General features: G+C 68.3%; 171 protein-coding genes, 2 tRNA genes and 13 pseudogenes (2 of these 186 only partly in view). 137 read left to right on the top strand and 49 right to left on the bottom strand.

All coding sequences use genetic code 11. The annotated features are described in order from the left end of the window. The 4 genes from ACFYNX_RS27185 to ACFYNX_RS27170 all read left to right on the top strand — a co-directional run. Window positions 1-640, top strand: partial view of an SCO6880 family protein gene (locus ACFYNX_RS27185; protein ID WP_388664988.1) — the 3' end only. 851 nt of this gene lie to the left of the window's left edge; only the last 640 of its 1,491 coding nucleotides appear in the window; its start codon lies off the left edge, out of view; the stop codon is at window positions 638-640. Window positions 641-645: 5 nt separating this feature from the next. Continuing rightward, a complete protein-coding gene (locus ACFYNX_RS27180; protein WP_388664986.1) occupies window positions 646-2,001 on the top strand; it encodes an ATP/GTP-binding protein in 1,356 nt (451 codons plus the stop codon). Window positions 2,002-2,104: 103 nt separating this feature from the next. After that, window positions 2,105-3,967 carry a type IV secretory system conjugative DNA transfer family protein gene (locus tag ACFYNX_RS27175; RefSeq protein WP_388664984.1) on the top strand — a complete coding sequence of 621 codons (1,863 nt, stop codon included), beginning with the start codon at window positions 2,105-2,107 and terminating at the stop codon, window positions 3,965-3,967. Between the two features lie 174 nt (window positions 3,968-4,141). Beyond that, entirely contained in the window at window positions 4,142-4,723 is a 582-nt protein-coding gene (locus ACFYNX_RS27170) for a hypothetical protein (RefSeq protein WP_388664982.1), read from the top strand. A 50-nt stretch (window positions 4,724-4,773) separates the two neighbouring features. Here the strand turns inward: ACFYNX_RS27170 and ACFYNX_RS27165 are convergent, their stop codons facing one another. Continuing rightward, a complete protein-coding gene (locus tag ACFYNX_RS27165; RefSeq protein ID WP_388664980.1) occupies window positions 4,774-5,889 on the bottom strand; it encodes an XRE family transcriptional regulator in 1,116 nt (371 codons plus the stop codon). A gap of 494 nt (window positions 5,890-6,383) precedes the next feature. After that, window positions 6,384-7,409 (bottom strand): XRE family transcriptional regulator, encoded by a 1,026-nt coding sequence (locus ACFYNX_RS27160; RefSeq protein ID WP_388664978.1) that lies wholly within the window; start codon window positions 7,407-7,409, stop codon window positions 6,384-6,386. 368 nt (window positions 7,410-7,777) lie between these two features. Between ACFYNX_RS27160 and ACFYNX_RS27155 the strand changes: the two genes are divergently transcribed. Both ACFYNX_RS27155 and ACFYNX_RS27150 read left to right on the top strand, forming a co-directional pair. Beyond that, window positions 7,778-8,332: a hypothetical protein gene (locus ACFYNX_RS27155; protein WP_388664976.1), complete on the top strand. Its 555-nt coding sequence runs from the start codon at window positions 7,778-7,780 to the stop codon at window positions 8,330-8,332. 2 nt (window positions 8,333-8,334) lie between these two features. Further along, complete coding sequence (locus ACFYNX_RS27150; RefSeq protein WP_388664974.1) at window positions 8,335-9,099, top strand: hypothetical protein; 765 nt, start codon at window positions 8,335-8,337, stop codon at window positions 9,097-9,099. Window positions 9,100-9,197: 98 nt separating this feature from the next. On the opposite strand, the gene ACFYNX_RS27145 is transcribed toward ACFYNX_RS27150, so the two are convergent. The 3 genes from ACFYNX_RS27145 to ACFYNX_RS27135 form a co-directional block, all read right to left on the bottom strand. Continuing rightward, complete coding sequence (locus tag ACFYNX_RS27145) at window positions 9,198-10,385, bottom strand: cytochrome P450 (protein ID WP_388664972.1); 1,188 nt, start codon at window positions 10,383-10,385, stop codon at window positions 9,198-9,200. A gap of 967 nt (window positions 10,386-11,352) precedes the next feature. Next, a complete protein-coding gene (locus tag ACFYNX_RS27140) occupies window positions 11,353-12,036 on the bottom strand; it encodes a hypothetical protein (RefSeq protein WP_388664970.1) in 684 nt (227 codons plus the stop codon). A 178-nt stretch (window positions 12,037-12,214) separates the two neighbouring features. After that, window positions 12,215-12,562, bottom strand: a complete 348-nt coding sequence (locus ACFYNX_RS27135; RefSeq protein ID WP_388664968.1) for an SH3 domain-containing protein — start codon at window positions 12,560-12,562, stop codon at window positions 12,215-12,217. 434 nt (window positions 12,563-12,996) lie between these two features. Here ACFYNX_RS27135 and ACFYNX_RS27130 point away from each other — a divergent pair, with 434 nt between their 5' ends. Then, window positions 12,997-13,311, top strand: a complete 315-nt coding sequence (locus tag ACFYNX_RS27130; protein WP_388664966.1) for a glyoxalase/bleomycin resistance/dioxygenase family protein — start codon at window positions 12,997-12,999, stop codon at window positions 13,309-13,311. 90 nt (window positions 13,312-13,401) lie between these two features. Then, window positions 13,402-13,695, top strand: coding sequence for a hypothetical protein (locus ACFYNX_RS27125; protein ID WP_388664964.1), 294 nt, complete (start codon window positions 13,402-13,404; stop codon window positions 13,693-13,695). A 256-nt stretch (window positions 13,696-13,951) separates the two neighbouring features. Here the strand turns inward: ACFYNX_RS27125 and ACFYNX_RS27120 are convergent, their stop codons facing one another. Beyond that, a complete protein-coding gene (locus ACFYNX_RS27120; protein ID WP_388664962.1) occupies window positions 13,952-15,529 on the bottom strand; it encodes a hypothetical protein in 1,578 nt (525 codons plus the stop codon). A 279-nt stretch (window positions 15,530-15,808) separates the two neighbouring features. On the opposite strand from ACFYNX_RS27120, the gene ACFYNX_RS27115 reads away from it, so the two are divergent. After that, window positions 15,809-16,435, top strand: a complete 627-nt coding sequence (locus ACFYNX_RS27115; RefSeq protein WP_388664960.1) for an ATP-binding protein — start codon at window positions 15,809-15,811, stop codon at window positions 16,433-16,435. A gap of 257 nt (window positions 16,436-16,692) precedes the next feature. On the opposite strand, the gene ACFYNX_RS27110 is transcribed toward ACFYNX_RS27115, so the two are convergent. After that, window positions 16,693-17,265 (bottom strand): hypothetical protein, encoded by a 573-nt coding sequence (locus ACFYNX_RS27110; protein ID WP_388664958.1) that lies wholly within the window; start codon window positions 17,263-17,265, stop codon window positions 16,693-16,695. Between the two features lie 611 nt (window positions 17,266-17,876). On the opposite strand from ACFYNX_RS27110, the gene ACFYNX_RS27105 reads away from it, so the two are divergent. Continuing rightward, a complete protein-coding gene (locus ACFYNX_RS27105) occupies window positions 17,877-21,602 on the top strand; it encodes a hypothetical protein (protein ID WP_388664956.1) in 3,726 nt (1,241 codons plus the stop codon). Between the two features lie 249 nt (window positions 21,603-21,851). Here ACFYNX_RS27105 and ACFYNX_RS27100 read toward each other — a convergent pair whose 3' ends face one another. The 3 genes from ACFYNX_RS27100 to ACFYNX_RS27090 form a co-directional block, all read right to left on the bottom strand. Continuing rightward, window positions 21,852-22,226, bottom strand: a complete 375-nt coding sequence (locus tag ACFYNX_RS27100; protein ID WP_388664954.1) for an inositol monophosphatase family protein — start codon at window positions 22,224-22,226, stop codon at window positions 21,852-21,854. 118 nt (window positions 22,227-22,344) lie between these two features. Next, entirely contained in the window at window positions 22,345-22,581 is a 237-nt protein-coding gene (locus ACFYNX_RS27095) for a DUF397 domain-containing protein (protein ID WP_388664952.1), read from the bottom strand. Between the two features lie 12 nt (window positions 22,582-22,593). Then, window positions 22,594-23,484 carry a helix-turn-helix domain-containing protein gene (locus ACFYNX_RS27090; RefSeq protein ID WP_388664950.1) on the bottom strand — a complete coding sequence of 297 codons (891 nt, stop codon included), beginning with the start codon at window positions 23,482-23,484 and terminating at the stop codon, window positions 22,594-22,596. Between the two features lie 232 nt (window positions 23,485-23,716). Between ACFYNX_RS27090 and ACFYNX_RS27085 the strand changes: the two genes are divergently transcribed. The 5 genes from ACFYNX_RS27085 to ACFYNX_RS27065 all read left to right on the top strand — a co-directional run bounded on the left by ACFYNX_RS27085 (window position 23,717) and on the right by ACFYNX_RS27065 (window position 28,926). Continuing rightward, entirely contained in the window at window positions 23,717-25,189 is a 1,473-nt protein-coding gene (locus tag ACFYNX_RS27085; protein WP_388664948.1) for a transcriptional regulator, XRE family protein, read from the top strand. A 57-nt stretch (window positions 25,190-25,246) separates the two neighbouring features. Beyond that, the gene (locus ACFYNX_RS27080) at window positions 25,247-26,248 is read left to right on the top strand and encodes an asparaginase (protein ID WP_388664946.1); all 1,002 of its coding nucleotides are present in this window, start codon (window positions 25,247-25,249) and stop codon (window positions 26,246-26,248) included. A 26-nt stretch (window positions 26,249-26,274) separates the two neighbouring features. Continuing rightward, on the top strand, window positions 26,275-26,736 hold the full coding sequence (locus ACFYNX_RS27075; RefSeq protein WP_388664944.1) for a PPC domain-containing DNA-binding protein: 462 nt from the start codon (window positions 26,275-26,277) through the stop codon (window positions 26,734-26,736). A 79-nt stretch (window positions 26,737-26,815) separates the two neighbouring features. Continuing rightward, window positions 26,816-28,165 (top strand): hypothetical protein, encoded by a 1,350-nt coding sequence (locus tag ACFYNX_RS27070; RefSeq protein WP_388664942.1) that lies wholly within the window; start codon window positions 26,816-26,818, stop codon window positions 28,163-28,165. Between the two features lie 17 nt (window positions 28,166-28,182). Beyond that, the gene (locus ACFYNX_RS27065) at window positions 28,183-28,926 is read left to right on the top strand and encodes a 2'-5' RNA ligase family protein (RefSeq protein WP_388664940.1); all 744 of its coding nucleotides are present in this window, start codon (window positions 28,183-28,185) and stop codon (window positions 28,924-28,926) included. Window positions 28,927-29,048: 122 nt separating this feature from the next. On the opposite strand, the gene ACFYNX_RS27060 is transcribed toward ACFYNX_RS27065, so the two are convergent. Together ACFYNX_RS27060 and ACFYNX_RS27055 are read right to left on the bottom strand one after the other, a co-directional pair. Beyond that, on the bottom strand, window positions 29,049-30,119 hold the full coding sequence (locus tag ACFYNX_RS27060) for an aldo/keto reductase (protein WP_388664938.1): 1,071 nt from the start codon (window positions 30,117-30,119) through the stop codon (window positions 29,049-29,051). Then, the gene (locus ACFYNX_RS27055; protein ID WP_388664936.1) at window positions 30,119-30,568 is read right to left on the bottom strand and encodes an ATP-binding protein; all 450 of its coding nucleotides are present in this window, start codon (window positions 30,566-30,568) and stop codon (window positions 30,119-30,121) included. Before ACFYNX_RS27055 ends, ACFYNX_RS27060 begins: the two co-directional genes overlap by 1 nt. Before the next feature lie 402 nt (window positions 30,569-30,970). Between ACFYNX_RS27055 and ACFYNX_RS27050 the strand changes: the two genes are divergently transcribed. The 23 genes and pseudogenes from ACFYNX_RS27050 to ACFYNX_RS26940 all read left to right on the top strand — a co-directional run bounded on the left by ACFYNX_RS27050 (window position 30,971) and on the right by ACFYNX_RS26940 (window position 50,646). Further along, window positions 30,971-31,534, top strand: a complete 564-nt coding sequence (locus ACFYNX_RS27050) for a DUF5999 family protein (protein ID WP_388664934.1) — start codon at window positions 30,971-30,973, stop codon at window positions 31,532-31,534. After that, entirely contained in the window at window positions 31,531-32,043 is a 513-nt protein-coding gene (locus tag ACFYNX_RS27045; RefSeq protein WP_388664932.1) for a DUF6302 family protein, read from the top strand. The genes ACFYNX_RS27050 and ACFYNX_RS27045 overlap by 4 nt, the downstream gene beginning before the upstream one ends. Before the next feature lie 94 nt (window positions 32,044-32,137). Further along, window positions 32,138-32,575 (top strand): hypothetical protein, encoded by a 438-nt coding sequence (locus ACFYNX_RS27040; protein ID WP_388664930.1) that lies wholly within the window; start codon window positions 32,138-32,140, stop codon window positions 32,573-32,575. Window positions 32,576-32,867: 292 nt separating this feature from the next. Further along, the gene (locus ACFYNX_RS27035) at window positions 32,868-33,791 is read left to right on the top strand and encodes a Scr1 family TA system antitoxin-like transcriptional regulator (protein WP_388664928.1); all 924 of its coding nucleotides are present in this window, start codon (window positions 32,868-32,870) and stop codon (window positions 33,789-33,791) included. Window positions 33,792-33,975: 184 nt separating this feature from the next. Beyond that, window positions 33,976-34,224, top strand: a pseudogene (locus ACFYNX_RS27030) (SAM-dependent methyltransferase); the annotation flags it as partial. A gap of 351 nt (window positions 34,225-34,575) precedes the next feature. Continuing rightward, window positions 34,576-35,898, top strand: a complete 1,323-nt coding sequence (locus ACFYNX_RS27025) for an ATP-binding protein (RefSeq protein WP_388665074.1) — start codon at window positions 34,576-34,578, stop codon at window positions 35,896-35,898. Between the two features lie 5 nt (window positions 35,899-35,903). Beyond that, entirely contained in the window at window positions 35,904-36,332 is a 429-nt protein-coding gene (locus ACFYNX_RS27020) for a roadblock/LC7 domain-containing protein (protein WP_388664926.1), read from the top strand. 23 nt (window positions 36,333-36,355) lie between these two features. Then, entirely contained in the window at window positions 36,356-36,685 is a 330-nt protein-coding gene (locus ACFYNX_RS27015) for a DUF742 domain-containing protein (protein WP_388664924.1), read from the top strand. Then, window positions 36,663-37,268: an ATP/GTP-binding protein gene (locus tag ACFYNX_RS27010; RefSeq protein ID WP_388664922.1), complete on the top strand. Its 606-nt coding sequence runs from the start codon at window positions 36,663-36,665 to the stop codon at window positions 37,266-37,268. Before ACFYNX_RS27015 ends, ACFYNX_RS27010 begins: the two co-directional genes overlap by 23 nt. Then, entirely contained in the window at window positions 37,265-38,482 is a 1,218-nt protein-coding gene (locus ACFYNX_RS27005) for a cytochrome P450 (RefSeq protein ID WP_388664920.1), read from the top strand. Before ACFYNX_RS27010 ends, ACFYNX_RS27005 begins: the two co-directional genes overlap by 4 nt. Beyond that, window positions 38,479-39,729 carry a cytochrome P450 gene (locus ACFYNX_RS27000; protein WP_388664918.1) on the top strand — a complete coding sequence of 417 codons (1,251 nt, stop codon included), beginning with the start codon at window positions 38,479-38,481 and terminating at the stop codon, window positions 39,727-39,729. Before ACFYNX_RS27005 ends, ACFYNX_RS27000 begins: the two co-directional genes overlap by 4 nt. Window positions 39,730-39,827: 98 nt before the next feature. Next, on the top strand, window positions 39,828-40,379 hold the full coding sequence (locus ACFYNX_RS26995; RefSeq protein WP_388664916.1) for a hypothetical protein: 552 nt from the start codon (window positions 39,828-39,830) through the stop codon (window positions 40,377-40,379). 140 nt (window positions 40,380-40,519) lie between these two features. Continuing rightward, window positions 40,520-41,041, top strand: coding sequence for a hypothetical protein (locus tag ACFYNX_RS26990; protein WP_388664914.1), 522 nt, complete (start codon window positions 40,520-40,522; stop codon window positions 41,039-41,041). Between the two features lie 188 nt (window positions 41,042-41,229). Beyond that, complete coding sequence (locus ACFYNX_RS26985; RefSeq protein ID WP_388664912.1) at window positions 41,230-41,562, top strand: hypothetical protein; 333 nt, start codon at window positions 41,230-41,232, stop codon at window positions 41,560-41,562. 92 nt (window positions 41,563-41,654) lie between these two features. Then, window positions 41,655-42,308 carry a hypothetical protein gene (locus tag ACFYNX_RS26980; protein ID WP_388664910.1) on the top strand — a complete coding sequence of 218 codons (654 nt, stop codon included), beginning with the start codon at window positions 41,655-41,657 and terminating at the stop codon, window positions 42,306-42,308. Window positions 42,309-42,568: 260 nt separating this feature from the next. Next, window positions 42,569-42,934, top strand: a complete 366-nt coding sequence (locus ACFYNX_RS26975; protein ID WP_388664908.1) for a hypothetical protein — start codon at window positions 42,569-42,571, stop codon at window positions 42,932-42,934. 41 nt (window positions 42,935-42,975) lie between these two features. Continuing rightward, entirely contained in the window at window positions 42,976-44,013 is a 1,038-nt protein-coding gene (locus ACFYNX_RS26970) for a hypothetical protein (RefSeq protein WP_388664907.1), read from the top strand. Further along, window positions 44,010-44,144: a hypothetical protein gene (locus ACFYNX_RS26965; RefSeq protein WP_388664905.1), complete on the top strand. Its 135-nt coding sequence runs from the start codon at window positions 44,010-44,012 to the stop codon at window positions 44,142-44,144. The genes ACFYNX_RS26970 and ACFYNX_RS26965 overlap by 4 nt, the downstream gene beginning before the upstream one ends. Window positions 44,145-44,229: 85 nt before the next feature. Then, a pseudogene (locus ACFYNX_RS26960) lies at window positions 44,230-46,029 on the top strand (glycoside hydrolase family 15 protein); the annotation flags it as partial. A gap of 445 nt (window positions 46,030-46,474) precedes the next feature. Further along, window positions 46,475-47,356, top strand: coding sequence for a helix-turn-helix domain-containing protein (locus ACFYNX_RS26955; RefSeq protein ID WP_388664903.1), 882 nt, complete (start codon window positions 46,475-46,477; stop codon window positions 47,354-47,356). Continuing rightward, window positions 47,353-48,180 carry an SAM-dependent methyltransferase gene (locus tag ACFYNX_RS26950; RefSeq protein ID WP_388664901.1) on the top strand — a complete coding sequence of 276 codons (828 nt, stop codon included), beginning with the start codon at window positions 47,353-47,355 and terminating at the stop codon, window positions 48,178-48,180. The genes ACFYNX_RS26955 and ACFYNX_RS26950 overlap by 4 nt, the downstream gene beginning before the upstream one ends. A gap of 31 nt (window positions 48,181-48,211) precedes the next feature. Beyond that, the gene (locus ACFYNX_RS26945; RefSeq protein ID WP_388664899.1) at window positions 48,212-49,492 is read left to right on the top strand and encodes an MFS transporter; all 1,281 of its coding nucleotides are present in this window, start codon (window positions 48,212-48,214) and stop codon (window positions 49,490-49,492) included. A gap of 266 nt (window positions 49,493-49,758) precedes the next feature. Further along, window positions 49,759-50,646, top strand: coding sequence for a GntR family transcriptional regulator (locus tag ACFYNX_RS26940; RefSeq protein WP_388664897.1), 888 nt, complete (start codon window positions 49,759-49,761; stop codon window positions 50,644-50,646). A gap of 59 nt (window positions 50,647-50,705) precedes the next feature. On the opposite strand, the gene ACFYNX_RS26935 is transcribed toward ACFYNX_RS26940, so the two are convergent. Continuing rightward, on the bottom strand, window positions 50,706-52,001 hold the full coding sequence (locus tag ACFYNX_RS26935) for an XRE family transcriptional regulator (protein WP_388664895.1): 1,296 nt from the start codon (window positions 51,999-52,001) through the stop codon (window positions 50,706-50,708). 354 nt (window positions 52,002-52,355) lie between these two features. On the opposite strand from ACFYNX_RS26935, the gene ACFYNX_RS26930 reads away from it, so the two are divergent. The 8 genes from ACFYNX_RS26930 to ACFYNX_RS26895 all read left to right on the top strand — a co-directional run bounded on the left by ACFYNX_RS26930 (window position 52,356) and on the right by ACFYNX_RS26895 (window position 61,139). Next, window positions 52,356-52,931 carry a DUF6624 domain-containing protein gene (locus tag ACFYNX_RS26930; protein WP_388664893.1) on the top strand — a complete coding sequence of 192 codons (576 nt, stop codon included), beginning with the start codon at window positions 52,356-52,358 and terminating at the stop codon, window positions 52,929-52,931. A 174-nt stretch (window positions 52,932-53,105) separates the two neighbouring features. Next, window positions 53,106-54,329, top strand: a complete 1,224-nt coding sequence (locus ACFYNX_RS26925; protein WP_388664891.1) for a class I SAM-dependent methyltransferase — start codon at window positions 53,106-53,108, stop codon at window positions 54,327-54,329. A gap of 127 nt (window positions 54,330-54,456) precedes the next feature. After that, on the top strand, window positions 54,457-55,173 hold the full coding sequence (locus ACFYNX_RS26920; protein ID WP_388664889.1) for a uracil-DNA glycosylase family protein: 717 nt from the start codon (window positions 54,457-54,459) through the stop codon (window positions 55,171-55,173). Window positions 55,174-55,263: 90 nt separating this feature from the next. Next, on the top strand, window positions 55,264-56,043 hold the full coding sequence (locus ACFYNX_RS26915) for a nucleoside 2-deoxyribosyltransferase (RefSeq protein WP_388664887.1): 780 nt from the start codon (window positions 55,264-55,266) through the stop codon (window positions 56,041-56,043). A 195-nt stretch (window positions 56,044-56,238) separates the two neighbouring features. Continuing rightward, window positions 56,239-57,999, top strand: a complete 1,761-nt coding sequence (locus ACFYNX_RS26910) for an AMP-binding protein (protein ID WP_388664885.1) — start codon at window positions 56,239-56,241, stop codon at window positions 57,997-57,999. After that, window positions 57,996-59,132, top strand: coding sequence for a beta-ketoacyl synthase N-terminal-like domain-containing protein (locus tag ACFYNX_RS26905; RefSeq protein ID WP_388664883.1), 1,137 nt, complete (start codon window positions 57,996-57,998; stop codon window positions 59,130-59,132). The genes ACFYNX_RS26910 and ACFYNX_RS26905 overlap by 4 nt, the downstream gene beginning before the upstream one ends. Continuing rightward, window positions 59,129-60,097, top strand: coding sequence for a beta-ketoacyl synthase N-terminal-like domain-containing protein (locus ACFYNX_RS26900; protein WP_388664881.1), 969 nt, complete (start codon window positions 59,129-59,131; stop codon window positions 60,095-60,097). Before ACFYNX_RS26905 ends, ACFYNX_RS26900 begins: the two co-directional genes overlap by 4 nt. 40 nt (window positions 60,098-60,137) lie before the next feature. After that, the gene (locus ACFYNX_RS26895) at window positions 60,138-61,139 is read left to right on the top strand and encodes a thioesterase domain-containing protein (protein WP_388664879.1); all 1,002 of its coding nucleotides are present in this window, start codon (window positions 60,138-60,140) and stop codon (window positions 61,137-61,139) included. Between the two features lie 77 nt (window positions 61,140-61,216). Here ACFYNX_RS26895 and ACFYNX_RS26890 read toward each other — a convergent pair whose 3' ends face one another. Beyond that, window positions 61,217-61,606: a hypothetical protein gene (locus ACFYNX_RS26890; RefSeq protein ID WP_388664877.1), complete on the bottom strand. Its 390-nt coding sequence runs from the start codon at window positions 61,604-61,606 to the stop codon at window positions 61,217-61,219. A gap of 375 nt (window positions 61,607-61,981) precedes the next feature. On the opposite strand from ACFYNX_RS26890, the gene ACFYNX_RS26885 reads away from it, so the two are divergent. The 17 genes and pseudogenes from ACFYNX_RS26885 to ACFYNX_RS26805 all read left to right on the top strand — a co-directional run bounded on the left by ACFYNX_RS26885 (window position 61,982) and on the right by ACFYNX_RS26805 (window position 80,486). Beyond that, complete coding sequence (locus ACFYNX_RS26885; RefSeq protein WP_388664875.1) at window positions 61,982-63,232, top strand: phosphotransferase enzyme family protein; 1,251 nt, start codon at window positions 61,982-61,984, stop codon at window positions 63,230-63,232. 256 nt (window positions 63,233-63,488) lie between these two features. After that, window positions 63,489-65,516 (top strand): ATP-binding cassette domain-containing protein, encoded by a 2,028-nt coding sequence (locus tag ACFYNX_RS26880; protein WP_388665072.1) that lies wholly within the window; start codon window positions 63,489-63,491, stop codon window positions 65,514-65,516. A 75-nt stretch (window positions 65,517-65,591) separates the two neighbouring features. Then, on the top strand, window positions 65,592-67,067 hold the full coding sequence (locus ACFYNX_RS26875) for an NUDIX domain-containing protein (RefSeq protein WP_388664873.1): 1,476 nt from the start codon (window positions 65,592-65,594) through the stop codon (window positions 67,065-67,067). Next, window positions 67,055-67,843, top strand: a complete 789-nt coding sequence (locus ACFYNX_RS26870) for a class I SAM-dependent methyltransferase (RefSeq protein ID WP_388664871.1) — start codon at window positions 67,055-67,057, stop codon at window positions 67,841-67,843. Before ACFYNX_RS26875 ends, ACFYNX_RS26870 begins: the two co-directional genes overlap by 13 nt. 346 nt (window positions 67,844-68,189) lie before the next feature. Then, window positions 68,190-69,401, top strand: a complete 1,212-nt coding sequence (locus ACFYNX_RS26865; protein WP_388664869.1) for a methyltransferase — start codon at window positions 68,190-68,192, stop codon at window positions 69,399-69,401. Between the two features lie 157 nt (window positions 69,402-69,558). Continuing rightward, the gene (fxlM, locus tag ACFYNX_RS26860; protein ID WP_388664867.1) at window positions 69,559-71,928 is read left to right on the top strand and encodes a methyltransferase, FxLD system; all 2,370 of its coding nucleotides are present in this window, start codon (window positions 69,559-69,561) and stop codon (window positions 71,926-71,928) included. A 565-nt stretch (window positions 71,929-72,493) separates the two neighbouring features. Next, window positions 72,494-73,258: a glycosyltransferase family 2 protein gene (locus tag ACFYNX_RS26855; RefSeq protein WP_388665070.1), complete on the top strand. Its 765-nt coding sequence runs from the start codon at window positions 72,494-72,496 to the stop codon at window positions 73,256-73,258. 42 nt (window positions 73,259-73,300) lie between these two features. Further along, window positions 73,301-74,080, top strand: a pseudogene (locus tag ACFYNX_RS26850) (PIG-L deacetylase family protein). Between the two features lie 13 nt (window positions 74,081-74,093). Further along, on the top strand, window positions 74,094-74,969 hold the full coding sequence (locus ACFYNX_RS26845) for an IS5 family transposase (RefSeq protein ID WP_388664865.1): 876 nt from the start codon (window positions 74,094-74,096) through the stop codon (window positions 74,967-74,969). Window positions 74,970-75,155: 186 nt separating this feature from the next. After that, window positions 75,156-75,545 carry a copper chaperone PCu(A)C gene (locus ACFYNX_RS26840; protein ID WP_306313032.1) on the top strand — a complete coding sequence of 130 codons (390 nt, stop codon included), beginning with the start codon at window positions 75,156-75,158 and terminating at the stop codon, window positions 75,543-75,545. Window positions 75,546-75,568: 23 nt separating this feature from the next. Beyond that, window positions 75,569-75,943, top strand: a complete 375-nt coding sequence (locus ACFYNX_RS26835; protein ID WP_388664862.1) for a hypothetical protein — start codon at window positions 75,569-75,571, stop codon at window positions 75,941-75,943. Between the two features lie 441 nt (window positions 75,944-76,384). After that, a pseudogene (locus tag ACFYNX_RS26830) lies at window positions 76,385-76,941 on the top strand (transposase family protein); the annotation flags it as partial. A gap of 200 nt (window positions 76,942-77,141) precedes the next feature. Beyond that, a complete protein-coding gene (locus ACFYNX_RS26825; RefSeq protein ID WP_388664860.1) occupies window positions 77,142-78,209 on the top strand; it encodes an IS110 family transposase in 1,068 nt (355 codons plus the stop codon). 16 nt (window positions 78,210-78,225) lie between these two features. Continuing rightward, a pseudogene (locus ACFYNX_RS26820) lies at window positions 78,226-78,462 on the top strand (transposase family protein); the annotation flags it as partial. 33 nt (window positions 78,463-78,495) lie between these two features. Beyond that, entirely contained in the window at window positions 78,496-78,837 is a 342-nt protein-coding gene (locus ACFYNX_RS26815; protein WP_388664858.1) for a hypothetical protein, read from the top strand. A gap of 772 nt (window positions 78,838-79,609) precedes the next feature. Next, window positions 79,610-79,882 (top strand): hypothetical protein, encoded by a 273-nt coding sequence (locus ACFYNX_RS26810; protein WP_388664856.1) that lies wholly within the window; start codon window positions 79,610-79,612, stop codon window positions 79,880-79,882. A gap of 196 nt (window positions 79,883-80,078) precedes the next feature. After that, window positions 80,079-80,486 carry a hypothetical protein gene (locus ACFYNX_RS26805; RefSeq protein ID WP_388664854.1) on the top strand — a complete coding sequence of 136 codons (408 nt, stop codon included), beginning with the start codon at window positions 80,079-80,081 and terminating at the stop codon, window positions 80,484-80,486. Between the two features lie 47 nt (window positions 80,487-80,533). On the opposite strand, the gene ACFYNX_RS26800 is transcribed toward ACFYNX_RS26805, so the two are convergent. Continuing rightward, a complete protein-coding gene (locus ACFYNX_RS26800; protein WP_388664852.1) occupies window positions 80,534-81,013 on the bottom strand; it encodes a hypothetical protein in 480 nt (159 codons plus the stop codon). A gap of 430 nt (window positions 81,014-81,443) precedes the next feature. On the opposite strand from ACFYNX_RS26800, the gene ACFYNX_RS26795 reads away from it, so the two are divergent. Both ACFYNX_RS26795 and ACFYNX_RS26790 read left to right on the top strand, forming a co-directional pair. Next, complete coding sequence (locus tag ACFYNX_RS26795) at window positions 81,444-82,409, top strand: hypothetical protein (RefSeq protein ID WP_388664850.1); 966 nt, start codon at window positions 81,444-81,446, stop codon at window positions 82,407-82,409. Between the two features lie 188 nt (window positions 82,410-82,597). Beyond that, on the top strand, window positions 82,598-82,921 hold the full coding sequence (locus ACFYNX_RS26790) for a WhiB family transcriptional regulator (RefSeq protein WP_388664848.1): 324 nt from the start codon (window positions 82,598-82,600) through the stop codon (window positions 82,919-82,921). A 30-nt stretch (window positions 82,922-82,951) separates the two neighbouring features. Here ACFYNX_RS26790 and ACFYNX_RS26785 read toward each other — a convergent pair whose 3' ends face one another. Further along, on the bottom strand, window positions 82,952-83,374 hold the full coding sequence (locus tag ACFYNX_RS26785) for a hypothetical protein (RefSeq protein WP_388664846.1): 423 nt from the start codon (window positions 83,372-83,374) through the stop codon (window positions 82,952-82,954). Between the two features lie 243 nt (window positions 83,375-83,617). Here ACFYNX_RS26785 and ACFYNX_RS26780 point away from each other — a divergent pair. Continuing rightward, window positions 83,618-83,701, top strand: a tRNA-OTHER gene (locus ACFYNX_RS26780). A 185-nt stretch (window positions 83,702-83,886) separates the two neighbouring features. On the opposite strand, the gene ACFYNX_RS26775 is transcribed toward ACFYNX_RS26780, so the two are convergent. Next, window positions 83,887-85,464 (bottom strand): hypothetical protein, encoded by a 1,578-nt coding sequence (locus tag ACFYNX_RS26775; protein WP_388664844.1) that lies wholly within the window; start codon window positions 85,462-85,464, stop codon window positions 83,887-83,889. Window positions 85,465-85,895: 431 nt separating this feature from the next. Here ACFYNX_RS26775 and mihF point away from each other — a divergent pair, with 431 nt between their 5' ends. Both mihF and ACFYNX_RS26765 read left to right on the top strand, forming a co-directional pair. Next, window positions 85,896-86,216 (top strand): integration host factor, actinobacterial type, encoded by a 321-nt coding sequence (gene mihF, locus ACFYNX_RS26770; protein WP_388664842.1) that lies wholly within the window; start codon window positions 85,896-85,898, stop codon window positions 86,214-86,216. A 106-nt stretch (window positions 86,217-86,322) separates the two neighbouring features. Beyond that, window positions 86,323-87,302, top strand: a pseudogene (locus tag ACFYNX_RS26765) (IS5 family transposase). 19 nt (window positions 87,303-87,321) lie between these two features. Here the strand turns inward: ACFYNX_RS26765 and ACFYNX_RS26760 are convergent. Together ACFYNX_RS26760 and ACFYNX_RS26755 are read right to left on the bottom strand one after the other, a co-directional pair. Beyond that, the gene (locus tag ACFYNX_RS26760) at window positions 87,322-87,741 is read right to left on the bottom strand and encodes a sugar nucleotide-binding protein (RefSeq protein ID WP_388664840.1); all 420 of its coding nucleotides are present in this window, start codon (window positions 87,739-87,741) and stop codon (window positions 87,322-87,324) included. A 312-nt stretch (window positions 87,742-88,053) separates the two neighbouring features. Further along, window positions 88,054-88,884, bottom strand: coding sequence for a hypothetical protein (locus ACFYNX_RS26755; RefSeq protein WP_388664838.1), 831 nt, complete (start codon window positions 88,882-88,884; stop codon window positions 88,054-88,056). 325 nt (window positions 88,885-89,209) lie between these two features. Between ACFYNX_RS26755 and ACFYNX_RS26750 the strand changes: the two are divergent. The 3 genes and pseudogenes from ACFYNX_RS26750 to lexA all read left to right on the top strand — a co-directional run. Then, a pseudogene (locus ACFYNX_RS26750) lies at window positions 89,210-89,641 on the top strand (lasso peptide biosynthesis B2 protein); the annotation flags it as partial. Between the two features lie 33 nt (window positions 89,642-89,674). Then, window positions 89,675-89,935 (top strand): annotated as a pseudogene (locus tag ACFYNX_RS26745) (GNAT family N-acetyltransferase); the annotation flags it as partial. A gap of 324 nt (window positions 89,936-90,259) precedes the next feature. Beyond that, window positions 90,260-91,003, top strand: coding sequence for a transcriptional repressor LexA (gene lexA, locus ACFYNX_RS26740; RefSeq protein ID WP_388664836.1), 744 nt, complete (start codon window positions 90,260-90,262; stop codon window positions 91,001-91,003). Here the strand turns inward: lexA and ACFYNX_RS26735 are convergent. After that, window positions 90,966-91,574, bottom strand: coding sequence for a GFA family protein (locus tag ACFYNX_RS26735; protein WP_388664834.1), 609 nt, complete (start codon window positions 91,572-91,574; stop codon window positions 90,966-90,968). The two genes, lexA and ACFYNX_RS26735, sit on opposite strands and share 38 nt — an antisense overlap. Window positions 91,575-92,049: 475 nt before the next feature. Here ACFYNX_RS26735 and ACFYNX_RS26730 point away from each other — a divergent pair, with 475 nt between their 5' ends. Then, complete coding sequence (locus tag ACFYNX_RS26730; RefSeq protein ID WP_388664832.1) at window positions 92,050-93,582, top strand: AAA family ATPase; 1,533 nt, start codon at window positions 92,050-92,052, stop codon at window positions 93,580-93,582. Then, the gene (locus tag ACFYNX_RS26725; RefSeq protein ID WP_388664830.1) at window positions 93,582-94,445 is read left to right on the top strand and encodes an HNH endonuclease; all 864 of its coding nucleotides are present in this window, start codon (window positions 93,582-93,584) and stop codon (window positions 94,443-94,445) included. Before ACFYNX_RS26730 ends, ACFYNX_RS26725 begins: the two co-directional genes overlap by 1 nt. Before the next feature lie 538 nt (window positions 94,446-94,983). Here ACFYNX_RS26725 and ACFYNX_RS26720 read toward each other — a convergent pair. From ACFYNX_RS26720 to ACFYNX_RS26710, 3 genes are all read right to left on the bottom strand, one after another. Then, a complete protein-coding gene (locus ACFYNX_RS26720) occupies window positions 94,984-95,145 on the bottom strand; it encodes a hypothetical protein (protein WP_388664828.1) in 162 nt (53 codons plus the stop codon). A gap of 357 nt (window positions 95,146-95,502) precedes the next feature. After that, window positions 95,503-95,576: transfer RNA gene (locus ACFYNX_RS26715), tRNA-Met, on the bottom strand. A gap of 77 nt (window positions 95,577-95,653) precedes the next feature. Beyond that, window positions 95,654-95,854: a cold-shock protein gene (locus ACFYNX_RS26710; protein ID WP_361847256.1), complete on the bottom strand. Its 201-nt coding sequence runs from the start codon at window positions 95,852-95,854 to the stop codon at window positions 95,654-95,656. 301 nt (window positions 95,855-96,155) lie between these two features. Between ACFYNX_RS26710 and ACFYNX_RS26705 the strand changes: the two genes are divergently transcribed. The 3 genes from ACFYNX_RS26705 (at window position 96,156) to ACFYNX_RS26695 (ending at window position 98,322) form a co-directional block, all read left to right on the top strand. After that, window positions 96,156-96,581, top strand: coding sequence for a hypothetical protein (locus ACFYNX_RS26705; RefSeq protein WP_388664826.1), 426 nt, complete (start codon window positions 96,156-96,158; stop codon window positions 96,579-96,581). Between the two features lie 94 nt (window positions 96,582-96,675). Further along, window positions 96,676-97,767, top strand: a complete 1,092-nt coding sequence (locus ACFYNX_RS26700; RefSeq protein WP_388664825.1) for an IS630 family transposase — start codon at window positions 96,676-96,678, stop codon at window positions 97,765-97,767. 33 nt (window positions 97,768-97,800) lie between these two features. Further along, entirely contained in the window at window positions 97,801-98,322 is a 522-nt protein-coding gene (locus ACFYNX_RS26695; RefSeq protein ID WP_388664823.1) for a hypothetical protein, read from the top strand. A 10-nt stretch (window positions 98,323-98,332) separates the two neighbouring features. On the opposite strand, the gene ACFYNX_RS26690 is transcribed toward ACFYNX_RS26695, so the two are convergent. From ACFYNX_RS26690 to ACFYNX_RS26655, 8 genes and pseudogenes are all read right to left on the bottom strand, one after another. Further along, window positions 98,333-99,208, bottom strand: a complete 876-nt coding sequence (locus tag ACFYNX_RS26690) for an IS5 family transposase (protein ID WP_388664821.1) — start codon at window positions 99,206-99,208, stop codon at window positions 98,333-98,335. A gap of 45 nt (window positions 99,209-99,253) precedes the next feature. After that, window positions 99,254-99,814 (bottom strand): DUF6207 family protein, encoded by a 561-nt coding sequence (locus tag ACFYNX_RS26685; protein WP_388664819.1) that lies wholly within the window; start codon window positions 99,812-99,814, stop codon window positions 99,254-99,256. Window positions 99,815-99,865: 51 nt separating this feature from the next. Next, window positions 99,866-101,038, bottom strand: a complete 1,173-nt coding sequence (locus tag ACFYNX_RS26680; RefSeq protein ID WP_388664817.1) for a protein-L-isoaspartate O-methyltransferase — start codon at window positions 101,036-101,038, stop codon at window positions 99,866-99,868. Beyond that, complete coding sequence (locus ACFYNX_RS26675) at window positions 101,035-101,202, bottom strand: hypothetical protein (protein ID WP_388664815.1); 168 nt, start codon at window positions 101,200-101,202, stop codon at window positions 101,035-101,037. Before ACFYNX_RS26675 ends, ACFYNX_RS26680 begins: the two co-directional genes overlap by 4 nt. A gap of 284 nt (window positions 101,203-101,486) precedes the next feature. Next, window positions 101,487-101,840 (bottom strand): annotated as a pseudogene (locus ACFYNX_RS26670) (IS5 family transposase); the annotation flags it as partial. Window positions 101,841-101,894: 54 nt separating this feature from the next. After that, entirely contained in the window at window positions 101,895-102,425 is a 531-nt protein-coding gene (locus ACFYNX_RS26665) for a hypothetical protein (protein ID WP_388664813.1), read from the bottom strand. Between the two features lie 86 nt (window positions 102,426-102,511). After that, window positions 102,512-102,781 (bottom strand): hypothetical protein, encoded by a 270-nt coding sequence (locus ACFYNX_RS26660; protein WP_388664811.1) that lies wholly within the window; start codon window positions 102,779-102,781, stop codon window positions 102,512-102,514. Between the two features lie 141 nt (window positions 102,782-102,922). After that, window positions 102,923-103,285 carry a hypothetical protein gene (locus tag ACFYNX_RS26655; RefSeq protein WP_388664809.1) on the bottom strand — a complete coding sequence of 121 codons (363 nt, stop codon included), beginning with the start codon at window positions 103,283-103,285 and terminating at the stop codon, window positions 102,923-102,925. Window positions 103,286-103,444: 159 nt separating this feature from the next. Here ACFYNX_RS26655 and ACFYNX_RS26650 point away from each other — a divergent pair, with 159 nt between their 5' ends. The 4 genes and pseudogenes from ACFYNX_RS26650 to ACFYNX_RS26635 all read left to right on the top strand — a co-directional run bounded on the left by ACFYNX_RS26650 (window position 103,445) and on the right by ACFYNX_RS26635 (window position 107,634). Beyond that, entirely contained in the window at window positions 103,445-104,464 is a 1,020-nt protein-coding gene (locus ACFYNX_RS26650; RefSeq protein WP_388664807.1) for a hypothetical protein, read from the top strand. A gap of 322 nt (window positions 104,465-104,786) precedes the next feature. Then, window positions 104,787-105,257, top strand: a complete 471-nt coding sequence (locus ACFYNX_RS26645; protein ID WP_388664805.1) for a hypothetical protein — start codon at window positions 104,787-104,789, stop codon at window positions 105,255-105,257. Between the two features lie 92 nt (window positions 105,258-105,349). After that, window positions 105,350-105,631, top strand: a pseudogene (locus tag ACFYNX_RS26640) (Tn3 family transposase); the annotation flags it as partial. Window positions 105,632-107,037: 1,406 nt separating this feature from the next. Then, window positions 107,038-107,634, top strand: a complete 597-nt coding sequence (locus tag ACFYNX_RS26635; RefSeq protein WP_388664803.1) for a hypothetical protein — start codon at window positions 107,038-107,040, stop codon at window positions 107,632-107,634. A gap of 406 nt (window positions 107,635-108,040) precedes the next feature. Here ACFYNX_RS26635 and ACFYNX_RS26630 read toward each other — a convergent pair whose 3' ends face one another. From ACFYNX_RS26630 to ACFYNX_RS26615, 4 genes are all read right to left on the bottom strand, one after another. Further along, entirely contained in the window at window positions 108,041-110,281 is a 2,241-nt protein-coding gene (locus ACFYNX_RS26630; protein ID WP_388664801.1) for a hypothetical protein, read from the bottom strand. A gap of 12 nt (window positions 110,282-110,293) precedes the next feature. Further along, entirely contained in the window at window positions 110,294-124,639 is a 14,346-nt protein-coding gene (locus tag ACFYNX_RS26625) for a toprim domain-containing protein (RefSeq protein WP_388664799.1), read from the bottom strand. A gap of 180 nt (window positions 124,640-124,819) precedes the next feature. Further along, a complete protein-coding gene (locus ACFYNX_RS26620; protein WP_388664797.1) occupies window positions 124,820-151,285 on the bottom strand; it encodes a UvrD-helicase domain-containing protein in 26,466 nt (8,821 codons plus the stop codon). After that, window positions 151,285-151,767, bottom strand: a complete 483-nt coding sequence (locus tag ACFYNX_RS26615) for a hypothetical protein (protein ID WP_388664795.1) — start codon at window positions 151,765-151,767, stop codon at window positions 151,285-151,287. Before ACFYNX_RS26615 ends, ACFYNX_RS26620 begins: the two co-directional genes overlap by 1 nt. Window positions 151,768-153,095: 1,328 nt before the next feature. On the opposite strand from ACFYNX_RS26615, the gene ACFYNX_RS26610 reads away from it, so the two are divergent. Both ACFYNX_RS26610 and ACFYNX_RS26605 read left to right on the top strand, forming a co-directional pair. Beyond that, on the top strand, window positions 153,096-153,731 hold the full coding sequence (locus ACFYNX_RS26610) for a hypothetical protein (protein WP_388664793.1): 636 nt from the start codon (window positions 153,096-153,098) through the stop codon (window positions 153,729-153,731). A 46-nt stretch (window positions 153,732-153,777) separates the two neighbouring features. Continuing rightward, window positions 153,778-154,197 carry a hypothetical protein gene (locus ACFYNX_RS26605; protein WP_388664791.1) on the top strand — a complete coding sequence of 140 codons (420 nt, stop codon included), beginning with the start codon at window positions 153,778-153,780 and terminating at the stop codon, window positions 154,195-154,197. A gap of 168 nt (window positions 154,198-154,365) precedes the next feature. Here ACFYNX_RS26605 and ACFYNX_RS26600 read toward each other — a convergent pair whose 3' ends face one another. The 4 genes from ACFYNX_RS26600 to ACFYNX_RS26585 form a co-directional block, all read right to left on the bottom strand. After that, the gene (locus ACFYNX_RS26600; RefSeq protein WP_388664789.1) at window positions 154,366-154,869 is read right to left on the bottom strand and encodes a hypothetical protein; all 504 of its coding nucleotides are present in this window, start codon (window positions 154,867-154,869) and stop codon (window positions 154,366-154,368) included. A 296-nt stretch (window positions 154,870-155,165) separates the two neighbouring features. Next, entirely contained in the window at window positions 155,166-156,050 is an 885-nt protein-coding gene (locus tag ACFYNX_RS26595) for a ParA family protein (RefSeq protein WP_388664787.1), read from the bottom strand. A gap of 3,541 nt (window positions 156,051-159,591) precedes the next feature. After that, window positions 159,592-160,866 carry a helix-turn-helix domain-containing protein gene (locus ACFYNX_RS26590; RefSeq protein ID WP_388664785.1) on the bottom strand — a complete coding sequence of 425 codons (1,275 nt, stop codon included), beginning with the start codon at window positions 160,864-160,866 and terminating at the stop codon, window positions 159,592-159,594. Window positions 160,867-161,633: 767 nt separating this feature from the next. After that, a complete protein-coding gene (locus tag ACFYNX_RS26585; RefSeq protein ID WP_388664783.1) occupies window positions 161,634-162,440 on the bottom strand; it encodes a hypothetical protein in 807 nt (268 codons plus the stop codon). 1,142 nt (window positions 162,441-163,582) lie between these two features. Here ACFYNX_RS26585 and ACFYNX_RS26580 point away from each other — a divergent pair. Then, complete coding sequence (locus ACFYNX_RS26580; RefSeq protein ID WP_388664781.1) at window positions 163,583-165,229, top strand: ISL3 family transposase; 1,647 nt, start codon at window positions 163,583-163,585, stop codon at window positions 165,227-165,229. A gap of 281 nt (window positions 165,230-165,510) precedes the next feature. On the opposite strand, the pseudogene ACFYNX_RS26575 reads toward ACFYNX_RS26580, so the two are convergent. Continuing rightward, a pseudogene (locus ACFYNX_RS26575) lies at window positions 165,511-165,633 on the bottom strand (ATP-binding protein); the annotation flags it as partial. Window positions 165,634-166,359: 726 nt separating this feature from the next. On the opposite strand from ACFYNX_RS26575, the gene ACFYNX_RS26570 reads away from it, so the two are divergent. Then, entirely contained in the window at window positions 166,360-167,886 is a 1,527-nt protein-coding gene (locus ACFYNX_RS26570) for an ISL3 family transposase (protein ID WP_388665068.1), read from the top strand. Window positions 167,887-168,315: 429 nt separating this feature from the next. Here ACFYNX_RS26570 and ACFYNX_RS26565 read toward each other — a convergent pair whose 3' ends face one another. Next, window positions 168,316-169,902 carry an ISL3 family transposase gene (locus ACFYNX_RS26565; RefSeq protein ID WP_388665066.1) on the bottom strand — a complete coding sequence of 529 codons (1,587 nt, stop codon included), beginning with the start codon at window positions 169,900-169,902 and terminating at the stop codon, window positions 168,316-168,318. 156 nt (window positions 169,903-170,058) lie between these two features. Here ACFYNX_RS26565 and ACFYNX_RS26560 point away from each other — a divergent pair, with 156 nt between their 5' ends. From ACFYNX_RS26560 to ACFYNX_RS26545, 4 genes and pseudogenes are all read left to right on the top strand, one after another. Then, a complete protein-coding gene (locus ACFYNX_RS26560; protein WP_388664779.1) occupies window positions 170,059-170,667 on the top strand; it encodes a hypothetical protein in 609 nt (202 codons plus the stop codon). A gap of 183 nt (window positions 170,668-170,850) precedes the next feature. After that, window positions 170,851-171,648: a Hachiman antiphage defense system protein HamA gene (locus ACFYNX_RS26555; RefSeq protein ID WP_388664777.1), complete on the top strand. Its 798-nt coding sequence runs from the start codon at window positions 170,851-170,853 to the stop codon at window positions 171,646-171,648. Further along, complete coding sequence (locus tag ACFYNX_RS26550) at window positions 171,645-175,277, top strand: DEAD/DEAH box helicase (protein ID WP_388664775.1); 3,633 nt, start codon at window positions 171,645-171,647, stop codon at window positions 175,275-175,277. The genes ACFYNX_RS26555 and ACFYNX_RS26550 overlap by 4 nt, the downstream gene beginning before the upstream one ends. Window positions 175,278-175,862: 585 nt before the next feature. Further along, a pseudogene (locus tag ACFYNX_RS26545) lies at window positions 175,863-177,311 on the top strand (AAA family ATPase); the annotation flags it as partial. Between the two features lie 85 nt (window positions 177,312-177,396). On the opposite strand, the gene ACFYNX_RS26540 reads toward ACFYNX_RS26545, so the two are convergent. Next, window positions 177,397-178,422 carry a hypothetical protein gene (locus ACFYNX_RS26540; RefSeq protein WP_388664773.1) on the bottom strand — a complete coding sequence of 342 codons (1,026 nt, stop codon included), beginning with the start codon at window positions 178,420-178,422 and terminating at the stop codon, window positions 177,397-177,399. 767 nt (window positions 178,423-179,189) lie between these two features. Between ACFYNX_RS26540 and ACFYNX_RS26535 the strand changes: the two genes are divergently transcribed. Next, window positions 179,190-180,068: a helix-turn-helix domain-containing protein gene (locus ACFYNX_RS26535; protein ID WP_388664771.1), complete on the top strand. Its 879-nt coding sequence runs from the start codon at window positions 179,190-179,192 to the stop codon at window positions 180,066-180,068. Between the two features lie 732 nt (window positions 180,069-180,800). On the opposite strand, the gene ACFYNX_RS26530 is transcribed toward ACFYNX_RS26535, so the two are convergent. Next, on the bottom strand, window positions 180,801-181,595 hold the full coding sequence (locus tag ACFYNX_RS26530; protein ID WP_388664769.1) for a helix-turn-helix domain-containing protein: 795 nt from the start codon (window positions 181,593-181,595) through the stop codon (window positions 180,801-180,803). A gap of 522 nt (window positions 181,596-182,117) precedes the next feature. Between ACFYNX_RS26530 and ACFYNX_RS26525 the strand changes: the two genes are divergently transcribed. From ACFYNX_RS26525 to ACFYNX_RS26515, 3 genes are all read left to right on the top strand, one after another. After that, window positions 182,118-183,323, top strand: coding sequence for a hypothetical protein (locus ACFYNX_RS26525; RefSeq protein WP_388664767.1), 1,206 nt, complete (start codon window positions 182,118-182,120; stop codon window positions 183,321-183,323). A gap of 143 nt (window positions 183,324-183,466) precedes the next feature. After that, window positions 183,467-183,832 (top strand): LexA family protein, encoded by a 366-nt coding sequence (locus tag ACFYNX_RS26520; protein ID WP_388664765.1) that lies wholly within the window; start codon window positions 183,467-183,469, stop codon window positions 183,830-183,832. Between the two features lie 162 nt (window positions 183,833-183,994). Next, entirely contained in the window at window positions 183,995-184,684 is a 690-nt protein-coding gene (locus tag ACFYNX_RS26515) for a hypothetical protein (RefSeq protein WP_388664763.1), read from the top strand. A 60-nt stretch (window positions 184,685-184,744) separates the two neighbouring features. Here ACFYNX_RS26515 and ACFYNX_RS26510 read toward each other — a convergent pair whose 3' ends face one another. Continuing rightward, window positions 184,745-185,941, bottom strand: coding sequence for an aminotransferase class I/II-fold pyridoxal phosphate-dependent enzyme (locus tag ACFYNX_RS26510; protein WP_388664762.1), 1,197 nt, complete (start codon window positions 185,939-185,941; stop codon window positions 184,745-184,747). A 445-nt stretch (window positions 185,942-186,386) separates the two neighbouring features. Between ACFYNX_RS26510 and ACFYNX_RS26505 the strand changes: the two genes are divergently transcribed. From ACFYNX_RS26505 to ACFYNX_RS26490, 4 genes are all read left to right on the top strand, one after another. After that, complete coding sequence (locus ACFYNX_RS26505) at window positions 186,387-186,812, top strand: hypothetical protein (RefSeq protein WP_388664760.1); 426 nt, start codon at window positions 186,387-186,389, stop codon at window positions 186,810-186,812. Further along, the gene (locus ACFYNX_RS26500) at window positions 186,746-187,543 is read left to right on the top strand and encodes a phosphoadenosine phosphosulfate reductase family protein (RefSeq protein WP_388664758.1); all 798 of its coding nucleotides are present in this window, start codon (window positions 186,746-186,748) and stop codon (window positions 187,541-187,543) included. The genes ACFYNX_RS26505 and ACFYNX_RS26500 overlap by 67 nt, the downstream gene beginning before the upstream one ends. A 42-nt stretch (window positions 187,544-187,585) precedes the next feature. Beyond that, complete coding sequence (locus ACFYNX_RS26495) at window positions 187,586-187,780, top strand: hypothetical protein (protein ID WP_388664756.1); 195 nt, start codon at window positions 187,586-187,588, stop codon at window positions 187,778-187,780. A 196-nt stretch (window positions 187,781-187,976) separates the two neighbouring features. Further along, complete coding sequence (locus tag ACFYNX_RS26490) at window positions 187,977-188,333, top strand: hypothetical protein (RefSeq protein WP_356549477.1); 357 nt, start codon at window positions 187,977-187,979, stop codon at window positions 188,331-188,333. On the opposite strand, the gene ACFYNX_RS26485 is transcribed toward ACFYNX_RS26490, so the two are convergent. Next, window positions 188,323-189,143 (bottom strand): IS5 family transposase gene (locus tag ACFYNX_RS26485; protein WP_388664753.1). Its coding sequence is split into 2 segments (ribosomal slippage): window positions 188,323-188,793 and window positions 188,796-189,143, totalling 819 coding nucleotides; the frame shifts between segments, so codons are not numbered across the junction. The two genes, ACFYNX_RS26490 and ACFYNX_RS26485, sit on opposite strands and share 11 nt — an antisense overlap. A gap of 149 nt (window positions 189,144-189,292) precedes the next feature. Between ACFYNX_RS26485 and ACFYNX_RS26480 the strand changes: the two genes are divergently transcribed. The 30 genes and pseudogenes from ACFYNX_RS26480 (at window position 189,293) to ACFYNX_RS26335 (ending at window position 214,813) form a co-directional block, all read left to right on the top strand. Beyond that, window positions 189,293-189,673, top strand: coding sequence for a hypothetical protein (locus tag ACFYNX_RS26480; RefSeq protein ID WP_388664751.1), 381 nt, complete (start codon window positions 189,293-189,295; stop codon window positions 189,671-189,673). A gap of 517 nt (window positions 189,674-190,190) precedes the next feature. Beyond that, window positions 190,191-190,592, top strand: coding sequence for a hypothetical protein (locus ACFYNX_RS26475; protein ID WP_388664749.1), 402 nt, complete (start codon window positions 190,191-190,193; stop codon window positions 190,590-190,592). 213 nt (window positions 190,593-190,805) lie between these two features. Continuing rightward, on the top strand, window positions 190,806-191,714 hold the full coding sequence (locus tag ACFYNX_RS26470; protein WP_388664747.1) for a hypothetical protein: 909 nt from the start codon (window positions 190,806-190,808) through the stop codon (window positions 191,712-191,714). 335 nt (window positions 191,715-192,049) lie between these two features. Further along, on the top strand, window positions 192,050-192,811 hold the full coding sequence (locus ACFYNX_RS26465; RefSeq protein WP_388664745.1) for a hypothetical protein: 762 nt from the start codon (window positions 192,050-192,052) through the stop codon (window positions 192,809-192,811). A gap of 243 nt (window positions 192,812-193,054) precedes the next feature. Beyond that, window positions 193,055-193,339, top strand: coding sequence for a hypothetical protein (locus ACFYNX_RS26460; protein ID WP_388664744.1), 285 nt, complete (start codon window positions 193,055-193,057; stop codon window positions 193,337-193,339). 295 nt (window positions 193,340-193,634) lie between these two features. Then, window positions 193,635-193,760, top strand: coding sequence for a hypothetical protein (locus ACFYNX_RS26455; RefSeq protein ID WP_388664743.1), 126 nt, complete (start codon window positions 193,635-193,637; stop codon window positions 193,758-193,760). Window positions 193,761-194,182: 422 nt separating this feature from the next. Then, window positions 194,183-194,965 carry a hypothetical protein gene (locus ACFYNX_RS26450; RefSeq protein ID WP_388664742.1) on the top strand — a complete coding sequence of 261 codons (783 nt, stop codon included), beginning with the start codon at window positions 194,183-194,185 and terminating at the stop codon, window positions 194,963-194,965. A gap of 239 nt (window positions 194,966-195,204) precedes the next feature. Then, the gene (locus tag ACFYNX_RS26445) at window positions 195,205-195,669 is read left to right on the top strand and encodes a hypothetical protein (RefSeq protein WP_388664740.1); all 465 of its coding nucleotides are present in this window, start codon (window positions 195,205-195,207) and stop codon (window positions 195,667-195,669) included. Between the two features lie 171 nt (window positions 195,670-195,840). Next, on the top strand, window positions 195,841-196,491 hold the full coding sequence (locus ACFYNX_RS26440) for a hypothetical protein (protein WP_388664738.1): 651 nt from the start codon (window positions 195,841-195,843) through the stop codon (window positions 196,489-196,491). A gap of 303 nt (window positions 196,492-196,794) precedes the next feature. Continuing rightward, window positions 196,795-197,478, top strand: a complete 684-nt coding sequence (locus ACFYNX_RS26435) for a hypothetical protein (RefSeq protein WP_388664736.1) — start codon at window positions 196,795-196,797, stop codon at window positions 197,476-197,478. Window positions 197,479-197,785: 307 nt separating this feature from the next. Next, entirely contained in the window at window positions 197,786-198,385 is a 600-nt protein-coding gene (locus tag ACFYNX_RS26430) for a hypothetical protein (protein ID WP_388664734.1), read from the top strand. Between the two features lie 287 nt (window positions 198,386-198,672). After that, entirely contained in the window at window positions 198,673-199,239 is a 567-nt protein-coding gene (locus ACFYNX_RS26425) for a hypothetical protein (RefSeq protein ID WP_388664732.1), read from the top strand. Between the two features lie 390 nt (window positions 199,240-199,629). Continuing rightward, window positions 199,630-200,196, top strand: coding sequence for a hypothetical protein (locus ACFYNX_RS26420; protein WP_388664730.1), 567 nt, complete (start codon window positions 199,630-199,632; stop codon window positions 200,194-200,196). A gap of 292 nt (window positions 200,197-200,488) precedes the next feature. Next, window positions 200,489-200,818: pseudogene (locus ACFYNX_RS26415) on the top strand (HU family DNA-binding protein); the annotation flags it as partial. A gap of 417 nt (window positions 200,819-201,235) precedes the next feature. Then, window positions 201,236-201,469, top strand: coding sequence for a hypothetical protein (locus ACFYNX_RS26410; RefSeq protein ID WP_388664728.1), 234 nt, complete (start codon window positions 201,236-201,238; stop codon window positions 201,467-201,469). A gap of 276 nt (window positions 201,470-201,745) precedes the next feature. Next, window positions 201,746-202,972: a DNA cytosine methyltransferase gene (locus ACFYNX_RS26405; protein ID WP_388664726.1), complete on the top strand. Its 1,227-nt coding sequence runs from the start codon at window positions 201,746-201,748 to the stop codon at window positions 202,970-202,972. A gap of 288 nt (window positions 202,973-203,260) precedes the next feature. Continuing rightward, the gene (locus ACFYNX_RS26400; protein ID WP_388664724.1) at window positions 203,261-204,433 is read left to right on the top strand and encodes a DUF6884 domain-containing protein; all 1,173 of its coding nucleotides are present in this window, start codon (window positions 203,261-203,263) and stop codon (window positions 204,431-204,433) included. Window positions 204,434-205,537: 1,104 nt separating this feature from the next. Beyond that, on the top strand, window positions 205,538-205,915 hold the full coding sequence (locus ACFYNX_RS26395) for a hypothetical protein (protein ID WP_388664722.1): 378 nt from the start codon (window positions 205,538-205,540) through the stop codon (window positions 205,913-205,915). Window positions 205,916-206,291: 376 nt separating this feature from the next. Then, window positions 206,292-206,579, top strand: coding sequence for a hypothetical protein (locus ACFYNX_RS26390; RefSeq protein WP_388664720.1), 288 nt, complete (start codon window positions 206,292-206,294; stop codon window positions 206,577-206,579). A gap of 94 nt (window positions 206,580-206,673) precedes the next feature. After that, complete coding sequence (locus tag ACFYNX_RS26385) at window positions 206,674-207,054, top strand: hypothetical protein (protein WP_388664718.1); 381 nt, start codon at window positions 206,674-206,676, stop codon at window positions 207,052-207,054. Window positions 207,055-207,513: 459 nt separating this feature from the next. Beyond that, window positions 207,514-208,395: a hypothetical protein gene (locus tag ACFYNX_RS26380; RefSeq protein ID WP_388664716.1), complete on the top strand. Its 882-nt coding sequence runs from the start codon at window positions 207,514-207,516 to the stop codon at window positions 208,393-208,395. Window positions 208,396-208,712: 317 nt separating this feature from the next. Continuing rightward, complete coding sequence (locus tag ACFYNX_RS26375; protein WP_388664714.1) at window positions 208,713-209,174, top strand: hypothetical protein; 462 nt, start codon at window positions 208,713-208,715, stop codon at window positions 209,172-209,174. A 337-nt stretch (window positions 209,175-209,511) separates the two neighbouring features. After that, entirely contained in the window at window positions 209,512-209,844 is a 333-nt protein-coding gene (locus ACFYNX_RS26370) for a hypothetical protein (RefSeq protein WP_388664712.1), read from the top strand. Window positions 209,845-209,876: 32 nt separating this feature from the next. Beyond that, window positions 209,877-210,221 carry a hypothetical protein gene (locus ACFYNX_RS26365; protein WP_388664710.1) on the top strand — a complete coding sequence of 115 codons (345 nt, stop codon included), beginning with the start codon at window positions 209,877-209,879 and terminating at the stop codon, window positions 210,219-210,221. 427 nt (window positions 210,222-210,648) lie between these two features. Continuing rightward, window positions 210,649-210,948, top strand: coding sequence for a hypothetical protein (locus tag ACFYNX_RS26360; RefSeq protein ID WP_388664708.1), 300 nt, complete (start codon window positions 210,649-210,651; stop codon window positions 210,946-210,948). A gap of 303 nt (window positions 210,949-211,251) precedes the next feature. Then, the gene (locus ACFYNX_RS26355; RefSeq protein WP_388664706.1) at window positions 211,252-211,827 is read left to right on the top strand and encodes a hypothetical protein; all 576 of its coding nucleotides are present in this window, start codon (window positions 211,252-211,254) and stop codon (window positions 211,825-211,827) included. Between the two features lie 531 nt (window positions 211,828-212,358). Continuing rightward, a complete protein-coding gene (locus tag ACFYNX_RS26350) occupies window positions 212,359-212,691 on the top strand; it encodes a hypothetical protein (protein WP_388664704.1) in 333 nt (110 codons plus the stop codon). Between the two features lie 326 nt (window positions 212,692-213,017). Continuing rightward, the gene (locus ACFYNX_RS26345; RefSeq protein ID WP_388664702.1) at window positions 213,018-213,536 is read left to right on the top strand and encodes a hypothetical protein; all 519 of its coding nucleotides are present in this window, start codon (window positions 213,018-213,020) and stop codon (window positions 213,534-213,536) included. A gap of 235 nt (window positions 213,537-213,771) precedes the next feature. Next, entirely contained in the window at window positions 213,772-214,197 is a 426-nt protein-coding gene (locus ACFYNX_RS26340; protein ID WP_388664700.1) for a hypothetical protein, read from the top strand. A 220-nt stretch (window positions 214,198-214,417) separates the two neighbouring features. Further along, window positions 214,418-214,813 carry a hypothetical protein gene (locus ACFYNX_RS26335; protein ID WP_388664698.1) on the top strand — a complete coding sequence of 132 codons (396 nt, stop codon included), beginning with the start codon at window positions 214,418-214,420 and terminating at the stop codon, window positions 214,811-214,813. Between the two features lie 82 nt (window positions 214,814-214,895). On the opposite strand, the gene ACFYNX_RS26330 is transcribed toward ACFYNX_RS26335, so the two are convergent. Beyond that, entirely contained in the window at window positions 214,896-215,588 is a 693-nt protein-coding gene (locus ACFYNX_RS26330; protein WP_388664696.1) for a hypothetical protein, read from the bottom strand. Window positions 215,589-216,055: 467 nt separating this feature from the next. Between ACFYNX_RS26330 and mobF the strand changes: the two genes are divergently transcribed. The 7 genes from mobF to ACFYNX_RS26295 all read left to right on the top strand — a co-directional run bounded on the left by mobF (window position 216,056) and on the right by ACFYNX_RS26295 (window position 224,159). After that, complete coding sequence (gene mobF / locus ACFYNX_RS26325; RefSeq protein ID WP_388665064.1) at window positions 216,056-220,759, top strand: MobF family relaxase; 4,704 nt, start codon at window positions 216,056-216,058, stop codon at window positions 220,757-220,759. 11 nt (window positions 220,760-220,770) lie between these two features. Continuing rightward, the gene (locus ACFYNX_RS26320; RefSeq protein ID WP_388664694.1) at window positions 220,771-221,469 is read left to right on the top strand and encodes a hypothetical protein; all 699 of its coding nucleotides are present in this window, start codon (window positions 220,771-220,773) and stop codon (window positions 221,467-221,469) included. A gap of 86 nt (window positions 221,470-221,555) precedes the next feature. Next, window positions 221,556-221,849: a DUF6225 family protein gene (locus ACFYNX_RS26315; RefSeq protein WP_388664692.1), complete on the top strand. Its 294-nt coding sequence runs from the start codon at window positions 221,556-221,558 to the stop codon at window positions 221,847-221,849. A gap of 354 nt (window positions 221,850-222,203) precedes the next feature. Next, window positions 222,204-222,323: a hypothetical protein gene (locus tag ACFYNX_RS26310; protein ID WP_388664690.1), complete on the top strand. Its 120-nt coding sequence runs from the start codon at window positions 222,204-222,206 to the stop codon at window positions 222,321-222,323. A 1-nt stretch (window position 222,324) separates the two neighbouring features. Further along, window positions 222,325-222,699 carry an HIT family protein gene (locus tag ACFYNX_RS26305; RefSeq protein ID WP_388664688.1) on the top strand — a complete coding sequence of 125 codons (375 nt, stop codon included), beginning with the start codon at window positions 222,325-222,327 and terminating at the stop codon, window positions 222,697-222,699. Further along, on the top strand, window positions 222,696-223,193 hold the full coding sequence (locus ACFYNX_RS26300) for a nucleoside 2-deoxyribosyltransferase domain-containing protein (RefSeq protein WP_388664686.1): 498 nt from the start codon (window positions 222,696-222,698) through the stop codon (window positions 223,191-223,193). Before ACFYNX_RS26305 ends, ACFYNX_RS26300 begins: the two co-directional genes overlap by 4 nt. Window positions 223,194-223,580: 387 nt before the next feature. Further along, window positions 223,581-224,159 carry a hypothetical protein gene (locus ACFYNX_RS26295; protein ID WP_388664684.1) on the top strand — a complete coding sequence of 193 codons (579 nt, stop codon included), beginning with the start codon at window positions 223,581-223,583 and terminating at the stop codon, window positions 224,157-224,159. A gap of 14 nt (window positions 224,160-224,173) precedes the next feature. Here the strand turns inward: ACFYNX_RS26295 and ACFYNX_RS26290 are convergent, their stop codons facing one another. Continuing rightward, window positions 224,174-224,869 carry a hypothetical protein gene (locus tag ACFYNX_RS26290; protein WP_388664682.1) on the bottom strand — a complete coding sequence of 232 codons (696 nt, stop codon included), beginning with the start codon at window positions 224,867-224,869 and terminating at the stop codon, window positions 224,174-224,176. Window positions 224,870-225,164: 295 nt separating this feature from the next. On the opposite strand from ACFYNX_RS26290, the gene ACFYNX_RS26285 reads away from it, so the two are divergent. Beyond that, on the top strand, window positions 225,165-226,721 hold the full coding sequence (locus tag ACFYNX_RS26285; RefSeq protein ID WP_388664680.1) for a hypothetical protein: 1,557 nt from the start codon (window positions 225,165-225,167) through the stop codon (window positions 226,719-226,721). Between the two features lie 148 nt (window positions 226,722-226,869). Here the strand turns inward: ACFYNX_RS26285 and ACFYNX_RS26280 are convergent, their stop codons facing one another. Together ACFYNX_RS26280 and ACFYNX_RS26275 are read right to left on the bottom strand one after the other, a co-directional pair. Next, window positions 226,870-227,565, bottom strand: a complete 696-nt coding sequence (locus ACFYNX_RS26280) for an NUDIX hydrolase (RefSeq protein WP_388664678.1) — start codon at window positions 227,563-227,565, stop codon at window positions 226,870-226,872. After that, the gene (locus tag ACFYNX_RS26275) at window positions 227,562-228,431 is read right to left on the bottom strand and encodes a hypothetical protein (protein WP_388664676.1); all 870 of its coding nucleotides are present in this window, start codon (window positions 228,429-228,431) and stop codon (window positions 227,562-227,564) included. Before ACFYNX_RS26275 ends, ACFYNX_RS26280 begins: the two co-directional genes overlap by 4 nt. Before the next feature lie 315 nt (window positions 228,432-228,746). Between ACFYNX_RS26275 and ACFYNX_RS26270 the strand changes: the two genes are divergently transcribed. The 3 genes from ACFYNX_RS26270 to ACFYNX_RS26260 all read left to right on the top strand — a co-directional run. After that, window positions 228,747-229,457 (top strand): hypothetical protein, encoded by a 711-nt coding sequence (locus tag ACFYNX_RS26270; RefSeq protein WP_388664674.1) that lies wholly within the window; start codon window positions 228,747-228,749, stop codon window positions 229,455-229,457. Window positions 229,458-229,639: 182 nt separating this feature from the next. After that, window positions 229,640-229,996: an SH3 domain-containing protein gene (locus ACFYNX_RS26265; RefSeq protein ID WP_388664672.1), complete on the top strand. Its 357-nt coding sequence runs from the start codon at window positions 229,640-229,642 to the stop codon at window positions 229,994-229,996. Window positions 229,997-230,075: 79 nt separating this feature from the next. Further along, a protein-coding gene (locus ACFYNX_RS26260; protein WP_388664670.1) for a hypothetical protein crosses the window boundary here: on the top strand, window positions 230,076-230,686 show its 5' portion. The gene runs 34 nt beyond the window's last position; the window shows 611 of its 645 coding nt (coding positions 1-611); the start codon lies at window positions 230,076-230,078; the stop codon falls past the right edge of the window.

The following is a 230,686-nucleotide window of genomic DNA, read 5'->3' as shown; positions in this document are numbered from 1 at the left end:
GCGTTGGGTGCGCAACCTCGACGAGCCGGGGCTTGCCTCCCTCATCCACCACAGCTACGCACCCGACCACTGGATCAACGACACCCGTGGCATGGACCGCTCCAGTTGCTGGCCAGCTGAGATGGATGCTCGGGACCCCTCCCGCATGGCAGCCCGCAGCTGGGAAGGCGCCGACCCATGGCACACCTCCACCGCCTGGATCAAGCAGTTCCCCGTGCTGCCCGTGGGTGTCAACTTCCTCGCACCCCTGCTGCTCTACGTCTCCGACGTGATCCTGACAGTGGGAATCACCATGCGGCTGGTGCCGGCCGACAAGGCGCTCGAAGACGCAATGGCGGACGTCACGAACGAGGCCGGCCAGGCGGACAACACACCGGGGAAAATTGCCGACCCCCGCGAGGAGCGAGAGCTCGGCGCCTCCTCGGCCACCATGCATGACCTCGCCAACGGCGCAGCCGGCATTCGCCTCACCGGCTGGGTGACCGTCACTGCCCCAGAGCCGGAGTTGCTGGTCCAGCACCGCAACACCGTGCGAGCCGCAGCAGTGAAGTCCCAGTTGGCGCTGGAGTGGTGTGACTCGGAACAGCACCGGGCCTTCGCCAACACGCTGCCGCTGGTCACCGGACTGCTGAAGGACTGACGCCCATGCTTGAGCTCATCCGACCGCAGACGCAAACCCGGCGCCGGGCCCTGCGCACCACGACATCCACTGCCTCCGGCCTGTACCCGGCCGTAGGCGCACCGTCCTCCGACCCGCGCGGTGTGATCATCGGAAGGGAGATCTACTCCGGGAAGGCCTACATCTACGACCCATTCGTCCTCTACGACCCTAGCGCTCGCGAACGCCTTCCCAGTGGACATGCACTGGTGCTCGGCAAGTCGGGCTTCGGCAAGTCCAGTCTCGAGAAGTGCTACGTGCTGCGGCAGCTACGCTTCCGCGACCGTTCCTTCTGCATCCTCGACGCTCAGGGCGAGGACGGCGTCGGCGAGTGGGACTCCATCGCGCGCGCCCTGGGAGTCACGCCCATCCGCCTGGTCTACGGCGGAGAAGACGGAGAGGGCGTCCGCCTCAATCCATTGGACCCGCGGATCCCGGCCCAGTACCAGTTCAAGATCCTCTGCTCGATGGTGGAGATCATCGGCGGCACCCTCAACTCAGAGAGCGAGTTCGCTCTCTCCGTGGCCCATACAGCCGCCCAGACCCGTGCCGCAGCCGAGCACCGGGTCGCGGTGCTGTCGGACATCCACGACGCCCTGACCAACCCTGAGCCCGCGATGCTCGGGAAGCGCCAGATCGGCTCTGAGGAGATGGTCGCCTGGGGCCAGCCCGCGAGCCTGGCCATGGACCAACTGTGTAGCGAGACCCGTGACCTGGCGGGCCTGTTCAACGGCCCCACGACGCCCGGGATCGACCTGGACGCACGGCTGATCGTCTTTGACCTCACCCGCCTCCCTCGTGAGGGAGAGGCCATGCCGCTGCTGATGAGCGTCATCGGGCCCTGGCTGCGGTACGCGTGGATCAAGACCGGCGACAGCATCAAGCGCACCTTGATCGTCGAAGAGGCCTGGCACATTCTCAGCCATCGGCCGGTCGCCCGGCTCTTTGAAGAGTTCGTGCGGTACGGTCGCCGGCTGGGTCTCTCCTTCTGGGCGATCCTCCACCACCTCGGAGACCTGCAGGTTGACGAAGCCCCGGAAGCCGCGGCCATCCTGAAGCTCACCGCGACCCGCGTGCTCTACCACATGGACAAGGCCGAAGCGGATCTGACGGCCGACTACCTCCAGCTGCCTGACTGGGCCCGCGAAGCGCTCATCGACGGTGCCAGCCGCTGCTCCCCGGGGCGCGCCGTGTGGCAGGTCGGCAACCGCCTGCACCTGGTCGAGCACATTCGCAGCGCTACGGAAGCCACGCTGACCAACACCAACCGGAAGATGACCGAGGCCACGAGCTCTCAGGCGCCGGAGGCACCGCTCATAAGGATGCGAAAGGGCGCCGCTTGATGCCGCACACACACGCCAAAGCCCGCACAACCCGCCACCGACGCCTGGAGCAGCGCAGCCTACGTCTACGTGACCCGCATGACGCCCGCGGAGGTGTTCGGTAGTGGCCAAGGTCGTCACCCCACACTCAGGCAACCGGCTCCATGTCTACAAGGACGCCTGGTGGATCGGGCTGTGCATAGCCGCCGTCGCGCTCACCCTCTGGACGTGGATTGCCGCGGTTCTCTCTGGGCTCCTCGCGCACTTCTCCCCGGCACTGGTCTCCTGGAACGAGACGGCCGCCGCGATCCCACACCTGTTCACGGCACCCCACCGGCCCCAGGTCGCGTTTCCGGCAGAGGCCGGAGTCGGCGGACCGTTCACCTTCTACCCGATGTTCCTCGGCGCGGCCTTCACGACCTGTTGGGGCACGAGGGCCGGCTGGCGTCGCTGGCGCAGCATGCGTGACGAGGGGACCGATGGCCTGGCCACCGGCGCACAGTTGGAAGAGGCGATGGGCGAGGCTAAGGCGCTCTCACGGCTGGGTGCCCTGCGCCCCAGCCTCAGCGCCCCCCGCACATCCCTGCAGAAAGCTTCCTCCGGACGCGGCCTGATGCCCTGGCGAGGCGGTGCCGCCAAGCCGCAGGTCACCGACGTGCCGGTGAGCGAGGTCGCCGTCTTCTGTGGCACCGCGATCCCGACTGGCGTGAAGCTCTACATCCCCTTCGAGGAAACGGTGCTGATCGTGGCTCCTCCCCGGGAGGGCAAGACGTCACAGCTGATCATGCCGTGGATCTTGGACTTCCCGGGATCAGTGCTGGCGACGTCATCCAAGACGGATGTCCTCTACGCGACAGCGAAGTCTCGTGAGGCCTTCGGGCCCGTCATGGTCCTGGATCCCACGGGCCTGTCGAACTGGCCGCTGCAGTTGCAGTGGAGTCTCGTCGACGGCTGCGAGGACTTCAGCGTGGCGCGCAAGCGAGCTGAAACGCTCACCGGTACCGCGAAGTCCGACGAGGGGACGAAGAACGGCGGGTATTTCGTGATGAATGCGCAGATGCTGATGACCTGTTGGCTGCACGCAGCCGCGGTGGAGGGCCTCAGCGGCATGGACATCCTCCGTTGGGCTACTGCACCCACGGAGCGGCAGCCGGTCGACATCCTGGCCGCGCACGGCCAGGAGAACCTCGCCCGCGCCCTGGCGGCGCAGCACGCGGCGGCTCCAGAGGAACGCTCAGCGAGCTGGAGGACTGCGGAGCAGAGCATCCTGGCGCTGTACGACGCCAAGGTCGCCGACATCTTCGGCAAGTCGGCCCGCCATGAGAAGAATTTCTCCATCACGAAGTGGCTCACCGAGGGTGGCACCGTCTTCCTCATCGGCGAGGAGGAGGATGGCAGTTCGCTGGCACCGATCCTGGCAGCGTTCTCCAGGGCCATCCTCGACACGGCCAAGGTTCTCGCCGCACGGATGCCGAACGGCCGGCTTGACCCCCCGCTCGGCGTGCTGGGCGACGAACTCGCGAACGTGGCGCCCCTCCCGCAGATCCCGTCGCTGATGTCGGTCTCGGGGTCGCAGAACATCTTCCTAGTCGCGGTGCTGCAGAACCTCGCCCAGGCACACGAGCGCTGGGGGGAGCTGGGTGTCCGCAAGATGTTCGCCGCAGCCACCATCAAGGTGATCCTGGGTGGTGTCTCTGACGAGCAGGAGCTCAAGACCTACAGCGCGCTGGCTGGCGAGTTCGAGGAGGACACCGAATCGGTGTCCGACAGCGGTGACAGCAGCTCTGTGAGCGTCTCCACGCGACGCCGGGCAGTCCTGGAGCCGGGCGATATACGGCAGATCCAGGAACGAGAAGGCCTGGTCGTTCACCGGCGGACCCCGGTGACGCGCGTGCGCTTCGAACGTATCCATGAGGGTCCCCGGGCCAGGGAGATTGCCGAGGCGACGAAGGACGCACTGCGGAAGGTGAACGAGCATGCTCGCTGATCGCTCTACCTTGTTGTCCATTCTCCGCTGCGGTGACCCCGGGCAAGGGCACCAGGCCCGGGGACGGACCGCGGCCGCTGGCGGTGGCTGCGGCGATCGGCTCTGTGCGGCCTCACCGGCTACCCTCCACGCTGCCTGCCGCCCAACCCCGCACCCCGCGAAAGGAGGCTGTTGATGCCTGATCCGCTTGCCCCGCTCTTTGAGGCGCTGGAGTCCGTCAACAACGAACTGACCACCGTGGCGGCCCGGCTGGCGCGGCTCGAGGACTCCGGCTCCGTCCGCGGCGGCTCCAAGCAGGGCGGCGGCGAGGGTGGAGGCGAGAGCGACAGGGTCCCCGGCGCCCCGGTGGTCTGGCACCGGATCGAGGACGAGGAGGCACGAGCTGCCCTGTGGGCGGAGTTCGTGCCCTGGGTCATTCGGATGGCCGACACCTACGAGCTCACCACCGAGCAGCTCCCGCATGCCTGCTGGTGGGAGCACGGCGCGGTCGTCGCCGAGCTGACGGCCCTGTGGACGGGGTGGGAGTCGGCCTACAGCAACCAGGAGGACGCCGCAGCCAGCCCCTACCTGTGGCACGACGCCTGGTCCCGGGCAGTGGAGAGAATCAGCCGGATGTGGCTTGGTGAGTGCACCAACGGATACCACCAGGTCAAGTCGCGCACAACGTGGGGTACGGATCCAGCCCATCGGAAGGCAATCTTGGAAGCGGGGCCACCCGGCTGTGGAGGAGGGGCGCCGAAGCCCAAGGGCACGTAGCAGCCAGCGGTGTGTACGGGCGGGGGGTAACCTCCGTTGCGGGTTGCTCTTTAGATCAGGTCGCGCCATGCGTAGCGCAGTGCCGACCTTTTCCAGTCGTCGCAGTCAGTCGCGCCGTAGACGGTGATGGAGCGGACGGCCGAGGTGAGGATGCCTCGGCGCTGGGTGGCGGTCATCGACCGTTTCCATTGGTCGAGGGCGTGTTTCGCTGTGACTGGCGCGTTGAGGGCCATACCGAAGCCATCGGCGGTTAGGGACTCCTGCGCGATCGCCATCTGGCGGCACTCATCGGGTCCGAACACGCGGGGTACTACTTCCTTCGCAACCCGGGCGTCGAGGGCAGCCGCCGGAAAGTCGGGCAGGCATCCGGTCGCACAGTGGTAGGTCACGGGGGCACCGCCTCCCGTGAGGAGAAGGCCGCATACTCCGCATCGGAGCAGATCTATGAGCAGGGGGCCGTCCCAGGGCTGATTGTGCTTGGTCTCTAGTAGGGGGTGGTCGGGTTGCGTTCCCCGCGGTATCAGGGTGACCTGTCTGAGATCCGGTCGCCCGGTGGGCACACTGACGAGGCAGGCCGTAGCCGGATGCGGCCCCGTCTCAGTGCGCCACGACAGCAGATGGCTGGCCGGGTGAGTGCGCGGATCTGAATCGGAACAGTAGCGGCGAGCCGCACGGTCGAGCGCGCGGAGCTCAGGGTTATCCAGGCCGGCGGCAAGTTCCTCTCGTACAAGGTCTGCTATGCATTCGGCCGCCTGCTGCCAGTTGGCAAGGCGCTCGCGGGCCTCGTTGCTGTGCAGGATCCAGCGGGGCAGGCTCCAGCCGGGGGTGAAGCAACCCGGTAGCAGTCGCTGGGCAAAGCAGTTGGCTTCAACTGTGCGCCACTCGCTGTCAACGATGAGCGCGGGTATGTCGTAGCCGTGCAAGATCTGGCTGAGAGAGCGGTCCAGCGGAGAGTCGGCCGGTTGGAAGTGGGAACGTATGGTGTGTGGGATCCTCAGGGCGTCGATGACTGCCTGCACGGCGGCGCTTCCCGGCCATGCGGTTCCATGCTCAAGCCCCAGGTACTGCGCCTCGGTGATCCCCGCCATCACGGCGACGCGGGCGGGTGTGAGCGCCATGCGCAGCCGGTAGTCCGCGATAACTTCGCCGAGGGTAGCGATCACCATGCACGGCTCCTTGACTCCGGTCTTACTTGCCCGTTCGACGCCGGACAGTGACCGGCCCACCTCTGCTCCGACGTACGGTGTCAGGGCATGCATGCGTGCCGCTTGAAGCTACACGCGTTTTGGCTTGCGTCCTACCTGTATTCCGCATGACAGCCAAACAATCAACCGAACAAGTTATCGAACCAATCTCCATGCCGACCTCTTGGTGTCGACGTGGAGATTAGCGATGGCAAGCGGCAACCGGAGCGCTGCACGCCAAACCGTTTGGGACATGGGACCTTCACCGACCGCACCGTCGCCACAACTTCTTCACATGCAAACGAGCAGCCAGAGTCGACGCGAACGGTAGGGCCGCACCTGCAACAACTCAGAATGGCGAATGTCCTGCACTAGCCACCGCGGTAGGCCATGACCCTGCGTTGGGCAAGGAGCCGTACGTGACACGGCCGGAGACAGCCCGTTGTGCACCGAAAGCGACCGCAGATCAACCGGCGCTACACCGCATGGAAGCTCTGGAAGTGCCGCTTCTCAGCGACCGCCCCGTCGTCGGCGTTGGTCAGAACTAGAGTGATCCGCGTGAGGCCCTGAGCCTGAAGAGGCCTGGGCGTTTCCTCCACTAACCGGCAGCCTTTCAGCCCAAGTCCTGGATCAGGATGGCGCAGCAGTCGGACCGTACCTCCATGGTGGAGCAGGTCGGCTCCAGGCCCGTATGTCCATGCCGGCATGTCCTGCAGGTACATCTCACGCAGGGTGGGGTCCAGGTAGACCTCTCGCCGCATCGCCTGGAGCATGGCGTCATCGTCGTACCGCTCGAGACTGGCCGCGAGCTGCGCAAGCATCGACAGCTTCCAAGCGACGTGCCCCTCAAGAATCTGGGCCGCGTCCGGGTGGAATAGCCCGAAGCGGAGGAAGTTGTCTGTAGGCATGGCGGTGGGGTGTGGACGCACGGCGCGGAAGAGTTCACGGAACGCCCCGTTCGACATCCGGATGTTCCACCGGTGGTCGATTAGGAATGCGGGAAGAGCCAGGGCGTTGATCATCACGCTGTAGTCCCCGAGGAACGCCTCCGTCGAGGCATCCTGCTGCGACTGCCGGACCGGACTGCGCAGTTCCGGCTGGGGCGCGCGGTCCACTGCGAGCCAGAAGAGCCGCTCGGTTTGGAACGGAGTCATCTCCAAGGCCTCAGCCAGACCGTACAGCTTCTGGTCAGTCCACTCCTTGACGACGCCACGCTCCCAGTTGCCGTACGCCCTCGTGCTCAGCTCTAGGCGGGTAGCCACGGTTTCCTGGCTCAGCTTCAGAAAATCGCGTCGGCCCTGGATGAGCTTCTGCAGCCTCCTCGGTCGGCCCGCCTCACGATCCTTCGCAGCCTCTGGCCGAACCTTGCCGTCTTCCTTCGCGCGGGAGTCGTGAGGCTCTCCCCTCTCACGCAGCGTGCGCCTGGCAGCACCCGCCTGCTGCGTCTGCGACGGGACATGACTGCCCGATCGGACCCCCAGGCTCCCCTTGAAGACCGGCACTGTATTCACTCTTCCCCCTGGCTACTGCCCGTCGGAGCGGCGGAGGCGGGGACCACGAAACCTCCATGCCCCTTTTTTCCGATTTACTACCCTACGCCTGCAATGCGGTGCCTCGTAGTTGCATTTAGAGCTGGCTGCGGGCATGGCTCCGCCTGGCATAGGCACCCGCTCGTCAGCCCGGAGCACCAGTTACGCAACAGCGGGTAGCGCACCCATCCCTTATCGTGATCCTGCCTTGAGCATCCGGAAGTGTCAACTAAAGTGGTCAAGTCCAAGATCGAAACCTTCGTGAAAGAGACCCCATACGTGGCTGTGAGTAGTCATGGGCAGCAGGGCTCTGCAGCCATGCCCGAGAGGGTCGAGGGGCCATGACCAGCACACCCCGGTCGCTGGGTGAGAAACTCACTGCGTTGATGGCTCGCGCTCGGCCAGGCAGCAGCCGGCGCCATACGAATCGCTCACTCTCCGCGGACATCGAAGCCCTGCCTGACAGTTCAGTCTCGCTGTCCCGTACTGCCATCGGTAACCTCGTCAACGGCAGCCAGCTCAACCCGACTACCGACACGGTCATCGCCCTGTGCAAAGCTTTGGGTGATGTTCCGCCTGCTCACCTGCTGCCACACTCGAGTTACGACGACCTGGAGGCCCTCCAGGCCTTCGAGAACCCGGCAGCACGTCAGGCACTGGTGCTCCTCGACCGCTTCGGCGACGAGCTGCCCGGCGTCTTGCGGCTGCTGGCCCTCCTCGAGGGCTTGCCAGAGGCTGAGCTGCGAAATGTCATTGCAGACCTGAAGCGACGGCGGGACGATCTCGGTCTGAAACCGATTCCGCGCAGCGATCCTGTCGCGAAACAGTCCAAAGGTCGGCGACGAACGGCGGATGAGGCCGCAGCCTACGCGGCCAAGGCACTGGAGGGGCTGTAGCAGTGGTTGACGGCATAGTCTTCGGGACTTGCACCGTGGCGGGATTCCTCGTCACGGCTCTCTGCACCAGGAGAGCACGCGGCAACCCCCGCGTCGCCACCTGGTCCATCGCTGTCGCTTTTGGCGTCTGCACCCTGGGGGTGATGTTCGCCGTTCCAGCCGTCGCCCGGGCTGCAGAGGATCTGACCGGCGTCGCCAATGTGGGCAAGCTCATTGCCCACATTGGCGCGATCCTATGGTGCGCGGCGCTACAGGTCACGATGGTGGACCTTGCTTATCGGCCCGAGTACCTGCGTGCAGCGATGTTCCAACGGGGGTTCGCCGCCATGGTCGAGCTCGCAATCATGGTGCCGCTCTTCCTCGCGACGAACCGACCGGGGATGGAGTTCACGACCGCGTATGTCTCGGACCCGAAGGTAGCGACCTACCTGCTCATCTACCTGTCATATGTGCTGCTGACGTGCGGCGAGCTGGCCTTCATGTGTGCGCGGACGGCCCAGCGGATGTGGGGGCCGCGACCGTGGAGCGGCGCTGGCTTCGCTCTCTCCTCGATGGCTGCCACCCTGGGTGTTGCCTATACGGTCTCCAAGGGCTCGTACATCGTCTTCCACACGCTGGGTAGGCCCTGGTCGTTGAGGGTGGAGGAAGTTGTGAGCCCGGCCTTGAGCGGCATGGCTGTGCTATTCCTCTTCGCCGGCCTCACACTTCCCATGCTTGGAGCTCTGATCGACCGGGTGCGTGCCAGGCGGGAGCTGGTGGAGAGCTAAACGCTGCACGGATCGCCGTTGTGGGCCGCATGCGATATCGCATGCGGCCCACAGTCGTTTTCCGGGCCGGACGGCGTGGGTTCGCCGCGCGTCCGCGATCACGTGGTCGGCTTGACCCCGTACTCCACCAGCAGGCCGAGGAGGCCGCGGGCCCGCTGGGACGCCCGCCATCGGGGAGCGGGCTCGGCCAGGATAAGGGTGCCGAATCGCTCAAGGAGTGCGGCCAGCGCGATCTCAGTCTCGGCGCGAGCCAGGGGGGCGCCGAGGCAGTAGTGGATGCCGTGGCCGAGGGCCAGGTGGCCGGTGGTGTCGCGGTCGAAGTCGATCTGGTCGGGGTGGGGGAAGCGATGGGGGTCGCGGTTGGCCGCGGCCAGTGACAGCAGGACAGTCCCTCCTGCGGGAATGGTTTCATCCCCAATGGTTACGTCCTGGGTTGGAAAGCGGCGGATCGCGAGAAGCGCTGGTCCCTCGTAGCGTGCCAGTTCCTCGACTGCTTCGGGCAGCTTCGATGGGTCCTTGCGGAGGCGTACCAGGTGTTCGGGGTGGCTCAGGAGTGCATGCACGGCGTTGCCGATGAGTTGCACAGTGTTCTCGTAGCCGGCGCCGAGGATGAGGAAGGCGAGCGAGGTCAGTTCGTCCTCGCTAAGCCGGTCGCCGTCGGTGTCGCGGACTGTGATCAGGTCTGAGAGTAGGTCGTCGGCGGGGTGCTGCCGTTTGTGGGCGATGAGCTCGGTGAAGAATGCGACCATGGCGCCGATCGTCTGCTTGGCGGCCTGGGGGCGGCTGGGGTCGGGTGCGATCAGCTCGTTGGTCCATGCGCGGAAGTCCTTGCGGTGGTCCTCCGGGATGCCCAGGAGGTCGCAGATGACTGTGATCGGCAGTGGGGCAGCGTACGCAGCGATGAGGTCGGTCTCGCCCTGCGTCCCAAGGGCATCCAGGAGCGCGTCCGCAGTCCGGCGGATGGGGGCGCGCAGCGCTTCGACGCGACGGGGTGTGAAGGCGCGGCTTACGAGCTCGCGAATGCGGGTGTGGTCGGGGGGATCCATGTTCAGGAGGTTGGCGTCGAGGGCTGGCGGCAGAGACAGGCCGCGGTACGAGTCCTCGGTGGCGTTGGTCTTGTCGAGGGAGAGTCGTGGATCCGCGAGGGCTGAACGAACGTCGTCGTATCTCGTGATGAGCCATGCCGGCTCGCCGGTGGGTCCTGCGATGCGCTGGACGGGCGCGGCGTCGCGAAGGTACTGATAGGCGGCATGGGGATTCTTTATGAGGTTGCCCTGAAGATCCATGGAGTCACCCTAGCCAGACTGCGGAAGCGCTGTGAGGGTGGCGGGCGACTCCGACTTGCCAGTCCCTTGAGCCCCTGAGGGGGAGAATAGGGCGGGCTTCGCCTGGGTGGCGGTCGAGCGGGAAGGCATCCGCGCATGACGCTGCCCTTGCTCTGCCGGTGCCGTTTGCGACCTGTCGGCCGATCGCCCAAGTGCCTGCTTCCAGCGAGCTGGCCCTGGAGCCTGAACTCGACGGCTGGTGGTGTCAGATCGTGGTGGGTTCGGGTCAGAGCTGGAGTCGGTACACCAAGGACCTCACCTCCAGGTTCGACGACGTCGCGCTGGCCTCGCGGTTGCTTCCTCTCTGTGTTCTCGACAGTGAGCTGGTCGCCATGCCCGACAACGCTACGATCTCGTTCGGTCCCCTGCAATCGTGCTCGCCTCGGGGGCGCCGTCGTGGAGAGGGCTTCACTGAGCCCCCGTCAGCCTGAAGCTGCAGGTCAAAGGGCTGGTGTGACTGGTTCTCCGTTCTTCGCTGCCACGGACTGGCCCATGTTGGTCAGGCGAGCCCTTGATCCCCACCAGGCCGCGGTCAGCGTCATCTTGCTCCGCGTGCCGCGACCGCTTCAGCGCGGTCCGGTGGGCGGCGCGGAGAGAGAGAATGACACGGGCTGCTAGCTATACGGCCTGCGGACCACAGGAGAAGGGCGCCGGACTCTGAGCTCACCTTCCTTCACCCCTCAGATGCTGACTGCAACCGAATCCGTGACGCCGATGATTCGGTCACTCACCGGAGGGGTCAACCTCGCCACCCTGGCCGAAGCGCTGTCAGACACAAGATCATCCGGCACCCGCACCACTCTGGCGCCATCCGATCCAACTGCCAAGCTCCTACACTGAACTCATTCTGAAATGATCAGCTACTGGGGCACACTACCTCCGGCTGGCCAGGGCTAGGTTGGTATGCCGGGGTCGGTAGACGTTCCGATTAGCTGCAGTGCTTGGAGGAGTAGCTGCTCCAGGCCGAGGAGGAATCCCAGGTGGCGTTGTAGGAGAAGCCGCCTTCAACGTCGATGCAGGTGTTGCGGGCGGAGACGTAGACCGGGCCGGCGTACTTGGTGAAGTTGGCCTGATAGCCGTCCAGGGCGGCCCAGCCCGAGCCGCTCCTGCCGATCTTGACCTTGATCCCGCGCGGCAGGTGCACGCCGTCGGCCGGACGGGCAATCGCGCAGTTCTTGCTGGCGGTCGGGGAGTAGTAGATGTCGAGGTAACCCTTGGTCTGGCCGGCGTCGTACGACCCGGGCGTGGCCTTGATCGGCCACGACTTCAGGAAGGTGTAGCTCGATCTGCAGGCGTTGGTCCGGGCGGTGGCCGAGGCTGCATGGCGGTTCCCGCCAGAAGCGTGCCAGTCACCACGGCCAGGGACGCCGCAGTGAGGGCCGTCTTGCGCAGGGTGGCTGTCATGGTGAGAGATTTCCTTGGTTGAGGCCGCGTCTGTCCGGTGGCTGTCTGTTCCCGGCGCCCGGTGCGAAACCAGCCGGGCGCCGCTGCGAAGAGGGGCGGGGAAGTGCAGATGGCGGGCCCAGGACTGGGCGCAGTACGGGAGGAGCGGTGCCGTGCCGGGCGGCGCGATGCCGGGGTGTTGCGGCCAGCGCCAGTGAAGCGCGGTCACTTCTCGGCGTGCGAGAGGACATAGCCGTCCAGGCAGGGTCCCGGGAGGTGTGCGTTCAGTCGGCGAGGTTGAACAGGGGGTCCGCGGGGGAAGTGCTGCCTCCACCCCTCGAACGCTCAGAGGCCGTTCGAGGGGTGGAGACGCTTTCGGCCGTTCCTCCGGGGCTGGCGAGCCTTGTTCAGGGCAGCAGGGCGTCGCCGTGCACCCAGCCCTTGGTGCCCTTACGGATCCCGGCCTTGGAGGTGGTGATTTGGGCGTAGTCCCACTCGCCCCTGCTGCACATCACGGTGAGCCGGTCGCCGCGGTAGAGGTAGCCCAGGCTCTTGTAACCGGTGGAGGGGCCGGAGCGGAAGTTCCAGGCGTTCCTCTTGGAGGTGGAGTCGAAGTTGGGCCAGTTGGTGGTGCACAGGCTGTTCTCGCCGGCGGCGTGGGCGGCCGGTGCGGTGGTCAGGGTCAGGGCGGCTGTGGCGGCCACCGCCATAACGGCGGGAACCAGGGCGGCGCGGGTGGTGAGACGGCGGATCATCGGGGAGCCTTTCAGGGAAGATGGCGCGGGGTTGGCCGAGCAGGATCGATACTGCGCACCGAAATGCGGTCGATGAGTGGCCCGGTCGGCGGGATCCCGAGGGCTGCGACGGCGAGCTGGGATGCCGTTCCCCACCGCGGGAAAGGCTGCGGGTTCCTGGGCGGGGGTGATATCCGACAATCCCCGGGATCGTGGGCGCGAGGACGGGCGTGGCAGAGGGCTGGTGGACTCATTGAGTCACGGCTTCCGGGCGGCTTGTCACTTGGGTGTGAGTTCTTCGGGCAACTCGCCGAAGTAGGCACGAAAAATCGCGGACGGGGCAGGATGAGAACAGGCCGCACGGGCCTAGGTGAGCCTCACAACTGGCCCAGCTCGTGGACCTTTTACTGCGTTACGGTTCAATCCCTGTCAACGTCAGCAAAGGCCAAGAACTGATGAGCGACCCGAAGCCGACTGACGTGATCTTGCTGGTGCTGTACTCACCCCGGCTTGAGCAATGCCGCTGCTTCTACCAGGGCCTTGGCCTGGATTTCGCCGCGGAACGGCACGGCCAGGGTCCCGAGCACTACGCCGCGGTCCTTCCGAACGGCATGGTGTTCGAGCTCTACCCAGCCCGTCCTGAACGTCAGACGGACACATTGCGCCTCGGCCTGGCCGTCGACGGCAGTACGGCTACTCCGCCACTCACGCCAGGACGCCACATCCTCACTGATCCCGACGGCCGCACGGTCGAGGTCCACTCGACCTGAGCACCGTCAACCGCTCCCAGGCCGATACGGATCGCTGGACAATTGCCGGGGTGCCGGTGGTGTGATGGGCCTATGCGGCCTGAGCATTGTGTGACCAGGAACCACCTCGAGGTGTGGCACGAGCGTGCGCTGCCGGCAGGACCTGAACGGGTGGGGCTGGGTGCGGTCCTGCGCGGCTCACTGTTGCCGGTCATTGTGTGGACCGGGGTGGCGTGCTTTACGTACTTCGTTTACAACCCGGTCGTGACGATGGTCCTCGGCGGGCTATTCGTCTTGTTGTTCGTCGTGGGATTCGGGCTGCGCCGCAGGGCGAGGCACTCGGTTCGCTGCAGCGCCTACGGTGCGCTGGGCGGGGTGTTCGACAAGTCAATGGCCGGGTTCTGAGCCGTTACGCCGCAGGACGCTCGTAGTTGTCGGGCAGAGGCAGGAGGGTGTTCGCCGTGTCCGGTGGGCGTGTGCCGGTCGGGACGGCGAGCGGCGGTGACCAGTCCTGTGAGCAGATCCATGGCCGCAAGGCCGATGAGCACGATGGTGCACCCGAGCAGGGCTATAGCCGCCTGAACACGGTGGGATAGTCCGCACCGGATCAGTGGCCCGGCCGCACACCGCAGCAGGTAAAGGACTGTGTCCGGTGTCCGGCTCACCGCTCGATGGCGGGTGTGAGGAAGCCGACGCCGGCCGCGAGAGCCTGGTCATGGGCTTGGTTGTGAGAGGTGGCCGGTGCCGCAGGTGTGTGCGGGCTGGGGAGCTCGTGGGTGGCGGGGCGGTTCATAGTCTCGTGCAGGCGGGTCTTGATGTCCTCGGCGTCGAAGGGCGCGCCACCGTGTGTGAGGTCGTTGAGGGCGCCTCGGGTGCGGGTCAGCAGGTCGCTCTCCGTGCCGGTGGTGGCACGCCGGTGGGCGGGGACGGGCTGCTGGAGCTGGTAGGAGACCTGTCCGTCAAGGGCCTGGGTGGCGCGCTCGAGGGTGCCGTAGGCCTCGGTGAGGCGGCGCTGGGTCTGCGCGGTGGCAACCGGCACAAGCGCCAGGGGCAGGTAGCGCGGGACGGGAGGGGGGAAGGCGAGGCGGCCGAGTGCGTCGTGGATCAGGTGCAGTTGTCCCTCGCGAGCGGCGAGGTAGGAGGTTTCGGCGTGCAGGAGTTCGGGGTCGGCGAAGAAGTCGAAGCTGTCCTCGGCCGTGGTCGCGGCGCGCTGCGCGGCAAGCGCGTCGACGGCGTCCTGCGCGGTGGTGGAGTGCTGGCGCCAGGCGGTGGCCGGGCCGCTGGTGGACAGGGCGCGGGCCGGGATCGGGAAGGTGTCCAGCAGATCCTGGGCTTCCTGCTCGCGCCCGGCGTAGAGGGCGGCGGTGTAGGCGCGGACGGTGTGGCGGGCCTGGGCCAGGTGTGTGGCGCGCTGGGTGTCGAGGGGTGGGGTGGTGCCCGGCAGCGCGCCGGCGGCCTGTTGATCGCGCCGGTAGTCGGCGAGGTCGGGTTCGAGGACGGCGCGCAGTTGCTGGGCGGGCGCGGTGCGCAGGGCGATCTGGTCGAGTAGCCAGTCGGCCAGGGGTGCGAGAGCGGGGACGTCGGCGGTCAGGGACTCGGCCGCATGCCAGTCCTCGATCAGCTCGGCGCGGGTGCGGTCGATACTTTCTGCCCGCTCCAGCAGGTCGAGGACTCGCAGTGCGGTGCCGATGATGAGGTCGGTGGCGGGGCCCTTAGGTTCTTCGGTGTGCTGCAGGCTAGGGCTGAGGACGGCAGGCGGCGGATAGCCGGTCAGGGCGCGCATGTGGCAGACCCAGGCGGTGGCCGCGGCAACCCACCCCAGTTCCAGCCCCTGCGCCGCGTCGGTGTGCTTGCGGGAGAACCAGTCGGCCAGCTGCCCGGTGAGACGGGCCTCGTCGGTGACCGGGTCACGCATCAGGTCGGCGGCCAGTTCACCGGGCGTGTGCTCGCGCAGTACGCCGGCCTGGACGCTGAGGACGGCGAGGTGTCTGGTGCCGTCCTCCAGTCGGAGCCAGCGGCTCAGGGCCTCAGCCCGCCCGCGAGTGACCTCCCGCAGCCGGATATGGGACAGGTCGGCGCCCACGCGGGCGATCCCGCTCTCCCCCACCTGCAACATCCCCTCGCCGACACCGGGCGGCACACCTTCTTCGTCCACCCACGCCAGGACGTAGGCGTCATGGCCCTGGGCAGCCAGCCAGGCAGGGAAGTCGTCGGGAAGGGGGGCGGGCTGCTGGTTCATCGAAGGCCTTCTGCTTGGGCGGTGAAAGGGGGATAGTCCGTGAATGGCTGCTGACGGCAGCCTGCCCGAGCTGGTGATCGCCGCCCGGTGATGCGCTACGACAAGTCCGCCCGGCGGGAAGAAACAGATAGTGACTGCACCGGCGTCCCGCCAGGCGGGACGAGCCCGAGGAAAGTAGTGGGTGAAACGATGTACGTGAAGCCGGTGGAGCAGACGATGCGTGCAAGAGCGATGGGCTAGGCATCTGCAAGCTGCCTATGTAGTTGGGATACTTCCTTCATGGACAGATCAATGGTTCCGTGGCGCAACACAACGCATGACTGGGCACACACCGTGGACGTTCACCACCTCACGCGCATCCGGGACAATTGGGCCGAGTTCGCGCCGGGCGGTATGCGGCATCTGATCCTCGAGGTCGTCGCTTACGCAGCCGACGAGGCGGAAGCAAGGGGCACAGGGCGTTGCACTGTCACCTACCACGTCGACGGATCGGTGTCGGTCGCCGATGACGGACGAGGTACCGATACCCGCCTCGATCACCATGGACGGGCCGTGAAGAAGCCGGTCATGGCGTCGAAAGACCTTCGGTTCTTCGATCACCCTGACGCACAACTGCTTCCCGATGGCCATCCACGCCGTGGTATGTCCGTCGTTGCGGCGTTCAGCGAATGGCTCGTCCACACCAACCGCCGCGCAGGTGGAGCCTGGAGTCAGCGCTACGAACACGGCATCCCCACAACTGGCCTCACGCCGATCGCCGACGACGGCACCACGGGCACCATCGTCCACTTCCGCCCCTGCGAGGCCATACACACAGCAGCCGGGTCGTCCGCGGATGAACTGGCGCAGCTCGTAGCAGTGTGGCCGCAGCTTTCCGTTGGTATCGAAGGTGGTCAGAGCATCTGACTCACCATGGGAGAAGCACTGAGCGGGAATTGAACAACACGCTCAACGCTTTTGACAACGTCTGCGTACAGAAGGCCGGGCGGACCGGAGCCCTCACTTGGTCCACGCTCGGTTGCCCTCGGCGCCCCGGATCGAGTGCGGACAGGGCAGTTAAAAGGGAACCTGAGGCTTTGGCCAGGTCTGTGGTGTTGAAGCAGCCGGTCGCCGGACGCCCGGTGGAACAGGCTCCTCACCCGCCCGCCGCAGCAGCGCGTGTGTCAGCTTTGGCGGGGGCGTCGGTAGGGCTTACGCGGGCGCCGGACCGTGTCGGTACCGACCTCGACGGTGCCGGCGGAGGAGAACAGGCTGGGCACCCCCGGGCGCGGCAGCACCTGCGCCCGGCTCCCCTGGCCCTGGCTCTGAGTGGTCGGCTTGCTGGTGGCGCGTCGGGTGGGGGCCGCGGCGCGGGCCAGGATGCGGGCGTGGGGGATGTGGGGTGCGCACATCGCGCAGACCTCCTCGACGATCCACACCTGACCGACGACCGGGTCGTGGCGCAGGATCATCACCACCTCGCCCGCGCACAGTGTCTTGTCTGCAGGGTGTGCCTCGCAGCGTTCGGCGCGGCAGTGGCAGGCGGCATTGGGCCGGACGGTGGCCGCTTTGGCGTGGGCGGCGGCGTGCCGGGCGGCGAAGGCACGCAAGGAGGGCAGGTCGCGGGAGCGGGCGGGCATGGTGCACGGCGAGGTGCAGGTGACGCTGACCGTGCGATCGCTGTGGCCGGTGAGGCGGACGGTCCAGGCCCGTCCGGGCACACGCGCGGTCGAGGGTTCCAGAGGGGTGGTCGTCACGCGGGAAGGTCCGTTTCGCTAGAGGGGTTGGGCTGATCATGGGCCGGGTCCACTATGCGCTCTACGCGGGCTTCCAGGGCCACGGGTTTTCTTCCCCCGGACGCGTCACGCAAGCAGGATGGTCCCGCTTGCGTCACAGCGATCTACCGAAGGTGGTCGGCTTGTGTCCTTCGGGCTGAACGGCCTGGGCCGACCTGTCGCCTGCTTGCTCGGCCCAGTTTGGTTCTGCGGGGGCCCGGTGCTCGTCACCGCAGAACGCGACGGCGTCCTCTCCGGTCTCGATCGCCTGCAAAAGGACGCCGCTTCTCGGGCGGCAATCTCGCTCGTCCGTGCCTTACGTGTCTGCATACTCTTCGAGCCTGTGACCAGTGGTTGCACTTGACAGGTGCAGATAAAACCCCTGCGTGGCGGGCTGCCTGAAGCAGGTTTAGAAACACATCATTGGCTCGGCTGCTGGGCGCTGTCTCACTCCGTCTCTGGGTGCAGATGCTGGGTCTGAGCTGTGCCTACGGTCGAAGAGGCGGCCCGACCAGAGGTCCTCAACGGCCTGCGGGGGCTACGTTCACCGAAACCGATCGCCGCGTCGGCCGGGGCACCGGTACCGTGCCGCCGTGACCATCTTCGAGGCCGACCGGACCAGGCCGTCGGCGGACGACATAGCGCTACTGGCGGAAGGTTCCCAATTCGCCCTGCGGCTGCAGAGCTTTGGGCCCGAGCAGGAAGGCGCAGTCGCACTGGGCCTGCTGCGCGACATCTGCGCCATGCTGTGCGAGCCGGACGGCCACGCGGAGCCGTACGTTACCGCGCAGGCGATGTGCCGCGTTGCGATCGAGCGCCTGATGGAGATCGGCGGGAGCAACTATGAGGGGCTGCAGGCGGCCCGGGCTGAGGTCTCCAAGTCCCTCGCTGCGGTGTTCAATACGGATGGCTCGCTTAAGTCCGCGACTCCGGTGGACGGTCTGATCGAGGCCCTGGACTCCCTGCCGGCGTTTCCCCGGAAGGTGGACGTGGACAGTGCTCTCGGGAAGGCCATTGTCAAGCTGCTCCACTCTCGCACCGCGGCTACGAAGGCCGCGCACCCGCCGATCTCGGCGCTCGGTGCGACCCAGATGGTGCTGGACGCCGTCGACGAGCTCGGGACCGCGGTACCCGAGACGCTGACTGCCGGACACCCTCTAACGGTCGCGCTGCGAGAGCTCTACAAGATCCGGTCAAGCAAGGAGTTCCGTCGTCAGGCGGTGCTCGACCGGCGACTCGAAGCAGTCGGGGCGGCCTACGCGCGGTTGTGCGAGATGGAGAAGCAGCAGGGCGCCTACCGGATCATGCAGCTGACCACGGTGGTCCACAACGAGACCGGCCAGCGGCCGGGCAGGGCGGAGCAGGCGGCATTCAAGCTCTGGACGAAGCAGTACAGCATCGGGTCCGGGGTCGTGCACCCCGGTCGCGAGGCGAGCGCGGTGACGGCGGTCGCGATGCTGCACGACTGCCTGGCCCTGATCCAGGAGCTCGTCTCCACGGTCGTCGACCAGGCTCCCGAGTGGGTGTCTCTCGGCGCGGTCACCTCCCCGACTCCGGGGCAAGTCCAGAAGGTCAACAACCTGCACAACCCCGCTGCCGCTCCCTACCTGTTCACACAGTTCATCGGCTGGGAGTGGCTGGAGAAGCTGGACTCTGTTCGGCTTCTACCGGAGGAGGGCCGATGGCCAGCAAGGCCCTACCTGGAGCGTCTCGCCGACGAGAATCCCGCCCGCCTGGTGGAGTGGCTGAACAAGAACAAGCGCCTGGAGGCAATCTGGCGGTCCGGCCGCAAAGCCACCGCTGAGCTCGTCGTGCTGTGTCGGCACCTCGGCGGCCACGGCGCGGCTCTGGTCGCCGACGCGCTGAAGAAGCACTCCGTCGACGGTGTGAGGACCATGGCGGTCTACTGGGCGCAGGAGACCCTGCCGGAGCACCGGGACGTCGCGTGGGTAGAGGCGGCTGTCAAAGCATTGTCCGTCGGGTCGGACGGGTCTGTGGCCGACTCCTGGAATATCCATACCGTGCTGGCCCAGTTGCTGGAGACCGGCCGAACAGGTGACCGGCAGCTGGCACAGCGGGTCCGCACGGGCCTCGCGACCGTCCTGGCCTCCCACCTCGCGGTCGAAGGCGTCCGGGACCAACTACAGATCAGCGACGACCTGCGTGCCCCGAGCCTGGCCGGGGACCGGGCGCTGACAGGGGCTCGGCTCGCGGCTGCGGCCTGCATCGAGTTCGCTCGTATCGAGCTCAGTGAGGCGCGTACCAATCTGGCGGACCGGACCAGTGCCTGGACAGCCAAGACCTTGAGCGGCTGGGAACGCGAGCGACTGATCGCCGTCCACCTGCTGGACGCCACCGAGATCGCGCCGGCGGACGCCTCGTGGTGGAAGGCCGCCTTTGCGGTGCTCACCCGCCTGGACACCATGACCTACCTCACCCCGGACGTCGGCCGGTTCGTCCAGATGGCCATCGGCACCTGCGAACCAGCGGACCAGGCCGGCCTCGAGGCGGCCCTGACCCAAGGCTTCGGCCCCGTGCCCGGCCCGAAGACACTGCAGGCCGCCCGCGCCGAGCTGACCGACGACGATGCCCGTCACGCCCGCACGCTCGCCTCCGTACTCGGCGGCACGGAAGCACTGGTCGAACTCCTCGGCGAGGCCGCAGCCGACATGCCGGAGCTGGAGTGGAAGACCGCTCTGCAGCCCATGTGGCGGACCGTCTACTGCCTCTCTGAGGTGGCGCCCGCGTCGGTGCTGGCACCCTGGCGCCCGGTGCTGGATCTGCTGGCCGAGTTCACCGGGCCGCCGCCGGCCCTCGACGAGCCGCTGATCAAGATCGGGCCGTACCCCGACCACGGCGAAAGCACCGTGGCGGACTTCGTCACCCGGTGCGCGGAGCACGGTGTCCTCGACGGTGCCGCCGAGCTCTCAGCACGCACCCCCTCGCAGGGGGACTACTACAAGCGCACGGACCTGCGGATGCTGGAGGCCGCCGTCTACGCGGACCCCGCGGCCTGGGCGGCCGACATCTGGACCGTCGCGGCCGCCCTGAGCTCGTTCGACCTGCGTACCGTCTACCTGCAGGCCCTCTACACCGACCGGCAACAGGCGGGCCTCGCCAAAGACGACGGACGCCTGCTCACCAAGGCCTGCATCGCTGCCTGGGACCTGAAGAACCAGCTCGAAGCAGGTGACGGCAGCGCCGATCCGAACATCGACGAACGCGCCCGCTACATCGTGGCCCAGCTACTGCGCGAGGCCTGGGCACTCGGAGCCGACCCCGGCATGGATGAGGCGGCGGCCGTCACCTGGCTGACGGCCGCCGTCCGCGACTGGACCGCGCCCGCCTCGGTCCCGGACAGCCCCTACGTCGCCGCGCGCGCCACCTCCGGCGGCCTCGCCCTGGTCGCCCTCCTGCAGTGGTCCGTCCGCCGCGCAGCCGACCACGACGAGCTGCCCGCCGAAGCCGCCATCCAACTGACCGAGCTCGTCACCGACGGTCGCGACGATCGTGCCTTGGCCGCCATCGGCGCGGCCCTCACCCCGCTGCGCCGTTACGCCCAGCCCTGGTACACCGACCACCAGGCCACCCTGCTCGACCTCGCCGTACCGTCCGCCCCGATTCACACATGGCTGCGCGAGCTGCGCCGCCTCAGCTCCGACGAATTCGCGGTGCTCGGCGACCTTGACCTCGGCAAGGTCATGGACTACCTGCGCGCCGGCGCACCCGAGGAGGTGTTCGACCGGTTCGCCGTCACCCTGCTCCACTCCCCTGGCACCTTCGACTCCGACTTCCTTGCCGCGTTGATCAGCGGTGACGGCGGACCGGCGGCCGTCTCGACGCTCCTTGGCGACATCGCCCGGATACTGCCCCTCGAAGACGTCACCGGTGCCCTCCCTCTGCACCAGCGCGCCTTTCAGCTCTGGGACCAGGCCCTGGACCTCGTCGACGAAGACCCCTCCCTCGCGCCTGTCCTCGTAGGTGCCGGCCACTTCTCCTTCGCCGAAGGGACCGACCAGGGCCAATGGCTGACCCGGACCCTGCGCACCGTCGTCACCACCCCAGACATCAAGTACCCCGACCGGGTCGCGCAGCGAGCCGCCCGCAGCCCCCAGAACCCGGATGCCCTACGGATCCTGACCACGCTGGTGGCCGGCACCAGCGGGAACCAAGGCCAGATCGACTACCGGGTCCACGCCGTCATCCGAGCTGCGCAGGACGCCGTCGACACCTCCGAACCCGGGACCGAGGGACGGTCCGACCTCGGACAGGCTCTTGGCCGCTACGCCAACGACGTGGAACGCGCCACGGCCTGGTAGTGACCACTACCTGCGGCGGGCACCGAGCGGAAAGCTTGCCGCAGGGCACCGGGCGCCGTAGCCCTAACCGCTGGCGGCGTGCCGCACCTGGGTCCGTTTACCCGTCCGCTGGCAAGATTCTCAGGCCGTGGCTGAAAGGCTCACGTTTCACAAGCTGACGGCAGGGCTGCTCTGCGTTTCGGTCCGAAGATCGGTGCGCTCGGGCGTGGATTTCTTGTGCGCCCGAGCTGGCCGCTGAGCGTTGGCCAGCTACGTGGTGTTGCGCAGGGGCCTGAGTAGTTCAGCGAAGGCTCTTTCGAGGCCGGGCGTGACGGCGATGGTCGCTCGGGATGATGGGGTGTGGGGGGTTCCGTCGATGTCGATGACAGCGGCCCCTGCTTCACGCGCGATAGCCACACCCGCTGCGACATCCCACAGGTGGTTACTGAGTGCCACGCAGGCGTCCAGATGGCCAGACGCGACCCATGCCAGATCGATCGCTGCCGATCCCAGCATCCGAACGCGAAGCACCTTTGCCGCCAAGAGCTGGGTCAGGACGAAGCGCTGCTCGTTCCGCTTCGCTGCCTGCTCTCCGACCGCGTAGTCGCCCAGGCCGACAATCGCTTCGGCCGAGGATGGGTTCACGTAATAGGATCGGCTGTCCCCCAGATGTCGGAACTGACGGGATGGTAGCCGCAGCAAAACGCTATGGGCCGACCTTGGACGAGGTCGGCCCATGCGGACTACTAGAACTCCGCTCGTGTCACAGGTCGAGCAGGAAGTCGAACTCGCCAGCCTTGGCCCCCTGAAGCCACGCGCGAGCTTCGCTCGGGGTGAAGACGTGCGGAGGGCGGTCTGGGTTCTTCGTGTCGCCGACCAGAGCGAAGCCGTCTTTCACTCCGATCCTGACGCAGTCGCCCCCACCGCCGCTGGACGAGGACACCACCCACTCGACGTCCGAAAGGTCCATCTCGGCCGGGGTGGGCTTGCCGTTACTCACTTGCCAACTCTCCTAGGTCATCTTCTTGATCAGTGCACGCGTGTCGGCGCAGCTCAGAGCCTGCTCCCACAGGTCCGTAAATACTCCGTCATAGAAGGCCACATCCTCGGATTGGTCGAAATAGACGGATCTTCTTGCGAGTTCGCACCAAACGACATCCTGGTCCGCGTCAGTGAACCCCATTAGTACGAACGGGCCGGCCATGCCTGGGTGGATGCCGATACTGTCCGGCAGGACGCGGATGTTCACCTTGTCCTGTTCTGCCAGGTCAAGGAGGTGTTGGAGCTGGTCGCGCCGTACCGCTTCGTCACCCACCTGACGGCGAAGGACTTCCTCGTCGAGCAGGGCTTGGAACTCGTGCAGGTCATCTCCGCCGAGAACCTGCTGCTGGCGGTCCATGCGAACGTCGACCAAGCCGCGGACGTCTGATGCGCTTAGTTCCGGGCGCAGAGTCTCGATGGTGCGCTGGGCGTAGCCTCGGGTCTGCAGAAGTCCTGGCACGAGACGTGGCTGGTGATTACGGAGCCTGTCCGCCTTGCGCTCCAACTGGAGGTAGGACTCGAACTTCATGGGCCCCAGCAGAGCAGCATGGCGGCGCCAGAGAGATGGCCGGCGTCGGCGGCCGGCTGGGGTGGTGTCCACGCTGAGCAGTCCGAGCACATACCGCCGAGTCTCAAGCTCGGTGTCGTACACGTCGAGCAGAGCTTCGACAAGGCCGCTCGGGATCTGCTTCAGCTTCCCGTTCTCGAGCTTGCTGAGAGAGGAGATGTTGGTCCGGAGGTCGCGCCGGCTCAGCAGATCCACAACGGCGCTCTGCGTCAGGTCGCTGCGCTCGCGCAACTCCTCAAGCCGGCTGCCCACTTCTCTGTGCGGAAGCGACCATGGGACCTCTGCATCGGACATGGTGGCCAGTGTGGCGTGTAGCCCGTGCTCCAACAACCAATTCTATGGAGAAATTTTCTGGGTTGTGTTGCGCGGAACACACCAGGAGGAGCATCCTGGCCGAGGTCACGATCCGTGGTGTCCTTGTCGCGCCTGGTGGAATATGCCAGCGGCTGCGGTGACCAAGTGCTCGTCCTGCCGTTGTCCGAGGAGGGCTGTGTCGATGCCCCGGCCCCGCCCCACCCTGTTCCGCATGCTGCTTCGGGAGCGCAGGTGGGACCGGTGGAGCACGTTCTGCTTACGCTTCGAGCATGCGGCCCGTGAACTCGCCAAGGACATCAACGCGCCCAGGCTGGCTACCATCACAGTGCCGCGACGGAGCTTCGACCGGTGGGCGAAGGGGGAGTGTGTGCCGCGGCCGGACACGACCTTGATCCTGGAGCGGCTTTTCGGCGTCCCATCGGAAGATCTCTTCAGCCCTGCCCTAGAGACTCTTCACTTACAGGTCCCGTCGCACGATCGTGACGGCCTGAGCGCCTTGCTCACGATCACGGAGAACTGGTCCACGAGCCGCCTGTTCATGCCCGCGGGCGAGCTGCCCGGTTCGTGGGAGATGGTGGGCAGGCAAGCGCTGGACGGGACGGCCTCCGCCGTAGCCTTCCGCCCCGCCATCCGATCTGGCTCCACCGCTCAAATCGACGTCGCCAGCACCGGGTCTTTCGACCGCTTCCTGAGATCGGCCCGACGTGGGTTTCTCGTCGGAGTGGACGACCGGGAGAGCACCCCTCAGCTCTTCGTGATCGATGCCGCGAACGCCCGTCGTGCTCGCGCGACATCCCCAGGCCGGAGCGTGATTGAACTGCCAGGCGCGCATGTGCTGGACGATCTCACCTACGGTCTACTCTGGTCGCTCGTCCAGTTCGACGACGGACTGCTCACAGACGATTCCGCTTTGGCCCAGGAGCGGCACGCCCTGGACACCTACCTTGCCCTGCCGCGCTCTGCTCCCAGCCACTTGGCGATGCCCGACCTCACCACGGCGGGAACCCAGTGGCTGGGATCGAGTTTCTGCGCGCGGCACATCATGCGCCGGCTCGATGGGCTGACGGAGCCTCCGGTCTTGGGGACGCGCGAACAAACTGGTGAGCAGGCCGCCACGTGGCTGTGGTTCCAGCACAAGATCGAGTACCTCAGGGCTCTTTCATCGCGCTACGCCGACAGTGCCGCGTCGATGTCCCGCGCCTTCTGCATCTCGGAGAGCGAGGTCAGCCGGAGTGACCGGTACGAGCGGATTCTGCTGCTCCTGGCGATCTCCCTGATGGAACTGCAAGGCATCCGTGTTGATGTTCTTCCCGACCCTGAGTATTCAGAGATGGACGGGTTTGCGCTGATTCCCGAGCGGCGGGCAGTGGTAGCCAACTGGACGCGAACCGACGGCGCCATCTGGGCCGTGGACACGGTCACGCAGCGCCCAGCCCTTCGCGGATACCGCGAAGCAGCCGGCGAAGCGCAGGCCCATAGCGTGATGCGGGGGCCCGATCCGCAGACTCGGTTGCGTGCTCTGGCCGGGTACCTGGAGATCGACTGGACTTGGTTGATCGGACGGTGCCGTGAGCTGAGGGAATGCGGGACGGCGAGCATCGTGCGCCCCCGGAGCCGACACCTCAGCGTGGAGGCCCTGGACGAGGTGTTTCACTTCTTCGGATCCTTTGCCCCCGACCGTTGAGAGACACGACGCTGACCTCGACTTGTGCTTGATCCTCTTCCGTGAAAGGCAACCGCCGTGGATCCCACATCCCAGTCCCCGCCCCCGGGCATTCTGGTGCTCTCGCTCGGTGGCACGATCGCCATGGCCAGCGACACGACGGGACGTGGAGTTGCTCCCCGGCTGACCGCCGAGGACCTCGTCGCTGCGGTTCCTGAACTCGCAGCGGAAGTGACTCTGGAACTGGTGGACTTCCGGAAGATCCCAGGGGCTTGGCTCGAGGTGGAAGACGTTGCCGCCGTTGCCGAACTGCTCAACAAACGCTCCTCGGACACCGCTGGGTTCGTGGTCACCCAGGGCACGGACACCCTTGAGGAGACGGCGTACTTCCTGGACCTGCTGTACACCGGGGACGCGCCGGTCGTCATCACCGGCGCCATGCGCAACCCACAGATGGCGGGCGCCGACGGGTCGGCCAACGTCCTTGCCGCAGTACGCACCGCGGCTTGTCCCGACGCTCGCGGCATGGGCGTACTCGTGGCTTTCGCCGATGAGCTCCACGCAGCCCGCCACGTCCAGAAGACCCACAGCACCAGCACATCGGCCTTCACCTCGCCTGGCGCAGGGCCGGTCGGACACCTGGTGGAAGGCCGACCTCAGATCCATTTCGCGGTGTCCCGCCGCGCGCATATCAGCTTGCCTCTGGTACGCCCCGCTTCCGTTGAACTCATCGAGGCCACGCTCGGCAGCGAGGGACTCTTCCTGGACGAGGCTGCGGCCCGGCTCGACGGGCTCGTTGTCGCAGCCTTCGGCGCCGGCCACGTCCCGCAGACATGGGCGCAACGGCTGGGCGACCTAGCCGCCCGCGTTCCTGTCGTCCTGACCTCCCGCACTGGTGCCGGAAGCGTCCTCACCCACACCTACGACTTCGGCCCGGGCTCGGAGACCGACCTCCTCGGCCGCGGCCTGATCAGCGGTGGCCGACTGGAGCCGCGCAAGGCCCGGCTCCTGCTACTCGCCCTCCTGCGCTCGGGCGCGGACCAGAACGCGATCCAGGCCGCCTTCGCGGCCCACCGCTGACCCTGACGACTCACGATCGGATTCCCATGCGCGCCACCGAGATCACCACCGGCCGGAAGTTCGCTGTCGCCTTCGACCACGGCGAGGACTTCTTCGAGGCGCTGGCCTCCTTCTGTCTCGAATCCGGGATACGCGCCGGCTCCCTCACGTTCATCGGCGGCTTCAGCCACGCCCGGCTGGTCGGAACCTGCGAGCCCCTCAAGCACCCGGAGCGCCCGCTCTGGGACGACATCCAGGTCGAGACGCTCGAGGTCCTCGGCAGTGGACCCCTCGCCTGGGATGCCGAGAACGACCGCGTCGCTCCGCACATCCATGTCTCCGCCGGCCTCAAGGCGGATTCAGCAGACGGGCGGACGAGCCACCTCCTGGACGCCACCGTCCAGTTCGTCACCGAACTCGTGATCGAGGAATGGACCTTCCCCGCTGTGACCCGCCCGCGCAATCCCGACCTCTACGACGTCCCCCTGATCACCTTCGCGCAGAACTGACCCGCGAGCCCGGCATCCAAGTAGTCCTGTGCCACCGCGCGCGATCCGCGCATCCGGCACCAGCCCCGAAGGAGGAGGCATGGCCACCACACGCTTCGCTCTCCTGGTGCAGGAGAGGCACTGGGACTCGTACGAGAAGTTCTGCATTCACTTCAGCGAGGCAGCGAAACGAGCGGCCGACCGGGAGAACGATCCGCAGCTCGCGTGGGCTGATGTCTCCCGCAGTTCCTTCCAGCGGTGGATGGGCCGCAAAGGGACAATGAAGGGCACCCCCCGCCACCACGCCTACTTCGTCCTTCGCGAGATGTTCCACATGTCGCCCGAGCGGCTGTTCGAGCAGGTTGAGTCCGTCTCTCGTCCCGCCATCGACCTCAGCGCCGGTGTCGCAGCTCCTGCCGTCCAGGCTCCTGAGTTCGACGACCCACTGGCAGTGGTCGCACAAACGCACAGGCTGACCAGCTCCAACGCCGATGACCCCGTCCTCATGATGGTGACCCAGTCGATCTCCGGCATCGTGAACCGGTACGAGGCACTCGGACCGCACCAACTGGCCGGCGAGGCCCGTGTCATCCGGGAGATGCTCCACGGAGTCCTCAGCGGCCAGCAGCCCCCGCGCGCACGCGCGGAACTCTTCCGCCTCGCCTCCCAGGCCGCTGGGCTCCTTGGGTACATGGCCGTCAACGCCGGCGCGCGGTTCGAGGTCGTCAACGCTTACTGCACGGAGGCGGAGTCGCTGGCGCGCGAGATCGGCGAGGTCTCGATGCAGATGTGGGCGTCGGGCACCCGTTCGCTCGGCTTGTACTACCAGAAACGGTATGCGGAAGCCGACGATGCGGCCTCCGCCGGGATCGCGCTAGATCCGGACAACCCACAGGCCATCCGGCTGCTCGTCAACGGCCGTTCCCGCGCGCTCGCACGTCTCGGCGACCGCAGCGGGGCTGAGGCCGCCATCGGACAGGCACTCGATCTGTCGGATCAGCAGCGATCGCTCCCCGATGGCCTGACCTCGTGCATCAGCTTCGCCCCTTACTCGATGCCCCGGACGCTCGCGAACGCCATCACGACGCGCCTCTCGCTTGGCGACACCGCCGAGGTTGTCGCACACGCCGCGGAAATCGAGGACCTGGTCGAGCACTCCCCTTCGGACTGGAGTCGCGCCCTGGTCGGCCTGGACGTGGCATCAGCCCTGCTGAAACAGGACTCCCCCGAAGTCGAGCACGCCATGGCCCTGGGCAGTAAGGCGTTGCGAGCCGGCAGCGGCCGACCGATCAAATCGGTCTGGGAAAGGGCGAAGGAGCTGTACGTGGGCGCCGAGCGATGGCATGACGAACCCGCTGTGGGGGACTATGCCGATGAGCTGCGGAGCTGGCGGGCGCAGCCCCAGGCAGGACCGCTCGTCGATGTTCCGCACACCCAGATCACCCCCTGAAAAGACCAAGGAGCCCTGTGACACCCGAGCTGGTGAACGACCCCAGCACCTTCCCCTGTGAACCGCCGGCTGATCTCGACGATCCAGACACCATCGTCGGACACGACTGGCGCGCCTTCCAGGAGGTCGAGCACATGGGTGACCACTGGGACCGGCCGGGATGGTCCGACCAGCATCGCTCGTACTACTGGATGCTCACCTTCTCCGAAGCGCCCGAACTCCTCAGCCTGGCAAAACACTGCCAGAAAGCCCTGCAGCACCTCGGGATGGATCCCGTCCCGAGCGACGGGCTGCACGTGACAATGCTGCGAGTCGGCCCCACGGACCAGGTATCCGAGGACCAGGTCGAGCAGCTCATTGACCTGACGCAGGACCTGCCGGTTCAAGCGTTTCGCATCCTCGCCCATCCGCTGGCGGGCTCACGCGGCGCCGTCCGCTTCAGCCTCACGCCCTGGCGCCCCATGATCCACCTCCACGCCGCCCTCAGCACTGTCGGCGATCAGGCCCGCATCCCCGGCGGCAGCCCCACGAGCGCCTTCCGTCCCCACCTCGGAATCGCCTACAACAACCAGGCGCGGCCGGCCGCACCCGTCGTTGATGCAGTCGCGCCCCTCCGCTCACTGCCACCCGCCGCACTGGACATCACCTCGGTGGAACTGGTGGAACTGCGCAGGCAGGACAGGACATACCGATGGCGAACCGTGCACTCGGCTCCTCTAAGCCCTGAGGTTCCCTTGCAGGCCAGCATCCCGCCCAAGTGATCACCGTCTTGCCCACGGCGCAGCACTACCGTTTCGTCCAGGACGTGCGGTCGGCGAACCGCTCGACTGCCGCTGCGTTACCCCTGGCCCCCGCCGTGGGCGGCCGGAGCACCTCGGTTGCCCTAGCTACGAACAGGCTGAGGCATCTGGCGCCGCGACTGCTGCTCTATACCGTCCCGCACCTGGGCGTACGCCTTCTCGATCACCTCAAGCTCCGCAGTCGTGAGGGCGGGTCCTGACAGGCACCCGAAGCTCTCCTCCAGCTGCGCCCTGCTGGTGAAGCCGACGACAGCCGTGCAGTGGTCAGCCTTCTGCAGGCAAGACAGCAGCGCCAGCCGGGTCAAGGTCCCCGGCTCATTCCCGAAGTGGACGCGCAGCGTCTGCAACCCTGCCGTGACTCGCGCGGCTTTCTCGGACGTGAGGCTCGTCATGCCCCTCGGCCTGACGGTAGATCCGGGGGGCAGCATGGTGCTCCGGGGAGCTCGGCCCGTGAGCAGGCCGTGAGCCAAGGGGGCCGCGAGAATCACACCCGCTCCGTAGCGGGCGGTGAAAGCGAACAGATCCTCGCCCTCCAGAGTGATCACCGGCGTGAGCGCATTGAAGCGAGTCCAGACGATGTTCGGCCTGATGAGCCGGAACAGGTGCAGGAATCGGGCCGCGCAGGCATCCCGCTCGGCGAGCGTGGCACCGTAGGGAACGTACGGCCCTCTCATTCCGATGGCTCTCACCGCCCCCACGTCACGCAGGGCGCACATCTGCTCGATCGCACCTCCCAGATAGCGGTCCTCGGGGCCGAAGTCCCAGGAGTCAAGTGTGTAGAGATCGAGTTCTTCGGTGTAGAGGTTCTCCAGCGTCTGCTGGAACTGGTGATGGATATGGCGGCCGGCATAGGCGTGCGGGGCTGATCCCCGCAAACGTCCGACCTTGCTGCTGGTAAGAAGCCTCTGGTCCGGGTGCTCCCGTAGAAGTCGTCCCAGCATGCGTTCAGCATGGCCGGCGCCGTAGCAGTCGGCTGTATCGAACAGGGTGGCGCCGAGCTCGACGGCGCGGCGCAGGCCGTCGAGGAAGTGGCCGTCGCTCACCTCGGTCTGCTGAGGATCTTCCGACACTCCGATGGCTCCGCAGTTCACGCCGAGCGGATGAGCGAAGAGCCCTCGTCCCAGGTGACGTTTCGTGGAATCGAAAGCGGTCATCAACGAGAGCCTGCCTGAGTTAGCACGGCGATGACGATCTTCCCGTTCTCAGTCTGCTCGACCGACCAGGTGTTGGCGAGCCTCTGGACGATGAACAACCCTCGTCCGCTCACGGCCACGTCAGTCGGTTCCGTGGACGAATTGGAGGGGCTGACGGGGAGCGCGCCGGTGTCAGAGGCGCGGTCGACGACCCCGAGCGCCGAGCCGAGCTCGTAGACCTCGATCCGGAATGAGACTGCACCGCCGGCGTGCTGGATGGCATTGGCGATGAGCTCACTGGCTACCAGCATCGCGTCATCGGTCCGAGCCTCGTCCGTACCCAGCATGTCAGCGAGCACGACACGAGCCGTGCGTTGTGGGGCTTCGCATCCTTCAAGGACGACGTCTCGGTGCTTCAACAGGTCTCCGAGATTGCGGTCATGGACCAGCTCAGCGGTTGTCGGGGGCACTCTCGTCTCCTCGGGCTCGAGACGCCCTGCGGCGTAGCCGGGATCGGCCTGCCTCAACGGTGACGGAAATACGGTGGCGCCGGTATGCCGAACGGTGGCCACTTGTTGGCCACTTCGTCCTCCGCGCCCTCAGCCGACGCCTTCAATAGGGCGGGCAAACCACTCAAATCTCCTTCGGCTCGATGCCGCCGCACCGGTGAAGTGGCCAACAAGTGGCCACCGTTTGGCGTACCAGTGCGCAGCGATTCACGGCACCGTGGGGTCATGCCGACAGCTCCCACTCCGAACCCTCGGAAGGTGAGGCGCGGCCAGCACCCGCCCGGCCCGACAGAGGAGTTCCGCGATGGCCTGCACGCCGACAGCCTGTACCGCCAAGGCCGTCCTCGCTGACGGGACAGCGCCGTGAGCCTCCTCCGCCTTCCCCGTAGCGCCGTCCGCAGCCGGCCTTCCGGCCGCAAGGCCCCGTCCCGCTCCCTCGTCGCGGCCACCCGGGAGACCCTGGCCCTAGTCCTCGACGAAGACGCCCCGCTTCTCGACAGCGACCGTGATATCGAGGACGTCATCCTCAGGCTGCGTGGCCATCTCATGGAACTTGGACACGCATCACTTGGCCGGCCTCGCCCGGAGCTGGAGGCGGCACTCGCCGCGGCCCGAAAGGTCGCCGAGATGGATGTGCCGACGCAGTACCTGGACGTGCGGAAACATCTGCGGACGTTCGCAACTGCGGTGGCTACGGTCATCGCCGAACTCGTTGCAGCCGGCCTGGTGTGCGGCCACTCGGTCGAATGCCCGCCGGCGACGGCCCAGGACTGCGAGGCGGCCAAGATCCGCGTTCACCGACCCGAGATCGGGTGCAGTGAGCTGTGCAATGGCGTGCTGATCTTCGAGGACACCGGATGCCTCCTGCCGACCGGTGGCATCGTCGAGCCGCGGCGGCCGCTGCCGCGCGAGGCGGTGACGACATGACCACGATCCCCGCGTCGACCCCACAGCCGCTGGGGGTGCGACTTCTCCCCGCGACGGCCGCCTACGACTACGAGCGCTGGCAGGCCAGCCTCGTCAACCCTGGCCTCCTGAACGACGCGGTGGCCGTAGCGCTGTACCGCATTCCGCTGCTCGCGGTCCCGGCCGGAGCGGGCCGCCGCGGTGGCTCCATGGACATGACCGAGCCGGTCTTTGCCGAGGAACTCGTCTGTGCTCTGCGAGGACGACTGGGCTTCGACCGGCTCACGGTCTCCGGTCACGTCGTGGGATGGGGCGAGCCGCTGCCGGAAGGCCTCCCCCCGGATGCCCGCCGCCGGTTCCACGGCCTGCGTAAGCATCTGCGGCTTGGCACCTGTATACGGCCCCCCGCCGGACACGGGGGGCGTGACCTGGACGCGGGGCGCTGGCCGTCCTCGCCGGGGTCACCGCCTGGACGACAGCCCACTCCTCCCCGGGCTGTCGTCCAGGCCGGCGCTGCGCTTGCCCCCTGACATCCGCGGCGCCCTGTCCTGTTCTGGTGCCGCGCCGGCCACCCCCGCCACGGCGCGGCACCAGAACCCCGATCACTCGCTGGAGACCAGTTTCATGACCTTACGCAGTCGGTACCTGTGGCAGATCGCTCTCGGCGAGCAGCCACCCGCACCTCTTCCTTCGGACCTGGCCTCGGTTCGTGTGGGCCTGGCGCTCGGGCTGCCGACGATCGACGCGCTCGTCGAGGACGGCACGGACGTCGGATCGGTGAAGTACTGCCTGGACCATCACCAGCTCGTGGTACCGGTGGAAGCCGACACAGTTCACCGGTGGAAGGCCCCGCACTCCAACTGCGTTCCGGCTGCCCGGTCCTGGAGCTGCGACGCCGGTGGCTACCGCGGCTGCAGCGGCCTGTGGGTGACCCGCCCCACCACGAACGGGACAGCGGTCACCCCGGCCGGTGCGCTGCACGACGCGCTCAGCCTCACCCGGGCACGTCTGCGCACGGCGTCCGGCAGCTACTCGGCTCACCAGGGGACTCGTTGTGCGTAGACCTCTGTCCGGCAGGAGTTTCTGGCGTCCTAGCCGTAACCACCTGCGCATCCTGACATTCGCCCTCGCGGTGATCACTCTCATCTACGCCGGATCCGTCCCGAGGTAGGGATGAACGCTGCCGGCCTGGTCATCACCGTCCTGATCGTTCTGGCCATGGCCGCTTTGGTGACCCTTGGCCCCCGCTGGACCGTCCGCAGGCCCCCACCGACGCCGGACGACCGTGCGACACCCTCACCCCACGATCCGGCCTGACTCGCCCGATCACCCACCCGAAAAGGACTCTTCCGTCATGCTCCACGCTGTTCCGTCACTCCCGGCCGAGGTGCCACAGGCGCCTGCCCGGATCTTGACGGGCCTCTACCTGCGGTGCCTGCGCGAGGGGCAGGACGTCAGGCTGGAAGATGCGGCACGCGCTGTCGGGGTGTCTGCGGCAGCCGTCAGCCGCTGGGAGCGTGCCCGGTCCCCTATCCGTCCGGACGCGCTCAGCACGCTGCTGCGGCGCTACGGCGTGACGGGCGCTGACGTGAGCTTCTTGGCGGGAAGCGTCCCGCCGCAGGACTACGACCGCAAAACGTACGAGGAGCAGGGTGAGGGCCGGCGTGCCCCGCATGACATCTGGGCGGACGTGGGTGGTGATGAAGCGACTGCCCGTCACATCGCTTTGATGCGCTCGGCGAGCGAGGTCATCCAGTACTGCCTGCTGGTGCCCGCCGGTCTGCGCACCCAGAGCTACGAGCTGGTCGTGCTGGACCCGGAGGTGTGCGTCGTCCCGGATGAGCCGGTGCTCGGGCTGCCGGCGTGGGTGCATCACGTGCCGTGGGCCGAGCGGCAGCGGCGGACTGTGCTGCTCGACGAGACGGTGCTCTTCCGGGGGCGCGACACTCACCCGGCGACGGTGGCAGGCCAACTGCGGCATCTGGTCCGTCTCATGGGCCAGGAGGACTCCAATGGGCAAGGCCTGGCTATTCGCATCCTGCCGTTGAGCGAGGTGCGGTTCATCCACACGGTCGGCGCGGTCGCTGAGGTGACGCTCCACGGGCACCGCATGGTGGTGCGGGTCGGTCTCTTCCCCTCTTACGAGACCGGCTCTGGCGCCGCCCGGATCATCAGCGCCGGTCTGCACGAGGCTGCCGACGCCGCATGGAGTCGCGAGGCCACATACGAGGCGCTCATGAGCGCGGCGGAAGACGTTGAGCGGAAGGCCGCCCTATGACTGCTATCGCCCGGGTGTTCGCTGTCCTGCTCGGTGCCCCGTTGCCGGAGAAGCCCATGAGCAGGCTGCTCGCTCTGGACGAGGCGGCCTTCGCCTGCCACGTCCGGAACTGGCCACGTCTCAACAGCGCGGGCTCCAACGATCCGGAGGCCTTGCGCGCCCGTAGGCGTGCGGGGGTGGGCGCATGACCTCCAGGTTCCCTGACGGCTACTTCACACGACCGACCGTCGCTCGGGTGCAGGACCATCTCGACGGCGACACCGACAGCTACGGTCCGGACCAAGTCTTCGCTCGTGACCTGGTCGAGGCGGCGCCGTGGCTGCCGGCCAGCGTGCGTGTCAACTGCGCGCACGGCCCCCGGGCGCTGGCTTGCCTCACGCGCAAGTACAGCATCGACCAAGTCATCGACCTGGGATGCGGTCTTCCGCACAACGACAACCACTACCGCCCGCCCACCGGCCGCCCGGCGGGGCCGGAGCACCGCCTCGGCTTCGTCGTACGCCGCTCGCAGCCGACACCCATGCGTGAGGAGACCTCATTCCGTGACCACATTGCCTCCTGCTCATTTCCTTCGTCCGCATCCCGCCAACCCCAGAGCGGTAGCCGGAGCCGTGGCTCGTCGGGTCCTCCGCTTCCTCGGTCGCATCGGCCTCCGCCCGGTGGACGGTGGCAGCATCCCGGACTCCATGGTCTTCCCACTCATGGCGCACCGCGCCGTGCTGTCGCAGGTGACCGCGGGACGCATGCCGCTCGGAGCCGTCGACCGTGTGCCTGTGAGGCTCTGATGAACGTGCTGATAGGGATCGCCGTAGTGCTGGGCTCCGTGCTGGTGGTCGCGGTCGCAGCCTGCTGGCACCTGTGGAGCGGACGGCGGTCCGAGCGGCGCCGGGCCGATCGTCTCCACCGGCACACCGAAAGGCTGACGGAGCAGCAGCGCGCGGTCGAGCTGGTCCTCGGTCAGATCACCGACCATACGGTGCCGCAGATGAAGGACGCCGCTGTTCGTGGCCGCGCAGGAACTCCCGCCCGTCTCGCGCTCCCGCAGGCGCTCGTAAGTACGGTGGTCGGCAACCGGGTGACGGATCTGGTTCAGGTGATGTCGTTGACCTTGCAACAGGTGCAGTACGACGCCGCAGTGTCCGCGGATGCTCAGCTAGCCGATGTCCAGAAGGCCGCGGACGCCGCGGTGGATGACGCGAAACGGCGCGCCGAGCAAGCGGCCCGCGCGTCGGTGCGCAGCTTGGTGTCCTCCCTGGTGGTCATCGCCTCGAAGGTAAGCCGGCAGGTCAGTGAGGGTGTACGCCGGCATCAGAACGATGAGGCGTACGCGACGCTGACCATCATCGACCGGCTCGTCCAGCAGATCCTGCTCGTCGCGGAGAGCTACAACGTGCTCGGCGGAGGAAAGCTCGCCCGCAGGTCGCCGGCCACGACGTTCACCGACACGATCCGTGCCGCGATGAACGCGCTCGACGGCTTCGAACGGATCAAGTACGACGAGTCCGACGTGGCGTTGACGGCCCGCGCGGTCAGTCCCACCGTGCACGCTCTGGCGCTGCTGCTTGGCAACGCGCTGAAGTACTCGCCGCAGACCTCCTTCGTCGAGGTGCGCGTGCAGCACGGCGTACGCGGAGTGACGGTGACGATCGACGACGCCGGGCTGCAGATGAATGCCGAGGAGCTCCTCAAGGCCCGCCAGGTCCTCAACGGCGCTCGGCGTGTGGAGGTGACCGAGCTCGGCGCGCTTCCGCGCACGGGATTCCCCGTTGTCGCGATCCTGTCGCGCGCCCACGGTTTCAGCATCGACGTCGAGGCCCAGAACCCCTATCGCGGCACCCGGGTCACGCTGTTCTTCCCCAACGACCTGTTGACCACCGTCGTCTCGTCCGCCGATCCCCAGAGCGTCGAGCCGGTCGAGCCGGAGAGCAGTCCGAGCACGACAGCCAGCGGCCTGACCATACGCCGGCAGCGGGGGGCCCATGCGGCTGTTCCCGACGAGCCGTCTTCGACCGTCCTTCCCGGACGCCCCGGTGTCGCCGCCGCATGGGCGAGCGGCACACGTCGCGGCCGCGCAAAATCCGCTTTCCCCCATCCCGAAGGAGCCTGACCCCGATGTCTGAGCTGTTCACCACCAATACCCACGCGAACCCGCTCGGCTGGCTGCTGGACAGTGAGCTCGGCAGTCTCGCCGGGGTCGACTTCGCAGTGCTGGCCTCCGGCGACGGGCTGCTGTCGTCCCGTACGAACTCCGTCGGGCAGGACAAGGCCGAGGCGATGGCGGCGATCGGCAGCACCCTGCGCGGCACCGCCACGGGCCTCAGCCACGAAATCAAGGGCGGCGGGGTGCGGCAGCTGCTGGTCGAGCTGGACAACGGGGTGTGCCTGATCACGGGGGCGGGGGAGAACATGCTGCTCCTGGCGAAGACCTCCGCGGACGCCGACATCGCCACGATCACCCAGGCCATGGTCATGCTCGCCGGACGAGTCGGACATGAGATGAGCGTCGCCGCCCGACGTCCGGACAGCGAGATCCAGAGGTGAGCGGGCCGCGGCGAGACCCGGACATGATCCGGCCGCACGTCCGTACCGGCGGGCGCATACGCCCGTCGCGGCCGGATGTGGGGCTGGAGACCCTGGTGATCGCCGCGCCCGGTCCACGCGACGGACTGGGGCCCGATGCCCGCCAGGTGATGGCTCTGTTCGACGGAGTGCGCGGCGGCCGGGCGGTCGCCGAGATCGCCGCTGCCGTCCGCCTGCCGGCCTCAGTCGTCCGGATCCTCGTCAGCGACCTGATGGACAAGGGCCTCTTGGCCCGTCCCGTCGACGCCCGTACCGGCCAGCCCGACATCGACATTCTGCAGGAGGTACTTCGTGGACTGCGCGAGAAGGTCTGAACCGCCCCCGGCCACCCTGGCCCGCCGGTCGGCAAAGATCGTGATCGCGGGCGGATTCGCCGTCGGCAAGACCACCTTTGTCGAAGCCGTCTCCGAGATCCCGCCGGTTCGCACAGAGGAACTGATCACCCAGGCCAGCGCCGGGATCGACAGTCTCGCCCGCGTTCCGGCCAAGACGACCACCACCGTCGGCATCGACTTCGGGCGTATCCATATCAATGACGAACTCGTCCTGTACCTGTTCGGCCTTGCCGGCCAGGACCGGTTCCAGCAGACGGTCTCGCGCGAAACGGCCTACGGGGCCCTGGGCGCCCTGGTGCTGGTCGACACCCGTGACCTGGACGCCTCCCACTCCGCCCTCACTCTCCTCGAAGAGGAAGGGGTGCCGTACGCCGTGGCCGTCAACCGCTTCGCAGGCGCCCCGCGCTATCCCTCCGCAGAGATACGCCAAGCCCTGGGCCTGGAGACCGGCGCGCTGCTCAACACCTGCGACGCCCGCGAACACCGCTCCGGCCTGCTCACCCTGATCGATCTTCTCTCCTACCTGACCTCCCGACACCACGCCCTGGAGCGACGCCTGTGACCGCCCCTCTTTCCAGCGCGCCGGAGCGCGTGGCGATGTACGAGCCCGCGTTCGCCTCCGACCCGCACGCCACCTACCGCCGGATGCGCGAGCAGCACGGCCCGTTCGTCCCCGTGGAACTCGCGCCTGGTGTGCCCGCGACCCTCGTCATCGGCTACCACCAGGCCTTGCGCATCCTGAACGACCCTGTCCGTTTCCCGGCCGACCCGCGGCAGTGGCAGCAGACCGTTCCCGCCACCTGCCCGGTACTGCCGATGCTCGAGTGGCGCCCCAACGCGCTTCGCTCGTCGGGCACCGAGCACACGCGCTACCGGGAAGCGAACGTCGCCGCGATCGACGCCGTCGACGGGCACCACCTGCGTGCTGTCGTCGAGGACATCGCCGATGCGGCCATTGCCGCCTTCCGTCACGCCGGTCGGGCCGACCTGCTGGGCGAATACGCCTGGCCGGTCGCCTTCAACGCACTCAACAAGGCCCTGGGCTGCCCGGAGGATACCGGGCACCGCATCGCCGACGGCATGGCGAAGATCTTCGACGGCGTGAACGCGGCAGCCGGCAACGACATCCTCGTCCGGGCGATCAGCGATCTGATCGCACTGCGCCGCCGGCAGCCCGGTGACGACATCACCTCCCGGCTCCTGGCCCACCCGGCCCGACTCAGCGACACCGAGATGCTGCACCAGCTCGTCACCCTGTACGGCGCCGGCATCGAACCGCTGACGAACCTGATCGTGAACAGCTGCCTCGTGCTGCTGACCAACCCGGAGTACTCGGCGAACCTGCACGCGGGCAGCGCTTCCGTACGCGAGGCCCTCGACTACGTCCTGCACCGCGACTCTCCGCTGGCGAACTACTGCGTCAGCTACCCGCCGCACCCCGTCGAGATCGACGGCTTTGTCTTCCCCGCACACGAGCCGGTCGTCATCTCCATGGCCGGCTGCAACAACGACCCGGCCCTCGGACCCGACCCGGGTGCCGCCGGCAGCCGCGCCCACCTGTCCTGGAGCACCGGCCCGCACGCCTGCCCCGCCCGCACCCCCGCCTACATCATCGCCGAAACCGCCCTCACTCACCTCCTGGACGCCCTGCCCGAGGTAGAACTCGCCGGCCAGCCCGGCGAGCTCACCTACCGGCCCGGACCCTTCCACCGCGCTTTGACCAGCCTTCCCGTCGTCTTCCCCACCCCGACCACTGTCGAAGGAGTTTCCGCATGAACACCCAGAGCAGTCCGATCGCCCTCGACCCCACCGGCGCCGCCCGTCCCGCCGAGCACACCGAGCTGCGCTCCCACGGCCCCGCCGTCCAGGTCGACGTCCTGGGCGTGCGCGCCTGGTCCATCACCGACCCCGAACTGCTCAAGAAGCTGCTCACCAGCAAGGACGTCTCCAAGGACGCCCGCGCCCACTGGCCCTCCTACGAGGAGGCCATACAGACCTGGCCCCTGGCCCTGTGGGTCGCGGTACACAACATGTTCACCGCCTACGGCAGTGACCACACCCGGCTGCGGCGCATGATCGCCCCCGCCTTCTCCGCCCGCCGGACCCAGGCCCTCGCCGAGTTCATCGACGCCACCGTGACCACCATCCTGGACGACCTCGACACCTTCCCGGCCGGTACGGTCATCGACCTCCGCGAGTACCTCTCCTACCCGCTCCCCATCGGCGTCATCGGCCATCTCACCGGCGTTCCCCCGCAGCAGCGCGACGCCTTCCGCATGGTGGTCGACGGCGTCTTCGACACCACGCTGACCCAAGCGCAGGCCGTCGCCAACAGCCAGGCGCTGCGCGCCGCGCTCGACGACCTCATCGCCACCCGGCGCGCAGAGCCGGGCGACGACCTGACCTCCCTGCTCATCTCCACCCGCGACGAGGACAGCGACGAGGGGCAGGGCCTGAGCGACGACGAACTCCGCGACACGCTGCTGCTGATGATCAGCGCCGGATACGAGACCACCAGCAACGCCATCGACCAGGCCGTCAGTCTCCTGCTGACCCACCCCGGGCAACTCGCCCACATCCGCGAGGGCCGCGCGAACTGGAGCGACGTCACCGAGGAGGCTCTGCGTCTTGAGCCGCCCGTCGTCCACCTGCCGATGAGGTTTGCTGTCAACGACACTGTCCTGCCCGACGGGCAGGTCATCACCAAGGGTGAAGCGATCCTCGCCTCCTACGGCGCCGCCAACCGCCATCCCTCCTGGCACGGCGAAGACGCCGACACCTTCGACGTGACCCGCCTGACCCAGGAGCACCTGTCCTTCGGCTACGGCGTCCACTTCTGTCTGGGCGCGCCCCTGGCTCGCCTGGAGATCACTACAGCGCTCCGCTTGCTCTTCGAGCGCTTCCCCGACATCACACTCGCCGTCCCCGCCGAGGACCTGGTCGCACTTGACTCCATGATCAGCAACGGCCACCAGACCCTGCCCGTCCGGCTCCGCCCGCTCCCCACCCAGGCTGCCCGGTGAACACGCCCACCGCACCCACCCGCATACCTACGGCCACGGGTCGGCTCACCGCCCCGGCACTCCGCCGGCCGACACGCGCACCGTATGAAATGCGGGCGTTGAGGACCGGCGCCGACCGCGCGGCAGCCGCGGCGCTCATCGACGACCGGGCCCGGTGGCTCACCAAGCACGGCGTCACGCTGCCCTCGCGTCACGTGGCCGCCTACCAGGACACCCGACTGGAGGCCATCGGCCTGTACAAGGACGACGTCCCCGGCCAGGAACCCCTCATCGGCTGCCTGCTGCTGAACCGGCGGCCGATCCCGCACACCGGTCTGGCGATCAGCGAAGTGCCCAGCATGGGTATCTCGCACCTCTACACGGCACCGGGCCGCGACGACAGGATCGGCCGACTGATCACCCTGTGGATCAGTGACTTCGCTGCGCGAACCGGCAAGGCGAGGGTGCACGCCGAAACGCCGTCCCGGTACTGGGGCAGCCGGGACACCGCAGGACGGCTGCTCAATCACCTCAGCTCCCTCGGCTGGCTCATCACCGGCACAGGGATCAACCAGGACCGCGAACGCGTCACCCGGCTGCAACTGGACGCCCGGGACCGCGAAGGACTGGCCGCCCTGATCCACTGCACCATCTCCCGCCACCCAGGGTAGTCAGGCTCCGCAAAGGAACGCTCCCGGCAAACGCCGCTGCTCTCCCCCTCCCATCTCCACCCTCACCACCGACAGACACCAAAGCCCCCTGACCCGTTCTAACTCATCAGCCACCCGAACCACCGACCAGGACCTTTCCCATGACCGTCACCGAAACCATCCCCGTCACCGGCCTTCCTGTCGCGGTCCGGAAGATCATTCCGCACATCGTGACCGGCCTCACCAACTCCCATATCGCCACCACAGAACACATCTCCCCGAGCACGGTCACCGGCTACGTCGGGATCCTGCGGCAGAGGCTTCACTGCCCGGCCCGGTGCTCCCGCGAGATCTTCGTCCACCTGCTCCTCACCCACCTGCCGGACTGCGTGCCTGCGGTCCCCGAAGCCGCCACGGACTTCCAGGCCGACGATGCCGACCGGCGACTGATCCACGCCCTCACCGAGCACAACACGACCGCCGGCATCGCCCATGCACTCGGCACTACCCCAGCCGAGCTTTCCAAGCGGATCACCGACCTGCGGTACCGAATGGGCGCCGCCGACCGCCTGGGCATCATCGTCCTGGCACACAGCCTGAAGATCCTGGGTACCAGTGCGACGGAGGCATCCTCCGTGCCCCGAGACCCGGCGGCGGCCGGGCCGCAGGACGGCGCCTCCTGATGAGCCCCCTCACCACGGCCAGTGCCGGCCTGCGCTTCCCGGCAGCCCCTACCCCCACCCTGCGGGCTGCCGGGTGCCGCCCGCCCCTACACCGTCCAGCGGCGGCAAGCGCCCGGGAACTCACCTCACGGCGTGCCGCGATCAACCGGGCCGCCTTCGCCGGACACCCGGACGGCCCGTTGCCCGTCGTGCTGTACGCACTGATCCGGCCGGGCGGCGCCCCCCACGACAACCTCGCCATCGCTCAGGGATACGCCGAAGCGCACCGCCTGCATGTCGTGGAGCGGATCGTCGATGTCCTTGACCACGCCGACCATGCCGGCGCCGACGACCCCTGCCTCCGACGCGGCTACGCCCGCGCCCTGCACCTTCTGGCGGACTCCGCCTCCCGGGCCCGAGGCATCGTCGCCGTCAGCCGGAGTTCGGTGACCACCGCCAGCCACCCGTACGAAGCCCAACTGCTCTGGCACGCCGACCACAAGACGGGGTTGTTCCTCGTGCGCAGCGAGGTCGAAATCTGACCCTGCCGCCGCCCGTCTCCGGGACGGACCAGGACCGCGCCGTCCCCTTCTTCACCTTCCAGACCACCCGCCGCCTCACTGAGGGGAGAGACGTGACCACCAGCACCACACCCGTGTCCGACCAGGTGGTCGGACACGTCTTCACCCGCACCGGCCGCCGTCCGGACAGCACGCCGATCGTGCTCGGCCCGGACGGCGTCCACTACGCCGCCGGCGAGCGCCGCACACAGATCGACCCCCGGTACGGCGTCCTGCGGGTCCGGATGACCGGCTCCCTGGAACGCGGCGAGCGGCTGCTCGGCACCTTCGACCCCGAACTGCAGTGGACCGCCATGGCCGAGCTGCAGTGTGCGAATTGCGGCAGGCCGGCCGAGCCCGCCGACGGCGGGAACCTGTGGGTCATCCCCCGGCCCCGGATCTACAGCCTGTCCGAGACCGCTCACCTGGACACCACCACCCCGCCGGTGTGCTCCCCCGCCTGCTTGCGGCAGTGCCTGTACGGCTGCCCGGTCCTACGGGACGGCCAGATCATCCTCCGCGCCCAGAGCGCGGTGCCGATCGGAATCCTGGGTGTCGTCTACGACAGCATCACCGGTCGGCCCGTGAGCACCGAACAGCACCTGGACCACGTCGCGTTCACCGATGACGACCGGCTGGATCTGACCGTCGCCCACTTTCTGACACGCCGACTGCGTCACATGACTGAAGTACCCCTGACCTGCCTGGACATCCTCAGCGCACCGTGACCCAGCCGCTCCGCCGCCTCGTGAAGGCGCGGACCTTGGCTCACCAGTTCGTGGCCGGAGCATCATCCCCGCGCTCTGCCCGAGCGCTCCTGTTCCCTCAATCCGAGACCGCTCGCCTTCCGCTTCACCGCTGTCAGCTCACCGGCCCCTGCCCGGCCGCATCGAATCACCCGACAAGGACCTCCGTCATGCGCCTCACGCCGCCTCGTACCGCGTCCCCGCGGTTGTATCTGCCTGACTGGGTCCCGCCCTCCGGAGGCTTGCGCGTCCGGCTGGTCGGGCAGGACTTCGACGCCGTCCGCGTTCCGGGAAATCTCGGCCCGGACCTGGCCGCCATCTTGACGGCGGAGGGCGGGAGGGGACCGGTCCTGGCCGACCCCTACAGCGGGGTGTGGCACTTCCTCACCCACCCCGGCACCATGTCCAATGGCCCGTGGGCCGGATGCGGCATCCGTCTGATGCGTCCCAGCACCCGCCTGACCGTCCCGGCTGCCGACGTCCTTCACGGCCAGGACCTGCACTGGCACGTGGCGCCCGGCAACGGACACACCACCGCGAAGCAGCTCACCGCCAACCTCCTCAAGGCCGCCGGTCTCCCCATGACCTCATCCGAGGAGACCCGGTGAGCATGTACGTTCCGGAGCCAGGTGGACCGTTACTGTCCGCCGTGCTGGCAAACGCCCCGGTGCGGGTGCGCACCGAGCGGGCCGACTTGCTGCTCGTCCCGCCCTGGATCGGCGAGAAGGTCCTCGAGCGTCTCGTCACCCACCACAGCGACCCCATCGGCGCCGTCGTCAGCCTCATCCATGACGACCAGCACCGGTACGGCTTCTGGCTGCCGCCGGGCTCCCATCTACCGGCCTGGCCCGCTTTCTGCACCTACCTGCCCGCCGGCACGGCGCTCGAGCTCCCCCAGCTCCACCAGCACGGTGACGACAGCCGGCCGGGGTGGATCCGCCAGGGCACCGGCGGCCGCATGTACAGCCGCCCCCTGCATCTGCACGCCATCATCACCGCCCTCGCCAAGCACTACCGCACCGTCGCTCCCTCACCCACGCCGTCCGGGCCTATACCCGGCCTTTCGCCCGCAGGACGTTCCATGCCGCCCGAAGCCGCCACCGCCTACCTCGTCCGCTCTCTGCTCCCCGCCGAGCAGTTCACGCTCATGCCCCAGATCGTGCAGTGGCGCCATCAGCAGCAGCTGCCCAGCACCGAGACCCAGGCGATCCTGGACGCGCTGAGAGACGGAGACGAGGTCGTCGTCCTCATCGACGCCGAGCAGGACACGATCATCGGCTGTCTGCGCTTCGACCACACTCCCCTCACCACACCCCCCTGGCGGTACGACGAGACCGCGGAGTCCGCCCTGAAGGTGGCCGCCGTCATCACCGACCCGGCACCCGGCGGCGGATACCGTCTGGAGTGGATGCTGACCCTATGGGCCCGCCACTACGCCGCGTCGTGCGGCTACTCCCACCTGGTCCGCGAGATCCCGCTGTACCGCGGCGCCGACTCCCTGAGCCATCGGGTCGAGTACCTGCGGGACGAATGCGGCTGGAGCGTGGTGCGTACCGAGAAAGTCCCCGGTGAGCCCGTCCGGCGCTTCGCTCTGCTGCAGGCCAGCGCCTGTTTCCATCGCAACCTCTCGGCCTTCCTGACCGACCGTGTTCCCACCGTGGACGTGCAGCAGAGGGCCGCATCGTGAAGACGCGCCCCCGCTTCCCCGACCGGAGCCTAGGGCTGTCCGTGCTGAACCGCTGGCGCCTGGCGGTCTTCGCCATCGCTCTGGTCGTGATGGTCATCGCGACCTCGCGGCCCTCGTCGCTGTACCCCTAAAGCACCTGCCGGAGCGAGCCGCCCGGCCCACCCACGAGAACGCCTCACCGGCAACACGCACCACCGAGAACGGGACGAAACAATCATGCCTGGACGTATCGAGGACTACGCGCTCCTCGGGGACACGCAGACCGCTGCCCTGGTCTGCCGGGACGGCAGCGTGGACTGGCTCTGCCTGCCCCGCTTCAACTCCCACGCGATCTTCGCGGGACTGCTGGGCACCGAGGAGCACGGGTGCTGGCAGATCGGCCCGGCCGTCAGCGACGAGACACCGGCCCCGATGGCCGACCGGCGCCGCTACCGGGGCGACTCGCTCATCCTGGAGTCCGAGTGGGACACCCCGCGCGGCACGGTCCGGGTGACCGATTTCATGCCCCCGCGCGACGGAGCGCCGCAGCTCGTCCGGATCGTCGAGGGCGTCTCGGGCCGGGTCCCGATGCGCTCCGCGCTGCGGATGCGGTTCAGCTACGGCCGGATCGTGCCCTGGGTGCACAAGGTCGGCGACCGCACGGTCGCGGTCGCCGGGCCCGACTCGGTGTGGCTGGACACCACCGCCGAGACCCACGGCGAGGACCTCACCACGTACTCCGAGTTCACCGTCGGCCCCGGCGAGCGGGTCGCCCTCACGATCTCCTGGCAGCCCTCCCACAAGGACCAGCCGGCGCTGCCGGACCCCGAGGGGGCCCTGGAGGCGACCGCCGACTTCTGGCGCGAGTGGGTCGACCACTGCACGTACCACGGCCCCTACCGGGAGGCAGTGGTCCGCTCCCTGATCACCCTGAAGGCGCTGACGTACGGGCCGACCGGCGGGATCGTCGCCGCCCCGACGACCTCGCTGCCCGAGGAGATCGGCGGCGTGCGGAACTGGGACTACCGCTACACCTGGCTGCGGGACGCGGCGATCACCCTCTCCTCGATGCTGCGCACCGGCTACCGCGAGGAGGCCCGCGCCTGGCGGGACTGGCTCCTCCGCGCCGTCGCGGGCGACCCGGAGAACCTCCAGATCATGTACGGCATCGCGGGCGAGCGCGAGCTGGGCGAGGCCGAGCTCGACTGGCTGCCGGGATACGAGAACTCCGGCCCGGTCCGGGTCGGCAACGGCGCCGCCAACCAGCTCCAGCTCGACGTGTACGGCGAGGTCACCGAGGCCCTGCACCTGGCGCACATGACGGGCCTGTCCCGCAACGACTACGCCTCCCTGCTCCAGCTCAAGCTGGTCGAGTGCCTGGAGAAGATCTGGGACCAGCCCGACGAGGGCATCTGGGAGGTCCGCGGCCCGCGCCGGCACTTCGTGCACTCCAAGGTGATGGCCTGGGTGGCCGTGGACCGCATCATCAAGCTCATCGAGTCCGGGGACGCCGACGGCCCCCTGGAGCGCTGGCGGGAGCTGCGCGACGAGATCCACCGGGACGTCTGCGAGAAGGGCTACGACAAGGAGCGCAACACCTTCACGCAGTCGTACGGCTCCAAGGAGCTGGACGCCTCGCTGCTCCTGATCCCGCAGACGGGGTTCCTGCCGCCGGACGACAAGCGGGTCATCGGCACGATCGAGGCGATCCAGCGGGAGCTGTCCACGGAGGACGGCTTCGTGCTCCGCTACCCCACGGCCGGCGAGGAGGCCGGCGTCGACGGCCTGGAGGGCGACGAAGGTGCCTTCCTGATCTGCGCGTTCTGGCTCGTCGACGCGCTGATCGCGATCGGCCGGGTCTACGAGGCCCGCACCCTCTTCGAGAAGCTCCTCGCGCTCCGCAACGACCTCGGGCTCCTCGCCGAGGAGTGGGACCCGAAGCTCCAGCGCCAGGTGGGCAACTTCCCGCAGGCCTTCAGCCACGTCGGTCTGACCGACGCGGCGTTCAGGCTGGACGCCGCCGACGCGCACAGCGGGCTTCACCTACCGCGACCCCGCACACCCGGCGACGCACTGCCCGCGCCGACCGCCACCGGCAGCGAGCGGGCATGAGCACCCGCCTTCTGGACGTCGCGTACCTCGCGCTGCTCCTGGCCCCCGGGATACCGGCGCTCACCGCCCACCTCCACCGCGAGCAGCTGCACTTCCACCTGCCAGCGGCCTCCTTCCACCACGAGCCGGCTCACGCCCCGGCACACCAGAACGCCTGCCGGCCCCCGGCCGGTGCCGCCCGGCGTGGAAGCGGATCTCGCGTGCCCCATGGCAATGGACGACACGAGTCTCGTCCCGCGGCCCGCTCCCGGCTCTGAACAGTTTCTCAGCCCTATGAAAGAGACCTTTCCGATGAACAGCCCTCTCGACGGCCCCGCCGTTGCGGGCCTCGTGCCGTCGCCGAACCGCCTCCTGGAAGAGGAGACGGCCGATGCCCCCTAGCCTCCCGGTCTCGCCGCCACGCTGCTTCATACCGTCCCTGCCACCGGTCCTGATCGGTGCGCTCCTGCGCCATCACCGAAAGCGCACCAGGCTGAATCTGCAGAAAGCCAGCGCCGCCGTCGAGGTACCGGCCAGCAGAATCGGCGCCGCAGAAAGAGCCCAGCTACCCCTGCCCATCGCGGGCGTGCGCGCACTTCTAGACCTTTACAACACACCCGATCGCGAGGCCCAGCAGGTACTGGCGCTGATGGAGCAGGTGGGTCACCAGCACTGGCTCGACCAGATCACTCTGCCTCGGACGTGGGTGGACGCGCTGGTAGCCGGGTGCCGGTCCATCCACGTCTACAGCGCTAGTGCGGAGGCACTGGCACGGGTCACTCCACCGGCCTCGCCGGTGGCAGGGGGACAGTGCCAGATGGTGCTGCTCCTGAACGAGAACGTGCTGGACCAGCCCGCCGACGAGGAGCAGGCCACGGCCTTCTCCCACCTCGTCCGCCTGACCGAGAGCGGGGCCGTCACCGTCCATCTCGTACCGGATCGTCTCGAGGCCCCTGCGCCGCTGCTGGCCGAGTACACCTACACACGGTGGGGCTGGGACGGCAGCAGCGCCGACCGGATGCGCCGCCAGATCTTTGCCGCCTATCGTTACAGCGGCGTGTGCAGCAGTCTGAGCAATGGGCCCGTCGCGGCGGCCGAGCGCCAGGCGCTGCGGCAGGCCGTCCATAGTGCGCAACCGTCCGGATGGAGTCTGCACCTGCTGCGGCAGGCCGCTCTCTTCATGCAGCGCTCCACTTCAGCCGAAGTCCGCTGCGCATTTCCCCGCTCCGGGACCTCGGCACCGGCCGCTCCCTCGGTATCGAGGTCAGCATGACGCGCTCTGTGCCCCCCGTGTCACCGGCCCGTGTCCACGCCGAGCTCTTGGGCGGCGACAGCGCCTCCCCGCTGGACAGCGCCGTGGTCCGCCGCGTCACCGAGGTGGCGCCGTGGTGGCCGGCAGCAGCCCAGACACTGCACCGAGACGGGCTTCGGCTGGTGGTGCACCTCGCCGCGCAGGGCCTGGACCAGTTCCTCGACCTGGGCAGTGGGTGTCCCTCCCCCGGCCGCCGGCAGGTCCACAGGCTCGCCACCGCCTTCAACCGGAGTCGACACGCTGCCCGCACGGTCTACGTCGACCGCGATCCCCACGCACACGACGACCGTCGCATCAGCCTGGTGGACCAGACGGACGCGGTATCCGTACGTGCCGACATCACCGATACCGACGCTCTCTTCGAGCATCCGGCGGTCCAGCAACTCGATCTCCAGCGCCCCATTGTCGTGCTGCTGCACGACGTCCTGCACTGGATGCCGGACGAGACGGCCGCCCGTCTGATCGCGGATCTGCGCCGTCGCCTGCCTCGCGGCAGCCTCATCTCCTTCACCCACCTCCTCCCCGCCCCGCCGCCCTACGCCACCACCCCGCTGGTCGGCGCCTACCGCGAAGCCGGTATGAGGCTGCGGCCACGCGACCTGTCGGCGATCACCGCGTGGAACGGCACCTGGCCCGCCTACACCCATGGGCCGCACACCGGCGCCGGCCCCCAGCCGGTGTGCGCCTCCCTCCTGCGCACGCCCCGGCCCGGCCCGTTCCCCCGTCCCGCCTTCTGGTCGTTTTCGCGAGGCCAGGCTTCCCACCGCACCCCGTCAACCCGGTGATCACCGTGGCCACATTCCGGAGCGCCTCTCTGTGACAACCGCACCCAAGACCTATACGAGTTCGCCTGGGCGACCCGACAGCCGGCCCAGGAGACGATCCCTCACCGCTCTACTGGTCGGCGAGGGCGTCGACTACATGGGAACCGCTGTGCACCGGGTCGCCCTGCCAGCGCTCGCAGTCCTCTCCCTGGACGCCACCCCCGGCGAAGTCGCACGCCTCGCCTTCGCCGGGAGCGTCCCGGCGCTCCTGCTCTCCCTGCCCGCCGGAGTGCTGCTCGGCCGCTACCCGCTGCGCGCCGTCCTGGTCACCACCGACCTCGCGGCGGCGGCCGTAGCCCTCATGATTCCGGCCGCCGCCGTCCTCCACGTGCTGACGATGCCGCTGCTCTATTCGATCGCCCTCGCGCTGGGCTCCTTGCCAGTCCTGCACCTGGCCGCCTCGATGGCAGCCGTCCCCCTCCTGTCGGACACCGGACGGCTCCACCGGGCCAACTCGCTCTTCACCGGCGTGGTCACCACCGCCGGCGTCACCGGCAGCGCCCTGGGCACGGTGCTCGTCGCAACGGTCGGCCCCGCCCGCGCCCTGCTCGCCGACGTCGCCTCCTACGTCCTCTCCGCGTGCTGCGCCACCCGCGTCCGAGCTCTGCCCGCGCCCGAGCGGGCGCGGGCGGCCCGGCGTCCGATGCTCGACGAAATCCGCGAGGGCCTGCGCTACGCCGCCAGGGATGAGGTACTCCGACCGCTGCTCACGGTCCTAATGGCCACCGGCATCGGCAGCGGACTGACCGTCACCCTGCTGGCGTACCACCTGCTGACTGCGGTGCACGTGGGCACGACCGGCCTCGGCGTGATCATGATCGCGAGCAGTCTCGGCGGACTCACCGGCGCCTTCATCGCACCCCGCCTCGCGCGCCGCTACGGCGCGGGCACCGTGCTGGGCGTCGGCTTCGCCGTCCACGCCATGATGCAGATACCGCCGCTCCTCGCCGAGCCGGGACCGGCCTGGCTCGCGTTCCTCGTCGCCGCCTCGTTCCTGCGCTTCGCGGAGGCCACGTCCGTGGGCACCACCCAGCGCTCCGTACAGCAGTGGGTCACCCCGCTCCATCTCCGCGACCGCGTCCAGCAGACCGCGCTGTGGCTGAGCCAGGGAAGCCTGCCGCTCGCGACGCTGGCCGCCGGAGGCCTCGCCACCCTCGTCGACGTCCGCGCCGTGATGCTCGCCGGCGTCCTCGTCCTGCTGCTGTCCGCCGGGATGCTGTGGCGCTCCCCCGTCAGCCACCTGACGGTCAAGGACGACGGAGGGGCCCGATGACGCTGACCGCAGACAGTGCGCACCAGGGTGCCCCCACCACCAAAGCGGTCTCGGCCCCGTCGACGACGAAGTCCACCCACTCCCAACTCCGTTCAGCCATTGCCCGGGTTCACCACGCTCCGAGGCACCGCTACCCCACCGATGACCAGCGCGATCGAAATCTCCAGCGTCTTCGGACGATCGTGGAGCCCTGGCTCCCGCTGGCGAAGTGCCGCCTCGACCAAGCCGCAGGCTCACCGTCCGACCACGCCCGGTGGAAAGACCTCATGGCCGGCGTGCAGCCGCTCGTTGTTCCCGCCGGCCTTCCACCGGCGCTCCCCGTCCTGAACGACAGCGTCCTGCGCCTCCTGCGGGCCCTTACCGAGGCCGAGGCGGGCGGGCCGGACGTCACGGAGATCGCCGACCATGTACGGACGGCGATCCAGGACGGGGTGTTTCTGCCCGGCACGAAACTGCCCGTCGGCCGGATCGCCGCCGACCTCGGCTACTCGCGCCCCTCCGATCGGGCCGAGCTCGCCTTCCAGGACCTGCGATCCGAAAAGCTGCTCACCTTCCGCGGCAGCATCTGGTGGATCATCGAGCCCACCGATCAGGCCGCCCAGGTCGCCGGGATGATCCGGGCATTCATCCAGGCCGGCGTCTACCCGCCGGGCGGCCCCCTTCCCAGGACCATCGACCTGGCCCCTCAGCTCGCTACGTCCACGACGACCCTGACCGGCGCGTGGGCCATCCTGCGCGAGGAGGGGACGGTGGTCAGCCGGGACGGCTTCCGCCGCAGGACGCCTCCAGTGCCGCCGTTTCCTCTCGACGCACCGCCCGGCCCTGACGCTCTGACGGCCCAGCTGCGCTCCCTGGCCCTGGACGACGCGGACCTACGTCCCCACGTCATCGAGGAGACATGTGCTCAGGCGCGGAACTGGTGGCGGACCCGGACCTCTCCTCCTCCAGCAGCCCTGGAACACGCGTACAGCTACCTGATCGCCGCCGTCCTGCACCTGCTCCGGACGACCCCGGACGCCGAGGAAGCGCACACTCGGCTCCGGCGCACCGCCGTACTCGCGCTCGACCCGGACGGCGTCACCTCCAGCCCGCTGTGGCGCACCGCCTGTATCGCGGTGGCCGTCGGCGAACTCGCGCACCGGAGCCCGGCGTGATCGCGCGGGCGACCGTACGAGGGGCGGTCGCCGGTCCGTGGCGGGCGGTGAGCGACCGTTCAGGCCGCGGCTTTAGCCAGCAGCTCGGAAACGCCCTCTGCGTCGCGGAAGGTCTTGAAGCGCGGGACGAGGTCGCGGACGAGCTCGACGCACCGAGGGGCGCCGATCCGGTGCGCGAGCTCCAGGGACTGGGTCGCGGCAGCGGCGGCGAGGTCCGGCTCCTTCAGGTCGAGGTGGGTCTTTGCGCGGTACGCGAGGAAGACCCCGCGGGTCTTGTCCCGGCTGGGCGGCAGCAGGATCTGGCCCTCCTCGATGAGCTGGTGAGCCTGGCGGGTGTCACCGAGGTCGTTGAGGCTCTGCCCGGAGTCCACGGCGAGGTCCGCCTCCGAAAGCCAGGAGCACCAGGCGGGAACGGGGTCGGGGGTCGGTACGCCGAGGAGGTGCTCGGCGGCGCTCAGGGCCCGCAGGGTCCGCCGCCGTTCGCCCTGGGGGGCCAGGGCGCGGGCGAGCCGGAGATGGAGCAGGGACCGGGCGGCCGGGTGACGGGTGCGGGTCAGAGCGCGTTCCAGGATCTGGGCGGCGGTGCGGGGATCATTACGCCAGGAGGCCTGGTAGGCAAGGTCGCTCAGGAGGGCGGCGCCCATGTCGTGATCGGCGCCGGCGTGAGCGCTGTGGAGGCCGGCAATCCAGAACCGGCCTGCTTCACCGTGGCGGCCGTGATCGAAGCGATGCCAGGCTACGGTCTGGGCGAGGCTCGCGGCCAGGGCATGGAGCCGTACGCCCAGGGCCGGGGAGTAGCGGCCGTCGGCGATCAGGTCGGTCACGGTCGCCAGGTGGGCGTCGATGAGCGCAGCGGTGTGCTGCCGCTCCTGGGTGGCCAGAGCTGTCAGCCGCGCGCTGGTCTCCTCCAGGACGACGACGAGGTCCTCGCCGATGGCCCTGCCCTGGACGCGCTCGGTGACCTCCGGCCACGCGTCGGTGGTGGCCCAGGCGCCGGCCAAGGTGATCAGGGCGGTGCCAGAGATCGCGGACAGGACGGTACGGCGGGATCGATCCATCGATGCTCTCAATGCTTCTCGGAGGGCCGGCACGGTACTGGCGGGTCCCAGGGAGACCACGCCGACGTTGGGCAGCCAGCTCGGCCACGACCGCACGTCGACGTCTTCGAGTTGAACCTCGAAGACCTCGGCGATGTACTCCTGGGACTCCCGGTCAGGTGTAACTCCGGTGACCTCCCATTTGCGGACGCGCTGTTTGTCCACGCCGGAACGCAGGCCGCGGCGTTCAGCCGCCGCGCAGATCTCCCGGGCGAGGTCGACGCCGGTCATGCCCCGTGCGGCACGGAGCAGTGCCAAGGGGTGGTTGTTCTCCGCCACTCCGTCATCCAATCAGCAGCGCCTGCGCCGAGCGTAGCCCTGAACCGACCGGGACTACCGCCGGGACTACCGACAACTCCTTTTAGTGTGCGTCCAGTTGATCGACACTCGATCACCCCGGCGATCTCGCGTACTGGCAGCACGTCCCGGTGGCCCGAAGCCGGCCTCTCCAGCTCTTCGGCGGCCGGCCTGGGACGGAACCGTGCGGAGCACCACCGAGACCGTTCACACCCCTCAACACTGCGAAGGACGTCCCGTGAAACCCCTGGCCGCTCTTCCCGCCCGTCGGTACAGATGGACGCCGTGCGTCACCCCGCCGCAGTGGTCGGCGCCATGACCGGCGAGGTCCGTACGCCGACCCACCCCGAGATCGCACGGGACCTGATCGGCCGGGTCGAGTCCGCAGCTGACACCTGGCGCGCCCCGGCTGGTGAGCGTGAAGCCGCTCCGGAAGGAGTTGCGCGTGCGGCCCGGAACGCCATCGAGTCCGACACGCAGGCCCTGCGCCGAATCGTCGCCCGACTGCAAGGCTGGCCCGGCCGCACGCTGGTCGGCGAGGACGGGTGCCAGGCCGCTCTGACCATCGCCCTGAACAGCGATCCCGCCGTTCAGGTCACGTTGCTTCACCTGCTCGCCGAAGCCGTACGCCGGGGGGACGCGACGACCGCGCAGTGGGCCCACTTGCACGACCGGTGCCTCGCGTGCAGCGGCCGACCGCAGACGTACGGCACCCAGTACCGGCTGCACGACGGACGGCTCGAGATGTGCCCCGTCGCCGATCCCGAAAGCCTTGACCAGCGACGAGTCAGTGTCGGTCTGCCTCTGCGGAAAGACCAGCTTGCCGTGCTCAAACGCCGCCACGGATCGGTAGCCGTACTGGCCGTGTCCGTGAATGGGAGAGCCTCTTAATGAGCGCTCGTCGTCCTTCAGCCGCTGCCATGAAGCCTCCATCCGGAGTTCACACTTCGTGTCCCAACGCGGGACGCCCGCGAAGGTGATTACTTACTCGGTTCTGCAAACCAATACGAGACACAGTATCGCCGAGAAACAGGGGTCCACATGAGTCCGAACAGTACCTATTGGATGAACTACGCCATTCGCGTCGCACAAGGGGCGCCGCGATCCAGTCGGCGGGTCGGCGTTGCACTCGTTTCCGAAAACGACAAGTTGATCTGCTCTGCCTTCGAGGGAGAAGTCTGCGGCACCTCCTGGTATCGCACTCTGCGAAGCAGAATGCGGGAACTCGGTATATCCAGCGCGCACAGTGCATACCTGACGGTCAACACTCTGTCGTCAAACCAGTCGTTTGAGCTGACCGAGCTCTTGAAGGAGATTCGGCTGGACAGGGTTTACGTCGGCCTGCCGGACCCAGCGCTGACGAGCTACCGCGATGACGATCCCGTCACCGCGCGAGGTCGCGTACATCGGTTCCCCGATGATCTGCAGCGCGAGATCCTCGAGCAGAACCGGGATTTCTACGCAGCAAGTGAACAGAGCATCGAGTGCAATCCCCACTACTCCGCGCATCGCATCAGTGAAGCCGTCTCCTCCAGACTGCAGTCGAAGGGATTCGCGCTCTCCAGGACCGATGTCAATGCGCACAGGGGAAGAGTCGCGCTCGTTTCTCTGATCCGCCAGAGGTACAGGATCGAGCACGAAGAGGCTGATCACGCCGTCAACAACGCACTGTCCGGAGCCTTTGACGCGAAGTACGGCACCTACGACTACGCGTACGACGCCCGTGCCGCCAAACCGGAATGGGCCGACGACTTCATGTCGGTTTACGGGAAATCGTGCGCAAGACCTCTTTCCGCTGTCAGCATCCTGAACGTCGGTGTCGGGGCCGGCCACGAGGCAGCGGCTCTATTCCCGGATTGCCCGCGGATCACCTTCGTTGACATCGCGGAACGCGGGCTCGCAAATATTAGCGAACGTTTTCCCTCGTCGAGAACTTTCGTTTCTAGCGCCGAAGACCTGTCCGCTCTTCCGGAAGACAGTTACGATCTGTATGTCTCCCTGAGGACATACAACTCGTCATTCTTCGATACATCCGCAGCGATCTCTGAGGCGCACAGAGTGTTGAAGCCCGGAGCAACAATCATCGTCTCTGTGGCTAACGGGTTTCTGTATAATCAGCGCGGCTGCGTCGTCCCAGGACTGATCATTCCCGGAACTGATTTCGTCGACCTCTATCGCGGGATGGACACAGCCAATCTAGTTGGCGCAGAGCTCGACCGTGCCGGATTCAAAGATATCCGAATGTTCCCAACAAGCACCGAGATTTACCTGTCAGCTGTCACCGCCTGAGGCTTCCACGGCCTTTCGAGACGGCCGCGTCCGCGATGCCCCCTCAGTTCCGCGGGAGGGTCGAATCGCAGGCGGTCGGGGCGACCGGACTGTTCAGAGTGACCAGTACGAAGGAAGGGCTTCTGCAATGAACGGGCCAGCGACTATCGCCCAGAGGATCCTGCAGTTCAACGAGGAACTCGCGGAAACGACGCTTGAACTGCCTCCCGGGTTCAGGGCCGTCAACCCGTTCAGCGGCCCCCAGAAGGAGAGCGTCCGCGAGGTCACGACCGCGTTCTACAACAAGTACTACGACGACGACAAGCCGCGCCGTCTGGTGCTGGGGAGCTCGCCCGCCCGACGCGGCACGGCCGTGACCGGGGTCCCGTTCGAAGACGCCACGCTCCTCGAAAGCGAAACGGGAGTCGATATCGACGGCTATGCGGTGAGCCGGCCTTCCGCAGGATTTCTGCACGACGTCATCAGGTGCTACGGGGGCCGCGGCAAATTCTATGCCGATTTCGTCATGAGTTTCGTATGCCCCCTTGGCCTGGTGAGAATGAACGCCAAGGAGAAAGAGGTCAACTGCAACTACTACGAGAACAAGAAACTGCTGGAGCTTCTGCGCTCTTTCCTCATGGATTCCCTGGAGCGCCAGATTGCGTTCGGAACCGACACCTCGGTGTGCTACTGCATCGGCAGTGGTGAGAACTTCACGTTCCTCTCGAAGGTGAATGAGGAGCGGCGATTCTTCCGAAAGATCGTTCCCTTGGAACACCCGCGCTTCATCACACAGTACAACGGGGACAGAAAGGGGGAGTTCGCCGAAAAGTACCTCCGGGCCTTCCGTGGGCAAGGCGACTAGTTACCCCCTCCGGAACACTTCCCAACCTCTTGGCTGATTCCACGAAGGCTGCGGGATTTCAACGCGCCGGACGAGAAGGAGAACAGTACGTTGACGACAGAAGGCAAGCTTCTGGTCCATTTCGGTGAGGAACGCGTGAGCGTTTACCGCTCCCAGAGCGGCGAGCTGAAAGTGCTCAAAAACGAGCGGCTCGCATTCGAAGGGAGCCGTACCCGCGAGGCACTGTCGGGCAGCGTCGGTGAGTTCTGCGCCGGCCTCACGGAGTTCAACGCGATCGTCGATAATAAGACAACGCGTCTGCACGCCACTGGGACCTTCCAGCAGCTCTCTCAGCCGGAAGCGGACGCTCTGGTCAACAGCGTATATGTCGACACCGGTCTTTACTTCAACATAGTCGGGCCGGAGCTGGAGCGGTTCTACCTGGAAACCGGCATGTCCGCGTGCGGATCGGACGACATGCTGGAAGGCATGATCCGGCGGGAGTTCCGGAAGGCTGTTGTCTGCGGCAGCTTCCAGCAGTCGTTGGGGTACATCGAGGACACCATCGCCTGTCTGCGTAAGAGCGGCACCGAAGTGCTGAGCCCGCAGAGCACAAGGATCAAGCCGGAGACCGCAGGCACCGACTTCATCCTCTTCGAGTACCAGGATCTCCTGAAGAACGACCGCGACACGTGGCGGCACAAGTACATGCACATGGACGCGTTCCGGCAGGCCGACGCTGTCGTTGTATGCAACCCCGGCGGCCACGTCGGCAAGGGAACCCTCTTCGAGCTCGGCTTCCTGGCCGCGCTTTCCAAGAGGGTCATCTTCACCGAGGAGCCCCAGGGCGTTTCCGTCTCGTTCCCCTGTGAGGTCGGCCTGGGAGCCTGAATTCTCCCGCTGAGCGCCGCGGCACCCCGCTCCGTTCTTTCCACCGATCGGGCCAAGCGGCGTTCAGGCGAACGACATAGGGCGGGAGCAGACCTCCGGCTCATCCTTGCGCTCTTTCCCAGCAGATCTCACTCCTCGGCTACGAAGATACGGAAAGGATCCTCGCCGGTGCACGATGCAAAACCCATCGACGTCATGCGCGACAGGCTGCGAGAGATCGTGGCGTCTGTCCTCGAACTGAAGAAGGACGACATCGAGTCAGACGCCCTGTTCTATGAGGAACTCGGCATGAGCTCCCTGGAGAAGGTGGCGGTCACGGCCGCGATCGAGAGCGAGTTCGGATCCCTCTCCCCCGAGGAAGCGGCAACCCTTACCAACCTGGACGCCGCGGTATCCGTGCTCAGCACGCGTACGGCAAGCCGCCATGGGGTCGGCCTGATCGACCGCCTGGTGGCGGGTCATATCGCCGCCGGCCGGGGCGAAAGGACCAGCTACCTCGACCCCCAGGCGGGGGATATCACCTATGCCGCCCTCCTGGAGGCAGCACGTGGGTACGCGGGCGCCCTCAGGGCAGCGGGAGTGCCCAAGGGCGCCCGGGGCCTGCTGATCGCCGACGACTCCGTGGCGACCGTTGTCGCCGTCCTTGGCCTGTGGTGGCACGGCGGCGTCCCCGTGGTGATCAGCCCGATGCTCACGGACGACGAGGTCCGCTACATCGCCGCAGACTGCGCCGCCGCGATGGTGCACCTCGACGCGGGCTCCAAGCGGCAGCGTGTCCTGGAGGAGCTGTTCGCCAAGACACCCCGGTTTACCGGCGCTGACGTCCTCGCTGCTCTGGCCACGGCCGAGCCCGGCTCCGCACACCGCCCGCAGGAGGCCGGGCCGCTGGCCGTGTGGAGTGCGGGGCGTGAGGCGCTCGTGCAGTACACCTCCGGAAGTACCGGCATGCCCAAGGGGGTGCGGCACTCGGCGGGTGCGATCGCGGCCATGGCAGACGGCATCGGCACGGTCCTGGCGCTGACTCCCGAGGACACCGTGCTGTCCAGCGCCCGGATGTCCTTCGGATACGGCTTCGGCAGCTCTGTCCTGTGCCCTCTGGCGGCCGGCTCCCGCGTCGCGCTCATCCAAGGCCCGGTCGATGTTCACTCCCTCGCCGCCGCGATCCAGCGCCACCGGCCCACCGTGCTCTTCTCCGTCCCGCGGCTGTACGCGGCGCTGCTGAACTCCTGCGAGACGACGGCGCTCGCCTCCGGCTCCGTGCGGCTGTGCGTGGCGGCGGGTGAGAATCTGCCGGGCTTACTCAGCGAGCGGATCCGTACCGCCTTCCAGGCCGAGCTTCTCAACGGCCTCGGCGCCACCGAGGTGCTCCACATCGTTGTCGGCACGCCGCCGGGGAATGGGCGTCCGGGCACCTTCGGGATACCGGTGCCCGGCATCACCGCGACCGTCCGCAGCGCGGACGGCGCGCCCGTCGCCGACGGCCAGGAGGGCCGGCTGCACATCGCCGGTCCGACCGTCGCCCTCGGCTACATCGGCCGGCCGGAGGCCGCGGCTCTCACCTTCGCTGAGGGCGGCGCCTACACCGGCGACCTGGTGTGCCGTGCGCCGGACGGCACGTTCACCCATCTGTGCCGCACCGATGACCTGCTCAACCTGGGCGGCTACAAGGTCGTGCCCGGCGAGATCGAGAGCGTCATCCGCGGCGTGGAAGGAGTCCAGGACTGCGTGGTGGTCGGCGGCCGCGACGCTGACAGTCTGGAGCAGGCCGTGGCGTATCTGGTGGCCCGGCCGGGATCCGACGAGTCCGTGGTGCGGCGCGCGGTGCTCGCCGCGATCCGTAGCGACCTGGCTGCCTACAAGCGACCCGCCCGTCTGGAGTTCCTCGACAATCTGCCGACCACGTCGACCGGCAAGCTGGCCGCCTTCGAGCTTCGGAAGGCGGCCGGACAATCGTGACCTGGGACATCACGGGTATGGCCGCCATCGCCAACATCGGCGCCAGCCCCCAGGAGATCTTCGCCGCGCTGTGCGCGGGCCAGGAGAGCCGCACACCCCTGAAGGCGTTCAACCCTGAGAAGTACAGGGCGGCCTACGCCTACGAGATCGACGACCGGCCCGAGGGCGGCGGCGACATCCCACGCCGCGCCACCCTCTGGCTCACCAGCGTCGTTCGCCAGGCAGCCGCCGACGCGGGCCTGGATGAGGACCTGTCCGAGGTACCCGTGCTGGTAGGGACCACCATGCGCGAGCAGCGCAGCCTCGAACTGTGGTGGCGCGAGAACACCGACGTCGCCCCCGAAGACCTGTACTTCGGCACTGCGCTGAAGGCAGCCTTCGGGACATCCATCACGTACACCTTCGCCAACGCCTGCTCCGCCACGCTGTACGCGCTCGGCATGGCCACCGACATGATCGAGCTCGGCATGGCCGACACGGTCGTTGTCGCCGGTACCGACGCCGCCACCGAGAGCGGCTTCGGCACTCTCGACCGGGTGCAGAACGACATCCCCGACGCGCTGCGCCCCTTCGACGCCACGCACAAGGGCATGCTGATGGGGGAGGGTGCGGCAGCCGTCGTCATCCAGCGCGCCGGCACCGGAACCGGGCCCATGCACGGCCGGGTGCGCGGTGTGGGTATGACCTGCGATGCCCACCACGCCACCGCGCCGGATCCCGATGGCATCACTCGCACAGTCCAGGACGCCTACCGCAGAGCAGGGGTACGGGCGCAGGACATCGACCTGGTGATGCTGCACGGCAGCGGCACCCCCCTCAACGATGCGACGGAATCGAGCGTCCTGCGCCGCATCTTCGAAGGTGCCGCACCCGGTCCGCGGATGACCGCCATTAAGGCGATGACCGGCCACACCCTGGGCGGCTCGGGATTGCTCAGCCTGCTGATGGCGGTGCTCGCCATGAAGGAAGGAACGGTGCCCCCGATCCTGGGACTTACCGATCCGATCCCCGAGGCCGCAGGACTGGGCCTGGTGCAGGGCGCCCCCGTCTCCGGCGACCTGGCCATCGCGCAGATCGACGCGTTCGGCTTCGGAGGGATCAACGCCGTCGCGATCGTGGAGGCAGCCCGATGAGCACGACGAGCACCGCGCACATGAGGAACCCCAACGTCCGGGACGTCGCCGTCACCGGCATCGGACTGGCCCTCCCCGGTGTCGCGACGTACGGCGACCTCCTCGGGCCCTTGCCGGGGGTGGGCGGCTTCGACCCGGCAACCGGGCTCAGCGGACGCGAGCTGCGCCACAAGGACCGCGCGTCCCGGCTCGCCCTGCGGGCCGCCGAGTTCGCTCTCCACGACGCGGACCTGACCGACGCCGGCGCCACGTTCACGGGCGCTGCCGATGCGACTGCCGTCGTGGTCAGCACCAACTTGGGCAACGCGGACAGCGTCTGCGCGGCCACCGACACGATCGCCAGAGAAGGCGTCCGGGGCCTCAGCCCGCTGGGCCTGCCCCAGACCTCGAGCAACGTCATCGCCGGCTGGGTGGCCATCCGCTACGGGCTGCGCGGCCCCAACCTCACCGTTTGCAACGGCGTCACGAGCGGTCTGGACGCCCTGGCCTGGGCCCGGAACCTCATCATGGCCGGGCGCGCCGAAGCAGCCATCGTCATCGGCGTCGAACCATCCAACGACGTGACGGCGAAGCTCCTCGGCGAGCAGTCCACCGACGCGGCGGTCGCCGTCGTCCTCGAACAGGCGGACGCAGCCGCTTCCCGTGGCGCACGACCGCGCGCCGCGATCACCGGGTACGCGCGGGCCCGGGACCTCGCCGCGGCACTGATCTGCGCCGGTGTGACGAAGAAGGAATCCGTCGGACTGTGGTTGGCGGACGAGGCGGCTGCCAGGGCGGGCCGGCTGCCCGCAGCCGCGCGCCGGATCGACCTGGAAGCCCAGTTGGGCCCGCTGTCCGGGGCGCTGGGCGTCCTGCAGTGCGCCGCTGCGGCTGCCCACTTCGAGGGCGGGGCCACCGGGAACATGCTTGCCACGGCCGGAGGCCCTCACCACGACGCGGCAGCCGCCCTGCTGCTGACTCCCTGACCTACCACTCGTCCATCCACGCAAGAGCTGGGGAGAACCCATGACCAGTGCGACCGTGAACATTGAGGAACTCCGCGCCCTGATAGCCGGCGTACTGGAGGTCGAACCCGAGGAGGTCACCGACGAGGCGCTCTTCAGCGACGAGCTCGACATCGACTCGTTGCTGATGCTTGAGATCTCCACCCGCGTGGAGAACGCATACGACGTCCCGGAGAACGCCGTGGTTCTCAGCGGCGCCAAGACCCTCGCCGAGCTGCACTCCTTCATCATCTCGAAGCTCGTCGGTGAGACGCCGGCCGGGCCGGTCATCCGCCCGAGGCCCGTGAGCGAGCCAACGGTGCGCCTGTTCCTGTTCCACCATGCCGGCGGCTCACACCTGCTCTACCGGGGCTGGGCGCAGCACTTTCCCCAGGACTGGGAACTCTGCCTCCTGGAGGCCCCCGGCCGAGGCCACCTGCAGACACTCCCGCTGATCGACGACTGCGACCGGCTGGTCGACTACTTCTACAACGCCATCGCTCCCCTGCTCGACCGGCCCTTCGGGTTCTTCGGTCACAGCCTGGGCGCCCTCATCGCCTACCAGCTCACCCGCCGACTCCACCACGAGGGGGACTCGCTCCCCGCCTGGCTGGGGGTGTCCGCCTACGGCGCCCCGCGAGTCGAGGCCAGCGCCGACGAGCGCCCCCACCTGATGTCCGACGACAAACTGCGCGACTGGCTGCGCGACGTCGGCGGCAGCCAGCCGCAGCTCCTCGACAACGACGCCGTCTGGCCCACGTTCGCCCCTGTGTTCCGCAGCGACTTCAAACTCCTGGACACCTGGGCGCCTCCTCGCGTCCCCGAGCCGCTGCCCGTTTCGCTCTCGGTATTCGGAGGCCACCGCGACAAGCTGATCGGCGAGGATCGCCTGCTCTCCTGGCGAGCGTTCACCACGCACTTCTGCGGCCTTGAGAGGTACGAGGGCGACCACTTCTACGTGATGGACCACCGGCAGCCTCTCGCTGCCGCCATCACGGCCGCGATGCGTTCCGCCACCGCATGAGTTCGCCTTCACCACCACGCCATCCACTGGATGATCAAGTTCAAGAGGGTGCCTGCGGCAGGCACGGAGGCGGGCCCTTAGGCGTCGGGATCAACTTCTGGGTGCGTGTACCTGATCGGCTTACCCAGCGACTTGGCGTATTCGATCTCGCCTCTGGTGCTGTCTCCGATGTAGTCGCCAACCACGAGCACCTCATCGGCGAGCAGGATCTTCGACCGGTGCAATTCATCGAGCTGAATCTTCAACGCCGCAGCCTCGACAGGATCGGACCAGAACTCGTGCGGCGACTTCAGATCACAACCCGGCTTGACCACGATCCTCCTGGCCTTGGTCTCCCGCACATCAGCCTCAGCCATCTCGGCCATGAAGCGAGTGGAGCCGCAGATCGCGACGATGCGCGGGAAGCCCAGCTGCCTCTTCGCCTCGGCGAGCAAGTCCTCGGGGGTGATCACTTGCGGGGACGACACTGGTTCCTCCTGGTGGTGCGGCCCAAGCGGTGCCTGCGGAGTCGAGAACGAAGGCAACCAAGATCACCTTCTGGTGATCGACGTAGACCCCGCGCGCCCGCACTCTACGTGACGAGCACCCCTACCTGGTGCCGCGCTGTCCGCCGGCCAGCCCTACACCCCGCCTATGCGATGCCGAACCAGTCACTCTCGTCACGGGTAACAGGTGCCGGTTGCTGCGTTCAACACCTCGACCAGCCGATTTACGTGGCAGGGCGCTGCGGCGTCGGCCTGGTCGGCTGGCTCCCGCCAGCAGCTGGTGGTGCCGGGCCGGACCCGGGCACTGCCACAACCCGAACGAGGGTGGCGCAATCAGACGACCGCGTTGACGGAGCGGTGTCCGTCGAGGAACTTGCGGCCCCGCTGCACTTGGTGCGGCCCGCCGCAGCTGACGGCCGCGATCCGTGCCCGCGTCCTGATCGAACCGACCACCTGCTGCCCGCTCAGCATCTGAGTACTTCGCTGCGCTTCGACGAGGAGACCATGTCCACCCCATCTCAGCAGCCCGCCGCCCAGCCTGTCGCCGTACCTTCCACACCCGGCCGCACCGCGGAGGGGGAGCAGATCATGGCGGTTGCCGACACGCTGGTGCTCGCGTATGGGCTGCACCCGGCAGACATCACGCGTATCCCGGAGGGCACCGCGACGGACAACTACGCCGTGGTGGACCAGACGGGACGGCGGCACTTCGCCAAGGTCTACCGCACGCGAAAGCACTTGGACCTGGAGCGGGCGTCAGTCGAACTGTCCGAGTACTGTGCCGACGGAGGTGTCGCGACCGCGCGGGCAACCCGCACGCGCGAGCACGAACTCATCGAGACCCACGACGGCCGCCTGCCGATGTCCCTGTGGTCGTACGTGCCGCACACCGCGACGGCTGAAGGAGGCCTGAGGGGTGCACGATGGGCAGCCGTGGGCACAGCGATGGGCCGCCTCCACAGCCGGCTCGCCGCTCACCCTGCCGTCGCACCTACTCTGGAACCTGGTGCCGCGGTGTGCGATGTGGCCGCCTCGCGAGACCGCTTCGAGGGCCTGATCCATGCGTACGAGCGCAGGCCCAGGCTCGGGGAGTTCGAGGCGTGGGCGTTGCGGGCGGCGCGCGAGCGACTAGCCATCCTGGGGGACGTCGAGCGCACCCTCGCTTCGCTCCCGCATCTGTCCGTCCAGATCCTGCACGGTGACACGGCCGGTCCCAACGTTCTGTTCAAGGACAGCGAGGTCGCCGCGATCGTGGATTTCCGACCGCCCGCACCTGGGTACCTCGCCTGGGAGATCGCTCGTCTGGGCTGCGATCCCAAGAGCGTGCTGGACAACAGTGCGGAGAGCTGGATCACCGGCTACATCGATTTCACCCTGGCCTACCGGGACGCCAACCCGAAGGCGTCCGCGGACGACCTTGTGTCCTCGCTTCGTGTCGGCTGTGCAGCCATGCTGTGCTCGGCCTTTCCGCTGTCGGTACCAGTGGAACGACCGCACATCGTCGACGGCGCAATGGAGGCATACGGGCGGGTGCGGCATGAGGCGGCTCTGATGCTGCTGGACCGGCTTCCTGTCATAGAGGGGGCCTTGCGTGACGCCCTTTGCTGAACTCAGAGCGCCATAGTGAGGTGGGCGGGTCCTTTGCTGACCTCACGGCCTCAACGGCAGAGCGTCGGCGTTTTGGCCAACTGCCCCTGAAACGCGTGACCTTGCGCGGCAAGGGTCGGTGCAGCACACACCTTCGGAAATCCGCTGAATCACAGGGTGCACAACCCGTCCGAAAGGAACAGGTGCTCGAAATGGTGCGGCGTCGTTGAACATGCCGACGCCACCATCACATCCATAAAAGGGGAACACATTGACGCTGGTTGAACCAGGAAGCGACGAGGCTGGGAGCGGCTCTAAGGCCGGAGGTACGGACAACATCTCGGATGCCGAGCGGGAGCTGTACGGGGGTCGGCTGCGCTACGACCAGTCCTACGTCCGTCATGAAGGGCCGCTCACCCGTCTGAAGTTCGGGCACATGGCGGCGGCGCTGCCCCGGATGGTGGGCATGGTGCTGCGCACTGGCTGGGAGACGGACCGGCGAGCACTCGCCGGTCTCGTGGCGGCGCAGCTCGGGCAGGGCGTGACGGCCGGGTGGGGACTGGTGGCGGTCAACAGTGTGCTGACGGAGCTGTTCGCCGATGGTCCGACCGGGGACAAGCTCCGCGAGGCGCTGCCCGCGCTGGTGGTGCTCGCGGTCGCGGCGGTGGTGACCGCAGTGCTGTCGGCGTGGTCGACGGCGATGTCGGGTCGGCTGGAGCCGCAAGTGGAGCGGGCGGTCTCTGCCCGGTACTACACGGCCGTCACGAGTGTTGAGGTGGAGGCGACCGAGCGGCCGGAGGTCCAGCGGGTCCTGGAAGCGGGGAGATTCGGTACGGACTCGGCGCGCAGCATGCTGCGGCTGTCAGTGGGCGTGGGCAGCGTGGTGATCGGCATGGTGGCGGCCGCGGTCGTGCTGGCGTCGTTGCACTGGGCATTGCTGCCGATGCTGCTGGCGATCGCCTTGCCCAAGGGGTGGGGGGCGGTCCGCTCCGCGCGCCGTGAGTACCTCTCCCGCCTGAACTGGGTCGACCACCGGCGGGCGATCGCGTCCCTGCTGGCCTACCTGACCCGTCCGCACGCCGCGGGGGAAATCCGCGTGCATGCCGCCGGCACGAAGCTGCTGTGCAGCTACGAGGAGATGTCCAGGCAGACGGAAGCGGAGCAGCGGCGCCTGGCCCGGGCCCAGGCATCGACGGACCTGATCGCGGGAGCGTTCGCCGGTGTGGCGTCGCTGGCCTGCTACGGGGTGCTGTGGTGGCTCCTTGCAGCCGGTGGTCTGCCGCTCGCCGTCGGAGGAACCGCGGTGATCGCCATCCGCACGTCGACGGCACAGCTCACGTCACTGGTGCAGCAGGTCAACCGGCTGTATGAGGAGCTGCTGTTCCTCACCGACACCGAGGACGCCATCAAGATCGCCGGGGAGAACGCTATCCCGTTCTCCGGCGCTCCGCTGCCCGCGCCGGTGCAGGAGGTGCGGACGGAGGCGGTGTCGTTCACATACCCGGGCGCGGACTCCCCGTCCCTGAGGGGTGTGAGCGTGCGGGTGCTCCGCGGGAAGGTGACGGCCCTGGTGGGTGCGAACGGCTCGGGGAAGACCACGCTCACCAAGGTGCTGGCAGGACTCCTCCTTCCCACGGAAGGAAACGTGTGGTGGGAGGGCGATTCGGGTGAGCGGGTCGAGCTCCGCAAGGCGGACCGCGCCCAGGTGTTCGCCTCGGTCGGGGTGCTGGCACAGGACTTCCCGCGCTGGGAAATGACGGCGGCCGCGAACGTGGCCATCGGCGCCGGCGACCGGCCCCGTGACATGGACCGTGTCCGCCGATCCGCCAAGGAGACGGGTGTGCTCGACCTGATCGAGGGCCTGCCGCACGGATGGGACTCGATCGTCTTCAAGGGCTACGAGCGAGGCGTCCAGCTCTCGGGCGGGCAGTGGCAGAAGCTGGGGGACGCTCGAACAAGGTACCGGCAGGCACCGTTCCTGCTGGTCGACGAGCCGACCTCGGCCCTGGATCCGCACGCGGAGATCGCCTCGTTCCAGGGATTGTGGTCCCTGGCCGAGCAGGGGCACGCGGTCGTCCTCGTCACCCACCGACTCGCCGCGACCATGCACGCCGACCACATCTACGTCCTCGACCAGGGGCGCGTCGTCGAGGACGGCACCCACGAGGACCTGATGGCCCGCGAGGATGGCCTGTATCAGGGGATGTTCACCGCTCAGGCCGCCCAGTACGGGCACGCGCCGGCAGCCGACACGCTTCCCCATCCCCGCGGTGTCCAGCCGTCCGACCACGAGACGACGGGCTGACTTTCAGCAGCGCGACTTCTACCAGCCCGGCTCCCGCAGCTTCCCCGCTCCTACGCCGAAGGTGAGACGACACTCATGCCACCCAGTTCCTCCTCGATCCGTAAGACCGTCGAGACGTACCTCGAACGCCACCCCGATGAGTGTGACGCCTTGGCCGGGCCGCTCGCCGCACTGGACGGGCCCGTCGACGTGACCGCCCGGACGACGCTGCCCGGACACGTCACGTGCAGCGCCGTCATCGTCGACCGTCGGTGCCGGGTCCTGCACATCCGGCACCGGGCCACCGGTCTCATGCTCACCCCCGGCGGCTACATCGAGCCCGAGGACCGCACGCTGCTCGCCGCGGCGCTGCGCGAGGTCGCGGAGGAGGCCGGGATCCCGCCCGGATCCCTGTGCCTGACCCGGCAGGCGCTCGGCTCCCCGGTCGACATCGACGTCCACCCCATCGATGCCAATCCTTCCAAGGGCGAACCGGCCCACGAGCACTATGACTTCCGCTACGCGTTCTACCTCGCCGAGGAGGAGCAGCCGGCCGTCACCTTGCAGGACGAGGAGGTGTCCGGCGCCGAGTGGCTCGCCATGGCGGAGGTCACCTCGCCGACACTGCGCGCGAAACTTCTCGACGCGGGCTTGGACGGACAGCCGGAACCGTTGAATGCCTCCGCGATCATCCACGACGGCCACGGCCGGTACTTGCTGCACCTACGGGACGCCGACAAGCCGTGGATCTGGGAGCCCGGGTGCTGGTCGCTGCTCGGCGGAGGCCGGGAGCCGCAGGACCGTACCCTGCTCGACACGGTCCGTCGCGAGCTGCGCGAGGAGGCCGGCCTGACGGTCGCGGACCTGGAGCCGTACGCGGTCGAGTACGTCACCGGAGCCGACGGAACAAGGGTGCCGATCCAGTTGTTCACCGGCCTCTGGCACGGCGACCCCGCTCGTCTTCCCCTCACCGAGGGCGTGATGCTCGCCTGGGTGCGGCCTGAGAAGTTCCCGCACATGACGATGCTGCCCTCAACCCGGGAACTGCTGGAGCGGCACGCCGCCGAACGTCCGCTGCCTGCCGACGGTCCGGCGGCGCCCGCAGGGAGCGCGCAGGCGGAGGCACCGTCCGGGACCGTGCTGAACGTGGTCGGTGTCCACCTCTACCTGGAGCGGGACGGCCATGTCCTGCTGGGTCTGCGGCATCCCGACTCAGCGTACGCGGGCGGGTCCTGGCACGTGCTGGCAGGCCACTGCGAGGCAGAGGCCGCGAGTGCCTGTCTTGTGAGGGAGGCGGACGAAGAGGCAAGCCTCGTCCTCGAACCGACCGACATCGAGCTCGTCCGCACCGTGCACATGCGTGAACGGCCTACGGACCTGCCCCGCGTCCAGCTCTTCTTCCGCGCCCGCCGCTGGGTGGGCGAGCCGAAACTTCGGGAGCCCGACAAGTGCCTGTCCTGGCGGTGGTGGAACCTCAAGGACCTGCCCGAGCCGATCGTCGACTACACCCGAGCGGCCATTAAGGGCATCCAGGCCGGCCGGACCTACACGGAACTGGGATGGACGCGATGACCGCGTTCGACTCCGTGGGGGCCGCGTACGCCGCCCACTCCGACAGCGCGCGTGGCCGCCTGCGCCACGACCTGGTGGAACGCCGGCTTCTCGCCGAGCTCCCGACCACGCCCGCCCGGATTCTGGACGTCGGCTGCGGGAACGGCGAGATGACGCTGCGACTCGCCGCAGCCGGCCACCAGGTGACTGGTGCCGATCCGTCCGCCACCATGCTGGCGGTCGCAGCCGACCGTCTCGCAGCCCGCCCCGAGCTCGCCGACCGCGTCCAGCTCGTCAATGAAGGCTTCGAGTCCCTCCCCTTGGACGGGGAGCCGTTCGACGCGGTGTGCTGCCACGGCGTGCTCATGTACCTGGACGATCCCGACGAGGCGGTCGCCCGTCTGGCAGGGCTCGTCGCGCCGGGCGGACTGCTGAGCATCCTCGCCAAGAACCACCGGGCCATCGGCGTACGCGAGGCTCTCGTCGGCCACTCGGAGACCGCGCGTCGGCTCATCGTTTCCGGAGCGAACCGGAGCGTCGGCAATCTCGGCCGGGAAACCCGCGGTGACGACCCCGACGCCCTCGACTGGCTCACCGCTGAGCACGGGCTGATTCCCCAGCCATGGCAGGGCGTGCGGATCTCCCACGACCACCTCGACGACACCTGGGCTCCGGATCCGGCCGCATACACGGCGGCACTGGAGCTGGAATGGGCCGCGTCCTCACGCAGCCCCTACCGGGACATGGGTCACCTCGTGCACACCCTGGCCCGCCAACCGGAGCGGAGCCGACCGTGACGCCTACCAGCACAGTCCATCACGCAGCCACAGAAGATGCATGGCTGGGCGTGATCACGGCCGCCGGAGCGCTGAGAACGACGGCCGCGATCGCGGCGGGCACGACCCAGCGGTCTCTGCGCCACCCTTCCGAGCTGCAGTCCACGCGCAGCAGACCTCCGTCTGGCTGGTCACCGGCCCGTGCCCGGCCGCCGCTCTGACGGCCGGTGTCATCGCCTCCGTGCACGCCGCGCTGATCACCGGAACCTTGCTCCACCTCGTACCGACAGCACTGCTGTCGGTCTCACCGGTCCGCCGCCTGACCACCATGCCCACTGTCGCCCCACTCCCGTGAAGGACTCCGCTCATGGCTCTTGATCTCCACACGATGACGAGCGGTCGCCGTGCTGGCATGGTCGACCGGCTCACGGCCGACGGTGTCCTGACCGACTCGCTGCTGCGTGACGCGCTGCTGCGCCTGCCGCGCGAGGTCCTGCTCCCGCACGCGTACGTCCGAGTCAGCGGCCCGGGTGCGGACCCGATCGACTGGCGCCTCCTCGACGGCTCACACCCCGACGACCAGGAGGAGTGGCTCAAGCTGATCCACAGCGACGAGTCGATCCTGCTCCAGCGCGACGGCGAACCCCTCGACGCGCTCCCCTGCGGGCCGGTCACCGGCGGACACATGACCTCCATGTCCACCTACACCCCCGCCACCATCGAAGCCCTCCAAGCCATGGAACTCGGGCCCGGACAGCGGTACCTGGAGCTCGGGCCGGGCCCCGGCGTCTCCCTCGCACTCGCCGCCACCATCACCGGCCCCGGCCTGGCCACCGGCGTAGAGCGGGACGGCCCCATGGCGGCCTTCGCCCAGCGGAACCTGGACCGCCTCGACGTCGGTGCGGAGGTGATCGAGGGTGACGCACTCGAAGGGCACCAGGCGAGGGCACCGTACGACCGGATCCACTCCGGCATCGGCGTGCCGTGTGTCCCGCTCCCGTGGGTGGAACAGCTTGCGCCAGGCGGCCGGCTGCTCACGACGCTCGCGACCCGTACGCCGAGCTGGCCGGGACAACTCCTCGTCACCCGCACCGAGGTCGGCACGGTCGAGGCGGTCCTGCGGGGCCGACCGCGCGGGTACCGGCCCTTGCTCGGCTACCGGTGGCTCAATGCCGTGGACCACCGCGCCCGCATCAAGGACGACCCGGGCACGGCACGGTCCACGCCGCTCACGCCGCCGCCGGACGACGCGTACGGCTTCTGGCTCGCCGCCGCCTACCTCGCCCCCGGTCTGGTCCGGGACTTCCAGGCCGAGACCATGACCATCGTCGCGCCCGAGGACGACTCCTGGGTCATGGCCGGCCCCGGCGACGGAGCCGTCCGAGTCCATGGGCCGCGTGATGTGTGGGCCGAACTCGAGGCTCTCCACGCTCGCTGGGAACAGGCCGGACGGCCCGAGCGGTACCGGGTCGACCTCCGCGACAGCTCCGGGGCCCAGCACGTCACCTCCGGCGCGGGTCCGAAGGCCCTGTCTTGGACGCTTCCTCCGCTCGCCGCCGTGCCCCGGCAGGCGCTATGACCGCGCCTTCTCGGATCGCCGTCATGCCGCGCGCCTCGGATTCCATGCGGCTCACGACGATCCTGAGCTCGTCAAGCGCGGCCTGCGCAGGCTGGCCCGGCTCCGCGCCGCACAGTGTCCCTGAACACCACTACGCCTACGTACGAGGAGCAGCACGTTGACCTACACCGCCCGCGACGAGTGGGAAAAGCACTTCAGCGACGGCCGGGGATTCCGGAAGGTCGGTGAGCGGGAGCGGGAGCTCCTCGCCGAGCACACCTCCGCCCCGGAGAGCGGCGGCCGCGCGCTCGACGTGGGCTGCGGCACCGGCGAGCTGGCCGCCTATCTCGCCTCCCTCGGCTACACCGTGGACGCGTGCGACTTCACCGACAGCGCGCTTGCCCGGGCCCGCGAGGAGCACGCCGACGTCGAGGGCGTGCGCTGGCTGCACCTGGACATCGAGCGCGACGACCCCGCCCCGCTGCATGAAGACGGGTATGACCTGATCACGCTGCGCCTGGTGTACCCGTTCGTGCAGGACAGGGGGCGCGTCCTGCACGGGCTGGGTGAGCGGCTGCGGGACGGCGGTGCTCTCGTCGTCATCACCCCGGTGGCGGCGACCACGCCCGAGGAGCGGCGCGACATCGCCTTGGACGAGGACGAGATCGCCATGCTCGCCGCCGGATGGGAGACGGTGGAGCGGCGGGACGCGGACGGCCTGGCCTTCCTTATCCTGCGCGGCCCCTGCCACGCCGACACGAGGGCCGTCGAGAAGCGGCCGACCACCGCCCATGCCCTGACCGGCGCGCTCGCGGTCGTCACCGACGACGCCGGCCGGGTCCTACTCGGCCGCTCCCGCCGCAGCATGCTCGAACTGCCTGGTGGCAAGACCTGCGCCCCAGAGGGCTTCGCAGCCGCGGCGATCCGCAAGCTCGCCGAGGAGACGGGCCTGGCCGCCGACCCGGCGGATGCGTACGTGGTGACGATGCTGGTCGACGACAGCCACGGCATCCCGAGACTCACGGCCGTCGTCCGCATCACCGCGTGGACCGGAACCCCGACCAAGGCAGAGGCGGACAAGTTCGACCGCTGGGAGTTCTTCGACCTGCACGCTCTCGCCTGTGTCGGCCCCGTCTTCGTCCCGGCCGCACTCGCGATCGACAGCGTATGGCCCGGCGTCATCCCGGACCTCCCGCCCGTGGCCTCCTACCCGCTCGCCGCCGATCGGCCGCCCGTGCCAGGCGAGCCGGCCGAGGCCGTCCGGCTGCGCCAGGCGATGGCCCAGACGGTGATCGACGGCGGCTGGGCCCCGTCCGAGCCCGTCCGCGACGCGCTGCGCACGGTGCCTCGCCATCGCTTCGCCCCAGAAGTGAACCTGGCGGACGCGTACGACGGCGGCGACCGGGCCGTCATCACCCGGCGCGACGAAACCGGGAGAGCCATCAGCTCGGTGTCCGCGGCCTGGCTCCAGGCCGACATGCTCGAGAGCCTACGTCTTCGGCCGGGGGCGATCGTGTACGAGGCGGGGTCCGGTGGCTACAACGCCGAGCTGATCGCCCACGCCGCCGACGGTCGCGTGGTGAGCGTCGACATCGACCCGTGGGTCGTACGCCGCACCCGCGCCTTCCTCACGGAGGCCGGCAGCGGTCGCGTCACCGCCGTCGAAGCCGACGCCGCCCTCGGCGCGCCCGCCCACCTCGTACCGCGCGGCGGCTTCGACGGCAGCGTGATCACCTACAACTGCTGGGACATCAGTCCGCCGTGGCGCGATCAGCTGGCCGAGGGCGGGCGCCTGGTCATGCCGCTGGAGATGGGCGGCTACACCCGGGCGATCGAGTTCGAGCGGCGCGGCGAGGTGCTGCACGCCCGCCGCTTCACCTACTGCGGCTTCGTCCGCGACCAGGGCCAGCAGGGCCGCCCGGCCCCGGTCGTCCCCCTGCTCGACGGAGCGCTAGCCCTGCGCTTCGACGACGGCCTCGCCGCCGATGCTCAGGGCCTGGAGGAGGCGCTGCGCGGACGGCGGCACGAGGTCGCGACCGGCGTGACCATGAGGGCTGCGAACTCCTACTTCGGCTCCCTTCATCTGTTCGCGGCCACCACCGTGCCGGGCTTCTGCCGACTGGCCGCCCACCAGGAGTCCGCCGAGGCGGTGACCGGTATCGCGAAGGACCGCGACGCCCCCGCGATCCTCGGCGAGGCCTCGCTGGCCTACCTGATCCACGTCCAGAACAAGGACAGCGACCGCCGGGAAGACAAGGAGTGGGAGTGGTTCGCGTACGCCTTCGGCGAGCAGGGGCCCGAGCTCGCCGAGCGGCTGGTGGCCACGGTTCATGCCTGGGACCGGCACATCCGCGCCGAGGCCAACGACGAGCACGCCGATCCCGTCCTGTCAGTCCACCCGGCCGGCACGCCCGACGATGCGCTGCCCGCCGGTGACGTCCTGGACAAGGTGAACTGCAGGATGGTGTTCCGGTGGCCGGGGCGTGACGTCGTGCTGCCCGGGCCCGTTGAGCGTCCGGTGACCGACGCCGTGGCGCAGGGGGTGTGACGGTGGACCGGGCCGTGCGGCAGGCGGTGTTCGTCGCACCGGCGGAGCGCGACGAGCTCGAGCGGATGCGGCGCGCGCACGCGGCCGCCGCGCAGCAGCTCCGGGTGTCCGCGTCGGGGCCGGAGGTGTGGGGGTGGCGGGGCCGCACCCTGGGGCGGAGGGCCGGGGATTGCTGGTTGCGCATCGTCTCCGCCGAGGCCGGCAAGGCGGGCGGACGGCTGTGGGAGGGGATGGCGACCGCGGACACGCACGTGCCGCGGTTGGTACCGCGGCCGCGGCTTCGTGGCGTCCTCGACTGGACCGCGCCGGACGTCGCCTACCGGGCCGAGCTCACCGAGTACGTGTCCATCCCGCCGGTCACCAGCGGAACTCCCGCGCTCGACCAGGACGTCGTGCTGCCGGACTCGTGGTGGTCGGAGCTGAGGTCCGCGCTCGGTGCGCTCGCGACGGTGCCCACCGACCGGGAGTCGGTACGGCAGAACTGGGTCGACCGGAACTTCCGCTGCTTCCTCGGCATCGACCCCATCCGGATCCGTGAAACCACGACCGGGCACGCCGATCTGCACTGGGCGAACCTCACCCGGGCGCCCCTGATCATCTTGGACTGGGAGAACTGGGGCCCGAGAACCTCGGCATCCCCGGCGGGCGCAACGCCGGCGCCGACGCGCTGCACGAAGCGGGCGATCCGGCCGAGTGGCTGTACTTCCTCGACAACGACGCCGCCTTCCCCCGCCCCGATGTCCTCGCCCGGCTCGTCGCCGAGGCCGAGCGGCATCCCGAAGCCGCCTGGGTGCAGCCCCGGCTGACCGGCCCGGACGATGTGACCACGCCGCGCCGCTGGGTCCCCCGGCTGCGCGCCTCGAACCCGGAACGGCCGGGGAAGATCGCCTCGATGACCGAAGGCGTCGTCCTGATCCGGCGCGACGCCTTCGACGCGGCAGGTGGATGGGAAAATCAACTCTTCCTGTACCCCGAGGGGTTCGACCTGGCATGGCGGCTGTACGAAGCAGGCTGGAGCGGCTGGTACGCGGCCTCGATCCGCATGCACCACCCACTCACCGAACCCACCCGCCACGCGCTGTACCACCGGCTCGCCGCCCGCAACCGGATCTGGATTGCCCACCGCAACCTCCGCGCCCCGCTCCTCCCCCTCTACCTGAGCGTGTGGACCGCGATCACCCTGGCCCGGGCCGCGCGCGGGGGCGGGCTGGGCGAGACGCTGCGCGGCATGCGCGAAGGGTGGACGACGCGGCGTACGCAGCCACGCCGGCCGATGAGCTGGCGCACCGTCTACCGGCTCACCGCCGCCGGACGACCGCCGATCATCTGACCGCTCCCGCACCGTCCACCGCCTCAAGGAGTCCTCTTCACCATGCCGATCCCGTCCCTGCCCTCGCTGCTGGGGGTGTTCGCGCACCCGGACGACGAGAGCCTGCTGGCCGGCGGTGTGCTCGCGCAGCACCACGCCGCCGGCGCCCCTACTGCCGTCGTCACCGCCACCTGGGCGCCGACGAGCCGGCGCGCGCCCGAGCTCGCCGACGCCCTCGCCGTCCTGGGCGCCGGGCCCCCGCGTCTGCTCGGCTACGGTGACGCGCGCAATCCCGAGTCGGCCCCGGGCGAGGTCAGGCTCGTCGACGCGCCGCTCGACGAAGCTGTCGGCCGTCTCGTCGCCCACATCCGTGACTTCCGGCCCGAGGCGGTCGTCACGCACGACGCGGTCGGGCAACTGACCGGTCATCCGGACCACCGTCGGACCCATCAGATCACCCTGCTCGCCGTCGAAGCCGCCGGCCTGGCGCACCTGTACCCGGAGACGGGCGAGCCCTGGCAGCCGCGGGCGCTGTACGCGGCCACGCACTCGGAGTCCGGGGTGGGCCGGCTCGGAGCCCTGCTGGAGGAGGTCGGAAAGAGCGTGCTGGCCGTGCCGGACGCGTACGTGACCACGACCGTCGACGTCAGCCCGTGGGCAGCAACCAAGTAGGCGGCGATCCTCGCCCACCGGGACGAAGTCGCGCGCGAGCGGCCCCTACCCGGCATCCTCGCCCGCCTCTCCGAAGCCGAACGCGAAGAGATCATCAGCACCGAGTCCTTCACCCGGCTCACCCTCGGTCCAGTACTAGGCCGTGTATCGAAAGTGGATCTTGCACTGTGAATGATCTCGGTTCATGGGGCGGGGAGATCTCACAGACGAGCAGTGGGCGGTGCTGGAGCCTTTGTTGCCGAAGGGTACGAAGGCAGGGCGGCCGCCCGTCTGGTCCCGGCGGCGGTTGATCGACGGCATACGATTCCGGGTCCGGACCGGTGTGCCGTGGCGGGACGTGCCCATCAAGTACGGACCATGGGGCCGGATCTACGACCTGTTCCGCCGATGGCAGCGCAACGGCACCTGGCACGGGCTCCTCACCCGTCTTCAGTCCTTGGCCGACGCGGAGGGTCGAATCATCTGGGACCTGAGCGTCGACTCCACGGTGTGCCGCGCTCATCAGCATGCGGCTGGGGCACGCAAGCAGGGCGACCTGCAGAAGGAACCACCTGGCGGTGTTTTCACCGAGCCTGATGATCACGGGCTGGGACGCTCGCGCGGCGGGTTCACGACCAAGCTGCACCTGGCGGTCGAGCAGGGACAGAAGCCGATGGCGATCGTGGTGACAGCCGGTCAGCGCGGGGATTCACCGCAGTTCGCGACGGTACTGGAGAAGGTCCGCGTGCCCCGCATCGGGTTGGGCCGGCCCCGTGTCCGTCCCGACCGGGTGCGTGCGGACAAGGCGTATGCCTCCCGCAAGAACCGGGCCTACCTGCGTCGCCGCAGGATCCGCTGCACCATCCCCGACAAGGCTGACCAGGCACGCAACCGCCGGAAGCTGGGTTCCCGCGGCGGCCGGCCACCACATTTCGACCCGGCCGACTACCGCCAGCACCATGCGGTCGAGTGCGGGATCAACCGCCTCAAGAGACATCGCGCTGTCGCCACCCGGTACGACAAGCTCGCCGTCCGCTATGAGGCGACCGTCCTCGTCGCAGCTATCAACGAATGGCTCTGACTCACGCCTCGCAGGGCAACACTTCAGACCGGCTGGGAGGGCTGCACACTCGCAGCGAGCAGACTTTCAGACGTTTTGGCGAGTATTGGCCATGTTTGTTGCTCAGAGGGTGGCATGGTCGTTGATCTCGGGAGTCCGACAACGTCGGGCTCCTGCGACCCACGACAGAAAGGCGCGACGATGAAGATGCCCGTCTCCACTTACGTCACCACGGTCCCGGAGACCACCTGGCTGCGGTGGCTGCCCAACGCGCTGCCCGCCGCCGGCTACACCACGCTCAAGAACTCCTCCGAGGAGCCCATTGAGGTCACCAAGCTCAAGAGCCCCGACTACCAGAACATCACGATCTACCAGACCGTCAGGGACTCGGAGTCCTCGAAGATGGTGAAGCTCGACAAGATCACCATCCCGGCCAAGGGCGAGTTCGCCCTCGTGCCCGGCAAGTACCACCTCATGTTCGAGAAGCCGACCCACCTGATCACCCCCGGCGACAACGCCCGGGTGGTCTTCTTCCTGTCGACCGGCAAGGTGTTCAAGACGCGGATGCCCGTCCGCACCTCCCCCGAGCTCTACTGACCTCCCACCTCCTGGAGCACCGCATGGGCACCTACCACCTCGACCTCGGCGACGCGCAGACCGAGGAGCTCGACGACGTCATCCACCTGCTCGTCGACGACACCGCACACGACGTCGACACCTTCGTCGCCTCCGACCAGGGCTCCGACGAGCCCCGCCGCGGCAGCCTGGTCATCGTTCGCAACGACGAGCGCAACGCCGCCGCCACCCGCTGGGTCCAGGCCGTCGAGGACCTCACCACCGAGCAGGACGTCATCATCATCGCCGGCGACCCCACCTCCCCCGATGCCCGCCGCCTCCACCTCACCAAGGCATGGGCGGCCACCAGCTTCCACGAGGACGAGGACGAAGACCCCGAGGCCATCGCCCTGGCCTTCGCCGACATCACCGTCAAGTAGCACAGCGAAGGACGCTCGGGCGCGCCGCCCGCACTCCAGCAGGGCCAGCGCGCGGCAACTTGCCGGGGCCGGGCCCCGGCAAGTTGCCGGCTACTGTGCGGTGCGTTCCTCAGGGCCTCTCGTTCGGAACCGGCCGCCTCTCAAGATCCACTTTCGATACACGGCCTAGGCAATCCGCACCGGCTCACCATCTGATAAACCTGCCGCCCATCAACCGCTCTCCTGCCCTCAGGTCAGGAACACCGCGCGATCGAAAACTCAGAATGGCTGCCACACCCATCTCGGACGAAACACCGAATGTGTCGATCGCCGATGAGAACTACGAGACCTTGAGCCCATTCCAACATGGCTGGGGGGCGCTGGTGTTGGCGTGGCAGAACGACGAAGCTCCTGGTAGATGGGTTGTCGACCAAGATCAACCTTCGCTGCCAGAAGCTTCGCGTGCTTGTCTACCCGTCCGGACTGGGCCTGTCCACTTCCGCACTACGGCTGCTGCGGCGGGAGCTGACCGCTCGGCGGCGACGGATCGGCATCCGCTGGCGTCGGCTCACTTGCGGCCGACAGGCGTTGATGGCCCTGGCCCACCTGCGTTGCGGTCACACCTTCGCCCAACTCACGGCCGGGTTCGGTGTCGGCCTGGCCACCGCCCATCGCTACGTCACCGAGGCCGTGGCCGTCCTGGCCCTTCTCGCCCCCACCCTCCAACAGGCCATGGCGGTTGCCGCACGCAAGGCGTTCGTGATCCTGGACGGAACCCTGCTGCCCATCGACCGCATCGCGGCCGACCGCCCCTTCTACTCCGGCAAGCACCGCAAGCACGGCATGAACGTCCAAGTCCTCACCGACCCGTTCGGAAGCTCATCTGGGCTTCGCCGGCCCTGCCGGGCGCGGTCCACGACATCAGGGCAGCCCGCTCCCACGGCCTGCTCGACGCCCTCAACACTGGAGGCATCCGGTGCTGGGCCGACAGTGATGATGGCTGTGGTGCCACCGACAGGTCTGACCCTTGGGCTGACTGACCACAACTTCCGTGTCTTTGCCTTGATCTGTCGGCCTGTCGGTGACACCACCGCACGCAGCCCGGAAGGGTGTCGTGACTTCATAGGAGCTTGCGCGAGAAGCCCCGTCACTGTCGTGTCCGTTCTCCCGACCGGCGCGTGCTGCCCTGTCCACGCGATGAGAAGGCAGCAGGCCCAGCATGATCGACGAGCATCCCGAGCGTGAGGTCTTCGCCGGAGTCGACACTCACACCGACACCCACCACGCCGCTGTTGTCGACCCGCTCGGGCGGCCCGTGGCTGACCAGGAGTTTCCCGCCACCACCCAGGGATATCGCGCCCTGCTGACGTGGCTCGGCACATTCGGCCAGGTCCAGGCGGTGGGCGTCGAGTGCACTGGATCCTATGGGGCGGGGCTGACCACCGTGCTGACTGCAAGCGGCCTGGTGGTGGTCGAGGTCAACGTCCCTGACCGGGGCACTCGCCATTCCCGTGGCAAGTCCGACCCGATCGACGCTTACGTGGCCGCCCGGGCAGCGGCCTCGGGACGAGCCCAGGCCATTCCCAAATCCCGCACCGGCACAGTTGAAGCCCTGCGCCAACTGCGAGTGACCCGCGCCTCCGCGATCAAGGCCAGGACGCAAGCGATCAACCAACTCATCGGCTTGCGAGTCACCACTCCTGAGCCTCTGCGTCAGACGCTCGCAGGGCTCACGCGCGCCGCCCTGGTCAATAGCTGCCTTCGGCTGCGGCCCGGGCCCGACCTTGGCGATCCTGTTCACGCCTCCCGCTTCGCCCTGCGCCAGCTGGCTCGCCGCATCCGCAGACTCACCGAAGAGATCGACGAAGTCGACGAGCATCTTTCCGTGCTCACCGCGGCGGCTGCCCCCGAACTGGTCGCGCTGTTCGGCGTGGGCACAGAGACCGCCGGCCAGCTGCTGGTCACGGCCGGCGACAACCCCGAGCGCTTGCGCTCGGAGGCCGCCTTCGCGGCTCTGTGCGGCGCCGCTCCAGTCCCAGCCTCTTCCGGGCGCACCGACAGACACCGCCTCAGTCGGGGCGGTGATCGCCAGGCCAACCGTGCCCTTCACATGATCGCGGTGGTTCGTATGCGCTATTGCCCTCGCACCCAGGCCTACGTGGCGCGGCGCGTCCAGCAGGGGCTGACGAAGAAGGACATCATTCGTTGCCTCAAGCGCTTCATAGCCCGGGAGGTCTACCACGCTCTCAACCAGCCCCGCGCTCGCCACGCCATCCCAACTACTTGACGTCTATAGGAGCATCAAGGCGTACCAGGGCTCCGGCCCCTCCGTCCGCGCCCCCTTCCGCGGCCGCTGGAACACGCTCTCCGCCGGGAAGAAGGCCGTCAACCGCGCCCACGCGAAAATCCGCGCACTCAGCGAACAGGCCATGGCCACCCTCAAGTCCTGGCACCTGCTGCGGAAGCTCCGCTGCAGCACCACCCGCATCACCGACCTCGTCAAGGCTGTCCTCACCCTGGCGCTGACCGCCTCAACCTGAGAAGGAAGCCTCGCTGCCTCCTATACTCCTGGCGTGCTTGATACGTCGAACCTCTTCCACGTTTCGTCCGTGCTCAATCGGCAGTCGATCGCACGGCATGGCCTGGACTGGAGCCGGATGGGCGCCGCACGGGGAATCGCCGGCAGCCGCCGCCCTGAAGTGGAGGGGATCTTCGTCTGTCGAGGCGAGGAGGAAGCAGGGTTCTTCCTTCAGATCAACAACACCGGTGGGCCGGTTGATATCTGGTCCGTGGACGGCATCGATGAGGGGCTACTCCTCGACAACGGCAACGGATTCGTCTACCTGCCCCGCCGCATGCCAGCCGCGCGAGTCCGCCTCGTGCGATCAGACGTTCCTCCGCAGCCTGGTTTTTGACTTCGCGCGGCGGCACGGGGGCAGGCCCACGCGGAATCTGGCTGCGAGCTCGGCGAAGGCCGTCAGCGCCTGGCGGCTGCAGGTCAGCCGCCGCCGGGTACCGATCCATCTACCTGGGGCTTCGTTGTCCCGTCACTACGCCCCCTCGATCTCACAGCCAGGTTGGAAGAGGCTCCTTGCGTGCCGCGGCCGCCATGCGAACCGGGGCATCCGCACTGATCACCGATCTGCACGTCTTCGATGACGGCACGGGGGGCAAGCTGTCCCCCGTCGTGTAAGTACTGCCGCCCATCACAGCCCTCGCCAAGTTGAAGGGTGCCCTGCATGGCCATGGGGTCGGCGCGAACGTGGACCGACTGGGTCAGACGCTGCACGTGCGAACGCTGTCCCGCGGTGGCGCCGGCCTCCGCACCGGCATCGGTCCTAGGATCAGCGCGGCCGCGACCGTATCTGTTCATGTCCCCGAGCGTGGAGGGATGCTGGTCGTGGCCCCCGATCGGGCCGCGGAGTGGCTCGCCGGGCTGCCGGTGGAGGCCCTGCACGGCATCGGCCCCCGACAGATGGGGGTGCTCCACGGCGTACGCGCACTCCACGGTCTGCACGCCTACGACGAACACATGGGACGCCTTGTCGGCGTACTGGCCGGAGCACGTGCGTACGTTTGCGGCCATGGATCCGCGGTAGACGGCGAGAGGCCCCTCAGGTTCCGCTCCGCGGATTGTCGGTGCCCGCGGGAAGAATGGCGACATCGGCACGATCTACTGGGGGCAGCATGACGACAAGCATGTTCGAGTGGCCGCGCGGTGCGACCGGCGCGGACTCCGCCGCCTTGGAGCGGTGGCTCGGTGAGCACGGGTGGGAGGTCGATCCGAGCGTTTTCATGGCGGGGGCGCGGGGGCCGTCGGTACAGGTACGCCGGATCGGGGCCGCCTGGCAGGACGGGGAGCCGGGGCTTCTGATTCTGCCGGGGGAAATGGTGGAGCACGACAAAGGCATGATGCGGATCGCGGCCCGCCCTGCGGCAGTAGTCGAGCCCGCCCCGTAGTTCGACGACCCGCACTCGTCCGGCCCCTGTCCCTTCCGGCGGGCCGGACGCCGTTCTCGAGCCTGCTGCGCGGCTTTGTCAGTGCCCGGTGGCACCCTAGGGGTGTCCGACGGCGCTGTCGAGATCGTCCAGGTGAAGCTCGGCGAGTAGGTGTCCCTCGCCGACGTTGTCAGCGGCTCGAACTAGGCTCCGAACCATGAGCACCGCCACCCCCGCCCCCGAGCAGGCCGCCGCCGCAGAGCGGCCGTTCAACCCTCTGGATTTTCCCGCCGACCTGCGGGCCGCGCGGTTCCGCGCGGACACCTTGTACGCCGAGCAGGCTGCCCTTGCTGCCCGTCTGCCGTGGTCCAGGGAACCGCATCCTGGCTGGGAGCAGAAGAAGAACGAGAACACCGACGTCATCCTCAAGGAGGGCCGCGAGGCGTCCCCGGGCTGGGACCCGGCCGACGCTGCCGAGTACGACCGGATCGCTGAGGAGCTGCGCGAGGTGACCGCCGTCATCCAGACGCACCCCTGGTGGGCGAAGTGCCGGGCGCATGGCGTGACGGGCCCGGCAATCGTCGAGGCGCGCCAGGCCCTCAAGGTCCTCACCGGAACCGGCTGAGCGGCCGTTTCTGTCTTCCTTGGCCGATGATGGCCGGCTGCCGAGCCTCACCCAAGGACGAGATACGGGGCTGGTGCACCGCGTTCGTGGAGCACTGCCCTGAGCGACGAAATCGCATCGGATGCGGAGGTGATGGCGGCAACCTCCGCATCGCTGATTCGGATGGTCGGGAGCCAGCCGTGCAGGGGCGGGAGGAGATCTGCCAGCGCGTCTCGGAAGGCACGCTGCCGATGGCGGCCTCCGTCGCCGGGGAACAGCGGTGGTTTCGGCCGGCCGAAGCCACCGCCGGGCTCGCGCCCCGCAAGGGCCCGTGAGCGGGCCAGCCATTGAGAGGTGTCGAAGCCGAGCTTCACGTCTGCCGGATAGTGCTCCAGAGTCAGGGCGCGAGCCTCGGTGAAGTGCTGCTTCTCGTCGACCTCCAGGATCTGCTGCTCCCCGTTCTTGTAGGTCAGCAGGACATCCAGGCGTCGTCGCTCACGAGAAGGGGCCAGGTCGGGAAGAACCAGCCCGGTGAGCGCGGCGTACATCGCAGACACCGTGTCCCACATGGCGAGGCACTCGACACGTCCTGGTCGCAGCAGCCAGGTCGGACAGCTCTCTGTTTCGATCTCCGCTTCCACTACATCAGCCAGCAGTCGGGTTATGCCGTCCTGGATTTCTTTTACGACCGCTCCCCTTCGCCCGGTTGTCCGCCCCGAGTATGCGCGCTGCCTCTGACAACGAAGGGTGATGGGGTCTTGGGGGTGGGGAACCTCGGCGAGCAGGTTTGTCCCACCCTCAAATGCTGGGTGGGAAAGCTCAACGGGCCTCATCAAGAGCGCTTGGGTCGCCGAGGTCCGTGCCCGGTCTTTGCGGGCGGCTTCGTCGGCATGGTCTTGGCAGTCCCCGCAGCCGCCTGCGTCACTCGTGGCAAGATCTCTGCGCACCGCCGGGTTGGCGGTCAGGGGAGGGGTTTGCATGTCTATCGATGCTGCGGAGTTCGCGGCCCGGTTGAGGGCCGAGCAGAATGATCCGGACCGGGAGGAACGGTTTCGGCAGGACCGTGCGAGACGGCGTCGCAAGATCCAGTTGTGGGCAGGAGCCGGGGTGGTTGTAGCCGGTGGGTTCGCGTTCTGGCTGTTCAGCGTCACTGCCGGTGAGCGTCCAGCGAACGAGCCGTTCGCGGCGGGGCTCCTTGAGGAGTCGATGTGGCCCGATGCCTGGCCTTACACGACCGGTCTGCCCTTCCGGGGATCTCCCGCGGCCGGCTGGGACAGGACCGATGTGGCCAGCAGCATGTTTCCTCCCCAGGCCGATCCCGTCGGCAAGCTCAGCGCGGAGCAGGTAGCCGCAGGGCTGGAGACGGTGCGCGAGTTCGTGCGGGAGGCCAACGTCTCCGACGAGGTGCTGCTCGGTGAACATCCCGAGGGAGCTCTCGCTCTTCTTGCTCCCGAAGATCCTGTCCGGCGTGAGATGGAGGCCGCCCTTGCGGCTCCCGGGCAGGGGCGCGATCCTCTGGCGGTGTTCACCCGCTTCGATCCTGATGAGATCGCCGTCATGGAGGACACCAGAGCCGAGGGCACTATGACCTACGAGGCCACGCCCGCCGGGGAGCTTCTGGTCCATGCCGACTACACCTTCGTCTACGCCGTCTTGAAGGCAGAGGGGGGCTGGGAGGTCCGTCCCGGACGCGAAGAAGTGGCCCGGGTGGTGGTGCGGCGCCAGCTGAGCGCGACGGTACGGAAGGGGAAGATCGTCCTGGGTCCTTCCAGTCACATGATCGCCAACAATGCCTGCCCTGCTGCCGGGGACGGATTCATCCACCCGCTCTTCTCCAAGGAGGCGGCCAAGGTCAAAGAAGGAAAGCGGTTCGACCCGTACGCGGCCGGCACACGCCTTGCCGACGCACCCGCCGGCACTTGCCTGATCCCTACCCGCACCTGACGAACTTCTGCTCGGCCACCGACCGAGACGCCAGGCATCGTCAGGACTGCCGTCAAGTCTTTGTCACCCGAACGGATGGTCGCCACTCGGCGGTCTACTACTCTCCGTGTCGGTGTCGTAACGTTTACGGACTGCATCTGTCCGGGGAGGACGGAGGGCCGGACCGGGGAGAGGACGGCGTCGGGGTGATGGGGAGTGTCCAGGAGACGTGGGGGGAGAAAGCGGCCTGCCGCACCGCTGATCCGGATGAGCTGTTCGTCGAGGGTGCGGCGCAGAACAAGGCCAAGGCCGTGTGCACCGGCTGTCCGGTGCGCACCGAGTGCCTGGCCCATGCGCTCGACCACCGCATCGAGCACGGTATCTGGGGCGGTATGACCGAGCGAGAACGGCGGGCCCTGCTGCGGCGGCGCCCGCTGGTCACCTCATGGCGCCGCCTGCTTGAAACTGCCCGATCGGAACACCAGCGACTCGACGGCGCCGACGAGAACCAGATCTGGGACGCCACCGGATGACAGCCCGAGTGGCTTCGTTCACGCGCGGAGTCACTCGCCGAAGGGGACCGGGGCGGGAACGGTGGCTTTGGCCGCATTCCACTGCAACCGGAAGGCGGCCGGCAGGTCCCTCCAGGCGACCAGGCAGATCGCTTCCCGATTGACAACCGGAGATCGCTTGTCGGCCCGCTCCACGAACCCCCGGACCGTGAGACGTTCGGAGGCCTCGGCCACCTCCTCCTCCGCCAAGAAGCCCAGAGGTGACAGGAGCATGCACAGCATCGGGTTGCTGGGAAACGGCGCCTGGTGCTCAGTGAGGGCCAGCGCGAGCAGGACAGCCATCTCGTACTGGTGGCTGACAAGAGCGTGGAGGACGTCGGGGTGCCAGGAGACGACGAGAGTGTCCCGATCGCCGGGGTTCACCTCGTTGAAATGCCGGTCGCGGGACGGGGTGAGAAGCCTGTGGGGCGGCATGGGCTGCAGTGATGCCTGGGCGTCGTGCAGGCGCCCGCGATGCAACTGGGACCGTCCTGCCCGATCTGGGGCGCATCGGTCGCCCGGGCGGGCTCTGCAGTCGGGACAGGTTCGCCGCCGGGCCCGTTCACGGACCTCGGGCGGAAAGGAACGGCTCACCTCGGACACTATGCCCCATCTTCGCGAGTCTGACGTCCTGTTGACCGGACATTGCTGTGTCCATGCGTACGATGTGGCCGCAGTGGTCCTCGTCGTCCAGCGGCCAAGGACACCGGTCTCCGGTTCGCCCGGAATCGGAAACCCGGGTTCGAATCCCGGCGAAGACCGCTTCCTGTGAGGTCTCCTGAGCAGCCACCTTGAGTGCCCGTGGCAACAACGGCCTCCAGAAGGGTTCTCAATGCCCGCTATGGTCGCGCTGTCGGTGCCGGGCAGCAGCCTGTCTGCACACTTGCCGAACGTGTCATCGGCAGAGCGCGTCCCGGCGGCTTCGGCCGCCGGGACGCGTGGGGTGGTCATTGCCGGCGGTGGAGTCTGCCGCGTTCTGCGTGGAGCTGATCGATGAGGTCCATGTCGCCGACAGGTAGGGGGCGTCCCAGGAGACGGCAGATGTCGCGGTGCAGCCTCAGCCCGGCGCTGTCGTTGTCCTCAGTGATGAGGGTGGACCACAGGGGTTCTTCAGGTGTGGTGTCGGCCTCGACAAGGGTGAGCAGTTCGAGCTTTTCCTCGTGGTCGAGGCGGTTGAGCTGGCGCAGGCCGGTCTTGTCCCGAAGCTCGGGCCAGGTGGTGATGCGGTCCTCGCGGGCGGCCTTCTTCAGGGCGCCGCGGACGGCCGGGGCGAGCATCCTTACCTTCTCTGTGCGTGCCTGCCGGGCTTGCTGGGCCGCCCGTTCAGCGGCTGCCGCCTGGGCGGCTTTCTCCTTTTCCCTGGCCTGACGCGCGGCTTCGGCTTGTCGTGCCTTTTCCTCGCGGCGTTCCTCGCGTGCACGCTGTGCTGCGGCTTGCCGCTCGGCTCGTACGCGTTCCAGACGAGCGGTGAGGGAGTCGATGAGGTCGCTGTCCTCTTGCGGCACGTCGGGGTCATCACGGATCAGTTCGATGGCGAGGTGATACAGCCCTTCGGTCGGCTTCTGCCGCAACTGAAGCATCACGCTCTGCCGGCGCTGGGTGTGTTCCTCCAGCCGGCGCAGACACCTGGTCAACGCGAAACGCAGCCGGTTGGCGTCGTCAGGGTGCAGGTCGGTTTGCAGCAGCTTCTCGATCGCGCCGATGGCGGTTTTGATCTTGCCGGGTGTGTCGGTGTCGGTGTGGAGATGGCGCAGCAGTTTTTGGACTGGGTCGGTGCGGCGGGGGCCTGAAGTGGTGGGGCGGGTGATGGTGACGATCTGCCGCTCCGCTGCTTCCTTGTCCGGCTGGGGCACCGGGGCGGGGGTGCGGACATCGGCCGGTCTTGTTCTGGAGACCAGTGCCTCGGGGGTGAGGACGATGTCCTCCAGGGTGTCCCAGTGCTCAGTGCCCCGGCCGTGGATCTCGGTGCCGAACAGCAGGATGCGGCCGCCTCCAGGGCGGTCGTCGAAGCGCACCCGGTGGAGGTAGCCGCGCTGGATGAGGGCATGGGGGTCCCGGACGCCGGGGCCCAGGATCGTCTCCCAGACGGTGGGATCCCAGGAGACGGGCTGGTTGCGGTCGAGGTGGAGGTGGAGCTTGCGTCCGTCGGGAAGACGGACTGTCACCGCGGATCCCAGCGGTTCGGGGAAGTCGAACTCGGCAGTGGTGCCTTGGGCGCGCAGCCACGATGCCAGGTGTGCCTTGGCGAACAGATGGTTGGCATCGTCCTTGCCGCGGTCCTTGCGGCCGCAGGGCCGGCCGGTGCCGCCGCTCCCGTAATGGGCGAAGTGACAGATTTTGTCTGTGTACAGCCGGGTGGTCAATTGTCGGCCGCAGCCGCCCTCGAACCGGGTGCCGCACCAGATGGTGACGCCGGCGTGCTCACGGCGGAAGGCTTCCAGTTCCTCGGGGATCTCCGGGCAAAGGGCCGGATCATCCGAGTCCGGGCTGCCGAAGACTGCGGTCTGAATGAGCCGTCGGTCCATCCTGCTCCAGTTGCTCCAGAAGAGTGACGTCCGCTCATTGTGCTCCCAGGCACCGACAACCCGAGCAGTTTCAGCCGGGCAGGTTCCATCGGAGTGCCGCTCCGCAGCCGCGAAGGTCCTGAAGCTCACCCCTGCTCATAGTCCACCTACAGCGACGGCAACATGGCGTGTGTATCCAGCGCTTCATGTCGATCGACGATCAGACGGTATGTGGAGGCAGACCGTACGCGAGGCCTGCCTGTTTGCACTTTGGCTTCATCGGACATACGGGCAAGCACCCAGGCACCGCCCCCTGTGACCAGGGCCGAACGACGCGCGATCACCGCACCGATCTGCCATGGAGAGCCCGATTGCCGCACCTGAACAGATAATCCCTGTTCAAAGACAGTCCTCTTGAACATGATGAGCCCACTAACCGACGAAGGAGCACCATGCCCACCCCCACCCCTACTCTCACCTCCGAGCAGCGGGCCGCGGCCCTGGCGAAGGCAGTGCGGATCCGCAAGGAACGCAGTGAGATGCTTGCCGCGCTCAAGGCGAGACGGCTCTCCCTTGCCGATGTCCTTGAACGGGACGATGACACCGCACGGCAGACCCGTGCCCTGCACCTGTTGCAGTCGCTGCCCGGTATAGGCAAGGTCGGCGCCCGCCGTCACCTGACCGAACTCGGAATCACGGAAACGCGCCGCATCCAGGGCCTGGGCAAGCGCCAGCGTGAACGCCTGATCGAACTCTTTTCATCCCAGGGTTGAACCGCGCCTCTTCTCAGCCTGCTCCCGACTAGGGCCTGTGTGATGTCGTGATCAGTTTCTGGGTTGTGCCTACCTCCAGGGGGTGGGATCCGGTAGGACTGTGCTCGTGACGCGTAGGCAACTCACCAATGCGCAGTGGAAGTTCATCGAGCCGTATCTGCCGATCGGTGGATACGGTCCGTACCCGGAGCGGTTGCGGGAGCAGTTCGAGGGTGTGATTTGGCGGTTTCGGACCAGTGGGCAGTGGCGGGAGATGCCTGCCGAGTTCGGCCCGTGGCCCACCGTTTACGGACGGTTCCGCGTCTGGCGGGACGCTGGTGTGTTCGCTGCCCTGTTGGAGGGCTTGACCGCTGAGGCCGCCCGGCAGGGAAAGACGGACTTGTCGCTGGTCAGCGTGGATTCCACTACGGTCCGCGCCCATCACGACTCTGCCGGCATGCGTGTCAGCAGGCACCTGATGGAAGCCGTCGAGGAAGCGGTGCAGGAGCAGGAGGCAGCCCGGCAAAAGGGGGCGAGCCGGAGGAACAGAACGGACATGCCGAGCGCCGGCGCATCCGGCGCAGGCGCAAGCAGCGCCTGAGAGAAGCCCTGCTCGGCAGGTCCCGGGGCAGCCTGACGAGCAAGATTCATCTCGCTGCCGACCGCAGGTGCCGCCCCTTGGCACTGGTCCTGACCGCCGGGCAGGCCGGAGACAGCCCTCAGTTCATCCCCGTCCTGGCAAAGGTCCGGATCCGCCTGCCCGTCGGCCGCCCCCGCACCAAACCCCGGGCGGTTGCCGCAGACAAGGCCTACTCATCCCGCGGCAACCGCGCCTACCTGCGAAAACGCGGAATCAAGGCGGTCATCCCGGAAAAGCAGGACCAAGCCGCCCACCGCAAGAAGAGAGGCGCCCACGGTGGCCGGCCCGTCGGTCACGACGCCGCTCTCTACAAAGACCGGAACACCGTCGAACGCGCGATCAACAAGCTGAAAGCCTGGAGAGGCATCGCCACCCGCTATGACAAGTCGCCCGAAAGCTACCTGGCCGGCGTTGAACTTCGCGCCGCCATGATCTGGATCGACGACCTACTGAAGACTTCCGAATGATCACGACATCACACAGGCCCTAGGTTGGGTCGCGGCCCTGGCCGGAGAAGATGGCGTCGCTGGAGACGAGCACCAGGCGGATGCTGCGATCGGCCGCAGCCAGGGCGAGGCGGACGCCGCCTTCGGCGGTGATGGCCCAGTCCGCTCCGCCGCTCGTCGTTTTGATCACCACGGTCGGAGTCACCGTGTCAAGAACCTCCCCCAAGCGGGATGGGTTGCGGAAGTCGAGATGGCGCCACGTCGCCTCGTCGACGTTGCCGAGACGGGAGTGGAACGTGACGGCCGGAGGCCGGCCTGCGGCTACCGCTTGGCGTACCAGCTCGGTGCCCAGGAAGCCGCTGCCGCCGAGTTCGAAGCCGCGGGCGACCCGTGCTTCAAGGTCCGGCGGGAGCGCGACCCGCGGGCCCGGGTGGCGGGTCGGCTCGTTCCCGGACCCCATTGAGAGGGAGACCTACCTGCTCCAGCAGTCGGCCAGGAGGACTGCCGCGAAGCCGCCGACCAATCCGATCGGCGGCTTCGTGCTGCTTGACAGGCCTGCGAAGAAGTCCATGCGGCGTGGTCGGGCCCGAGGTCAGCCGCCCACAGCAAGGTGGGGGCGCATTGGGCGAGCCAGGGCGCGGCCTCAGCGGCCTGGTTTAGGTGGGTGGGAGCAGGGCCCTGCCAGTGTCGTAGTGGTCGATTGGAGTGGACAGCACCCTGCACTACGAACAAATGTGGTGCGGGTGAACGCCCGATCCGCGCACAGGAAGGATCAGCTCTGGCCTGTGCCTGCCTGCTGCTTGAGCGACTCCGTCATGTCGAAGACGTCGGAGGCCGCGGGAGCGGTGACCTTCTTGGCTTTGTCGAAGGACTTGAAATTCATCGAGATGTTCGCTTTGCCCATCTTCTGCTCGATGCGGGCCGGGAGATCCTGTCCGTCGACCCAGACCTCCAGAGTGATGGATGTGACGTTGCCGCCGGTGAAGCTGTTCATCAGGGCGTTCTTGTCGTTCGGTGCGAGGACATCGCCCGCCCGGCCAAGATCGTCCTTACTGATGATCGCGGAGTAGTGGGTCGTCTTGCGGCCGAGAACGGTTTCCTCGCCGATCTCCTCGGCCTGCTTGGAGCTTCCGATGAAACGCAAGCCCGCGACGGGGTTGCTCTGCTTGGCCATGTCCGTGCCGTCCCGGCCCATGACGACGTCGGCATTGACACTGAGCCAGTGCTTACCGGCAGGCCCACCGACCAGCAAAGGGTCCACGTTGTAGTAGTAGGTTCCGTCGACGAACAGAACCCGGACGGTGTCGGTCTTCACCACCGCGGCCATGCCGGCCTGCTTGGTGTCCATCCGGATATCGAAGGCGGTGCCCTTGCCCCAGGACCACAGACCCTCCATCTTGACGCCCTTGAGACCGGGCATGCTGACGGTCGTCTCGACCTGAGCCGAACCCACCTGGTCGGCCTTCGTGGACGTCTTCCTCAGTGCCGCGAGTACGTCGACCGCCTCATCGACAGTCTCCACGGCCCGCTCAGTACCGCAGCCGCTCAGCGCGCCTACCATCAGCACGACTCCTGCGGCGCCGGCCGCTGTGCGCATCCTCATGTGCCCCACCCCTGCACTCATGCTGTTCTTCAGTTCGAGGACGCACTCTAACCGGATGCTCTGACATGTACGTCTCCATTTCAGGTCCTGGGAGAGCACCGGTCTGTGACGTCTGCTGGATCTCCCTTAAGGGATAAGCCCTGCGGCTTGCTCTCGAGCGTGCCGGTGACACCGGACACCCGGCGCCGCCGTATAGGCGTCGTACCATCCGGGCGCCGAGGACCACTGCCCCGCACCAGCCTCCAAAGGCGTTCCGGCGGACGATTTCGCGATGAGTATCTGCAATCCTGTCCTGTGAAAGGTAGTTCACCTCTGGTCACAGAGGCGCGCCGGCTGGTACTCCCCCGGTCGCACCGCGTGCCTGGAGGAGACCGTCGCCGCCGTACTGCTGCTCGCCTCTCGGCGCCTCGGCGTCCGCTGGTGCCACGGAATCGCGTCCGACCCGATCCGGCTCCACGCCTGGGTGCAGACTATGAACGGCGTCGACGTCGCCGAGCCGTCGTCGACCCGCATCTACACCCCCGTGCTCACGATCGGAGACCGCCATCACCAGCCCGCCGACCCGATCATCTGGCTGCGCACCGAAACCTGTGGGCTCGGCCCGTACCGTGCTGACCTCGTCGAGACGTACTGGCACTGGGAGCAGAACCCCACCCTCCTGGTCGGCTACGGGCGCCAGGCGCCCGAGTCCCTGGAGGCCCGTACCGAGGGCATGGCCCACCATCTGCGCGGCGAGAACATCCGCTTCACCATCTAAGACCTTGGCGGCGCTGAGGCGACGCCGGTCGGCGTTGCGACCCTGCTGCCCGACCACGGTGTCCGCACGGCCGAGTTCGTGATCATGCTCAGTCCGGAGGCCCGTGGTCAGGGGCTGGGCGCTGCCGCGACCTGGCTCACCCTCGATTACGCGTTCCACGTCACCAACCTTCGGATGGTCTGGCTGAAGGTACTCTCGCCGAACGTGGGCGCGATCCGCGCGTATGAAAAGGCCGGCTTCCAGCATGTCGGCGCAGTCCGGCAGGCCGGATCACGATCGGCAGAACAGACCTGAACGTCACAAGATCAGCGACAGAGCCCGTTCGTCCGTACGCATCTGGGGAAAAAGTCCGTACGCCGACAGCCGGGACCAGACCGGCGGCCGTCCTGCCTTCGTCCCCTTCGGTAGCAACGGCTCCAGCACCGCCCACTGCTCGTCCGTGAGATCTCCCCGCCCCATGAACCGTGATCATTGACAGCCCAAGATCCATTTTCGATGCACGGCCTATGGCTGAAAGCTCTGAGCAACTCTGACGTGCCGCGATGGCACTCCAACCGATATCGAAACCCTGTTCCCCTCATTGCGTGCCGTGAGTTACTTTCAAGCCACGAAAGGGTGATGAGGGGAATGTCCATGAATACCGCAAATACACTTCCCGGCCGACCGCCGGGGATCCGAGAGGACACCGAAGGACTGACCCCACGGCAGTGGAGCATCCTGGCCTGTCTCAGCGACACCGTCCGTGATCGTGGATACCCGCCGTCGATGCGCGAAGTCGGTCAGGCTGTGGGGCTGTCCAGTACCAGCTCCGTAGCGCATCAGCTCCTAGTGCTGGAGGACAAGGGATTCCTGCACCGGGACCCGCAGCGGCCCCGGGCGTATGCGCTCACCTCGCGCGCCCTGGTGCTCCTCGGTGCCAACCCTCTGCCCGAGCCCTCCGATGCCGCTCTCAGCGCGCGGGTCGAACAGGCCGCGGACACAGCGAGCATTGCCCGGGTACCGTTGGTCGGACGGATTGCTGCCGGCGCTCCCATCACTGCCGAGCAGCAGGTAGAGGATGTCCTGCCGATGCCTCGTACGGTCGTCGGCCATGGAGAGCTGTTCGCGCTCAAAGTAGTGGGCCAGAGCATGATCGACGCGGGAATCCGGGAAGGTGACATTGTCACCGTCCGCCGTCAGGCAACGGCTGAGCAGGGGGACATCGTCGCCGCGCTTCTGGATGGAGCGGCCACCGTAAAGAAGCTCCGCATTGACGAAGACGGGCTCTGGCTCATGCCGTGCAACGTCGCCTTCTCGCCGATCCGGCTGAAAGACGGCACGGTGATCATGGGCAAGGTTGTCGCAGTGATGCGGTCCCTCTGAGGGGGAGGCCTACCTGCTCCGGCCGACCGGCGAGAAGCGCTGCCGCGAAGCCGCCGACCGATCCGATCGGCGGCTTCACGGTGCTTGATGGGTCGGCGGGGGAGTCCATGCGGTGCGGTCGGGCCCGAGGCCAGCCGCCTACAGCAGGGCGAGGGGCGTACTGGGCGAGCCAGAGCGCGGCCTCGGCAACCCGGTCCAAGTTGGTGGGAGTCAGGGCCGTGTCGGTGTCGTAGTGGTCGATGGCGGTGGCGAGGATGCCGATAACTGAGTCGTCGTCGTAGTCACGGGCGGCAACGTGGCTGCCGCATTCGCCGCAGAATCCACGGGCGGTCTTGCCGGGGTGAGTGTCGTACCAGGTCGGCTCACCGCTCTCGCCGGTCCACTGCAGCCCGGCCGCCGGGAACCCGGCCCACCACTGGAACGGGGCGCCGGAGCGCTTGGCGCAGTGTGTACACCGGCATACGTGCGGGTCGTCCACCGGGCCGATGACGGTGAAGCGCACCTTCCCGCACAGGCAGCCGCCGGCGCGGATCTCGGGGCCGGGATCGGCGGCGACGTCAGTCTCGGACACTAGTGCAATTCCTTAGCGTGATAGGCCGGTTGGGCTGACCAGTGTGGCATCGCGGTGAAGATTCGCAGACATCCTGCGGATCCTGCAGCAGGTCGGGGTGGAAGAGGTCGCTCTTGTGGGTGACTCGGACCAGCCCTTGGCCGTGTGCCTCTTCCAAGAGCCTGCCGAGCCCGTCTCTCAGAGATATTCCCGTGAGGTCGCCCGGGAGCAGGGATGATGTGGGAGGCCGGCGCTCACACCGAGAACGCAGAATGCGGCGTTGCTGGTGGGTCTCGTCCGAGCCAAACGATGTCCAGGACCGCCCTGTAATAGGTCATTTCCGGTGTGGTGGTCGGCATCCCTGATGCTGTCCAGGCAGACCTCACGGGCCGGGCCGGCGCCCAGAAGGTGTTCCGGTAGCCACCCACCGTAGGATCGTCTGCGGAGCCCGCGTACAGCAGGCGGGACAGGCAAGAACGCAGCAAAGGGGGCCGCCGTGCGGTTCATCGTGCTCGACCGCAACGACCACGTGACGACGATTCCCCACCCTGTCGCCGTGCTGGAGCGGGACCACTGGGACGACTTCGGGTGGCGCACCATGTTCCACCTGACGGTCATCGACGAGCGCGGCCGTCATGAGATCGGCCCGGTGAAGATCGGCGCGCTGGGCATGAGCCGACGTGCCGAGACCGTCGTCCAGCCTCCGGATGAGTTCGATGAGATCCCCGGCGAGTACTTCTCCGTCGGCCAGGACGACACCTACTACGAACGCCTCGCCCGCCTGGGTGACGACACGCGTACTGCCGTTCTGGCGGGCCTGAGGGATATGGCCTTTGACGAAGAGGTCTTCGAACTCGCCCAGGACGAGGACGTCACCCGCACCGCGCTGTGGCGGTTCGTACGACGGGCCACGGTCGAGGAGCAGTTTCGGCGCATCGCCCGCGGCGGCACTCGTGTGACCTCCTTCGACGTCGCCTACGAAACCCCGGCCCTCGGAGGCGGTGATGAACTGTTGCTGTCGTTCACTGTCACGCGGGACGTGCTGCCGCCCAGCAACATCCACGTCCTGACCGGCCGCAACGGGGCCGGGAAGTCCGTCCTGCTCAACCGTCTCGCCCGTGCCGTCGCCGACCCCGACGCCCGCCCCACCGAGGTGGGCCGAATCCTGGAGGAGGGCCGCGGCAGCCGGCGCTCCTTCGCCAACCTCGTCAGCATCTCCTTCAGCGCCTTCGACGACCTGCCCCACCTCCCCGACAGCGACACCTTCCGCACCGCTCACGTCGGCCTGCGCGTCACCTCCCCCACGCGGACACCTCGCATGAAGTCGCCGTCCCAGCTCAAGCGGGACTTCGCCAACAGCATCGAAGCCTGCCTCACCGGCGAGCAGGCCGAACGCTGGGCCCGCGCCCTCGCAACCCTGTCGTACTCCGGCAGCGGGCTGCTGGAAGAAGACTGGCTTGCCTCCTTCACCGCCATGACCAATGCCGCCCGCCGCCGTACGGCCGCCCGCAAGCTGTTCGCCTCCCTCAGCTCCGGCCACAAGGTCGTGCTGCTGACCGTGACCCGGCTGGTCGAGCTCGTTGGCGAACGCACCCTGGTCCTGATCGACGAACCCGAAACCCACCTCCACCCACCGCTGCTGTCCGCGTTCATACGTGTCCTATCTGACCTGCTCACCGACCGTAACGGCCTCGCAATCGTCGCCACCCACTCCCCCGTCGTCCTGCAGGAGGTCCCCGCACACTGCGTGTGGAAGCTGCGCCGCTACGGCGACCACCTCGCAGCCGGCCGACCGAGCATCGAGACCTTCGGCGAGAACGTCGGTGTACTCACCCACGAGGTCTTCGGTCTCGAGGTCACCGACACCGGCTTCCATCGTGACCTGAGCATCCTGGTCGACGAAGGACTTTCCTACGAGGACATCCTCGACCGCTTCCAGCGCAGGCTCGGCGGGGAGGCACGCATCATCGCCCGCTCACTCATCGCCGCCCGCGACCTCGACGACGCCGACCTCGAGGGCGACCGCTGATGCGCCCCATCGACAAACCCGTCCTCGACGCCCGAACGGTCTTCGACACCTGCACAGCCACGGCGAGGCCTAAGACGGTCCGTACCAAGCTGCAGGCGCTCAAGGACACCGTCGCCGCCGCCGCTGCCGAATACGACACCGCCGCCACCGCCCGGGCCCTGCACACCCTCGGACATCTCAAAGACCTGCCCGACGGAGAACCGAAGAAGAAAGGCGGCCTCAACAAGGAGCTCAAGAACACCTACAGCAGCCGTATGGTGCACAAGAAGAGCGCAGGGCGAGACTTCTACGACCAGCTCCTCAAGGAGGCACCCGATGACCGCTGCGCACTGTGCGGCCAGGGCATCGCGGACACCCTTGACCACCAGCTACCCAAGGCGCACTACCCGCTGCTGGCGGTTGCCCCCGCCAACCTCGTCCCGGCCTGCCGCGACTGCAACTACTACAAGGGCGAAGAAGCCCCCCTCAACGCCGAACAGCAGACCCTCCACCCTTACTACGATGGCGAGATTCACGACCACACATGGCTGGTCGCCCGCGTTTCCGGCCCGCCGAAACCCGCCGTCGTATTCGCAGCCGTTCCGCCACCCGAGATGCCCTCTCTGCTCGCCGCCCGGGTTCGCCACCACTTCACCATCCTGAAGCTCGCCCGCCTCTATAACCCCCAGGCTGGCCCCGAACTGAGGAACCTCAGCCGTAGCCTCCCCCGCCTGTCCGCCAAAGCAGTCCTTGAACACCTGCGTGAGCGTGCCGAGGACTGGGCGGTCTCCGAAGGCGTGAACTCCTGGCAGGCCGCGCTGTATCGAGCCTTGGCCAACAGCCCCTGGTATACCGGAGGCGGCTACAAGGAACCCTGGAAGTAATCACCGCTGATCTCGGAGATATTCTGGCCCGCTAACCGCTCCGGCTCCTCGTCGACAAACGTGCCTACCGGGGGACGTGTTCGGCGACACCATGGCGATCATCACCCGGATCGGCGGCTGCGGGCCCGCAGCGCGCTGGGGCCAGCTCGCACTGCACCACGCCGCACACCGTTATAGCCCCCTGCGCTACCGTCCCCGGCAGCCGAATGAGTTGACCCACCTGCGCCCTCATGTGTGGGCAGTGAGCGAGGTGGCACTCACCATGGCCCTGCTTGCCTGGCGCTCACTCGGCTTCTCAGCTCTTTGACCCGGTTCACGCCTGCACTCGGGCAGTCGCGAAGGCGTGGCGGTATGGTCGGAGTCGGCTGGTGTGCACGACTCATGTCGCCGAGCGCCCCTATCCGGCCGGCACGCCGCAAGTCCTCCTCGCGCACTGTGAAGGTGGGTCCGTTCTCCCCTGGCCGTAGGTGCGGGTGTAGTCCTGCGGGGGCTTCTGCACGGGTGGAGAGCACCAGTCGGGGCTTCCGATGGGCCGTGCCTACATCATCGCCCCGCGGGCAAAGCGCAGCACTTGCGCCAGGTCGGCGGCGAGCCGTTTCGCAGCCTCGGTGAGCGGGGGACGCTCGCGCAGAAGGAGTGTCTGGGCGAGGAGGATACGCATCGTGCGGCGTATGCCGGCCAGATCGGCGGCGGTGATCATGAAGGCATCGTGCGGGCTGCAGCCCCGATGTCCACCTTGCAGGTTTCGCTTCCGGCGGGCCAGCCCGCGAGCAGGAGCCGGAACTTTCACTCCGGCCGGGACGGAGGTCGGCGGCAGGGGCGGCCACGGCTGAGTGCGGTTAGTTGTGGGTCGATGTGACGCCCCGTGGATGGCCTGGCGAAGTCGTCGGGTTGAGAGCTTCTGGGCGCGCTCCCCGCCGCCCTGCTCCCAGATCCTGACCCCCACCGAGCGCGGTAGTGAGCGTCGCTTGCCGTGAATGACGTGCCGCCCACAAGTTCAGCTCACGGCCGGTGGTACGCAACAGGGGCCCGGCTGATGCTGGGCCCCTGTCTTTCGTAGCGGGGACAGGATTTGAACCTGCGACCTCTGGGTTATGAGCCCAGCGAGCTACCGAGCTGCTCCACCCCGCGTCGGTGACTCCACTGTACACAACGTCTGATGCGAGGTGGTGCGCAGGTCCGTGAGGACCGGCGGGTAACTGCGGACGTCAGCCGCGGACGATGTTCTCGGCCTGGGGGCCCTTCTGGCCCTGCGTCACGTCGAAGGTGACGGCCTCACCCTCAACGAGTTCGCGGTAGCCGTTGCCCGAGATGCTGGAGTAATGGGCGAAGACGTCGGGGCCGCCGTCCTGGGCGATGAATCCGAAGCCCTTCTCGGCGTTGAACCACTTCACAGTGCCGCTGGCCATGCTGCTGTCCTTCGATCAAGCCGGGGATTCCGGCCGGGTGAGAAAAGGGAGCCTCCTACTATGGGAAGACGCCCATCGCTTGTCCTACCCAGTCCGTGATCCGGTTAATCGATCATGCGGTTGTCGGGATGGAGTGGTTGTAGAGGTGCTGTTACTTACCCTTGTTCTAACCGGGTCGGCGGCCGTATCCCGTTCCGCCTGTGGCCCCGGGGACTACCAGACCAGCCATGCGCGGCAGCGAGCATTCCAATTGGCCTGCCGTCATGCCCGGCCAGCACGAGAAGACGGCAGACTGCTCACCATGACCTTGCGCGATCCTGACGATGCCCTCTCCGGCTGGCAGCCCCTGCACGACCCCGGCCCGCCCCCCGACCTGTCCCACCTGGACGATGGCGATCCGCTGGTGGCGGAGTGGCTGCTGTCGGACCATCCCTGGGCCGAGTCGGAGCGCACCCGGCGACGTCAGGTGGAGCTCCAGGCCCTGATCGAGCAGTCCGCTCCTGACAGCCCGCCGTGGATCCGGCAGGCCGAGATCGACTCGGCTGAACCCGATCAGGCCCATGTCGCCCGGATGCGCCGCTCGCTGGAAGCCCTGCGCCAGCTCGACGACCCGATGTACGTATACCCGCCCGGCCTGATGGGCCCGATGGGATCCCTGTGGGCGCCGCCCGGCCACCCCGTTCACCGCGCCGGACTTGAGGCCGGAGGCTGGAACCCGGGCGCCTGATGGGCGGACCACCGGCGAAGCGTCGTCCGCCGCGGTGACGCGGGGACCTAGTCTTCTGAGTCAGGAATTCTGTTCAGATGTATAGACTTGGCCTATGGCACGTACGGGGCGGCCGAAGGCCGAGCTGATCTTGTCGGATGAGGAGCGGGCCGCGCTCGAGGGATGGGTGCGGCGCCGTTCCACACCGCAGGCGTGGGCTCTGAGGTGCCGGATCATACTGGCCTGCGCCGAAGGCGCTTCGAACAAGGACGTCGCGGCCCGGCTCGGCTCGACCGCGCATGCGGTGGGCCGGTGGCGGGCGAGGTTCGTCGAGCACCGGATCGCCGGCCTGGGTGACATGCCCCGATCGGGCGGCCCGAGGTCGGTGACGGACGAGCAGGTGGCCGCGCTGGTCACCAGGACGCTGCAGTCCGCACCGAAGAACGCGACTCACTGGTCGACACGGTCGATGGCGAAGGAACTGGGCCTGTCGCAGTCGACCGTGTCCCGGGTCTGGCGGGCTTTCGGGCTGCAGCCGCACCGTTCGGAGACGTTCAAGCTGTCGACGGATCCGTACTTCGTCGACAAGGTGCACGACGTCGTCGGCCTCTATCTGGACCCGCCCGAGCGGGCCCTGGTCTTCTGCGTCGACGAGAAGTCGCAGATCCAGGCCCTGGACCGCTCGCAGTCGGTGCTGTCGATGATGCCCGGAGTGCCGCAGCGCGTCACGCACGACTACGTCCGGGCCGGTACCACCACCCTGTTCGCCGCCCTCGAGGTCGCCACCGGCAAGGTGATCGGCTCACTCCATCGCCGCCACCGGGCCGAGGAGTTCAAGAAGTTCCTCATCAAGCTCGACGGGGAAGTCCCGGCCGGCCTCGATGTCCACCTGGTGCTGGACAACTACGCCACCCACAAGACCCCGGCCATCAAGACCTGGCTGCTGGCGCATCCCCGGTTCCACCCGCACTTCACACCGACAGGATCGTCCTGGCTCAACCTGGTCGAGCGATGGTTCGCCGAACTGACAAACAAGCGGATACGGCGAGGCGTCTACAAATCCGTCCAGGCCCTGGAGCAGGATATCCGCGGCTGGATCGCCGCCTGGAACACTGACCCCAAGCCCTACGTCTGGATTAAGACCGCGGACGAGATCCTCGAACGCCTCGCCTCATATCTGAACAGGATTCCTGACTCAGAAGACTAGGGCGTGTGTCGGAAGTGCTTTAGGTTGGCTGCTGTGAGTGCGCGGGGGCGGAGTTACCGATACGTCGGGCCGGTAGAGCTGAAGGCTGTGGTCCGGCCTGGCAGCGGCGGGTGCCCGATCCGCTCGGCGGCTGACTTCGACGGTTGGATCGCTGAGCGATCGGCAGCAGAGCTGACCGAACCGTTCACCTTCGTGGTCGGCACGGACGGTGTGCTTCGGCTGGCGCCGCGGCGAAGCGAGCACGTGGCCTGCGCCGGCGGGGACATGGTTCTCAGTGCCGGCGAAATCAGCTTCATGCGTGAGGCAGGCCGGTGGACCATGGGCGAGATCAGCAACCAGTCCACCGGATACTGCCCGGACGTGACCTCCTGGCCGGCAGTCGCTCATGCTCTGGACGACGTAGAACTTGGGCGGCCCTCCGGCTTCACCCATGAGGTGGTGTTCCGGCGGTGCCCTGACTGCCAGGAGCACAACATCGTGCGTGAGGACGACTTCGTCTGCGTCTTCTGCGGCAGCGATCTGCCAGCGATGTGGAACGTGGATCCCACCGCGTGATGGCCAAGGGTCACAGCCACTCGTTGATGGCCGCTACGAGGACGGTCGCCTCGTAGCGGACCGCGAGCTTGTCGTATCGCGTGGCGACGGCGCGGTTCCTCTTAAGGCGGTTGATCCCACACTCGACCGCGTGACGTTCGCGGTAGTTGACCGGGTCGAAGTGCGGCGGCCGGCCGCCCTGGGAGCCGAGCTTTCGGCGGTTGCGTGCTTGGTCGGCCTTGTCCGGGATGGTGCAGCGGATCCCGCGGCGCCGCAGGTAGGCGCGGTTCTTGCGGGAGGCGTACGCCTTGTCAGCCCGCACGCGATCGGGCCGGACGCGCGGCCGACCCGGCCCGATGCGGGGCACTCGGACCTTGTTGAGTACGGGTTCGAACTGCGGCAAGTCCCCGCGCTGCCCGGCCGCGATCAAGATCGTCATGGGCTTCTGGCCCTGCTCGACAGCCAGGTGCAACTTGGTGGTGAACCCGCCGCGCGAGCGGCCCAGTCCGTGATCATCGGGCTCGGTGAAGACACCGCCCGGCGGTTCCTTCTGCAGGCCCCCCTGCTTGCGGGCCCCAGTCGCGTGCTGATGAGCACGACAGACCGTGGAGTCGACGCTCAGGTCCCACGTGATCACACCCTTCGCATCGGCCAAGGACTGCAGCCGGGTCATGATCCGGTGCCAGGTTCCGGTCCGCTGCCACCGGCGGAACAGGTCGTAGACCCGGCCCCACGGCCCGTACTCGACGGGCACGTCCCGCCACGGAACACCGGTCCGGACCCGAAACCGTATGCCGTCGATCAACTGCCGCCGAGACCAGACGGGCGGCCGGCCCGCCTTCGTGCCCTTCGGCAACAACGGTTCCAGCGCGGCCCACTGCTCGTCCGTGAGATCTCCCCGACCCATGAACCGTGATCATTCACAGCCCAAGATCCACTTTCGATACACGGCCTAGAAGGCGGCCGGCGGCTTCTGCCCGCGTGGCCAGGTGCAGCCCTCGCACGACTCGTCCCGCCCGTGCCCCGCTTCCTCTCTATGGCGTTGCTTCAGCGCCCAGAACGCCGCCCGGTAGGCCTCCCGGACCCGCAGGCACTCTTGCTGCTCCTCTTCGGTCAAGTGCGACCAGCAGGCTCCGGGATCGTCCGCGCCGTACCCGCGTGGCCACTCCGCTGCCTGCCGCCCGCACGGCCGGTGGTCCTTCCTGCGTCGCAGGCACGTCGGTTTCACCCCGTCCACGCGGCCGCCCCACGGCGGGAACGCGAAGCAGGCCCATTGCGCGGGCAGCATGCGGGTCTTGCCCGGCGCCGGCAGCGAGGTGTCCAGGTACACCCGTGTGGTAAACGGCGCCCGCTCGGGCTGGTGACCGACCTGCCGGACCACGGGCGGCCCGCTCGATGCCCAGGCCCCTGACAACAGGGCGGCGATCTGCCGGACAGTCGGCTCGTCGGCCGCGACGATCTCGACGTAGCCCGTACCAGGCCCGGACAGGTGTGCCGTGGTGATGTCTCCCATGCCCTGCCAGACACCCGCCGCCGCCCCTGAGTTACACCCGAAGACCGAAGTTCACTCGGAGGGGGTGACTGGCAGGGAGCGCAAGGTAGTCCTTCCCGGGGCTCCCCCGGCGTACGGGCCGCTTACGGGGTCGTGGATCCACACGGTCTGCCCGGCCGAGCTCACCGTCATCCCGAAGTCCCACTGCTCCGGCCGCCCGCGCTTGCACCAGAGCCGGTAGCCGGCCCGCAGCGCCGCCCACAGCTCCCGGCCCTCACCGGAGACCGCAACGAGCCCACCGTCGGCCCGCTCCACGAGCGCCGACCGCCCCGAGGGCTCTTCCCGCAGCCGTATGCGTGCCTGTGCCCCGCTGCCTTCGACACTCACGACGATGCCCGGGTGTGACACGCGCAGCGCGAACAGCAGGTGACCGCCTGTCAGGTCCTCAAACATCTCCTGGTCGTCGACGGCCTCCTCGCCCTCGGGGGCGAGGGCGGGCGAGGTCGCTGTGCCGGTCTCATGCCGGTCGCTCATGAACGTGGCGAGGCCCTGGAGCCAGCCGGTCGCGGACTTGCCATCCTCGGCCACGGTGAGCGCGAAGTGGCCCAGGCGTCCCCACGGGAAGACGACCCGGCCGCCGGGCCGGACCTGCTCGATCCACGCCCCGGGCACGGTCTCGACGGCGTAGGTCGCCACCAGCCGATCCGCCGGCTCCAGGCCCGCGATCCCGGCCGTCCCGTCACCGGTCCGCACCTCCACGCGGGCCCCAGCCGTCGCCAGGCGCTCGGCGGCGGCGCGCGCCAGGCCCGCGTCGGTCTCCACCGACACCACCCGGCCCTCCGGCCCGACCCGGTACGCCAGCAGGGCCGCGTTCCAGCCCGACCCCGTCCCCAGCTCGACCACGCTCTGGCCGGGTTCGAGCATCAGCGAGTCGAGCATGTCGGCGACGACCTGCGTGCACGACAGGCTGGAGGTGGACAGCCCGTCGGTGACCTGGGTGACGGTGGAGTCCTGTGGCTCGGGGTAGACCAGCGCCGCCCACCGGCCGGGCTCACGCTCACGGTCGACAGCCACCCACCTCCACCCGTCCCACTCCCACACCACATCCGGGGCGAAGCGGTGCCGGGGGAAGCCCGCCATCGCACCGCGCACCCACGCGCTGCCCTCCGGCCACAGGCCCCGGCTCTGCATGGCCGCATCCAGCCGGTCCCGTGCCTCGTGCAGCAGGTCGTCACCGGTGCTCACTTGCGGCGCCTGCCCGTTCCCGAACCCGGGTTCTGGACCTGGCCGTCGCTGTTGCCCGGCGGCGGCGTGCCCCCCGACAGCGGCGGGTCCTCCCTGCGGTGCTGACCCGCCCCGCTGCCGCTCCCGCTGTTCCCGCCGTTCCCGCTGCTGCTGTTCCCGCTCATCGTGACTCCCTGCCCCGATCCGTCGGTGAGCGCAGCACCGTACTCGCGTGGAGATGGCGCCACCAGGGCGCGAACCGGCCGCGCCCGCGCGTGACGGCGCGATCCCGCCCCCTGCCGGGACGGGAGAAGGCCCGGGCACGCTCGCGCGACGACCATCGAGGGCATAGCGCACGACCCGGCGTGGCTGTTCTCAGGCTCTATCTCCAGGAACGTGGCGGCCGCCAGGAACTCCGCCACGGCGTCTCGTGCTGGTGTTCTGCCGCTGCGTCCCCTTTTGAGACGGGGACCGGCGGCGGTTCGGTGCGGGCGCCGACCGCATGGTGATGTGCGCGGACAATGGTGGAGTCGACCGAGATGTCCCAGTCGATCTCGCCCGCCGCGTCGGCTGCGGCCTGGACATGCTGAAGCAGGCGTTCCCAGGTTCCGTCGGCCGACCACAGCCGGTGACGTTCGTAGACCGTCTTCCACGGGCCGAACCGTTCGGGCAGGTCACGCCACTGAACTCCGGTTCGCACCCGATGCAGAATCCCGTCGATCACCTGTCGGTAATCCCGCCATCGTCCACAACGCCTGTTGCTGGCCGGGAGGAACGGCCGCAGCCGCTCCCACTCAGCATCTGTCAAATCACCCCGCCCCACGTCCGTAAGAACGATCGGCAGCAAGGGGCAGTCGCATGCTCCGCCGGATCAGTCCTAGTCTCCTGAGAATCCGAAGATTCCCAGGTGAGTCGGCCTGTCACCGGAGTAGAGGACGATGTAGTAACCGGTCCACCGCATCTGACACTCGCCGAGCAGGCTTTGCTCGTGCTCCTCATGGCTCGCAGCATCATTGGCGGCAGCAACGAGTCCCTCGTACTCCTCGACCGACGGGCGGTCTGTGCCGAAGTGGTGCATCACACGGTTGAGACCCAGAGGGCGCAGGGTGCCGTAGTCGGCGACACCGAAGCGCGTCGGCGGGTCATCCGTGGCAACAACCCTGTCGATGTCAAGGATCGTGTGGGTGCCCTCGGTCCCCATGAACTCCTCGTCCTCGTAGAGGTCCTCCAGGCTTCGGTATCGGGCGCCATCGCCGTACTTCTCCTGGAACACCCTGGCCTGCAAGGTCGCCAAGGCGGCCTCCACATCGCCGTCGTACCTGGTGACGTAGTCCCATCCGCTGGCACCCATCGAGCACCCCTCCCTGAAGATCGTGAACGCGCGAACGATAGCGGTGGCGACTGACAACGCAGCGGCCTGGCGCCGGGCTCTGCTCGATGTCCCGGATTGAGGTGTCCAGCCGGACCGCATCACGGAGATCGCCCGGACAGGTCCTAGTCTCCGAGGCGCTCCGGTGGGTCGGTGCGGGTGAGGTCCCAGCCGCGTGCGTGCGCGTACTCGGCGATCTCGGCCAGGGCCTTTTCGATGTCGGCGCGGGGCGTGTCGGCATCGAAAAGGTGCGTCGCGGGACTGTCCTTGGCTTCGCTCAGGTACGCGTACAGGTTGGCGGTCGCCGTCTCCTCGGTCGTGCCGCCCATCACCTGCTCCACGCCATGGTGAATGGCGGCGATCCCGGCCGAGTCCTCGAACACATCAAATGTCACGATTGACACCGTAGCGGTGGGCATGTCTGCCGACCGGCACCTCGGCCGGGCGGATTTCCCGGAAGGCGCCTCACGCTACCGGCAAGCGTCCGCGCCGCGTTCCCGCGCCCTGGCCACTAGAGACCTGATCCGGCCACGGGTCTACAGGCCGTGGCCGACAGGGCTGCCGTCGGCCACGGGCCCCTGCACGACCGTAGCCGGACGGCTGTCACGGGACACCGGACGGGCGTCTGTCTCGGGGTACCCGAACCCCCTGAACCCGCCGACGAGGTAGCCGCCGATCACGATGACCGACGCCGCAGCGCCGATGGCGTATACGAGCCGTTCGCCCTTGGACGCCTGGACGGGGGACCCCGGCGCCGGTGCCGTCCACCGGTAAACGAGCCAGGCAAGTACCAGCGCGACGACGATGACGAATGTGGTGAACAGGTCGAACGTCACAGCGGGCATGAGAGCTGTGTCCTGGGAGGCGGCCGCCGAGGTGACGCCGTCGATGCCGAACATGAGGGACCTCCGGTGAGTTGGGATCGCCACGATGGAGAGCGCGGGTGGGTAGCCCCGCAAGTCCTTGTCCTCGTGGAGAGCCCATAGGACCGTAAGTGCCGGATGGTGGAGAGGCAGAAAAGTGGACCCCCGGCCCGCGAGGACGCCTAGTTTGAAGGCGTGAGCCGTCACAACAAGCCCTCCCTCGCGTTCCGGCCCGTGCGGCAGGCCCTGGATGCTGCCGGTTACGGTCCGGACGTCTATAAGGACAAGACGTTTCTTCGGGACTACAACGCCGGTTTCATTCCGAAGCTGACCGCGGACGCCACGGCTGAAGAGATCGATAACGCAGTGCTGGCCGCCGAAGTCTGCGCTGGGGCGCGTACTGCCGGCCATCTGTGCCCGGGGGTGAAAGGGAGGCTGCTGGCGATGAACCCGGATCCCGGCGCCGCCGGCAATCTCCGCACCGCACTGCGGAAGGGAGTCGAGAAGCTGCTGAAGCGGCCTGAGACCGGACCGCCGCCTCCTAGAATCAACGTGCACTCCCAGAAGGCCATCGAGGCGCTGCTTCCGCTTTCACCCAGGCCGGTGCTGGGGATGTTCGTCCACCGCGCCCGGATTCGCGGGATCAGCCAGGAGCAGATCAACACCTTCCTGGAGGACGTGCAGAAAGCCACCGGGGGGAAGCGCGCCTGGAGAACCGGTCTGCGCGAGGCTTTCGGGGTCATGTGTGCCGAGATGGGACAGCCCCTCAGCACCTTGAGCCAGAAGGCCCTGGAAGAGGCATTCCTCTCCGCCAACCCTCGGGCGAGACGCCTGCACGAGCTGATGCAGGAGCACGGCTACAAGCCGGGGCCCATGCGCGGCGACGGCATGATCGGCCTGATCGACATGGTCAGCACGGCCAACCTCACCGACACGGACCGCGCGTTGCGGCTGCTCGATGAAAGCAGCGACATTGACTTACGGAGCAGCGTGTTGCAGGTAGGGCAGGCACGACGCACGGGGCGCTTCCCGCACGAGGACCACCACATGCAGCGGTGTCGGGTGGCGGCGGACTGGGACGCGCTCATCACGTGCCAGATCCTCGACCCGCGCACCTCGGCGTGGTGGAAAGCCGCCTACGGGGACTTCCGCCCCCTCCTCGGCATCGCTACGGAGTTCATGGCCGAAGTGGCCCGTGGCGCACGGGAGGAGTGAGAGGCGGGCAGCCAGTCCGGTCCACGGTCCGACGAGGCAGTGTGCGATCCGCTCGGCGAGGTGTCTGCGCTCTCCGCCCCGGGCGCCACTACGCCCACAACGCGGTCGCCGCGCTCGCCACCAGGGCCGCCCTCAGATTTGAGTAGTTGCGGTACAGGATGCAGCACTGGGATTGATCATGGCCCTGGGCTGGGGTTATCGGGGGTGCTGATGCTCCCCGCCATCTGGGCGGGAACCGGCCTTGGGGAATGTCGGTACGCGGTTGATCCCAAGCCGTTGATCTTGGAAAGTCGGGCTGTCCGTTGCCGGTAGGTTCGCCGTCATGGTGTCGTACGCGAAGGACGAACGGTGTATGGCGCTGGCGAAGGTGCTGGTGCCGATTCTGAAAAGCAGTGGACCTGAGGGCGCCGGCGGGTACGGCGGGACGTTCCAGGTGCATGTGCCGAGCGCGACGGCCGCGGAACTGGGCGGCCTGGACCTGATCCGGGCCGCGCTGCGCAAGACGGCGCGTGAGCTCGGGTGGACGTTCGGCACATACGGGTTCGGCGGCGGCCGGGAGGGCTCGACGACACTCATCGGGATCTACGACAAGCGGGAGATTCCGGAGCCGTACGCGAAGGTCGTGGAGGAGCACCGGCAGCGGCAGATGCGGGCCGCGATCGATCATGTGTCCGCGAGGTACTCGGCCCTGGGCGGCTCGGCGCCGGCGCCAAGCCCGCCGTTGCCCGGGACGCCGGTGGTGCAGACGAAGGAGTTCCTGGCGGCCGTCGCCGAGCACAGCCTGCTGGCGTAGCGCCCCGGGCGCGGAGGTTCTCACACGGTGCGGGCCCCGGTGAAAGTGCTGATCGCCGGGGCCCGCGCGGTGCGTTTTGCATCATCAGCAGCTCGCTGACGAGGCCGATCCGCTGGGAGCTGATCGAGCAGCAGTACGACCAGATGGTGAAGTACGCGACCGCGCTCCGCCTCGGCACGGCGGAGGCGGAGCAGGTGCTGCGACGCTTCACCCGCGGTAGCCCCAAGCACCCCACCCATGCCGCGCTCGAAGAACTCGGCCGCGCCGTGCGCACGGTCTTCGCCTGCGACTACCTCGCCAGCCCCGGCCTGCGCCGGGAGATCCACGGGGGGCTCCAGGTCGCGGAGAACGGGAACTCGGCGAACACCCTGCTGCGTCCAGCCGGGCCGCGCTCCGCAACGCATCCACGGGTTCGCCCCGGCTGTACCCCCGCCGACCCTTTACCTCCCACACCGGCGGAAACCTTGCTTTCCGCTTCAAGGGCACTTAGGTTACTGACTATGGATTACAGGGAAATCAAAGCTGAGGTTCGGCGTTACCAGGCGGACATGCATGTCCGGCAGCGCCGGGTCACCCTGCTGCATCGGGCGCTGCGCGACGCGGAAGCGGACAGAGACCGTTCCGTCGCCGCCTTCGCCGAGTTCGGGCAGCAGCACGAAGGCGCACGCGATGCGGCCAGCCGCCGGGCCATCGGGCGGCAGCTCGGCGTCACCCACCCTGCGGTCAACGGCATGGTCGAACGCGCTCGTACGCGCAGCCAGCAGGGCCTGGCGGCCGCGACCCCGCTCGTGCCGGTCCTGGGAGCCGACGAGGCACGCGAGTACGTCGAGTCCGGCGCGCTCGGCGACATCGCCCGGATCCTGGTCGCCATGTACCCGGGCAACGTCCTGCTGGAATCGGGACTCGAACCGTCGGCCTTCGCGAACGGCACCGACATCGACGTGCCCCACATGCTGATCCAGGGCGCCGACGGTGCTGCCATCGGGGTGGAGGACTGCCTCGCCGGATACGGCGGAACCGGACCTTCCAACACCGTCCGCCTGCTCAAGGAACTCGGCTTCCCCGAGGACGTCGCGCGTGAGGTCTGCGACTACCGGTTCGTCGAACTCGCCCCCTACCGCGTTGTCCGCGCCGCAGATGCGGTTCACAAGATCGGCGGCACGTTGGAACTGTCCAGCGACGGACAGCACTTCATCGCCCGCGTCTACAGCCAGCGCACCTATCTGCCCGACGGAGACGTGACGGCGGCCGGCACCGTGGCCGCGTGGTGCAGCGAGGTCATGGACCATCCGGAACGTTATCCGTGGGCAGCGGGCGAACGCCGCGCCCGCGTCTACCTCGACCGCGACGCCGCAGCCGCCCTCAACAGCGAAGAGCCGCACGGAATCACGTCGAACCGCTACTCGGTCGTCATCGAGCAGGGCCGGTTGCAGCTGTGGGTTTCCGCGTACTTCCCGTACAACTTCGCCGACCTGCTGAGCACGGAGCAACTGCACGCGCTCGATGCCGCCAACATGCGGCCCGAAGGGATTGAACCGCGTACCTGGCTGGACCGGTTCCTGCCCCGTCGCCGTGAACGGCCGCCGTTCATCCTCATCAGTGAGGACGGCCAGGACCTGGCTCATTCACCCGAGGGAGCGACGCAGGAGTGAGACGCCCTGCGGGGGGCCGTCTTTCCGCTGGCCGCAGCGTGGTGACGCTGCCAGACAGAGGGAGCGTGATCCGGCCGTTCTCCTCCGCCGGGCCTGACGACCGGTCCGGCAGTGGAAGACTGCGGGCCGTGTCTGGATTCGCGCGAGACCCGAAGTACTACGGGGACCGGCTCGTCTACGAGCCGCTGGAGAGCAAATGGTCCCGCTACCACGCCACGCACTGCGGGTGCGGCCATGACTGGCTCGAAACCCACGCGATCCCGGCCGGGTTCACGGTGCTCCCACGGGGCAGGACCGGCTACTACGGGCTCGTCGGCCCCGGCCTCACCGAAGGCGTGGATGAGGAGAAGCTGACCGCGAATGCTCTGTGGGAGGCCGTGACCGGAAAGCCCGGCACCCAGACCTGGTACGAGAGCGTGCACATCACCTGCCGCAGCCCAGAGGCGGAGGCCGCCCGCAGGGCGGAGAACGAGCGTATTTACGCTCCACGGCGCGCTCGCGCCGAAAAGGCGAAGACGGAGAAGGCCACCCCCAAGCAGGTGGAGTACCTGACCACGCTCGCGCAGAAGGTCGGCAAGGAACGGTTCGACGCCGAGTTCGCCAAGGTGATCAAGGGTAGCGACATCGCTCCGCGTACGCCTCGTCAGCACTGCGCGACGGCTGCGAAGCGGTTGACCAAGGCGAGGGCCCGCAAGCTCATCACCGCCCTGGTCGGCCACGACTAGTCCGCCCCGGCCCCGTCGTCGTCCAGCTTCGGAACCTCCGGGTCGCGCAGAGGCTCCTCGGCTGCCGGTGTGATGGGTGGAATCACCACGCCAACGACAAGGAGCCCTACCTCGTCATTACATCCACTGACCAGCCCATTTCACCCTCAAGCACATGACGAAAGGGGCCTACTGGATGTTGTCCACCTAACGGATGCCAGTGGGTGAATACCGGGGCAACTCAGTGCAGTAGGCATCGTTAGTTTGGCTGGCTGTCGCGCGCGCCTCAACGTGGGACTGTCGCTCCTGCGAGGCGCGCCGTAGCCCGGCTATCCTCAGTCGGCGACGCTCTTCTTCTCCTTCCTTGAGAAGGCGAAGCCTGTCTGCTTGCTCCTGACTTTTCATGAAACCTCCCTGATTGAGTTAACTAGCGAACGCCCGTGCTGATCGTCTGCCTCGCCTGCTGTGCGTTCTGCTGGGCTTCAGCGGTCGTGCGGGGGGTGCCTACGGCGGCTAGCTGCGGGTTCTGCGCCGCCGCTCGGGTCTGCACGCCGTCCTTGAGCGCCTGGCTCGCCCTCAGAATCTCGTCCCGGCTTCCTGCCAGCAGGCGGGTCATCTCCTCCTCCGACAGGGTTCGGGGGTCTGGCGTACGGCTGTTGGCGAGGTTACCCGGGTGCGGACGCTCTGCCGTGCGGTCACGCCGGGGCAGGATGCCGGTCTGCTGCCCGCCCTCGGCTTTCGGAGACCAGGTTGACTGCTTGAGGGCCTCGTCCACTCCAGCCTGATCGAATATGGGCTCCCAGGCCCCGTCGTCGGCTTTAACGAGCATCTTGCGTTCCTGAAGCGCATCCATGAGGGCCTGCCCCTCGGCAGGAGAGACTGACAGCGTCTTGACGAAGAGATCAGCATGCGCAATCCGATTGGCAGCCGCGGCGAATGCAGCCCGCCGCAGCTGATCGTCGGTGACCTGCACAACGAGTTCGGGAGACGCCGATGCCTGAATGGACGTCGGTGCAGGGGCGACGGCAGCCTGAAGGGGCGTGGCGACGGGTGTGGGGCGAGCCGCTGCCAGGACCGCGGGGAGCTGAGCCGGGGTTGTGGCGAGCATCTGGCGGGGTTCGAGGCCGTTGGGAGCCCCGACGACGTTGAGGTCCTGCAGCTCGTGGAGGATTCGCTCTGCCTCCGCGTATGTGACGTTGAGCTCCGGAGCACTGGCCAAAGCAAGAGGTGAGACGACTGTGCCCTTTCCCACCAGGTGGAGGGCGGCCGCCCGGAGCTGGGCGCGCGTGACGGTGGCCTGGGTCGCTTCAGTGGTGAGTTTGTCGGGGCCCACAATCTCCTTCGTGAAGCGGTCTGCCACCTGGTTCAGGAAGCTCGCGTCTCGGTGGTACGGATCACGTTCGACCCGCCGCCGAAGGGCATCGATGAGCTCACGGCGGGCTTCGACGGGGTCGTCGGCCCGTACGCCGGCGACGTACTCCTTCGGCGGGAAGTGCGGCTGGGTGAGCCACTCCGCGTCACCCATGTCGGTCGCCAGGATCCGCTGAACGAGGAGGAAGCGAATCTGCAGGTCGCTGCGGTCCTCGGGGCGGAGGAATTTGGACTTGAGCTCGTTGACGATGGCACGGTTCTCGTCGAACACGGCGTCCAGGTAGCGGTCCGGAGGATCGACTTCGTAGTGCCCGAACTCGCGCTGGTCCTCAGGCGCGAGTGCCCCACGGATGCGCTCGAGGCGCTGCTCCGCGTAGTGGAAGATGGTCGCTGCGACGGTACGGCGGCCGTCGTTCTGCCATCCCAGCTCGTCGTAACGGTTCATCAGCTTGCGGGCGATTCCGGAGACCATCTCGTAGCTGCGGATCTGCAGGGCTTCGATTGCGCCGTGGAGGCGGATGTCGAGCACTGCCCGGTGCCCGATGCGGCGTGCGCGCCCGCTGAGCTCGCTCATCGCATCGTTCAGCCTTGCTGCCTCGGCCAGGCCGCGGTCGTACAGGGTGCCGAGGCTGAGGGCGCTTTCCAGGGCAGGGCCGTCGGGGTCGTCGAGCTTGGGGTCGGTCGGGGGTCCCGGGCGGGTGGCTTCGGCCCGCTGGAGCTCACGGTTGAGCCTGTGGGCGTGGGCCATGAGGAGGCGGGGGGTGTCGAGGTTCTGGCCATCATCAACGCCGGCTGCCTGTGCCGCGTGGTCTTCCGCGGCCCGGGTCAGGTAGCGCATGGCCTCGGCACCCGGGCCCCGGGACTGGTTCCAGGTGTTGAGATAGGTCTGGATCTGGGCCGCGTGCCGTGCGATCAGGCTCGCGGCGAGTGAAGTGATCCGGGCGGCCTGTATGGCCGCCTGTGGAGTCCGCTCTGCCTGCTCGTTCAGGTCGCGTAGGACTTCCGATGCCCGTTGGTGGATCTCATTCAGGGCGCTCCAGCCGGGCTGGTGAAAGTAGAAGGCCTGTGCCGCATGGGCGCCAGCTATCGCCGTCGCGAGGCCGGCAAGGTCTCGTGGTCCGGCCTGGGGCGGCTCGGCGACATTGTCGAGCGCTCGGGCACGGCGCAGGCCGACCCCGAGGTTCTGCAGCCGGGCGTACCGCTTGAACTCAGCCTCGGTCTCCGCCGCTGTGGCCCCCTGGGAAAGGGTGAGTCGGAGCATGGCCGGTGTGGGCTGGGGAGGTGCTGGCGTGGTCATCCGTTCTCCTCGTCAGGACTGGCTGTGAGTGAGATGGGTCGTCTGATGGGCGGCAAGCGCGTTGCTCTGGGCCTCTTCGCGGGGTGCTGCACGTCCACGGCTGCCCGCTGCGGCGACCCGGTTGGGTGCCACGTTTGGCTGCCCGTCGTTCCGCGCCGTCTGCTCTGCCAGGAACCTTGTAACAACCTCTTCGATCTCAGTCCTGCGGCCGTTGAACTCCGCCTGAGCTGCTTCCTGGGAAGCCGCGTCGGGCGGTGTGGGGGCGGGGGGCCGAGGCCGGGCAGGGCGGGCCAGCAACGCGTCGATCTCGCCGCTCTGCGCCAGCACCGTGCGGGTGGTGTCAGGCCGGTACGGGCCGAGAATCTGCTGTGCCTCCAACTGGTGGAGAAGGCGGTCGGCTCGCTCCGCTGAGATGTCCAGGGCCCGCCGAAGTGTCAGCGGAGAGGCATCCCGGCGGGCCGTGACGATGAGGGCTGCCTGTCGCAGATGCTCCGGGGGGAGCGGACCTTCCGGGTCGGGTCCGGAGGGGATGCTGCCGATCATGCGCTGCTGGTAGGCCCAGGCCACGCCGTTGAATAGGTCGGCAGTCGCGTTCCAGGGGTCGCTCATCTCACCCGTGTGCGGGTCAACGTCACGTTCCTCGGCCACCCGGGTCCGAAGCCGGGCGATGAGCATGCCGTGGGCGGCCACCGGGTTCGGGATGGCAGGCGCGCCCGCGATGAGCCCGGTGTGGGGCAGGAAGTCGGCGGTGGCCGGCTGGCCGGTGATCTGCTCGTACCGTGCCCGCCAGCGGGCCCGGTTGATGATCCACTGCTCCTGGAGATCTCCGATCTCAGCCATGGTCGTTCCTGAAGCAGCCATCCGGCGCTCCAGGTCGCGCTCGGTGTGATTGAGGTCCTGCAGCCGGCGGTCGACGCGCACGGCCCTGGACAGCGGCGCCTGACTCGCTTGGCCTCGCAGCCGGGATACCGCGCGCTCGAGCCGGTCGGCCACACCACGGAGACGGATCTTGCCCGCTGCGGTGGCAAGGCCTTCCAGCGCGCGCACCAGGCTGGTCCTCACCCGCCCCATGAGCCGCTCACCGCTAGGGCCTCGAAGCCTGCGCGCAGCGGGCACGCTGGCGTCCATCTGCGCTACAAGGTCGGTCATTCGCTCGTACACGGTCCCGGGCAGGCCGATGGAGTAGGGCCGCAATGCTGCGATCGCCTCATGCGCGCTGTGGTGGGCGATGGTGAGGTCGGCCGCGACAGGAGGCTCGTGCGCAGTCAGTTCCGGAGACGGGTAGCTGGCTGCCTCCTGACCCAGCTGGTTGAGGACTTCTGCCTCCTGGGCGAGGTTCTCGCTGACCTCCTCCCAGGTGGGTTCGACATCCGCGCTTTCCTGCACCCAGCCGCCTTCGTTCTGCAGGACCCAGATGTGGTCGGCGGCCGCCAAGTGGTCCAAGGCGAGATCGGGGTGCCCGGCCGTGTAGAGGTCCACGGCCTGCTGGGCACGGCGCCGAGTTTCGTCGGTATGGCCCCCAGCCGTCGCGGCGACGGTGTCGAGCAACACCGCGAAGTCCTCTGGGCCGGGGTTGTGCGGCATGGAGGGAGCCAGGATGGTCCGTACGGCCTTGCGCCATGCTTGGCTCAGCGGCGTGCCGATCTTTCCGGCTGCGGTGGCTGCACGCCATTCGACGGCAGCGAGGAATTCCAGTGGCGTCATGGCCGTAAAGCGCTTGTAGGACAGCCGCAGAGATTCCGTGCCGAGCCACACCACGATGCTCGGGTCTTCCGCCTGCTGGTCGGCGCCCGATGTGGCCAAGTCGACCCCGTGCAGGCTGCCGAGTGCGAGCGGCTGGGCAAGGTGCCCGGGGCTCTCCTCCTCGATCGCGTGCTGGCCGAGGCGATCGTAGACGGCCACGTAGAGGCTGTAGGCACCAGCGTTGCGGTCCGTGAGCTCAGCCGGCCCGGCCCCGGATCGCGGGCTGTGAAGGCTCATGGCGAAGGGCAGGGGGCCGCCTTCGGCCGCGGTGGCGGTGGGGACGCCGGGTTTGGTTCCGGCGGGCCAGTGCCCGGCACCCGTTGATCCGCTCGTTGCGGGGGCTGACGGAGTAGTGGCAGGTTCGTCGGCCTCATCGGCGAAGATCGCCGACTGTCGCGACCGTACGTGCTGGTCATCTGCGAAGTAGCCGTCGGGGTCAGCGGCCAGGACGTCCAGTGCCTCCTGGTAGACGGCGTTCTGGTGGTCCACGTCGTGGTCGCCGGGGCCAAGGAGCACGGCTGTAGCGATCAGGTGCCCCGGGAGCTGCCAGGACTGGTGCAGGCGCTTTGCCCAAGTCAGGGCAGCCGCCTGGCGCTCTCGGGCATCCTGCGGGGCGCGGTCCTGGATGTCTGCGGTGATGAGCTGGGCGGCCTGTGTGGCGGCCGCGCGGCTGCGGGCGTCGAACGCTCCGCCATCAAAGACGTGGCTGGCCTGTTCGTTGTCGGTGGCGAAGACCATTAGCTGGGCCTCAACGGCAGCTTCGAGCAAGGGCTGACGCTGGTCCAGCACGCGCAGCACCGGCTCGGCACCGCCCGTGCCCGCGGCGACGCCCGCCTCCCACAGGTCGGCCGCGTCCTTCACATCGCTGGCGCTGGTGACCTCAGTGGTACCCGGCGTGGTCAGCAGCATGTCCCAGCTCTTGAGCAGGGCACGCCGCCCAGCAGGGTCGTTGTCGCCGAACAGGACATGGGTACGCGGCTTGCCCTCTCGAATCCCGCGGAGCGCCATCAGCTGGTCCTTGGTGAGGGCGGTACCCATAGGCGCGCCGGCGACGGGGCGCTGCTCCAGCGGGAGGCTTTCTGCGGCTCGCGCCATCGCGATGACGTCGAAGTAGCCCTCCAGGCCGACTCGCGGTCCGTTGCTGGCCTCACGCGTCTCTGCCTGAGCAGGGTGATAGAGGCCGAAGACCAGCTCGCCCTTCCGGAAGATCGCCGTGTCTTCGGTGTTGAGGTATTTCGGACCGCCTCGGTCCTTCGCCTCATCGCTGCTTTCGCCGGGCCGGTCGACGCGGCGGCCGCCGAAGCCAACGATCTCCCCTACCTGATTGTGGATCGGGAACATGATCCGGTCGCTGAACGCGTCGTAGAGGCGGCCGTTTTGCGAGTACTTGGCCAGGCCGGACTGTACGAGCTCCTCCTCGGAGAAACCCGCGTTCATCAGTTCCTGGGCCAGCACGTCCCAGCTCCCCGAGTCACGCTGCGAGGGCGCGTAGCCGATCCCCCACTGTTCCTGAACCTCCGGGGGGATCTGCCTCCCCCTGATCCCGATGGCCGGGTCGCCCTCATGCAGGTAGGTACGGGCGAGTTCGGCGCTCGGGTCTGCCCGAAGCCGGGTGGCGAAGATCTGGGCTGCTGCAACGTTCGCGTCGATGAGCCGCGAGCGGAGCACGGTCACCGCGGGACCGTTGGTAGGTAGGAGAGTCTGGCCTGTCGCCCCATGCTGCACGTCGATCCGTAGCCGGTTCAAGCTCCGGTCGTTCTGACTGCGGATCTCCCTGTTGAGCGCCTGACTCAGGCCCCCGGTGAGGTAGGCGTTGCGGCCGTGATGTCCAGTTGCCTCCACGGTGATGACCGCATAATCGGGAGCCGTCATGGTGACGGTAACCTCACGCCTGGACGCCAGGGAGCCGAGGGCTTTGCGGGCGAGGACGGCCAGACGGTCAGCAATGTCCGGTCCTTCCCGCTGCTCTGCAGGGGCTGGTGACGCGGCTGTCTCCGGTCCACGCGCCTCCTCGCGGACCGGCAGCACCTCGACGCCGGGAGCGCGCCCGTCGCTTCCCGCCGCTACCGGATCTGCAGGGCTGCCTGCGGACACTGCCGGCTGCGCGGACGGCCCGGGGCCCGGTTCCTCACTGCTCATCGGCGCTGCACTTTCCGCTGGAGCTGGTGCGGAGTCTGCCGCTGGGGTTTGCTTTCGGGCAGGAGCGGGAGCCGGTTGCGGCTGCTCCTGAGGTGCAGCGGGCGCGGTCTCGGGGGTGGTGCTGGCCTGAGCGGACTGTATCTGGGAGGTTGTTGAGCCCACCGGATCGGGTGTTGCCGCCGCAGCGTGGACGGTCGGCTGGTAGGTCAGCAACGGACGATCCCCGTTGTCATCGGCCGCGATCCAGCCGTTCATCGCGGCCATGAGCCTCTGCGGATCAGCTGCCGCTAGCTCCTCTGTCGTGATATGGACAGTCCGGGCGTCCTGGCCCATGCTCAGGCCAAGGAACAGCGACCTGACTGCCGCGTCACCCGGCCCCGCCTGTTCGATGACCATCGCGTAGATGGGCCGACCGTCGACGAAGACAAGCTCGCCACTAGTCCCGACCTGGCCCTGGAGGAGCGCTGTAGCGCGCGCGTGAAGAGAGGGAGCCCCCTCGGTATAGCTGAAGTACGCACCTCCCCCGTCAGGGAACTCGAGGGCGGGCAGCGCCGGCTCGTCGTACTCATCCACGGGGGAGTCTGCCTCTGCTGTATCGGCTCCCAGCTCAACTGTGTCCGTGGGGCCCTTAGCCAGTTGATTGAGCTGGTCGGCGCGGTACTCGATGTACTGCCCGATCTCCATCTCCCCTGCGTCAGTGGTCCACTGGAAGCCGACGAAGCGGCCCGCCGCAGCAACGGTGTGCATGTTGCGCAGGAGGTCGCGATCTGTTGTCCGAGCCGCCTGCTCCACAACGATCCCGGCCATCATCAGCTGAGTGCGTCGGACGTGGCGACGGAGGCGATCGGTGAAGGCGGCCAGCGCGGCTCCTTGGCTTTCCGCAGCTGCAGCGGCACTACCGAGAGCGAGGAGTGCCGCTAGGGCCGGGAGATTTACGCCAGTGATCCCGCGGAGTTCGCTGGCTGCTGCCGCAGCTGCGGCGTCCTCATGGAGCCAGTCCTCATGCTGGTCGAGAGCAGCCAGAACGTCCTGGTGAGCCGCCTTATACGCAGACGGGTCGACATACGCCTGAAGTTCCCCCAGGCCCGGCCGCGCAGGTGCTCCACTGCCGCGGGACTCGCCCTCCTGGCGCTCCAACCTCTCTTCCGCAGGAGATTTCACCGCAGGTCCCACGGTCCGACCGACCTCCCCGGCCTGGTCTGCCGGGGGCGGTGTCATCTGGACAAGCTGCTCGGCAGGCTGATCCGACCCAGAGGCAGTGGATACGTCACTCACCGTGGTACTCCCTTCGCCTTCCGGTGCGGGGGCACGGTCTGGCGAGGGCGGCCTCCCAGCGGTCAGAGCTGTCAGGGGACCTTCGACCTCCGCGCCCGTCTGTGCAGAGGCGTCATCGTGACCGGCCGTCGCCTGGCCGGTGTCTGCGATGTCAAAAGGCCCCGCGAGGCTTCCATCAGCGACGGCATGCTGCGATGCCAGCTCCGCGTCCTGTCGGTCCTGGGACCCTTCCTCCCGCTTGGCGGGAGCGTCAGTAGGCCGGTCGGCTCGGCCCGCGACAGGCTGGGGATCTGCTGTGCCGGAGCGCCGACGCTCCCCTTCAGGACCCGCTGCCTCAGACCGACCACCTTTCAAGTCATCGCTGGAGCCCGGCTGCTGCGGTGACCGCTCACGGTCGCTCGGCTCAGGAACCTCAGGCTGTACGGCAGTGCGAGGCGCGCGCGCCGGTGATCCCTGCTGATTTGTGAGGACCCCGAGGGCATCCATACCTGGAGCAACTGGCCCTCCGCCCACTTCAGGGGTCTCAGTCTCAGGCAACTCGAAGAGGGCCTCCGTCCCTCTCCGCATCTCCGCAGATGCGTCCTGCCCGGCCGCTTCAACAGAAAGCTCATGGTCAGTGCGGGCCCTGTCGCTCAAGTTCACAGCTTCTGCGACCGGATCGCCCTGCATGGCCGGTCCTTCTACAGGCGCCGTGCTGGGGGCGGCGTCGGTCTGAGGAGCGGCGTCGAGCCGGTGGCCAAGACCCTCGCGCACCATGTGCTCAGCGTCGGCTGCGGCTGAGTCCGCATTTTCGGAGTGGCCACGAACGATGCTCAGCATCTGTGGCCATCGCCTCCCGTAGTGCTCGGTGGTCACCCCGACGAGATCGCCGTTGTGACGCACCTCAAGGTTGCCCACGCGTTCCGATCGGTCATCGCGAATGTCGTAGACCCGGCCCTCGCGGCTGGTGAGTTCCCAGGACCCGTCAGGCCGGTACACCAGGTACTCACCCTCACCGACATCGGGCAGCAGCCAAAGGCCGGAAGCGTAGTAGTCCTGTTGCGCCTCAGCGCGGTGGTCGCCCGTTTGGGAGCGCTGCCAGTGCGAGGAGATGTACTCAGCTGCTCCTTCCAGAGTGGTGGCCAGGCCCAGTGCCCAGACCTTCAGTTCCTTTCCTTCGCCATGGACGTAGTGCACGCGGTAGGTCTTGTGGTCGGGGATGCCGTTTCTGACCTTGCCCTGGCAGTCCCCGGTGACGGAGTACTTGCCCTCGTGGCCGCCCATGACCGTGGCTGACCAGCGGTAGGAGAATTGGTGATAGTCGCCCGGCGGGATGGGGTTCTTCGTCAGGGCCACCTTGCCGGGATAGTTGTCCAGAGCAGGATGCTCAGTTGGCAGCGTCACCGGCAGCTCGGCCGCCGGGTTGGTGACCAGGTACTCGGCAGTCCGCGCCTTGCCAGCACCGCGATGGTGCACCGCTGTGCCCGTCAGATGCTTCCGCCCGCTGCGACGGCGAACACCGCGCTCGATGCTCGTGACGGTGCGCTCGCCCTTTCGGTCGGGCACCTGGATCCGGTCGCCCGGCATGATCAGGCCTACCCCGACTGAAGCGGTTGCCGCGCCTGCGGCTTCGGCCCGGTCGAAGGCCTGCCACCGCGATGCCCAAGCCTCCACCGGCATGTCGAGATCCGCCGGCGGAGGGTAGGGCTCCTGGTCGACAGGATGGAGAAGAGCGGGGTGGGCGACCTCATGAGTGCCGTCCTCGAAGCGGACAACCTGCCATGCTCCCGTGCCGTGTGGAGCATCGATGACACCTACCGCCACGGCTGCTCTTGCCACCGATTCCATCCCTGAGCCGATGTGCTGCAGTAGCGTGCCATCGGCGTGCAGGACTCGGCGGGGGCGCGCCGAAGTGCCGGCGGCCCGGACTTTAGCGCTGGTTCGAGTTCCCTCGGGGAGCTCGGTCACCCACGGATGCAGCCAGGTACCCGCCTCGTTCCGAGTGAGCTGGCGCGCCGCAGCCTGAGTCCTGTCGTAGGCCTGAGCATGAGCATCGACTAGTGCGCTGAGTTGAGGAGCCAGCCGCGCCTTGAGTTCGTCGTCCCGCGAGCGATCAAGGTCATCCTGGATTACGCCAAGCATCCGGTCGAGTTCACGCAACTGGTGGGCAACCTCCGGCAGAGAGGAAGGTACCGCGGGGATGCGCGTCGCGATCCGGGCGACAGCAGCTTTGGCATCTGTCAGGGCGACGTGGTTTCGAGTCGTCCGCGGCCATGTCCGGTGACTCGCGTCCAGCGCTGCCATCGTGTCCACCACGAGTTGCCAAGCGTCCGTGGCCTCGCGAGGGTACGCGTATGGAGCCGCTGTCCCCACAGACTGGGGCACCAGCGGAGTTGCGGCTTCAGCCTGATTCGTCGCTCCTCCAGCGCTCACAGCCTTCTGCTCATGCTTGGCGCTCCGGAGCGGCAACAGGCTGGCCGTCGACATGGGACCGGCGTCGGCCTCCTCATGCCCAGTCACTGTGCTCTGCGTCCTTGCAGGCCGAGGCTCGACGTCGGATGCGGCGCGCCGCAGCTCGATCCAGGTTCGGACCTTCTCTGCTGAGCCTGTTGCCAGGTGGCGAGCGGCGTCAGCTACGAACTGGGCCGACTCGACCACCGCTTCGGCATCTGGAAAGTGCGGATACTCCGAGGCTGTCTTGCCGAACTGCTGGAGTCTGCCGTCCCAGCCGGCCGCATCTTCCAGCACCTCAGCTACCGCGACACCGTCGAGACCGGCCGCCTCGGCGTGTGCGGCAACCTCCACCAAGTAGTTGATGACGACAGCACGCACGTGAAGCACGTATGTGGGGTCGCTGGAAACTCCGAGATCGGTACGCCAGGCCTTGTCCATGAGGACTGGGTCGCTTCCTGCGGCAAGAATGCGCTGCAGGTAGTCCTCCGTGGCACCGCGGCCTACTTCCTCCAAAGCCTCCCGCAGGTGCTGGACAGCCTGGATGGTGTAGGCCACGGTCGCCGGGTCGGTGAGCCGCTCCAGGGCTGCCGCCGCGTTCTCATCGAACTGCGCCAAGGGCCGGTGGCGGGTCCAGAGCCAGCGGTCGTCGGTGACCGGGATCGCGAGGGCTGCGATGTCACGGGCGGTGGACTGGGCGAACCGCGCCTTGGCACGTTCTGCCTTCGCCAAGGCCGCACTGACCGCTTCCTCATCGGGCGAGGTGTTATGCCAGTTGTCGGGGAACGAACTGGGCGCAGGCGGCTGGGGCCATTCCGCGTCGATCACGACCTGCGCCGGTGCCGTCGGGCTGTAGTCGATGGAGTCCGAAGTGACGAGCAGCGACGAGCGGCTGCTGACGCCTGCGGTCGCCAGCAGGTTCGAGCCGCCGTCGGCCCTGGCCGTCTCAGGGCGACCCGGCATCTCCACGCCGTGATGTCCAAACCAGGCAAGACCCTGCGACGTGGGCCGGACCCGCTGTCCCTCGACCTCAGCCAGCCTCAACTCGATGAGCCTTGCCACCGCGTCCTGGGAGGCTGCTGCGGCCCGCCGTACAGGGTGGGTCTGCAGCATGAACATTCCCCCGAACCGGGTCATGTCCCCGCGGGTCACGTCCGCCAGAGCCGTCCGCTCGGCCTTCTTGAGCCGCGGGAACGGAACCTGCACGCCTTCCCGCTGCCGGTCGGACTCCGGTGCGCTGCCCTGGGGCGTCGCCTCCTCCTGGTCGATCGGCTCCGGACCTGCGTATCTCCCGGTATCGGGCTCAGCTCCGGGATCTTCGACACGGTTGTCGGGGGCGCTGGCACCGTCGCGGCCGCCAAGGTCACGAGGCGATGTTCCGGCAGAGTCAGCTGATGAAGTGACGACGTCGAGTGCTGAAGGCACGTTGTCACCCAAGGTCCACACCGGGTCAGGCGTGCCTTCTCTGAGGGCGGCTGGAGCTTCCTGAGCCCAGTGCTGGGCGACCGGATCCCGGACGGGCTCCGGCACCGGAGAGGCCTGGGGTGCCGGTGCTGGCAGATGGGCGCTGATGCCTTCGTGGAGCTGGTACTCGCCTTGGCGAGCTCTGCGTACTCCTTCGTGCAGATGCACCGGCAGGGCCAGCTTCTGGGCCTCCTCTGGGCGCCGCTCAGGCCACCAGTACCCGGGGATGAGGTTACCGGCGGCATCGACAGTGGCCGTACCGATCGCCCTGTTGCGGAAGTAGGGCGGGGGGTAGTAGGCGGCCACGGAAGGCGCGTAGGTCAGCTCGTCCTGGTCGAAGGCGAACATGATCTCATCCCCCGGGTTCAGGCTGCCCGGGCCGGCTGGATGGATGAAGCCGTAGTCGCTGAACCTGTAGAGCGCGAGATCCTCCATCCAGCCGGCTGAGGCTGACTGCCAACGAAGTCTCCGGAGCCGGTCCCGGAAGCTGTAGCTGGTGTGCGAGGGAGAGCTGGTCACCCATTCGTGGAGCTTCTCGGCGCCGGGCACCCGCGATCCGCTGATGCTCAGGAAGTCATCTGCATCCCACGGGTAGGCCGCCCCGGTTTCGTCGGTCAGCCGAACCAGCAGGTCGGCGAAGGCGAGTGCGTGTTTGCGGGTTCGGACGGACCACGGCACGACGTCCTTGGCCGAGCCGGGGGCCACCACGTGCCAGCCGTCCCTCACCGAGCCGTGGACGAGGAGCCGGCCGGACGGGGCGAGTTCCAGGCTGGGGTCGTTGGCGAGACGGGCGGCGCGGCGGGCCCGGTTCAGGGCGTGCTCGCGCTGGGGGCCGCTGTCGGCGCTGATCTCCTCGCTTGCCAGGGCAGTCAGGTGGAGCCGTACGTCCTCCAGGGTCGAGAAGCGGGCAGCAGGCTCCGCGGTGGTGGTCTGGGAGGTGAGCTGGTGTACCTCCGCCGCCATGAGGTTGAAGTGTGTCCACTGTTCAGGAGTGGCCAGGAGCTCGGCGACGGTGTCGGAGGTCCGCCCGTCCATGGCGGAGAACGGAGCGAGCGCATCGCCGAAGTCCGCCAAGGCGTCGCCTTGCGGATCTCGTGGTGGGTTGCTGCAGACGACAGCTTCCAGGGCCGCCCGGACGCGGGCCTTCTGTCCCTTCTGCGGCACCGCGGCCTCGGCACGGTCGATCGCGCTCATCACGGAGTTCATGGCAAGGCGGCTGAAGGGGACGCTTAAGGACGGCTCCATGGTGATCTGCAGGAGCCGCGTCGGGTTCTGCTCGGCCTGGCGCATCCGCTCCGTGCTGTAGGCCATGGCCCGTGCAGCAAGGTCGGTGACTGCCTCGCGGATCTCTGCCGCGGCCTGCTCGACGGCAGCACGCTCGGCGGGCCGCTCGGTGAGCTGGACGAGCTGGTGCTGAAGGTTGTCGACGAACTGGACGAACGGGTCGTCGGGATCCATCTCCCGGCGGGCTTTCGAGACGGGTGGCCGCGTGCCGTTGGCCTGGCCTATGCCCTGCCCGTGGGCACGGCGCCGCTCGGTGTTCCAGACGAACGCCTCAAGACGTGGCTGCGGCGGTCCTGCGGGAGGCTGCGGGACGGTGCCACCGGCAGCGGACTGGATCTGCGCGCTGACATCCGGGTGCCCGTCCACCAAAGGGCCTGGGCCTACGCCCATTTCACGGCGGGGCACGGGCCCGACGAGCGGCGCCAGCGATGGAGGAAGATCAGCCAGTTGGAGGCTGGGCTCGGCGTCCGTGGTGAGGTCCAGCGAGTGCTTGATCCGGTGGGGTCGCATAGGGCCCCGGTGCTCCCCGATAATGTCGACGCGGCCTGGATGGGCGTTGATTTCGGAGATGACGATGGGGCTGTCGTCGAGCTCGATCACCGTGCCCGGGGTCAGCTCGGAGAGGGCCGCGAGCCGCTTCGGGGCGTTCTGCGAGGGGGGCGGAAGAAGCGTGATGATCCGGTCGAGGTCCTCGTTCAGCTCGTTCATCGGCGGCAGCGCGAAGGGTCCCTCCATGTCGAACAACCCCTGCCCGCCGGCATGCGCGGACGCGGGGCGGCCGCCTCGTGCGTTGGCGGGGATGCTCCGCGACGACAGGTAGCCGATCGCGTGATCGAGGACCTCCCTCTTCACCACCTCCACGCGCTCGCGCAGCGTCCGGGCGAGAGCGAGCTCGCCCATCGCCTGCCAGCGCTCCTCCCCCTGCCTATGATGGGGGAAGCGGCTGGCCGCGGTCTTGACCTTGTCGAGGAAGCTGACCACCTCGGGCGTGGCGATCTCGCGTACCCAGGCACGGACCCGGTCCCAGGTCACCGCGACCTGAATGTCCCCGACGGTCGCCTCCAATCGGTCCGAGTAGCTCTGGTACCTGACCGGAGTGGAGCCCACCTGCGTATTGCCCTCGCCACGGCTGAGGTAGCGGCGCTTCCACTCGGAGTAGACCGCGGTGTCGTAGGCCGCCGCGAGGAGATCGATCAAGCCGTCAGCCGAGAGACTGGCCCTGACGGCTACGGCGGTTGCCTGTTCTTCGTCTCCGAGGGGAGGCGGTGTGGGGCCCAGTGGAAGTGTCCACTGCATCTGCAGCAGGTGGGCCGTGTCCGGGCCGCTGGGAGCGGCACTGCGCGGGGCAGTCGTCGACGGTGAGGCTGATGCCGGGGCGCGACGGGCCTCGCCGTCTACCGCAGCGTGCGAGGGTTGGGACTCGGGGTCGGACACTTCAGACTGCTCATCTCCTGTCGGCACCTCGCGCTCAGCAGAAGCGGTGAGCTGCGTGGTCTCGAACGTAGGGGCCGGGGTCACACTCCCGGGCACGGCAGGCACGGCAGGCTTGGTCGCTCGGGACTGAGGCGAGGGGCCGGACATCGCATTGGCCTGGGCCTGAGCTCGTGCCACGGCTGCGATAGTCGCCCAGACGCCCATGTACTCATCGATGCGCTGCTGCAGGCGGCGTATCCACTCGGTCGCTTCCTCGCCACGCGGGTCCTCGTTCAGCGACTTACCGAACAAGCCGGCATGCGCATGAGCGGTGTTGAAGGCCTGCGTCGCTGCGCTACGGTCGCCTTCACTGGCGGCCTGGGCGGCAGCAGCCAGGGCGTCCCGGACGTCCGCCAGAGCCCGCGGCAGGATGCTGGCCTTCCACAACCGTGCAACGACCCTCTCCAGGTCGTCATACGCGAACATCACCAGAGCGCGGACTGCGCTCTCGTGTTCTTCGTCCGAGAGGCGTTGCGGGCGGTCGTCGGACCACACCATGGCCCACCTGTCCAGCGAGGCCAGACGCCGAGCGGCCGACTTACTGTCCTCTTTGCTATGCCACGGCCGGCGCACGGCCTTCAGCCGGGCTTCGAAAGCAGCTCCGTCGTCCGAGTAGATCCCCTCCGGGTGGAGAGCGGCCAGGAAAAGCGCCTGCTCTCCCTGCGCGGTCGGACGGATCAAGCGCACGGCCGACCCCTCCGGAGGCACGGCAAGGAAGCCAGCTTCCAAAAGAAGTTGCACGCGCTGGGTGCTGACGCGCCGCCCGGCACCCGAGCCTTCGGACGGCTGTCGGAACAATCCATCGTCGCCCGTGGTGAGCCGGCCCACAGCGGCCAGCTTCATCACGCTGAGCAGTGACTGGGACCAGCCCAACCGGGGGACGACATCGCTCGCCTGCCCCTTGGCCCTCTCCAGGCGTTCGCGGTTGGGCTCATCCATGCCGGTGTCGGCCCGCATCTGGGTCTCCACCTCGATGTCGATGCGGGCCATCAACGCGACCATGTAGTCGGCAGTGCGCACGGACTCCCACACGTCCGGATTACCGCCGCCCTCGCCGTCCCACACGTCCGGGGAGCCCGGGTCGGGGAATGTGGCGGCCGGGGTGCTACGGCCGGGCTGCTGCGCTTGAACGGTAGGCCCACCGGTGGGAGAAATGCGGGTGTCTTTCCGCTTCTGGTCTGCTGGATCTCCCCTGGCATCCGCGTCCGTGCTCTTGGAAGGTACGCGCGCGCCCTTCGCGGAGCGGCGACTCGATGCCCGGTGCGGGGCGGAAGCGGGCAGCTCTGAGCTGCTCGGGGTGGTGAAAGGCGCGGTTCCGACGCTGGGCGTGACGCTGGGGCCTGTTGTGGATGGCGACGAAGAGATGGGCGGCCGGTCGGCTCCCGGGACGGCGAGCCCGGACGGAACGCTGTCGGAGGCGCCCCATCCCGCAGGGTTCGCTGCCAGCGCGGAGGGTGCATCCCCTGCTTCCCACGCCTGCCGCGCGTCCTGCATCTCGTCAGCCCGGGGCGCAGTGTCCTTTCGCTCGCCGACTGAGGCAGCCTGTGATTCCGAGCGGTCCGGAGTCGCCTTGGGGAATGTGAGACCCGAGGGCACACCGGCGGTCCCCCAGTCCGGGCCGTTCGTCATCGCCGGGGGCGCGTCCTCGGCATCCCAGGCTGCGCCCTCGGCAGCTACGGCGTCCGGGTCTGCGCCTCGCCCGAATGACTGTGGGGTGAGCGGGACGTGGATGCTGCCGGTGAGGGCGGACGGGACCCCTTCTTCGTCCGCCCACGGGTTCCTGAGCGGGGCGTCCCCGAACACCAGAGCATTCGGTACGTCCGCGACCCCCCAGGCCTCCGGGGACGGCTCGGACGGCGCTGCCGCTGCGTCGGCGGCAGCGGAGGGCACGGTCCCCCCAGTGAACGAGCTGGAGGAGTCGTTGAAGGCAGGGGTGACGTCGACCTCTTCCCACGACGGCACCGTCGGGTTCGCTACGTCCTTGCCGGTGTCATCCAGCCGGGGCGGAGCGTTAAGAGGCTCGGTCGGGTCAGCACCGCCGTTCGCAAGGCGCGCGAGGAGGTCTGCGGCGCCGTCGCGGGCGAGGCCCGTAGCCAGGATCGGCGGAAGGCCAAGTGCCGAGGGCACATCATCGTGCAGCCAGGAGCCTGCCGGCTGGTCAGCGTCAAGCGCGCGTGGGGCATCGCCCTGCGACCACCCCTCGTCCCATGCCGATTCGGGCTGATGGGAGGGCTCCATCGCATCGAGGGGTTCGGCCGACGGGCTCGGGTCATCTTGGACGGGATCGGCGAGGCCGGAGGGAACCTGTGTGGTGGACCAGGCCGAGGGAAGCTGGAAGGCGTTCGGCACCTCGTCCGAGGCCGCTGCCCACCCAGGGACCAGCTCGCTTTCCCTGCCGAGCAGCGTGTCCTCGCCGGCGAGTGCGGAAGGGACATCGCTCTGGTTGCCCCAGATGTGGGCGGCATCGCCGAAGGCTGAAGGCGCATCGTCGGGCAGTCCCCATGAACCTTCCGGTTCACGATCGAAGCCCTCATCAGGAGCAATGGCCAAGTCTTCACCTCGTCGACTACGCAGGCGGCAGGGCGGCCGCCCGCATCCCTGTGGGCTGGGCAGATTTGATGCGACGCTACGAAGGGGCGCATGCGATAAGGGCCGCACGGTGCCCGGCTTCCCGTCTGCTGGGAAGCCGGGCCCAAATTCCTTGAAGCCCATCCCTCCGTACGGACTCCGTCAGCGCATGGACTGCGCGCTCGCCGACTGCCGCATGTGCTCCCGTGTCTCCTGTCCGTCCCGTTGAATGAACGGCCCTTCAGGACGGCGTGCCTGGCGTGCCTTGGCCCCGGCCTTCAACTGGCTCAGGACTCTGCTGGCCTGCAGAGCGTTGGCCACATGTACCTCTCCGTACCGCTCGATGCCCGCGATGATCTTGTCGTTCGAGACGCCCTGCAGTTCAGTTCGTGTGAACTGGGCTACCGCCGGTCCGCTGGGGTCGAAGCCGAAGCGCAGTACCCCGTGGTGCTGAGGATCGGGAGTGACGGCCACGTAGACCGGCAGAACCCCGTTCAGCGTTCCGTGCAGAGTGGGCTCGATGGGGGCGGCCGGATTGTCGAGGAGGCGCAGGAAGTCCTCCCGGATCTGTTCCGTCTGAATCGGCCCCGGCTCCGGCCTCGGTTCCTGGGGCCTGCGCGTCAGGATGGCGTGCAGAACCTGCCGCGCGGTCGCTCCACCCAGATCGTCGCGGGTGAACTGCGCAGCGGCCCGCGGGGCTGCGGGATCGAAGCCGAACTGCAGAACCCGTCCGCTCGTGGAGCTGTTGGTGACGCGGACGTAGAGGGGTGTGCCATCGAGGACGGTGTGCTCGATAGGCGTGATGGGCGCTTCAGGATCATCGATGAGGTCGATCAGGCTCTGCCGCAGCGCCTCCCCCTCGGCCAGCCCGTAGGGCTCAGGGACGCCGGTCTCCTGAGTGGGGTCCTGAAGATCGGCGGCCGTAGGCGCTTCGGGCTCGAGGTGCGGGCGAAGAATGGGCCTGGCCACGGGAATCGCCGCACTTGCGGGCTGCGGTGCCAGCGGGGCGCGCACGGAGAGCCGACGGACAGTGGGAGGCAGTTCGAAGGCAGCCGTCACGATGTCCACGGGAGCCGGCCGAACGTCGTCGCCCGTGACGAGCGTTGCGTCCAGGAGGTAAGTCCTCTCGCCACCTCCGTGGGGGTGCTGATGGGTCACCTTGGCCCGGCCTCGTACACGCGTGAGCCCGGCTGGGGGACCGACGTCCACGGCTCCGGACGAGGAGGGACGAAGGTCGGCGTCGATGTCGAATTCGATGATGTCGCCGTCGGAGACCCAAGCCCTGTCCAGGCTGAGGCCGATGGGCACCCCGGTGGGGTCCAGCACGATGGCGTCGCCGGGATGCTCGACGGGCAGGTTCTGCGGGAAGTGCCAGGTGCTGCCGTCGTCAAGAGTAAGGATGACGGTCCCGAGCTCGCTCGGGATGGTCGAGATGATCTCCCGGGGCTTGCGGTCGTCGTTGATGGACAGCCAGGCCCAATCCCCTTCGGCCATCTGGTCAGCCCATCGGTAGCCGTCTTCCGGTTCGGGTGCCCCCTCAGGCCGGGGCTCGAAGAGCTTCCACATCGCGTCGCTCGGCGAATCGTCTCTGCCGTTCTCGCGATCGAACAGGGCTCGCTCACGCAGGAGCTGGTGATTCATATGGACGATGCCGGCAGGGCTGAGTCGAAGGGCGAGGGCCGGGCCGCTCCAGTCGATCCGCTGGCCTGCCGTGTCCGTCAGCTTCACGACCCTGGCGGCGAACGCGTGGGCTTCTCCCAGGGACGGCAGGCTACCCAGCGGCTGAGGGGTGACCTCAAGCGTGTTGCGGACGCTGGTGGTGAGGTAGAGGTCGGGCAGCATTCCGTCGAAGTCGAGGCCGCTGCCGACCGGAATGACCTCGTACGTCTCGCCAATACGGCGGATGGCGAACTGGCCATCATCGGTGAGCTCAACGAGTTCCCGGGCCTTGGCCAGGCGTCGCAGCTCGTTGCGGCGGTGCCCGCTGATGCCCTTGATCGTGGCCGGTCCCACGAAGTGGGTTCGCACCTGGCCTACGCTGCTGAACCGCTGCCCAGCGCTGCGACGACTGTCCTCATCGTCCCCATCGGACAAGTCCGTAGGTGCGGCGACCAGAACATAGCTTGTGGAGCGAATGTTGTCGAAGTGCTCCCCGGTGTCGGCGTCCAGCACCTTGAACCAGCCGCGCTCGGCGCCCTTCTCACTATCGGACTCTGCAACTCGCACCCGCCGCGGGGCAGTGAGGGGGAGCAGGTTGGTGCGCGGTCCGGTGCCCTGCCGCGGGTTGCTCACCTCTCCCTTCCACCAGAAGGTGCCGTCGGGCCCCGTGATCTCGCCGAGCCTCTTGACGGTGGTGATGTCGAAGAGGTCATCGTCGGGCGCGGCCGGGTCGCGCTCGATGAGCTCCGGCTCGGCTTCGGCGGCCGCAGGCTCAGGGGCTTCCAGACGCTTACCTGTCTGCTTCTCGTAGGCCCGTGCGTAGCGTCCGTCGGGCTCGTCCAGGCCGTGCTGCACGAGCGCCCGGCGGATGGCGTTGACCATGTCATTTCCGTCTTGATCGCGGAAGTGCATGCCGCGCGGGATGACGTGGGGGGCGTCCCAGGGGAAGATCCGGCCCTGCTCGTCACGGATGCTCTCGAGCGCTGCTGCGATCGCATTGGCTCGTTCCCGGCTGGGGATCTTGTCACCCCATGGTCCGAAGACCTTGGTGAGACGATCGGGCGTCCGCAGTTCGTAGTTATCGGCGCTGATCGTGAGGATGGCGAGCCGTCCGCCCTTGCTGAGGTGGGTGCCCGCGTGCTCGGCGCCGTGCCGGTGGCAGAACTCGGTCAGCTTGCGCTGGCCGAGTTGGTCCGGGTCGGCTGGGTCCACCCGCCGGCTGCGCAGGTGTGCCTTCAACAGCATATTGGGGCTGGCGTCCGGGCCGTCTTCCGCAGTGACGAGGAACCGTGGGGCGGGCCCGGCAGGCGCTTTCCTGCGCTTGCGCGCGGGCTGAGCCGGTGATGAGGCGGACTTCGACAACGGGGTGTCGACGTACCGGGCGAGGGCTGCAGCGGCGCCCTCAGGGCTGTTGTAGAGGCTGCTATCGGCGGCACGGGCGCCGGTGGCCTGGAATCGGTAGCCGCTGTCGTCGACGGTCACCGTACCCAGCAGCGTGCCGTTACGCCGTACCTCTTGAATGCTGCCGAAGAGGTCGACCGGCTCAAGGTCGAGGTCGGCGAGTTCGTCGCTGAACCCGTCCCAGTCGCCTGTCTTGGCCGCATCAGCTTCCTGGTTACGGCGCTGGGCGAGTTCAGCCTGCATGTGATCGCGCTGCTGAATGGCTCGGACGCTCAGACCGCTGTCACCGCTCTGAGTGTGTGCGGTGATCCAGTCATCGAGGGCCTTGGCTCGCTCTTCCAGTTCCTCAGCGAGCATGCTCTGGACGGGCCGGGAGATGAGCGGCGGCCGGGGTGCCGGCTGCTGCGCCGTGCGCGACACCGGAGCTTGCGGCTCTGCAGCCGGCGTCATCGGTTGATCGATGAGGGTGACCATCTGGGTGCCGTCGCGCCAGGCCATGACCTCTTCGAGACCGTGGAATCGGCCGCGGCTGTCACGAAGGTTGTGCCGGTCGCACGCTGCGACCTGGGTCCACTCGCCGGTCCGCAGCAGGACTTCAACCCGGCGGTCCGAGTTCGGCTGGAGCTCCTCGGGGTTCCACCGGTTCGACCGCTGGGCGTAGGGAAGCTTGCGGAGTTGGGCAAGAAGGGCAGCGCTGACGTCTTGGCTCTGGACTACGCCGCCTGCCTGCTGCTCAGAGATGGGGGCCGGTGCACCGGCGGTGGGTACGGCAACGACATCGTCGAGAGTGAAGGTGACGGCCCGGCCGTCGTCCGTGGTGGCGGTGTACTCCTCCCCAGCGGTGCTCAGGATGGTGACGGTGCTGTAGAGGAGCTCCAGCTCGTACTCGTCCGCATCTCCCAGGGCGTGCGCGGGGTGGTGCGCGTCGACGACGCGGACGCGGTCGCCGGTGTGCAGCACTTCGGAGAAGACGGCCGGATCCGCTGGCATCCAGCCTTCGGGGGCGGCTGCCGCCCGGTGCAGACGGTCGTGGGCTGCCTCTTCCTCTTCGACGGCCCCGCCTTCGACGGGTGTTTCGACTCGTCCGCGGAAAACGCCCGGCTCGCCGAGGGTGCCGGAGGCGTACACGCTCTGCCCCACCTGTACCAGGCTGGCTCCGGCCGGGTTCCACAGCGTGACCACCCGCGTGGTTCCGGCTTCCGTGGGGATTTCGACCTTCACCCACAGGCTGGTGTCGTGAGACACCTTGGCGATCACTCGGCCGAGGGTGGGAGGCAGCACGTCGCCCGCGCGACTGACTTCGCTCTCCGGTTCCGGGCTGACGGGTGCTTCGGTTCGCAGGTCAGGAGCGAGATCCAGAGCTTCGAGCATGTGCTCGGCGTCTGCCTTGGTGTCGTAGAGGCATTCGCTGGGCGTAGCTCCCTGACGGACCCACACCACTTCGCGTGTGGCTGTATCGATCACGGCCCATCGTCGGCCTGCACTGGTGGCCTGGTTACGGACCTGGAAGGCTGGGCTGGCGGCGGTCTCGGCCGGCGTGCTCGTGGAAGCGGGCTGCGTCGACTGCGGCCTTGGAGTGCCCGGTGAGGGAGTTACTGCAGGGGCGGTCTGGTGAGCAATGGGGGCCGCGAAGAACGGGGTTCCCGTGCGGAGGGTGCTGACGTGCTCGCCGGTCACCGCGTTCTTGACGTCGACGACGCCCCGCGCGCCGATGGTGAGACGTACTCGGATGGGCTTCTTGAGCGCCTTTTCGCGGCCCGCAGCGCGGCCGCCCCACCAGAATGTGTCGTCGGGGCTGGAGAGCGCCTTGGCTTCCATGGCCTTGAGTACCTTGAAGGTTTCCTGGGCCGGTGGTGTATCCGGGCTCGCAGGGGTCTCGACAACGGCATCTGTTGCAGGGGCAGATGGTGCGACGGCGGCGGGGCGTGGCGCGGGTACCAGAGAGTGTCCCGGCGGCAGCGCGCTGGCGAGTTCCTCGTCGGGGACCGCGTCGAAGATGTAGCTCAGGGGTCCGGCATCGAGGACCTCTTGGGCGCGGGTGACGGTGACGTACTGAAGGCGGAGTTCTTCCGGCTCGGGAATGGTCTCCGGGTCGATGCGGCCGTCTACGTACTCGGGGGTCCGCCAGTCGCCGGCGATCCGTACGGACTGCCACTGCAGGCCCTTGCTCTTGTGCGCCGTGGCGATGACCACGTCCGGCGACGCGTGCTGACCGACGATCTCTCCGGGCTTGTCGCTGTAGTCCGCCTGGAGGTCGGCGTCCATGTCGTCGATGAAGGCGCGGACAGCAGTCTCGACGTCGTCGAGGTCGACCCCTCGGTGACTGCGCCAGGACGGATCGAAGCGCCAGCGGGTGTTGGGCTTGTCGTAGGTGAACTTCCCGATGCCATTGCGGCGCCGGTCCTTGAGCCACTCGCGCAGCTCGTGGTCTTCGAAGTCGGTGCCGTAGAGGTAGAGGCTCCCCTCTTCCCTGGTGATCTGGATGCGCTGGGAGAGCAGGCCTGCCGCTGCGATGAGACGGTCGAGCTTGCCGGTCTCGTCATCGTCGATCAGGCGGACGAGGGTGCGGAAGCTGCCCGCGGCCTTCTTGTGCTCCTCCACGAAGGTGACGGCTTCGTCCCAGGTGGTGAATCCGGCAAGGTCTTGGTGGAAGGTCTTCTTGCCCTCCTGGAGATCCCGGGCGGCCCTGACGATCTTGGCGATGTCGTCCAGCCCGCCGATGACGGCGACGCGTTTCCCCGCGTCCAGTGCAGCGAGTGTCTCCGCCACCACGTCAGCGTTCGTACGCACCAGGACGGCATCTGCGACTTGCAGTTTATCGAGGCGAGAGGCCTGTCGATCGGTGCCGACAAGGTCGGGGCGCTCACCGGCAAGGTGCAGGAACCGGTTGGCGATGTCGGCGACTGCGGGGCCGAATCGGTGGGACTCGGTCAGAGGCAGGGTGACATCGACGGGGAAGTTCTGGAGGGAGTCCTCGGCGCCGCGGAAGCCGTAGATGGCCTGGGCGGAGTCGCCGACCACGATGGTCTGGACCCCGGAGGCGGAGGCGGCCCGCACAACCCCGTCCATCACGGGGTTGATGTCCTGCGCCTCGTCGAAGAAGATCACGTCGGCATCGATGGCGTAGCCCGCGAGGGCCCACTGCTTGACGATGTAGTCGTGCGAGTAGGTGAGGCGGCCCGTCGGGTTGGTGATGTCGGCCCACATCTGCTCGGCCCACGGCTTGAGCACACCGAAAAGCTGCTTCTGGGTCCATCCCTCCTCGACCATCCAGTCCGCGAGGTCGACGTGCTCCGGACCCATCTCGGCGTCGTTCGACAGGCACCAGGCGTCGACGAGGCCGCGCGCCCGGTAGGCGCCCTGTTCGCGACGCAGTCGGCCCTTGCCGACCTTGAGGTCCGGGATCCCGAAGAGGTTGGCAATCTCGGTGGGCGGCTGCCGCTTGTAGCGGTTGTCCTTCTCGTCGTTGGGCATGCGGTGCTTGAACGGGTCGCCGACCGCGCGCATGGCCATGGCATTGGCGGTCATCGGCTCGACGTTGCGCGGGAATTCGCCCTTGGCCTTGGCCTGTTTGGCCTCATCGGCTACAGCCCGGCCGAACGCGAGGTAAACGATTCGCTTGCCCGGCATGCGCCGGGCGATGCCCTTCAAAGTTGTGGTCTTGCCCGTGCCTGCGCGGGCTTGAACAGCCACATCAAGGCCTCGGCCAGCCGTGGCCTCGTAGATGAGCTCCTGCTGGCTGGTGGGTGCGAATGCCTCCTGCGCGCGGGCGGCAGTGTCGATGGCACCCCACTCGTCGTCCGAAGGCGCGCCCTCCGCCGCGTCAGGCAAAACAACCCCAGGCGACCGAATGCCGTCCTCGCGCTGCGCGGTACCTGCCGACTCGGACGCAGCGGAGATGGCGGGTGTCGCGGGCTCACCGGTCCGGCGCTCGCCTGCCTCCTGTGCTGCCTCTTCGTAGGCCTTGACGGCTTCCTGCCAGGTGCTCCCCCTACCCGCTGCATCAGCGGCGCTGGCGATGAAGCCAGTGCCCTCACGGTGGAGACGGCACAGCACGGTGGCGCCGGACGCCTGGACGAGGAAGACCTCCCAGCCGTCGTCGCGGGAAACCCTCTCGTAGGTGCGAGGCCGGCCCTGGGTGTCGGCTCCGGCGTCCTGAACGTCGTCGTCGGGACCGCGTCCCGGCTCCTGCTTCGGTGTCGGTGTCACCGGCTGTTCCGCGGCCGTGTTGGCGGTGCTCGGCTTGGCCGTTTGGGTGGTAGGGCTGGTCATGCGGATCTTGTCGAGGGCCAGGCGTGCCTGGCCCGACATCGCGCGCAGGGCGGCCTCAACGTCCGGGTGAGAATGGGCAGGCAGGCTGGAAAGTGCCTGGCTGAGCGACTGCACCGCAGCCAGGAGGGTGTCCAGGCGCTGCCACGCCTCTTCGAGGCTGTCAACAGTCTCGGGCAGCTCGTTAAGCATGATCCGCTGCAGGTTCGTGAACCCCAGCGCAGTATGGGTCCCTTCAATGGTCTTGAAGCCCGAGCCGGTCACCGTCCACCAATGGAGCTTGGCGATGGCCCGGACCCGCTGGTAGTCGCTCAGCGGGCTGTCGTCCGCCACAGTCGTCTGGAAGACGGTCTGCCATGTTTCAGGGAGCTCTACTGTCGCGACAGTCCGCTCGGCAAGCTGTGTCGCCAGCCGTCCGATCTGCGCAACCCTGCCGTGCAGAGTCCCATCGCCTTCAGCGAGAAGCCGCTCCTGGATTGCTGTCGCGGCCCGAGCAAGCTCAAGGGCCAGCGCCACGGCCATGGGCTGCTTGACGGCGAACAGGCCCTCGTCGCGGACCGCCTTCAGGGCAGCATTGAGGCGCTGAGCATCAGCGCGCCCGTCGGGAGCCGCCGACAGCATGGTCTGCCACGCAGGGCTGTAGCGCAGGCCGCGGTTGTACTCGCTGCGGAGCTCGCCCAGCAGTCCCAGCACTTCCCTGGTGTGCGCGAAAGGCTCGCCAGATTCGACCTGGGGGATCCCCGTGAACCGCAGCGCCGCGTTGACCGGAACGGCCGCCGGAGCCTGGCTCTCGCCCCCTGAAGCCTCGTCACGCGCAGCACGGCTCTCGAAGACAGGAAGTTCGCGGCCCCCGGCGGCGGTCAGAGCCCGCAGGGCCTCCACTCGCTGCGTCCGGGTCTCGAACCTTAGGTTGGACGGCATCGTGTGGCAGTACAGGCCCGATCGGGTGTCGGGTGACATGCTCTGCCGGTTGAAGCCCCGGGGTCCGCCAGCGACCTCCAAGGCGAAGACCAGGAATCGGTCTTCGTAACCGACTCCCCACACCCGTGTGTGCTCGGGGTGGTGCTCGATCCACACCTTTCGGTGTGCGAAGTCCCCGATCGGTCCGTGGAGCGTGGCGTGCATGTCGGCGAGGTGATCCGCGGAGCGGGCCACGGTATCGCGTCCGGTGACGGGCTGGTCGTTGTAGGTGGTCTGGTGCTTGCCGCGGTTGAAGGTACGGTTCTCGACCCGTCCCACCACCGCGCCGTCCGGTCCGTACACCACGGTGTGCTCGTGGCCGGTGACCTGGTGGTAGCCGGGCCGGTCGGGCAACGGCTGAGCATCCGCAGGCAGGTCTGCCGGCGACGTGAGCTCTTGTTGCTCGCGTTCCTGCAGGATGGGCCCTGTCTGCTCTTCGCGGCTGGCGGTGCGGCTGTCGAAGTCCTCGACGACGGCCGCTGTAGCGCCGGCCTTGGACTCGAACGGCTCACGGAGGGGGGAACCGTCGATGCCCGTGGCGATGTAACTGCCGTCCGGGTGAGCCGTGACGGCTCCGACCCACTCACCGTTCAGGAGGACCGGCGTAGTGGCCTGCCCATCGGCCTTCTGCTCGGCGAGTACCGCCCGGGCGGCCAGTTCCTCGGCGCGGGCACGTCCGCCCAGCAGGAGGGCATCGTAGTCGGAAAGCCCAGCCGGCGCTTCCGCAGGCGGGGTGTCGTTGCCGGTGGGCTCTTGGGCGTCGATCGCCATCTCGACGGGCGTCTGGGTTGCCGGCTCCTGTGTGGCAGGGGTGGCGCCGGTGTCGGAGACCTCGGGGGCCATCTGCGTCCACGGGCGAGCAGTCGCCCCCTGCGGGTCGTCGGACGCCGGGGTGATGACTGCTGAGTCCGGTGTCGGAGCAGCCTCGCTGTCGAGTTCCCGGCTGCCGGATACCTCGGGCGAGATCGCCGTGGCTGCAGTCAGTCGTGCCGCCGCAGCGCTCACGTCCGTGAGCTGCTGAGACCAGTGGCCCGTGATGTCGGCAGATGCGCGGGCTCGGCTGGCGACCTCGTCGAGGCCGTCTCGCTCGGCCGTTTCGGCAAGGGCCAGCAAGGCCTTCCGTGCGCTGGTGACCTGTTCGCGCAGCGTCTTCAGGGGTGTGGGGCGGCTGCGGATCGCTTCGCTGGCTGCCCTTACCTCCTTGATCGCGGACCACAGAGTGCTGTGCCCCATCATGGGGATCGACACATTGGTGTGGAGTCGCTCCAGAGCCTCGAGGAGTGCGGGGCGGGCCGCCCGGGTGACGATGGCTTCCGGAGGCAGTGCCAGAGGGCCGACGGCTTCACGCAGCGGGCCGGCTGCGGTCATGCCAGCGGTCAGCCGGTAGGTGACTGTGGTCCCGCCGCGGGTGCCGTCGATGACCATGGAGCCGTCGGCGAGCCGTGCCACTTCCGTCACGGTGAATGCAGGCGACCACGTCTCAGCGGTCAGAGCTCTCCCCTGCGCATTAGGCACGCGGATGCTGGAGCCTGGCCTGATCTGCGCCCACGCGCCGCGCCGCCAGCCAGCGGGCGCGATCTCGTGAAGGCGGTCTTCGGAGCGGATGGCGGCGCCTTCCGCCCCTGACTTGGTCTCCCTGGCCACGATGATGTGGCCGTCCAAGTCGACGACGAACCACTTGCGGTTCTTCGGCTTCACCTCGATGGGGTCGGTCCGCTTGTCGTTGTTGAAGAGCGCTCCGAGCGGTTCACCCCACTCGTTGGACAGCAGCTTCCCTCCGAGCCGCTTGAGCTCGACGGGGTCGGTGTGAAGTGCCTGGAGGGAAAGCCGCAGCCTCTCCTTCTCCACGAGCTTGCCCGCGCGTCGCTCACGGGCCTCGTTGATCTGCGCCCTGCGCGCTTCCACGAACTGGCGGTGCGCCTCGTCTGCGAGGGGGAGGTCCAGCAGGGCGGCTTGGGCGTCGAGGATGTCGGTGGGTGCGTTCGCGATGCCGCTCGTGCCGGGCCTGGCCGTGGTGATCTCACCGACCGGATCGGCAGCTGTGATCATGTCCTGGCCGCGCCGCAGAGCGAGGATCGCGCCGTACGGCTTGGTGTGGAGAGCGGTGGTCAGTTCGGTGGTGTGAAGCTCGGTGACCGGCTGCCACCAGGCGACGTTTCCCGCGAGAAGAACCTCGTCGCCGATCTTGAACTCGACAGGGCTCCACTCTCGGCCCCCCGGCGTGCGGGTGAGCTTGTCGAGGTCTTGGCGCTGCGCCAGATCGAGTTCGGGCAGGGTGGTGTCGGCCGGTCCCTCGCCCTCCCGCGTGAGGTGGACTGCGATGCTGCGGTTGTACCGGAGCATGCCGCGGACGAACTGGCCCGTCTGGTACTCGCGCTGCTCGGGCGAGACGTTGCTGGTTTGGACGTAGGCGCCGTGAGAGGGAGCCTTCTTGAAGTTGTGGGCGCGCAGCTCAGCCAGGACGTCGCTGTCTGAGTCCTGGACGCCGTAGACGTGGGTGCGGCCGCCGGCGGTGGTCTCGTGCCAGATCCAGACCTGCTCGGCCGGTCGGGGACCGATCTGCTGTGTTGCCTCCTGGAGGGCCTGGTGGCGTTCGGCGATGAGCGCGGCGCTGCCTGACGCCGTCCTGCCTCCCGGCTGGTGGTTCCCGCCGACGGAGATCGTCCAGTTGACCTTGTCCCGGAAGGGGCTGTTGCCGTAGCCGATGACATCTGCGCCCAGGCCCACGGTGATGCGCTGAGAGTCATCGCGAGCCATGTCGGAGTAGGGGTCGTACTCCCGGGGCCGATCCATCAGCCACCAGTAGCCGGGCATCCCCGGGATTTCCGTGGCGTCCTGCGGGGCCTGCTCTGAGGCTGCCGGCTCGCCGGCATCCAGAACGGCACCTTCGGTGCTCTGTGCTGCCTGCTGCGCGGCTTCGTCGAATTCCCCCGCCGCAAGCGGCGCCGTATCCGCCAGCACCTGCTCAGCCGTGCCGGGAGCGGTATCGGTGCCTGCGGCTACCGCGGCGGGCTCGCTGACCTCGGCGACGGCGGGGTACTGATTCATGACGTTCAGTACTTCTGTGATGGTGGGGTGGACCGTCCCGCCGCGCTTACCTGCGCGGCCGTCCGCCCACAGGGCCTGAGAGCGCATCTTGTCTGCGGAGAACCGACCCCTGCGGATGCTCCAACGCAGAGTGAAGGCCCACCGGCCGCGCCTGGTTTCTGCCTCTACCTCCACGACGAGGTTCTGGCCGTACCCGGTGCCCTGGGTCTTGCGGGTCATGGTCCACCCACGGGCCTTGGCGGTGTTCCACAGCTGGGTGACCGTAGGGGGCACCGAGAACTCCGGCGCCCACTCGGCGCCCTCCGCAATCGGGGCCTCACCATCGTCGGAGGGAGTCAGGCTCGGCTGCGCCTCCTCAGCGACCGCTCCTTCCTGTGGGGCAGGGACGGCCGGTGCAGGAGCGGTCCGCTGGGCCGGGGCCGTGGCGGCCGTCGCGCGAAGCCGGGAGGGCATCTCGTAGGCGTGCCCGGCCAGCACGGTGACCAGCGCGTGAAGGTCGGACGAGGACTGACCCGACTGATCGAGGTGCTGGCGCAGGGCCACCAGGTCGGGCAGGAGCCGCTCAAGAACGTTGGCCCGGTCCTGGGTCCGGGTGCCGTCCAGGTTGTTCCGGTCACCGGTATTGAGCTGTTCCAGTCCATCCAGCACGCGCGCCAGAGCGGGCTGGTGCTCGAAGGACAGGGGCCAGGCGCGGCGGCCCGCTGCGCGCAGCGCGTCGGGGAATTCCCGCAGATCGGCGAAGGCCTGCAAGAGGCTGACGCGGTCGAGGTAGGTGGCAGGCCAGGGGTGGGGCCGACCGCCATCCAGGGTCCATACGCGTAGGGCATTGAGCACGGCCGCCTGGAGGTTGCCGTAGCCGCGGCGCTGTGTGGGCAGGACGGTCACTTGGTCGGCCGATTGGCCGGGCAGGGTGTCGCCCATCACCGTGTGCCAGCCGCCGCCCTCTTCGACGAGAGTGGCGATGACCTGGTCATCGGGCGCCCGCAGGGTATAGGCGGGGCCGTGCCAGATCGCGGGTTCGGCCGTGAGCCGGAATCCTGGCGCCGCGTCCACGCTGTATGCGGGCTGGCCGTCGTCAGTCGTGACGGGCTCGAAGCCGCGCGCCTCGGACTCGCCGAGCGGCTCAGGAGACTGGGCTGCCGGGGACAGTCCCCGGGGGTCGGGGTAGCCCAGGCGCGGCAGCAGGAACGGGTCCTCACGCCAGAGTGCGATGGAGCTGGGGAACACACGGGCCCACTGCTCGCCCCATGCGGTGGCGGCCATCCGGTCCGCATGCCGGGCCGCCGCCTGCGTGAAAGCTGCAATGGCAGGCTGGAGTTGGAAAGCGAGTGCTCCGGCGAGGCCTGCAGCTTCGCCGGCTTGCTTGAGCAGGAGGCTCGAGTAGACGGTGTCGTGCGGGGTGACGGCGGAGCGGAATGCGGCGAAGGCCTCGATGAGGGCCTGGGCCTCTCCGGTAGCGGGCCAGTGCGGGTGGGTGATGAGGTCCCAGGCCGCTGTGATGACGCCGTTGGTGGAGCGGGTCCACTGCGGAGCGTCGAGGAAGGCGCCGCCTTCGGGTTCCGAGGCGGGCAGGTCGAACAGTGAGTCCGATTCCTGCGCCGGCGTGGCCGTGTAGCGGTTCCATGCGGTGGCGAGTGCCGTGGCGCTGGGGGTGCCGCCGGCCTTCATGGCTTCCCACACCGCGCGGGAGGCACGGTCCAGGCGCTCCTGGGCTTCGCGGTGTTCAGGGGTGCCGGGCGCGGTGCCCTCCAGGGCCGTCGTCGCAGCGAGCAGCTCCTCGCGACGGCCGTCCGTGAGGCCGAGGGCGATCCATGCGGGCACCTCCGACCAGCGGAGCACAGCCTTCATCGCGGGCCGCTGGGCGGTCCCGGTCGTGCTGATCTGGATTCCCTCGGGCGCCGGGTCGATCCGCTCCACGTCACGAAGGGCTTCGGCGCGGCGCGGTCCGCCGAGCCACTGGCCCCGCCCGGACGCGACGAGTTCGCCCTGCCAGGCCTGCCACGTCGCGGGATCGTCCATGAGGCGGACCACCGCGGTGAGCGGGCTGGAGGCGGGATTCGGCTGTCCGTCCGTCCCCCAGGCGTCGACGCTCTCCTGGATGACGGCGTGCAGCTCGGTCAGGCGCATCCCGGGCAGTCCCGCCGCAAGGGTCTCGGCCACAGGGGCGCTCTGGGAAATATCCTGTCGCCGGGGGTTGAGCGCGGGGCGGGGGATGTCCTCGAAGAGGTCATCCCAGGCTGCGGACGCAGCGGTGGCAAGCCAGCGGTCTCGGAGTTCAGTTGACGCACCGATCGCCGTGGACAGGGCCTGAGTGGCGTCCTTCGGCACGTCCTGGAGCGGCCAGGCACCGCGGAGCGCATGCAGTGCTGCGGTGAGCTCCTCGACCGCATCGTGGAAGGCGAGAGGCTGTTCCAGAGACCCCCGGGAGTAGGCGGCGAGAGCCGCCCGCACCTCGGCCTCGGCGCCCGGACTGCCGGAGCGCTGCCCGAAGTAGGCCGTCTGGGTCAGGCGGCGGACCGCCTCGCTGAGCGCGCGTCGCGGCTCACGGATCTGGCGTCGCTGGGTGAAGGCCTGCGCAGGGCCTTCCTGGGACTGCTCGGGCTCGTCGTTGCCTCCCGGTGCCGGGGGCGGCGTCTGGTCACGCCCACCATTCCCGCCGACTGCGGGCACACCGGCACCGTCGCCCGGGCCCTGGGCTTCGCCCGGCCCTGCGAAGTCCTGTCCGGCCGGACCGTCGCTGGTCGCAGACGGCGTGGCCGCGCGCATTGTGACGGCCTTCTCCTGTCCATCATCCGAGCCAGCGGGCGCGAAGATGTTGGACGTCTGGGCGAGCTGGGCGAGGTTGTCCGCGTGACTACGGGCCATGTGGACTGCCGCTGAGATCTCTGCGCTTCCGGCGTCGCGATTGCGGCGGCGGGAGTCCGCATAGTCGGCTGCCTCATCGGCGAAGGCCCGGAGTGTGGCGTAGTCGCCGTAGACGACGTTGCGTGTCTCGGCGTCGAGCAGGGCGGCCAAAACAACGGGGGCCAGACCGACCCGGTAGGGGTTGTCGGACTCAAGGACCACCTGACGGACCAGGCCGAGGAGATCACGCTGCACGTCAGATGCCTGCGTCTGGGTCGCGGGGATAGACCGCTCGGGCGCGGGCTTCTGGGGGACGCGGGCCGGACGGGTTGCCCCGTCGGTCGTCGTCCAGGCCAGGTGGCGTGCGAGCTGGCCGGTGTGGTGCCCGACGGCATCGTGCAGGGCCTGCGCCCACTCGGCTCGGCTGCCGTCGGCAGCGTCGGCGAGACCTTGGGCTGCGACAGCGAGGAGGCGGTGGCGGTTCAGCTCACCGGCGAAATCACCGACCGCATAGTGCTCGTCGCGGATCCGCAGTGCCTCTGCCAGCAGGCGGGTCTCCTCGACCGGCTCAGCATCTGCGGTGAGGTGCTGCGCCAGGTAGGCGAGCGCGCTGATCTGCCGCTGATCACGAAGGAACGCTTCACCGGAATACTGCATGCCGGCCCGCGCCAGGGGAACGTTCGGGAGCAGCTTCTCGCTGATGGCGTCGGCGGCACCCGCGAGCAGCGTCAGTGCGTGGTGTGCGGGAACGGCGGCGTGGCGGGTGCTGGGCCGGCCGAGCGTGTCCTCCAACTCGCGGCGCACCACGCGGGCGGTGTCGGCCAGGCGTTCGGCGTGCGAGGCCTGCTCCGCCCATCCCTCCACGCTGCGGATACCTGCGAGCCGGTCCTGGATCGCCTGGAATTGCTGCGGGTCGGTGAAGTGGCGGCCGAGATGGGCCAGGGTGCCTGTGCGGAGTGCTTCCAGCGCCTGTTCGAGCGCCTGTGCCTCCTTTTCGGTGGTGATGGGCCCGCTGATGGCCTCAACAGCGTCGCCGAGTTCCTGAAGTGTCACCTTGGGCATGCTGCGCCGACCCGAGACCGCGGCCTGCTCACTCCCGCCGACCGGCTCCAGGATCAGATGCTCGTCACCGACAGCGAGGCGGAGCGCGCCACGCTCCTCGTCCGGCGCGGAGGCGCCGGGCCGCAGAGCGAGCGCGTAGACCTCGGCGGCCGTGTAGGTCGCGGTCGCGTCCCGGGGGTCGGCGCCGGCTCGGCGCAGCAGCTGGGAGGCGGGCATGCGGCGGCCGATGGTCTGCGCGAGCTCAAGTGCCTGCTGCTGTTCGACGGTGGCACCACCCGTCGGCCACATGCCGTCCGCCAGGGCCACGGTCGTGGCGTGCATGTGGGCGGCGTGGTCGTAGGCGGCATCGGCCAGCTGGTAGGCGGCAGGGTGGTTGCGCGAGTCGTCCTCCATCTGGACGAGGAACTCGCTGGCAAGGTCGGCAATTTGCACGGTCAACCGGGCTGCATCGGGGTGCGTGCCTATCGGTCCGGTGAGGGCGTCGGCCCACAGCGCGGCCGCTGCCCGGTCGGCGATCTCCTTGATCGACTTCTCGGCCCGGTACTGGTCCCCGCCCCAGGCACGGGTCCAGTTCCCTAGGGCCGCGACGAGCTTCAGTGCGCCGTCGCGGGCTGCGGCCTGGTCGGGGTAGGGGTCCTCGCCCTCCCCCATGCCCTGCGGATTAGCCAGGTGCCAGGCTCGTATGGTAGCCGCGGGGAGGGCGGCCTCGACAGGGACATCCGGCGGTGCGGACGGCTGGGCGGCGGCCAGGCGCGCGACCAGTTCGGTGCGCAGGTAGGTGTGCAGCGTGTCGCTAGGGGCGGCGTTCTCGTCGAAGTACTGCGCGAGCATCGTGGCAGGCCAGGAGTCCTGGGCGTGCCGCTCGGCGTGATGCTCGGTCCAGAGGGCAACGATCTCGTCCTGGTTCTCGGGCCGTCCGGGGGCAAGGCGCAGCCTCAGGTCGATGTCGCTGCTGGCCGCATCGGCCAGCGCTGCGATCTCGTCCGGCCACTGGGCCCAGGCACCGGGTACAGGGGTGCCCGCGTCCGGCAGTGGTTCGGGGGTGTGGCCGGTGGAAGGGGCGGCTTCCAGCAGGCGCTCCCACAGGGTGCCGAACACGCCCACCAGTGCGACCGGGGTGACGTTGCCCTCAAGCACGCGCTTCAGCCGTGGGGACATGGTGTCCTCGCGGTCCTGCAGCCACAGCCACAGGGACGGTGCGTAGGGCAGGACGCCGGCCTCGGAGGAGGTGTAGTGCACGGTGCTCATCAGCGCCGGGTCGGCCAGGGCCAGCTCGGTCAGTGCCGCGAGCTCGCGCTCGACGTCGGGGTGGGCCTGGTCGAGGGCGCTCTGGAGGGTGCGGGCACGACTGGCCGCAAAGACGCCGAGCGTGCGCAGGTTTTCCAGCTGCGGGTGGTTGCGCGCCTCGTCGGCTTGTTCTGCGGCGACCTCGCCCGCGAGGCGGCTGATGTGGTTCAGGAGCGCGGGAAGCCCGGGCCGGTCCAGCGGCTCGGTGTACTCGCCGGTGATCAGAGTGAGCAGGTGGTGCAGGAGGCGTTCACTGCTGCGTTCCTCGGACCGGAGCAGGTCGGTCGAGGCCAGCTCTCGGGCACGGTCGAGGAAGCGGGTGTATGCCGGGGCCATGTCCTTGAAGCTGGTGGGCGGTATTCCCGGTTCGATGGTGTCCGCGTTGAGACGGAGGGCCTGGAGGTGCCGCGCTGCTTCCTGGGTGGTCTCGGGGGTCGTGGCGAGGGTTGCTGCCCATCGCTGGGCGTGGTGGGTCAGACCGTGCGCGACGGTGTACCAGTCCGGGATGCGGGTCTGGGCGATGGCGGGGTCGGTCTCTTCCCGGATTGCGGCCCTGGTCATCGCCATCTGCGATGCGTGGGTGAGGGCGGCCAGGTAGCGTGCGGGGTCGCCATCGTGCCACCGGTCACTCAGGAGGGCATGGATCCGCGGGTAGGGGGAGGCGTTGTGGTCGAAGGCGATGGATACCGGGCCGACTCGGTCGGCGACCAGCTCCTGCCACCACTGCTTGACCCGCGCGTCCTCCTGCACGGCTTCCTTGACGCTCCCGTATGGCGCAGCAGGCCTGTCTTCGGCTCCTTGTGCGACCGGAGCGGAGCCTGCCATGGGGCGCTGGGCGAACCGGGCGAGGTAGTTGTCGCTGCGTCGCAGCAGGACGCGCAGTTCGGCGATCCGTTCCGGTTCGGGGCGCGTAAGGGGAGAGGCACTCCACTGCCGGTGGAGCTCTTCAAGGTGAAGATGGGCGCTGGCCATCGTCAGCCAGTGCTGCCAGCCGTCCTGGTCCTGTGCGCCGGGAGCGGTAGCGGCGGCTGCGGCCCAGGCTTCTGAGGCAGAATTGCCCGACCAGGCGTCGATGCTGCGGGCCATGGGACCGTTCTGGCCGAGCCAGCCCTGGACGTCGGCCACCAGAATCGCCGCGGCGTCGGTGGCTTCCACCGTTCCGGGGGTGTACGGGGTGGGGGCGGGAAGGTCCACCAGCCACTCCCCCGCATCCGGCGTGCCGACCGCAACCGCCTGGGTGGCACTCGGCGCGGCCGCGGCCTGGTTGCCTGCGCCGGCCAGCGCGGTGGCGGCGTGGTCGATGAGGGCGGCCTGCAGCGGTTCGTCGAGCTGGAGAAGACCGGGCCAGTCGTGCGGGTTGTCGTGGAGAAGGGCGCGCGCGGCGTCGGGGGCGAGGTGGCCGGCTGCGGCCGTAAATCGGAGCGCCTGGTCCTGGTCTGCGAGGCCCCCGACCGTGCCGCCACGCTTGCGCTGAGGGGTCCCGATGGTCCAGCCGTCGAGTCGGTTCGCCGAAAGCCGCAGGGTGTGACCCTCTCCCAGCACCTGTGCGAGGTCTGCTCCGCGGCATACGACCGGTTCGACACCGCGCCGGACTACGTACAGCGTTTCCGGCTCGGGGAGTATCGCCAGCCGCGCCGCTTGCGCGGTCTGTGCGGTGACGTGGGCGACGAGGACGTCAAGGGTGTCGGAGGGGCCGTTGAAGTAGGCCTCGGAGAAGGGGGATTCGGTACGGTCCTCCACTATCCGGAAGGCGAGCTCGTCCACGCGTTCCCGGATGGTTTCGCGGATCTCATCGGGGGTGTTGTCGACCAGCCAGCCCGTGAGTCGTTCGTCGGCCGCCGCGTGGTCAAGGAGCTCGTCGACCTCGGCGGCGTGCTCCTCCCACAAGGTCGGCAGAGGCAACCGGCCCCCGTGGCGGGCGGGGGTGAGGCCGGTGGCCTGTTCGGTGACAGTGTGCGTAAGGCGTCCAAAGGCGCCGACCCAGCCGTTTCCGGTGGTGTCTGCGGCCAGCGTGTGCCGCAGCAGCGGCGACATCGCCCCTGCGCGCTCGCGTACCCAGTCGACCATGGCCGGGGCGAACGGCACGCTAGCGTACGCGGTGAGTGGGGAAGCGGGGGTGCCTACGGCCGCCAGCAGCTGCCGGTCGGCGAGGGCTTCGGCTGTCAGCGTGGCCAGTTCGTCGTCGAGCCGGCCGCCGGACTCGATCAGGTGGGTGTGCAGCCGCCGGGCCAGGCGCATGGCCGAGGTGCCCAGTGCGGGGAGGTCCTGCCGGGCGCTGGGGCTCCACCCTTCGTCGTCCCACTCCTTGCGCACCTGCCGGGCCAGGTCCGCTGTGGCCGCCAGCAGGTGTGGCCATGCGGCATCTATCCGCTCTGTCGACGGCCGGGGAAGGCGGTGGATGGTCTGGGCCAGCTGGGCGAGCTGTCGCTCCGCGGCGGACCTGTGCGGGCGCGCGGCTGCGGCGACTCGCTTCGCCCAGTCGGCGACCGACTCGTGTGCCGTCTGGAGGGCCTTGTTGTCCTGCTCTGCGATGGGCGTCGCGAACGGCGGCGCCGGGGGAAGGTCGCGGTAGGGAACCGGTACGGGCCGGGGGCCGGCCGTGCATGCGGTCTCGGCCAGCTCGGGGTCGGCTTGCAGGGTCGCGGCGAGGCGGCCGACGTAGGTGGCGAGCGTGCCGGACTTCGGCTGGCCAGCTTGGGCCAGGTTGTGCATGACCATCAGGTGCGCGGCCGCGGTCTGCGGGATACGGGCGGTGGCGAGAAGAGCAGAGTTCAGCAGTGGATCGGCTTTCGCCGTGCCGTCGGTGTTGTGCGTGCGGCCCGCGGCGCGCTCCATCGCCTCGAGAGCCTCGGTGATCTCTTGCGGAGCGTGGAAGCGCGACCATCCGGCCGCCAGGGATTCGACCCACGTCTGTGGAAGATCAGGCGCGGTGAGAGCGAGCCGCTCGATGTGCGTGGCAGCGGTCCGGGCCAGGTGGCGAAGGCGTGGTGCTGCTCGGTAGCCGTCGACGTCCTGCGCGGCGAGCCGAAGGGTGGCCCGCTCGGCTCGGGTGTAGGCCATGAGCTGGCCGGCCCAGTCTTCTGCGGGGACCGCCTTTGCTGCGGCCCATGCGGCGTGGAACGTGGACAGGGCAGGCTGAAGGTCTTTAGTCGTGTCCTTGCCGTACTCCTGCGTCCACTGCACGTAGCTCTGGTCGAGCCTGCCAGCAGAGGCGTTGGCTGTGTCGAATGCGGTAGCGCCGAACGGCTGGGCCCGGGCGTCGCCGAACTCCCAGCTCTCCTCCGGCCGCGGGTAGGCCTGTACGTCTTCCGGCCGGCGGGGGGTGCCCCGGGCGGGCTGGGGTGCGACGACCGGCTCCGGCCCGGACGCAGAGATGGGGTCGGGGTCACTGGTTTGCCGGGTGGTCTCTGTGGCGGCAGTCTCTTCGGCGGTGGCCGCGTTGACCAGCGCACGGAAGGTCTCTTCGTCGCCGCGGCGCAGCGCCGCAATGATCTGCTGGTTGGCGGCCGCCCACTCCTGGATGTACTTCTCAGTCTGGGCCCGGGACTCGGCGTCGATGTTGCGCGCGACACCGTCTTCCGCTTCCCAGCGCTCCAGGGTGGCGCGGTGGCGGGCCAGGAAGTCCTTCGCCAAGTCGCTGAAGACGCGAAGCGGTTCCTGCATGACCGTGCGGTCGCGGCCCTTGAGGGACTTGAGGAGCCGTTCGGCCTCGGCCAAGGAGTTGGTCAGCGATGCTTCTGCGTCGTAGAAGCCCCGGTCTTCCTGGGCGGCGACCGCGGCGTGCACGCTGTCGCGCAGGCGGTTGAGGGCAGCGGGGACGGTGTACAGGTCCCAGATCTTGCGGGAGGCAGCAATCAGGGTGATCGAGGCGCCTTCCACTTGACGGAAGGCGTAGGCCCACGCTCGCTGGTGAGGGAAAGGCAGTGCGGGTGCTGGCACGGGCCTTGCGGTGTCGGGAGCACTGTCCGGGGCTGCGGGCTGTTCCCCGGCGCTCTGGGCGGGGTCGCCCTGCATGTCGTGGACCTCCTTTTGCAGCTCGGGGGCTGTGGCGGCCGGGGTATCGCTCTGCGGGGTGGTGGTGTCGGCTGCGGGGGCAGCAGGGCGGCGGGCGAGGCCGGTGGAGCGGGCGTTATTGGAGACCGCTTCCCAGCGGCTGCCGTCGCGCAGGCGGGCGCCCAGGTGGCGGCCCTGGCTATTGACGGTCAGGACGGCCGGGCTGGTGTCCATGAGGTGGCGCAGGAGGGCGTGGGCAGCCAGTGGCTCGTTGTTCAGCAGGTACTTGCCGTCTAGGGAGAGGTCGTCGAGGCGGACATACTCACGTCCGTCCTCTGCGCCGCCCGGGTCGGGATCGGGCTCGTTGGAGTCCTTCCAGTTCGCCAGTGCCGCAGGGTCGGAGAGGGTGGCGGTCCAGCGTTGCTCGTGGAGGGCTGCGAGCCGGTCCAGGCGCTTGAGGTCGGTTGTGGCGGGGTTGCGGCCAAGCGCGTCTGTCGCCTCGGCGATGGTCTGGCGCCACAGGTGAGGTGCCACGATCGAGGCGACCGGGGTCAGCGCGCGGCCTTCCAGGCGCTGGTGGCGCATCTCGCGGCTTTCCTCATCCAGGCGTTCGACCGCCCTGGCGAGCTTGCGGCCGCCGGGCGCGGTGGCGAGGCCGGGGTGACTCTGCACGACGGCTGCCAAGGCTTCGGCGAGGAGGCGCTCAGCGATGAGAGTGCCGAGCCGGTCGGTGTAGTGGGTGAACGCCTCCGGCTCCTCCTGCTCGCCGCCGGCGCCGTTCGATGCGCCATCGGCCCCTCTGCCTGCGGCGGTGCTGCGGCGCGAGCGACGGGACGATCGGCCTCCTCCCCCACCGGATCCGGCGGACACGACCACGTCCTCCGCTCCGGCCGTGGCGTAGCTGGGGACGGCTCCCTCCGGGCTGGACCTGGCGGGGGCCGCCTCTGTCTCCAGTTCCGCCATCAGCTCGGCCAGCTCGGCCTGTGCCTTGGCCAGGTTGTCGTTGTCGTGGAAGTCCCCGCCGAGGTGCGCTTCGGCGTTCTCGATCTCGCTGAGGGCGTGGGCGCGCTCGCTCTTGGCCACGGTCAGGTCGTCTTCGAGGTGTGCGAGACGGTACTCGAGGGACTGGAGAGTGCCGGAGACCGATCCGGGCTCGTTGCGCAGCTTCTTGATGTCGACGACGACGTCCTGGCCGGCGCCGAAGTTGAGGCGCAGGTCGAGGAAGTCGAGCCGGGCGAAGATGGGGACGCCGCCGAGGACGCCGACTTCGACCGGCAGATGGCCGGGTTTGCCTTTCAGTTCGTCGACGGCGCCGGTCAGCGCGTAGGCCAGGGCGGAGGCCGCTTCCTTGCGCTTGGTGTAGGAGCGTCCGTCCACGGTGATGTGGAACGCGGTGTCGCGGGTGGAGCGCCGTGTGCCGGGCGTGGTGGCGCCGCCGACGATGCCCGTGAGGAGTTCGATCTTGGTCTGGAGCTGTTCCGCGCGCAGGGTCTCGGTGCGGATGGTGTACTTCAGGCCCTGCTGGGCGGAGTTGTGGGCGTGCTTGTCGGCCTCCATGCTCAGGATTTCGTTGGTGAGCGTTCCGATCGCCATCAGGCGCGAGTCACCAGCTCCCATGCTGACGGCTTCGAGCATGTAGTCGAGGTCGTCCATGGCGATGTCTTCGATGGTGCGGTCGGTGATCTTGCCGCTCATCAGCTGCTGGATGAACTTCGCCTTGCCCAGCACGAGCTGCCACACGTAGGCGTCGAAGCTGTTCTCGGTGACGTAGTTGTAGACGTGGACGGGCCGGCCCATGTCGTAGTTGAGGTTCTTCTGCCGTACGACGCGGCCGTTGCGCTGGTGCAGGTCGACCGGGCGCCACGGGCAGTCCAGGTGGTGCACGGCGATGGCGCGCCGCTGCACGTTGGTGCCGGTTCCCATGGTCTCGGTGCTGCCGATGAGCACCGAGACCTTGCCGTTGCGGCAGTCGCGGAAGAGGGCTGCCTTCTCGCGGTCGCTCTTGGCCTCCTGCATGAAGCGGATGCCGTCGGTGGGCACGCCGAGGGCGGTGAGCTCCATGAACAGCCCGTCGTAGACGGTCCACTTGCCCTGCCGCAGGGCCTCCTTGGAGGGCGTTCCGAGGTCGGCGAAGACCAGCTGGAGGCTGCCCGGCAGCCCGTCGGGCACCGCGTCCTTGGGGCCCTGGTAGATGTCGTTCTTGTGCTGGTGGTAGAGGGCCGCGATCTTTTTCGCCGCGATGGAGATCTTGGTCTGCTCGTCGGGTTCGAGCGTGTAGCCGATCAGGCGCGGGTCGAGAGCGCCCTGCCTCATCCAGGAGGCGAGCTTGAGCATGTTGTCTTCGCTGGGGTCGACCGCGCGCGTCCGGATGGCCGAGGCGCGCCGCTTGGCTTCCTCGGCGATCTCGGCGTGCACGCTGGTGGGCGGGCAGTTCACCATCTGCGGCCCGCCGCCGACCACCTCGGGGGTGGGGAGTCCCAGGTCTTCGGCCGTCTTGACGTCGGCGGGCACCCACCAGGCCGTCAGTAGCTCCGGCATGTTGGTGAACCGGGCGAATCGTGACTTGGTCTGCAGGCCGCCCTCGGGCGCGATCTCGATCCGGGTGTCGACTTCGGCGTGGTTGGCGACCCAGTCGTCGAAGGATTCCAGGCCTTCGTCTTCGAGGATGTCGGGGCGCAGCAGCTTCATCCACACGTACGCCTCGGCGATGGAGTTGACCACGGGGGTGGCCGAGGCGCCGGTGATCACGCGGGCGCCGTAGGTGCGCCGCATGTATTCGAGCTTCATGTGCAGGTCGGTCGCCCGGATCGACCCGGCGATCGACAGGCCTGCGTTGTTGCTGGGGTTGTACAGGTTCTTGAAGTTGTGGATCTCGTCGACGAACAGGTAGTCGATTCCGAGCTGCTCCCAGGACAGTCCGGAGTCGGCGATCGAGCGCATGCGCTGCTTGAGTGCCTGCTCGCGGATGAGCTTCTTGCCCTCGACCGCCTTGACGGTGTCGTCCTGTTCGGGGTCCTCGCCCGCGGCGATGAGCTTGGCGCGCCGCCGTGAGAGGTCGCGGTCGAACTCGGCGAGCTGCTTGTCGATGTAGGTCTGGTGTTCGCCGGCGGACAGCGGGATGGCTCGCATCACGCCGTAGGTCATGATGACCGCGTCCCAGTCGCCGGTGGCGGCCTTGGCGGCGAATCGTTTCCGCTTACGCCGGGTGGAGAGGTCCTTGGTGGAAGCAGTGAGGACCTTGGCTCCCGGGTAGGCCTGCAGGAACTCGCGGGTCCACTGTTCGGCCATGTGGTTGGGCACCACGATCGCGGGCTTGCGGGCCAGACCCAGGCGGCGCAGCTCCATGGCGCCCATGGACATCTCGAGCGTCTTGCCGGCCCCGACCTCGTGGGCGAGGAGGGCGGCCGGTTCGTTCAGGATGCGGGCGACGGCCGCGCGCTGGTGCGGGCGGGGGGTGAAGGCCGTCGACAGGCCGGGGAAGGCCATCTCCGGGACGTCGTCGTAGTTGCGAAGGACGATTGAGTTGAACCGGCTGTTGTAGAGCGAGGCGAGGCTTTCAGCCCGCTCGGGGTCTTTCCACAGCCAGGCGCGGAAGGCGTCGTTGAGTCGGCCGGCCTGCTTGTTGGCGATGGTCGTCGCAGTCATCGCCTGAGCGCGCAGGAGCGCCTTCTCGTCGCGCGTGGCGTCCTCAGGGGGGGTGAAGGTGACCCGTATGGGGCGCTGATTGAGCAGCGCGGTCGCGAGCTGGACCGCGTTCATCTCCTCCGTGCCCCACACCTTGGTGGTCATCACGGTCTTCTCGCGGCTGCTGGAGAGCGTCCAGGTGGAGCCCGCGGCTCGCTCGACCTTGATCGACTCGTCTCGCAGGGTCTCGCGCAGGAACTCCTGGACGTAGGGGGCCGCGACCCAGGGGGCTCCGAGCTTGACCCGGATCTCCTCGGGCGGGATGTCGGCGGGCTGCACGCGGGTGAGTTCGTCGACGTTGACCTGGAAGCGGGTGTCGATGTCGGCGGCGCCCTTGGCCAGGGCCAGCTTGGTGCGGACGTTGCCCGAGAGGTAGTCGGCGGCCAGGAGCAGGCGCCCGGTGTGCGGCTCCTCGAACACGTCCGTGCCCAGCGCGTAGCGGGCTTGGTCGTCGCCTTGGAGGTCGAGGAGGCGGGCGACGACGTCGAGGCGGATCACGCCGTGCAGGTCGAGGCTGATGGCCGCGGCTTCGCCGGGAGTGCCGGCCCGCTCGGGGATCTGGCGAGGGGATGCGACGCGCTGGGTGAAGATCTCCATCTTCCGCGCGGTGCCGGTCTCCTCGTCGTACTCCTCCAGGGCGTAGACGAGGGGTGCGTGCGGGTCGTCGGCGAAGCCGCCCTGAGGGTCCGGCACCTGTGACCAGGCTGTGAGCGCGCCGGATTCCTTCAGTTCGGCGTGGATCTTGCGCAGCTCGGCCAGCGGCTCGCGCAGCAACTGGGGGGCCTTCTCGGGGTCCCACTTCAGCAGCAGGTCCAGGTCGTCGTCGGTCTGCACGCCGTCGCCGAGGTTGTCGATGGCGGCCTGCTGCTTGGATCCCAGACGCCCCGTGACATCGAGGGCGGCCTCCATGAACTGTTCGGACAGCTCCTCAGGGAGGTCATCCCAGGTCGGCCTGCGGGTGCGTTCACGGCGCGTGAACCGGGTGATCGGCCCGTACCTGGCGACGTACTCGTCGTAGTGCAGGTTGAGCTGGCCGCGCAGGAAGTCCAGCCAGCTCTCTTCGGCGTCGGGAGCGGTCTCGGCGTCGAGCAGCTCGGAGACCGCGTCGCGGATCTTCAGAAGTGCCGCGAGTTCCTTGCGCTGGGTCTTGGGGCAGGCGTGCGGCTCGCTGTCCTGAAGGCGAGCAGACCAGAATGAGCCGTTCGGCAGGGCGATGATCCGTCCGTCGAACCGCGCGGCGTCCTTGCCGAACAGCTCGTAGGCGTCCGGCCCCCGCACCTCCTCCGCGCGGCGGGCCGGGTTGTCGGTCATGACGAGCCCGGACTGCACCGCGGCCGCGATCTCCTTCGACAGGGCGCGTTGCAGAGCGGCCGCTGTGTCACCGCCGCTGGAGGCCACCTCGGGCCGGTGCTTGTCGCCCCTGGCCCGGCCAGGCTCCAGGGTCCCCAGCACATTCGCCGGGTGCTGAAGGAAATAGGCGTTGACGTCCATCTGCTTGCTGTCGACGGAGATGGTCTCGGTCTTGGCGAAAGCGGCACCCCTCTTGCTGTGCGAGGGGGCCTTGCGCCGGAAAACAAGCAAGTCGGTGGCGACGTCGGTGCCGGCGGCCGCGGCATGTGCACCGTTGGGCAGGCGGATCGCGCACACGAGGTCGGCAAGCTCGGCCATCTCCGCGCGCGCGGCCTTTGAGGTCTTGTCCATCGTGCCCGTGGAGGTGATGAATGCCGCGACGCCCCCGACGCGCACCGCCTCCAGCGCCTTGATGATGAAGTGGTCATGCATCGGGAAGTTGCCCGGGTTGTACCGGGCATCGGTCAGTCGCGCTGCGTGGAACGGCACGTTGCCGATGGCCGCGTCGTACTCCCCCGGCTTGATCCGGGTGTCCTCGAAGCCCTCGTTGCGGATCCGTGCGCCCGGGTACAGGGCCTGGCTGATGCCAGCGGTCACCGAGTCCAGCTCGACGCCCGTCATCTGCGTGCCCTCGGGCGCCATGCCGATGAACACGCCGGCCCCGCTGCCGGGCTCCAGCACACGGCCGCCCTTGAAGCCCAGGGCCTGCAGCGCCCGCCAGATGATCTTCACGAACGCCGCATCCGTGTAGTGGGCGTTCAGCGTGGTGCGCCGGGCCTGCGCGTACTCCGCCTCACTCAGCAGACCGGTGAGCTCCGCCTGGGCGGCCTCGTACTTGGCCCGGCTGCCCTTGCTGCGCTCCTTGGACGGGTCGAAGACGTTGGGCAGAGCACCCCAGGACGACCACCGGGCCAGGACTCGGCACTCATCGTCGGTCGCCGCCCGCTCCTCGGCCTGCAGCACACGCAGGAGCCGCAGGGCCGCGAGATTCGCTTCCAGACGGGCCATCGGCGCGGCCGGCGCGAGGTCGTTCTGGCTCTCGGGACGAAATGCCCCCTGCTCGGCCGCCATTACAGCAGCCCCTCGGGACGCAGGGCCTCATCCGACAGGCCAGCCAGTTCCAGCAACCGCGGGACCGCGCCCGCGCGCAGACGCGCCCTCTCCTCGGCGCTGAACGCCGCAGCCCGGGTCCGACCCGCGATCAGCTCCAGGAGGTGGAACTCTCGCCACTGTTCCTCGTCAACCTCCTTTGGCGACAGGAACGGGTCGTCGTCCGGGTCCGGGTCACCGTCGGCCGGCAGGAGCACGAGCTCGCGAAGGACTTCGCCCTCGATCTCCCACTTCGAATGGGCGAGACGACCCAGGCGCTCCAGGTAGGTCTCCCCCACCACGGCCGAGACAGCCATGCGCTGGCTCGTCCAGCGCTCCTGTATCTCACGCTGGACATCCACTCCGAGGTCGGTGAAGAACTCTTCAGGGTTCGTCAGCTCGGCAACATGCTGGGGACGGTGGTCATGCCAGTGCTGCTCCGCGATCCGTCCGTACTGATTCACTCCACCACTCCCCACGTCCCGTGGGCAGCGCAGAGGCACCAGGTCTCCTGCAGTTCCTTCCTGCGCTACCAGAGCCGATGGTTCGAGCTGAGCGGGGCTCCGAACGCGCTTGGGCAGCTACGTTCCGTCCAGCGGGAACAGAGCCACCATGAGCTCGTTGACGCTCCCTTCCTGCGGAATGAGTGACGGACCAAGCGTGGCCACTGAGCGCGGCGGAACAGCGCGTTCGTATCTCAGGAACAGGCTTGGGAATCAGGCTGGTCTTGGTCGTTGGCACCCTCCTGCCGGTGGACATCCCAGGGGCGCTGCCCCTGGACCCCGCCAGGGGCGAGCGGCCCCTGGACCCGCATCGCGGGGGCCAGCCCCCAACCCCGTCAGGGGGCATAGCCCCCTGCACCCCCTGCTGGGGGCCTACTCGCCCCCCAGACCCCCAGCGCCAGGCGCTTTGGCACCCTGGACCCGCCCCCCATCGCGCCCTGCGCTTACCTCCCTGACGGTCGGACACGCACCCCTCGGGCGCAGAGCGCCCTCACTGGGCACGATGGCCTGGGCACTTCCTTGAGCTACAGGAGGATCAGATGGAGGAACGTTGCGTGCGCAGGTGAGCTCATGTGTGTGGCTGGCTCATGTGAGCTATCGAGGTCCGCATCCTCGAACCTGGCTGCCGAAGCATCGTTCCAGAGCGAAGGGTCAGAGCGAGCCGTCAGTGAAGTAGGTGGGGTGTGCGGTGGATGCGTAGGCTCGCCTCTTTTATAAGAGGCCCGCGGGCTCGTAGGCCTCTGACCTGCAGTTTTATCGACGTCAGGTGGCTCCGGCCGACACACTCAAGGGGCAAAAGTGTTAACGCGGCCAGCACAGATTGGCCATAACTTCGCTTCAGCCGAACTTTTCTGACCTGTTATCGGGCCCCGGAGAAGCAGCAGGTCAGGACTGTGTGGCTGTATCGCGGGTGGGCGCCGATGCGTCGACGGCTCACGGTCGTGTGTGCGCCCTAGGGGCACAGAAACTTCGACTGAGGCGAATCTTTCGCACTCCGTCCCTCGTTAAGTTCGACTGAGCCGAAGATTTCAGGTGTCGGCGACGAGCCGTCTGCGCAGGGGTGTGTAGCTGCGCCAAGAACTTCGGCTCAGTCGAACCTTTCACTGAGTCGAATCAGACACGCCGCACCGCCTCAAAACTTCGGCTCAGTCGAAGTTTTGGGCTAGGCTCAGGCGCGCTTGAGTAACAAGGAGGTACGAGTGACGCCTGATCCGCCGACGCGTCGACCGCGTCGGCCTGCAGACACCCCCACCGAGCCCTCAAGCCGTGGCGACCTCCTGGAGGACGTCATGGCAACGCTGGCCGTGAAGTTGGGGCAGGCCTCCAGCATCACGCCGCCCGGCGCGGGAAGGGAGAGCCGGCGGGCTCCACGCAAGGTAAAGCAGATCCGCATCGACTACGAGGATCCGCCGACCACCATTCACGACATGGCAGGCGACGATGGCTACAGCCTCGCCAGCAACTGGTTCACCGCAAAGCTCGCTCAGTTGATCATCGCGAACCGCATCACCCCATCGCAGGTCGCAGTGTTCCTGTTCGTTGCCAGTGGTCAAAAGCGTGGGACAGGGGTCACGTCCTACACCCAGCAGGAGATCACCGATGCTCTCAATGTAGAGGTCCAGAAACAGAAGAAGCCTGGCGCCAAGGCGATCACCCGCCCGACGGTCAATCGGGCGGTCAAGGCTCTGTGTAACTACGGGTGGCTCGAAACCGCAGGCTACGGCCGGATCCAGCTGAATGTTCGCCTGTGGTTCTCCGGGAACAGCGACGATCAAAGGGATGTGCTGGGACAGATCGCTGCAAGTCATGACAACGATCCGCAGGCGTTCCCGTACCGAATCGGACCAGGTGATCTCACGGGCCAGGAGACGTTCGACTTCCCAGACCTGGTCACTCGACCTGCCAAACGGGACGCGGCCGGGTGATATCCCACCGAAGACGACAACGACGTGATCGAGGAGAATCCGACTGATGGACATCCCCGTCCTCTCCCCTCTCGTGAGCGAACGGATCTGGGCCCTTCCCATCGGCGCGGCTGCTGTCAAGTTCCTCAACTACCTGGTCTACCGGAGTGACTTCGGTGGGGCCATCCCCGTGCCACAGAAGCAGATGGCGATCGAGTACAAGGTCGTGCCCTCGACCGTGAGCGTCATGCTGGACCAGCTCGTCGAGCTGAACATCGTCTTGCGCGCCCCCGGTGGAGTCGGCAAGAAGGGCAATACGTACTGCCTTCACCCACTCGCCGCAAAGTACGAGAGCATGGATGCGCTGGAGGCCGGTTGGCACCAAGCCCTTCTCGACATGAGAGCCGGCCGTCTCGTCGGTCTCAACCTGCCCGAGTACCAGACGGTGCCGCCAGATGAGGGCAACCCCAGACTGCGAGTTGCCTGAAACACAAAGAACGCCCCGCCAGATTCTGGCGGGGCGTTCGCGCTTGAGTAACTCGGTAGGGCCAGTATACGACGTTGCCAAGGGGCTGCCCAGTGCTGACTGTCAGCAGCACCCTGCACTCAGGCTGGCCGAGGCCTTGGGCGGCTGGGCGGCCCAAGGCGCAGGCACTTACGCCTGGTCGACGGGTAGCAGTCCCTCGACCTGCAGCTGCACAAGCGCCAGTCGCGCAATCTCGCGGGGGACGTTATACGTCCGCGAAAGCGCCAGCTCGGTCGGTGCCTGGAAGGTCGAGTCTTCGGCCATCTGCCTCCGAAGCACGCCGGCCAGCCACATGGCCCCGCCCGGCAGGAACTCATTCAACGCAACCGCGATGAGGATTCCCGGAGTGCCACGAACGCCAGCCTCCGTGGCCATCTCCTTGAGGATGGCCTTGTCTTCCTTGGTGGGCTGCCACCATCGCTGGACAGGGCCGGTTCCCTTGAGGGGACCCTTGCTGCCACGGGCGGCGAAGCGGCTGCGCGTGGGGGTAACCCGGGCAGGCATCTTGGCGCGAGCCATGGCGTCAGGGACTTCGTCCGCGACGTGGTCGAGCGCCTGAATCACGACCTCGGTGACATTGAGATCCTGTTCCTGACGGTAGTCCTTGAGTCGGTTAGCAACGTCCTGACTCACACGGAACCCGCTTTGACCGCTAGGCGAGTCCTGGTCATCCTCGCCTGTATCGCCCGGATCAAATACGGGCGCCGGAGTGTGAGGGCGAGCAGCGCTAGGAGCCCGCCTGGAGGCCGCCGCGGTGGCGCTCTGACCGGGTACAGCAGGCGGTGATGAGGGCTGACCGTCTCCCCAGCCTGAGAAGGGGTCGTCAGACGCCCCCTCCCCCTCCGGGGGCGCGTCGAAGAGGTCCTCCAGCGCCCCCGGGCTGCCCTGCTCCTCGGCGTCCTGCACTCCCACGTTCTCTACCTTCGACATCAGGCGGCCTTCCTCAGCTCAGCCGCACGCTGAAAGATCTGTGTCACAAGTACTTCGTAGTCCTCGGCCAGCGGCTGTGCCGCGTCCGGAATTCCCTTCGCGCCGGCCATACGCTCCTGCTCGAGCTCGAAGGCCGTACGACCACGGTCGCGGATGAGGCCAGCCATAGTCGATGAATGGCCCACGGCCCGCGGAAAGACGTACGCGTGCTTGCCCAAGATGCCCTGCGAGCGCTTCACGATCTCCTTGTGGATCTGAGTCGAGTTGCGCTGGGAGAAGCAGTGAGCCACCCCGAGGATCCGCAGCTGCCTGTTGACCTGGATCGCCATCTTGAAGGCCTGCCCGAAGTCCTTGAGACCGTCATCAAGCGACGCAGCGTCGTACTTCACCGGCACCACCGCATAGCGTGCGGCCAACAGGCACAGGCGAAGGAGGTCGGGATTCTCCGGCGGTGTGTCGATGAAGACGGCCTTATAGCGGGGAAGCAGCGGGGCGAGGCAAACAGCCATGCGCAGGTACGCGGCCATGAAGCCCTCGTTGCGAGCCACGTCCGTCACTACAGCGTTGATCTTCCTTACCTCGGGGCCGCCGACGATAACGTCGAGGTTCTCGCGAACCCCGGTGAGGGGTACAAGCGGAGCCCCCTTGGTCATCGACTCGGCGAAGGCCGCACCCTGGTCCCTCTCCCCGTAACCGAGGTCCCGGTGCATGTTGCCCTGCCCGTTTACGTCGATGACGAGGCTCGGAAGACCCATGCGAGCGGTCTTGGCCGCTGCGTTGGCAGTCAGGGTGGTCTTCCCCACGCCGCCCTTCCCATTGGCCATCACGAAGACGTTGCCGAACTGGTCGTACTCGATCCCAAAGTCGGCGAGGTCGAAGGTCACGGGCGGGGCTCACTTTCGGAGTCGGCGAGGCCCTGGTGGGCTCTTGCATCTTGGCAGATCGTCATTGCCACAAGCGTGGAGACACGCCGGCGTCCATGCTCGATCAGCACGTGAGAGTACACACGCTGCCTACATCCGTCCAGCACAAGGGCTATCGAGAGGCCCAACGACCACGGAAGCCGCGAGACCACCATGGGCATTGGCAGTCGATCTCCCTTGAGGTCAGCCGGGCAGGCAATGAGGACTCTCTACCAACATGCAACGCCGGAGACCTACACGTTGTACCTGACGCAGGCAAACCGCGCCTGATACATCCTCAGAGTCCTAGGTGACTCCCTGCTGTTACCCATACATGTATCCCGCGGCCAGTGCATGTGGGTTCTTAGTCGAGACCACCTGGAGTAGCTCATCCGCGCATTCACCCTGAACGCAACTCATTAGCCCAGGGGTTAGAGCGGTGGGGAACACTGGCTCGGAAGGAAGCTGGACGATCCACTCCCCGCCATCTGGGCAAGCCATGGCATGCACAAGTTTCTACGTCAAGATGCCTGCCTCGTTGAAGACATGAGTCGCAGCACGCTCGGGCGCAGGAGGGTGTGACCGCCTGCAATCTGTCCGACAGACCAACTTATGCCCATGCTTACTACCTGCCCGGCCTGTCACTAAATCCGCAGACATGTTAACGATCTTAGGAACACGTGGATCATCCCTCCTTCGGGACAACCGACAACCGTGCGCACGAGCATGGAGGTTACCCTGCCTGAGAATCACCAAGGATGCACACCTGTTGCTTAACGAGTGCATGAGGTGACCGTCGGGGGTAAGTCTCCGCATTTCAACGGAGGGCAGTGCAGATTGAGATTCAAGCATCTCCGTCCAGTTCACAACCTGCCTGTCTGCAATCGTGTACCTCCGTTGACACACTGGTCTGTCAACGCGATGAGGTCGACGCATATCGTCGCATGTAAAAGCAGCCATCCATTCAGTCAGGCTTGCAGAGTGGTGTCGAAGTTGCTGCACACACACCGAATCAAACCGGGATCTCAACCATCCACCCCACTTGCATCAACTACGTCGTGCCCGCTGACACACAAACCTGAATGCCATCCGTAACGCCTGTCTGTGAACCAGCAAGACTCACGCCTTGCTGCCAGCCGTGAAGACGTGCACCGATACGTCACTGACTGCATGCGGACAGCACTGGGAGGAGTCACATGCTGAGTCAAGCCTTGGTCCCTGACGAGGAGCACACTTGATGCACAGTTCTCTGGCAACGAGGGGCCGAAGCTGGTTGCTCGGTAGCCTAGCATCAACCTCTCCATGACTTGTGGTCTGTGTGTCAACACACAGGTACCCCTGTGTGTTGCCATGTTTGTTTTGCTGTTTGTCAACACTCCGAATGGATGACTCCTTGAGGCAATTATCGCAGGTCAGGGCGCCTTCTGCGTCGTAGGCTAGCTTCACGTGGCGCCGCCACCTCAGACCAACCGGACAGCATTTGGGGGGCTCCTCGCGACCTTCTTGGACATGCATCAGGTCGCTTCTGCACCCTCACTAGCCCTGGACCGAGCTGGACGCCCACGGGTGTAGCTCCGATGCCTCGGAGGCAGGGGTCAGGCATCCCCATGTGCGGCTCGGCGTCACCAAGCAGAGCAGAACGACCAAGCAGTGGTGTCGGCTAGTCTCCGATGGTCGTGGAGAGTGGGTCTGGATCCCGATGCGGCCTGACTCTCAGCCCCGATCCAGTAGATCGCCCGCCCTACGAATCACGCCATATACGGGAGCAAGCAACCCCTCTCCATGTCGGCCCTCACTCAGCTTGCTGCTCAGAGCAAACAACCAATGCACGGTGTCAGGTGAATCCCCGCAGCCTGCAGCGCCGACGAGCGAGGGAGATAGGTCGCCACGAGCATGATGTTCCATCTAGCTGCTTTACAAGGGCGGGTGCGGTGCGGCCGGCACCCTGGCGCTGAATGCTGAATCGAGGCCCCTGCAGATCAGCCCGATCACGAGGAGTGCCAGGCGCACTCCTGACACTTTCGCCCCTGAAAGGCCAGGAGGATACCACGATGAACCTGGGGATAACCGTGGCTGTGGATACGAAGTGCCTCACCGAACTTGATCGGATTTCTGGACCTCTCGATCGAGCCAGCCACTGTGGGTCAGGCTTCCATCGAGCAGTCACCGAGACTCGTGAGCGCATCGGAACTGAGCCTGAGCACCGAACGCGTTGTCGCGGTCCACGACAAGTTATGACACTTGCGCAGCCCAGGGACCTTCAAGTTGCGCGCCTTCGTGAGTATCAGCCTGGGCTATGCACCTCTGCCCTGGAGATGGAAGCCCGCATGGTCACGCCAGGGTCCAATGCTCAGGTTGGCTTTCCTTGACGATCTGGTCTGCCAGCGGTTGGGTTCGTGGTGAATGCGCACAGCCCAAGTGTGGGGGCGCTCGCCCAGGTATCAGAGGCGATGCGTGCCGCTGCTGTAGGAGGGGCACCGCGGCTCACATACACCTCGTCGGAGGCCGAAGCCACCCGGTGTCTTGAGCCAGCCAACAGAGCGGCGATCAGATGCGGGAGGGCAGTGTCAAGCGGGGGAGATGTTGAACTCGGGGAGAACTCTTACGTGACGATGACAAACCTGTGTCGGCTGTCATCTGGGAGAGGTGCTTAGCGAGTTCGCCGACAGGTGGCATCCGTTGGCCACGCCTATCTCTTCCCGGGGTAGGAGCTGTGCTGATGTGAACCTGGTCGCCGCAATGGAAGATGGTCTTAGCCACGCCCATCTGGCCTACAACCACAGCTGAGCAGGAAGGGACTAGTCCCACTGCTCCCTCAAGTTGCGGCTGCTGGCGAGGACTATTGACTGGGCGACCGGCGGGGGTGGCTGCGCAAGGAGTCTGCAGGACACGACACTCACATAGAGTGCGCTCCGGGGGCGGCGAGGCCGCTGTGCGTCAGACGTGGGGGGAGGATGCCTCTACCGTCAAGGATGGGCAGCCCTCGGTGCTGAGAGCACTTCGTTCGCAGGCGGCGCCCGTAGGTAGCCGGCAGGCGCCAGCATCCGGAGCTGCACAGGTCAGGCGTTGAGGCCCAGCGGGTGGTGATCTGTATCTCGGCTCGACTAGCAAATCGCGTGCTGGGGTTCCCGATTCGCGACAGGGGACTGTGCATGCGTCGCCATGAATGAGGCCTGTTGCGACGCGCTATGTTCCACCATGTGGAGCAATCCCGTCGCGTGGAGCACTGCTCGGCGACGCCCGGCAGTGGCAAGCGGTGACTCGCGAGAGGACGGTCATATGCCGCATTTCGGGCGCCCTGCCCGCCGATTTAGGCGCCCTGACCTGCATGTTTGCGAGAAATCGCGCGAGATGGCCTATCGCCACCCTGCTGGAGTGATTGGGTCTTGGTGGGCGCGTTAAGGCGCCACGCGGCCACACAGGGGTTTTAGAGTCGCAGGGGAGCTCATTCTGAGGCCTTCGGGGCAGCTCTAGGGTGCTCGGAACGCCGGATCGCACGCAGGAGCCTCTTCGTATGGCACCTTCAGCTCGAGGTTGCGTCCCCCGTCGCCGCCTCCTGAAAGACCCAGCTCCCGTCGGTCGCGACGTACAGCCCGTCAATGACCTCCCCGGTCGCAGGATCGACAACGGTCCCGTCATCGCGCACATGCTCCAGCTGAGCTATACGGGGATGCCTTGACTCAAGCACGGGCACACACCGACGCATTGCAACGGATTCTTGCTGACGGGCCCAGGTCAGGCGTTCCAGGGCGTGCCGGTGACGTCGCCGATCCGCCACGCCGTCCGTACCCAGCCGGCCTGCGGCCTCGGCCCAACTCCCGACGGGCGTAGCAGTACTGGACGGCACCCCGACTCCGGCTAGAGCGGTGGGGGACAGCATGTAGACCTCCCCCTCGCGAACTACAAGCCCGAACTGCACCAACCGTCTCAGCTGCCGATAGGCGGTGGGGCGTGTGATGGACGCCGTGCCCTGCAATTCCTGAACTGTCTGCGACTCTCTCTCCGCCAGGGCTGCGAGGATGGCAAGCCCGCTTCCTCCCAGGCCTCGGTGGGCGAAGGCGTCAAGGTGCATCAACCTAGCCGCCACTCGGGAATCAATGTCTGCCTCCGCGGGTGCTTGTATCGCCGTTGGACCACTCATGACCCCCCCAGCCTTCGGCCCTTGGTGAGTGGTCCAGGCGTGAGACATGCTCTGTACGGACGAGATCAGCATCCAGCGTGCTCCGTCGGTTGCGGAGCCGTGGTCGAGCTGGCGGAGCAGACGGGCGTCTATGAGTCGCTGGTTGCTGTTTCGGGCGGTTGTCCGGCTGCAGCCCATCCGTTCGGCGAGCTCACGATCGGAGACGGTGTGGTCCCAGCCGCCGGAACGGGTGCAGATCTCCATTCGTGCGATCAGATTGCGTAGGTCGGTCTTGCCCGCGATGCCCTTCCAGGGGGTGCGCTCGACACGGGCCCTGAAGGCCGCGAGGGAGGCGTGGAAGTCCTGGCGGGTGCATATGCGGTCGGTGGACCGTACGTGCTCTTGCGCGCCGTCCCATGCCCTGCGGACCCACTCGGCTGCCCTGTCGTAGCCGCGGCGGTGCTGGATGCTGCGAGCGTGGTGGCCGGCCTTGTAGGGGCTGTCTACGAGGACCTGGACGAAGGAGGCGCGATCCCAACCCACCCGAACGGCGTCGGCGGCCAACGCGCGTGTCACCGCCCAGGCGTGGTCGGAGGCCGCTGTGTTCTTCCCGCCGCGCTGGCGGTTGTTGGGGGAGTAGGCCGAGTCCTGGTCGCCGTGGACCAGGAGCTTGTGCATGCGGGGGGAAAGGGAGGGGAGCGAGGCCAGGAGGCCGGTGCGGGCGGCGGGCAGGGGATTGGTGGTGGAGGGTTGCGCAGGTGAGGCCTCGCCACGAGCGCGCGTACGCCGCGGACTGACGTGCGACTGACGGTGGCTCGACTGACGGTAGTTGCCATCTCCTGTGGTCTGGCCGGTGCTGCCGGCCGCGATGACCTTCATGCCAGCCTCCCCGCAGGTGCGACGGCGAGGTGGAGCAACTGGAAGCGACCGCTGTGGTGCCTGATGCCATGGCGTGCGAGTGTCGTGCGCGCGAAAGCCCGATGGGTGGGGGCCAAGTCTAGACAAATGGGCAGGGGTGAGTGACAAGCGGCAGCAGTCTGCTGCATCATGAGGGTGATCCGTTCCCCGTGCTGATGGAACGTCGAAGTCCCGTGGCAGGGGCTCCGTGCTCCGAGGTGGAGTGATTTCGCCCGGTCTCCCTTCTGGGATGACCGGGACTCGCTTGACTGGCAGGTCGAGCGATGGCGAGGGGCCTGCTGGTGTGGTGGTGGAACACCGCACCAGGCCCACGGCCGGGCCGTAGTGGCGTTGGGTGCCAGCGGCCGGGCGGGTAGAGGGCTAGGTCATAGGCCCCTCCGCACTAGGTGAGGCCAGCCGATTCCCGAGGACCCGTGATTGGTCCATCCACCGTCTGATCCGTATGGGACTGCTGGTCGCAGCGGGAGAGTGGCGGTGGATTGCACGCACCGGTCCGGAGCCCGAAGTGCTCTTCTGCGAGGAGGTGCTCATGCGGCGTGACTCGGCATGGCGGCGTGGCGGGTGAGGACGACCGACGATTCGGTAGCGGCGCAGACGGTGTTGTGCATCAGCCGGCCGTACGCGACAAGGTGCGCACCGTGCGTGTGTTCCGGGGCGAGGACGCTCACGGAGGCGACGACGCCGGGCTCGGCGCCGGGGACGGCAGGAGCGCCGGGGAGCCGTCGTAGGGGCACGGAGACGAGGGACCAGCCCGGGATGGCAGCGGGGGAGTGCGCCATCTGCATCGATCGGATCCGGCGCAGATCCTCGCGGACGGGGCTGTCGCTGGACACGAGGTTGGCCAACATCACCAGACCGGGTGCGTCCAAGTCGAGCGGCGCCTGCCTCAGTTCGTCTACGGCCCCTGAAGCGAGGGCGAGCTCGCGGCGAAAGGAGACGCTCGTTGCGCCGGCAGCGCCGATACAGAGTCGCTCACCGGTGAGGGGTGCGTAGGTGTGCAGCAGCACGACCCGGTCGGTGCGGTGGTGCAGGACGTCGAGGAGCCGCTGGGCATCCAGCAGGGGTGTGGCGCTTGGATGGAGGAGACCGGACGCCCTGGATATCGCTGCGGTGGTTTCGCAAAGCTCGTAGTAGCCCCGCCGTGTACGGGTGGCCAGGCCAGCTATGACGAGCTGCCCGAGGCGGCGGCGGACGGCCTCGTCGCGCATCTCGGTGCGCGCGGCGATCGTGCTGAACTTGTGAGCGCCCGGGCCGAGATTGAGGAGGGCTGTGAGGACTGCGAACTTGCGGTCCCGGAGCGCGCGTGCGCCGGCGGTGTCGGTGCTGGTGGCCACTGGTCCTCCCGGGTAGTGCCGAATCAGCACGTCAGCCGGGGCGGTTGGTGCTGGTGGTCTCTCGCATGATCTCTACCGGCCGCACGGGGCGTTGACCAGGAAGGACCTCTTCCAGGAAGAGGCTCTTCCTGTGACTCTTAGTGAAAGCTGGTGGTCGGTTTGGTCGAAAACAGCCAGTATTCGGGGAAATGCCAATGCAATGTGTAGCGTTGCGTTCGCAGAGTTCCCTTCTCTCGAATCTGCGGTTTGTCGATAAATCGTCGTGAACTAAGAAGTGCTAGCCGTCATGTTGTGCACCCATCACAAGGTATAAGCAGACCAATTCAGGCTTCTCGGTCGGTGCGTAGCATGGCTGCACCTGGGCGTGGCGATCCCCGCTCGCGGAGTGTCTAGCCTCACGGATGTCTGGGACGGAGAGCCATCTACAGCCACTTTGAGGGGGTGACGAGCCGGAGAATCGCCTAAGTCTGCTGGTCTCAGGGATACGGTGTGTAGCCGCCGCACGTTGTGTCTTGCCGCACCTAGCGAGCCCTCGCCTCATACTGAGGAGCACTCTGGGTTGCGCCGAATCGGGCCGCTGAAGTACCTCCGTGCCGTCGCGATGCCAGGTCGCCTGCCCACGCGCTCGTGGACCGCGGCGCCGACAGCAGACCCCCGCGCATATGGGCGCGGTTTCCCCGGCACGGTGTGGTCTCAGCTCACCGACCATGCCCGCAGGTCGCTGGCCCGGGAAACCCTCCGGAGGGACAGACCGCTCGATGAGGTGGGGTGGGGTGGGGTGGTTGCATTCCAGGCCGCCCCGCGTCTCCCCACCGCTACGTTCGGCTTGGCTCGGGGCGCGGCCTCTTGTGGCCTGTGACGAAGGGGGCAGGGGAGGCAGAGGCCCGCAGGATTTATACCGTCAGCCATGACGATGCCCGACAGCGGTCCGATCACCATGACGGTGGCGTGGATGGCCGCGCTGGGCGAGGGTGCCGCGGCGTTCATCCCGTCGGATCCTCCGGGAGGGGGTGTGTGGCGTTCTGGCGCCGGGACGCAGCGGCTCCACCAGGGGGCTGGTGTCGACGTACTTCTGAAAGTGGCTCTGGCAAGATTTTCGTAGGCGTAGATCATCTCGGTGGCACGGTCGGCTGGTCCGCATCATGGGCAGCCTGTGGTTGTGCTCTGTTGAACTGGTCAGCTTGTTACCGCAGTTGTCCGATGTACAGGTGGTTTCGGTTGAGGTATCCGATGCCGCGGTGGCGGTTTATGCCTGCACGAGATCCGGTGAACCGGCGGGATGCACGGGATGCGGCCAGCTCAGCGAGTGGTGCCACAGCCGCTATGCACGACGCCTCGCCGACGTCACGCTCGCCGGCCGCCCTTTGCGTATCGACCTGTCCGTACGCCGCCTGTACTGCGAGAACACGACCTGCCCGAAGGTGACCTTCGCCGAGCAAGTACCGGGTCTGACCGTGCGCTACCAGCGGCGGACACCCCGACTGCAGTCCCTGGTCGAGGACGTCGGCGTGGTCCTGGCAGGCCGGGGCGGAACCCGGATGCTTCGGATCTTGAGCATCAAGCTTTCCCGGGTTGCACTCTTGTCCCAGCTGATGCGGGTGCCGCTTCCGCCGCTGGTCACGCCCCGGGTCCTGGGGGTCGACGACTTCGCTCTCTACGGAGGCACCTACGGAACCCTTCTGGTCGACGCCACCACTCGCCTCCCGCTGACCCTTTGGGAAGGACGCGACGCCGAACAGCTCGGCCGTTGGCTCCGTGAACACCCGGGCATCGACGTCGTGTGCCGCGACGGCTCCCTCACCTACCGGCAGGGCATCACCGCCGGCGCCCCCGAAGCCGTGCAGGTCAGCGACCGCTTTCACCTCTGGCAGGGTCTGTCACGCCGAGTTCAGGACATCGCCTCCGCGCGCCGCGGATGCCTGCCCGCAGCCCTGCCAACGGTCAGTGAAGACGATCACCCAACGATCGATGAGACCACTCAGAACGCTGCGGCGGACAGCCGGGCCGGGCGCCATGCCCAGAGCCTGTTCGAGGCGGTCCAAGCCCTGACCCGCACCGGCCGGAGCCACAGCTCCGTGGCCCGCGAGCTCAGCCTAGACCGCCGCACCGTTCGCAAGTACGCACGAGCCCGCACCTGGCAGGAAGTCATGCGCCGACCGCCCCGCAAGCCCTCCACGCTGGACCCCTACCTCGACTACCTGCGGCAACGCTGGGACGAAGGACAGCACAGTGCGAGGATCCTGCACGAAGAACTGCAGACCAAGGGATACCCCGGCCACTACCAGCGCGTGAAGATGGCCGTCGCACCACTCCGACGAGGCATGCCCATCGACGAGCCACGCGAGCGACCACCCTCACTTCGTGAAACGGCTCGCTGGATTACCACCCATCCGCACCGCCGCAGCCCGCACGTCAACGAGCGGCTTCCCCGACTCCTCGACCACTGCCCCGAACTCAGGCTCACCCACGACTTGGTCCGCCGCTTCGCCACCATGCTCGACAACCGCGACGCGGCACCCCTGCCAGGCTGGCTGGGCGATCTCAAAAGGAGTGGACTGGCACCACTCGTCGGCCTTGCCGGAGCCCTCCACGAAGACCGACATGCAGTCGCCCAGGGGATCACGACCTCATACAACTCCGGAGTCAACGAGGGTCGCATCACCGACGTCAAACTACAGAAACGCCTCATGGCCGGACGAGCCGGCGTCCGGCTCCTCCGCCACCGCGTTGTCCTTATCGCCCACCTCCGCCGACGTTATGCGGACCGGCCGACCGTGCCACCGAGATGATCTACGCCTACGAAAATCTTGCCAGAGCCCTGAAAGTGCACCGCGGAGTACGGAGATACGTGTACCAGTCGTGGTGCGTTGGCAGTGAAGTCGGGGGATGGGGCCGGGCTGTCAGGCTGCACTCGTGGCCCTCGACGATGCCTGGACGCCGGTTGGGCCGAAACCGCCCCCGTGCAGACCAGGGAGGCTGCCGTTCTCCAGTGCTGGTGGCCCCGGAACCGGCCCCATCCCGACGCACTCTAGAGACAGGGTCTGACATTCAGGCCGGCGGCGTGGCAGGCTCAGGCTGCGTCCGTGTCGCGCTCGATGGCGGCGAGCCTGTTCTTGAGCCGGTAGCTGGGGCAGTTGATAGAGATGACGTCGCAGTGGTGGAGGAGGCGGTCGAGGATGGCGGTGGCCAGCACGGCCACCGTCGTCACGGGACGGGCCAGACTTCGCGCAGTAGCCGCGCTGCTGCCATTGGGCCTGGAACCTGGACAGCCCTGTCGATCAGCGAGCCCGCCCTGCGAAACGCCCACAAGGAAAGGTTCCCCTCTGGCGGGAAGGACGCGACCCGAACGGACAAGACGCGGTTCGGGCTGAAGTTCGGCGCCTAGGTTGCGGGCATGCCTCGCAGCGCCAGTTCGCCGTTTCCTCCAGACCTTCCCGACAGCCTGAAGCTCTGCTACCGCGAGCCTCCGGCAGATCCCCGCCCGGACGCACCGGCCTGTTCCTGGTGCCGCCACGACACGTCTTCCACGCGCATACCGTTCCTGGACCAGGACGCCGACGCTCCGGCAGCCGACCTGTGTGACACCTGCCTGCTCCTGGTCGGCTTCGAGGATGCATCGTGGTACCTCGACGGCGGCGCCTTCTGGGTGTCCTGGCCGATCGTCACCGGCCTGGCCACCGAGCCGCACCACGAGTCCGGCTGCGCGTTCTGCGGGCGGGCAGCCGCCGAACCGCGCCCATGGTGGCCCGTGTCGGCGTACTCGTCTATGTGCAGAGCTGCGTACGGATGAACGGGCTCTGTCGCTGATCTTGTGACGCCGTGATGATTCGATCGTTTCGCATGGGTGTGCGTATCAGGGGGTTTGCAGCAGGTCTTGCCGCATCTGGCGGACGTAGTGGTTGAGCGGGTGGATCAGGGCGTGGATGTCCACGTGCTGCGTGCGCGTTCTCGTAGGCACACGGCGCGATGTCCGCGCTGCGGCAATCGGTCAGGGCGAATACACGGCCGATATGAGCGGCGGGTCGGGGACGCGCCGCTGGGCGGGCTGCCGGTGGTGATCGTGCTGCTGATCCGGCGTTTCAAGTGCCTGACGGCGGACTGCCCAGCGGTGACGTTCGCCGAACAGATACCAGGGCTGACTCGCCCACACGCGCGGCACACACCGGTGCTGCGAGACCTGCTGGCCCGCGTCGCGCAGGGACTGGCTGGACGGCCTGGCGCACGGCTCGCTCGGAGACTGGGAATGTCGGTGGCGAAGGACACCATGCTGCGGCTGCTGCGGGCCAGCCCGCCGGAAGAAGCGGGAACCGTGCGGGTCCTGGGTATCGACGAGTTCGCTCTACTCAAGGGCAATACCTACGCCACGCTGCTGGTCGACCTCGAAACCCGCCGGCCGATTGACGTCCTGCCCGGCAGAGAGGCCGCTCCGGTGGCCCGCTGGTTGGCCGACCACCCCGAAGTGCAGATTGTCTGCCGCGACCGTGCTTCCGCCTACGCCGAGGCTGCCAAGCAAGCCGCGCCTCAAGCCGTCCAGGTCGCGGACGCCTGGCACCTGTGGAACAACCTGGCCAAGGCCGTGGAGAAGACCGTCACCGGGCACTACGGCTGCATCCGCGCCGTTCACGCCGCCGTGCACCAGCCCGCGAAAGCCCAACCGCCGACGGAGCCGGACGGGATGCTCGACGTCCGAGGACGCCCCCGTCGCATCGTCGCCACCATCCGCGAACGCCACCGAGCAGTCCACGAACTCCTCGCCCAAGGCCGTTCCCTGCGCGGCATCAGCCGCGACCTGGATCTGGACTACTACTCCGTTCGCCGATACGCGCGGACGGCGAACGCCGACGAGCTGCTGGTGAAGGTGACCCAGCGCCAGACCCTGCTGGACGACTACAAGCCCTACATCTACCAGCGGTTCGTCCAAGGCTGCCGCAACGCCAGCCAGCTCCACCGAGAGGTACGCGAGCAGGGCTTCCCGGGCGACAGGAGCGTCGTCAATTCCTACGTCCGCCTCCTCAAGCAGGGCTCGATCACAACGCCGCCATCCCCGGCGCTGCCGAAGCCAAGGCGGGCCCTGCGCTGGATCATGACCCGACCTGAGCACCTGCGGCCCGAGGAGGCCGTGGGCTTGAAGGAGGTCCGAGAAGCCTGCCCCGAACTCAACGCGACCGTTGACCACGTCCGGGGCTTCGGTTCGCTCATGCACGAACGCCGCGGCGAAGACCTCGAAGGATGGATCGACCAGGTCAGAGCACACGATCTGCCTGCCCTGCAGCAGTTCGCCGGCGGACTCCTACGCGACCGGGACGCAGTCGTCGCCGGACTGTCGAGCACCTGGAGCTCCGGCCAGGTCGAAGGCCAGGTCACACGGGTCAAACTACTCAAACGCGCCGGTTACGGCCGGGCTAAGCTCGACCTCCTCCGCACCCGCATCCTGCTGAGAAACTGATCGGCTGCTCTCCGCTTCAGCCGTCAACGCCTCAAGAGACCGCCTCGACGTGTCGGCCACGTCAGGGCGAGCACGAGAGGGTTCGTGACCACCCAATACGCCGGATGCACCCAGCCTCTCTCCTTGGCGAGAAGACCCGGTCCGTCCTCACGGTTCAGATGCCACATGAGCCCGTCATATGCCGGGCCGCCGCCGACCAGGAGTAGCGGAGCGACAAGCACCGCACCGCTCCAGACAACGCACCGGAACGCGAGCTGAGGAAATCCACCTATGCGCACCGCACGAGTATCGCTCAGCACCCGAGAAGCCGGCAGGCCGGATCACGATCGGCAGAACAAACCTTAACGTCACAAGATCAGCGACAGAGCCCGTTCATCCGTACGCGGTCCTGCACGTTCACGGCTCTGGCAAGATTTTCGTAGGCGGAGATCATCTCGGTGACGTAGTCGGCTGGTCCGCATGGCGTCGGCGGAGGTGGGCGATCAGGACGACGCGGTGGCGGAGAAGAGGGACGCCGGCTCGTCCGGCCATCAGGCGTTTCTGCAGCTTGACGTCGGTGATGCGCCCTTCGTTGACCCCTGAGTTGTAAGAGGTCGTGATCCCCTGGGCAACGGCATGTCGGTCTTCGTGCAGGGCTCCGGCAAGGCCGGCGAGTGGTGCCAGTCCGCTGTTTGCGAGGTCGCTCAACCAGCCCGGCAAGGGTGCCGCGTCGCGGTTGTCGAGCATGGTGGCGAAGCGGCGGACCAGGTCGTGAGTGAGCTTGAGTTCGGGGCAGCGCTCGAGGAGCCGAGGCAGCCGCTCGTTGATGTGGAGATTGCGGCGGTGCGGGTGGGTGGTGATCCAGCGGGCCGCTTCGCGAGGGGAGGGTGGCCGCTCGCGTGGCTCGTCGATGGACAGGCCACGACGGAGCGGTGCGACGGCCATCTTCACGCGCTGGTAGTGGCCGAGATAGCCCTTGGTCTGCAGCTCCTCGTGCAGGATCTTCGCGCTGTGCTGTCCCTCGTTCCAGCGTTGCTGCAGGTAGTCGAGGTAGGGATCCAGAGTGGAGGGCTTGCGCGGCGGGCGGCGCATTACCTCCTGCCAGGTGCGGGCGCGGGCGTATTTGCCGACGGTGCGGCGGTCCAGGCCGAGCTCGCGGGCTACGGAGCTGTGGCTCCGGCCGGTGCGGGTCAGGGCTTGGACCGCCTCGAACAGGTCCTGGGCATGGCGCCCGGCCCGGCTGCCTGCCGCGGCGTTCTCGGTGGTCTCCTCGACCGGTGGACGATCATCCTTGCTGACCAGTGGCAGGGCTGCGGGCAGGCAGCTGCGGTGGGCGGAGGCGACATCCTGAACTCGGCGGGACATCCCCTGCCAGAGGTGAAATCGGTCGCTGACCTGCACGGCTTCCGGGGCGCCGACGGCGATGCCCTGCCGGTAGGCGAGGGAGCCGTCCCGGCATGCGACTTCGACGCCCGGGTGTTCACGGAGCCAGCGGCCGAGCTGTTCCGCGTCACGTCCTTCCCAGAGTGTGAGTGGAAGCCGGGTGGTGGCGTCGACGAGGAGGGTGCCGTAGGTGCCGCCGTGAAGAGCGAAGTCGTCGACCCCCAGCACCCGGGGCGTGACCAGTGGCGGCAGCGACACCCGCATCAGCTGGGCCAGGACGGCGACCCGCGAGAGTCTGATATTCAAGCTCCGAAGCATCCGGGATCCGCCCCGGCCTGCCAGCACCACGCCGACGTCCTCCACCAGGCACTGCAGTCGCGGTGTCCGCCGCTGGTAGCGCACGGTCAGGCCCGGCACTTGTTCAGCGAAGGTCGCCTTCGGGCAGGTCGTGTTCTCGCAGTACAGGCGGCGTACGGACAGGTCGATGCGCAGAGGGCGGCCTGCAAGCGTGACGTCGGCGAGGCGCCGTTCGTAGCGGCTGTGGCACCACTCGCTGAGCTGGCCACATCCCGTGCATCCCGTCGGTTCACCGGATCTCGTGCGGGCACGGACCGCCACCACGGCATCGGAAACCTCAACCGAGACCACCTGCACATCGGACAACTGCGGTAACAAGCTGACCAGTTCAACAGAGCACAATCACAGGCTGCCCGTCCTGCGGACCGGCCGACCATGGCACCGAGATGATCTCCGCCTACGAAAATCTTGCCAGAGCCACGTTCACGTGTACGCCGACAGCCCGACCCCTACGTGCAGGATCGCACCAGCGTCCTGCTGAAGCTCTGCGACATCTGCCCGGGGCTCCTTGAACTCGCCGATGCCCCCGACAGGGAGCGGTTGTGGAGGCGAAGGCTGCGCACCGCCTGCCGCGTCGGCATGCAGGACCGCCTGGGCCAGGAGGCTGATCTGCCCGAGCTGCCCCAACCTGAGCGGAAGCCGAAACCGAAGACGAAGCGCCGCACACCGCTGACTGACGCGCACCGGGAAATGCTCGAGACGATCCGCCAGCGGGGGGTCATGGACTCCCATGCCTTCTCCCGGGAGGACCAGCACCGCGTCCCGCGGCGTCCCCTCTCCTGGTGGGGCAGACGTATTGCCCACCTCTTCGACCATCAGCTCATCACCACCGTCACGAACCCGCCGGGCACCCACGCGATCAACACGGTCCGCATCCTTGAGGAGGACGAGCGCGACCTGGAGGAGCAGGTCTACACATGGCATGTGCCGGGGCCCGTGTGGGACGGGGAGCGCGTGCTCGAGCCCTCGCCGCCTGACGGCTGGACGGAGCTGCACGCCCGCCTCATGCGGCTACGGGCTGAGCGTGACGAGCGGGCCCTGGAGCTGCGTGCCGCGTCCTGAGAGCCTCGCGAGAAGGTGTGAGTTAGCCCGACCAGCATTCCTGATGTCCATGCTCACCCGAAACGACTGCCACTCCATCGGTGGTCAGCGTCCCGGGATGGAGACCGATGGCGTGCACTGGCCTAGCCTTGTCCCAGGTGCGCTTGCCGACCAGGCGTGGCGCCGGGGGAGGGGCAAGGGCGCGTGTTCGACAAGTGGCTCAGGCCGCAGGCCGTGGATCAGCCGGACGGGCTGCTGGAGTACCAGCTGCTGGCCGATGAGGGGCTGATCGAAGACGACGAGCTCGTTGAACGACTGGGCCACGAGGTGAGGCGCAACTACCTGGTCCCCGGCGAACTCGCCAACGTCTTCGACGACCTGGGTGCCCCGGAGGTCGCGGGTTATCTGCGGAAGAACAAGTTCCCCGTGGACCGCAAGATCCGGCACGGGGACTTCGGCGAGATCATCACCGGCGCTTTCTACCGCAGAGTGCGCCGGTGGTGCGTCCCGGTCCTGAAGCTGCGCTACAAGCAGACTCCGGCCCAGGCCGTGCAGGGCACGGACGTGCTGGCGTTCCGCTTCCGCCAGGACCCTCCCACCATCGCCGTTCCGGAGGTGAAGACCCGCGCCTCCCGGGACAAATGGGTCGGCAGCGAGGCGCATGCCAGCCTGGAGAAAGTCCTGGACAGGTTGGACGAGAGCATCCATTTCCTCATGGCGCGCTGCACTGACCGCGGGCAGGTGTTCCTCGCGCGCCGGCTCGGCGCCCTGCTGCGCGAGCCAGGGAGGCGCCAGGTGGAGCGGCACATGCTCTTCGTCCACGACGCGAGGTCGTGGAAAGAGGACATCGTGGCCGGCCTCGACGCGATGGTGACCCAGCGCACCGAGCTGACCGTCGTCAAGATCGACGACCTCAAGGAGTTCGTCGGCCGCGTCCATGACGCAGCAGAGACAGCCCCCAGCACCAGCGGCAAGGACAGCGGAACGGCGGCAACAGAGTGAGGGACGACGACGGGACCGTACGGCGCCTCGGCGATGAAGCACTGTCCACGGGAGAGGCATCCGCGTCGCTGCGCGGCCAGCTGCGCTCCCACATCCTGGCCGAGCAGATCAGCACCGAGGGGACGGCCCACTACACCTACGACCCCGCCGCACTGCGCCGCGGCCTCTCCCTGGCCCGGCTCGGGCAGCTGGCCCGCACCCCGCGCGAGCGCCGTACAGACCCCGGCCCCCTGCCCGACATCGCCCAGGCCTACGCCGACCTGGCCGCGCGGGCCAGCACCCCGGAGACACGGACCGAACTGCTGGCGATCTCGGCCACGATGTGGAGCCTGGCCGGCTACCAGGCCAACGCCACCGCCATCGCCCGCACCTTCCAGAGGGAAGTCGGGGAGCTGTTCTCCTACGAGCGCATGCCCGACACCGACGGGCTGACCACGGCCGCCCCGTATCGGATCGCCGAGACCTCCGGGGCGATCCTGTGCCGCGACATCGACACGGTCGCCATCCTCGGCGCCGCCACGGCGAATGAACTGCCGGGCCTGGGCCGCGCGCTCACCGCCCAGCTCGCCGCCGGCAACGCAGAGCAGGCGGACCTCGCCGTGCTGGCCGCCTACGGCCTGGTCGGCCGCTCGGCACGCTCCCTGGTCGCCCTGTGGCGCACCGGGGACCGCACGGCCGGGCGCGCCGCGGTCAGTGACCTGAAGCAGGCCGCGACCATCCTCCTTCAGGCCTCTGTCGCGGACACCTGGACCCTGGTCGACTCCCTCGCCCACGCCGTCGAGGACATCGTCGCCACCTCCCCGTGGCTCCTGCTGCGCCGCGCCTCCACCTGGTCAAAGACCTGGGAGCGCTACATCAAAGCCCTGATCGTCTCCGGCCGACCGCTCACCCAGGTCTGGCCCTCCCAGCGCATCGCCCTGGACGCCGGACTGCTCGACGCCCGGGCCCACAACCTGACGGTCACCATGCCCACCTCCGCGGGCAAGACCCACATCGCCGAATGGGCCATCCTCCACGCCCTCGCCGACAATGGCCAGGCCGACACCAGCCCCCTCGGCCTGCTCCTGCGCCACATGAATGCGCCGCTGGCCGTCTACGTGGTACCCACCCGCGCCCTGGCCGCCCAGGTCGAACGCCACCTCGCCGCCAGCCTCGAACTGGTCGGCCTGCGCGTCTCCTCCCTCTTCGGCGGCGCCGAACACGTCCGCTACGAAAACCAACTCCTGGACCACACCGACGTCCTCGTCGTCACCATCGAGAAACTCGACCTGCTGCTGCGCAACACTCCCGAACTCGCCGGCCGACTGCGCCTGGTCCTGGTCGATGAAGGACACTCCATCGACCACTCCGCACGCGGGCTCCGCCTGGAGATGGTCCTCACCCGGATCCGCCGCACCACCCCACAGACGCGGATCGTCCTGCTGTCCGCCGTCCTGCCCAACGGCCAGGACATCGCCCGCTGGCTGGAGCCCACCGCAGACGGCGCCAATCACGCGGAGATCGACTGGTCGCCCTCCCAACTGCGCACCGGGGTGTTCTCCTGGCAGGGGCAGGAGAAGGACGGGCAGACCGGCAGCATCCGCTACGGCACCGCCCACGACAGGGACTTCTTCGTGCCCAAGGTGCTCACCCGCCACCTCACCCGTACGCAGCTGTTCCCGAGTGCCCCCAAGGACGTTGCGGCCGCGCTGGCGCTGCACTTCGAACGCCTCGGCCCGGTGCTGGTCTCCACTACGGTGCCCTCCCACGCACAGGCAGCCGCACGCGCCCTGCAAACGGCGCTGCTGAAGACCGATGTCCCGGTGCTCGGCGAGGACGCTGATATCAGCAAGAACCGGACCCGGCACAACCAGCGCCTGGCGCTCGCGGAGCGGATCGCCGAGCATCTCGGCCAAGAGCACGAGCTCACCGTGATGGTGCTCCGAGGCATCGCCTACCACCACGGCACGGTCCCGCAGCCTGTCCGGCACCTGCTGGAGCGCGCCTACCGAGACGGCGTACTGCGCGTGCTGTGCGCCACCAGCACCCTCTCCCAGGGCATGAACCTGCCGGTCAAGACGGTGCTGGTGCACAACACCTGGCGCAACCAGGAGCAGATCGGCGTCCGCGAGTTCTGGAACGCCGCCGGCCGCGCCGGCAGGGCCTTCCAGGAGACCGAGGGCCACGTCGTCCTCATCGCCAAGGACGCCGAGGACGCCCGAAAGCTTCAGCGCCGCTACCTCAACAAGAAAAACATCGAATCAGTCCGGTCCACCATCTACTCCCTTTACCAGCGCCTCGCCATCACAAGACTGGGCGCCAGCCCCGTCCCCGGACAGAACCTGACCGACATCGACCTGCCCGACCCAGAGCAGGAAGAGACGACCGACTGGGCACAGGGCCTGGATCTGCAACTCCTGACGATGCTCGCCGAAGAAGTCGTCGACACTCCCGACCAGCATCTGCTGGAAAACGCAGCACACGACCTGCTCGCGCACACCCTGGGCGGCCACCAGATCGGCGCCAAGGACTGGCCCCTCAAGCCGCTCGCCCGGTTCACCGCCCGCCGCGTCGCCGCTCTCGCCCGTCAGCTCCCCGACCCGGCCGCTCGCGCAGCGATCCTGCGCACAGGGCTGAGTCTGCAAGGCGGCCTCGACGCGATCACCGCCGCCGAGCAGCTCGCGAACACCCTCACCAAGCACCCCGGACTCCTCGCTCCCGCGACATGGCCGGCTCTGCGCGACACCGTCCTGACCGCCGCCACCACGATCCAGGAACTCCGCCGCAGCGCCACCACCAAGGACCGGCCGATCGGAGCTGTCGTCCCTCTCGCCGGTGACTGGATGGCAGGCTGGACGCACCAGGAGATCCACAGCCATTACCAACTACTCCTCAACGCCAAAGACATCACGATCACCTCGAGATACATCGACAAGGTGATCACCCAGGACCTGGCCTGGGCCGTCTCCTCGATCCTGCAAATCCTGGAGACCCGCTACGGCATCACCCCCGAAGGCCCCCTCGCCGCCCTGCCCGCCATGCTCAAGTACGGCGTCGACACCACCACCGCCTGCTACGCCGCCAGCCTGGGCATCGACCAGCGCAGCGCCGCGACCGACCTGGCCGCACACTGCCCCGTCCCCGAACCGTCCTTCTCCGACTTCACCGGCTGGCTCGGCGACCTGACCACCGACGAGATCACCGCCATCACCACCCCCGACATTGCGGCCCTACTCATCCGCAGCACCGAGCGCCGCAGCCCCCGCAGCGTCCAGAAGACCATCCTCAGCGGCCGAGGAACATTCACCACCCCCCTGCGCGGCGTCCGGCACGCCAACAATGCATGGCTTCTCGCCAGAATTCCGGCGGGAACCCGCCTCGACCTGGTACGAGACTCAGGCAACCCGGCTGACCCGAACGCCATCCGGGTCGAGCACAACGGGCTCCTCCTCGGCTGGATCGCCAAGGCCACTGCCCGGCCGCTCGCGCTGGCCCTCGACGACCAGCCCGCCCCCTTGGTCACCGCCGTCCTGCACACCGACCCTCAACCCTTCGCCGGCACCGGCCAGCTAGCCGACCACGACCAGGTCGAGCTCGCCATCACCATCAGTCCAGCGTCCGACGACCGCGGAAGGCGCACATCGCGGTGACCAGCCCCGTCCGGTTGGGAGACCCGTTTGCGGCGGCGGCCGGGCCGGCATCGAAGCCACGGACAGCGGCATCCACCAGGCCACAAACCGGGCGAACCTTGCCGCCGGACGAGTAGTTCGAGCCGCTCAGGAAGGACCAGGCTCGACATCCGATGCCACTGCTGCGGAGAGAGATTACCGGCCGCCGTCTGCACCGGATGGATCTACCGCGTCGCACTGCGGGACGGGGAGCGAGATCCCATCCCCTCGGGCGGGATTCAGGTATGCACCCTGACCTTGGGCGCGGACAGTCGTGCATGGTGGTCCTCCAACGCCGTTCGCGGGGGCAGCCAGACGACGGTTCCTCTGGCAGTCGGCTCTCCGGTTGAGGCTCTGTGGATACGCCCGGATCACGGGCCCTCGATGCCCGAGAGTCCATGGGGTCTGGAGAGCTCTTCCCAGCCCGTGAGTGAAGAGAGGTCAGGAAGCATGCGCAACCCTCCAGCCGGTAAGGCGTCGGGCCTGGCCGGGACCCTGACCCTCGTGGCACCCGAGGAGCCCGACGAGACCGCCTTCGCAGCCGGTCCGTTTCAGGCGATCTACACACCCCCCGGGTGGTACGCAAAATCCGAGCCGTCGAGTGCCCCGCCGTCGGCGGCCGCAGTAGGCCAGCGCCCTGTCGGGCTGCATAGCCAAACGCAGGCACCCGGGATGCCCCACGCTGGGGCACAGAGCGCTTCCACCCCCGCGGCCGCTGTCCCCAGGGAACCGGCGGGCGCGCCGACCGCGCCGCCGCCCACGCGCGTGCCAGCGCACCCGACCGCAGCAGGCCCGCCGCTGATGGCCCCCGGAGTGAAAGTTCCTCGGCCCTACTACAGCCCGCCAGCACCCAGTGCCGAGCAGCCCCAACATGCCGCTCCAGGCCCCTACCACCCCGCCAACTACCCCAGCACGGAACCGGCGCAGGCTCCTTACGCCCCACACCCGGAGCATCTTCCTGTGCCCCGGGGCCAAGAGTCACCTGCGGGTCGGCAGGAACTGGGCTCCTCGGCGGCCACCGAGCTGTCGTCTGACCGACTGCTGCGGCCGGGAGCCACCGCCAAGACGCGCAGCGCCAGACCAGGCACGCGAGCGCGCTTCCGCTTCGGCGAGGGGCGGCCGGACACAGACCTGCAGCACAAGCTCGCGCTCATCCAGACGCCCGTCCACACCTGCTACCGGGTCGCAGTGATCAGCCTCAAGGGCGGGGTGGGAAAGACGACCGTCACCACCGTCCTGGGGTCCACACTCGCCAGCGAGCGCCGGGACAAGGTGCTCGCCATCGATGCGAACCCGGACGCAGGAACCCTCGGCCGACGCGTTCGGCTGGAGACGAGAGCCACGATCCGCGACCTGGTGCAGGCGATTCCTACCCTCCACACCTACATGGACATCAGGCCCTTCACGTCACAGACTCCGGCAGGCCTTGAGATCATCGCCAACGACGTCGATCCAGCGGTGTCGACCACCTTCAACGACGAGGACTACCGACAGGTCATCGACGTCCTAGGGCGCCAGTACCCCATCATCCTGACCGACTCAGGCACCGGCCTCCTCTACAGCGCGATGAAGGGTGTTCTCGACCTGGCTGACCAGCTCATCGTGGTAGCTACTCCCTCCGTGGACGGTGCTTCAAGCGCCAGCACCACGCTGGACTGGCTCAGCGCCCATGGCTACAGCGACCTGGTGAGCCGCAGCCTGACCGTCATCTCAGGGGTGCGGGAGAAGGGCAGAATGGTCAAGGTCGAGGACATCGTTGCCCACTTCTCCGCCCTCTGCCGCGGGGTGGTTTCTGTGCCGTTCGACGAACATCTCGCGACCGGAAGCGAGGTGGCCCTGGACATGATGCGGCCCAAGGTCCGCGAGGCCTACTTCGAGCTGACGGCGCTCGTAGCCGAAGGGTTCACCAATCGGCGATCAGCACCTGCGCATCAATCCCCACCGGCAGCCCCTCCGCCTGCCCACTTATCACCGCCTAGCGATTGGCCCGCCCCAGCCTCAGGCGGCCCGTACGGCCTTTCCGGGAGGCAGCGGCCGGGATGGTAGAGCGGCCTCCACAGTGCCCGCCGCCGGCCGTGTCATCACGCCGCAGTCATGCGTCCTACGGCAGCAGGCGTTCGGGTGAAGTCGCCCACCAGTGCGTGACCTGGGCAACGGTCTTCATGCCGAGCTCGACGCGCAAGGCAGAGACTTGCGCCGTGACAGTGCGGGAGCTGAATCCCAGGCTGTGCCCGATGGCTTCATAGCTCTTGCCGGCCACGACACCTCGCAGGATGGTCCTCTGAATCTTCGTCGTCCTGGTGGCGATCTCTCGGGTGTTGTCGCTCTTGCCCTCGCCTTTGCCTGCGCTCTCGACTTCCTCGGGCAGCCACGGATCGGCCCGCTCCCACTGCTGGCGGAAGTGGGCCGCGAAGGCCGCACACACGCCGCGGTCCTGGGTGTACCAGGCGGCTGCCTCCTGGACGGTGCCGTCCTCGGCGAAGACCTCGAAGAAAGCGTGCTTGCGATCCACGATGATCAGCCGTAGGAAGTCCTCTCCCAGGGTTCGCACCTGCGCGCCTGCTCGGGTCATACTGGCCACCCAGTCCCGCTGCGTGGGGTTGGAACGACCACTCGTCCGGTAGATCGTGTTCACGGTGACCCCGCGCTGCGCTGCCTCCTCGTCCCGCGGAAGAGCACCCTTGAGCACCTTCGGCTTCCGGTAGCCCGGCTGCATGGTGAGAACCTCGAACTCGGCTCCCTCGACGGCTCGGATGGTCTCTGCGTTGACCTCGGGTACCGTGACGAGCAGGATCGTGCCGACCGGACTTGGCGTGTGGTGGTGCAGCTGCTGCTCGGCTTCGAGCTCGCGTACGTGCGCGGGGATGCCGGCCAGAGCTTCCGTGGCTTGCGTGAGTACCTTGAGAACGGCTGCGGTGAGCTGTCGCTGAACTAGTCCCGAAGGCGCCGGAACGTACTTGCCGGGCTCGTGGGTATTCGGGAGCAAGACACCGCGGTCGACTAGCGACGTGAGTGCAGGATCGCCCTCCGGCAGCACATCACCCTGCAGCGCCCTGCGGTAGGTCTGCAGCTCCCTCTCGTTCAACCGGGACGAGTTCGGGGCGATCGGTATTCTCCGTTCTGTCATGAAAACCAACTTCCTCTTCCTGAAGTGCACATGCACGCAGCATCCAGAAGCTTGATCGTGTTCAACACTCAGTACAGGCTGGGGCGTGTGCCACAGGGCCCGTGGCGTGCAGATGGATTCTGCACCCGCGACCTTCGCGGGTCGGGCCGAGTGAGGAAGGGTTCGTCACCTTGATATCCAGCAACATCCGGTCAGCGGGGACCGCAGCGCTGCTCGCGCTCCTGGCGGTCGCCGGACTCGGGGCCATCGCGGCGACCGGGTCCGCCAACACGAACCGGGGCGTCAGGGTAGAGAGGGAGGCGGGGGTGCAGACCCCTGTCACGCCGACACCGCCGCAGATCCGGCCACGGGACTCCGACTGGGGATGATCCTCCCTACGCTTTCGCGCACAGCACCCGGCGCTTCGGCTCTCCGCCGGACCGGGTGCTTGTCCGCATTGCACCCGACCTTAAGGGCCCAGAAGCTCGAAAACTCGAACCAGTCGACTTGCCAGCGCGACCCTTCAGTGGCCTACCGCATTTCGCATGCTTGATCACTCGACCGAAGTATGCAGGAGAATCGAATAGGGAAAGTTTAATCCAGCACTTTTCCAGCGGCTGCAAAAGAGGAATACCCCCTTGCGTTTCGGTCGGGGCTTGAACATGGTGAGACCCCACGCCGCCGAGAAAGGGGCAGGCAGACCCACTGGTGCGGGAAGAGTTGTCAGATGAGCAGCTATGTCGAGGGGAAGCACCTTGAACGTCGGGAGGAAGACCGGGGCACCTGCAGTGGACGACGAACTTGCCGCAGGCATGCGGGCTCAGCGCTTGCGGGACCTGATCGTAGGCCGGCGTGAGTTCCTCAACCTCCGGCAAGAGGAAGTAGCCGACCGCCTCGACATGAGTGCGCGAAACTATGGGAACTGGGAGCGGGGTGTAGTGAAGGAATGGACTGACGACAAGCTTTTCCTGCTTGCGGAAGCACTGGAGATGACCGAATTCCAGGTGGCCCGCCTCTTCCTCATCGCAGTTGATCGAATCCCGGAAACTCGACCCGTGAGCGGACACGGATGCGCAGACAGCCCGTCTCTGGATGCATTCCTCTTCGACTATGCGGCAATGATGGAAGCTCTTTCCCTGCCCACCTTCCTCATCGATCATCGTTGGCAAGTCAAGTCGGCCAATGCCGCCTATCGGGACCTCTTCCGCGGCCTGAGCCACCAACCAGGGGCGATGCCGTCCGCCAGCTTCCTGCGGTTCGGACTCTTCCACCCAGACGCGCCAGCCACCCTCGTGGACTATCGCAACTGGCAGCTATCCATGCTGGCCCAGCTCGCCACCAGCCTGGAGCGACACGATCAAGACGTGAACCTGCGGTGCCTCCAAGGCGAGGTCCACCGTCACCCCGCGCTGCGGAAGGCCTACCTCAACGACATGCAAACTTGGGTCCTCGGTGCTGGCGTCGACCTCGTCCACCATGAGGGAACAGCGAGGATCATCCGCCACCCCGACCCGCTCATCGGGTTGCAGAGCTGCCGTCTCGTGGAAGAGACGCCCCGCGCACTGCAGGCACGCGGTCTGACGAGGATCACGCTCGTGCTGACCGAGCTGGACGCCGAAGGAGCGACCGACCTGCTGTGCTCCAAGCCTGCTCCCTGCGGGGTGTAGGCAAAGCTGGGTACGTGTAGTGGCAGGGCCGTTCTGGTGTCGACGCGGGTTTCCCGGCCAGGGGGCACTCACCTTCGCCGAGCGGCGGAATACGTGGGGTACTGGCTTCAGCCCTTGTTTCCGTCAGGCCGCTACCAGATGAACTCGGTGAAGCGACCGCCGAGGGCGGTGCTGCTCGTCTTCCCTGCACGTTATGCCGACGACAAACGCCTCGTCGTCGAATGTCTCGCCCCGCTGCCGCTGCCGTCGGCGACCTACATAGGACGACGGCCCTCGCGCTTCCAGCCCATGGGGGAGTCGTAAGCCAGGGTGTGAGGTCGTCCGGGGCTACGGAGACAGGCAGGCCCGTGCGGCGGCCCTCGGGGCGAGTCGGTCGATCAGGCCTCTGACACTGCCCCGTGCCGGTCCGCTTGCAACAGTCGGCCTACGTCCTCGAGCGAACTCGATGGACCTTCGACATCGCAGCCTCTTGCATGCAGTGTCACTGCCTCACGAAACTGTGCCATACCTCGGCAGGGCGTAGCTGCGGGCGTCGTGACTCCATGAGCAGACGCAGGAGCCTACCGGGCGTACGCTCGCATGCCTCCTGCGCCTCGTTGAGGAATTGTGCTGCTTCGTCCTCGATCACCACGAGGGGCAGCGGAGAAGCACCATCTTGAGAAAGGCAGATGCAGAGCCGGCTCCCGTAGTGAGTGGACGAGGCGTCCCCGGAGCCGCCCATGCCGATACCGGTCATGCACTCACCCGCATGGCTCCGCTTGCGAGCTCACACCGGGCACTCAGGCGCGCCGCGCAGGCAAGGGCAGCCGCAGCGTACTCCCGGCGGTTCCGCTCCATCTGGGGGCGCAGCCCCATCACCACGAGCGACCCGTAAACCGTCGACCCGCGCCACAACGGCACTCCAATCATCTTCCAGTCCGGCAGGGGGGACTCGGTCATCACGTAGCCCTCGGACCTGATCTCGCGCATGAGGTGGCCGCGGGGGGCCCCGTCCAGGTGAGAGAGGATGGCCAGGCCTGCGGCGTCGTCCGTCAGTGGCGAGTACCGCAGCGCGACCTTGGCATCAACATCGGTGTGATTGAAGGCCGCCTGGAAGTCGCTGCGGCGCCCGTAGGTGTGGTTAACCATCAGCCGGCCCGGAGTGTCGTCGACCATCACCGCGCTGAAGGCCATCGCGACCTGGGCGGTCTGACGCTGGAGCACAGTGGTCTCGCGGTCAAGGGCGCTGTCGTGAGCCAGGTTCAGGTGGACACTGGCGTCGGGTCGGTGATTGGCGACGTCGGTCGCAACCCCGTACCGGCCGGGTGCCCGGTAGATCAGGTGCTTGGCCGCGACCCCAGCGCGCAGGATTCGGTGCACGGTGGACTTGGTGACGTTCGACTCGTCGATGATCCGCCTCAGCGGGTGAAGGCCCGGGCCCATGCTGTTGAGGGTCTGCAGGACGTGGAAGACCCGCCCGTGAGCCGTCATCCCGTCGTCCGCGCTACCGACGACGTCGGCTGCGTCGAGAAAGCCGGAGTCGATCACTGACGTTCCTCCCCGTAGACATTGTCGGGGCTTTCCCGTCTCACGGGCCCCGACAGGCATATCTCTACCGGGCATGGCCAAGTTTGTGGAGGAACCGCCCTTTCCTGGAAGCACCTCTTCCTGTCAGGCATCAACCAGACCTCAGTGGGACTCCATTCATCCCCCTGGTAGATAAAAGCGCAGGTCAGCATGCTGCTCGGCTAGTCAGGTCACTCTCCGGCCACAGGGGCGGCATCACGCCCCCATACCGGCTGCGGGAGTGGGACCGTCCCGCTCACCGGTATCTTGATGGCACGCTGAACTGCGAAAACACCGAGCCTTCCCATCTCGCGGACCGCATCCCGCCAGCAGCCACCATCAGTTCAGGTTCCGTCCCGCTGGACGACACCGCGCCTCTGAAGGTGACCACGTCCAGGGACCACGCGCTCCAGGGCGTTGCCGTCCTTCGCGCCGACAGAGACAGTGATCAACACCCGGTCACATGGCCGAGGCCCACTCTGCCGATCACCCTGGAGCGCCTCCGTGAATACCGACACGGTCCGCCGCGAGGACCCGCGCACACCAGGGCACCTCCTCGTCCTCGGCAGCGGGCCGCAGGCGGAATGGGAGGCCGCCCTCAAGCGCCTCGCGGAGGCTGGCCCGCTAGTTCTCATCGACGACACGCCCGCCACCTGGCAGCGCCCGTACGTAGCAGCAACCCGGGTCGCCAACGCGCTGCGGCCCGAGCACGTCGAACAGGCCGCCCGCTGGCTCACCATCAAGCACACCATTACCGCGGTACTTCACTTCCACCCCTCACACCTCCGGGCGGCTGCCGCCGTACGGGCAAGTCTCGGCCTGCCCGGGCCCACCGCAGGCGTCCTTGCGACCACCAGCCTTCGCCACCGCACCCTGGAAGTACTGGACCACGCCGAAACCCCCAGCAGCGGCGGCATCCACGCGGACTCCTTCGACCAGGCCCTTCAAGCCGCCCACACCGTCGGCTTTCCTCTCGTGTGCAAGCCGGCGGCTCCCCGCCGACGCTATGCCGCCCGGGTCGTCGACAGCGCCACGGAGCTGGCGGAAGCCTTCTCCGCCGCCATAGCTGCCTCGTGGCCTGGGGCCGGCATCGTCATCGAACCTCGCCTCGACGGCATCGAAGCCACCGCATACACCCTCGACGCCCGCCTCGTGGCCATCTCTCATGCCACCTTCGACCCCGAGGCAGAGCCAAGCCTGATGCCCCTGGAAGTCGTCGTAGACGCCGACGATGTCTGCGCCGCCACCATCAAGAGCACCGTCACCCGCGCCCTGGAAGCAACCGGCCACCGGCAAGGCATCGCGCAGATCCGCCTCCGGATCACTCCCACCGGCCCCCGCGTCCTCAGCCTCACCACTCATCTGACCGACCCGCTCATCGCCACACTCATCGAACAGGCCACCGGCATCGACCTCATCGCCGCTTCCGGCCAGCACGCACGAGGTCTGCCGACCGAAGCCGATGCCACTCCACTGGGCGCGGCCGCCATCCGCTACGTCCAGGGAGCCGCCGCCAGTCGCCTCAGCTCCACCCCGGCCACGCGATCCACCATCACGCCCTACGCGCGCCTCGACCGATACAACGCCGACAGCCGCACAGGGCCCCTACCCCGGCGCGGCCATCTCCTCGTGACCGGAGCCGACTTCCCTCAGTGCGTCGCCCGGCTTCGTAATGCCGTGGCCCAGCTGCACACACTATCCACCACCTGACCTGGGAGTTCCAGATGTGCTCAAGGGCCTTCTTCACTGCAGAACTACCCGACGCACCAAGCTGCCAAGCCGACAGCGACACCGGCTCCGATGACCGAGTCCACGACGCAACCACTACCAGGCCGTAGAGCCGGGTTGCCGAAGTGCCACTCATCGGTCGGATCGCTGCAGGCATACCCATCACCGCTGCAGAGGACGGTGACGGCGTCCTTCCCCTGCCGCGGCAGCTGGTCGGTCACGGCGACCTCTTCGCCCTCACCGTGACGGGACACTCAATGGCCGGCGAGGGCAGCACTCTGGACGGGAACATGGTCGTTGCGCGCAGGCAGCCGGTCGTCGAACCGGGAGCCGTAGCGGCCGCTCCGGTCGGCGAAGAGGCCACAGTGAAGAGACTGCGGCGGGACGGCACCGACGTGTGGCTCGACCCGGACAACCGCGACTACGAACCGATCCCGTGCAATGAGGCTTCCATCCTTGGCAAGGCCGTAGCCGTCATGCGCGGTCTGTAGAGGCCGCCTGTCCACAGTTCGCCTCCCTTGCGTCGCACCGCCCACACCTGTCGGTGGGTATCCGGAAGCGGTGCCCTCCGGCGCCTGATGCTCACGGGTGTGCGGGGCCACCCATCCAGAGGCAGTAGTGTCATGTACCTGTACTTGGGGAGGAGTTGAGCGATGCGCACGACGGCACTCATGACTCGACGCTGGGCTGCCACCGCAGTCATATGCGGCGCTCTGGTCGTTGGCTGCAGCAACGGTGGGACCGACGGTGGGGGAGCCGCCGGCGGCTCCGGCGGTCACGCCGAGTCGCTGAAGGACGAGCCGAAGCCGCTCGCCGCGGGAGAACTGACCCCCTTACTTCTCACCTCGACGGACCTCGGCTATGGGTACATCCAGAACCCGAACCTCGCAGACGACGCGGACGACAAGAACGACGACGTGACCACCCAAGGGTGCTCAGCCCTGGAGAGGCTCGGCAAGAGCGAGAGCGACCTCAACTTCGCCACCAAGGCCGAAGCGAGCTTCACCTACGACACCAGCACCTTGGGCGAGGAACTGCACAGCGATCGCCCGTCGGTGCTCTCCGCCAAGCTCAGCACGCTCTTCAACGCCTACCTGGCCTGTTCCTCGTACACCCTGAACACCGGTAGCACCCCTATCGAGGTGCAGGTCTCCAAGTCGCCCCTGCCGAAGGTGGGAGACGAGCAGTTCGGTTACTCCTCCACCCTCAATCTGCCCACTGGGTCCCAGGTGGTGAAGACCCTTGCGGTCCGCAAGGGGAACGTCGCCGTGATCCTGGTCGGTGCTCCGGGTCTCGTCGACCGGCACATCGACAAGGCGGTGGGCAAGCTCCCTGCGACCTGACAACACCTAGCGACCAGCCCGGCTGGTGCGGCACAGGAGCTTCCCGGGCGGCCGGACCGCTTATGCGGGCTGGCTCCGCGGGAGGATCAGGTCCTCACGGAGCTGACCGAATACGGCTATCACAGCGTCAAGGGCCTCCGATGTGTGGGCGTCCGTGCATACAACTCTGAGCCGGTGCCCCGCGCCGGCAGTCGCCAGTACCGCGTTTGCGTAGATCCCGTGGTCCAGGAGCAGACGCTGCGCCGACAGCATCGCCTGCTCACTGGCGAAGCGGACCGGGATGATCGGCCCGAGGCTCTCCTCCACGTCGAACCCCATCGCCGCCAGTGCCGCCCGCAGATTCTCTGCGGCCGCCAGCGCGTCGGGCGCCCGTTCAGCGTGACGCCGGATTTCCCGCAGGGAAGCGTGCGCGGCCGCGGTCTCTGCCGGGCTGAGGCCCGCCGAGTAGAGCTGAGGGCGGCAGTGATGGCGCAGGTAGTCGATGGTCCGTGCGTCGGACAGCACGACGCCTCCCTGGGAGGCCAGTGATGTGCCGAACGAGGCGGTCATCAATGGCACCTGCCCTGCCATGCCGCTCTGATGGACAACTCCGCGCCCGCGACCAAGAAGACCCACACCGTGGGATTCGTCGACCAGTAGCGTCGCCCCGAAGCGCGCACACACCTCCACGAGTTGAGCCACCGGTGCCGCCCGTCCGGAATCAGCGAAGAGAGCATCGGTGACGACCAGCGCTGGGCGCCCCGGAGTGGTGGCCAAGGCCTCGGCGAGAGCGTCCGGGCTGCAGTGCTGATAGGACAGCATTCCGGCGCCGTTCGCGCCGGCCAGACGCGCGCCGTCAACGAGGGACGCGTGCGCCCGCTCATCTACCACGACCACGTCCTCGCGGCCGACGAGGCACGAGACGACGCCGAGGTTCGCCAGGTATCCGGTCGAGAAAACCAGCGCGGCCTCGAAGCCAAAGAAGCCGGCAAGGTCAGCCTCCAGCTCTTCATGGAGCTCGAGATTGCCGCTTTGATGCCTCGGTCCGGTCGCCGACGTTCCGTACAGCGCGAGAGCGTCCTGAGCCGCGGCAACAATCTGAGGGTTGGAGCTCAGGGCCCGGTAGTCGTTGCTTCCGAGCATGCATACCTCTGCACCGTCCAGCAGCACCTGGCCTCGCCCCGCGGGCCCCAGTGAGCCCGGGTAGTAGGGGTAGAGGCCGAGCGCCCGCGCATCGTCCGCCGCACCGACGACGCGGCACTTGTCCAGCAGGTCCATCCAGGGATCCGATCTGTCGTTTGCGCGGGAAAGAGCGGCACTACCTTGACGCACCCCACAATCGAGACGACCCAACAGAACGAGACCGTCCCACCCCCTGAAAGCATGTCCCTTCGCCACGGACCGTCAGCCGGGACAGAGGCCGGACCCGCTGTGTTGCGGCAAACTCGTCACAGCGGACGAGACGCCGAGTTGCGTCCCTAGAACACAGGACTTCTACCTTCCACTCCGTCGGCCCGTCCACCACATCAGCGCCACGGAGCTTTCACAACCTCGCGGCGTACCCCTGACCTGAACCCCCGCGGGACGGACCAAGACAACAGGCCACTGCAGCGCCACCGTGCCGGCCTGAGCCGTCTTCTGCACGCCGACAGCACGGCCTACGACGACCGTCCGCTGCCGCGCATCCCCTCCGCAGTCCGTCAGAACTCCACGAGGTCCTTCCATGAACGCGACGAATGCCCTGCGCACCGTCGACATGATCCGACGAGCCACCGCGAGCGTGAATGGCCATCGAGCCGCCTTGCGTGAGCTCCACGAAGCCCGCGCCGCACAAGCGCTCCTTTCCTATGACGCCGACGAGGCCTGCGAAGCCGCTCAGCGCTCCACCCATCGATCCGAACGGCGGCTGCAGCGAGCTGCCAACAAGCTCCACCTCTGGCGCCCGCTGCTGAACCGATACCCGACCGAACACCACCGCCAGAACGCCACCAGGAATCTGCTTGAGCACTTGGCCGACGATGACGTCGCCTTGATCAAGGCCGCCGATATTGTACTAGTACAATATCGGCGGGTAAAGATTCGGTGGTCACGCTGCACCGTGCTGTCGCGGCCGCTCGCAAGGCCGGCTGTATGCACAAGTTGCGGGTGATGCACTGCGACCTTGGACAGGCGGAGTGGCCTGGTGTCCGGCAGCTCGCACGCCGCCAAGCCGAGCGATACGGAATCCCCTTCATCCTTGTGGAGAGCGACGGCGGCTTTCTGGGCATGGTGGAAGACCGAGGCCGATGGCCGGACTCAGCACGACGCCTGTGCACCGCGTACCTGAAGCGGGATCCCACAGGCCCTGTCATCACCAAGATCGTCGAGGGCCTGGGGCTGGACCGCCAGGCGATCGTGCTGAATGTCATGGGTGTACGCGGCGCGGAATCCCGCTCGCGGGCCCGTAAGAGCCGGCTGACCGTCGACGACCGGACCTCGAGCTCCAACCGCCTCGTCCTGACCTGGAACATCATTCATCAGCTTCCCGACTCCCAGGTCTGGCAGGAAATCGCCGACAACGTGCTCGAATACCACCCGATCTATGACACCGGGCTTCAGAGGCTGTCCTGCGTGTACTGCATACTGGCCGGCCCGGACTGGCTTGTCCTGGCCACACGGATCTGCTTCGCGCTCGGGATGCCCCACCCAGACCTGTACACCGAGCTTGAGCGACGAATCGACCACAGCTTCAAGCAGGACCTCACCCTCGGCGGAGTCGTTGCCGCAGCCCGGATGATCGACGCACTCGATGGCCCCCTCACCTGGAGCCGCGGGGATGCCCTCCGCAGACACCTGGGCCCTTCCGTCGCCGCCGCCTACCTTGCCAAACTCGCTGCCTGACCGAATCCCACCAAGCACCACCCCATCCGAAATGAGGAACCCATGTCCAACAACCAGACCACCATCGAATCGCGGCAGCCCGGACACGCACTCGTCCTCCAGCCAGGCGGCCACGGCCTGTTCAAACTTGCCTGCGCCTGCGGGGGACTGCTCGAGCCCATGCCCGACACAGAAGAAGCCCACCGAGAGCGGCACCACCGCCACCTCACCGAAATCCCGACCAACAGCACTCCCTAACCCCGGCCGCAGCGCCCCACCCAACCGGCCCCCGGTGGTATTCATCCCGACGAAGAGGATGAACACCACCGGGGGCCGCTGCCGTTTCCGGTGCACGCCCCCGCTCTTGACTCCTTAAGACGTCGTTTCCTTTGGCTGAGCTCCGTGCTCGCGAACGGCCAGGCGAGTGTCAGTGCGGTGTGGGAGTCTCCGCGGCATGAGTTATGACCTGGCTGTCTGGGAAGGCGAGAGGCCGGCGGATGACAAGACCGCCGGCCAGGTCTTCAGCAACCTGTACGACCGCTATATCGACGGCGAGGTGGAAGAGCCTCCGTCCGAACGCATTGCGGCTTACGTGGCCGCGCTGCTTGAGCGGTGGTGCGACATCACCGAGGACGAGGAGGACACTTCGCCCTGGTCGACCGGTCCGCTGATCGACGAGGCCAGTGGTCCGCTGATCTACTTCGCCATGCGGTGGAGCATGGCCGAGGAGGCATCGGCCTACGCGGCGGCCGTCGCGGAGTCCATGGGGCTGGTCTGCTTCGACGTGCAGCAAGACCGGCTCAGGCCATGAGCAAGGGGTTCAGGCGGCGGTAGCCGATCAGAGTCGCCGCTATGCCGACGAAGGCGAGGAAGTGTTCGGCTTTGCGTTCGTACCGCCGGTGGAGGCGTCGGCAGCCCGCCAGCCAGGACACGGCTCTCTCGACTACCCAGCGATGCCGGCCCAGCCGCTGCGAGGACTCGACGCCCTTGCGGGCGATACGGTGGCGGATGCCCCGTTTGCGGAGCCATCGGCGCAGGTGGTCGTAGTCGTAGCCCTTGTCCGCGTGCAGCTTCGCCGGCCTCCGACGCCGGGGCCCGCGCCGGGACCGGATGAGCGGGATACCGCGCACGAGCGGCTCCAGGCCCTGGCTGTCATGCATGTTCGCACCCGAGATGCCCAGGGACAGTGGCAGTCCGTTGCGGTCACAGATTAGGTGGATTTTCGATCCCAGTTTGCCGCGGTCGGTCGGATTCGGTCCCGTCAGTGGCCCCCTTTTGCGGCCCGCAGGCTGACGGAGTCGATCGCGCACCGTGACCAGTCCAGCTCGCCCCGCGCTCCGAGTTCGTCGAGGATCACGCGGTAGAGCCGGGCCCAGACCCGGTCCCGGCTCCACTGGGCGAACCGGCGGTAGACCGTGGGCCAGGCGGGACCGAACACCGGCGGTAGCTGCCGCCAGGTGCAGCCTGAGGTCGCCACGAAGATGATCGCCGCCAGGGCTTCACGATCACCTGCCCGCCGTCGACCACCGCCCTGCGGACGCGTGACCACTGTCGGCGGCACCACCCGCCTGAACAGCGCCCACAACTCGTCCGGCACCAGTCGCTCAACGAGATCCGTCATGCACGGCTCAACGAACGATCACGCCATAAGAAACGACCTCTAAATAGCCCGCTCCTTACGGTCCGGCGCCGGACGCACACCCGTGCGCCTTCCGCCCATGCACGTCCACTCACCACGTCAGGACGTGCACCCCGCCAAGGAGCAGAGCCATGACGCCCTACGCCACCACCTCACCTTTCCCGCACCTGCACCCCGACGAAGTCGCCGAGTTCGAACGCATCTGGCGAGGCGAGGCCGGCGGCATGAGCGAGACCGCCATCCGCGAACAGTACGCCCGCCACACCAAGGTCCTTAAGGACCTGCGCTCGGCAGCCATCAAGCCGACCGCGATCATCCCCACCATGCTCCACACCACAGCCCAGCAGGCGCAGATAGCTATCGACTCCGTCGCTGCCCTGCTTCGACAGGACGAGGAGGCCCTCGCCACTCGGGGACGGAGCGTGCTGGAGAACCGTGGGCTCGTCCGCCGCCGTATCCACGCCGCGCGTGGCCCCATCACAGTCAGCGCGCCGACCCGCGCGTGGCCCTGAGGAAGGAGCCCACCACCTCCCCGACGCGGGTCCACATTCCTCCCGGGAAGTGGACCCGCATCCGCAAGGCGCCGCAGACAGCGCCCGAGGAAAGCGGCATCGAAGCGAAAGCCGGGAGCTCCGATATCGCCTCCCACGCCCCGGCCATCCACCCCGATTGCGTCCCGCTCCACGGGAGATCCAGCCGCTCCAGCGGCCTGGACGGCGGAGGTGCCAGAGGTGTGCTGCACACCGCAGGCCAGGACAAGGGGGACCGCCCTCCTCCCACCGCACGGCGGGGGAGAGAACCAGTAGCGCATGGAGCGTGGCACGCCGCACGGTCCGGGCCATCTCCAGATCCCGCCACAGCGCCCGCACCCGAAACGGAAGACGGGGCCCATACGGGCGGCGGGCCAGACACGCTCCTCTCCACTCCGGCTGATCACAGGTCCATCAGTTGCGGAGCTAGGTATCCCACCGATCAGCATCACCACACCTCGGGAACGCCAGAGTCCCGAACTGACGAAGCGGATACCTCATGACCACTGACGAAGCCATCACCCTGTGCGCCCACGGAGCACTGTTCCTCCACCTCCTTCCGCTCTTGGCCCTCGCCCTGGAGACAGCCTTCAGCCCCAACCCGGATATCAAGGCGCTGTTCCGGGGGACTACTCCCGGTCAGTCGCACCCTCGCAGCACGTACACCGCCGCAACGCTGGCCGTCGCCGCACTACTTCTCCTCGCGGCGGCTGTGCTCAACCTGGTGGGCGAAGGCAGCATCCTCAAGACGGTCCTGTTCGCCGCGCTCGCCGGGGTCGAGTCCGGGCTGGCCTATGCCTGGCACCGGCCCCACCGCTCAGACTCCGATGCCGCCGATGCTGAGGTGGCTTCCGACACGGCGGAGGCTGACACGGACCCCAAGGACACCCCTCACCGATAGAGCTCGGCCACCCGGCAAAGGCCCGCTCACCGACGACATCTTCGGTGAGCAGGTCTCTGTTTTCGGGTGCTCGAAGCCCCAGCACCTCCATACCGCCGGGTGGCCCGCCTGCGCATCGCGGCAAGGCTCAACGCCTCATGGTTGTGTGTCTAACGCTCCGGCCCCAGATCGTGCGGCCGTCCGACCACTGCCGAACAGAAGCGGAGCAGAAACGTGAGTGCCACCCCACTCTCCCCACGGAACACCGACGGTCTCAAGGACCGTGAGACCGCACCGACGTCCGCCCAGGCCGCTCCCTACGAGGTGGCATGCCGCTTCGACGTCAGCGGCGACATCGCTCTCTTCCTGGAGATCAACCCGAACCTGCCGGGCCTGGTGATCGCAGCTCTTCAGAACACGCACAAGGGTTGGAACTATGCCATCCGCACCCTCAGGGCATCGGCGAACTCGCTCCCACGCGGGCTGCGGGGGTCTCTCAGCGCAGTCGACGCTGACATCGTGAACCTGAACCTGCGCGCCGGACTCCGCAGCCTCCTCGACGACTACTCCACCCTGCTGGCGGGCCCCGTGCCCGGACAGACCCTTCCATCGCTCGACGTCACCGGCCTCACCGCCACCATCTCCGCCGGCAGCCTCCGATGCCGAACCCTGACCCTCCACGATGCCGCGGGCCGCCAGGTCGGTAGCACCTTCGTGAACCTGCCCCACGACTGGACTGACGAACGGTACGAGGGTCCCGTCGCCGATCTCCATCCCAAAGCGTTTAAGGCCGCCCAGGTCGCGCTGAATGCCACCCGCTTCCGGATCCGGCGCGCTGAGGCCAACCACCGCGCCTATCGCGACGCCTTCGGCTCGGCCCCCATCACCCTGTCGTCACGGCCGGACCTTCCCGACCTCATCGCGGAGTGGAGTCAGAACGACACCGACTGCGGGCTCGAACTCTCTCTGCGCACTGCCGATCCTGTGCACTCGTGGCAGGTGCTGCGCCTGCTGGGGGAGTGGCTCGGCAGCCTCGAAGAGCGCACCATCACCATCACCATGGACGACAAAACCCGTAAGGTGACCGCGATCCTGCGCGGGACCACGCCACTGCACCTCCTGGCATGGGACCGCTCCCGGTGAGCACCAGCACCTGAACCGCCCCCGGACACCATCGGCCCGCTACGTCACACAACGCGGCGGGCCGAGCCGCACTCCCGACCGCGCGAACACCACCTGGCATCTGCCACGAGTTGCGGGGCTAACCCTGCGGCTGGCCAGTGTGGTGCCCGGCGAACAACACCGCGCCGCACACCGTGTCGCGCATCTGCTCGCACCGTTGCGTAGCCCACTCCTCTCACGGGACCGGGCGCTGGCAAGGCACCGAGACCTCGAAGGCTCTGAGCCGGACCTCTCACCGACTGCCTCCTCCATCGCACACCACCCCATCCGACCCGGATCACCCGTGGAGTGCCACCATGGCCACCGACTGGCTGCTCACCCAGAACTCCCGCATGAAGGCGCAGGGAATCTACAACTGGACCCTGCCCGCCTGGGCCGTCACCCTCAAGGACGAGGCCCCCGACGGCACCATCACCGCCCGCAACATCAACGTCTGCCCCCAGGCCGGCGTCTGCGCCAAGTTCTGCTACGCCCTCGACGGCGCCTACCGCTACCCCAACGTCCGCCAGCGCCACGAGAACAACCTCCGACTGGTCCTCGACACCCCCCTGATCTGGCAAGAGCGCATGGCCGCCGAACTGCGCCACCGCCGATACGCCGGCGCCGCAATCCGCATCCACGACGCAGGTGACTTTTTCGAGGACTCCTACACCATGCAGTGGCTCGAACTGATGCGCGGCGCCCCGCAGGGCCAGACCTTCTATGCCTACACCAAGGAGGTGTCCAGGTTTCAGCGTCTGGTCGTCCCCAACCTCCCGGCCAATTTCAGGTTCGTGTACTCCCTCGGTGGCAAGGAAGATCACCTGATCATCAAGGAGCTCGACCGCCACGCCGACGTTTTCCCCGACACATCGTCGCTCGAAGCAGCGGGCTACTCCTCGCAAGAGGCCTCCGACCTCCTGGCTGTCTTCGGGCCGCCCCAAGTGGGCATGGCCGCAAACCGCCCTCGCAAAGGGCTCAAGGACCACTCCTTCGGTGAGCTCCAAGAGATCGTCGACATCGAGGCGGCCGCCCGGCGCGCCCGCGCTCGTACCAAGGCACGCCGCAGCAACAACTGACCCGCTCGGAGCCTGTCGGCGCCCGCCCTTGCGCACAGGGCCGCAGCGATCACTCAGGCAGGTGTTGCGGACCTTGACCGACGACCGGTCAAGGTCCCTCCGTCGGCCGCCAAACCAGGCCGGTACGTCGACTCATCACCCGCACCAGGAGGTTCCGCCTTGACCGCCGACGACCGCCAGACTTCCGGGATCCCGCACGATCCAACGACTGCCACCTCGGCACCGTCCGAAGTCCCCATCCTGATGCGTCCCGGATCCGGCCTTGCGGGCCTGCCCGACCTCGCCGCCACCTACCGAGCTGAGACGCAGCTCGGAGCCGGAGAACCCTGGCACCCGCACAGCACGGAGAGCCAAGAGCGCGTCCTGGACGGAATCGAGTTCCTCCTGCGCCGCGAACTGGCCACCGCCCACGCGGAGGGGACCACTCTCGTCGTCACCGTCCCTCTTTGCCAGACGGGCCTGGACGAGGACGAGCCCCAGCTCGATGCCGCTCCTCGCTCCCGCTACGTCCCCATCGGCCAGCCCTGACCGCCCGCATTACCTAGCCCTGCCCCGCAGCCTCACCAGCCTCGCGGGGCAGGGTTCGTCGTTCGCCCCCCAGCCCGCCACCGGAGGTTGCCGCAGTAGCCCACCTGCTCGGCACAGTCCCCCACACCAAGCAGCCAGGCACCCGCCAGCAGCTACTCCGACTCACACCGGGGACAACCGCCATGAACCGCACCCAGGCCGACACTTCCTCAGATGCCCGCGTCCGCATCCTTACCGAAATGACCCACGCCCTCACGCTGCCCCCGAGGCGTGCGACGTCTTCCTCGCCGACTACATGGACACCATCCATGACCTCGCCAACGCCTATGCGGATCCCAAGGCCGCCTACCTCGCACTGAGCAACTACGCGGACGACACCTACGAGCGGCTCATCGAGGACGAGGAAGCACTCACCGGATGACGAGGTCCCGGACAGGCCCACCGTCCGACAGTCGCGGGCTGCCCACCGCGCCACCGCGACCGGGAGGGGAGCACCACCCGCTCGCCACATGCGAGGCGTACGCGCGGCGGCCGGCCCACCGGCGTTCCAGGGAGCCGTCGGCCAGGCCCCCATTCCCCGGCCTCGATACGGCCATGAAGCACCTCGCTGTGTACGCCGTTCCCCGCACAAACCGGATACCCCAGGGCCCGCCCCGCCGCCTCGGCCGGGCGGACCTGCCGCATGTCGGGCCGACTTCTATCCCAGCTACCGCCGAGCGTTCCGCGAGGTTGCAGGGCTAACCCCGCCCCAGGCCACCGTCCATCCCGCCAGGCACTCCGGCAGCTCCTCCGAGACCCGAGACACCCGCAGGCATTCACAGACCACCTACGAAGGACAAGACGGTGCCCAACACTCTCAACTACGACCCGACCATCCCCGAAGGCAAGGCCATCGCCGACCTCTTCGACGACGTCAAGGCGATCGAGGACGCCGACGGCAGCTGGGACGGCGCCGACGTCGTGGACCTGCTCACCGGCTGGTTCACCAGGCTCGGCATCAACGTCAAGGGACCCTCCCACCAGGCCGGACCGATCAAGCCCACCGCGATCTCCCCCGACGCCACCGCCGGGGAGATCACCCAGCTCCTCCTTGCCGTGCCCGGCTTCACGGTCAGCGGCTACCCCACCGGGAACCCGGGCTTCTTCTACGCCCAGGACGACAGCGACGAGCACGCCGAGTTCACGCTCCTCACCTTCCCGACCGCCACGCCCGCCCTCAAGCGCGCGGCCATCGCCGAGCTGCGCCGCCACGGATTCGCGGCCACGGAACAGGAACCCACCGCAAATCGCGGCGGGACGATCCGCGTCCAGAGCTACGTGCTCTTCCCTGTGCCCGAGAGCGCCGGTCCCGTCGACCGTGCCGTCAGTGTTCTGTACGAAGCGGGCTTCACCCACGCCGCCTCACGGCCGCAGGCGGTCGTACCCGGCTACGTGACACCCAGCCCCGTGTCCTGGCGCCCCGGCTGGATTCAGATCGATGTGATCAGCAAGCGGGGACTCGACCGGGAGTCCCGCGAGGAGGTCACCCGCGCGGCTGCCGAGACCTTCGCGCACCGCGGCTGGGAGGTGGAGATGCGCGGAACCGAGTCGTTCCACGCCTTGGACCCCAGCCACGCCCCGGCGTAGTAGGCCCGTCCCCGCTGACGACCACTCGACGAGGCGTGCCGGACCGCTGGACGCAGTCCACTGATCCACATGCGAGAGGCCCCACACACGGTGTGGGGCCTCTCCGAGGTTTCACCACTTGGCCCGGCTGGTCCCTCCAGTCCCTGATCGCAAGCCGTTGCCGGCCTAACCGACACGAGCCCGACGGTCACCCTCCACGCCCCAGAGGCAACGAATTCCCTTGCAAGGAGAAGCCGATCGTGACCTACACACCAGAGACCCATCAGCACGCAGCCCAGATGGCCTGGCACGCCGCCCGCGATGCCTACCGCACCCTGACCGCCTGCCTCCTGATCCAGATCCAGCCGCTCCTGCGCCGCGAGCTCCACAACGAGGAAGCACCCTGGTCCCACCTGGTCGCCGACCTGCCGGACGGAGGCCGTGTGACCATCCAGCTCATCGACGGATCCACCGCCCAGGCCCACTTCACCGGCCTTCACCAGGGAGCCGTCGAGGTATTCACCAGCAGGGGACGGGTTCACTTCGGAGACATCTTCGACTTTCCCCTGGCGGAGACCACCCCCAGCACCCACACGCGCCATCTCTACCGGGCCACCCAGCGCATCAGGGTGCAGCCCGACGGCAGCATCACGGGGGACTTCACCCTCCCTATCCCCTACCTGATGCACGCGCTCGAAGGCCTCACCGAGCTGAGCAACCGCTGACCCCGCCGAGAGTTGGACCCCACGCGTCCCCCTTTCCTGCCCCGTACCCCTCCAGGGTGCGGGGCAGCTTCTGCGCTCCATGCAACCGCTCACAGCAGTTGCGGAGCTTAGCCCGCGCCGGGCCACCGTCCTCCCGTCACCGCACTCCGCAACGAACGAAGGAGAGTTCACATGACCCCCGCCACTCCCGCCTGGTCCTGGGCCGTGACGGTTACCACCCCCGGCGGACAGCCCGTCCCGGCGATCGGCTTCGACACCCTCACCGACTTCGAAGAGGCACGAGAGAAGGCGTCCGACTTCGTCACGCTCCTCGGCGAACAGACGACATACGAGACCGACGCCCAGCAGGTGGCCCACGCGCTCCAGGCCCTCCCGACCCCCGAGACCGCAGCGCTCGCCCACTCCGCCTACGCCGGGATCTACAGCGCCCACGTCCTTCCCGTCGCACCCGGCCAGACCACCCAGGAGGCGTGGGAGCAACACATGCCCGCCCTCTTCACCAACCAACTGGCCAAGGCCTGGACATGGGTCGTGGCCCGCGTCGACGACACCGACGCCCAGGTCGTCGCTGGTGGCGGACCCTTCCCTACCGACCGCCAGAACGCGGAAACGATCCTGCTCGGCGCCCTGGCGCGCATCCACCACCCCGACGCCACGACACTCGCCGACCAGTGGAGCAGCGACACCAACACCACCGACTTCCGCACCCACGGCCTCTACACAGCGGCACTCGTCGAGGTCACCGAAGGTCTGGCAGCCAACGCCGAGGACGCCGTCCAGGACGCACTGACCGAGCGGTACAACCACGTCGCCTACCACTGACAGGCCACCTGTGACATCGGCCCCGGAGCGCCCAGCGCCCGGGGCCGAAGCACGTGCGCGACCAACACCACCCACCTCACCGAGCCTGCGGGCTCACTCCGCCACGCACCGGGCACAAGGGCAGGACGGGAGCGCATCCCAGCCCTCTCCAGCTCTCCCGCCCACAGCGTCGTGGACTTGCGAGGCTTGCCAACGGCCACGTCATGGTGCGGCCCGGACCCCGGAGCACGCGCACCGGGCCCATCGACACACACCTCACAGCCGCCCCTCGGCGCCCCTCCGAGCAGGAAGAGAGACACCTGCATGAGCACACCCACCACCGCTGCCACCAGCACGGCCCGGCCGCGACCGCTACCGAGGTTCCACGCCGCCACGGCCCCCGCCACGGGCTGGGACTTCACCCACCGCGGGCTCTCATTCAGTACCTACCGGCCGACTGGCTTTGCCGCCTCCGGCCCCACGGTCTTCGGCTGGTCTGTGTTCTGGAACATCACCACCGAGAGCCGCGAAGAGATCACCGGCGGATGGGAGGACCGGGCCTCCGCCGTCCGCGCGGCCCTCAGGGCCGTTGACCAGCGTGCCGAGGCCAACAGGCTGCACTGGCAAGAGAACAGCGGCACCCACCCCCAGCCCGCACGCTGCTGCCCGCACCTGGACACCGGTCACACCGCAGGACTCTACGGACCGACCCGCTGCACCGCCTCCCGCTGCCGCTGCTACAAGTACCAGCAGGGCCCGCTCGTCCCCATCCGAGCCGAGGACATCCCCACCGGCGCGGTCCTAGCCCTGCACCCTGCCAACCTGGGCCCCATGGAGTTCCCTGTCGCGCACTCCGCCCAGGGGACACGCCCGGGGACGATAGACCGGCCCCGCATCACCTGGATCCGGGTAGTGACCGCAACCGGTGACGCCTACGAGATCGACGCCGACACCACGGTCTACGCCCTCGCGCACACCGTGCCCGGCTCCACGCCCCGCGCTGAGTAGGCCACGTAGAGCTCTGCCCGCTGCCCCGGCCCCCGCACTCACCACAGTGCGGGGGCCGTTCGCATGTTTCCGCTCCGTCGGCGCCCTCAGGAGATACAGGGGGATTGCCGAGCCTGTTGCGGGGCTTACCCAGTCCTGGCAGAGAGTCAGCTCGTCGGCCACCGACCGCCGTCCGTGAACCGAAGAGTTCCGCCGGCAGGGATGCGGCTGCTGCTCCCATCCGATCGTCCCGCGCATCCCGGCCCTCTTGCGCAGACCAACGCGTCGCGCGCCCTCCCCACCGTCCCGCCCGCTCTTGAGGAGAACGATGCCTGCCCCTTCCCCGCGCCCGGTCACCCTGACCACAACCGCGATCCCGACCAGCGCCGACGACACCCGTCACGCGATCCAAGCTCCCGTGTTCATAACCCTCACCTGCTCCCAGTGCTCGGTCGGCTCCTACCGCGACGACCAGCAACCCGATCCTGCTTGGGACGCTCCCGAAGCCCAGTGGCGGTGCACCAACTGCGGCCACCCCACCAGCATCGACGCCATGGAGTTCGACCCAGGCGAGCGCTGCACGGTCCGTGACCACACCCTGGGGTACACCACCGACGCCTATCCGGCGCTCCCCATCGCCAACCAACCGGCCGCCACCCAGGAGCCTCCTGCGGCGCTACGGACAACCGCTACCGAGATCACGGCGACCCTCTGCATCGACTGGTCCGAATCCTGCTGCGGAAACTGCAACAAGCCCACCCTTCCCAGCGCGTACCGCCACACCGACATCTCCGGATACCAGGCGAAGCCCGGCGCCGGGTGTGGAGCTCGGTTCGTGAACACCGCCAGCCTCTCGTGGGACCTCTCAGCCGAAGACCTGCACGAGCTGCGTCCCGACCTCCCCGTACGCAGCCAGGACGAGGCCTGACCAGCACCACGTCGCGCGGCCCCGGGCTCTCCAGGCCCGGGGTCGCGACAGCGCACCCAACCCCTTGGCCCCGGCACCGCCTCAGCGGTCCCGGGGCCGCGCCGCTCCCGCAAAAGCGCACTTCACGTCTGGCACGGCCGACACTCCCGCGCTGCGCTACCAGCCCACAGGACCCGTCTCGCCACGTGAGCGACAGGTTGCCGGGCTTGTGTGGCCATGGGCCAGCGTGCTGCCACCCCGAGCCGCCGCTTGGCGGCGGGGCAGCACCCGCGAGAGGACCCACCTCCATGGCTTCTGACCTCACTGCACTGCAGCAGGCGCAGGAAGCGCTCGACCGCATGACTGCGCACCTTGCAGCACTCGGCACCCCGGCCGCTGCCGTCCAAGCCCTCCTCGACAACACCGACCCCGGCCCGTGCAACGATCGCCGCGGCGGTTCCTTCTGCCAGCTCGACCTCGGCCACCCCGGCCACCTCCACATTTCGGTCAGGCCCCCGGCCCCGGGCACCAAGACCGAAACCGAGTGGGCCAGCAAATGGAGTGACCGCGACAACAAGAAGCACTTCTCCTACGACCACTGCTTCATCCTGCCCGCCCCGACGACGCCGGCCGGCCAGGCTCATGCCGAACTCGTAGACCTCCCACAGGTGTTCATCAGCCAGCCAGTCACCGACACTCTGCTGTACCTGCACATCCGCCTCGGCAGCAACGACAAGGGTCTCAGCTCCTGGCTGCGCCGCATCGGACTGAACCCCGATCAGGCGGAGCGCACCCGGCACGGTGACTACCTCGCACGCGGCCAGATGCACGGTGCTCGCATCGCCCTGATCGCTCACGCCCATTCCTACCGCTAGCACAGACCGGCCAGCTCAACCCCGTCAAGCTCGCACCTCCGCCTCCGGCCGCAGGCTGCGCTGGCTAGACCTTGACCGCAGGATCCCCGGCCCCGGCACCCCCACGGTGTCGGGGCTGCCCTCGTCCCACTCCGTCCACACCAGTCGGCAACGGCCCGGCGACAGCCCTACGCGGTGCCCAGCAACCGCTCTGCGACACCTCCGAGTGAGTGGACCTTGCGCGGCTTACCCACCCCTGCAGCACTCTCCAGCCAGCGGCCAGGGCAGTGGTGACAGCAACCCCACCCTCAAGGCCATCACCTGCCAGGTTGCCCTGGCCCAATCCATCCCGCCAGCACAGCAGATCCGCCCCGACTCCGAACCGACACTCACACACCGGAGGCCCTGCACATGCCACTCACCACCGGACGACAGCCCGCGCACACACTCGGCGTCGGCGACCGCTACCTGGCCACGGGTCCTGACCGGAAGCCCCTCGAAGTGACCGTCAGCAAGATTCACCGGGACAGCTTCACCGACGCCATCACCATCTACCTCGAAGGCCGCCCGAACCGCGCCGGTACGTGCAAGCCGGACGCCCTCGCCTACGTCACTCACCGCGCACTCCGCAAGACGGCTGCTGAAGCCTTCGGCATCGGCAGGCAACCAGCCTCCACGCTCGGCATCGGCGACCGCTACATCGCCCACCACAACCGCGACAAGTGCTACAGCCGTGAGGTGACCGTCTCGTATGTCTGGGACTGCGTCGACGGCAGCTTTAACGTCCACCATCAGCGGGCCGACCCGATTCGGACGAGCCACTTCACCAGCGCGTCCCCGGTACATGTCCTCCATCGTGCGCCGCGCTGCGACCACGGCGGCCCCTGGGAACACTGCATCTTCTGCGGCGAGATCGAGTGGCCCGACGAGGTCCAGACCGCCTATATGGCCGCCGCCAACGCGCGATCCGCCCCCTGACACGATCCCACCGTCCTTCGCCCCGGCGCCGCCCCCGCGACGCCGGGGCTGTCCCGTACCCGCGCCCTGAACAGCAGCGCGCTCCCGTTCCTCCCGTGCGGCCAGGCGAACACCCGCACTCCCCTCCCGACACGGAGCGCCGCGGGCCCGCAGAGCGTCAAGCCCGGACAGCCACCACCAACGGCGAATGTTGCGGAGCTAACCCAGCCGAGCCACACGATCCACCTCACCAGCCGGTTTGCAGCAGCCGACTGCGACACCTTCGTTGACACCACCATGAAAGGACCCGGCCATGAACAAGGCCCAACTGATTGAAGCCATTACCGAGAAGATGGGCGGCCGCCAGCAGGCCACCGACGCCGTTGAAGCCGTGCTCGACGCGATGGTGCGAGCGGTCGTCAGGAGTGAGCGCGTCTCCGTCACCGGATTCGGCTCAATCGAGAAGGTCGTCCGCCCTGCCCGGTACGCCAGGAACCCGCAGACGGGCCAGCGGATCCGAGTCAAGAAGACCCACGTGCCCCGCTTCCGAGCCGGGCAGAACTTCAAGGATCTGGTCGCGGGTCGGAAGAGGCTCAAGGAGGGCGTCACCGTAGTGACGAAGGCCCCCAAGGGCAGCCTCACCCGCGCCGTCTAGAACTATCCTGCCCCACTGCGGCGCCCCGGTTCTCCGACCGGGGCGCCGCTGTTTGCTGCGGCCCGGCAAGGTGATCCGGTCCTCCGCTCAGCTCCCGCATCGCAGGTGCTTGCCACCTCACGGCTGCGGCCGGCGCAGCCCCGTGCTTGCACGGCTTACCGTCCCCACAAGGACACTGCCACCCTCCCCAGCCGCGGCACCTGCGTTTGCCGCACCCGTGCTCGGCAATCGGGCCCCCGCCGGTACCTGGGGATAGGCAACCACCCGGAAAGACAGAACATGACCGATAACCATGCTGCGCCCGTGCTCAATTCTGGAGCCTCCCACTACCGAGCTAACGATCTCCGTTCGACCGAATCTGACGTAGCCGCGATCCCGTCGTCCGCCGTCGAACCCTGCTGGGTCATGCCGACGCCCGACGAGAACCAGCAAAGCCCTCAAGCCGCCGTGACGGAGTATCCGGTGCCGGACGGGTTTCGCTTCACGGAACTCCCCGACTGGGTCGAGCAGCCTACGTGCGTTGTCGGCTCCGGTACGGAAGGCCTCGGAATGCTCTACAGCATCGAGGCCGACCCCGCCGTGTTCGTGTGCATCCGCCACATGGATCTGGGCGCCGAGGTCATCACTTCCCTGAGCTGACCGGACACTACAGGCTTAGCGGCCGACGGCCGATGCCAGGCCAGTCTCCCCTCGCCGCCAGCATCCTGAAGCTTGACCGGCACACCCCACCGTGCGGCCCCCGGACGATCAGCCCGGGGGCCGCACGCATGCTCCGGGCCGCCATCACGGTGCACGCCCTCTGTCGTGTTGCGCCCCTTGCCCATCAGCCCGTCAAGGTCCGGTCACCAGGGGATCGGTGCCCACCAACCCGCCCCTTCCATTCACTCCCTACCGTCCGGAAAGGGCCTTCCTGCGATGGCTGCTCAGTTCGGCATCAAGCCCTCTTACACCTCTGTTCACTTCTTCACCGGCGGCTGCGGTGACATGCGTGGCTTCACCCAGGCCGGATTCAAGTCCTTGTACGCCGCGAATCACCATCCGGCGTCCGCGCGGACTGCCCGGGACAATTGGCCAGGTCTGCTCGTCAAGGAGGCCGACGTGCAGAGCATTGACATGCGCAACGTCCCGACGGCCGACGTTCTGGTCGCATCGCCCATCTGCACCGAAGCGTCTCCGAACAGCGGCAAGGCCGCACCGCGTGCCGCGATCGAGCTGGACGAGAACGGCCGCCCGAAGCCGGGCCCGGACTGGCCTCAGACCCGCATCACCATGTGGGAGCCCGTCCGCTACGCAGAGTTCCACCGCCCCCTCGCCTACGTCGGTGAGAACGTTCCCGCCTTCGGCAACTCCCCGCTCTTCAAGGCATGGCTCGGGGTCTGGGGCGCCCTCGGCTACACACCCACGCTCGCATCAGTCAACGCCGCCCACCTCAAGGTCTCTGGCGCACGGCCCCTGCCTCAGTCCCGGGACCGGCTGGTGTGGTGCTTCCTGCGCAACGACGTAGTCGCCGAAAACGGCCTCCCCGATCTCCGGCCGACCTGTGACGCGATCTGCCCCACCTGTGGCCCTGTCGAAGGTGTCCAGCGCTGGAAGAAGAACCCCAACTTCCCGGTGGGTGAGTACGGCCGCAACCGCCAGTACCACTACGTGTGCCCCGACCGGCGCTGCCGTGCCCGAGTCGAGCCCGTCATCCGAGGAATCGGGGAGGTAATCGACCCCGACATATCCGGTGACCGCTTCGGTGACGGCTACTTCAAGGGCAAGCAGCGCACCACGCGCACGCCCTACGGGCAAGCCACACGCGACCGCGTCGCCGCCGGGCTGGAGAGGTACCGCGGCAAGCCCTTCATTGCCACCCTGCGAAACCACTGCTCGGCGTCCTCGCTGGATGACCCCATCGGCACCCTCTCGGCACAGGGAGGAGGCCACCACTACCTGGTACGGCCGACCGCCAGCCTGACCATCGACGACTGCGAGTACAGGCCCCTCACGACCCAGGAGAAGGCCCGCTGCCAGGGATTCCCCGAAGAGCACAAGTTCGCCGGAACTGAGCACGACAAGCGCCTCCAGGTCGGGAATGCCGTACCCGTCAACGTCGCCCGCTGGCTCGCCCAACGCGTCCAGGCCGTCCTGTCCGCCTGACACGACCCCAGACACCCCGCCGCCCAGCATGCACCGCTCACACTGACGCCATCCCTTGCTCCCCGACCCCGACCCCGGCTCCGCAAACGCGGAGCCGGGGTCGCCCGGCACCCCCGCACTCCGCAGGCACGCCGGCCGCGCACATCCGCCGCGCCGTTGCGGCCCTTGGCCGTCGCTCCGTCATCTTCCGGTCACCGGCTGGTCGTGATGTCCGACCGACCCGCCCCCAACCGCCCAACCTCCACAAGCGCAGCTTCTTTGCGCATGAACACCCAAGGGGACCCGCCCGTGACCACGCCCCAAGCACGCCCCACCACCGCCCGCCGACCGCTGCAAGACACCGGCTGGGGAGCGAAGCGCGCCGCCACTTACGCCGCACGATGCGCACGGTACGTCAGCATCGACCGCTTACAGCTTCAGGCCAGAGGCCGCGCAGCAGTCCGCCTCGATTTCCCCTACGCCGTGGGCCGCGGTCCGCAGCGGCACGAAGCAGCCGTCGCCATAGCCGCCCGGTTCGGACTGGACGCCCGCCACCTGGACCGCTCCGGGCGCGCGCTGCGCATTACAGGCCGTCCCGATGCGGTAGCCCGCTACGCTGCCGCGCTCCCCCGTGTCCTGGACCACGCTGAGCAGCTGGCCAGCTGGGCCGCACGCATGTACAGCCAGTGTGCCCGCAAGCCCCAGCACACCGACCACTTCGAGGGCCTGGGTGCCCGGGCGCCCCGCGCTGCCGCCTACTTTCGTGCCACCGCCTTCCGCAGGATCGTTGAGGTCCTAGCCGGCCCGCAGGACATCGTCGTACCCGAGGTAGACCCCAGTCTGCCCCTGTGGGAGCAGGCCGAGACCCTAGGTGGAGTGCTGGGCGAATACGGATGGGTAGAGATCCGCGACACTTATGACCCCGATACCGCCCGGCAACTTCTCGACAGCGCCGACCAGCTCAAGGCCCCGGCCTCACGCTGGCCGGTCACCAACAAGCACGGTGAGCAACTGGCCTTGTTCAATGACGCCCACTCGGCGCCCCAGCCCACATCCGGCCTGGTCGTCGTCATCCCCTGCTCCGCCGCGAAGACTAGCCACCCAGCCGCAGCAGGGCGGCTCTATACGGGATCGCTTCACAAACACGCCCGCCGTACCGCCGACGCCCTCACTGCCCAAGGCGGCACCATCCTGGTACTCAGCGCCCTTCACGGCTTCCTGCCACTGGATCAGGTCATCGAACCGTACGACCACACGTGGACAGACAAGGACAGCATCACTGTCGACGACCTGCAGGCTCAAGCCGTCGATCTGGGGTTGCTCGACGCCAATGTAGTGCTGCTCACCCCAGGTGAATACACGAAGCGGGCTGTCTGCGTCTGGCCGAACGCCCGCACCCCGCTGGCTCACCTGGGCATCGGCCGCCAGCGCAGCCGACTGACCGCCCTACGCGAAAGCGCCCACAGCGCAGAGGCCGGGTGAGACGACTGACATCTGACGCGGAACCCGGTACCTGCCCCCGGCCCCGCCTCACTCACCCTGCCTCCGCACCCGTCGGCACCTAGGCAATGGCGCGCCGGACGTTGCAGGCACACGGCCCAGTATCCCGGCACCCACAGCCTCGCGGGGATCCCGGTTCACCACCATGGCTTGCGCTGCTTGGCCTCCCACATGTGGTGGTTGGGACACCCGGATCGGAACACTCAGCATCCGGGGGCTAACCAACTCTCAGTCCAGGAGCCGCTCGTGCTGTTCGCCGAACCAGCCCACCCCTACGACGACCCTGACCACCCCGCCCAATGGGCCTGGCGGTATGGGTACCTTGAACTCCTCTACACCCCCGGCATCAAGACTCTGTCCCTGTCACGAGGCCCTAAGTACTCCACCAGCGGCAGGCGCTCCTGCCGCCGCTGCCACGGCAGCGGCTACCTCCCCTGGTGGGAACGCACCGCACCCGACGGAACGGTCACGCCAGCCGTCCCCTGCCCGACCTGCCCTGCCCACCGCGTCGTGTTCGAGTACCTGCCCCTGTGGCCCGTGCACTCCCTCGGCCAACTGCGCACATGGCTCAGCGCACGCCGCCGCGCCACCGCAAACCAGTCGCCCATATGGGATGACAATCCCGCCCTCGGACAGACAGGCGTTTTCGACGAGCCACCGTTTTGACATCAGCAGCGCAGGGGCCGAGGGCCGCGTCTGCGGCTCCCCGGCACAGGCCGCCAGTCCGCCCATGTGTACCGGCCCTCGCTTCCGCTAGAGAAGCCAGACGCATCACCTTCGCCCCATGCCCACTTCTCACCTGGCCCCGGCACCCGCTCCTGTGGGTGCCGGGGCCGTTCCATGACCACGCGAAGGCCGATCCCTGCTTGGTCCGCACCTTCCTGCTGGCCGCCACCTTGCCTGCCCCATCAACTGGTCTCCTCCCGGAGCCGGCGATCTGGGCGGGAGTGCGGGCTTGCGGCGCTTGCTGGTCTGCCCGACACGGTCTGGCTATCCGGTCAGGGGCGGTGCCCGTCGACCTGTTCCCTCAACCGTCCACCCGCCTACCGGGCACAGGCCCATACCGGATCTGAGAGACCCGTCTGCGTGACGCAGACCATCCATCGCAAGGAGCAGTCCATGAAGCCCAGTCAGATCACCGCCTTCCAGACCGTCTTGTCCCGCCTGGCCACCGCGGGTTTCCGCTGCACCGTCGAGTCCGACGAAACGACGACAGACGAGTCCTGGGCTGTCTACCACTTCGCCGACGGCTCCAACCTCATATGGGGCACGACCAGTGAAACCGGCGCGGAGAATTCCGTAACCCACCTCGTCAGCGCCCACCGTGCCCTGGACGCCTTGTTCACCAATGACTATGGGGACGAGCCCCAGCTCTTCGCCACCGGTGACTTCGATGAGGACGTGAACGCGCTCCGCGACTGGATTGCCTACCTCACTGAGACGCACGGCACCTCCCAGGAGTAGCTCCCTCCCAGCCCCGCGTCGTTTGGCGAATTCCAGGCGCGGGGCCGTGCCGTGTTCCGGCTCGTCTCGGCGTTTGCCAGCCGCTGCCCAGCGCCGTCGCATACCTCGCTGCCCGGCCGCCGTTCTGGGCCACGGCCGCACACTCCCGGTCCACAGTTCCCGCTACGAGGCCAGGAACCCGACCGCTGTCGGCAGCGTCCCGCCCCGGCGCCCTGCCCGGTCTGTCGCGTTTGGTCGGGCTACACGGCGGTCGTGTGCGTCATGCCGTATCGCAGGTCTGGCGCCGCCGGCGGTGTTGCGGCGCTAACCCCCAACTCCCGCACGGTGCACCCCGCCGCACTCCACCACCCACTCCAGCAAAAGGGAGCCTGCCCCGATGCCTACCATTCGTGCCGCCCGTGCCCGTATCACCCGCTGCCGACAGCGCCGACTGCCCCGCCGCTACCAGTGGACGAAGGCCACCGTCTACTCCTCCGACCCCGCCAAGCCGGTCGCCGGCGCCTACGGCCGGGGCTCCGCACCCCTGCCCTTCCCTCTCGCCTCCCCCCACACCGCGCCCTACCTCACCCGCCGCCGACCCGACGTCGACCGCACCCCGACCAGCCCCTACCCCCGCTACCTGACCCGCACCCCCAAGCGCTACCGCCACTGGCCCCACGCCTGAAACCCATCACCTCCCGGCGGGACCGGGCCATACCCCCGACCCCGTCGGCTCAGTTCACACCACCCCAGCGACCACGCCCTAGAACGGACAAGCCATGCTCTACCTGATCACCGACGACTACAACCGTGTGCTCACCACCGTGGCCGCACCCGATGACGACGCTGTGAGCATTGCTGTGGAACGCGCCGACAAGCCCGACCTCTGCCTGTTCTCCGCCGACCTGTACTCCGACGGCTCCGTGCACGTCGGTCATTGGCCCGATGGTGAGGATTGGGAGCGCGTACTCACCACCCACGGCGTCCCGAATGCGTACGGCTCCAACACCCCGGCCCGGCCTGCCCCGGTTCCGCCTCTCGACACCCAGGATGCCGTCCTCATCACCTGTCTTCTCCAGGCGGCCATCGACCAGCACACCCTCCCCGACGGCCAGCACGAGCGGGCCGCCCACCTCCTCCGGCGTCTGACCGCCAGATGACCCGCCCATCCTCGCATTCCGCCCCTTTGGCCCCGCGCCTCGGACATCTGTCCTCGGCGCGGGGCCGCCCCACTCCCGGCCCGACGTCAGCGTGCGGCCCACTTCCCCGGCCCGGCGCCAACCCGCGGGCGCGCCTGCACCGCGCCGTCCCCGGCCCGTCTCGCTCGCGCCCGGCGTAGTGCCCGGACCCGCGTCCCTCGGGCCGCCGGTCCGTTCCCGCTCGGTCCACTCCGGCCGCCGAGGGCCAACTCCACCCGGTCGCCGGCCGCCGCCGCCCCGCACCCTCAGCCTGTTGCATCGCTTGCCGGTCCGTCCGGCAGTGTCGGGTCACCGGCCGGGGCAGTGGTAACCGCCCCTACTCCCTCGGCCGCCCACCCCCGCCGGGGCCGTGCCGTGCATCACGGCCGCCGCCCCCGGGCCGCAACCACCCCGCCCTCACCCCTGGAGAAAGGCACCCTCATGACCGACCTCGCCGACCACACGTCCATCCCCCTGCCCGGCGTCATCACGCAACGCCCCGCCCACCGCGGCGAACAGTGGACGGTCACGTTCAACAAGATCGTCGGACGCGGCTCCACGCAGCGGGCCGCCCGCGCGGACCTCGCAGCGCAGCTCACCACCATGGCCGACACGGTCACGACCGAGCCCGCATTCGGCCTGGACTCCGACGGGCACACCGTGGTCGTCGTCCTCGACCGCCCGTGGGGCGCAGAAACGTACTACGCCACCCTCGACAGCGCCCGCCTGATCGGCACCTACGACCGGCACCCGGACGGCCCGGCCGCACACCTGGCCAGCGTCTACCACTACACGCCGCTCCCCACCTACCCGGACACCCCCACCGGCAGGACGCCCGGCACCACTGCGAACACCCCCAAGGAGCCCAGCGCAGCCCTTACTACGGACCTCGATGCCGCCAAGGAGCACCCCGCCGACACTCTGCTGTCCGACGCGAGCACCGTGTACGACCCGGCCACGGGGCCGCGTGTGGACGTGGTCCTTCCCGAAGCACAGATCCATCCCGCGACGGAACCGGACGGCATCTGGCGGGTGACGTGGGGACGCCTGTCGGGTCTGGGGCCGGATCTGGACACTGCGAAGGATCACCTGATGGTCCAGGTACTGGCCTCGGTGCACGCGTCGCAAGAGGAGCCCGCCTTCGCCAGGACTGAGAACGGCGTCACCATCGCCATCGCCCGCCACAACGGCGCCGACCGTTACGGGACCGACGGTTCCGTCTTCTGGCTGACTGCCCGGTACCTGGACTACACCCCGGACGCAGTGGTCGCCTCCGACACCGGGGCCGTCCCCCTGCGGCCCCGCCAGCAGCCGGACTTCTGAGGCGTCCCCTCCGTCCTGTAGCCCGTAGCTGTCTACGCTCGGCCTGGTCCTGCTCGTCTCGTAGCAGATGCTATTAATCCCCCTGCCTGGTGCCGGTTCCGCTCCTTGCGGGGCCGGGGCCGGGCCGTCGGTCCTGTGCCTGTTCCGGGTGTGGGGCTGAGTCGTGTTGCCGTCCGGCCCGGTCCGCCACTCTCCGGTAGCCGTCCCCGTGCCTTGTTCTGTTCGTGGCTGCCGGCGTGGGTGTGTTGCCTGGCTAGGCCCCGGCTGTCGCACTGTCACTCCCGTCAACCCGCCCCGCTTTGATGGGAGTACCCGACATGACGACCCCCATGAACCACCCTGTGACGGTCACCGCCCGCATCAACCCCGACACCGACACCGCCGCCGTTGCCCCTGCCCCGGCCGTGTACATCGCCACTGTCTACGTGAACACCGCCTGCCACAGCTTCGGCGGCTACCAGCACCACCACCTGCTTGCCGAAGCCACTCGCACCGATGGCAGTCCCCTGCGTCTGGTCTTCAACGCCAATGGCCGCACCCGCGGCCATGAGGCGGCTGCGGAAGCCGCCTTCGAGGTCGGCAATGGCCAGAGTGCGGACGACAAGGGCCAGACCTGGCCCGCCGACATCCGGTCCGTCTCTGTCGGCGATGTCATCAAGGTCACCGGACCGGACCACTGGATCATCCATCTCAGCGTCGAGCGGAGTGGCTTCTCAGCGGTCCCCGAGCCCACCCACCTGACCGACCTCGCCGGGTCCCGCGCCTCCAGCCGTCGCTGACCCACCCCCGCCACTCCTCACAGCCCCCGGCCCGGGACTCCCTCCCGGCCCGGGGGCCGTTCCGTGTGTGCCCGGCCAGGGCCGTTCGCCTCTGGCTGCCCGCAGCCCTCCCGGCTGCGGAGCGCCTCTGCCTCCGCGCCGTCCTGGCTGCCGTGCCCGCCCGCCATGTCCCGGCCCGGCGGCGCCTGCCACGGTCCCCGGCTCGGGCAACGCGCCGACGTCCTGGCGCGCGATCGCCGCCCCTGGCGTCCGGTGTCGGTGTGTTTGCGGGTGTTGCCCTCACCTGTGCGCATGGTGTGGCCGTACCCCTCCACACGACGGAAAGGACTTCACCACCATGTCTGATCTCACCGCCGGGCGGTTCCTGCAGAACGCCCTTCACTGCGCCGGTATCGCCGCCCACTCCGACGGCGACGGCGGCAGTGACTACATCGCCGTCCGCGTCGGCGATCACGGCGTCATCAGGATTGGCGGCGTCATCGACCGGGCCAAGGAGAACGAGATCCACTACCACCCGAGCGAGCACCAGGGCTGGGCAGCCGTCTACAACCCCGACACCGAGGACGACGACAGCAGCTTCACCGAGTTCTACCAGTCCACCAACCGCGACCTCGCCCAGGACACCGCCCACGTCGTCAAGGCCATTCAGAACATCATCGCTGGACGCTAAAGGTCCTGTTCTTGAACCTCGAACTACCACGAATGGCGATCATCACTATGAAAAGAACACCTGCCGTCAAGATCCCCCACGCCGAGTTCCAAGTCGACGGGCAGCGGTTCCGCGTCGATGAGCTGGTCTGGCACAACACCAGCGGCCGGAGCTTCGACCTGGTGCACTGCGACACCGACGAAGTGCTGACGCTGGACGAATCGTTCGACAAGTACCCGACCGACGAGCAGGTCGCCAGCGTGCTTGAAGAGCACGGATTTGATCCCGAAATGGAAATGTGCTGGTTCTGCAAGAAGGTGATTCTCCAGGCCACAGCTCACAGGGTCGACCAGGTATGGGTGGGCGATTCCTGCTGTTGGGATGACAGGCTGCGCTGACTGGGACCGCCCAGCGATTTCGTTCGGTCAACGGTCACCGTGACCGTTGACCGAACGATTTCCCCATGTGCCCGTTTGGGATTGCTGCCGCGCCACCTGCCAGTTCGAGGTCTGCAAACAGGCTCTAGCCTTGAGCTCTCCACCGACGACGGAGTGTGCGGTGTGGGGCGTCGACGGCGTGGCGCTCATCATCCCTGCCGCACTGCTGCTCACTCCCGCCCCGCGCAGTCCGGCCAGCGCCCTGGAGCCTCGGCCCCGGCTTCTGCCGGTGCCGGGGCCGCCTCCTGCCCTACCCACTCCCGCCTCCAGGTCGGACCCGCCCTGCGGTCGGCCCCATGCCCTTGCCGGTCTTACCCCAGCGCCGTGCACGGTCTACCGACCGGACCGCATCCGCGTACCGGCCACCATCCGCTGAAAGGGCCCCAGCATGAGCAACACCTCGGAACAGATGGTCGGCGAACACACCATCCACGGCCGTCGCGTGGAAGTACACCGCCTGACGTGGAAGAACCACCCCGGCTTGAGCTACGAGGTCATCGACGCCGAGACCGGTGCCCTCCTCACCATGGACGAAAGCTTCGACGACTACCCCACCGAGGAACAGCTCGCCACTGTCGTCGAAGCCAACAACGCCATCGAAGCGCAGGCCGGGGACGGGCACGAGGAGTGCTTTGGGGCCCACGTCACCGCCGATGGCCACGCCGACTGCGACGACAACGTCCTGTAACCCCGCCGGCCGCGCCCTGCGGCCTACCTCCCCGCCTCTCCCGGCCCCGCGCCCCTCTCGGGCGCGGGGCCGCTCTGCTGCCGTGCCCCCGTCCGCGTCCCGTGCCGGCCGGGCGGGTGGTGGTCCCGGCCCGGCTGCAGGGGCAGGGGCGGGGGTGTTGCGAGGGTTGCCTACGGGGGCGGCAGTGTCCGGTGCACCGGCCCGGGGGAGTGGTGACCACCCCTGCTCCCTCGGCCGACCAACCCCTGGCCACCGCGCCGCCCGCCCACCCCGGGCAGCGCCCCACACCCCGAGGAACCCTCCTTGACCACCCATATCCAGCACCCCGCCACCGTCACCGCCCGCATCGACACCGACAACACCTCCGCGCCGCCCACACAACTCCACACCGTCTGGGTCCTGCGCCGCTGGGACTGGCACGACGACGAGATCACGGCCCACTCCTCGCAGGACCGCGCTCTCGCCGGTCTCGCCGAGCACGTCAAGCAGTCCTGGAGCAGGCTCGTTCAGCACGAGAACGTGCCTGCCGCGCCACCGAGCGACCCCCGCGAGGCCATCCGGTACTACTACGGCCCAGACGGTCACAGCCGCGCCGAGGAGGGCTACCTCCTGTACGAGAAGCACATCGACAGCCCCGCCACCACCACGGCCGCCGATGTCGCCGCCACCTTGTTCGAAGAGGTACGCCGGGCCGCTAGGGCCAAGGCGTCCGACGACCCCGACGACTACGACCTCATGGTCCAGGTCAACGACATGGCCCCGGCCGACGCTCTCCAAGCCCTGAAGGAGTCGTGCCTGCCCTCGGCCCTGATCGAGCCGATCGCCGCCGCACTCATCCTCCTGGCCCCCGACACCTACGCCCCGGCCCGCTCCGCCTGACCCCTTCACACTTCACCGGTGCCCCGGACCGCTGCGCGTCTGCCGGGGCCCCAACCCAGCGCCCGTCGGCCGCTTTCCCGCAGCACCACGTGGCCGTGTAGTGCCGCGCCCGCGTCTCCTGGCCCCTCGCCCTTCCCAAGCCCGCGGCCGCCTTTCAGCCCCCCGCAGGCGAACCACCCCACTCCGGGCCCCGCCGACCGTGCCCCGCGGCTTACCTCCCCGCCTCTCCCGGCCCCGCGCCCCTCTCGGGCGCGGGGCCGCTTTGCTGCCGTGCCCCCGTCCGCGTCCCGTGCCGACCGGGCGGGTGGTGGTCCCGGCCCGGCTGCAGGGGCAGGGGTCGGGGTGTTGCGGGGCTTGCCCCCAGCCGGGGGAGTGTAGGCAGTGCCGGAAGGACGTTCCGCCCCCGCCCTCACCCCCCGGGGGCAGCGGCGGTCGAGCCCCCGGCCGCCGGGCCGCCCCTCACCCCCCCAGGGCGGCCCGGCCCCTCTTCTTCCCTGCCCTTTCCTGATCTGTCATGTGAGGAGCCCTGCCATGTCCGAGTCCCACAGCAGCAACACTTTCATCGAGCTCGTCAAGCAGCTCGCACACCTGGACCAGTCCCCGGACACCACACCCGCCCCCACGCCTGTAGCCAGTGAGCTGACCACCACACTCCTCGTCGGTGACTTCGAGTCCCGCTGCGGAAACTGCGACAAGCCCACTCTCGTGCACGAGGTGGACCGGCACACCGATGTCTCCGGGTGGGAGGAGGAGCCCGGCGCCGGGTGCGGTGCCCGCTTCACCACCATCGCCAGCGCCTCCAGGAACGTCACCGCCGCCGATCTGCGCCAGCTCCGCCCCGACCTGCCCATCCGCGATCACTGACTCCCACAGATCCCTGCCTCCCCAGGAAGAGGGAAGCCGTCCCCCGGATGCCGGGCCGCCCCGCCCCTCGGCCCGTCCCGCCTACCACCGCTGACCAAGGCAGCACCCCTTCACGGCCCCCGGTGGCCGGGACACCCCGTCCCAGCCCCGGGGGCCGGCCACGCCCCGCCACCTTGCCGCCCGCTCATCCCGCCCGGGACACCCGGGGCGCACTCGCTTGCGCGGCCAGCGGCCCGACCGCCCCCTGCCGCGCCTTGCCCGCCTAACCGACCGCCACCCCACCATCACCCCCGTCAACCAGCCGCACCCCGACAGGAGTACCCGCCGTGACCCGCCCCCGCACGATCACCGCCCTCCTCGCCTCCCTGGGAGCCCGCCTCAACGCCCCCGAGCAGACACCCGCCCCGACTCCGGCTCCGGCCCCCGTTGCCGTCCCGGCGCCCGCGCCCGTCCCGGCCGGGGCCCAGGACGGGTTCACCGTCACCGCATACGTGAACGTCGGACCCTTCCCCTTCTTCGGCTACCAAAGCGGTGACCCGGTCGCAGAGGTCACCACCACCGACAACACCCCGCTGCGCCTGACCTTCACCACTGACCGCGTGACCGACACTGACGCCGCAGCCAACGCCGCGTTCGTCGTCGGCAACCGCCAGGCCTACGACGACCAGGGCCAGGACTGGCCCACCGACGTCCGCCCCCTGTCCGTCGGCGACGTCCTGGAGGTCACCGCCCCCGACGGCACCACCACCCACCTCAGCGTCGACTCGGTCGGCTTCTCACAGATCAAGCCGCCCACCGTCCGCACCGCCCTGATAGGCACCCCCGCCTCGTCCCGCACGGCCTGACCCCAGCCCGGCCCCGGCCCCGGCTCCTGCCAGGGCCGGGGCCGTCCCCTGTCCCCGCTCCAACCCCTATGCACTAGATGCGCCACCCACTCCAGAGGCGCCCACCGCCGTCCAGTGGCGCGGGCGAGCCGGCCACGCCCCGCCACCTTGCCGCCCTTGCACCCCGCCCGCCCACCGTGCTGCCACCACACCCCGTCCGGGACACCCGGACCCCGCCCGGAAGGCAGCCCCGTCCATGCCCACGTTCACCTTCGCCCTCGCCGAAGTCCTCGACGTCGCCACCCACTCGATGCTCGCCCCCACCCACACGCTGCGCTCCACCTACGAGCAGTGCGTGAACGAGGAGACCGTCCACGCCGCCCTGTGGTGGATACGCGACCACACCGGCACCTACCTGACCGGCAACTCCACCCACACCGGCGCCCCCCACGACGCCTACGCCCACGGATACGGCCCCGACGACGACAACGACGCCTCCCACATCCTCGGCGCCGACGACCAGATCATCCACGTCATCCCCCTGCACGACCCGGCCACCAGACAGTGCCTGCACTCCGACCTGATCAACGCCAAGCACGACGGCCACGACACGCTGACGATCACCCTGACCGACGACGCGTACGAACTGCACAGCCTCCGCGCCACCACACCCACCCCGTAGCCACACACCAGCCGCACGACCCGGCCCCGCGCCCTACCGGACACCACCGGCAGGCCCGGGGCCGACACGTGCTTCCCGCCTCCAGCACCCACCACCCCAACCCGCGTCCCACCCCCCGGCACCCGGCACCCGGCCACCCCCGCACACCCCGGCCACCGCGCCTACCGTCGCGACCAGGCCACCCGCGCCCGCATCCGCCACGCAGAAATGGGGAGCCCCTGTGCCACACCAGACCACGATCAACGACCTCGCCGCCCTGGACGGCCTGTTCACCCTCGTCGACCGCATCACCGTCCCCGAGACCGACCCCGCCACCGGCATCACCGAGGAGGTCACCCTCCCCCCGCCGCTCATCCGCACCAAGACCCTGCGCGACGACACCGTCGTCTTCGTCCTCACCCCGCCCGGCATCCACGAGCGCATCCACGTCGCCGACGGCGCACCCGTCACCGTCTACTACCGAACCCCCAGCCCCGCAGCCGCCCCCGCGCCCGGCCCGCACCCCGCACCAACCGCCCGGGACACACCCCAGCAGCACGCCGCGCCCTGGACCCAGCCCACCGCCCCCCAGCCCCAGGCCGCCGCGCCGCGCCGCCCCACCGCCCCCTGGCAGTAACCCCCCCCAGCCCCTCACGACTCGGCCCCGGCCGCCGCACCCCTTCCCGCGGCGCCGGGGCCGCTGCCGTCCCCGCACCCGGTCAGTCACCGGCGCCCCGCCACAACACCCCCTCATCACCCGGCAACACCGGCGGACCCGGCGACCCCGACGGACCCGACGGCGGCGACCCGGCCGGCAGCGGGGGAGCAGCCGTCACCGCCACCCCCTCCGCAGGCACCCCGGCCGCGCCACCGCCCACCACCTCAGGCCCCGGCCCCAGGTCCCGCGCCGCCCCGTCCGCCTTCCGCCGCCCGCCCGACTCCCGGCCCGCGCCCTGCCCGTCCGCCACCACCAGACCCCCGTCCTCACCGGCGCCCCCCTCACCGGCCCCCTCCGCACCCTCTTCCCGGCCCAACCGGCGCAACTCCTTGACCCGGTCCGACCCCACCCCCAACCGGCGCGCACACCCGGCCACCGTCTCCCCCCTGTCACCCATCGCGACCACCACCCGCGCCGCCACCATCCGCACCTGATGGATCCGCGCCTGCCCGCGCTCACGCACCAGCCGCACCTCCGCCTCCACAGCGGCCGCCACCTCCTCCTCGTCCTCCCGCGCCAGCTCGAAGTCCGCCGCCAACTCGTCGAACTCCGCCTCCCGCGCCAGTCGCTCCTCCTCCGCCCGCGCCGCAGCCTCCCGCTCCGCCGCCACCCGCAACGCGGCCTGCTCCAACGCCGCCTTACGCCGCGCCACCAGCGCCTTACCGCCCCGCGCCTTGCTCGTGCTCGCCGCCACACGCCACCTCCTGGCCAAGGGGCCCGCCAGACACGGACCCGCTTGCCGCCAGTCTGGACAGCCAACCGAGCCCCGGCCCGGCCCCGCCCGCCCGCGTCCCACCCCGTAGCACTCCCATCACCCCGCCCGGTCCCGCTCACGGGACAAGCCCCTCCCCGGCCACGACTACCAGGCGTGTCTCAGCGTGGGACTGGGCCACGAGTGCGCTGCTCCCGTGCCTTGTTGCCCACAGTGCGAGCCGGGTACGGCGGAGGTGTGTCCGGTCGGCCGGGTGGGGGTGGGGCCTGTTCCCGGTCAGCGGCCGGTGGTGCGCGGCACACCTCTGGCACTGCCGGCTCGCCCACCTGCTGCGGGGGCGGTTTTCCCGTGGGGCGGAACGCCGGAGGCGATTGTTGTTCACGCCTCTGGGAGGAACCTGCCTGCCGCCTTCCGGGGCCTTGGCGAGCTGGTCGACTGCCGGGGTGGGGATGACCGGGGCGGCCGTGACGGCCGAGAACTACCGCTACTACCGGAACAACGTCGCCGCCGGCGACGGGGTCCAGGGTGGCGGGCAGGCCGTGTCCTCGAGCCAGCCGGGCGTCCCGGCCGGGGTGTGGACCGGGCAGGCCGCGGCCGCGCTGGGGCTGGCCGGTGAGGTCACCGAGCCGCAGATGCGGGCGCTGTTCGGTCTGGGCATGCACCCTGACGCCGAGGAGCGGATCGCGGCCGAGCTGGCCCGGGGCGCCTCGCCCCGGCAGGCGATCAAGACCGCCAAACTGGGCCGGGCCGTGCCCCAGATGTCCGAACTGTCGCCGCTGGACAAGCAGATCGAGGAGGTCTGCGACCTCGCGGCCGAGCGGCTGTGCCGGCCGCTGACGAAGTCGGAGCGCCGCGATCTGACCCACCGCACCGCGGCACTCGTCTTCGAAGCCGAGTACCACCGGCGGCCCGCCGACGGCGAGGAACTCGGCCGCTTCCTGGCCGCGCGCAGGGGAAGCCAACGCCGCGCGGTGACCGGCTGGGATCTGTGCTTCGCCTCGGAGGAGCTCTCGCTGCTGTTCGCCCTCGGCAGCCCTGAGGTACGGCGCACCGTCCTGGATGTGCTGGCCCAGGCCCGGTCAGAGTCCCTGCAATGGCTGGAGGAGCATGCGCTCGCGGTGCGCACGGGCCCGGCCGGGATCGCCCAGCAGCGGGCGATGCCTGCGCTGATGGCGACGGTCTACCTCCACTACGAATCGCGTGCCGGGGATCCGATGCTCCACGAACACGTAGTCATCAGTCCTCGCGTGCAGGGCCCGGACGGCCAGTGGCGCAACCTCGACTCGCGCCTGCTGCTGCGGGAGATCGTGTCCGCCAGTGAGCTGTTCAACCAGCGCTCCCTGGAGCTGATCTGCGACCGGCTGGGACTGGCCGCCGAGGAGGTGGTGGTCACCCCAGGCAGACGGCCGGTCATGCGGATCACCGGGATCGACCCGCGGATCCGGGCCGAGTTCGCGCAGCGGGCAGGCGCCGTGCGGACCGTGGCGGAGGGGCTGTTCGACGACTACCGGCGCCGTCACGGCCGCCAGCCCGACACCGCCGCCCGTATCCGCCTGCAGCAGCGGGCCACGCTGATGACCCGCCCGCCCAAGGGCAAAGCCCGCTCCCTGGACGACCTGCTAGCCCGCTGGCAGCGCCGGGCCATCGCCGCAACCGACCGCACCACCGTCGAGACCCTGCTCTCCACAGCGCAGGCTGCGGCCCGAGTGCCCGGCGTCCGCCCGTCCGCCGCCACAGCCCTCGATCCCGCCGCGGCCGCCGGCGAGATCCTCGCGTCCGTCACCGAGCGGCGCACCACCTTCCGGCGCCGCCACGTCCTGGCCGAGACGCGCCGCTACCTCATGCGGACCCTGCGCGGGGCCACCGCCGCACCCCACCTCGCCGAGGAGATCACCGACCGCGTCCTGGCGCACGGCGACTGCCTGAACATCACCCCGCCCGAGATCAACCCCACCCACCCCGACCTCGTCCGCGCGGACGGCTCCAGCATCTACCGGCCCATCGGCTCCGCCACCTACACCACCCACTCGCTCCTGGCCGCCGAACACCGCCTGCTCGCCGGGGCCAAGACGCGGGTCATCCCGCCCGTCGCGCACGGCACGTTCGCCCGCACCGCCGCCCTTTACCAAAGCCCTCTGGACGCCGGACAACAGGCTCTGGCCTCCGCGTTCGTCCTCTCGGACCGGCTGCTGCTGGCCGGACTCGGCCCCGCCGGAGCGGGCAAGACCACCGCCATGCGGCTCGCCGCGGCCGCTGTCGACGCCGCAGGCCACCGCCTGATCCCCCTCGCGCCGTCCTCCCGTGCCGCCCAGGTCCTCGCCACCGACCTTGGGCGGCGCGCCCACACCCTGCACTCCTGGCTCCACCAGCGCGGCCAGGCCGCCGACGGGCACACCGTCGGTGAAGAGTTCACCCTGCGCCCGGGCGACGTCGTCCTCGTCGACGAAGCGGGTATGGCAGGCACCCTGCTCCTGGACCGGATCCTCACCGACGCGGCTGCCACCGGCGCCGTCGTCCGCCTCCTGGGCGATCCCCACCAGCTTGCCGCCGTCGAAGCAGGCGGAGCGCTGCGCCTGATCTCACAGGCGGGCGCCACCGTCGAACTGGACCGCCTGCACCGCTTCACCACCCCCGGCGAAGGCGATGCCTCCCTCGCCCTGCGCGACGGCGGCGACCCGCGCACCGTGTTCGACTGGTACCGCGGCAAGGGCCGCATCGTCGCCGGCCGCCACGAAGCGATGTGCGACGCCGTGTTCTCTGCGTGGGCCCACGACACCAGCCGCGGTCTGGCCTCGCTGATGACCGCCGCCGACAACCTCACCGTCACCGACCTCAACCACCGCGCCCAGGCCTGGCACATCAACCGGCAAGGCCTCGACACCAGCCGCTGGGCCGTGCTGCGCACCGGATCGCGCGCCCATGTCGGCGACGTTATCGTCACCCGCCTCAACCGGCGCCGCATGACGGTACGCGGCGGGAAGGACTTCGTGAAGAACGGCGACACCTGGACCGTCGAGCACCTTCTGCCCGACGGCTCCGCCCTCGTCCGCCACACCCAGCACCGCGGCCGCATCACCCTGCCCGCCGACTACCTCACCACCCAGGCCGAACTCGGCTACGCCTCCACCATCCACCGCGCCCAGGGCATGACCGTGGACACCTCCCACGCCCTGGCCTCCGCCCGCTCCCACCGCGAGGGCGTCTACGTCCAGCTGACCCGCGGACGGCGGACCAACCGCCTCTACATGGCCATCGACGACGGCGACCACCTCGACGACGTCCTCGCCGCCGTCGCCGCCCGCCGCAGCGCGCAGCTGACCGCGACCGAGCAGATCACAGCCCTCCAGCACAACATCGCAAGCCCCGGTCAGCTGTCCGCCGAGTACGCCGACGTCACCGAACGCGCCACCGCCGCCCGCCTCACCGGCGTCCTCGAGCAGATCCTCGGCACCGACCGGGCCGCACAGTTCATGGCCGCGGGAGCCTACCCCTCCCTCATCCGCGCCCTGAACGACGCCGAACGCACCGGATTCGCCCTGCCCCGCCTCCTGGCGCGCACCGCCCTTCGGCGCGGCTTCGCCGACGCCGACGACGTCGCCGCCGTCCTGACCTGGCGCCTGCGCGAGGCCCTGAACGACGCCGAAGAAGCCCGCGCGACGGCTCGCGACAGCACTCTCGCCGCGCTCACCCCTACCCAGCTCGACCGTCTGGGGCAGCTCGCCGCCGGTCACCGTGCCGCCGCACTCGAAGCCCTGCAAGCGGCGGATGCGGCCTTCACCCACCTGCCCGCCCCCGTCACCACCCGCCGCGCAACCATCCACCCCGCCTGGACCGAGCGCCCCCTCGGCTCCCTCACCCGCAGCGAACTGGCATCCCAGATGGCCGCCGTCCGTACCCAGGTACACACCGCGGCCGCCACCGGCTACCCCCTCTCGGACGCGGCCCGGGCCATCATCACCGCCCTGACCACCGAGACCCAGCTGCGCCGCGCGATGACATGGCGCGACCGCGCCCGCGAGGACTACCAGCGCGAGCGCTCCCCGAACCGTCCCGACTTCGCCGGCCAGTCACTGACCGCCGCCCGGCTCCAGGCCGCCGGACACCGGGCCGCCACCGACCGGCGCCAGCGCTGGGCCCGGGCCGCCCTCACACGCGCGCAGGCCGCCGGCGCCCGCATCGACGCCGAACTGCGCCTGCGTGAACGCCTTCCCGACCACGCCCCGCTCGCCCGTACCCACCGCGAGATACCCGACTGGGTCGCCGACTCCCATGCCCTGACCCACCCCGGCACCCCGGACCACTGGCGTACCCACCTCGCCGAGCGTCACCGCATCCTGGCCCGCTCGCTCGCCGACCGCGGCCACCTTCTCGCCGCCGCCCCGCCCGCCTGGGCACGGCCGCTCGGCCCGCCGCCCTCCACCCGCGCCCCGCGCCGCCGGCATGCCTGGGCCACCACCGCCGCCCTGGTCGAGCTGTGGCGCACCCGCCACGCCATCACGTCCGTCCCCGGCCTGGGCCCGCGCCCGGCCGACCCCGATCAGCAAGCCGACTTCGACGACCTCGACGCACGCATCCGCGCCCTCACCGGACGGCGCCGCCCCGCCGAGCATCTCCCGCCCCCCGGCGCGCCCGCCCACCAGGTCCTCGCGGCCGCCCTCGACCACCTCGATGCCCCGCCCCCGGCCGGGCCCCTGCCCGCACATCCGGCCCTGCTCGACCCCTTCGGCGTCGCACCCCTCACCTACGCCGCCCTCGACGCCAAGGTCGCCCGCACCGCCCTGGCCGCAGCCCTCGCCGGCGAAAGCGCACCCGAAGGATGGATGGAGGAGATCACCCCGCCCGGTGAGGACGACGAGGACGAGCAGCGCACCTTCACCAAGCTCATCAGCGCCCTGTCCGACTACCGGCGCCGCCACCACCGCGCCGGACCCGACATCCTCGGCCCCCGCCCCCAAGGCCTCGCGGGCGAGGAATGGGACCACCTCACCGACGCCATCGACCTCTATACCCATGCCCGCGTCGCCCGCCGCCTGGAGCAGATGCGCGAGCGCACCGCCGCGGCCCGGGCCCAACTCCTGCCCCCCACCTCGCCCCTCCACGAGCAGCCCCGGCCCGACAACCACCGCCCGGGCCCGCAGCGCCCGTCCCGCTGAAACGGACCACTATGACCCTCCATCTGCACCTGCCCGACCACCTGCGGCCACGCTGGCGCGACCTGCCCCGCCTCGCCGCCCTCCTCCAACGCCGCCTGGGCCCCCCGCCCCTGCACCCGCTGACCCGGCCCGCCGCCTGCTGGCTGTGGCTGCTCACCCTCGCCACGCAGCACGCCGCCGGACGCCTGCTCGCCCATGGCAGCGCCACCGTCTGCGTCACCGGCCCCCGCATCCCCTTCACCCGCCGGGCCGCGCGCGCGGCCGTCCTCACCGCGAGCTTCGCCATCCACTTCGCCTGGATCTGGCTCCCGCTCGAGGCCGCCACCTGGACCCTTCAGAGCAACTTCTGGCCGCTCACCACCGCCGTGCTCGGCTTCGGCATCCCGCTCTCCCTGCTCGTGGAGACCGGCAACCTGCTTCGGCACACCCGCGCTCTCACCTCCCTCACCACCACCCTCAAGCACCTGCGTACCCACACCGGACACCTCTGGTGGGAGGCCGGAAACCTTGCCGCGCACGACGACGACCCTGTCTCGGGCGGCCGCCTCGTCCACCAGGCGCTACGCGTGGCCGACACCCACCAGGCAGGACTGGTCGTCGTCGCCAGCAGCCCGGCCACCCACCGCGCCTACCTCCGCCGTGGCTTCACCCCCGGGCCCCTCAATCCGCGCGTCCTGATCAGACCCCCGCGCCCAGTGCCGGTGAGGTAGGGGCGGGCCGCTTGCGGTGCCACTTCAGAATCGATTCGTTGGGCGTTCCGTCATACGAATGCCGGGCGTCGTGGAGGAGAAGGCAGATGCGCACGGGCCGCATCAGTTCGGAGAGCTACCACCACACGATCGCGGCATGGACGGTCGGACAGATGCGGAAGACGCTGGCCGGCCGGCCGGACGACACGGTCGTGACCGCGTCGATTCCCCGGAGCCTAGGCCCCCGGCCGGGCGACCCCGTTGCAGCGAAGGACGACGACTGGATCCTCACGGATGTGGAAGTGACGCCGTCGGCCTCCGAACCCTGCGCGCTGGTCCTGGACCGGCCGACCGGCCGCTACGTCTTCATCCACCGGGAGGTAGAGGGGAAGCGGCCCTAGCGCGGACTCCATCCATCACACCAGCTCCCGTGCCGCGTGCTGGCGTGCGGGTCCGCAGGCCGGCTCACATTGGCAACAGACAACGGCTTCCGCCCGGCCCCGCCCGGGCCAACGATGGAAGCATGACCCGAACTCACGTCGAGAACAACGGACCTGCCCAAGTCGTCCTGCAGTCCGCGGGCACGCTCCACCCCGGTGCCATCGAACTCATCGGCGACGGCCTCTTCTTCGGCATCACAGGACGACTGCGCAACCCGCACCACGACCCGCAGATGCACTACCGGACCGGCCTGGAACCCGGTACGCAGCCACGTCCTGTCGACACCCGGCGCGAACACCGTCATCAACGAAGTCATGGAAGCCACCAGGGCCGTCCTGCACGGCTACGCCGAGCCGCACCGCCGGCTGGTGAAGGTGACGATCGCCTGCAGGGGCGGCCGCCACCGAGCTGTTGACCGGACCAAGGAGTCCTGACGTGAAGAACTGCGTCTTCTGCGCCATCGCCGCCGGGGAAGCCCCGGCCGTCATCGCGCGGGAATGGCCCGACGCCTTCGCGGTCCGCCCGCGAAGCGGCGGCGTCCACCCGGGCCACGTCTTCGTCCTGCCGCGAGTCCACGTCGAGGACGCCAGCACCGACCCGGAGATGACCGCTGCGGTAATGCGCCGGGCCGCCGAGCTGATGGCCGAGTACCCCGCCGCGAACCTGATCACGTCCAAGGGGGAGGCGGCGACCCAGAGCGTCTACCACTTGCACGTCCACGTGGTGCCCAGACAGATCGACGACGGCCTGCCGTTGCCCTGGACCCCGCAGCACGCCGCCCGCGCCGCACAGAACGGAACCAGCTCATGACCGTCGACCTCGTCATGGCCCGCGAACCACTCCCGGCCGCGTCGTCCCCGTCCGTGTTCCTCGCCGGGCCCACACCGGACAAGAGCGCCCCCGTACCGTCCTGGCGGCCGGCCGCGGCGGCAGCCCTGGACGCGCTGTGGACCGGCGATCAGTCGCTCACCGTGCTGAGTCCCGAGTCCCGCAACGGCCAGCGCGCCGACCGGTACGAGACCCAGGTCGACTGGGAGACCGACGCCCGCGCGGCGGCGACGGCGATCCTGTTCTGGATTCCCCGCGACCTGCGAACCCTCCCGGGGATGACCACCAATGTGGAATTCGGCCTGGACGTCAGCAGCGGCAGGGCCGTGCTGGGCTGCCCGCCCGACTGCCCCAACCCGGAGCGGAACAGGTACCTGATCTACGTCGCCCGCCGTCACGGCGTGCCCGTCTGCGAGACCCTCCCCGACGCCGCGGCCGCCGCTCTCGCCCTGGTCGGTGCCACGTGCTCCCGGTAGTCCGAAAAAGCTCCGTGGCGGTTGCCGTACAAGTTGCCGAGTACCTGCGTGCCGAGGACGACACGTGCGTGGATGTCGAGCACCGCCACGTCGGCCTCCCAGTCGTGGAGAACCAGCCGTAGGTGCCTCGGCCGAGAACACCCCGCATCCTCCAATGCTGGGGCAGCGGCGTCACGGAGTGGTGCGGCACGCCCTGCTCGCGCTTCCGGTGATCCTCTCGTGTGCCGTGGCCCGGACCCCGGCCGTCTGGTGGGGCACACCCCCAAGAGGCTGACTCACCGCTTGGGAACACACCCGTACGGGGAGAAAACCTGTGGCCCCGGCGGCATGCGGGTGGCACATAGTGGTCCTCGAACTCACCACCGACCTGCGAGAACGGACTCCCGCGTGACGACCGCCAACAGCGAATCCTCCACACCCGTGCGCATCCCCGGGCGGGGCTGGACGGTCCGGCTCACCGGTCATACCGACCGCTCGGCGACCGTGACCTGCACCGCGGCCTGCCGGATGCCGGCCCGCTCCCGCGACCTGGTCACCCTGCGCCGCTTCGCCGCACAGCACGCCGCCGCCCACGCCAAGGCGGCCACCGTCCGGCCGAACGCCGCCTGCCACTGCCGCTCCCAGCGCTGCGAGGCGCATGCCGCGCACAAGGTGCACTGCTCCGGCGCCGTCGTGATGGTCCTGCGCCACGACCCCAGCGTGGGGCAGGTGTGGATCGTGGAGGAGGTCTGCGAGAGCTGCGCGCCGTTGATCCCGCACGCCCGCATCCTCGCCCGCGCGACCGCCTCCGCCCGGACCGCCCCGGTCAAGCCCGCGGCTGCTGCGCAGGTTCCCGCTGCGGCCCGGCCGGACGTGATGAGCCTGTTCTCCTCGGCCGGTGCCGCCGCCGACTCCGGCCGCGACACGGTCCACCCGTCCCGAAGCGGCTCGGGCAGGCCTCGCCGCAGTCCCCGTCAGGACCGCTGAACCCCGGGCAGGTGTCAGGCGGCGACGTCGGCGAGGTCGGCGGACGCGACCATGACCGCCAGAGCGAACTGCCGCGCGGCCACCAGACAGGTCTCCGCCGCCATGCTCGGATCGGTCGGATTCTGCAGTCCGCGCAGGATCATCAGCCCGGCCAGGACTGCGGTATCGAGTGCGTCGTCGAGGATCTGCCCCACTGTGAACTCGCCCGTGGCGGTCGCCGTCTTCACCAGATCGATCGCGGCTTCGGGCTCGTCCGCGAATGAGGTGAGGAACTCCGCGCTGATCGCGTGGAGCGCCATAGCGGCCGACTGCGGGGCGGTCGGAAGCGCGATCGTGCCCGGTGCGGGAGGGCCTTCTTCGGCCGGGCCGAGTACGGCATCGGCGAGGACCCGATCGGCTTCGGCGGCCGCGCACCGGGCCTCGAAGGTGCGCTGTTGCTCCGTCTCCTCCCGGGCCACGGCGTCCGGCCAGCGGGCGGCATCCTCCTGCCTGGCGGCATCCAGCCTGGGGCTGGCGGCGGCGCTGAGCACGACGATCGACATCAGGTTCACGGGCACACCGTCCTGCTCCGGCGCGGCGTCGGCGATCGGCCCGTACACCGTGCCGGCGGCGTGGGCACAGTCGCCGGTCAGCTCGGCGAGAGCGGCGATCAGCCGTGCGTGCCGCCGTCGGCGGGCGGGGGGTGCCTTAAGCGGGTCTGGTGCAGTCACCTCAGCACTATCGCGGGTAGGGCGCCTGCCTGGGGCGGTTGCTGTGAACTTCACCCGATCTGGCGCCGCGCGGCCGCGGGTGACCCGGCTGGGCGGGCAGGACATCCGTCAGAGCGGACCGGGGTGGGTGCGTCCCGCAGGGCGGGACGGAACTGCCCCTGCTGCGCCAGGTGTTCTCGCCCCGCGGGAGATACGGGCTGCCTGGCGCACGGCGTTCATGATCGCGGGCATGCTGCGGCGAGCCGCCGTCCCCGGACCCGCGCGGCGCCCCCACCGCCGAGCAGAAAGTCCCTCGATGAGCGAGCCCACCTTCCCTCTGCCCGAGGGCCTGTCCTCCCTCCTGGCCGCCGCCGGACCCGATGCCGTCGCCCTGGTCGAGGCCGACCCTGTTCTCGATCCGCTTACCTGGGAGGAAGCACCGGTGCCCGTGGTGGGGGAGACCGGCCTGGCCCGGACGCTGCTGGCGGGGGAGGACGTATCGGTCCTGCAGGTCTGCCGGGAGCGGCGCGAGGCTCTGCTGAGGTGGCTGGAGCTGGACACGGCAGAGGGCCAACTGGCCCTGGTCAGTACCGGCGAGGGCCTCTTCGAGCACACGCCCGGTGAGCTGGCGGCCCGCCTGCTGCAGGATTCCGCGTCCGGCGACGCCGAGCTCGTCGAGGCGATGGGCCACTGGTTCACCCGCCGCTTCGGCCTACGGCCGCAGAGCCCGGAGGCGGGATGGGCGGCCGCGGCCGCCGCCTGGACCTGCCACATGCGTGCGCTGGCCGAGCTTCCCCTGACCGCTGTGCTCGCCGTAGCCCGGGACCGCGCCGGAGACGACAGCCCGGACACCGGCGAGCTCCTCGTGCGCACCAGCCTGACACTCACCGACCTGATCGACCGGATGAATGCACCGCACCGCACCCGGGCGGACCTGGTCGCGGACTGGCGAACCCTCCAGCCTCTGGCCGCGAGCGTCCCCGCGCTGAGGGCGGGAGCCGACTGGCTGCTGGATCAGATCGCGCTGCGCGACGCCCCTGCGCAGCAGCTGCGCGCTGTCCTCGAGCCCGACATCAGCGATCACCAGCACGACCATCGGATGGCCGGAAGCTCCGTCCCGGCTCTCGATGAGGCCCGCACCTCACAGCTAGCACAGGCCCGCCGCACCGTCCGCTCCTACACCGCCGCCTTCTACTCCGGCCGCGCCGAGGAAGCCGAGCTGCTGCGCAACGCGCTCCCTGCGCCCGCCCGTTCGCTGGAGGTCAGCGCCCCGGCGCAGGCATGGCGGCAGGCCTCGCTCGCCGCCCGTCACGCCCTGGACGCGGTCGCGGCCCGCCGCGCCGCCGTGAGTGCCGAGGAGGACATGACGTACTTCGCCGACCCGGAACGGCTCCATGCCGAGTCCGCCTACCTGACCGTATGGCAGGGCCGGCTCGACCTGGCCCACGACGCCCTAGGCCGCCTGGCCGAGCCCGTACCGTTTCCCCACGAGGCGCCGGAAGACCTGCGTGCGATCGCGGCCCACGTGCCCGAGCGCCGGCTGGCAGAGGCCTTCGGAACCCGCGAGCGGGCACTGGCGGCTCTGAACGGGCAGATCAGCTATCTGCAGCAGGAGCCCACCCCGGAGCACCGGCAGAAGTCGACCCGCGACGAGCTGGCCCTCCTGACCGCAGTCCGGGACAGCGTTATGGCCCACCTGCCCGAGAGGGAGCACCACAAGTCCGGCCTGGACGAGGATGCGATCCGGCGCCGGATGGAGCAGATCATCGACGCCACCAGGGCGCCCCTCGTCCCGCAGACGCCCTCGCCGACCGTCCTCCAGGACCACGGCCTGAACGCCCAGCAGTTCTCCACGATCCGCATGCAGCCGTGACCCGCGTCCTGATCCTGCTGACGACGCTGGCCATGGCGGGGGGGAGAGTGGGACTGGCCATGCTCGCCGTCCTCCCCCTCGTGCGCCGCCTGCGCCGACCGCGCGGCCCGTCACCGGGCCGCGCCCCGCCTGCTAGTTGCTCAACCGGTCATGCGGCAAGCCCCTCACGGCGGGCCCTGAAGAGCGCGGCGATGGTGAAGGCATCCGTGATCCGGCCGCTTTCTGCCATCTGTTCGGCCTCCGCGAAGGCGACGATCCGCGTGCGCCGGATCCCGACGCGGCCCTCCAGCTCGCCGACCTCGTCGATCCACGCGGCATACAGCTCAACCTGGCTGGCCAGGATCCCGGTGTCGGGGTGGAGTGCTCCCAGGCTGATCAGCTCCCGCGGCGCGGCGCCGACTTTCTCCTGAAGCTCCTTGGCGGCGCTCTCCTCCCCGTCGAGGCCGGCGGTGCCGTCTCCGCGGGGTATCTCCCAGTGCCAGGACCGGGTGGCATGCCGAAAGCGCTCGATGAGGACTACCTGCCCGTCGTCGACCAGCGGCAGCACGGCCACAGCAGGATCGAAATGGGGCGCGAGCATGCGCAGGCAGCGTCCGGGTTTTCCGTCGGGAAAGACGACCGGGTCCTGCAGCAGGATCCACCGCTGGTCCCGGTAGACGACCTGTCCCTCGGGCATCGGCCAGCGCGCGATGGTGATGCCTCCTTCTCCGGGAGGGGTGAGGAACCAGCTCGGCCAGGTGTCGCGCAGATGCGCGTAGGCGGACTCCGGGGTGTGGTCCATCATGTTGCCGACCTTGGCCGACAAGGCGAGCAGGGAAGCGGGAAGCGGCACGGTAGGCGTCATGCGGCAGTCTCCCCGCACGCCCCGGCCAGATCGCCAGCGAGCTCATCGACGGCTGCCCGGGCGACGTGACCGACCGCGACCAGGTGGACCATGTCACCCGAACACGCCAGATGCCACTTCTCCACGACCCAGGCGGGCTCCTGCAGACCGAGGATCTCGTACCCGGAGACGTTCAGGCTGTCGGCGCCGTGCACGAACGACCATCTGGGCTGCGGGCTGGTGTGCGCGGCGAGCAGCCTGCCGGCGGCCGCGCCGCCCGGCAGCGCGATGTCGTCGACCGCGCCATGCATCGTCGTCCTGCAGGTCGCCGTCACGATCGCTTCGGCAGCCGTGTCGTGCCGCAGCAGTACCTGCAGCCGCAGATCGGCTGCGTCCATCACTCTGTCCGGCAGCGGCACCACGGTCACCAGCTCCATGCGCAGCAGCTCGCACGCGCAGTCCACGCTGTAGTGCGCTTGGTCGGAGGCGTACACGGGGCAGTCGGGCAGGCGGCGTCGGGCAGTGGCGAGCCCGTGCAGGAGGGTCTCGCTGGAGGAAGGTGACACGTAGCCGTAGACGTCGGAGACAAGGGCACCCGCGGGCCGGATGAAGTGCTCCAGCACGGCGAGCTCGTAGGGCTTGGCACCGATGTCGGAGGCGTCGAACCAGTCTGGGTCTTCGGCGTTGTTGAACAGCATGCCGAGCAGCGGCGCGAGTTGCTCCAGCGAGAAGTCCAGGTTGCCCGGAAAGCCGAGTACCTGCCTCTTCTCATCGCGCATGACACCGGCCAGCGCGTGGAGCCGGCCGGCGTCCGCAGCGGCGTCCGGCGGCAGGTCCTCGATGGCCAGACCCGCATCCAGCGGGATCGGGGCAGGGTGTGCGCTCACGTCAGCGGCTCCACGCAGGTCGACGGCAAAAGGGGGCACTCCATCTACGCGCGGCCCGCGCCGTCGTGGGCGTCATGGCGGCCATGAGCACCGCTGGGCGGGAGAACAACACCCGCCAACACCGTACGGTTCCCGCCCCGCGGGACCCCGGTTCGAGAACGCCTGCCCGCCTGCGGACGCCGCACGAGTACCACAGGTCAGCATGCCTCAGCTCGAGATTCAATGTTGCGAGTTCATACGCGATACTTGGCGGGGCCGCTACTGTTTTATGATCAATTGTGCTCGTGGACAGTCCAGTCCTGGAGGATGCACGGCATGTGGTTCGAGGGCAGTGTCAACGGGTTTGAAATCCACACTCAGTACCCGAATCCGTTCACTGATGAGATCCTGGACCCAGACACTGCTACCGGTGGTCTCAGCCCGGAGCTGCTTCACACACGCGATGCTCATCACGAAGCCGGACACGCTGTCGTTGGCATGGTGCTCGGATTGCCCGTCACCAGCGCCACCCTGCACACTCGCTCGGATCTGGCACCAGCTCTGCCCGGCACGTACGTGGAGACGGGGCGTGTGGCGCTCGGTCCGTTCACCGCGGATCTCACTCACATCTCGATGTTCTATGTGTCAGGCGTGCGTGCGGCACATCAGTGGCTCAGCGAACAAGGCCTCCTCACCCCTGCCACCGCCTTCCTCAACGACGTGATCGGGGGCGTCGGTGACCAAGCGAACTTGAGGGCGGTGAAGACCGAGCGGCCAGTCCGATTCACCTGGGGGACCGGGCGACCTGAAACCTTGCCCGAGTCCTGGGACCACGTTGACGTCGCCGAGATTTACTCACGGGCCGACACGCTGATCAGGCTGTACTGGCCGCAGATCACAACTGTGGCCCACCATCTGCTTGACCAGGGTCAAGTAAATGAAGAGGCTCTGCGCACCTGTATGGAGCCCGTGGCAACATCCGCAGTACACGAGCCTGATCAGGAAACCTGTCTCTCACCTGTATCGCGTCTGGACTCACGACGTTAGACCTCAAGCGCAGGGTCGCTGAGGCTGTTGGAGCCCGCCCGGGCCCGTACGACGGGACACCGGGTGAAGTCACCGACCCGGCAGACGGGACAAGCCACCGGCCGCCCGCGATACGGACACACACCGCACCCAACATCGGCTGCGCCCCCTGTGTCCGCGATGTTCCGCTGAGAGGTCCGCCGATGATCCGCCGTATCGCAATCCGCTCCGTCCTCCCTGCCGTCCTGGCCATGGCCGGGGCCGCCACACTGACCGTGACAGCCTCACCGGCTGCCCACGCCGTCGGCGAGAACAGCCGGTGCACCGTCAACTGGCCCAACTTCGCCGCCACGGTGAGCAAGAACGCCTGGAACTACCGCAGCGGCCCGGGTACCGGCTACGCCAGCAAGGGCTACCTCTACCGAGGAGACAAGCTCACCGTCCTGTGCAGCCGGGGCAACTGGAACTACGGCCAGCTCTCCCGGCGCTCCACCTCCGGGATCCCCAAGGGGACCAAGGGCTGGGTCCGCAACGACGGACTGCTCAACCTGGCCGGCTGAACCACCCCCTGCAGCCCACTACCCGACGATGGCAGCGGACAACGGTCCTGCCCGGCCCGCTCCCCAGACACGGGGACGCATGACGGTGAAGCAGGCCCTGCAGTTCGACGAGCCCCACTGGCGCCGCTTCACCTCTCTCCACGAAGCCGGACACGCCATCGTCGCACTGGCCACCGGCGAGGCCTCCGTCTCCACCTGCGTACTCGCCCCGACCAAGACCACGGCCGGGGACGACGCCTCCGCATACACGGAGCTCAGCTGGGACTCGCCCGATGCCTACCGCACCCTGCTCTACGCAGGAGCTGCCGCCCAGCAGCGGTGGCTCCACGAGCAGCAGCTATGGACTCCATTGGGAGAGTCCGCAGTGGCAACCCTGGCGGGCCACGACTACCAGGCGCTTGAGGCAACGGGAGCGACTCCCGAGCAGCTCTGGCAGGCACAGGCCACCGCCCGGGCCCTGCGTGACCGCCACTGGCCGGCCATCCTTGCTGCCGCCGCGCTCCTGGAGAAGAACGGCACGGCCACCGGCGAGGACCTCAGCGCACTGCTCCACCAGACCCCGCCAGCCACGCAGACGCAGATGCCGTCACCGGCCCCCTCCCTCAGCCACTTCATGGACCGGGCCCGGCAGATCGCGGCGCAGTCGCAGCAACGCGCCTCACACGCCCCGGACACCACCACACCGCTGCC

The organism is Streptomyces sp. NPDC007872, assembly GCF_042868165.1.
GTDB lineage: Bacteria > Actinomycetota > Actinomycetes > Streptomycetales > Streptomycetaceae > Streptomyces.
This window is presented reverse-complemented; position numbering and strand designations above follow the sequence as displayed.

Coding starts and splice junctions, on each gene's coding strand:
- ACFYNX_RS26990 (WP_388664914.1), top strand. CDS start 40,520: ATGACCGTCACCGAAACCATCCCCGTCACCGGCCTTCCTGTCGCGGTC.
- ACFYNX_RS26790 (WP_388664848.1), top strand. CDS start 82,598: ATGGGGAGTGTCCAGGAGACGTGGGGGGAGAAAGCGGCCTGCCGCACC.
- ACFYNX_RS26690 (WP_388664821.1), bottom strand. CDS start 99,208: ATGGGTCGGGGAGATCTCACGGACGAGCAGTGGGCCGCGCTGGAACCG.
- ACFYNX_RS26900 (WP_388664881.1), top strand. CDS start 59,129: ATGAGCACGACGAGCACCGCGCACATGAGGAACCCCAACGTCCGGGAC.
- ACFYNX_RS26940 (WP_388664897.1), top strand. CDS start 49,759: ATGGCCGGCGTGCAGCCGCTCGTTGTTCCCGCCGGCCTTCCACCGGCG.
- ACFYNX_RS26300 (WP_388664686.1), top strand. CDS start 222,696: ATGACCGTCGACCTCGTCATGGCCCGCGAACCACTCCCGGCCGCGTCG.
- ACFYNX_RS27130 (WP_388664966.1), top strand. CDS start 12,997: ATGAGCGACCCGAAGCCGACTGACGTGATCTTGCTGGTGCTGTACTCA.
- ACFYNX_RS26365 (WP_388664710.1), top strand. CDS start 209,877: ATGGCGATCATCACTATGAAAAGAACACCTGCCGTCAAGATCCCCCAC.
- ACFYNX_RS26370 (WP_388664712.1), top strand. CDS start 209,512: ATGTCTGATCTCACCGCCGGGCGGTTCCTGCAGAACGCCCTTCACTGC.
- ACFYNX_RS26480 (WP_388664751.1), top strand. CDS start 189,293: ATGACGCCCTACGCCACCACCTCACCTTTCCCGCACCTGCACCCCGAC.
- ACFYNX_RS27070 (WP_388664942.1), top strand. CDS start 26,816: ATGGCCACCACACGCTTCGCTCTCCTGGTGCAGGAGAGGCACTGGGAC.
- ACFYNX_RS26320 (WP_388664694.1), top strand. CDS start 220,771: ATGACCCTCCATCTGCACCTGCCCGACCACCTGCGGCCACGCTGGCGC.
- ACFYNX_RS26435 (WP_388664736.1), top strand. CDS start 196,795: ATGAGCACACCCACCACCGCTGCCACCAGCACGGCCCGGCCGCGACCG.
- ACFYNX_RS26840 (WP_306313032.1), top strand. CDS start 75,156: ATGCCCGTCTCCACTTACGTCACCACGGTCCCGGAGACCACCTGGCTG.
- ACFYNX_RS26460 (WP_388664744.1), top strand. CDS start 193,055: ATGCGTCCCGGATCCGGCCTTGCGGGCCTGCCCGACCTCGCCGCCACC.
- ACFYNX_RS26375 (WP_388664714.1), top strand. CDS start 208,713: ATGACGACCCCCATGAACCACCCTGTGACGGTCACCGCCCGCATCAAC.
- mobF (WP_388665064.1), top strand. CDS start 216,056: ATGACCGGGGCGGCCGTGACGGCCGAGAACTACCGCTACTACCGGAAC.
- ACFYNX_RS26390 (WP_388664720.1), top strand. CDS start 206,292: ATGCCTACCATTCGTGCCGCCCGTGCCCGTATCACCCGCTGCCGACAG.
- ACFYNX_RS26835 (WP_388664862.1), top strand. CDS start 75,569: ATGGGCACCTACCACCTCGACCTCGGCGACGCGCAGACCGAGGAGCTC.
- ACFYNX_RS27045 (WP_388664932.1), top strand. CDS start 31,531: ATGACCACGATCCCCGCGTCGACCCCACAGCCGCTGGGGGTGCGACTT.
- ACFYNX_RS26620 (WP_388664797.1), bottom strand. CDS start 151,285: ATGGCGGCCGAGCAGGGGGCATTTCGTCCCGAGAGCCAGAACGACCTC.
- ACFYNX_RS26785 (WP_388664846.1), bottom strand. CDS start 83,374: ATGCCGCCCCACAGGCTTCTCACCCCGTCCCGCGACCGGCATTTCAAC.
- ACFYNX_RS26920 (WP_388664889.1), top strand. CDS start 54,457: ATGAACGGGCCAGCGACTATCGCCCAGAGGATCCTGCAGTTCAACGAG.
- ACFYNX_RS26675 (WP_388664815.1), bottom strand. CDS start 101,202: ATGAGCGGGAACAGCAGCAGCGGGAACGGCGGGAACAGCGGGAGCGGC.
- ACFYNX_RS26515 (WP_388664763.1), top strand. CDS start 183,995: ATGCGCACGACGGCACTCATGACTCGACGCTGGGCTGCCACCGCAGTC.
- ACFYNX_RS26360 (WP_388664708.1), top strand. CDS start 210,649: ATGAGCAACACCTCGGAACAGATGGTCGGCGAACACACCATCCACGGC.
- ACFYNX_RS26800 (WP_388664852.1), bottom strand. CDS start 81,013: ATGTACGCCGCGCTCACCGGGCTGGTTCTTCCCGACCTGGCCCCTTCT.
- ACFYNX_RS26410 (WP_388664728.1), top strand. CDS start 201,236: ATGCCGACGCCCGACGAGAACCAGCAAAGCCCTCAAGCCGCCGTGACG.
- ACFYNX_RS26380 (WP_388664716.1), top strand. CDS start 207,514: ATGACCGACCTCGCCGACCACACGTCCATCCCCCTGCCCGGCGTCATC.
- ACFYNX_RS26455 (WP_388664743.1), top strand. CDS start 193,635: ATGGACACCATCCATGACCTCGCCAACGCCTATGCGGATCCCAAGGCC.
- ACFYNX_RS27135 (WP_388664968.1), bottom strand. CDS start 12,562: ATGATCCGCCGTCTCACCACCCGCGCCGCCCTGGTTCCCGCCGTTATG.
- ACFYNX_RS26865 (WP_388664869.1), top strand. CDS start 68,190: ATGGCTCTTGATCTCCACACGATGACGAGCGGTCGCCGTGCTGGCATG.
- ACFYNX_RS26895 (WP_388664879.1), top strand. CDS start 60,138: ATGACCAGTGCGACCGTGAACATTGAGGAACTCCGCGCCCTGATAGCC.
- ACFYNX_RS26540 (WP_388664773.1), bottom strand. CDS start 178,422: ATGACAGAACGGAGAATACCGATCGCCCCGAACTCGTCCCGGTTGAAC.
- ACFYNX_RS26405 (WP_388664726.1), top strand. CDS start 201,746: ATGGCTGCTCAGTTCGGCATCAAGCCCTCTTACACCTCTGTTCACTTC.
- ACFYNX_RS26505 (WP_388664760.1), top strand. CDS start 186,387: ATGAACGCGACGAATGCCCTGCGCACCGTCGACATGATCCGACGAGCC.
- ACFYNX_RS26810 (WP_388664856.1), top strand. CDS start 79,610: ATGACGACAAGCATGTTCGAGTGGCCGCGCGGTGCGACCGGCGCGGAC.
- ACFYNX_RS27170 (WP_388664982.1), top strand. CDS start 4,142: ATGCCTGATCCGCTTGCCCCGCTCTTTGAGGCGCTGGAGTCCGTCAAC.
- ACFYNX_RS27060 (WP_388664938.1), bottom strand. CDS start 30,119: ATGACCGCTTTCGATTCCACGAAACGTCACCTGGGACGAGGGCTCTTC.
- ACFYNX_RS27165 (WP_388664980.1), bottom strand. CDS start 5,889: ATGGTGATCGCTACCCTCGGCGAAGTTATCGCGGACTACCGGCTGCGC.
- ACFYNX_RS27075 (WP_388664944.1), top strand. CDS start 26,275: ATGCGCGCCACCGAGATCACCACCGGCCGGAAGTTCGCTGTCGCCTTC.
- ACFYNX_RS26425 (WP_388664732.1), top strand. CDS start 198,673: ATGGCTTCTGACCTCACTGCACTGCAGCAGGCGCAGGAAGCGCTCGAC.
- ACFYNX_RS26610 (WP_388664793.1), top strand. CDS start 153,096: ATGGCAACGCTGGCCGTGAAGTTGGGGCAGGCCTCCAGCATCACGCCG.
- ACFYNX_RS26710 (WP_361847256.1), bottom strand. CDS start 95,854: ATGGCCAGCGGCACTGTGAAGTGGTTCAACGCCGAGAAGGGCTTCGGA.
- ACFYNX_RS26440 (WP_388664738.1), top strand. CDS start 195,841: ATGACCCCCGCCACTCCCGCCTGGTCCTGGGCCGTGACGGTTACCACC.
- ACFYNX_RS26285 (WP_388664680.1), top strand. CDS start 225,165: ATGAGCGAGCCCACCTTCCCTCTGCCCGAGGGCCTGTCCTCCCTCCTG.
- ACFYNX_RS26795 (WP_388664850.1), top strand. CDS start 81,444: ATGTCTATCGATGCTGCGGAGTTCGCGGCCCGGTTGAGGGCCGAGCAG.
- ACFYNX_RS26350 (WP_388664704.1), top strand. CDS start 212,359: ATGTCCGAGTCCCACAGCAGCAACACTTTCATCGAGCTCGTCAAGCAG.
- ACFYNX_RS26465 (WP_388664745.1), top strand. CDS start 192,050: ATGGCCACCGACTGGCTGCTCACCCAGAACTCCCGCATGAAGGCGCAG.
- ACFYNX_RS26490 (WP_356549477.1), top strand. CDS start 187,977: ATGAGTTATGACCTGGCTGTCTGGGAAGGCGAGAGGCCGGCGGATGAC.
- ACFYNX_RS26270 (WP_388664674.1), top strand. CDS start 228,747: ATGTGGTTCGAGGGCAGTGTCAACGGGTTTGAAATCCACACTCAGTAC.
- ACFYNX_RS26910 (WP_388664885.1), top strand. CDS start 56,239: ATGCGCGACAGGCTGCGAGAGATCGTGGCGTCTGTCCTCGAACTGAAG.
- ACFYNX_RS26510 (WP_388664762.1), bottom strand. CDS start 185,941: ATGGACCTGCTGGACAAGTGCCGCGTCGTCGGTGCGGCGGACGATGCG.
- ACFYNX_RS26420 (WP_388664730.1), top strand. CDS start 199,630: ATGCCACTCACCACCGGACGACAGCCCGCGCACACACTCGGCGTCGGC.
- ACFYNX_RS26950 (WP_388664901.1), top strand. CDS start 47,353: ATGACGCGCTCTGTGCCCCCCGTGTCACCGGCCCGTGTCCACGCCGAG.
- ACFYNX_RS27035 (WP_388664928.1), top strand. CDS start 32,868: ATGCTCCACGCTGTTCCGTCACTCCCGGCCGAGGTGCCACAGGCGCCT.
- ACFYNX_RS27145 (WP_388664972.1), bottom strand. CDS start 10,385: ATGGATCTTCAGGGCAACCTCATAAAGAATCCCCATGCCGCCTATCAG.
- ACFYNX_RS26645 (WP_388664805.1), top strand. CDS start 104,787: ATGGTGTCGTACGCGAAGGACGAACGGTGTATGGCGCTGGCGAAGGTG.
- ACFYNX_RS26630 (WP_388664801.1), bottom strand. CDS start 110,281: ATGACCACGCCAGCACCTCCCCAGCCCACACCGGCCATGCTCCGACTC.
- ACFYNX_RS26590 (WP_388664785.1), bottom strand. CDS start 160,866: ATGCACAAGCTCCTGGTCCACGGCGACCAGGACTCGGCCTACTCCCCC.
- ACFYNX_RS26875 (WP_388664873.1), top strand. CDS start 65,592: ATGCCACCCAGTTCCTCCTCGATCCGTAAGACCGTCGAGACGTACCTC.
- ACFYNX_RS26495 (WP_388664756.1), top strand. CDS start 187,586: ATGTCCAACAACCAGACCACCATCGAATCGCGGCAGCCCGGACACGCA.
- ACFYNX_RS27040 (WP_388664930.1), top strand. CDS start 32,138: ATGACCTTACGCAGTCGGTACCTGTGGCAGATCGCTCTCGGCGAGCAG.
- ACFYNX_RS26655 (WP_388664809.1), bottom strand. CDS start 103,285: ATGTTCGGCATCGACGGCGTCACCTCGGCGGCCGCCTCCCAGGACACA.
- ACFYNX_RS26340 (WP_388664700.1), top strand. CDS start 213,772: ATGCCCACGTTCACCTTCGCCCTCGCCGAAGTCCTCGACGTCGCCACC.
- ACFYNX_RS26315 (WP_388664692.1), top strand. CDS start 221,556: ATGCGCACGGGCCGCATCAGTTCGGAGAGCTACCACCACACGATCGCG.
- ACFYNX_RS26265 (WP_388664672.1), top strand. CDS start 229,640: ATGATCCGCCGTATCGCAATCCGCTCCGTCCTCCCTGCCGTCCTGGCC.
- ACFYNX_RS26430 (WP_388664734.1), top strand. CDS start 197,786: ATGCCTGCCCCTTCCCCGCGCCCGGTCACCCTGACCACAACCGCGATC.
- ACFYNX_RS26925 (WP_388664891.1), top strand. CDS start 53,106: ATGAACTACGCCATTCGCGTCGCACAAGGGGCGCCGCGATCCAGTCGG.
- ACFYNX_RS26760 (WP_388664840.1), bottom strand. CDS start 87,741: ATGGGGTCCGGGAACGAGCCGACCCGCCACCCGGGCCCGCGGGTCGCG.
- ACFYNX_RS26580 (WP_388664781.1), top strand. CDS start 163,583: ATGGGCAGCCTGTGGTTGTGCTCTGTTGAACTGGTCAGCTTGTTACCG.
- ACFYNX_RS27020 (WP_388664926.1), top strand. CDS start 35,904: ATGTCTGAGCTGTTCACCACCAATACCCACGCGAACCCGCTCGGCTGG.
- ACFYNX_RS26755 (WP_388664838.1), bottom strand. CDS start 88,884: ATGAGGATGCGCACAGCGGCCGGCGCCGCAGGAGTCGTGCTGATGGTA.
- ACFYNX_RS27085 (WP_388664948.1), top strand. CDS start 23,717: ATGCTGCTTCGGGAGCGCAGGTGGGACCGGTGGAGCACGTTCTGCTTA.
- ACFYNX_RS26605 (WP_388664791.1), top strand. CDS start 153,778: ATGGACATCCCCGTCCTCTCCCCTCTCGTGAGCGAACGGATCTGGGCC.
- ACFYNX_RS26385 (WP_388664718.1), top strand. CDS start 206,674: ATGCTCTACCTGATCACCGACGACTACAACCGTGTGCTCACCACCGTG.
- ACFYNX_RS26685 (WP_388664819.1), bottom strand. CDS start 99,814: ATGGGAGACATCACCACGGCACACCTGTCCGGGCCTGGTACGGGCTAC.
- ACFYNX_RS27090 (WP_388664950.1), bottom strand. CDS start 23,484: ATGTCCGATGCAGAGGTCCCATGGTCGCTTCCGCACAGAGAAGTGGGC.
- ACFYNX_RS26700 (WP_388664825.1), top strand. CDS start 96,676: ATGGCACGTACGGGGCGGCCGAAGGCCGAGCTGATCTTGTCGGATGAG.
- ACFYNX_RS27155 (WP_388664976.1), top strand. CDS start 7,778: ATGACCAGCACACCCCGGTCGCTGGGTGAGAAACTCACTGCGTTGATG.
- ACFYNX_RS26310 (WP_388664690.1), top strand. CDS start 222,204: ATGGAAGCCACCAGGGCCGTCCTGCACGGCTACGCCGAGCCGCACCGC.
- ACFYNX_RS26475 (WP_388664749.1), top strand. CDS start 190,191: ATGACCACTGACGAAGCCATCACCCTGTGCGCCCACGGAGCACTGTTC.
- ACFYNX_RS27115 (WP_388664960.1), top strand. CDS start 15,809: ATGGACAGATCAATGGTTCCGTGGCGCAACACAACGCATGACTGGGCA.
- ACFYNX_RS26870 (WP_388664871.1), top strand. CDS start 67,055: ATGGACGCGATGACCGCGTTCGACTCCGTGGGGGCCGCGTACGCCGCC.
- ACFYNX_RS27025 (WP_388665074.1), top strand. CDS start 34,576: ATGAACGTGCTGATAGGGATCGCCGTAGTGCTGGGCTCCGTGCTGGTG.
- ACFYNX_RS27120 (WP_388664962.1), bottom strand. CDS start 15,529: ATGAACCAGCAGCCCGCCCCCCTTCCCGACGACTTCCCTGCCTGGCTG.
- mihF (WP_388664842.1), top strand. CDS start 85,896: ATGCCCACCCCCACCCCTACTCTCACCTCCGAGCAGCGGGCCGCGGCC.
- ACFYNX_RS26720 (WP_388664828.1), bottom strand. CDS start 95,145: ATGATCACCGCCGCCGATCTGGCCGGCATACGCCGCACGATGCGTATC.
- lexA (WP_388664836.1), top strand. CDS start 90,260: ATGAGGGGAATGTCCATGAATACCGCAAATACACTTCCCGGCCGACCG.
- ACFYNX_RS26930 (WP_388664893.1), top strand. CDS start 52,356: ATGACCGGCGAGGTCCGTACGCCGACCCACCCCGAGATCGCACGGGAC.
- ACFYNX_RS27015 (WP_388664924.1), top strand. CDS start 36,356: ATGATCCGGCCGCACGTCCGTACCGGCGGGCGCATACGCCCGTCGCGG.
- ACFYNX_RS26845 (WP_388664865.1), top strand. CDS start 74,094: ATGGGGCGGGGAGATCTCACAGACGAGCAGTGGGCGGTGCTGGAGCCT.
- ACFYNX_RS26775 (WP_388664844.1), bottom strand. CDS start 85,464: ATGGACCGACGGCTCATTCAGACCGCAGTCTTCGGCAGCCCGGACTCG.
- ACFYNX_RS27000 (WP_388664918.1), top strand. CDS start 38,479: ATGAACACCCAGAGCAGTCCGATCGCCCTCGACCCCACCGGCGCCGCC.
- ACFYNX_RS26280 (WP_388664678.1), bottom strand. CDS start 227,565: ATGACGCCTACCGTGCCGCTTCCCGCTTCCCTGCTCGCCTTGTCGGCC.
- ACFYNX_RS26705 (WP_388664826.1), top strand. CDS start 96,156: ATGACCTTGCGCGATCCTGACGATGCCCTCTCCGGCTGGCAGCCCCTG.
- ACFYNX_RS26725 (WP_388664830.1), top strand. CDS start 93,582: ATGCGCCCCATCGACAAACCCGTCCTCGACGCCCGAACGGTCTTCGAC.
- ACFYNX_RS26955 (WP_388664903.1), top strand. CDS start 46,475: ATGCCCCCTAGCCTCCCGGTCTCGCCGCCACGCTGCTTCATACCGTCC.
- ACFYNX_RS26805 (WP_388664854.1), top strand. CDS start 80,079: ATGAGCACCGCCACCCCCGCCCCCGAGCAGGCCGCCGCCGCAGAGCGG.
- ACFYNX_RS26825 (WP_388664860.1), top strand. CDS start 77,142: ATGATCGACGAGCATCCCGAGCGTGAGGTCTTCGCCGGAGTCGACACT.
- ACFYNX_RS27180 (WP_388664986.1), top strand. CDS start 646: ATGCTTGAGCTCATCCGACCGCAGACGCAAACCCGGCGCCGGGCCCTG.